This window comes from Bordetella genomosp. 1, from assembly GCF_002261335.1.
Lineage (GTDB): Bacteria > Pseudomonadota > Gammaproteobacteria > Burkholderiales > Burkholderiaceae_B > Bordetella.
Genome location: NZ_NEVL01000002.1, coordinates 164,119 through 388,209, shown reverse-complemented (window position 1 = coordinate 388,209; position 224,091 = coordinate 164,119). Strand labels below are relative to the sequence as shown.

Sequence of the window (224,091 nt, the reverse complement as noted above, 5' to 3'; positions counted from 1 at the left end):
GTGGTCAACGGCGGTGAAACCAACTACGTGTCGGCCACGCTGGCGATCTACCTCGACGTCTACAACGTGTTCTCGAACCTGCTGATGCTGCTCGGCATCTTCGGCGGCAATCGCGAATAAAGCGCAGACAGGACAGCTGCACTGTCCTGCGCCTTACCCCCACCCGCATGCCCTGACGGCTGCGGGTTTTTTTTCGCCCCGCCGTTCAGGCGCGCGGCCGCGCCCAGGGCAGCGGCACGCCCTCGCCGCGGTCCTCCAGCGTCACGCGCTGCCCGGTGGCCACCGCCTCGCCCTCGAGCCGCGCCACCAGCGCCACGCCGGGGTCCGTCGTCACGGTCAGGATGACGCTGCCGTCGCGCTGGCGGGCCTGGGAAAGCACCGTGCCGCCGGCCACCGTCACCGCCTCGGCCCGCTCGCCGCCGCAGGACGGGCACCAGAGGCGCGCCGGAAACACGGCATGGCCGCAGTCCATGCAGCGCCGCACCGTCATCGGTTTCGCCTGCGTCATGCGCCCTCCTCGCGTTGCAGCACGGCCGCGTTGGCGCACATGCCGTGGCGGTACTGCACCATGCCGTAGCCGGTGCACACGGCCAGGCGCGCGTTCTCGCGCTGGCGCTCGCCGGCGCGGCCCAGCAGCTGGCGGCACACCTCGACCAGCCCGTGCATGCCGCCTGCCGTGCCCGCCTGGCCCGCCGACAACTGGCCGCCGGCCGTGTTGACCGGCAGCGCGCCGCTGGCGATGCGGGCGTGCACGAAGCGCGCCAGGTCGCCATCGGCCACGAAACCGAGATCGGCCAGCTGCGCCAGCGCGATCGCCGGATAGTCGTCGTAGACGCTCACGAGGTCCATGTCCTGCGGCCCGCAGCCGGCGTCGCGCCACAGCGCGGGCGCGCACGCGTGCAGACCGGTACGCAGGCCATCGCCTTCCTGCTGGTCGCCGTTGTAGTCGGCCACGCCGGCGCGCAGCACCACGTGCCTGCCGCGCGGCGCGCGGGTCAGCACCAGCGCCGCCGCGCCGCTCACGACCGGCACGCAGTCCAGCCGCGACAAGGGGCCGGCCACCATCGGCGCGGCCAGATAGGCCTCGAGCGTGAGGGGCTCGCGGAACGCGGCGGCAGCGTACCCGGATGCGTGCGCACGCTGCGCCACGCACAGCGCGCCGTAGTCGGCGCGCGTCAGCCCGTGCGCGTCCATCTGGCGCTGGGTCAACATGGCAAAGAGCGGATTGGGACCGACGCAGCCCAGCGGGCTCAGGTAATCGCGCGCCGTGCCGTTGTAGTCGCGCACCAGGGCCGTGAAGTCGGCGCCGGCGAAATGGTCCGCGGCCACCAGCACGAGGGTGTCGGCCTGCCCCGCCTCGAGCGCAAGCCAGGCCTGGCGCAGCAGGTTGATGGCGCTGGCGCCGCCCAGCTCGTCCTGCAGGCACCAGCGCAGCCCCAGGCCGAGCTTCCAGGCCATGTCGATCGCGCGGTCGGGACGCAGCGTGAACGAGGCCAGCCCGAAGCCATCGACCTGGTCGGGCCGCAGGCCGGCATCGGCCAGGGCCGCGCGCACGGCCTGCGCGACCAGCCCGGCGGTGCTGCAATCGGCCGGCGGATGCCGCATCAAGGCGGTCTCCGCCACGCCCACGATGCCGGCCGCCATCACGGGCGCGCCGCGTCGCCGGTATCGCGCGGCGGCTCGCGCGTGAGCAGCAGGGTCACCACCGTGACCGCCGCCATGCCCACCAGGAACCACGCCACCGGCGTGGCCGATTCGTAATGGCGCAGCAGCGCCATGGCGATCAGCGGCGACAGGCCGCCGGCGAAGACCGAGGCCAGCTCGTGGCCGAGCGCCAGGCCGGTGTAGCGCACCTCGGCCGGGAACAGCTCGGCGAAGTAGGCCGGCTGCGTGCCGATCATGGCGGCATGGCAGATCGTGTTGCCCAGGAAGAACGCGAGGAAGATCCACACGGTCTGCTGGGTCTGCACCAGCCAGAAGAACGGGAAGGCGACGAGCATCAGCCCGCCCGCGCCGATCATGTAGACCGTGCGCCGCCCGATGCGATCGGAAAGATGGCCGAACCAGACCAGCGTGCCCAGTTCGATGAACATCGAGAACAGCACGCCGCCCAGCATCACGTCGTTGGAGATGCCGAGGAATTTGCCGTAGGCCAGCGCGAACGCGAGGAACACGTAGGAGCCGCCATTCTCGGCGACGCGCAGGCCCATCGCGGTGAAGACCTGGCGCGGGTAGCGGCGGAACACCTCGAGCGCCGGCATGCGCGTGTCGCTCTTCTTGCGGGCGCGCACGAACTCCTCGCTTTCGGGAATGCGCGTGCGGATGTAGAGACCCACGCCGAAGATGATCACGCTCAGCAGGAATGGCAGGCGCCAGCCCCAGCTCAGGAAGTCTTCGCGCGGCAACTGCTGCGCCAGCATGAACACGCCCGACGAGAGCACGAAGCCGCCGGCCACGCCGAGCTGGCTCCAGGCCGAGAAGAAGCCGCGGCGACGGCCGTCGACCGCCTCGCTGATGAGCAGCACGCCGCCGCCCCATTCCCCGCCGGCCGCCGCGCCCTGCAACAGGCGCAGCAGCACCATCGCCACCGGCGCCCAGACACCGATCTGCTCATAGGTGGGCAGCAGCCCGATCATGAAGGTCGCCACGCCCATCAGGCCCAGCGTCCATTCGAGCGCGAGCTTGCGGCCGTAGCGGTCGCCGATGTGGCCGAAGATCACGCCGCCCAGCGGCCGGGCGAAGAAGCCCACCGCAAAACCGGCGAACGCGCCCATGGTGCCGAGCAGGGGATCGGTGCCTTTGGGAAAGAACAGATCGCCGAACACCAGCGCGGCCGCCGTGCCGTAGATGAAAAAGTCGTACCACTCCATCGCGTTGCCGGCGATCGAGGCCACTACGACCCGTCTCGTGCGCTGGCGCTGCGCGTCCTCTTCCTCGGCGGGAAGCGCCTCGGTCTGGCTCATCGTCATGGTTGCTGCCCCTTGTCGTGTTGGTTATTCGTGTACAGCGTGGGGGGTGGTCGCGTCGGTGGATCGCGCCCGGAAATCGTCTAGCGCGCCACCCGGTAGCCCGCGGCCTCGCGGTCCCAGGTGTCGGGGGTGATGCCTTCGTCGCGCAGCTGGAACTTGCGGATCTTGCCGTTCTCGGTGCGCGGCAGGTCGTCCATCTGCCGCAGGTAGCGCGGCACCGAGAAATACGGCATGCGCGGCTGGCAGAAGTCGAGCAGCTCGGCGGCGTCCACCCGCATGCCCGGCTTGCAGCACAGCGCGGCCATCACCTCGTCTTCCGCCAGCTCCGAGCGCACGGCATAGACCGCCGCGCTCGCGACGGCGGGATGGGCCAGCAGCACCTGCTCGACCTCGTACGAGGAAATGTTTTCGCCACGGCGCCGGATGGCGTCCTTGAGGCGGTCGAGAAAGCGGAAGTAGCCCTGCCCGTCGCGCACCACCCGGTCCCCGGTGTGGAACCAGAGGTTGCGCCAGGCCTGCACGGTCTGCGCGTCCATCGCGAAATAGCCGGTGGCAATCGCATGCGGCACGCGCGGGCGCAGCAGCAGCTCGCCGGGCTCGCCATCCGGCACGGGCTGGTCGTCGGCATCGGCGACGCAGGCCTCGAACTCCGGCGCGACGCGCCCCATGAGCCCCGCGCGCTGTTCGGCCAGCGTGCCGCCGATCGCGAAGTTGGTTTCGGTGGAGCCGTAGCCTTCCAGCAGCGCGATGCCGGTGCGCGCGGCGAATTGCGCGTGAAAGCGTTCCGGCACGCCGGGCGCCAGCGCGATGCGGCAGGCATGCGTGCGCTCGGCCGCGTCGGGCTCGCACGACAACAGCATGGGCACCATCGCGCCCAGCAGATAGGTGACGGTGGCGCGCGTCTGCGCCAGGCGCGCGAAGTAGCGGCTCACGGAGAAGCGCGCGTCGCAGGTGATGGTGGCACCGGTCAGCAGCGCCTGGAAACAGGCGTTGAGCGCGTTGGTGTGGAACAGCGGCAGCGTGGTGTAGAGCCGGTCGTCGGCGCCGATGCCGAGGTTGCGCGCCGTGAGCCTGCCCCACCAGTAGAACTGCGCGTGCGGACAGCACACGCCCTTGGACATGCCGGAGGTGCCGGAGGTGTAGAGGATGGCGAGCGTGTCGCCCGGCCCGACGGCCTCGGCGCCCTGCCGCAGGGCCTCGGCCTGCGCGCCATCCGGCTGCGGCAGCGCGGGGATCGTCGCGCAGTCGAACGGCAGCGCGGGCGGCACGAGCGGCGCGTCGAGCAGCCAGACCTGGCGCAGCGCGAGCCGTGCGGGGTCCAGGCCGGCCAGCGCCGCACAGGCGCCCTCGTCGGCCACCATCAGCGCACAGCCGCTGTTGGCCAGCACATGCTCGAGCTGCAGGCCGCGCGAGGCCGTGTTGATCGGCACGACCACCGCGCCGAGCCAGGCGCAGCCCAGCACCATCGACACGAACTCGATGCGGTTGCCGGCCATCACGGCCACGCGGTCGCCGCGGCCGATGCCCTGCGCCGCCAGCAGGGCCGCCCAGCGCGCGGCCTGGGCGGGCGCATCGCCGAAGCGGAGCGTGCCGCCGGGCGCCACGATCCACTCGCGCGCGGGCCACCGTCCGGCCTGTTGCAGCAACAACGAAGGCAGCGTCAGACTTTGCGTCGCCATGATTCCCCTTGTTCGCGTCACCGGGTCATATGCCCCGTGCTCTGTGCGAAATCAGTCTAGGAATCAACTATTTATATGTCAAATTTATAGGTATTATTTTTCTTATAAATGCGGCTGATATGAGAGGCAGGGATGGGCTTCGATTTGAATCTGATGCGGGTTTTCCTGAGCGTGATGGAAGAGCGCAGCGTGACGCGTGCCGCGAAGCGGCTGCACCTCACGCAGCCCGCCGTGAGCTACGCCCTCACCCGCCTGCGCGAGCAGTTCAACGATCCGCTGTTCCTGCGCACGCCCGCCGGCATGCAGCCCACGCCCGTGGCCCACGCCCTGGCCGAGCCCATCGAGCGCGGCATGAGCCAGTTCGCCGAGGCGCTCAACCTGCGCCAGGCCTTCGATCCCGCGCGCAGCCAGCGCCGCTTCCGCCTGTCGATGTCCGACATCGGCGAAATGGTGTTCCTGCCGGCGGTGATGGAGCAGGTGCACGCACGCGCGCCGCGGCTGCGCGTCGAGGTGCAGGAGGTTCCCATGGAGCAGTTGCCCGACGCGCTCAAGTCGGGCGAGGTCGATCTGGCCATCGGCAATCTGGCGGGCCTGGGCCGCACCACGCAACACGCCGAGCTGTTTGCCGAGCGCTACGTCTGCATGGGCCGGCGCGGCCATCCGGTGCTGTCGCAAGGCCTGACCCGGGCGCAGTTCCGCCGCCTCGACCACATCATGGTGGCCTCGCGCGCCAGTGCCCACCGCCTGCTCGAAGACGTGCTGGGCGAGGCCGGCCTGCACCGCCAGCCCTACCTCACGCTGCCGCACTTTTCGGCGGCGGCCGAGATCGTGCGGCGCACCGACCTGACGGTGACGCTGCCGTTTCGGGCGGCGCAGTGGTTCAACGCGGCCCAGGGATTCGAGGTGCGGCCGCTGCCCTTCGCGCTGCCGCCGCTGACGGTCACGGTGCACTGGCACCCGCGCTTCGAGCGCGATCCGGGCACGGCCTGGCTGCGCGGGCTCATCATCGACGTGCTGGCCGACGGGCCGGCGCGCGCGCCGTCGGGCGCCTCCCGCGAGCCATGAAAAAAGCCGGGCATGCGGCCCGGCCTGCTGCACTGCGCGCTCAGACGCGCTGCAGCTCCATCAGCACGCGCCGCGTCGACAGGGGTCGGCCGGCCAGGTTGGCGTCGAGCCGTTCGCGCAGCTCGCGCCGCAGCCGCGGCTCGAGTTGCGCGTCGTTGAAGTCGGGCTCGCCTTCGTCCACGCCATAGCCGATCTCGCGCAGCAGGATCCATTCGAAGCGGCGCAGCGCGCCGGCCGCGCGGCTGCCCTGCGCGAGATGGGTCAGCGCGGTTTCGTAGGCATCGAACAGAATGGGATGGGCATCCTCGCGCGGCAGCAGGCGCAGCAGGAGCTCGTTCATGTACCAGGCCGACATCAGCGCCGATCCGCCCAGCGGGTGGATGCCGTCGACCTCGGCCTTGGTGAGCGTCTTGACCTCGTTGGCGCCCGACCAGGACAGCAGCAGCGGCTGGAAGGCGCTCAGGACCGGGCGCAGCACCGAGTACGGCCGCTTGGCGCCCTTGGCGACCATGGCGACGCAGCCATGATCGCGCGAGAAGGTCTGGACGATGAGCGAGGTTTCGCGCCACGCGGTGGCGTGGAGCATGTAGGCACGGCAATCATGGACGCGATGCGCCCGTTTACTCATAGCCCAGGTCGCGCAGGGCGCTTTCGCGGTCGGACCAGCCCTTGCGCACCTTGATGTAGACCTCGAGGTGCACCGGCTTGTCGAGCAGCTTGGCGATGTCCTGGCGTGCCTCGGTGGCGATGCGCTTCATGTGCTGGCCGCCGGCGCCCAGCAGGATGGGCTTGTGGCTGTCGCGCTCGACCACCACGCAGGCCGCGATCCGCGCGCCGGCGTCGTTTTCTTCCCATTGCTCGATCACGACGGTACAGCCGTAGGGCAGCTCGTCGCCGACCAGGCGGAAGATCTTCTCGCGCACCAGCTCGGCGGCGATGAAGCGCATCGGGCGGTCGGTGAGCGTGTCTTCCTCGAACATGAACTCGCCTTCGGGCAGGCGCGTGGCGATCTCGTCGAGCAGCTGGTCGAGCTGCTGGTTTTTGGTGGCGCTCACCGGCACGACCGCGCCGTAGGGATGCAGCGCCATCAGCTTGGCCACGAATGGGAACAGCTCGTCGCGGCTCTTGAGCGCGTCGATCTTGCTGATGGCGAGGATGGTGCGCTCGGGCTTGGGCAGCAGCGGCAGCAGCTTGGCGTCGCCGTCGGTCCATTTGCCGGCCTCGACCACGTGCACCACCACGTCGACGTCGTTGAGCGCCTGCGTGACCACGCGGTTCATCATGCGGTTCATCGCGCCGCCATGGCGCGTCTGGAAACCGGGCGTATCGACGAACACGAACTGCTCGTGCTCGCGCGTGTAGACGCCATGGATGCGGTGGCGCGTGGTCTGGGCCTTGCGCGAGACGATCGAGATCTTCGATCCGATCAGGGCATTGGTGAGGGTGGACTTGCCGACGTTGGGACGACCCACGATGGCGACAAAGCCGGTACGGGAAACAGGGGTGTTCATTTAACCTCTTGGGCCACTGCCACGGGCAGCGACAGTTGCGCGGTCTTGCGCGCGCGACCGGATTTCTTGGCGGCTTTGGCGGGCGGGCTGACGGCCTGGGCCGCCTCCAGCGCCAGCTTGGCGGCCGATTGTTCGGCGGCACGCCGGCTTGCGCCGGCCGCCACCACTTTGATGTCGAAGCCGGCGACGGCGCACTCGACCTCGAACTGCTGGCTGTGGGCCGCGCCATGCGTGGCGACCACGGTATAGACCGGCAACGCCATCTTGCGGCCCTGCAGGAACTCCTGCAGCAGGGTCTTGGCATCCTTGCCCAGCGTCTGCAGATCGACGCTGGCCAGGACCGGCTCGTACTGGCGCTCGATGACCTTGCGCGCGGCCTCGAAGCCGGCGTCGAGGAACACGCCCCCGAACAGGGCCTCGACCGTGTCGGCGAGAATCGACGGCCGGCGGAAACCGCCGCTCTTCAATTCGCCCTCGCCCAGCCGCAGGAACTGCGACAGGTCGAGGCGCTGCGCGATGTCGGCCAGCGAGGCCTGCTTGACCAGGTTGGCCCGCACGCGCGAGAGATCGCCCTCGTCGAGCTTGGGATAGCGCTGATAGAGCATGGCCGCGACGACGAAGTTCAGCACCGAGTCGCCGAGAAACTCCAGCCGCTCGTTATGGCGCGCACCGTGGCTACGGTGCGTGAGCGCCTGTTCGAGCAGGGCCTGGTCGGTGAAGCGGTGACCGAGGCGGGTTTCCAGCGTGGCTAAAGACATGATCTATCAGTGGAAGCGGCCGATACGGCTGAGATCGCCAAAGTTCATCCAGACAAAGAAAGCCTTGCCTACGATATTACCGTCGGGAACGAATCCCCAGTAGCGGCTATCGGCACTGTTGTCGCGGTTGTCGCCCATGGCGAAATAATTGCCGGGCGGTACCTTGCAGCGTACTCCATTGCGCAGATACTGGCATTGGTCGGCGCTGGGGAACTTCCAGATCGGGCCAAAATCCTGCGAACGCTGCTCATCCAGCAGGATACGGTGCTCAACGTCGCCCAACTTCTCTTTGTATTGGGCGATGTACGAGACCCGGTCGGGCTCGAAATAGTCGCCGTCGCGGGTATGCGTCACCAATTGACCGTTCACGTACAGCTTTTTGTCGAGGTAGGCGATCTCGTCGCCCGGCAGGCCCACGATGCGCTTGATGTAGTCGACGTCGGGATCGACCGGATAGCGGAACACGACCACGTCGCCGCGCTGCGGCTGGCCGGTCTCGATGACCTTGCGATCGATCACCGGCAGGCGGATGCCATAGCTGAACTTGTTCACGAGAATGAGATCGCCCGATTGCAGCGTGGGCAGCATCGAGCCCGACGGAATGCGGAACGGCTCGACCACGAACGAACGCAGCACGAAGACGAACAGGATCACGGGAAAGAAGCTGACCGCGTACTCGACCCACCACGGCGAACGCATCGCCGTGTCGACCGCCTCGCGGCGCTGACGCTCGGCTTCCTGGGGATCCTCGATGCGCGCCGCCGCGACCTGGGCCGCGGCCTGCTGCGCACGCTGCTGACGCGCACGGCGCAGCACCAGCAGGTCGAGCGCCCAGATGATGCCGGTCACCACCAGCAGCACGAAAAGAATCAGTGCAAAGTTCCAGCTCATTGTTTGCCGCCTGTTGGGGGGTTACTTGTCTTCGACCTGCAGAATGGCCAGGAACGCTTCCTGAGGGATCTCGACGCTGCCGACCTGCTTCATGCGCTTCTTGCCCGCCTTCTGCTTTTCGAGCAGCTTCTTCTTGCGGGAGATGTCGCCGCCATAGCACTTGGCCAGCACGTTCTTGCGCAGCGCCTTGACGTTTTCGCGCGCAATCACCTCGGCGCCGATGGCGGCCTGGATCGCCACGTCGTACATCTGGCGCGGGATCAGCTCGCGCATGCGCGAGACCACGTCGCGCGCACGGTAGCGCGCGTTGGAGCGGTGCACGATCATGGCGAGCGCGTCGACGCGGTCGCTGTTGATCAGCAGGTCCACCTTGACCACGTCGGCCGAGCGGTACTCGAGGAACTCGTAGTCCATCGAGGCATAGCCGCGCGAGACCGACTTCAGGCGGTCGAAGAAATCGAGCACGATCTCGGCCAGCGGGATCTCGTAGGTGAGATGGACCTGGCGGCCGTGGTAGGTCATGTTCATCTGGATGCCGCGCTTGTTGTTGCACAGCGTCATCACCGGGCCCACGTATTCCTGGGGCATGAACAGCGTGACCGTCACGATGGGCTCGCGGATGTCGGCGATCTTGCCGATCTCGGGCATGCGCGACGGGCTTTCGATCGTGACGACCGTGCCGTCGCGCTGTTCGACCTCGTACACCACCGACGGCGCGGTGGTGATGATGTCCATGTCGAACTCGCGCTCCAGCCGCTCCTGCACGATCTCCATGTGGAGCAGGCCGAGGAAGCCGCAGCGAAAGCCGAAGCCCAGCGCCTGCGAGACTTCGGGCTCGAACATCAGCGCGGCGTCGTTGAGCTTGAGCTTTTCGAGCGAGTCGCGCAGCTGGTCGTATTCGGAGCTCTCGACCGGATAGAGGCCGGCGAACACCTGCGGCTTCACTTCCTTGAAGCCGGGCAGCGGCGCGGTGGCCGGCTTGCCCGCGAGCGTGATGGTGTCGCCCACCTTGGCCGTGGCGAGCTCCTTGATGCCGGCGATGATGAAGCCCACTTCGCCGGCCGAAAGCTGTTGGCGCGGCTGCGACTTGGGCGTGAACACGCCGATCTGTTCGCACAGATGCGTGGCGTTGGACGCCATCAGCAGGATCTTGTCCTTGGGGCGCAGCGTGCCGTTGACGATGCGCACCAGCATCACGACGCCGACGTAGTTGTCGAACCACGAGTCGATGATGAGCGCCTGCAGCGGCTCGGCGGGGTCGCCCTTGGGCGCCGGCACGCGGGCCACGATGGTCTCGAGGATTTCGTCGATGCCCATGCCGGTCTTGGCGCTGGCCAGCACGGCGGCGCTCGCGTCGATGCCAATCACGTCTTCGACTTCCTGGCGCGCGCCTTCGGGATCGGCCTGCGGCAGGTCCATCTTGTTGAGCACCGGCACCACCTCGACGCCGAGCTCGATGGCGGTGTAGCAGTTGGCCACGGTCTGGGCCTCGACGCCTTGCGAGGCGTCCACCACCAGCAGCGCGCCCTCGCAGGCCGACAGCGAGCGGCTCACTTCATACGAGAAGTCGACGTGGCCCGGGGTGTCGATGAGGTTGAGGTTGTAGACCTTGCCGTCCTGGGCCTTGTATTCCAGCGCCGCGGTCTGGGCCTTGATGGTGATGCCGCGCTCGCGCTCGATATCCATCGAGTCCAGCACCTGGGCCGACATTTCGCGATCCGCCAACCCGCCGCAGCGCTGGATCAGGCGATCGGCCAGGGTCGACTTGCCATGATCGATGTGGGCAATGATGGAGAAGTTGCGGATATGCTGCATAGAAGAGTTATATAGGGACAGAGCAAACCGGGAAAATCCGATGTCGACCGGCCAGAATCATGCCGGACGCGCCAAACGGGGCAGACCCCTGGTGGGTGCCGGCTTCGCAACCGGATCGCAGGCCGGCGATTGCGCCGGCATGCTTCCCGCCAGCGCGTGCGCGGCTCGCCGAGCGAGGCCTGATGCGGACGTGCTGCGCGCCAGCGCCTGCCCTTGCGGGGCGGCCAGCCAGCGGGCGTGGGACCAGGGGGACCAAAAACGAGGGGGCGCCCAGCGCCCCCTCAGTTCGTGGCAACCAGCCATTTTAGCCGGTCTTGAGGCTTATTTGGACGGCTGGACCGCCACCCACTGCGCCTGGTCGCCGCGACGCACCAGCAGACCCACCACCTTGCCCTTGTCGAGCTTGGCCACGACCTTGTCGAACTGCTCGGCATTGAGCACGTCGGCGTCGTTGACCGCCAGGATGATGTCGCCTTCCTGGACGCCTGCCGAGGCCGCCGCGCCCTCGACCAGCTTGACCTGCACACCGCCCTTGAGCTTGAGCTTCTTGAGCTGGTCGGCGGGCAGGTTGGCCACCGCGAGGCCGAGGTGGTTGGCGACCTTGGGCTTGGCTTCGCGCTCGCTGTCGTCGGCCTTGGCCGTGACGTCGCTCTTGAGCTCGGCCACCGTGACGCTCAGCGTGACGTTGCGGCCCTTGCGCCACACGTCGACCTTGCCATCGCTGCCCGGCTTGGTTTCGCCGACGATGCGCGGCAGATCCGACCAGCGCTTGATGGTCTCGCCGTTGAACTTCAGGATCACGTCGCCTGCCTGGATGCCGGCCTTGTCGGCGGGGCCATCGGGCTCGACGCTGCCGACCATCGCCCCTTCGGCGCGCGGCAGGCCGATGGCGGCGGCCACGTCCTTGTCGACTTCGGAGATCTGCACGCCGATGCGGCCGCGGGTCACCTTGCCGGTGGCGCGCAGTTGCTCGACCACGCGCATCGCCTCGTCGATCGGGATCGCCAGCGAGATGCCCATGAAGCCGCCGCTGCGCGAGATGATCTGCGAGTTGATGCCGACCACTTCGCCCTGCATGTTGAGCAGCGGACCGCCCGAGTTGCCGGGATTCACGGCCACGTCGGTCTGGATGAACGGCAGGTATTCGCCGGTGTCGCGGCCGATGGCGCTGACGATGCCCGAGGTCACGGTCGAATCGAGACCGAACGGCGAGCCGATGGCCAGCACCCATTGGCCCTTCTTGAGCTTCTTGGTGTCGCCCACGGGCAGCGGGGTCATGTCCTTGGCGTCGATCTTGATCAGCGCGACGTCGGTGCGCTCATCCGAGCCGATCACCTTGGCCTTGAACTCGCGGCCGTCGGTCAGCGTGACGTAGATGTCGGTGGCATCGCTGATGACGTGGTTGTTGGTGAGGATGTAGCCGTCTTCGGAGACGAAGAAGCCGGAGCCCACGCCGCGCGGCACGGTGCGCTCTTCGGGCTGCGGCTGCTGCGGCTTCTGGCGGCGCTGGCCGGGGTTCGGGCCCGGGGGCTGGAACTCGGGGCCGAAGAACCAGCGGAACAGCTCATAGGGATCCTGGCCGCCGCCGGGGCCCGCGCCACCGCGCACCGGCACGGTGGCCGTGGTGCGGATGTTGACGACGGCCGGCTCGGCCTTCTCGACGATCGTGGTGAAGTCGGGCAGCACCCCGCCCGCGACGGGCGTCTGGGCATGCACCAGTTGAGGCTGGCCGGTGGCCAGCACGGTCCCGACCATCAAGGCCAGGAAAAAGCGCCGGAAAAAAGCGTTCGACACTGAAGATGAATTCATTACTTGAGCTCCGTAAAGACCCCAACACCTTTTGCAGGCTTGTTCTTATTTGGCGGCTGAAGTGGGCACGAACTCGGTTCCTTGCGCGAGCTGCTCGAGCGTGGAAACCGGTACCTCACCCAACGCCGTCAACCAGAAATCTGCAATCCGCGTTCCGTAGATATTGATGGCACCGCGCTGGATCAACCCAGCGGGGGGATGCTGGTGGCGCTCCGGATCGTAAGGCTCGATGAACACGGAGATTGCCGCCAAACCATCGGACAGGACCACCTGGCTAACGGTTCCCTTGCCGATGTGACGCGCCACCTGCATCACGGCGCGAAAGCCCTCGGGCGCGGGGATGCGCCAGCCCTGCTCGGCCAGGTCGACCGGCTTCATGGCCATCTCGACGACCTTCCAGTCGCGCGTGTTCCAGCGCGAGGCCAGCTGCGCGGGATCGACGTCGCTGCCCAGCCGGACCGACGAGAACGACACCTGCTCGATCACGCCGCGACCCGGGTCGAAGGTCTGCGCCTTCAGCAGGAGATTGGTCTTGACGTCGGCACAGAGCTTGTAGCCGTAGCGCAGGCCGTCGCGGGGCTCGATCGTGATGAGCCGGCACTCGCGGTCGGCCACGCGATGCAGCTTTTCCTCGGCGCGGATGGCGTAGTGCTTGGTGAGGTCGGCGGGATCGCCGAGCAGCAGGCCCGGAAAGCGGTCGCCGCGGCGGCGCTCGAGCAGCACGGTCTTGTGCTCGGGCACGAGGCACTGCACGTCGTCGTTGTGGCGCAGGTATTCGCGCGGCTGGCCATCGAGGATCTCGAGGCGCTCGCGCTCGCCGGTGCCGTCGACCACGTGCACCAGCCGCGACGACTGGATCACCTCGCCCTGCTGGTACATGAAGACGCCCGCATAATCCTGCTTGCGGGCGGCCTGCTGGATGTCGGCAAGCATCTGGACGGCATCGGCGGGCGGCGGCGCGGCCTGGGCCTGCGCGGCGCCGTGCAGCGCCATCAGGGCCATCAGCGCGCAGGCTGCCTGCGCCGCGAAGCGCCGTTGCCGCCGTGCCATGCGCGTGATGGGAGCAACGCGCACGTACTGCAACTGTGTCATCAGCGCGCTCCGGTCTCGAACGAGACCTGGCGTACGGCACTGGGGCCGGCCATCTGGCGATGGGCTTCGAGATAGTCGCGCAGCGGGCCGTCGTCGGCGCCCGGGCCGGCCGCGTCGGCCAGCACCTGGGTGCGGCCACCGGCCGGCACGCCGCCGGTGACGTAGGGCTGCGCCACCCATACCACGGTGGCGACCGCGGCCGCCACGGCCAGGCCGGACAGCCCCATGCGCAGGTGCGAGCGGCGCCGCGGCGCGGCCACGATGGGCAGCTCGGCGTCCAGGGCGCGCGACAGGCGTGCATGGAAATCGGCGCTCGGCGTGATGACCGGGCCAGGGTTGCGCAGCGCGTCACCGATCAGGTGATACGTGCTCCAGGCCTGCCGGGCTTGTGGGCTCGACAGAATTTCAGGGAAATCGTCCGATCCCTCGCCATCCATCCAGGCGGAAACCGATTCCTCCCATGAGGCTTCGGCGATCTCGGACTTGGCTACAGTTTGCATGACTGCCACTCCTTACCAGCGACGCTCGGCATCGGTGTCAAGCAGAGGCCGCAACCGATTGGCGATCGCTTCCCGCGCACGAAAAATGCGGGAACGAACAGTGCCAATCGGACAGTCCATGCTCTGGGCGATGTCTTCGTAACTCATACCTTCGATTTCACGCAGGACGATAGCGGTCCGCAACTCTTCCGGCAATTCGTCGATGGCCGCATTGACGGTCTCGGCGATCTCGCGGCTGGCGTACATCGCTTCCGGCGTGCTTATATCGGTTAGGTTGTCGGTCTCGTTAAAAGTTTCACCGTCTTCCGTTTCAATCGCGTTGGGCGCGCTCGGACGACGGCCCTGGGAAGCCAGCCAATTTCGTGCCGTATTGATAGCAATACGATACAACCACGTATAGAACGCGCTCTCGCCGCGGAATTGCGGCAGTGCACGGTAGGCCTTGATGAAGGCCTCCTGCGCCACGTCCTCGAGTTCGGACGGGTCGCGGATCATCCGCGCCAGCAGGCGCAGGATCTTGCGCTGGTACTTGATGACCAGCAGGTCGAAAGCTTTCTTGTCACCGCGTTGTACGCGCGCGACAAGCTCGGCGTCGACGTCGCGTTCGCTCATGACGCCCCCCTGCGTGACACCGCAATACGGCCGGCCGCCCGCGCGGTGACGCGCAGACGCCGCCATTGCTCGGACGACACGCCCGAGCGCCAGACGGTGCAGGTGATCTTGCTATTTGTAACACAGCCGGCGGTGGCGTCAAGCTCGAGATCGAGCCGCACGTGGCGGGGAGCCAGATGGGCGTGTCGCAGGGCGGCGCGCTGCCAGTGCGCACGGCGGCGCACCTGGCAGCGGTCCGGATCGAGCGCGACGGCCACGGCACGCGCCGCGGCGGGCCGCCGGCGGCACCCGGCCCAGAGGCCGGCCGCCGCCAGCACGGCGCTGCCGAGCAGCACCGGCGCAAGACGCCAGCCCAGGGCCAGCGCCGCGCCGGCACCCGCCATGCCCGCGCCCCACCCGGCCGCCAGGCCGCGCAGGAGGCGGACACCGGCGGGCTGATGCACCGGAACCCGCAATACGGCGAGGGTACGACTGCCGCCGACGCTCAACTCAGATCCGGCGCACAGCCATCGAGCCGTTGGTGCCGCCAAACCCGAACGAGTTGGACAGCGCCACGTCGATCTTCATGTCACGCGCCTGGTTGGCGCAGTAGTCCAGGTCGCACTCGGGATCCTGGTTGAAGATGTTGATCGTGGGCGGCGAGATCTGCTTGTAGACGGCCATCGTCGTGAACACGGCTTCGATGCCACCGGCCGCGCCGAGCAGGTGCCCGGTCATGGACTTGGTGGAATTGACCACCAGCTTCCTGGCGTGATCGCCGAAGGCGAGCTTGAGCGCATCGCTTTCGTTCTTGTCACCCAGGGGCGTGGAGGTGCCGTGCGCGTTGACGTAGTCGACTTCGTCGATGTTGATCGCACCGTTGCGCAGCGCGTTGACGATGCCGCGACGCGGACCGTCCTTGTCGGGCGCGGTGATGTGGTGCGCATCGGAGCTCATGCCGTAGCCCACGAATTCGCCGTAGATGCGCGCGCCGCGCGCCTTGGCGTGTTCGTATTCTTCGAGCACCAGCACGCCGGCGCCTTCGCCCAGCACGAAGCCGTCACGGTCGCGGTCCCAGGGACGCGAGGCGGTGGCGGGATCGTCGTTGCGGGTGGACAGCGCGCGCATGGCGGCAAAGCCGCCGATGCCCAGCATCGACACGGTGGACTCGGCACCGCCGGCGACCATCACGTCGGCATCGCCATACTCGATCAGACGCGCCGCGTCGCCGATGCTGTGCAGGCCCGTGGTGCACGCCGACACGACGGCGTAGCTGGGACCCTTCATGCCAAAGGCGATCGAGAGCTGGCCCGAGATGAGGTTGATCAACGAACCCGGCACGAAGAACGGCGAGATGCGACGCGGGCCCTTGGCCAGCAGGTCGGTTTGCGTTTCTTCGATGCGCGGCAGGCCGCCGATACCCGAACCGATGATGACGCCGATACGCTCGGCGTTTTCTTCGGTCACTTCCAGACCACAGTCGCGCCATGCCTGAATGCCGGCAGCCAGGCCGTAATGGATGAAGGTATCCATCTGGCGGGCTTCCTTGGGCGGCAGGAACTGCGTGATGTCGAAATCCTTCACCTCACCCGCGATGTGCGTGGTCAGGCTGGACGGATCGAAACGGGTGATGCGGCTGATGCCAGAACGTCCGTTGACGATATTGTCCCAAGCGGTGGCTAGGTCATTGCCCACGGGGGACACAATACCCAGGCCGGTGATGACGACTCGTCGCTTCACGGATGACTCCTCAAACAGACAAAATAAAGGCGGTTTTCGGGAGGTACTGCGCGCGGCCCTCGACCGTCGACGCGGCCCCCGGGGCCAGGCCCAGCGGGGAGATGCGTCGCGGCGACCGCACGGCAGCTTCCTGAAACCGCCCAGTTCCCGGCGCCGGCCCGACGAATGCGAGTCGGGTGCGCGCGGGAGAATACAGGCCAGGCTTACTGCTTACCGTGCGAATTGATGTAATCAATCGCTTGTTGCACGGTCGTGATCTTTTCGGCCTCTTCGTCGGGGATCTCGGTCTCGAATTCGTCTTCGAGGGCCATGACCAGCTCGACCATGTCGAGCGAATCGGCACCGAGGTCGTCAAGGAAGGAGGACTCGTTCTTGATCTCGGCTTCGTTCACGCCAAGTTGTTCAGCGACGATCTTCTTGACGCGCTGTTCGATGCTTTCCATGCAGATCTCCAATTGGGAAAAATCCCGCGAATTATAGCCAAGCGCAGAGGAATGCAAACGCCAGGCCGTGACAAAAATAACACCAGCTCGCGAAAGACTGTTTTCAGTCTGGAGGAACGCCGGCCTGGAAAATCCCGGAACTTCGGGCTACGGCTGGCATTCCCTACGCGCGCCTTGCCTTGGACCCCGGTTGCGGCCACGTGGTGCTCGGCACCGGCTCGTGGCCGCGGGGCACCTCGGCGGTGCTGCGATGACACGGATGCACGCCCTGGAGGCGGCGCATCCGTGCCGGAACTCATTGCATGTACATCCCGCCGTTGACGTGGAGGGTGGTACCCGTAATGTAACCCGCCTGCGGACCGGCCAGGAAGGCCACCGCGTTGGCGATATCTGCCGGAGCGCCGAGGCGGCCCAGCGGAATTTGCTGCAGCAACGCGGCGGTCTGGTCTTCGCCCAGCACGCGCGTCATGTCGGTATCGATGAAACCCGGCGCCACGCAGTTGACGGTGATGTTGCGGCTGCCCAGCTCGCGGGCCAGCGCACGCGCCATGCCCGCCACGCCCGCCTTGGCGGCGGCGTAGTTGGCCTGGCCCGGATTGCCGCTCGCACCCACCACCGAGGTCACGTTGATGATGCGGCCCGAACGCGCCTTCATCATGCCGCGCAGCACGGCGCGCGACAGGCGGAAAACGGCACGCAGGTTGGTATCGATCACGGCATCCCAGTCGTCGTCTTTCATGCGCATCGCGAGCGTATCGCGCGTGATGCCGGCATTGTTGACGAGGATGTGGGGGCCGCCGCCTTCTTTTCCAAGGGCGTCGATCAAGGCATCGGTGGCTTCGGCATCGGTCACGTCGAGCACCACGCCGCGGCCGCCCAGGGGGGCCAGCGCTTCGGTGATGGTCTGAGCACCCGCCTCGGAGGTGGCGGTGCCGACGACGATGGCGCCGCGGGCGGCCAGCTCGGCCGCGATCGCCTTGCCTATGCCGCGCGTCGCGCCGGTCACCAGGGCGATCTTGCCCTCGAGTTCGTTCGAGTGTTTTTCCATGTCAGTTTCCATTGACCACGGCGAGCGCGGCTTCCAGGGAGGCGGGATCGGTGATCGCCAGACCGGTGAGTTCGGCGTCGATGCGCTTGGTCAGGCCGGTGAGCACCTTGCCCGGACCGCATTCGATCACATGGGTGATGCCCTGGGCCTTCATGGCCTGGATCGTTTCGACCCAGCGCACAGCATGCCATGCCTGACGCACCAGCGCATCACGGATGGCGTCGGGCGCATCGACCGTGGCGACGTCGACGTTGTTGATCAGCGGCACCTGCGGCGCGCTCACCTCGATGCCGGCCAGCGCGGCGCTCAACACCTCGGCAGCCGGCTTGAGCAGGCTGGAGTGGAACGGCGCGGACACGGGCAGCAGCAGCGCGCGCTTGGCGCCGGCGGCCTTCGCGGCCTCGCAGGCGCGCTCGACGGCGGCCTTGTGGCCGGCGATCACGACCTGGGCGGGCGCGTTGAAGTTGACGGCCTCGACGATCTCGCCCTGGGCGGCCTGGGCGCAGGCGGCACGCACGGTGTCGTCGTCCAGGCCGAGGATGGCGGCCATGGCGCCAGTGCCGACCGGCACGGCGGCCTGCATGGCATCGGCGCGCACGCGCACCAGGCGCACGGCGTCTTCGAGCGCCAGCGCACCAGCTGCGGTGAGCGCGGTGTATTCACCCAGGCTGTGGCCGGCCACGAGGGCCGGCACGGGGCCGCCGGCGGCGCGCCAGGCGGCGTAGCAGGCCATGCCGGCGGTCAGCATGGCGGGCTGGGTGTTGGTGGTGAGGTTCAGCTGGTCGGCCGGACCCTGCTGGATCAGGCCAGCGATGTCCTGGCCCAGGGCGGCGTTGGCGCGCGCCAGCACGTCGGCGACGGCGGCGTTGCCGGCCCACGCGTCGAGCATGCCGACCGACTGGGAACCCTGACCGGGGAAAACGAAGGCGACTTTCATGGATGTCCGTGTATCTGTGTGCGTTTCAATCGGGGCGCCGAGGCGCCCGGTTGCGGCGGACCGCGGTGTGGCGCACCACACCGCCGGCGCAGACGGCCTGACTTACATGCGGGCCAGCACCGAGCCCCACGTGAACCCGCCACCGACGCCCTGCATGAGGACGTGCTGGCCGCGCTTGATGCGGCCGTCGCGGCGGGCGAGATCCAGGGCCAGCGGCACACTGGCGGCCGAGGTGTTGGCGTGCTGGTCGACCGAAATCACGACACGGTCGGTGGGCACGTCCAGCTTCTTGGCCAGGAAATTGAGGATGCGGACGTTGGCCTGGTGCGGCACCAGCCAATCGAGCTCGCCGACCGAGATGCCGGCCTCTTCGCACACGGCGCGGGCCGAGCGGTCGAGCACCGTCACGGCCTGCTTGAACACCGCCTGGCCATCCATGCGCAGGAACGGGTCGCCGGTGACTTCACCGTAGGCCACGTTGCCGGCGGCACACAGGATCTTGGTCTGGCTGCCATCGGCATGCAGGTGCGCGGCGAGAATGCCGGGCTCGTCGGACGCCTTGAGCACCACGGCGCCCGCACCGTCGCCGAACAGCACGCAGGTGCCGCGGTCGTTCCAGTCGAGGATGCGCGAGAACACTTCGGCGCCGATCACGAGCGCATTGCGCGCGCGGCCGGCCCGCACGAAGCTGTCGGCGGTGGTGAGTGCGTAGACGAAGCCGCTGCACACGGCCTGCACGTCGAACGCCGCCCCGCCCTTCGCGCCCAGATTGGCCTGCACGAGGCAGGCGGTGCTGGGGAACACGAAGTCGGGCGTGGAGGTCGCGACGATGATCAGGTCGAGATCGGCCGCCTCGATGCCCGCGTCGGCCAGCGCGCGGCGCGCCGCTTCGGTGGCCAGCTGGCTGGTCGTGACGCCGCGCTCGGCGAGGTGGCGCTGGCGGATGCCGGTGCGCTCGACGATCCACTCGTCGGAGGTGACGATGCCGCGCTCGGCCAGTTCGGCAGCGAGCGCATCGTTGGATACGACACGCTCGGGCAGGAAACCGCCCGAGCCCGCGATCACGGAGTATTTCATGGACTTGTCCATCAGGCATTGCCTCCCGCCGCGTCGCGCAGTTGCACGCGCTCGTTGAGCTGCGCGACGGTCTGCGTCGTGCGCTCGAGCAGCTTGCTTACCACTGCCTCACGCGCGCGTTGCAGCGCGAAACCGTAGGAATAGGCATCGGCCGAACCGTGGCTCTTGATCACCACGCCGCGCAGGCCCAGGAGGGCCGCACCGTTGTAGCGCCGATTGTCGACGCGGCGGCGCAGGCGGTTCAGGACCGGCGTTGCCACGGCGCCGACCAGCAGCGTCACGAAGTTGCGCTTGAATTCTTCGCGGATCACGCTGGAGAGCATCTTGGCCAGGCCTTCGATGGACTTCAGCACCACGTTGCCGACAAAGCCGTCGCAGACGACGACATCGACCGTGCCCTTGAAAATATCGTTGCCTTCCACGTTGCCGTAGAAGTTCAGCGGACTCGCGCGCAACAGCTCGGCCGCTTCCTTGACCACCTCATTGCCCTTGATGACCTCTTCACCGATGTTGAGCAGCCCCACGGTGGGGGTCTCGCGGTGGTCGACGGCCTGGGCCAGCGCAGCGCCCATGATGGCGAACTGCAGAAGGTGCTCGGCGGTACAGTCGACGTTGGCCCCCAGATCGAGCACCGTGGTGGCGCGGCCGGTCTGGTTGGGAATGGACGTGGCGATCGCCGGGCGGTCGATGCCGTCCAGCGTTTTCAGTACGTAGCGCGAAATCGCCATCCAGGCGCCGGTATTGCCGGCGGACACGCAGGCGTCAGCCCGCCCGTCCTTGACGGCTTGAGCCGCCAGGCGCATGGACGAATCTTTCTTGCGACGTAGCGCGACCTCGACGGGGTCGTCCATCGAGACGACCTCGGAGGCCGGAACGATTTCAATCCGGTCGCGCGGCACCGAGCGTTGCTCGGCCAATGCCGCTTCGATGGCATCGGGCAGCCCGACCAACAGCAACCGGGTATCCGGGAACTGCCGGGCGAACTCGATCGCGGCCGGAATCGTAACGGGCAGACCGAAGTCCCCGCCCATGCAGTCTATGGCGATGCGTATCACGGGTGCCAGATCAGCTGTTTGCTGAGACGGTCGACCAGTTTACGAGAGCGGCGGATGACTTATTCGTCAGCCTTGGTCTTCAGGACCTTGCGGCCGCGATAGAAGCCGTTCGGGCTGATGTGGTGACGCAGATGCGATTCGCCCGTGTTGGGTTCGATAGCCGTCGGCGGATTCACCAGAAAATCGTGCGAGCGGTGCATGCCGCGCTTGGACGGGGACTTCTTGTTTTGTTGAACAGCCATGATGACTCCTAGAAACGGGCCGCATTGTACGCCAATGCGGCACGAGTTGATCTCAATTCTTGCGCTTCAGTTGTTCCAGCACCGCAAACGGTGATGGACGCTTGACTTCGAACGAATCCGCATTTTCGTCTTCGTTCGAAACGGCCTGCTGCCCTGGACACTCGTCGTGCCGGGGCACGTACGGAATGCTCAGGATGAGTTCGTCTTCGATCTGGGCCAACAGATCAAAACGATGCGAACCCACCACCTTTTCGGGTAGTCCGGCCGCAGCCTCAATATCTTCGTCCTGGTCGTCGAGGTCGCCGAGGTCGTCTTCAAGATCCTCCTCGGAATCCACCAACTGCAGCACGACGGTGGAATCCACCGGGTACTCGAAGGGCGCATTGCAGCGCTGGCACACCAGAATGGGGGTGGCCCGCACCTGCAGTTGCAACAACGGCTGGCCGCCAATCAAGGCGCCCGAACGGCTGGTTCCCTTGCCCTGCTCACCGTGCACGGCCCACTGGACCATGCCGGCTTCGCCCGTGTTCTGCTCCGGCAGACCGTCGACCAACCGGGTGAGCCTCACGATGGGAATCTCCCCACGCGCGTGCCCGCCATGATTGGCCATGGCGATGGCATCCATGCGGCGCACATCGAAACGGGGATCGTCAGAGGCCGGTTTACCCGTGCCCGCTTGAGCCTTGTTCATATGAGCTTCCTGCAAAAATGCCGCAAAACGTTAGATAATACCGTGACTTACAGCCCACCGTCAAATTTGGCATGCCCGTCTTTCAGCCTGCAACACCCGATTCCGCCCCGACCCATCCCCGTTTGATCCTGGCCTCCAGCTCACGCTATCGGCGCGAGCTGCTGGCGCGCCTGCGCCTGCCTTTCGAGAGCATTTCGCCCGATGTGGACGAAACGCCACAAGCAGACGAACAACCGGCCGCGCTCGCGCTGCGCCTGTCGGAAGCCAAGGCGCTGGCCGTGGCGGGCAAGCATCCGGGAGCACTCGTGATCGGCTCGGACCAGGTGGCCACGGTGGACGGCACCCCGATCGGCAAGCCGGGCGACCATGCCGGGGCGCAGGCCCAGCTGGCGCTGCTGTCGGGGCGCACCGTGGCGTTCCACAGCGCCATGGCCGTGACCGACGGCCAGCGCACCGAACGCATCGACGTGGTCACGCGCTGCCGCTTCCGCCCGCTCACGCCGGCCATGATCGAGGCCTACCTGCGCGCCGAGGAGCCCTACGATACCGCAGGCAGCGCCAAGGCGGAAAGCCTGGGCATCGCGCTGATGGAAAGCATCGAAAGCGACGATCCCACGGCCATCATCGGCCTGCCGCTGATCGCGCTCACGCGCATCCTGGCGGGCTTCGGCCTGGATCCCCTGACCGCGGGGCGCGCATGAGCGGCGCCCTGCACCTGATCCCGGTCGGCCTGGGCGAGGCGCCCGTGTCGCGCTGGCTGCCCGCCGACGTGCGCGCGCTGGCCTCCCGGCTCACGATCTACATCGCCGAAAACGCCAAGACGGCGCGCGCCTTCCTCAAGCTGGTGGGCACCGAACGCCCGCTGCAGGAAATCACCATCCACACCCTGAGCGACAAGGTCGACGCGCGCCAGCTCGAGGCCTGGCTCGAACCGCTGTCGCAGGGCCAGGACATCGGCCTGGTGTCGGAGGCCGGCTGCCCGGCGGTGGCCGACCCCGGCGCGAAGGTGGTCGCCGCCGCACACCGGCTCGGCCTGCCCGTGCGCCCCTGGGTGGGCCCCTCCTCCATTCTGCTGGGCCTGATGGCCAGCGGCCTGGACGGCCAGCGCTTTGCCTTCCACGGCTATGCGCCGGTCGATCCGGGCGAACGCGCCAAGCAGCTGCGTGCCTGGGAGCAGCACTCGGCACGCCACGACCAGACCCAGATGCTGATCGAAACGCCCTACCGCAACGGCGCGATGTTCGCGACGCTGCTGGCCGCGCTGCGGCCCGACACCCGGGTCTGCGTGGCACGCGCGCTCACCACCGACCAGGAATGGGTGATGACGCGCACGGTGGCGCAATGGAAGCAGAGCCCGGCGCCCGAGCTCGACAAGCAGCCCACCCTGTTCCTGTTCCTCGCGGCGCGCGCCAAATGACGATGCCCCTGCTCACCGCCGCGCTGCGCCGCGGCCTGCTGCTGCTGGCCGTGCTGGCGCTGGCCGGCTGCGCGACCCGGGGCCCGGCCGGCGTGAACCTCGACACCTCGATCACGGCCACGGGCCAGAGCACGCGGGTGCGCTACGTGGTGCTGCACTACACCACCACCGACGACCCGCATTCGCTGCGGCTGCTGTCCACCGGCAAGGTGAGCGCGCACTACCTGGTCACCGACGAGCCCTCGGGCCGCGTGTATCGGCTGGTCGATGAAAATCGCGCCGCCTGGCACGCGGGCGCCAGCGCCTGGTATGCGCAGACCTCGCTCAACTTCACGTCCATCGGCATCGAGATCGTGAACACGGGCTTCACCGAGGGCCCCGACGGCAACCGGATCTGGCATCCCTACAGCGCCACGCAGGTGCAGGCGCTCACGGCCCTGCTCAAGGACCTGGTCGCGCGCCACCGCATCGCGCCCGAGAACGTGGTGGGCCACAGCGACATCGCGCCCCAGCGCAAGCTCGATCCGGGCCCGCTGTTTCCATGGCGCGCGCTGGCACAGGCCGGCGTGGGCCGCTGGTTCGACGAAGAGGGTGCGGCGCGCCACCTGGCGCGGCTGCAGGTCGAGGGCACGCCCGACGTGCGCTGGTTCCAGCAGCAGCTCGCGCGGCTGGGCTATGCCTGCCCGCAGCACGGCGAGCTCGACCGCGAAACCCGCAACGTGCTGGCGGCGTTTCAGATGCACTACCGCCCGGCCACGCACGACGGCCAGCCGGACGCGGAGACCGCGGCCATCATGCTGGCCATGCGCTGAGCGGCCGGCGCTTCAGCGCGGCGTGGCGGCCAGGGCCTGCGCCCGGCCACGCCAGCGCGCCCAGACCCGCCAGCCCAGCAGCAGGGCCAGCACGGCGCCATAGATGAGCGGGTCCTGCAGGTCGTTCTTGCCGCTCTTGATCCACCAGTAGTGCAGGATCGCCAGCAGGCCGATCAGGTAGACGGCGCGATGCAGGGTCTGCCAGCGCTTGCCCAGGCGGCGCATGGCCCACTGGGTGGACGTGAGCGCGAGCAGCGTCATCAGCACGAACGCGGCGAACCCCACCAGGATGAAGGGCCGCTGGTAGAGATCCTGCAGCATCGAGGCCGGATCGAGCCCGCGGTCCCACCAGATCCAGGTGGTGAAGTGCAGCGCGCCATAGAAGAACGCAAACAGCCCGCACATGCGGCGCACGCGCACCAGCGCGGGCTGGCCCAGCAGCCGGCGCAGCGGGGTGACCGCCAGGGTCACGAGCAGACAGACCAGGGCCCAGGTGCCCGACGAGCGCGTGAGGAACTCCACCGGATTGGCGGTGAGGCCATCGTTGAACCCGAGCCAGATCCAGCGCAGCAACGGCACCAGCCCCAACAGGAACAGCGCCGGCTTGGCGCGCCCGATCGCGCGCGCCGACCAGGCCGGCGACTTCGGCTTGCCCTGCGACATCAGTAATTGGCCTTCAGGTCCATGCCCTGGTAGAGCGAGGCCACCTGGTCGCCATAGCCGTTGAAGGCCAGCGTCTTGCGCTTGGGCGTGAACAGGCCGTCTTCGCCGATGCGGCGCTCGGTGGCCTGGCTCCAGCGCGGATGCGGCACGTCCGGATTCACGTTGGCATAGAAGCCGTATTCGTTGGCCGCGGCCTTCATCCACGAGCTGGTGGGCTGCTGCTCGACCAGGCGGATCTTGACCAGCGACTTGGCCGACTTGAAGCCGTATTTCCACGGCACCGCCAGGCGCAGGGGCGCGCCGTTCTGGTTGGGCAGCGTCTTGCCGTACAGCCCGAACACCAGCATGGCCAGGGGATGCATGGCCTCGTCGATGCGCAGCGCCTCGACATACGGCCAGTCGAGCACGGCGTAGCGCACGCCCGGCATGTTCTCGCGCTGCACCACGCTGACGAACTCGACGTACTTGGCCTTGCTGGTGGGCTCGACCCGCTTGAGCACCTCGGAGAGCGAATAGCCCACCCACGGGATCACCATGGACCAGCCCTCCACGCAGCGCAGGCGGTAGATGCGGTCTTCCATGGGCGCGAGCTTGAGCAGCTCGTCGATGTCGAAGGTGCGCGGCTTGCCGACCTCGCCCTCCACCGATACGGTCCAGGGCCGGGTCTGCAGGCGGCCGGCATTCTTGGCCGGCTCGCTCTTGTCGACGCCGAACTCGTAGTAGTTGTTGTAGGTCGTGACGTCCTTGAAGGGCGTCTGCTTGTCCATCACCGACAGCGGCGAGGCGCGCCCCGGCAGCGCATCGTCGGCGCGGGCCCAGCCGGGCAGGCTCAGCGCGGCGGCCGCCGCGCCGGTGCGCAGCATCCACTCGCGGCGCGCGCGCCACACGGTTTCCGGGGTGATTTCAGAGGGCAGGACATCGCCAGGCTTGCGTACATACATGCGTTACTCCCGAGAGCGCAGCGCCGCCGGCACCGACCGGACGACGCTTCCATACTGCATAGACGACGCCAGCCGTCAGGTTATTCCGTCTGGCCGAGAGACGGAACCAATCTGACTGAAAAAACGGGGCGGCGTTCCCGGCGCCCGCGGCAACCCGCCAGGCGGGCGCTGCGGCAACCGGGCGGGTGCGGCTCAGGCGGGCGCGCCGACCCGGGGCTTGAGCCAGTCGGTCAGGGCGGGCACGCTGTCGACCACGACCTGGGGCGCGCAGCCTTCGAGGTCGCTGATCGGATGGGCGCCGTACGACACGCCGAGGCCGTGCACACCGGCATTGACCGCCATCTGCAGGTCGTGGGATGTGTCCCCGACCATGATGACGTGCTCGGGCTCGGCCACCAGCTCGCGCATCAGCTGATGCAGCATCTCGGGATGCGGCTTGCTGAAGGTTTCGTCGGCGGTGCGGGTCGCGTCGAACATGTGGCGCAGGCCCGTCGCGGCCAGAACGCGGTCGAGGCCGACCCGGCTCTTGCCGGTGGCCACCGCCAGCCGCACGTTCTGGTTGGCCAGATCGGTGAGCAGCTCGCGCGCGCCCTCGAACAGGCGCAGCTCGGGATCGCGCAGCAGATAGTGGATGCGATAGCGCTCGAGAAAGCGCGGCAGCAGTTGCGGGGTGAGCTCGGGCACGGCGCGGCGCAGCGCGCTCTCGAGCGACAGGCCGATGACCCAGCTCGCCGCGGAGGCGGTGGGCACGGGCAGGTCGAGATCGCGGCAGGCATTCTGAATGGCGGCAACGATGCTGTGGGTCGAATCCATCAGCGTGCCATCCCAATCGAATACCACCAGGGAATAGGCCATGTCAGGCGGTCTCCAGTTGCTTCAACAGCTTTTGACAGGCGGGCGGCAGCGGGGCCTCCAGCCTGAGGGTTTCGCCCGTCAGGGGATGGGCGATCGTGAGTTGGTGCGCATGCAGGAACATGCGATTGAAGCCCATGCGGGCAAAGTGGGCCCGGGTTTCATCCGTCCCGTATTTATCGTCGCCCACGATGGGAAAGCCGCTGCCGGCCAGGTGCACCCGGATCTGGTGGGTGCGGCCGGTGCGCAGCTCGGCGTCGACCAGACTGTACTGGCCGAAACGCTGCTTGAGCGTGACGATGGTGTGGGCGGGCGTGCCCTCGGGGTCGACCCGGACGCGACGCTCGCCGCTCTGGGTGGTCCATTTGGTGAGGGCCAGCTTGATGTGCTGGCGGTCGTTGACCCAGTCGCCCTCCACCAGCGCGTAGTAATGCTTGTTGCCCCGGCCCTCGCGCAGCATGGCGTGCAGCGCCAGCAGGGCGCTGCGCTTCTTGGCCACCATCAGCAGCCCGGAGGTCTCGCGGTCGAGCCGGTGGACCAGCTCGAGGAACTTCGCCTCGGGGCGCGCGGCGCGCAACTGCTCGATCACGCCGAACGACACCCCGCTGCCGCCATGCACCGCCACGCCGGCGGGCTTGTCGATGACGAGCATCGCGTCGTCTTCGAACACGACCGGAAACTCCGAAGCCGGAACGGGCTTGGGCGCGCCCGGATCGGGCAGGCGCAACGGCGGCACCCTGACCACGTCGCCGGACTGGACGCGGTACTCGGCCTTGATGCGTCCCTTGTTGACCCGCACCTCGCCGCCACGAATGGCCTTGTAGATGTGCGTCTTGGGGACACCCTTGCACAGGCGGAGCAGAAAATTGTCGATGCGCTGGCCTGCGTGTTCGGCGTCGACTTCAACCAGGCGCACCTGGGGAACAGCAGGGGAACTTTGTTTGCGCATTGCGGAAAGCGGCATATAATCGGGACAGCCTGAAGGGGCTGAACTGAGGGGGCTGACCTGCGAGAGCTGTACCAGCCGTCTGGCGTTGAGATGCGGATATTGTTCGAAACACGAGCGATCCACGCGTCTCCGTCGGGCGCGTAGGCCATCATTGTACTGCCTGCTCATTCAGCTCCGGGGTCCCTTGGTCGCCGGCTCGACCGAGTCCTGCCGGACGGTGGTGTGGCACGCTTTGCCCGCCTTCCTGGCATGACCGTCGAAAGTCGCAAGCGGCTCTGAAGCAACGCAAGAATCGTCGCAAAATTCATTACGCACCAGGTGCGCGCAGGCCGAATCATCCCGCCGCACCTGACGTTCACAGCAATCTTATTCGTCAACCACATTCAGTGAAGCTGACCCCCCTGCTGAAAGAACCCCGTGCCGTACACCGGCACGACGTGCCCGCCTGACCCGCGGCGGATACGCCTGGGCGCAGCCCAGGTACGGTCCGCATTCTTCTTGCCGCTTCAGTCCGCAGCCCGAGTGACCCGAGGTCACGCGCCGATATCGGCGCGTCATGACAACGGAGAACCTCTCTCATGAAGCGCATGCTGTTTAATGCGACGCACCAGGAAGAACTGCGCGTCGCAATCGTCGATGGGCAAAAGCTCATCGACCTCGACATCGAAACCGCCGGCCGCGAACAGCGCAAAGGCAACATCTACAAAGGCGTCATCACCCGCATCGAGCCCGGTCTCGAGGCCTGCTTCGTCAACTACGGCGAAGACCGCCATGGCTTCCTGCCCTTCAAGGAAGTCGCCCGCACCTACTTCAAGGAAGGCGTGGACGTGCGCACCGCGCGCATCCAGGACGCCCTGCGCGAAGGCCAGGAGCTGATCGTCCAGGTCGAGAAGGAAGAACGTGGCAATAAGGGCGCCGCCCTGACCACCTTCATCTCGCTGGCCGGCCGCTACCTCGTGCTGATGCCCAACAACCCCCGCGGGGGTGGCGTTTCGCGTCGCGTCGAAGGCGAAGACCGCCAGGAACTGCGCGACACGATGGAGCAGCTCGACGTGCCGCAAGGCATGAGCATCATCGCGCGCACGGCCGGCATCGGCCGCAGCGTCGAAGAGCTTCAGTGGGACCTCTCCTACCTGATGCAGCTCTGGACCGCGATCGACGTCGCCGCGCGTGACAACGCCGCGCCGATCCTGATCTACCTCGAGTCCAGCCTGGTCATCCGCGCCATCCGCGACTACTTCTCGCCCGAAATCGGCGAGATCCTGATCGACACCGACGAAATCGCCGACCAGGCCACCGCCTTCATGGCCGTGGTGATGCCGGACAACGTCCAGCGCGTGAAGCGCTACCGCGACGACATCCCGCTGTTCTCGCGCTTCCAGATCGAACACCAGATCGAAACCGCCTACTCGCGCACCGTGCAGCTGCCCTCGGGCGGCGCCGTGGTGATCGACCACACCGAGGCCCTCGTGGCCGTCGACGTGAACTCGGCGCGTTCGACCCGTGGCGCCGACATCGAGGAAACCGCCCTGCGGACCAACCTCGAAGCCGCCGACGAAGTGGCCCGCCAGCTGCGCCTGCGCGACCTGGGCGGCCTGATCGTGATCGACTTCATCGACATGGAGGACAGCAAGAACCAGCGCGCCGTTGAACAGCGCCTGCGTGATGCCCTGCATTTCGACCGCGCCCGCGTCCAGATGGGCAAGATCTCGCGCTTCGGCCTGATGGAACTGTCGCGCCAGCGCCTGCGTCCGGCCCTGAACGAAGGCTCGCACATCACCTGCCCGCGCTGCACCGGCACCGGCGTGATCCGCGACGCCGAGTCCAGCGCCCTGCAGGTCCTGCGCCTGCTGCAGGAAGAAGCCATGAAGGAAAACACCGCGGCGGTCCACGCCCAGGTGCCGGTCGACGTGGCCACCTTCCTGCTGAACGAAAAGCGCGCCGACATCGCCAAGATCGAAGCCCGCCAGAAGGTCAACCTGGTGCTGATCCCCAACAAGCACCTCGAGACCCCGCACCACCACATCGAGCGCCTGCGTCACGACGATCCGCGCCTCGAAGACACCAAGACCAGTTTCGAACTCGCCGAAGCGCCGTCCACCGACCTGACGTGGCAGCCGACCGAAAACGAAGCCAAGTCGCGCCCCGAAGCGCTGGTCAAGGGCATCACCCCGTCGCAACCCGCGCCGGTGTCGACCCCCGCGCCCGCCCCTGCCCCCGCCGCCGCCGCACCGGCCAGCGGCCTGGGCTGGTTCAAGCGCCTGACCAACTGGCTCACGGGCTCGGGCGACACCGCCAAGCCTGCCCCCACCGCTGAAGAGACCGCCCCCAAGCGTGGCGGCGGCAACCGCGGCAAGCGCGCCCACGACGGCCAGGATCGCCGTGGCGAGCGTCATGGCTCCGACCGCAACCGCAACCGCCGTAGCGGTGCCCCCGCCGCTGAAGGCGACGCCGCCGAAGGCAGCGCGCGCCACCAGGTGCGCGGCGGCCGCCGTGGTGAGGAACGCGGCGGCGAGCGCGGCGGCGAGCGCGGTGGCGAACGCGGCGGCGACCGTGCCGAGCGCGGTGACCGTCCCGCCCGTGGCGAACGCCAGGGTGAAGCGCGCGCCGAACGCGACGCACAACAGGCTGCCGGCGTGCAGCAGGCCCGCAACGAGCGCGCCGACCGCCCCGCCCAGCCCGAAGGCACCGGTGAAGACGGCGCCCCCGCCCGCAACGGCCGCAACCGCCGTGGCCGTGGCCGCAACCGCCGCGAGGACGGTACCAGCGACGCGCCGATGAGCGAGCAGGAAAGCATGGTGGCCGCATTGGCCGAGACCGTGGCCCAGGCCCTGCCGGCCGCCGGCGTGCCCGCCGCTGCCGCAGCCGCCCCCACCGCCCCGACCGATGAGACCCAGGCTCCGGCCGAAGGCGTCGAAGCCATCGAGGGCGCCGAAGGCGCGGAAGGCCTGGCCGATCCGGAGCGCAAGCGCCGCCGCCGCCGCAGCCGCCGTGGCCGTCGCAGCCAGGAAGACGGTACCGTGCTGAACGCCGATGGCCAGGCCGATGACGCCGAAGGCACCGAAGGCGCCGACACGGACGCCGATGCCGAGGCCCAGTCCCCGGCACCCGTCGCCGCCGTGGCGCAGCCCGAAGTCAGCGAAACCACCGACGTGATCCCGGCCCCGGCCCATGCCGTGACCCCGGTGTCCGAACCGGTGCGCGAAGAGCCCGCCGTGCAGGCCGAAGCGCCCGCCGCTGCCGCCGCACCCGCGGTCGCTCCGGTGGCTGCCGAGCCGACCCCGGCGCCCGTGGCCGCCCCTGCCGTCGCGCCGGCGGCTCCGGTCGCAGCGCAGGAAGCCGCTGAAGCCGCGCCGGTCTCGACCAGCGCCGCCGAACCGGCCGCTCCCGCGCCCGCCCCGGTGACCCCGGCGGCCGAGCCGGTCCAGGCTGCGCCGGCGCCCGCGCCGGTGGCTCCGGCTCCGGTGGCACCGGCCCCCGTCGCCGAGGCGCCCGTCCAGGCCGCTCCCGCCGCTCCCATCGTGGTGCGTGGCGAGAAGGCACTCGACGCCGTCGTCGACGCCGCCGGCCTGACCTGGGTTCAAACCGATCCCGAGCGCCTGGCGCAGACCCAGCAGCGTATCGCCGCCACCCAGACGCCCGTGCGCCTGGGCCGCGAACGCAAGCCGGTGGCGCAGGTCTCGAACGAACCGCTGGTTCAGGTCGAAACCCACCACTGATGAGGCCGGGCGGGCCGGCATCCGGCCCCGTCCTCCCCGTCATGCAGAACCGCCCTCTTCGGAGGGCGGTTTTGTTTTGGGCGGCGCATGCCCGGTTGCGCGCGTCGCGGCCAATAAAAAACCCGCCTGGGCAGGCGGGTTCGATTCGATCCAGGCCGGCGCGGGGCCGGCTTGCATCAGAACTGATACGTGTAGGTCAGCTGCAGCACGTCCAGGCCCGGATTCGGGCGCTTGATGTTCGCGTTCGAGAAGTGCGAATAGCGCAGGCCGATGCGGTTGTTCTTGGTGGCCAGGAAGCCCAGGCCGATGTGGTCGCCGAACTGGAAGGCGGTGCTGATCTGCTTGTCCGCGAAGCGGGTCGAGCTGAACAGCGTGGCGCCGATACCGGCTTCGATGTAGAAGCGTTCGCCGGTCCACCAGCGGAACATCGGGATGGCACTGGCCTGCCAGACGTGGCCGGGATCGCGCGAACCATTGGCGGTCCAGTAGGAGGCGCTGAATTCGGGCGTCAGGTCGACACGACCCCAGTTGCCACCGAATTCATACGACCAGACCGACGGGGTTTCGTAGTTGATGGACAGGCGCTGGTAGTGCTCGCCGATGCCCAGGTGCAGACCGACACCGCCCTGCGTGCCTTCAGCTTGCGCAACGCCACACGTTGCCAACAGCACGCCGGCCACCGCGGCGAGGATGTTTTTCTTGTATTTGCCTTGCATTGAAAGCTCCAATCCGGTCGGTAAGAAACACTCTCGACATTATCAGAAAAGGGGGGACAAGATGCTGCGTACTGTAGGCGGCACGCAACACACTGCCGACAAAATCGCACCCCCGATCGTGCAATGCCAGCGATTATCCTCAACGATGGAATAATCCCCGCGCCAACGAAAACGGGCCGCTTGCGCGGCCCGTTTTTCGTGACGGCGGAAACGCTCAGGCCACGGCCACCACGTCGGCCGACTGGTTGCCCAGCAGCGCGAGCAGGCGCGCGATTTCTTCGCGCAGCTGACGGCGGTCGACGACCATGTCGATGGCGCCCTTCTGCAGCAGGAACTCCGAACGCTGGAAGCCTTCCGGCAGCTTCTCGCGCACGGTCTGCTCGATCACGCGCGGGCCGGCGAAGCCGATCAGCGCCTTCGGCTCCGCGATCACCACGTCGCCCATGAAGGCGAAGCTGGCCGACACGCCGCCCATCGTCGGGTCGGTCAGGACGCTGATGAACGGCAGGCCTTCGGCGGCCAGGCGCGTCAGCATGGCGTTGGTCTTGGCCATCTGCATCAGCGACAGCAGGCTTTCCTGCATGCGCGCGCCGCCCGAGGCAGCCACGCAGATGAACGGGGTCTTGTTGTCGATCGCGGCCTGCACGCCACGCGCGAAACGCTCGCCCACCACCGAGCCCATGGAGCCGCCCATGAATTCGAATTCGAAGCAGGCAAGCACGGTGGGCACGCCACGGATGGCGCCGCTCACCACTACCAGCGCGTCGGTTTCACCGGTCTGCTTGGTGGCTTCGGCCAGGCGCTCGGGATACTTGCGCGAATCCTTGAACTTGAGCGAGTCGACCGAGCGGGTGTGCTCGCCGATCTCGACCCGGCCTTCGACGTCGAGCAGCGAATCGATGCGCGCGCGCGAGCCGATGCGCATGTGATGGTCGCACTTGGGGCAGACGTGCAGATTGGCGGCGAGGTCTTCGCTGTAGAGCACCGATTCGCACGACGGGCACTTGACCCACAGGCCTTCCGGCACGCGGCGCTGGCCGCTGTCGGCGGTTTTGTTGATGCGAGGCGGCAGGAGTTTTTCGATCCAGCTCATTATGGGTTCCCGTGGGTGGCGCGGCGCGGTCAGGCCGGCGCGTTGATTCGTTTGACTTGATCCAGCGCCTGGCGGATGGTGGCAAGCCATTCGCCGGCCGCCAGCACGGCGGCCTCGGTCTGTTGTGCGGCCGGCGCCTTGGCGACGGCCTGCTCGATGGTTTCGATCAGCTTGCTGCCGATCACGACGGCATCGGCGTGCTCGGCGATGCGGCGGGCGCTCTCGGCATCGCGGATGCCGAAACCCACGCCGACCGGAATGGTCACGTGACGGCGGATGCGCGCCAGGCGCTCTGCCACGTCGTCGGTGTTGAGGCTGCCGGCGCCCGTGACGCCCTTGAGCGACACGTAGTAGACGTAGCCGCGCGCGACGCGCGCCACTTTCTCGATGCGGTCGTCGGTGGAGGTGGGGGCCAGCAGGAAGATCGGCGCGATGCCGGCGCGGTCGAGCAGCGCGGCGAACGCTTCGACCTCTTCCGGCGGGTAATCCACCACCAGCACGCCATCCACGCCGGCGGCGCTGGCGCGCTCGGCGAAGGCCGCCTGGCCCATGGCTTCGATCGGGTTGGCGTACCCCATCAGCACGACCGGCGTGTCGGCGTCGGTGCGGCGGAACTCGGCCACCAGCTCGAGCACGCGAGCCAGGCCCACGCCCTGCGCGATCGCGCGCTCGGCGGCGCGCTGGATCACGGGGCCGTCGGCCATCGGGTCGGAGAACGGCACGCCCAGCTCGATCACGTCGGCGCCGGCACGCACCAGCGCGTGCATCAGCGGGACCGTGGCGACGGGCGCGGGATCGCCGGCGGCGATGTAGGGGATCAGCGCGGCGGCGCGTCCGGCGTCGGAGACGCGGGCGAAGGCCGCGGCAATGCGTTGGTTGGCGCTAGTCATGGACGGAGGTTCACAGCTCGATGCCGGCGCGCTCGGCGACGGTATGCATGTCTTTGTCGCCCCGGCCCGACAGATTGACCAGGATGACCTTGTCGGAAGACAGCGTGGGCGCCATCTTCACGGCCTGTGCGATCGCGTGCGACGACTCCAGCGCGGGCATGATGCCCTCGATGCGGCAGCAGTCGTGGAAGGCGGCCAGCGCCTCGTCGTCGGTGACGCCGACGTACTGCGCCCGGCCACTGTCCTTGAGCCACGCGTGCTCCGGGCCCACGCCCGGGTAGTCGAGGCCGGCGGACACCGAGTGGGTTTCCTGGACCTGGCCGTCGGCGTTCTGCATGACGTAGGTGCGGTTGCCGTGCAGCACGCCCACCTGGCCCGCGGCCAGCGAGGCGGCGTGACGGCCGCTGTCCATGCCTTCGCCGGCGGCTTCGACGCCGATGAGCGTCACGTCGGGATAGGGAATGTAGGGGTGGAAGATGCCCATGGCATTGGAGCCACCGCCCACCGCCGCCACGACGAAGTCGGGCTGGCGGCCGACGGCCTCGGGCATCTGCACGATGCACTCGTTGCCGATCACGGTCTGGAAGTCGCGCACCATGCGTGGATACGGATCCGGGCCGGCGACGGTGCCGATGATGTAGAACGTGTTTTCGATGTTGGTGACCCAGTCGCGCATCGCTTCGTTGAGCGCGTCCTTGAGGGTGCGCGAGCCGGAATCGACCGGCACCACCTTGGCGCCCAGCAGCTTCATGCGATAGACGTTCGAGGCCTGGCGGCGCACGTCTTCGCTGCCCATGTAGACCACGCACTCCATGCCGTAGCGAGCCGCGACGGTGGCGGTGGCCACGCCGTGCTGGCCGGCGCCGGTTTCGGCGATCACGCGCGGCTTGCCCATGCGGCGGGCGAGCAGCGCCTGGCCGATGCAGTTGTTGACCTTGTGCGCGCCGGTGTGATTCAGGTCCTCGCGCTTGAACCAGATCTGCGCGCCGCCCAGGCGCTTGGACCATCGTTCTGCGTAGTACACCGGGCTCGGACGGCCGACGAAGTGCTTGAGTTCGTACTCGAATTCTTCGCGGAAGGCCGCATCCTGGCGGCAGGCATCGTAGGCCGTGCGCAGCTCGTCCAGGGCATGCACCAGCGTTTCCGCCACGAACACGCCGCCGTAGGGACCGAAATGGCCTTTGGGATCTGGAAGGTCGTAAGGTTTCACAAACATCTCGCTGTCGCGACGCGGCGGGAGCCCGCACACATCGTCAAATCGCCCGGTGGAACCGGCCAGCCGGCCACGCGCGCGGGCGCGCATGCCGGCACAGGCTCCTGGACGTCAGCCCGGCATCGGGTTGAATCGACTCCGGACGCGGCCATCCCGGCCCACCACCATCAAGCAATGCTTTCAAACGACATGGGGCGCTTGCACCTCAGGCGCGGCACCCCATGGTTGTCGCCGATCGGGCAGTTGGCCCATCAGCAACCGGTCATTTTACCCGAGGCCGGGCATTCCTGCCCCACCCCGGCCGCCGGCCTCAGAGCGACTGGCCCAGGCGGCGCAGGAAGCGTTCGCAGTCGGCCAGCTGATCCACGGCCACGAATTCGTCCGGCTTGTGCGCCTGCTCGATGTGGCCGGGGCCGCAGACCACGGTCGGGATGCCGATGCCCTGGAACAGGCCGGCCTCGGTGCCGTAGGCCACCTTGCGGGTGACCCGGTCTTCGGTGAGCGCACGCACGAGCTGCGTGATGGCCGCTTCTTCCGACGCGTCCAGGCCGGGCGCCGCGGCGCCGGTCTCGATGTCGATGCGGGCGCCCTCGAACTCGGCCTGCATGCGCGGCAGCAGGGTTTCGTCGACGTAGCGCTGCACGCGCGCCTGGATCTCGTCGGCCGGCATGCCCGGCAGGTTGCGGAATTCGTAGGAGAACTCGCACAGCTCGGGGATGGTGTTGACCGCGATGCCGCCCTTGATCTGGTTGGTCGTCATCGTGGAGAACGGCACGTCGTAGTGCTGGTCGTAGGGGCCCTGCGCCTTGAACGAATCGGCCACGTCGCGGATGTGGCAGATCAGGCGGGCGGCGTATTCGATGGCGTTGCAGCCGCGCGGCGTGAGCGACGAGTGCGCCGCCTTGCCGTGCACGCGGCAACGGAACAGATTGATGCCCTTGTGCGCCACCACCACCTGCATGCCGGTGGGCTCGCCCACCACGCAGCCCTCGGGGCGGATGCCCCGGTCGTGCAGGTCGGCGATCATGTACGGGGCGCCAGCGCAGCCCACCTCTTCGTCGTACGAGAACGCGAGATGGATCGGCTTCTTGCGCGGCATGGCCAGGAAGTCGGGCACCAGCGCGAGCGAGGCGGCGATGAAGCCCTTCATGTCGCACGAACCGCGGCCGTACAGCTTGCCGTCAGCCTCGACGAGCTTGAAGGGGTCGGTGCGCCAATCCTGGCCGTCGACCGGCACCACGTCGGTGTGGCCGGACAGGACGATACCGCCCTGCTCGCCTTCGCTGCCCGGCAGCGTGGCGAACAGATTGGCCTTGTTGCCTTCAGGGTTATGAATCAGCCACGCCTGTACGCCCTGCTTCTGCAGCCAGTCGCGCGCGGTCTCGATCAATGCCAGATTCGAGTTGCGGCTGGTGGTATCGAAGCCGACCAGAGTCTCTAGCCAGGAACGCGTATTCATTTTGTAAAACCCTTGGGGTAAAGGCATAAGTTTAGGTCACAAGAAGGAATTCGTCCCAGCAGCAAACGAAATAAGGCCTAAAATCCCGCCCTTTCGTTACTCAACCCAAAGGGGAAATCCCGTGCAGCACCGCGCCGTACCCACCCGCAACATCGTGGCTGCCGTCATTGGCAACGCGCTGGAATGGTATGACTTTCTCGTCTTCGCGTTCATGACGCCCATCATCGCGAAGCTGTTTTTCCCCGTGGACCCGAACGTCCCGGGCAGCGAACTGAATTCGATCCTGATGACCACCGCCATCTTCGGCGTGGGCTTCTTCATGCGTCCGGTCGGCGGCATCCTGCTCGGCCTGTACGGCGACCGCAAGGGCCGCAAGGCCGCGATGGTGCTGGTCACCTCGCTGATGGCCGTGTCGATCGCGCTCATCACGGTGGCCCCCACGTACCACGCCGCCGGCATTCTCGCCCCCATCTTCATCCTGATCGCTCGCCTGCTGCAGGGTTTCTCGGCCGGCGGCGAGTTCGGCACCTCCACCGCGCTGCTGATCGAGATGGCGCCGAAGGACCGCCGCGGCTTCTACGGCTCGTGGCAGATGGCCGGCCAGATGCTGGCCCTGCTGATCGGCGCGGCCTTCGGCACGCTGATCACCGAAGTCTTCACCACCGCCGAGATCGAAGCCTGGGCCTGGCGCCTGCCGTTCGCCTTCGGCCTGATGATCGTGCCGCTGGCCATCTACATCCGCCGCAACGTCGACGAGACCGATGCCTTCAAGGAAATGAAGCAGGAACAGGCCACCGGCAAGGTCGAGCGCCTGAGCCTGGGCCAGATGATCGCCCAGCACACCCGCGAAACGCTGATCGGCGTGGGCCTGGTCGTGACCGCCACGGTGTCGATCTACATCACCTTCACGTATCTGGTCACCTACTCGACCAAGATCCTGATGCTGCCGATGACGCAGACCTTCATGGTGCAGATGGCGGGCGCGGCGCTGATGGTGCTGCTGACGCCGTTCATGGGCGCCTGGTCGGATCGCATCGGCCGCCGTCCGCTGGTGATCGCGTCGCTGATCGGTTACCTGGTCGTGCTCTACCCGCTGTACTCCTGGCTCACCGCCGCGCCGTCGATCGAGCGCCTGCTCGTGGTGCAGCTGGTGGTGTGCCTGTTCGTGTCGGCCTTCTTCGGCGTGTTCAGCACGGTGATGGCCGAACTGTTCCCGCCGCGCGTGCGTTCGGTCGGCCTGTCGCTGGCCTACAACGTGGCCGTGATGATCTTCGGCGGCTTCGCCCAGTTCATCGTGACCTGGCTCATCAAGGTGACCGAGTCACCCATGGCGCCGGCCTACTACGTGATGTTCGGCGTCGCCCTCGGCCTGATCGCGTCGTTCTTCATCGACGACAAGAAAGCGCACTGAGCACGACCCGCAAGAAGCACAACAGCCATCCCGAGGGATGGCTGTTTTTTTTGCGCGCCCGCCGCGCCAAGGCAACGCGGCGCCCCTGCGCGGCCAGCCACACCAAACAAAGGTGTCAGACTGCAATTTCAAACAAAGGTGTCAGACTGCATTTTTCGACCGGCGCCAAGCGGCAAAAATGCAGTCTGACACCTTTGTTTTGGCGGCGCTCATCACCGCCTGCTGATCGGGGTCGGCTTGCTCGAGGCAGTGGCTAACGCGCCGGTCGCGATGATGTGTTCGGCGGCACTTTCGATGTCGCCACGCAGCGCGCGCTCGGCGCCAGCGGCGTCGCCGTCCCGCAGCGCGGCCACGATGCGCGCATGGTGGTCTGCCGGGACGCCCTTGATCACCCGTGACGACTCGGTGCGCAGATCGTAGTTCAGGATCGGCCCGATGCGCAGCCACAGCGACTCGATCATCTGCAGCAGCATCGGCATGCCGGCCTGGCGGTAGACGGCGAAGTGGAAGTCCTTGTTCGTCTCGATCAGCCGGGAGGGATCGGGCTTTGGCAGCGTGATCTCCTTGGCGAAGCGCTCGTGGCTGCGCACGATCTCCTTCAGCGCTGCTTCGCTGCGGGCCGTCGCGGCACGCGCGGTGGCCAGGCCCTCCAGCTCGGTCCGGATACAGGTGATCTCGCGGAACTGCCCGGCCGACATTATCGGCACGCGCAGCGACCGGTTGCTGGTGACCTCGAGCGCCTGCTCGGCCACCAACCGGTTCACCGCTTCACGCACCGGCATCACGCTGACACCGAGCGCCTCGGCGATGCCGCGCAAGGAGAACTGTTCACCTGGCACGACACGGCCACTCATCAGCAGGTCGCGCAGCTGTCGGTAGACGTCCGCGCTCAAGGTCTGGCGGGTCAACGGCGTGACGAGACCGTCGAGCGTAGGGTTAAGAGGCATCAGCAGACTATGACTATCGGTCGTATGTGTGATCTTAAATCACTTTGACGGCGCTCCGTGCCGGCACTCTGTCGGAATCCGCACTCAGGTTTATACGTATATTTAATCTGTGATCACAGACATATGATGCGCTCACCGAGAGGCGACGCAAGCGCCTTTGCGGCCAAAAACATCAATTACGGAGACCCAGTCCATGCGCCGTCTGACGAAACTGCTCGCACCGGTGGTCGGTGCAACCTTCCTGGTCGCGTTGTCCGCCGCACCCGCCGCGGCCCAGCCGAAAAAGCTCAAGGTCTTCCTGTCGATGAGCTATATCGGCAACGACTGGCAGGCCGAGGCCGCGAACATGGTCAAGGCAATGGCCGCACACAAAAGCATGGCCGACAAGGTCGATCTGCAGGTGCAGGTCTCCGGCCCCAACGCGCAGCGACAGATCCAGCAGATCGACGCCATGGTCCGCCAGGGCGCCCAGGCGATCGTCGTCTATCCGATCTCGCCGACGGCACTGAACGCGGCAGTCAAGAATGCCTGCAGCAAGGGTGTGGTCGTGATCGCTTACGACGGTGAAATCACCGAACCCTGCGCCTACAACGTCACCATCGACCAGGCCGAAGCGGGCCGCGTCACCGCCGAATGGCTGGCCAAGAAGATGGGTGGGAAGGGCAATATCGTGATGATCGGCGGCGTGCCGGGGACGTCGGTGGATACCGCCCGCACCAAGGCTGCCAAGGAGGTATTCGCCCAGCATCCGGGCATCAAGGTCGTCGCCGAAGCCAGCGGCATGTGGAGCCAGGCGGTCGCGCGCACAGAACTGGCCAAAATCCTGGCCACGCGGAACTGGGGCCAGATAGACGGCCTGTGGATGCAGGTCGGCTGCTACACCGCCAACACGATGCAGGTCGAGGCTGGCGCCAAGCCCGAAGACCTCAAGCCCTGCGCCGGCGAAGGCTCCAACGGCGGCCGCGTCCAGATGCTCCCCGCCGGCACCGCGGTCGAGAATGCCAACGGCACCTACACCCCGATGGGCGCGCCGCGCATCTCTTACGCTTCGCCGCCCTACTCCGGTGCCCTGGCGCTGAAACTCGCGGTACAGAAACTCGAAGGCACGACGATCCCGAAGCGGACCACCTTGCCGTTGCCGCTAGTGACCAACAAGACGGTCAAGCTCTGCCAGACCGGCTCCTGGGCCGAGATGAAGGCCGGTTGCAACACCTTCCAGCCGTCGGTCGTCAGCAATCCCGGCTGGTTCGCCTCGATCTTCTCCGCGGACACGCCGGAGGTGGGCCTGAATGCCGCGCTGGTCGGCCAGCCCGAACACTGAGCATGACGACCATGCCCGCAGCGATCGCGGCCGAACGACTCAGCAAGCGCTACGGCGCCACCCTGGCCGTGGACGACGTCAGCTTCCAGATCGCCCGCGGCAGCGCTCATGCGCTGCTGGGCGAAAACGGCGCCGGCAAGTCCACCCTGGTCAAGCTGCTGGCCGGCCAGGTGACGCCGACGAGCGGCACGATCCGACTCGACGGCGAGGTCTGCCGGCTGAACAGCCCCCGCGCCGCGCACCGCCACGGCATCCAGACCGCCTTCCAGGAGATGACCCACGTCCGAAACCTGACGGTGCTGGACAACCTGCTGCTGCCCTACGGCCCGGTCAACGCGCTGGGACTGCTGCGCCGCCGTGCGGCGCGTGACGAAGTTGCGGCGAAGCTGGCCGCGCTGGGCCTGGCCGACGTCCCACTCGACGAGGACATCGCCCGGCTCGACCTGGCCGTGCAGCAGAAGCTGGAAATCGCCCGCGCCGTGATGCGCGAGCCCCGCGTGTTGCTGCTCGACGAATCGACGTCCACGCTCGCCGGCCGCGACGTCGACTGGCTTGGCGACCTGATCGCCGCCGAGCGGGCCCGCGGCACCACGATCATCTTCATCTCGCACCGGCTGCCCGAAGTCCGCGCCTTCTGCGACACCGTCACCGTGCTGCGCAACGGCCAGCACATCACCACGGCACCGACCGCCGCGCTGAGCGATGCCGAGATCATCGGCATGATCGCCGGCCGCGAGCTGAAGCAGGCCTTCCCGGCACGCCCGGCCGCGCCGGAGCTCGGCGCCGAAGTGCTCGGCGCGCGCGCGCTGTGCGCCGGCAAGAAGCTCAAGCGCGCCACGTTCTCGCTGCGGGCGGGCGAGATCCTCGGCGTGGCGGGCCTGCAGGGCATGGGCCAGCTGGACCTGTTCCTGGCCGGTTTCGGCATGGCCGACGTGCACGGCGGCAGCCTGCTCGTCGACGGCGCGCCGATCGTGCTGCGCTCGCCGGTCGATGCAGTGCGCGCCAACATCGGCATCAGCCTGGTGCCGGAGGACCGCAAGACCGAAGGCCTGTTCCTGCAACTGTCGGGCCGCATCAACGCATCGACACCCGTGATTGGCCGTTACACCCGGCGACTCCTGATCGACGAGACGGCCGAGCAGAGGGCGGCCGAGCAAGTGTTCGAGCGGCTGCAGATCCAGCGCCGCGCCATGTGGACACGGGCCGGCGCCTTCTCAGGCGGCAACCAGCAGAAGATCGTCATCGCCAAATGGCTGCTGGCGCAAAGCCGCGTGCTGCTGCTGTACGACCCGACGCGCGGCATCGACGTCGGCACGAAGAGCGAGATCTATCGCCTGATGCGCGACTACGCCAACGCGGGCGGCGCCGTGTTGTTCTATTCGACCGAGATCTCGGAGATCGTCCATCTGGCCGATCGAGCGCTCGTGTTCTACGGCGGCGAAATCGCGGGCGAGCTCCGGGCTGACGAACTCAGCGAGACGGCGATCCTGCACGCCGCGCTGGGCCCGACCGCGGCACTGGCTCCCGCCGCGACGACGAACGAGGCAGCGGCATGAGTCAGAACGTCGGTATCGAATCCGCACAGCCCACACCCGCGGTGCTCGCGCCGCCGCGCGCCGAACACGGTTTCCCCCTGCAGCGCGGGCTCAGCCGCCACCGCGGCCTGCTGATCGCCGTCGTCGTGCTGGCGCTGCTGCTGGCGCTGGTCTCCGGCTTTGGCAGCGCGAGCCTGGGCTACTACGACGTGGCGACGATCACGACCACCGGCAGCACGCTGGCGATCGCTGCGATGGGCCAGACCCTGGTGGTGCTGTCGGGCGGCTTCGACCTGTCGGCCGGCGCCATCGTGTCGCTCGTCAACGTCGTACTCGCCAGCGCATTCCCCGACAGCGCCGGGACCGGCTGGGTGCTGCTCGCCGGCATCGGCGTCGGCGCGTTGGCCGGCGCGTTCAACGGGTTCTTCATTGCCGTGCTGCGCATGCAGCCGATCGTCGTGACGCTGTCCACGATGTTCATCATCCAGGGCATCACGCTGCTGGTGATGGACAAACCCGGCGGTGCCGTGCCGGCCGGCCTTGGCGAACTGCTGCTGGGCGACGCCGTGCCCGACTTGCTGCCCCGGCCCGCCGTGCTGTTGCTGATGCTGTTGTTGGCCTGGAGCTGGCTGAAGAACACCCGGCTCGGTCGCGCCATCTATGCGATCGGCAGCGATGCCGACGCCGCGCGCTCCGCCGGCGTGCCGACACGAACGACCGAATTCCTCGTGTACCTGATCGCCGGCGGCTGCTACGGGCTGGCGGGCGTCTTCATCAGCGCGCAGACCGGCTCGGCCGATCCGCTGATCGGCACGCCGATGTTGCTGCAGATGTTTGCCGCCGTCGTCGTCGGCGGCAGCGTGCTCGGCGGTGGGCGCGGTGGGCTGCTGGGCACGCTGATCGGCGCCTACGTGCTGATGCTGGTGGTCAACCTGCTGCTGACCCTGAACGTCTCGGCCTTCTACTCGACGATCGCCGAGGGTTCCATCCTGCTGGCCGCCGTGCTGGCGGGCGGACTCGGCACCGACGCCCCCCTGCGCCGCAACCTGCGCCAGTTGCGGATCGGTTGGCAGGCGCGTCGGGCCGGCCAGCTCGCCACGCAGCGCTCCGCCACGCCGCGGCCGATCGTTCTGCCGCCGCCCTCTGCGGCGCACCCGAGCCCGAGCGCGGCGAAGCCTGCCCCGTCCTGGTGGCTCCGCCATGCCGAGACCTTGCGCTACTCGCTGCCCGCCTACGCCGGCCTGCTGCTGGTCATCCTCGTCACGCAGTGGCTGCTGGGCCATACGCTGACCAACGGTGGCTACTACAACTCGCTGCTGGTGCTCGCCTCCTTCCTCGCCGTGCTGGCGCTCGGCCAGGGGGCGGTGATCCTGACAGGCGGGCTGGACCTGTCGATTCCGTGGACCATCGGCCTCTGCGGCATCCTGCTCGCCGGCCTCGTCAAGGGCTCGGACGCGGCGCTGCTGTACGCGCTGCCGGCCGCCCTCGGCGCAGGCCTGCTGATCGGCTTCATCAATGGCGCCGGCATCGTGCTGCTGGGCCTCTCGCCGATCGTGATGACGATGGCCGCCAACGCGATCCTTCAGGGTCTGGCGCTGCTCTACTCGAACGGCACGCCCGACGGCTTTGCCTCGCCACTGCTGCGCCAGTTCATGACCGACCAAACCTTCGGTGTCACGCCCGTGGTGCTGTTCGTCGCGCTGTTCGTCGTTATCGGCGTGCTGCTGCTGAACCGCACCGCCTTCGGCCGCGCGATCTACGCCGTCGGCAACGGCGAACGGGTGGCCAAGCTGTCGGGCGTGCGCGTGGGCCGTACGGTGATCGGCGCCTACATGCTGTCGGGCCTGTGCTCGGCGATCGCCGCGGTGCTTCTGACCGGCCTGTCCGGCCAGGCGAGCCTGGGCATGGGCGACGATTACCTGCTGCCGTCGATCGCCGTGGTCGTCGTCGGCGGGACGCTGATCGCGGGCGGCCGCGGTCACTACCTGGGCATGCTCGGCGGCGTGCTCATGCTGACGGCGCTGCAGACCCTGCTGGCCGGCAGTTCGCTGCCCTACGCTGCGCGTTCGATTCTGTTCGGCCTGATCGTGCTGGCCGCCGTCGTCGGGCTGCGCGAACGGCGGCGCTAGCCCCCTCAACATCAAGGAGACCTCCATGCGCATCGAAGTCCTGATCGACGTAAAAACCCAGCTCGGCGAAGGCCCGCTGTGGGACGTGCAAGAGCAACGCCTGTATTGGGTGGATAGTTTCGGAGGCCATGTCTTCCGCTGCACCGCGGACGGCCGAGAAGTGCGCGCCTGGGAGGTGCCGGACAAGATCGGCTCGATGGCGCTGCGCCAGGGGGGCGGTGCGGTGGTTGCGCTTGCAACCGGCTTCCACACCCTCGACTTTGCCACCGGCGAAACAAAATTGATCGCGCATCCTGAGGCCGAGAAGCCGTTGAACCGGCTCAACGACGGCAAGGTGGACCGCCGCGGCCGCTTCTTCTGCGGCAGCATGGACACCCAGGAGGCCGGCCCCAACGGCGCGCTCTACCGGCTCGATCCGGATCTGTCCCTGCACAAGGTGGAAACGGGCCTGATTTGCTCCAACGGCCCGTGCTGGAGCCCGGATGGCCGCCGCTTCTATTTCTCCGATACCTGGTCCAACGAGATCTGGCAATACGACTACGACGAGGCCACCGGCACGATCAGCAATCGTCGCACCTTCACCCGCGAAGGCATCGTGGACGGCGGCGCCACTGACGGCTCCACCGTCGACGCCGAAGGTTGTCTCTGGAATGCGCAGGTCTACGCCGGCCTGCTGTGCCGCTACACGCCGGATGGAAAGCTAGACCGCACAATCGAAATGCCGGTCAAGAAAATCACCAGCGTGATGTTCGGCGGGCCGGAACTGGACATCCTCTACGTCACCTCGATGGCGCGCCGCCCGCTGCCCCGCTTCCCCGGCGACAACCAGCTGCGCGGCAGCCTGTTCGCCATCCATGGCCTGGGCGTGCGCGGCCTGCCCGAACACCGCTTTGGCGGTTGAGCAGGCCTTGAGCAACGCCTCGGCGCGCTCGTTGCTCTCGTCGCTCGGCGCATGAAAACAAAGGTGTCAGACTGCATTTTTCGACCGGCACCAAGCGGCAAAAATGCAGTCTGACACCTTTGTTTTGGGGGGACGGCAGGCGCTCCAGCGCGCATGCAGGGCGGTTTACTTTCTGTTGGCGGACGACACGCCCTGCACCTCGGCGAGCGCGTCGAGGGCCTTGTGCAAGCTTTCGCCGCCGCGCACCTCGACGGTGAACACCATGTGGGCCAGGGACTGGCGGCTCTGGGTGTTCACGCCGATCACGTTCAGGCGCAGGCGCGCGAAGACTTCGGAGAGGTCGCGCAGCAGGCCCGGCCGGTCGTGGGCGCGCACGCTGATGTCGACCGGATAGAACGAGTCCTTGGTCTCGCCCCACGCGACCTCGATCACGCGTTCGGGCTCGCGCTCGGCGAGCGCCTGGAAGCTGTGGCAGTCGGCGCGATGGATCGACACGCCGCGGCCGCGCGTGACGAAGCCGGCGATGGCGTCGGGCGGGGCCGGGCGGCAGCAGCGCGCCAGTTGCGTGAGCAACGATCCCACGCCCACCACCAGCACGCCGCTCTTGCCGGTCTTCTCGGCGCTCTCGTTGCTCGGGGCATGGCGGAACGCGGTGGGCTCCTCGGCGGGGGCCGGCGCCGGCGCCTGGAACACGCTGTCAATCTGCCGCAGGCTGAACTCTTCCTTGGCCGCCGCGACGTACAGGTCGTCGGCACGGGCGAAGCCGAGGTTCTGCGCCAGCTGCTCCAGGTTGACCGCGGTCTTGCCCAGGCGCTGCAGCTCCTTTTCGACCAGCGCCTGGCCCTGCGTGATGCGCTGGGCCAGCTCGATCGCGTTGAACCAGTTGCGCACCTTGGAACGCGCCCGCGGGCTGGCGAGATAGCCCAACTGCGGGTTGAGCCAGTCGCGCGACGGGCCGCCCGACTTGGCCGAGATGATCTCCACCGTCTGGCCGGTGCTGAGGCGCGTGTGCAGCGGCACCATCTGGCCGTCGAGGCGCGCGCCGCGGCAGCGGTGGCCCAGATCCGTGTGCAGGTGATAGGCGAAGTCCACCGGCGTGGAACCGGCCGGCAACTCGATCACGCGCGCCTGCGGCGTCAACACATAGATGCGGTCGTCCTCGGGCGGCGCAGTGGCCGCGGCCGCCGCACTTGCAGCCGCACTGGCCGCCGCACTGGCAGTCGCACCCGCCGGCGCCTCCGCGCCCGACTCCACATCGGTGTTCCAGGCCAGCAGCTGGCGCATCCACGACAGCTGGCGATCGTAGTCGCTCGAGGCCGAGACCTGGCCGCCGCGCGCGCCGGCTTCCTTGTAGCGCCAGTGCGCGGCCATCCCGTATTCGGCGAACTGGTGCATCTCGCGCGTGCGGATCTGCACCTCGAACGGCCGGCCATCGGCGTCGCTCACCACGGTGTGCAGCGAACGGTAGCCGTTGGGCTTGGGGCGGGAAATGTAGTCGTCGAACTCATCCCCCACCGGCGTCCACATCTCGTGGACGATGCCCAGCGCCGTATAACAGTCGCGCACGTCGTCGACGATGACGCGCAGCGCGCGCAGGTCGTACATTTCGCTGAAGTCGAGCCGCTTGACCCGCATCTTGTTCCAGATGCTGTAGATGTGCTTGGGCCGGCCGCTCACCTCGGCCTGGATGCCGGCCGCGTGCAGCGCCTGCTGCATGCGCTCGATGGCCGCGGCGATGAAGGCCTCGCGCTCGACCCGCTTTTCCTCGAGCAGGCGCGCGATCTGCTTGTAGCGACCGGGATCGAGGAAACGGAACGCCAGGTCTTCCATTTCCCATTTGATCTGCCAGATGCCCAGCCGGTTGGCCAGGGGCGTGTAGAGATCGAGGGTTTCGCGCGCGAATTCCGGCGGACAGGGCGTCTTGGATTCGGCGTGCCAGCGCAGGGTCTGCAGCCGCGAGGCCAGCCGCATCAGCACGATGCGCAGGTCGGCGGCCATCGCCAGCAGCATCTTGCGCTGCATTTCCTTCTGCGAGCCCGAGCCGGCGGCGGCGTCGCTCGCCTGCCGCGCCACGATGCCCAGCCGCAGCAACGCGCGCGCGCCCTGCACCAGGCGGGCCATCTCGGCGCCGAAGGTGGTGGCGATGGGATCGTTGCGCAGGGCCTGTGCCGGCGCGTTCAGGTCGGAGGGCAGCACCGCCAGGACGGCCGCGGCCCGCGTGGGCGCGTCGGTCTGCAGCGAGGCCAGGATGCGCGCCGTGCCGGCCGCGTGATTGACCAGCGGCTCGCCGGTGGGCATGGCCTGGCCCTGCAGCTGCGGCCAGGCCCAGGCCACGGCCTGGTCCAGCAGGCCCTTCGCGGCGGCATCGAGCCCGGCGCCGGTCTCCTGGCGCCAGGCCTCGTCGAAAGGCGCGAGCGTAACGGGTTCGAGCGGGGCAGACATGACGGCGGAAACGACGATCGGGACGGAGTTCGATGGAATTCCCAGTACTCTACACTAGCTGACACAGCCCGAGGCGCGGCCCTGCCCGCGCCCGTCCAGAACACAGGATCCCGATGCTGAGATGGTTGGTGGGCCGCGGTGCGGCCGATACGAAAGTCCAGGAGATGCAGGCCCGCATCCCGCCCGAACTGTGGCGCGACGTGATCGCGGGCTACCCCTTCGTCGCGCCCCTGTCGGCCGACGAGCAGCAGGCCCTGCAGCAGCGCGTGGCCTGGATCCTGGCCAGCAAGAACATCAATGGCGCGGCCGGGCTCGAGCCCGATGACGCGATGCGCCTGGCGATCGCGACCCAGGCCGCCCTGCCCATCCTGCACCTTTCCCCCACGCTCTACGAGGGCTGGGACGAGATCATCGTGTATCCCGGCGGTTTTTCCATCCCGCGCCAGACGCAGGATGCCGACGGCGTGGTGCACGAATACATCGAGGACGCGGCCGGCGAGGCCTGGGAAGGTGGCCCGGTGGTGCTGTCCTGGAACGACGTGCGCAACACCGAGGGCGCCTTCAACGTCGTGATCCACGAGTTCGCGCACAAGCTCGACCTGGCTGCCGGCGAAGCCGACGGCATGCCCAGCCTGCACGCCCATCCGGAACTGCGCGCACGCGTGTGGCGCGACGTGCTCGACGACAGCCTGGGCCGGTTCCAGGAGGCGCTCGACGCCATCGAAGCCGACATCCCGCCCGACATGGATCCCGAGAGCGAGGCCGCCGACGCCTGGTACGCCCAGCTGCCGCTCGACCCCTACGCCGCCACCGACGAGGCCGAGTTCTTCGCCGTGAGCTCCGAGCATTTCTTCGTCGATCCCGCGCCCCTGGCCGCCGCCCTGCCCGACTGGTACGAGCTGCTGCGCGCCTATTACCGCCAGGACACCCTGGCGCGGCTGGCATGAAGCACCTGCTCATCGTGTGGCACAGCCGGACCGGCTGCGCGCGCCAGATGAGCGAGGCGCTCGCCGCCGGCGCGCACACGGCCGCCACCGAGCTGGGGCTGCACGCGGCGCTGGCGCTGCGCCACCTGCCGGCCGACCAGGCCGGCGTGGACGATCTGCTGGCGGCCGATGGCTACCTCTTCTGCGCGCCCGAAAACCTGGGTTCGCTCAGCGGTGCGATGAAGGAGTTCTTCGATCGCTGCTATTACGGTGCGCTCGATCGCGTCGCGGGCCGGCCCGTCGGCCTGGCCGTCGCCGCCGGCACCGATGGCGAGGGCGCGCTGCGCCAGATGGCGCGCATCTGCACCGGCTGGCGTCTGGCGCAGACCGGCGCGCCCGTGCTGGTGCGCAACGGCGCCCAGACGCCCGAACAGATCCTCGCCCCCAAGACGCTCGCCGCCGCGGACGCCGCGCGCTGCCACGAGCTGGGCGGCCTGCTGGCCGCCACCCTGCTGCTGGGCGAGGATCCCGCGCTCTGAGCGCCCATGAAAAAGCCGCGGCGCGGGCCGCGGCTTTTTGCTTGCGCACGCAACCGATCAGTTGATGGCGGCGGTCACCACGATCTCGACCTTGAAGTCGGGATTGGCCAGGCGCGCTTCGACCGTGGCGCGGGGAGGCGAATTGCCGGCGGCAACCCACGCGTCCCAGGCCTTGTTCATGCCGTCGAATTCCTTCATGTTGGCCACGTAGATCTGGGCCATCAGGATCTTGGTCTTGTCGGTGCCGGCTTCGGCCAGCAGGCGATCGATGGTGGCCAGGACCTGCGTGGTCTGGCCGGTGATGTCGAGGGTGGCATCGTCGGGCACCTGGCCGGCCAGATAGGCCACGCCGTTGTACACGGCCATGTCGGACAGGCGCTTTTCCACGTTGTAGCGCTTGATACTGCTCATGTGATTCCCCTAATGGAACGGTGGTCGAGACAAAAACGGGTTGCCGCCCGCTCAGGCCGGCGGCAACTGGAATACCTGGCGCAGATAGGCGAGATAGGCCGGATCGTCGCACATGGTCTTTTCGGGCGCGTCGGACACCTTGGCCACCGGCTGGCCGTTGCAGCGGACCATCTTCATGACGATCTGCAGCGGCTCGTGACCGAGGTCATTGGTGAGGTTGGTGCCGATCCCGAACGACACCCGGCAGCGACCCGCGAACTGGCGCGCCAGTTCGATCGCGCGCGGGAACGTCAGCGAGTCGGAGAATACCAGCGTCTTGGTGCGCGGGTCGACGCGGTTCGCGCGGTAGTGCTCGAGCAGCCGCTCGCCCCACTTGAAGGGATCGCCGGAGTCGTGGCGCGCGCCGTCGAAGAGCTTGCAGAAATACATGTCGAAGTCGCGCAGGAACGCATCCATGCCGTAGACGTCGGACAGCGCAATGCCCAGATCGCCGCGATATTCCTTGGCCCACACCTCCAGCGCGAACACCTGCGAATCGCGCAGGCGCGGGCCCAGGGCCTGGCAGGCCTGCAGATACTCGTGGCCCATGGTGCCCAGCGGCAGCACGCCGTGGCGCATCGCGAACAACACGTTGCTGGTGCCGGCGAAATGGGCGCCCATCTCGGCCTTCATGGTGCGCACCACCTCCTCGTGCCAGCGCTTGGAGAAGCGCCGCCGCGTGCCGTACTCGGCCACGCGGAAGTCGGCCAGCTCGGGATCGTCGAGCACCAGGTGCATCTTCTTCTGCAGCCGTTCGCGCCCTTCGGTCCAGTCGGCGTCGGTGTCCTTGCGCGTATTGCGGAAGTACACCTCGTTGACGATGGCCAGCACCGGGATCTCGAACAGGATCGTGTGCAGCCACGGGCCTTGCACGCTGATCGAGATCTCGCCCGGATTGTCGCCCTCGCCGATCGTGATGCAACGCTCGGGCAGGTGGAACAAACCCAGGAAATCGACGAAGTCGCTCTTGATGAAGCGCAGGCTGCGCAGATAATCGAGCTCTTCGTCGGTGAATCGCAGCTGGCACAGCGCGTGCACCTCGGCGCGGATCTCGTCGAGATAGGGCCGCAGGTCGACACCGGCATTGCGGCACTTGTAGCGGTATTCGACCTGGGCAGCAGGAAACTGATGGAGCACGACCTGCATCATGCTGAATTTGTACAGGTCGGTATCGAGCAACGAAGTGATTATCATGATCACGCGATGGTAGTTCGGGCAACCATAACACGGCGCAGGCCCTGCCTGGAGCGCCCGCCATTACCGCAGCCAGGGTTATGTTCGCCCTCCTGCCCCGCATTGGTTAAAATCCGATCCCGAGGACAGAAAAACCAGCTCGCGTCTCAGGTGCTTCGCCGGGTCTCACCCCGGGGCCACTCCCTCAGGTCCAACCCCAGGCGCACCCCCACGGCCAGCGCAACCCGCCGCATCCGGAGTTTCCCAGAATGACCCACGTAGTTACCGAAAACTGTATCAAGTGCAAGTACACCGACTGCGTCGACGTATGTCCGGTGGACTGTTTTCGGGAAGGTCCGAACTTTCTGGTGATCGACCCCGATGAGTGCATCGACTGCGCGGTGTGCATTCCCGAGTGCCCGGCCAACGCGATCTACGCCGAAGAAGACGTGCCTCAGGACCAGATGAAATTCATCGCGCTCAACGCGGAGCTGTCGGGCGAATTCGCCAGCATCAGCCGCGCCAAGAAACCCCTGCCCGACGCCGATCAATGGAACGGCGTGGCCGACAAGCTGCAACACCTGGAACGCTGATCCCTGCACCGGCCGCGCGCGGCCCGGCCGGTGATTGCCCGACGCGTTCCGTGCGAGGCTCCTCGCGTGTTCACAGGCCCTTGCCCATGACCGATACCAAGTACACGCGCCAGACCATCATCGACGTCCGCACCTGGGTGCCGGGCAAGCTGTTTTCGGTGCATGCGACGCGCGATCCGGCCTTCGCCTTCCAGGCCGGCCAGTTTGCCCGCGTGGGCCTGCCGGCTGCCGACACGCCCGATGCCGAGCCCACGATCTGGCGCGCCTATTCGATGGTGTCCGCGCCGCACGAGACCCATCTCGAGTTCTATTCGATCGTCGTGCCCGAGGGCGAATTCAGCCCCCGCATGGCCCAGCTGCGCGCCGGCGATGCGCTCTACATCGAGAAAAATCCCTACGGCTTCCTGACCCTCGAACGCTTCGCGCCGGGCGGCACGCTCTGGCTGCTCGCTTCGGGCACGGGCCTGTCCGCCTACCTGTCGATCCTGCGCGATCCGGCCACCTGGAAGGCCTTCGAGCGCATCGTGCTGATCCACGGCGTGCGCACCGTCGAAGAGCTGGCCTACCGCCAGGAGATCGAAGGCTGGCGCGCCGATCCGGCGTTCGCGCCGTATTTCGAGCAGGATCCGCGCAAGCTGGTCTACCTGCCGATCGCCACGCGCGAAGCCCTGCCCGGCGTGCCGCAGGAGCGCCTGACCACCCTGATCGCCGACGGCCGCCTCGAGGCGCTGGCCGGCGAGACGCTGGACCCGGCGCGCGCGAAGATCATGCTTTGCGGCAATCCGGCCCTGCTGGCCGACGCCCGCAAACTGCTCGCCGAGCGCGGTTTCGCCCCCGGCCGACGCGGCATTCCGGGCAATCTGGCGGTCGAAAACTACTGGTGACAGAGCCGGGCGGACTGACGGGTCGCTTTTACGCAACAAGAAGTGTCCGCTGTCCGGCCCATTCCTCACACTGCCCAGACAATTTCGCTATATCCATCCCACTCAGGGCAATAATAGGCCGACCTGATCTCTGGACTTAGGCACGATGCTGTATCACATGCACGAATTGCAGCGGGCGTTCCTGCGACCCCTGGTCGCTTTCTCCGACGCCGGCTCTCAGCTGTTCTCCAGCCCTTACAGCCCCTGGTCCTATATGCCCATCTCGCGCCAGCTCGCCGCCGGCTACGAGTTGATGCATCGGATCGGCAAGGAATACCAGAAGCCCGCCTGGGGCCTGCCCCACACCGAGATCGACGGCAAGCCCGTGCGGGTCACCGAGGTCGTGGCCGACGACAAGCCGTTCTGTCGGCTGGTGCACTTCCAGCGCGACGAGCGCGCCGTGGCCAAGCGCCGCGACCCGCGCGTGCTGCTGGTGGCGCCGCTGTCGGGCCACCACGCCACGCTGCTGCGCGACACGGTGCGCGCGCTGCTGCCGGCGCACGACGTATACGTGACCGACTGGGTCGATGCGCGCATGGTGCCGCTGTCGGCCGGGCCGTTCCATCTCGACGACTACGTCGCCTACATCCAGGACTTCATCCGCGCGCTCGGCCCCGATCTGCACGTGATCTCGGTCTGCCAGCCGACCGTGCCGGTGCTGGCGGCGATCTCGCTGCTGGCCTCGGCCAACGATCCGGCCCAGCCGCGCAGCATGGTGATGATGGGCGGCCCCATCGATCCGCGCGAATCGCCCACGCAGGTCAATCGCCTCGCCACCACCAAGTCGTACGACTGGTTCGAGAGCCAGCTGATCCATGCCGTGCCGCCCGCCTACCCCGGCGCCGGCCGCAAGGTTTATCCCGGCTTTCTGCAGCATGCGGGCTTCATGGCGATGAACCCCGACCGCCACGTGAAGTCGCACTACGACTTCTACCTGGACCTGCTGCGCGGCGATGACAGCGATGCCGAGATGCACCGCCGCTTCTACGACGAATACAACGCCGTGCTCGACATGCCGGCCGAGTTCTACCTCGACACCATCCGCGTGGTGTTCCAGGAATCGCGGCTGCCCGAAGGCACCTGGCAGATCGACGGCCGGCCGGTGCGGCCCGCGGACATCCGCAAGACCGCCCTGCTCACCGTCGAGGGCGAACTCGACGACATCTCCGGCCAGGGCCAGACGCGCGCCGCCATCAAGCTGTGCGCCGGCATCCCGGCCGCGCGCAAGTCGCACTACACCGCCGTGGGCGCGGGCCACTACGGCATCTTCTCGGGCCGCCGGTGGCGCGAACTGATCTGTCCTAAAATCGCGGCATTCATCCGCGCTTCCTGACCGGCCGGTCCTGCTCCTCCGAACAGCGGGCCTGCGGCCCGCTTTCTTTTTTGTCCGTCGTGAATCATGCCGTCCTGTACCCCGCTCGTTGAACGCATCGATGCCCTGCTGCCGCAGACGCAATGCACCAAATGCGGCTACGACGGCTGTCGTCCCTACGCCGAAGCGCTGGCCGACGGCCAGGCCGAGATCAATCGCTGCCCGCCCGGCGGCCAGGACGGCGTGGCCGCGCTGGCGCAGCTGCTGGCGCGCCCCGAGATCGCGCTCGACACCAGCCGCGGCGAGCCCGGGCCGCTGCTAGTGGCCGTGATCGACGAGGCGCATTGCATCGGCTGTACGCTCTGTATCCGCGCCTGTCCGGTCGACGCCATCCTGGGCGCCAACAAACGCATGCACACCGTGCTGCCGGATCTCTGCACAGGCTGCGACCTGTGCGTGGCGCCCTGTCCGGTGGACTGCATCGAGATGGTGCCGGCCAACCGCGCCTGGACCGCGGCCGATGCCGAACAGGGCCGGCTGCGGCACCAGCGCCGCGCGGCGCGCCAGGCGCGTGCGGCCGCCGACAACGCGCGGCTCATGGCCGAGCCCGAGGCGCCCGCGGTCATCAGCGCGGCGCCCGAGGAAGACGAGGCCGAGAAGAAGCGCGCCGCCATCGCCAGCGCCCTGGCGCGTGCCCGCGCGCGCCGCAACGCCTGAACGCCGCATACCATGAATCCCCAGAAGCGCCGCGAGATCTTTGCCCGCCTGCAGGCGGCCAACCCGCACCCCACCACCGAGCTCGAATACGAGACGCCGTTCCAGCTGCTGATCGCCGTGCTGCTGTCGGCGCAGGCCACCGACAAGTCGGTCAACATCGCCACCCGCAAGTTCTTTCCGCAATACGGCACGCCCGAGAAAATGTTGGCGCTCGGCGTCGATGGGCTGACCGACTACATCAAGACCATCGGGCTGTTTCGTACCAAGGCGAAGAACGCGATCGAGACCTGCAGGCTGCTGATCGAGCGCCATGGTGGCGAGGTGCCGCGCGACCGCGAGTCGCTCGAGGCCCTGCCCGGCGTGGGCCGCAAGACCGCGAACGTGGTGTTGAACACGGCCTTCGGCATGCCCACCATCGCGGTCGACACGCATATCTTCCGCGTGTCCAATCGCACCGGCATCGCGCCCGGCAAGAATGTGCTGGAGGTGGAGCTGAAACTGGAGAAGGTCATTCCGCGTGAATATATGCAGGACGCGCATCACTGGCTGATCCTGCATGGCCGTTATATCTGCGTCGCGCGCAAACCGAAATGCCCGCAGTGCGGCATCTCGGATCTGTGCGATTTCAAACCGAAGACGCCGGCCTGACGGCCCCACTCGAGGGTTTTCGCGCATACGAAAAACCCATTACCGATCCATGAAAACGCCGGCACTCGCCGGCGTTTTCGTTGCAGCGCGGCTGCGGTAATTCAGGCTGATAAACCAAGCGTTTTCCCTGTGTGGCGAAACGAATTGTCGGCTAACCGACAAAGCGCGATGCCGCACTGCAAGACCCTATGAAAAACCCTCATGGAATTTTAGGGGGCAGGTGCGCATACTCGCCGCAACTCTTAGAAAAACTGAACGCGGGTGCAGCGTCATGGACGATACGATCCTGGAGACAAAAGGGTTGACCAAGGAGTTCCGCGGCTTTGTCGCGGTAAACGGGGTCGACCTGCGCGTCAAGCGTGGCAGCATTCATGCATTGATCGGCCCCAACGGCGCCGGCAAGACCACGTGCTTCAACCTGCTGACCAAGTTTCTCGCGCCCACCTCGGGCTCGATCATCTTCAACGGCAAAGACATCACACGCGAGCGCCCTGCGCAGATCGCGCGGCGCGGCATCATCCGTTCGTTCCAGATCTCGGCGGTGTTTCCCCACCTCACCGTGCTCGAAAACGTGCGCATCGGGCTGCAACGCAAGACCGGCGTGTCGTTCCACTTCTGGCGCAGCCAGAAGGGGCTCGAACGGCTCAACGGTCCGGCGCGCGAGCTGCTCGAGCAGGTCGATCTCGGCGGCTTCGCCGACGAGCTCACCGTGAACCTGCCCTACGGCCGCAAGCGCGCGCTCGAGATCGCCACCACGCTCGCGATGGAGCCCGAGCTCATGCTGCTCGACGAGCCCACGCAGGGCATGGGCCACGAAGACGTCGACCGCGTGACGCAGCTCATCAAGCACGTGAGCGTGGGCCGCACCATTCTCATGGTCGAGCACAACATGAACGTCGTGTCCTCGATCGCCGACACCATCACGGTGCTGGCGCGCGGTGCCGTGCTGGCCGAAGGGCCCTACGGCGTGGTGTCGCGTCATCCGGCGGTGATGCAGGCCTACATGGGCACGACCGAAGGCGAACTCCAAGGAGCACATGCATGAGCACCCCCGCGCTTGAAATCTCGGGCCTGCAGGCCTGGTACGGGGAATCGCACATCCTGCATGGCGTCGACATGCAGGTGGCGCAGGGCGAGGTCGTCACGCTGCTCGGCCGCAACGGCGCGGGCCGCACCACCACGCTGCGCGCGATTCTCGGCCTGACCGGCTCGCGCAAGGGCTCGGTGCGCATCCACGGCACCGAGGCGATCGAGCTGCCGACCTTCCGCATCGCGCACCTGGGCGTGGGCTACTGCCCCGAAGAGCGCGGCATCTTCGCCAGCCTGTCGTGCGAAGAAAACCTGCTGCTGCCGCCCCCGGTGGGCGGCGCGCTCGGCGGCGGCATGTCGCTAGCCGAGATCTACGACATGTTCCCCAACCTGCACGAACGCCGCAATTCGCCGGGCACGCGCCTGTCGGGCGGCGAGCAGCAGATGCTGGCGGTGGCGCGCATCCTGCGCACCGGCGCCAACCTGCTGCTGCTCGACGAGATCTCCGAGGGCCTGGCCCCGGTCATCGTGCAGGCGCTGGCGCGCATGATCACGGCGCTCAAGGCGCGCGGCTACACCATCGTGATGGTCGAACAGAATTTCCGCTTCGCCGCGCCGCTCGCCGACCGCTTCTACGTCATGGAGCACGGCCAGATCGTCGAGACCTTCGGCGCGGCCGAGCTCGAGCAGAAACAGGACACGCTCAACGAACTGTTGGGCGTCTAGAAAAAAGCCTGTCATCCGCCGGCACGGCCGGCATTCCACACAGGAAAGAGGAGTCATCCCATGAAGTTGCATCACATCACTGCAGCATTGGCCGTCGCCGGCCTGGGATTCGCCGGGCTACCCGCCCAGGCACAAGGCATTTCGGATGATGTCATCCGGATCGGCTTCATCACCGACATGTCGGGCGTGTACTCCGACATCGACGGCAAGGCCGGCGTGGAATCGATCCGCATGGCCATCGAAGACGCGGGCGGCAACATCAACGGCAAGAAGATCGAGCTGCTGTCGGCCGATCACCAGAACAAGGCCGACGTGGCCTCGGCGCGCGCGCGCGAGTGGTTCGACCAGCAGAAGATCGACGTGCTGATCGGCGGCACCAACTCCGCCACCAGCCTGGCCATGGCCGCCGTCGCCGCCGAGAAGAAAAAGCCCTTCATCGCCATCGGCGCCGGCGCCTCCGACCTGACCAACGCGCAATGTTCGCCCTACACCGTGCACTACGCCTACGACACCGTGGCGCTGGCGCGCGGCACCGGCTCGGCGGTCGTGAAGGACGGCGGCAAGAGCTGGTTCTTCCTGACCGCCGACTACGCGTTCGGCCACGCGCTGGAGCGCGACACGGCCAACGTGGTCAAGAGCTCGGGCGGCGAGGTCAAGGGCCAGGTGCGCGCACCGCTGGGCGCCTCCGACTTCTCGTCGTTCCTGCTGCAGGCGCAGGCCTCCAAGGCCCAGATCCTGGGCCTGGCCAACGCGGGCGGCGACACCATCAACTCGATCAAGGCCGCCAATGAATTCGGCGTGACCAGCTCGATGAAGATGGCCGGCCTGCTGGTCTTCATCAACGACATCCATTCGCTCGGCCTCGAAGCCACCAAGGGCATGTACCTGACCGATGGCTGGTACTGGGATCAATCCGACGCCGCGCGCGCCTGGAGCAAGAAGTTCGAGGCCAAGATCGGCCGCAAGCCCTCCATGCTGCAGGCGGGCGACTACTCCTCCGTCGCGTTCTACCTGAGCGGCGTGAAGGCCACCGGCACCGACGACGGCGATGCCATGATGAAGTGGATGAAGTCGAACAAGATCAACGACTTCTTCGCGCAGGGCGGCTACGTGCGCGAAGACGGCCGCATGATCCACGACATGCACCTGATGCAGGTCAAGACGCCGGCCGAGTCCAAGGCTCCCTGGGACTACTACAAGGTGGTGGCAACGCTTCCGGGCGAAGAGGTCTACACCAAGCTGTCCGAGTCGACCTGCAAGCTGGTCAAGAAGTAATTCCGGCTCGTCCATCGTGGCGCATCCGCATGCGGACGCGCCACTCGCCTCGTCTTTTTCGTACCGCAGGACTTCCTCAAGATGACTGACATCTTCGGCATCCCCATACAGGCACTGCTAGGGCAACTGCTGCTCGGTCTGGTCAACGGTTCGTTCTACGCCATGCTGTCCCTGGGGCTGGCGGTGATTTTCGGCCTGCTCAACGTCATCAACTTCGCCCACGGCGCCCTCTACATGCTGGGCGCCTTCCTGGCCTGGATGGGCCTGAGCTACTTCGGCCTGAACTACTGGGTCATGCTGATACTCGCGCCGCTGCTGGTGGGCCTGTTCGGCATCGTCATCGAACGCCTGCTGCTGCGCCACCTCTACAAGCTCGACCACCTCTACGGCCTGCTGCTGACCTTCGGCCTCACGCTGCTGATGGAAGGCGTGTTCCGCAGCTTCTTCGGCGTGTCGGGCCAGCCCTATCCCACGCCCGACGCGCTGCGCGGCGCCACCAACCTCGGCTTCATGATCCTGCCCAACTATCGCGGCTGGGTGGTGGCGGCGAGCATCGTGGTCTGCCTGGCCACCTGGTACGTGATCGAACGCACGCGCCTGGGCGCCCTGCTGCGCGCCGGCACCGAAAACCCACGCCTGGTCGAGGCCTTCGGCGTGAACGTGCCGCGCATGATCACGCTCACCTACGGCTTCGGCGTGGCACTGGCCGGCTTTGCCGGCGTGCTGGCGGCCCCGGTGCTGCAGATCTCGCCGCTGATGGGCTCGAACCTCATCATCGTGGTGTTCGCCGTGGTGGTGATCGGCGGCATGGGCTCCATAATGGGCGCCATCGTCACAGGGCTGGGCCTGGGCGTGATCGAAGGCCTCACCAAGGTGTTCTGGCCCGAAGCCTCCAACACCGTCGTGTTCATCATCATGGCCATCGTGCTGCTGCTGCGCCCGGCCGGGCTGTTCGGAAAAGAAAAATGAATCGTCAACTGCTGGGCTATGCCGTACTGGCCATCGTTGTCGCCGCTCTGCCCTTTGCCGGCGTCTATCCGATCTTCGCCATGAAGGTGATGTGCTACGCGTTGTTTGCGTGCGCATTCAACCTGCTGCTGGGCTATACCGGCCTGCTGTCGTTCGGCCATGCCGCCTTCCTGGGCAGCGCGGCCTACGCGGCCGGCCAGGCGCTCAAGGTCTGGGGCTGGCCCACCGAGCTGGGCCTGCTGTTCGGGGCGGGCGTGGCGGCGCTGCTGGGACTGGTGATGGGCGCGCTGGCGATCCGGCGCAGCGGCATCTACTTCGCCATGATCACGCTGGCGCTGGCGCAGATGGTGTTCTTCTTCTTCCTGCAGGCCCGCTTCACCGGCGGCGAGGACGGCCTGCAGGGCGTGCCGCGCGGCACGCTGTTCGGCTTCATCGACCTGTCCCGCGACGTCAATCTGTATTACCTCGTGATGGGCGTGTTCGTGATCGGCTTCCTCATCATCTGGCGCGCGGTGCATTCGCCCTTCGGCCAGGTGCTGCAGGCGATCCGCGAGAACGAGCCGCGCGCGGTGTCGCTGGGCTACGACGTCGATCGCTTCAAGCTGCTCGCCTTCGTGCTGTCGGCCGGGATCGCCGGCCTGGCCGGCGCCACCAAGACCCTGGTCTTCGTGTCCGCCACCCTCTCCGACGCGACCTGGCAGATGTCGGGGCTGGTCATCCTCATGACGCTGATCGGCGGCCTGGGCACGCTGACCGGGCCGATCCTGGGCGCGTTCATCGTGGTGCTGCTCGAAAACAAGGTGGGCGACTTCGGCCAGTTCATGGCCAACGCCACCGGCGTCGAATGGTTCCTGCGCCTGGGCGAGTCGGTCACCATCGTGATCGGCCTGATTTTCGTGATCTGCGTGCTGGCCTTCCGCCGCGGCATCGTGGGCGAGATCGGCGCGTTCCTCGAACGGCGGCGGGCGGCGCGCGCCTGACCGGCGCGCCGTTCCACCCACGCGGGGCGGCCTGGCCGCCCCGTTGTCATTGGGGCCTGCGCGCGCCCCCTTACAATGGTGGGAATCCAACCTGGCAGGTGTCCCCCGTGCGCAAAAACCCCCATGCTCCCGCGTTTGCCACTGCTGTTGCTCCCCTGTTCCGCACCCTGGCCCTGACGGCCGTCCTGGCCGCCGGCCTGGCGGCGCCCTCGGCGGCCCGCGCGGCCGACGCCGTCACCTGCGAGGTCGACCGCCCGGTGCGCTTCAGCGGCCTGAACTGGGAATCGAACCTGGTGCTGGCCGGCATCGAGCGCTACGTGCTGGAGCACGGCTACGGCTGCAAGACCACGGTCGAGATCGGCGAGACCCTGCCGATGCTGGCCGCGCTGCAACGCGGCGACGTCGACGTCACGCCCGAGGTGTGGCCCGGACAGATCGAGGGCGCCTGGAAGAAGGCGCTGGCCAGCGGCCGGGTGCTCGGCGTGGGCCACGTCTACGACGCGGGCGAAGGCTGGTACGTGCCGCGCTACACCGTGGAGCGCCATCCCGACATCAAGCAGGCCGCCGACCTGGCGCGCCACAAGGAAACCTTCGCCGACCCCGAGGAGCCGAATCGCGGCCGCATCTACGGCTGTCCGGCCGGCTGGGCCTGCGGCACGCTCAACGACAACCTGCTGCGCGCGCTCAAGCTCGACAAGGACTTCACCATGTTCGCGCCCGGCTCCGGCGCGGCGCAGAAGGCGGCCATCGTGTCGGCCTACAAGCGCAAGCGCGACATCGTGTTCTATTACTGGACGCCGACCTCGCTGGTGGGCGCGCTCGACCTGGTCAAGCTGGAGCTGCCGGCCTTCGACCAACAGGCCTACACTTGCATGACCGACCCGAAATGCGCCGATCCGGTGGCCACCGAGTTCAAGCCCAATCCGGTCGTCACCGGTCTGAACGCCGAGTTCGCCAAGTCGGCGCCGCAGCTCACCGCCTTCTTCACCAAGCTCAGCGTGCCGGACGAGGCCATCGACGCCACGCTGGGCTGGCTCGAGAACGAGGGCAAGGAGCCCGAAGAGGCGGCGCAGTATTTCCTCAAGCAATACGGCAAGGTCTGGCGCGAGTGGGTGCCGGCCGACGTGGCCACCCGGGTGCAGGCCGCGCTCGACAAGAAATGAAAACCGGCGCCGTCTGGCGCCCCTGATCGACACAGAAGAAGCACAAGGAAGCAAGACATGGATGCCCTGTTCTGGCACAACGGCCAGTGGACCACTGAAAACCCCAAGCTGCTCGGCCCGGCCGACCACGCCTTCTGGATGGCGAGCATGGTGTTCGACGGCGCGCGCGCGTTCCGCGGCCTGACGCCCGACCTCGACCTGCATTGCGAACGCGTGGTGCGCTCGGCCGAGAAGATGCTGATGAAGCCCAAGCTCAGCGCCGCCGAGATCCAGACGCTGTGCCTGGAAGCCGTCGCGCGCTTCCCGCACGGCAGCGAGCTCTACATCAAGCCGATGTTCTTCTGCGCCGACGGCTTCCTGCTGCCCGACGCCGACAAGACCCAGTTCGTGCTGCACGTCTTCAAGGTGCCGATGCCGGGCACGCAGGGCTTCTCGGCCTGCTTCTCCAGCTTCGTGCGCTCGTGGCCCAACATGGCGCCGACCGACGCCAAGGCCTCGTGCCTGTATCCGAACGGCCAGCGCGCCATCACCGAGGCGGCCGCCAAGGGCTTCGACAACGCCATCATGTTCGACGGCGCCGGCCACGTGGCGGAATTCGCCTCGAGCAACTTCTGGCTCGCCAAGGACGGCAAGGTCGCCACGCCGGTCGACAACGGCACCTTCCTGAACGGCATCACGCGCAAGCGCGTGCTGGCGCTGCTGCGCGCCGATGGCGTCGAGGTCGAAGAGCGCGCCATCACGCGCGCCGACGTCGAAGCGGCCGACGAAGTCTTCTCCACCGGCAACTACGGCAAGGTGGTGCACGTGAACCGCGTCGAATCGCGCGAGCTGCCGTATGGCCCGTTCGCCCAGCGCGCCCATCGTCTCTACATGGACTACGCCGAAAAGACCGGCCGCCGCTGAGCCGCCGCACGACCCGACCCGCCGCGGGCCACGGATGACCGTCCCGCCCGCGGCCGCAAGCCCCGCAAGCCCCGCAAGCCCTCGCCGATTCCGGCAACTCTCTCCCCTACGCCATGAGCTCCCGCCGTGACTTCCTGCGAGGCGCCGCCCTGACCGGTGGCGCGTTCGCGCTTTTCCCCGCCGTGATCCGCGACGCGCTCGCCATCGCGCCCGACCGCCGCACCGGCACGCTGCGCGACGTCGAGCACATCGTCGTCTTCATGCAGGAAAACCGTTCGTTCGACCATTACTTCGGCGCGCTCGAGGGCGTGCGTGGCTTTGGCGACCGGTTTCCGATCCCGGTGCAGGACCAGGCCGGCCTGACCGGCGCCACCGTGTGGCAGCAGCTCAACGACAGCGATCCGGAGAATCCCCGCATCGTGCCGCCGTTTCCGCTCGACACGCAGGCCATGTTCGAGCTGATGCGCGTGGCCGGCACGCCGCACACCTGGTCCAACGCCCAGGACGCGTGGGACAAGGGGCGGATGAACCGCTGGCCGGTGGCCAAGCGCGAACATTCGATGGCCTACTTCACCGAGCAGGACATCCCGTTCCAGTACGCGCTGGCGCGCGCGTTCACCGTGTGCGACGCCTACCACTGCTCGTTCACCGGCGGCACCAACACCAACCGTCTGTTCGCCTGGACCGGCACCAACGACGGCCTGGGCCACGGCCATGGGCCGGCGCTGGGCAACACCTACAACAAGCTCTCCGGCGGCGACAAGGCCGGCGGCTATTCCTGGACCACCTACCCCGAGCGCCTCTCGGCGGCCGGCATCAGCTGGCGCGTGTACCAGGACATGAAGGACAACTACTCGCTCAATCCGCTGGCGGGCTTCCGCCAGTATCGCGCGGCGCACCGCGGCGAGGCCGGCGCGCGCGCCGAACTGGCGCGCAACGCCCTCACCACCTACAGCCTGGCGCGCCTGCGCGAAGACGTGGAGCAGAACACCCTGCCGCAGGTGTCGTGGATCTGCGCGACCAAGGCCGGCTCGGAGCATCCGAGTCCGTCGAGCCCGGCGCAGGGCGCCGACTACACCGCCCAGGTGCTGGCCGCGCTCACCGCCAATCCGGCGGTCTGGAGCAAGACCGTGCTGCTGCTGATGTTCGACGAGAACGACGGCTTCTTCGACCACATGCCGCCGCCCGCCCCGCCCTCCTACGAGGGCGAGGGCGACTCGGCCGTGCTGGCCGGCGGCTCGACCGCCGACACCACCGGCGAGTATCACCGCATCCTCGGCCACGACGAAAAAGACGACCTGCCGCAATACCTGCAGGGCGCCTATGGGCTGGGCGAGCGCGTGCCGATGTACATCATCTCGCCCTGGACGCGCGGCGGCTGGGTCAACTCGCAGGTGTTCGACCACACCTCGATCCTGCGCTTCATCGAACAGCGCTTCGGCGTGGTCGAGAGCAACATCTCGCCCTGGCGCCGCGCGGTCTGCGGCGACCTCACCTCGGCGTTCGACTTCGCCGCGCCGCCCGAGCCGCGCGTCGACAGCCTGCCCGAGACGGCGGCCGTGGCCGCGCGCGCCGCCGAGCTGCCCGGCACCACGCTGCCGCTGCGGCCGCTGGAGGTGCCGCCCGCGGTGCAGGCCGGCGGCACGCGGCCCTCGCGCGCGCTGCCTTATGTGCTGGACCTGCACGCGCAAGCCGGCAACGGCACGCTGGAGCTGAGCTTCGTGAACCGCGGCACGGCGGGCGCCGTGTTCCATGTGTACGACCGCCTGCATCTGGACCGCGTGCCGCGCCGCTACACTGTGGAGGCGGGCAAGCGCCTGCGCGACCAGTGGCTGCTCGAGGAGAGCGGCGGCGAGTACGACCTGTGGGTCCTGGGGCCGAACGGATTTCACCGGCACCTGCGCGGCCGCGCCGAGGCGGGCATGCCGGAGGTGACGCTGCAATACCTGCCGCAGGCCGGCCGGCTGCGCCTCACGCTGCACAACCCCGGCACCGCGCCGCACCTCTACACCATCAGCGACACGGTGTACGGCCAGGCGCCCGCGCGCGAGGAGCTGCTTGCCGGCCAGAGCCGTTTCGATCTGGAGATCGACATCAGCCGCCAGGGCCATTGGTACGACCTCACGATCGAGGCCACGGGCCTGGACGGCTGGTCGCGCCGCTGCGCCGGCCGCATGGAGACCGGCGCGCCATCCATCTCGGACCCCGCCATGGGCGGACCGGTGCGCCTGCAGCGGGCATGAAAAAGGCGAGGACCGCGGTCCTCGCCTTTTTGCCTGCGCCGGCCGTGGCCGGGCTCAGGCCTCCTGGTGCTTGCCCAGGCCGAGATAGCTTTCGATCACGCGCGGGTTGCCCGCCAGCTCGCGCGCCGGACCGTGCAGGATGATCTCGCCGGTTTCGAGCACATAGCCGTAGTCGGCCACCTGCAGCGCGGCCCGCGCGTTCTGTTCGACCAGCAGGATCGACACGCCGGTCTCGCGCAGGCGCGCGATGATGTGGAAGATCTCGCGCACGATGCGCGGCGCCAGGCCCAGGCTGGGCTCGTCGAGCATGAGCAGCTTGGGCTTGGCCATCAACGCGCGGCCCACGGCCAGCATCTGGCGCTCACCGCCCGACAGCGTGCCGGCCTGCTGGGCGCGGCGCTCGCGCAGGCGCGGAAACAGATCGAACACCTCGTTGAGCGTGTCGCGCCAGCCCGCTTCGCGCGCGCGATAGCGCCGGAAGCCGCCGAGCAGCAGATTGTCTTCGACCGACATGCTGCCGAACAGCTCGCGCCGCTCGGGCACCAGCGACATGCCGGCCGCCACGCGGCGTTCGACCTGCCAGCCGGACACATCCGCGCCGGCGTACTGCACCTGGCCGGCGGCATGGCCGGTGTGCGGCAGCGAACCCATCACGGCGTTCAGCATGGTGGACTTGCCGGCGCCGTTGGCGCCGATCACGGTCACGATCGAGCCGGGCGGCACGGTCAGGGCCGCGCCGGTCAGGGCGCCGACCTTGCCATAGCGCGCGGAGAGGTCGCGCACTTCGAGTACGGGCGACGGGCTCATTGCACACCTCCGACCGCGGCGGGCTTGGCCTGCACGTCATCGGGCAGGTCGTCGTCGATACCGCCGAGATAGGCTTCGAGCACGGCCGGGTTCTGTTGCACCTCGGCCGGCACGCCTTCGGCCAGCTTGGTGCCGAAATCCATCACGACCAGATGATTGGTCAAGCGCATCACAAAATCCATATCGTGTTCCACCAGCAGGATGCTCAACCCTTCGGCACGCAGCTGCTCGAGCACCTGCGCCAGCTCCTGCTTTTCCTTGTAGCGCAGCCCCGCCGCCGGCTCGTCGAGCAGCAGCAGCACCGGATCGCAGGCCAGGGCCCGTGCGATCTCCAGGATGCGCTGCTGGCCCAGGGCCAGGTTGCCGGCCTGCTCGTAGAGGTAGTCGCCCAGACCCACGCGCTGCAGCTGGCGCGCGGCCTCGTGCAGCAGTTGCGCCTCGCGGGCGCGTTCGCTGTGCAGCGCGCCCGACAGCACGCCGACGTCGGAGCGCATGTGGGCGCCCAGCGCGACGTTTTCGAGCACCGACATGGTCGGCAGCAGCTGCACGTGCTGGAAGGTGCGGCCCACGCCGGCCTGCGCGATCTGGCGCGCCGAACGGCCGTCGGTGCGTTCGCCCAGGAATCGCACCTGGCCGCGCGTGGCCGGCAGCACGCCGGAGATCAGGTTGAAGGTGGTGCTCTTGCCGGCGCCGTTGGGACCGATCAGACCCATGATCTCGCCGGCCCGCACCTTGAAGCTGATGTCGTTGACCGCCACCAGCCCGCCGAACTCCTTGCGGATCGCATCGACCTCGAGCACCAGCTCGCCGGCCGCCGGACGCGTGCGCTGCGGCAGCGCGGGCGCCTCGGGTGGTGCCGCCTGGTTGCGGCGCGAACCGCCGGTGCCGGTCAGACGCGCCCACCAGCCCGCCAGGATCGGCCACAGGCCGTTGCTGGCGTATTGCAGCATCAGGATCATCAGCACGCCGAACACCACCAGCTCGACGTTGGTGTTGGTGTCGATGAAGAGCGGCAGCACGTTCTGCAGCTGGTCTTTCAGGCCCAGGATCACGGCCGCGCCGAGCACGGCGCCCCACACGTGGCTGGCGCCGCCGACCACGGCCATGAACAGGTATTCGATGCCGTAGTTCAGGCCGAACGGGCTCGGGCTGACCGCGCGCTGCATGTGGGCATAGAGCCAGCCCGACACGCACGCCAGCAGCGCGGCCCACACGAAGATCACGATCTTGTAGGTGCCGGTGTTCACGCCCATGGACTCGGCCATGCCGGCGCCGCTCTTGAGCGCGCGGATGGCGCGGCCGGGCCGCGAATCCAGCAGGTTGCGCGTGGCCCACAGCCCCAGCAGCACGAATATCCAGATGAGGAAATAGATGTGCCGCCCGCTCGCCAGCGAGATGCCGAACACGCTGAGCGGCTCGATGCCGGCGATGCCGTCATGCTTGCCCAGGAAGTCGAGGTTGCCGAACAGGTAGTAGAGCGACAGGCCCCAGGCGATGGTGCCCAGCGGCAGGTAGTGGCCCGACAGGCGCAGCGTGATCAGCGCCAGCAGGAAGGCCACGCCGGCCGTGAGGACCAGCCCGATCACGAGCGCGAACCACGGCGAGGCGTCGTAGTGCGTGGTGAGCAGCGCGGTGGTGTAGGCGCCCAGGCCGACGAAGGCCGCCTGGCCGAACGAGGTCAGGCCGCCCACGCCCGTGAGCAGCACGAGGCCGAGCGCGACCAGGCTGGCCAGCCCGATGTAGTTGAGCTGGGTGATCCAGAACTCGGGCGTCGCGCCCACCAGGGGCAGCGCCGCGAGCACGACGATGAAGACTGCAAGCAGGATACGGTTCATGTTCATGATGCTTACTCCTCGTCATCCACGTGGCGATGCGAGAAGGAACGCCAGATCAGCACGGGAATGATCAGCGTGAACACGATCACTTCCTTGTAGGCGCTGGCCCAGAACGACGAGAACGCTTCGAGCACGCCGACCAGCAGCGCGCCGGCGGCGGCCACCGGGTAGCTCGCCAGGCCGCCGATGATGGCGCCCACGAACCCCTTCAGGCCGATCAGGAAGCCGGTGTCGTAGTAAACGGTGGTGATGGGGGCGATCAGCATGCCCGACATGGCGCCGATGGCCACGGCCAGCGTGAAGGTCAGGCTGCCCGACATGGTCGTGCTGATGCCCACCAGCCGCGCGCCGCGGCGATTCACGGCGGTGGCGCGCAGCGCCCGGCCATACAGCGTCTTGCCGAAGAACAGCCACAGCGCCACGATCAGCAGCGCGCAGGTCGCCACCACGAACAGGCTCTGGCCCGACCACGTGGCAAAGCCCAGGTCGATCTGGCCGCCCACGAAGGCCGGCGTGCGCCAGCCCTCGGCGCCGAAGAACACCAGCGCCAGGCCCATCAGCGCGAAGTGCACGGCCACCGACACGATCAGCAGCACCAGCACCGTGGCCTCGGCCAGCGGCTGGTAGACGATGCGATAGACCATCGGGCCCATCGGAATGACCAGCAGCAGCGTGAGCATCATGTTGAGCCACAGCGACGTGCCGGCGGCGGCGTACGAGGTGGTGACCCACAACAGCGCGAGCGGCAGCGCCACACAGCTGGCGAGCACCTTGGGCAGGCCGGACCAGACGCCGGTGCGCAAGGCGCGCACCAGCTCGAGCAGCAGCACGACCAGGCCGAGCAGCGGCAGCAGATAGGCCGTGCCCGGCACGCGGCCGTCGACCAGCATGGCCAGCGTGAGCGCGCCGAATGCGACGAATTCGCCCTGTGGAATGAAGATGACGCGCGTGACGGCGAAGACCAGCACCAGTGCCATGCCCAGCAGGGCATAGATGGCGCCGTTCACGATACCGTCTTGCAGCAGTATCAGCGCAATTGTGGAATCCATCGAACAACTACCTTATGGTTCTTGGTGTCCCGACCCCGTCCGGGACACGGCGAATACGACGCACCGGCCGCGAGGCCGGTGCGAGGTGCAGCAGGGAAGCGCGATACTACGCCATCGAGGCGTCGCCACGGCACCGCGCAACCCGGTCAAACCGTGCGATCAGAGGCCGGGCTGGTAGACCCACTTGCCGCCCTCGACCTTGACGATGACGCGCGAGCGCTCGTCGAAGCCGGCGTGGTCGGTCGGGCTCATGTTGAACACGCCCTGCGACACGGCCAGGTCTTTCACGCCTTCGAGCGCGTCACGCATGGCGGCGCGGAATTCCGGCGTGCCGGGCTTGGCGCCCGACTTCAGGGCCTGCGGCAGGGCCGCGACCACCAGTTGGCCGGCATCCCACATGTGGCCGCCGAAGGTGTTGGTCGAGCCGGCGCCATGCGCCTTTTCGTAGGTTTCGACGTAGGCCAGGGCCGACTTCTTCACCGGATTGCTGTCGGGCAGCTGGGCCGCGACCAGCAGCGGGCCGGCCGGCAGCAGCATGCCGTCGCAATCCTTGCCGCAGACGCGCAGCACGTCGTTGTTGGCGGCGCCGTGGGTCTGGTAGATCTGGCCCGGGTAGTTGCGGGCGCGCAGTTCCTTTTGCGGCAGGGCCGAGGGCGTGCCGGCGCCGGCGATCAGGATGGCGTCGGGCTTTGCGCCCACCAGCTTGAGCACCTGGCCGGTGACGCTGGTGTCGGTGCGGCCGTACTTCTCGACCGCGACGACCTTGATGCCGGCCTTCTCGGCAGCCGCCTGCATCACGGCCAGCCAGCCGTCGCCGTAGGCGTCGGCGAAGCCGATGAAGCCGAGGGTCTTGATCTTGGACTTGACCATGGCATCGGCCAGGGCGCCGGCCATCAGGGCGTCGTTCTGCGGGGTCTTGAAGACCCAGCGGCGCTTGTCGTCGACGGGCTCGACGATCTTGGCGCTGGCGGCCACGCTGATCATCGGGACCTTCGCCTCGGCGGCGACGTCGACCATGGCGAGCGAGCCCGGCGTGACCGAGGTGCCGATCAGCACGTCGACCTTGTCGTCGGAGGCCAGCTTGCGCGAGTTCTTCACGGCTTGGGTGGTGTCGGTGGCGTCGTCGAGGACGATCCATTCGATCTTCTGGCCGGCCACTTCACGCGGCAGCAGCGCCACGGTGTTGCGCTCGGGGATGCCGAGCGAGGCGGCCGGGCCGGTCGAGGACACGGTGACGCCGACCTTGACCTGCGCCTGGGCGCCGAACGACAGCCCGAGGGCGAGTGCGGCCGCGACCGCGGACAAGCCGAATTGCTTGCGCATCATTTTTTGTCTCCTGTGTTGGCTCTTGTGGTGCGCCCGGGGCGGGCGCGGAGCCTGTTTAAAGTTATACAGAAAAAAGAATTATAGGATTAAAAGAGTATCAAATTGCGGATTCCCCTCTCACCCGGGATCAACCCTAAGGCCAACACCCACCTGCAAAAGCAAATGCATTCGTTAATGGCGAATTCTTACCGTATCGCAGGGATGCGTCTCTAAGGGGAAACCCCGGCCCGCGGCGCGGGCATCGGCCAGGGCCCGCGGCAAACTCGATTAACATCATCGACTCTCGCACTCCGGCGGGCATTTCGCGGCCGGATCGAACCAAATCGATTGGGGACACTCTAAAAGCCATGGATAAAGTCCGTAAAACCGAAGCCGAATGGAAAGCCCAGCTCACGCCGATGGAATTTGCCGTCGCGCGCGAGAAAGGCACCGAGCGCGCCTTCACCGGCCGCTATTGGGACACCTTTACGCCCGGCATCTACCGCTGCGTGGGCTGTGGCACGCCGTTGTTCGCCTCCGATACCAAGTTCGACGCCGGCTGTGGCTGGCCCAGCTACTTCGAGCCGATCGACCCGGCGCGCGTGCGCGAAGAGACCGACACCACGCACGGCATGGTGCGCACCGAAGTGCTGTGCAATATCTGCGACGCCCACCTGGGCCATGTGTTTCCGGACGGCCCCGAGCCCACCGGCCTGCGCTATTGCATCAACTCGGTGTCGATGAAGTTCGAGCCGCAGGGCGAAGAATGAAGAAGTTTCTGTTCGATCTGTTCCCGCTGCTGCTGTTCTTCGTTGCCTTCAAGTACGCCGACATCTACTTCGCCACCAAGGTCGCCATCGCGGCCTCGGTGCTGCAGATCGCCTGGCTCAAGATCCGCCGCAAGCCCGTCGATGCCATGAACTGGGTCAGCCTGATCGTGATCGTCCTGTTCGGCGGCGCCACGATCTACCTGCACAGCGACACCTTCATCAAGTGGAAGCCGACCGTGCTGTATTGGCTGTTCGGCGGCGCGCTGCTGTTCTCGCGCTACGTGCTCGGCCGCAACCTGATCGAAAAGTTCATGGGCAGCAAGATCACGCTCACCGAGCCCGCGGTCTGGAACAAGCTCAACCTGGCATGGGCCACGTTCTTCGTCGTGGCCGGTGCCCTCAACCTCTACGTGGCATTCTCCGGCGCCTTCACCGAAGACCAGTGGGTCAGCTTCAAGGCCTTCGGCCTGTTGATCATGACCTTCCTGTTCGTGATCGGCCAGTCGTTCTGGCTCGGCAAGTACATCGCCCCCGAAGCCGCCGAAGGCGACAAGCCCGCTTCCACCCATGACTGATTCCCCTGCCCTCGATCCGCTCGATCCGCTCGACCGTCTCGAAATCATCCGGGCCCGGCTGGCGCCGCTCGCGCCGCTGCAGCTGGACATCGAAGACGAGTCGCACCTGCACGCCGGCCACGCCGGTGCGCGGGGCGGCGCGGCGCACTATCGCGTGCTCATCGTCTCCGAGCAATTCGTCGGTCTGCGGCCGGTCGCCCGCCATAGGCTGGTGTATGATCGACTGCAAGATCTCATGCCCTTTCCCATACATGCGCTGGCGCTCGACGCACAGGCACCCTCTTCCAAGTAACTCCCAAAGGAACTTCATGAAACGCATCGTCATGCTGGCAGCGGCCTGCGTCATCGCCGTGCCTGCTTTCGCCCAAAACGTGGCTACTGTCAACGGCAAGGCCATTTCCCAGAAGAACCTCGACGAGTTCGTCAAGCTGCTGGTGAGCCAGGGCGCCACCGACTCGCCGCAGCTGCGCGAGCAGGTCAAGCAGGAGATGATCAACCGCCAGGTGTTCGTCCAGGCCGCCGAGAAGCAGGGCATCGCCAAGCAGGCCGACGTCCAGACCGAAATCGAGCTGGCCCGCCAGGGCATCCTGGTCCGCGCCCTGATGGCCGACTACCTCGCCAAGCACCCGGTCACCGATGCCCAGGTCCAGGGCGAGTACGACAAGGTCAAGAAAGAGCAGTCCGGCAAGATGGAGTACAAGGTCCGCCACATCCTCGTCGAAGACGAGAAGGCCGCCAACGACCTGCTGACCCAGCTCAAGGGCAACAAGGGCAAGTTCGACGAACTGGCCAAGAAAAACTCCAAGGATCCCGGCAGCGCCGAGCGCGGCGGCGATCTGGGCTGGGCCCCGCCCACCAACTACGTGGCCCCGTTCGCCGAGGCCGTGACCAAGCTGAAGAAGGGCGAACTGGCCGACAAGCCGGTCCAGACCCAGTTCGGCTGGCACATCATCCAGGTCGAAGACACCCGTCCGGTGGAATTCCCGCCGATGGACCAGGTCCGTCCGCAGATCGAGGAAATGCTGCGTCAGCAGACGCTGGCCAACTTCCAGAAAGACCTGCGCGAAAAGGCCAAGGTCCAGTAAGGCTGCCGGTCGCGCCCCGGGCGCGCCGCTGCACAGAACGCCCGCGCAAGCGGGCGTTTTCGTTGGTGCCGCCCCTTGGCGCCCGGGCTCGCGGCGCGCGGCGGCCAGTGCGGCGGCTAGTGCGGCGGCCAGCGCACGGACATGAAAAAGCCCGCTGACGCGGGCTTTTTGCACTCGCCGGCGGGCGCGGCGCGCTATGCCATGCCGAGCAGCGCGCGCAGCCCATCCTCGTCGAGGATGGCCACGCCCAGCTCCTGGGCCTTGGTGAGCTTGCTGCCCGCGTCCTCGCCCGACACCAGGTAGGCGGTTTTCTTGGACACCGACCCGCTCACCTTGCCCCCGGCCGCCTGGATGTGGCGCGTGGCTTCCTCGCGGGTCCAGTTGGGCATGGTGCCGGTCAGCACGAAGGTCTTGCCGGCCAGGGTGGTGCCCTGCGGCTCGGCCTCGGCTTCGGGGTGCACGCCCTTCTCGGCCAGCGCGGCGATGATCTCGCGGTTGTGCGGCTCGGCGAAGAAGCGATGGATCGAGCCGGCCACGACCGGGCCCACGTCGGGCGCCGCCAGCAGCGCCTCTTCGTCGGCATCCATGATGCGCTCGATCGTGCCGAAATGGCGGGCGATGTCGCGCGCGGTGGTCTCGCCGACGTGGCGGATGCCGAGCGCGAACAGCAGCCGTCCCAGCGCCGGCTTGCGCGCCTTGTCGATCGCCGCCACCAGGTTCTCGGCCGACTTCTGGCCCATGCGGTCCAGCGTGGCCAGCTTGATGGCGTTCAGGCCATACAGGTCGGCCAGCGACTTGACCCAGCCGTTCTCCACGAGCTGGTCGACGACCTTCTCGCCCAGGCCTTCGATGTCGAGCGCCTTGCGGCCGGCCGCGTGCAGCAGCGTCTGCTTGCGCTGCGCGGCACAGAACAGGCCGCCGGTGCAGCGCGCGATCGCTTCATCCTCGAGCTTCTCGATCGCCGACCCGCACACCGGACAGTGCGTGGGCATGACGAACTCGCGCGCGCCCTCGGGCCGCTTCTCGATGACCGGCCCCACGACCTCGGGGATCACGTCGCCGGCGCGGCGCACGACCACGGTGTCGCCGATGCGCACGTCCTTGCGGCGGATCTCGTCTTCGTTGTGCAGCGTGGCGTTGGTGACGGTCACGCCGCCGACGAATACGGGCTTGAGCCGCGCCACCGGCGTGATGGCGCCGGTGCGGCCCACCTGCACCTCGATGTCGAGCAGTTCGGTGGTGGCTTCTTCGGCCGGGAACTTGTGCGCCACGGCCCACCGCGGCGCGCGCGACACGAAGCCCAGCACCCGTTGCGCGGGCAAGGAATCGACCTTGTAGACCACGCCGTCGATGTCGTAGGGCAACGAGGCGCGCAGCTTGCCCACGCGCTCGTAGAAATTCAGCAGCCCCTGCGCGCCCTCGGCCTGGTGGTTGTAGCGCACGTTGACCGGCAGGCCGAGGCTGGCGAGCCACGCCAGCATCTCGCCGTGCGTGTCGTGCGGCAGCGTCGAGACCTCGCGCGTGCCCGGCGCCGGCTCGTCGAAGCGATCGCCGGTGGCGCGCGCCAGGCCCTGCACCTCGCCCCAGCTGTAGGCGAAGAAGCGCAGCGGACGCTGCGCGGTGATGCGCGGGTCGAGCTGGCGCAGGCTGCCGGCGGCGGCGTTGCGCGGATTGACGAACACCTTCTCGCCGCGCGCGGCCTGCTTGGCGTTGAGCTTCTCGAAATCGGCGCGGTTCATCAGGACCTCGCCGCGCACCTCGAGCACGCGCGGGAAATCGCCGCGCAGCTTGATCGGGATCACCTTGATGGTGCGGATGTTGGCGGTGACGTCCTCGCCGGTCTGGCCGTCGCCACGCGTGGCGGCCTGCACCAGCATGCCGTCTTCGTAGCGCAGGCTGATGGCGAGGCCGTCGAGCTTGAGCTCACAGAAGTAGCGCGGGCTGTCGCTCAGTCCCAGCAGGCCCGCAGCGCGCAGCGTGTCGGCCACGCGCTTGTCGAAATCGTGCACGTCTTCGGCGGCGAAGGCGTTGCCCAGCGACAGCATCGGCACCGCGTGCCGCACGCTGCCGAACTCGGCCTGCGGCGCGGCGCCCACGCGCTGCGTGGGCGACTCCGGCGTGACCAGCTCGGGATGCTCGGCCTCGAGCGCCTGCAGCTCGCGCATCAGCGCGTCGTAGTCGGCGTCGGAGATGCTCGGTTCGTCGTGGACGTAATAGCGGATGTTGTGCTGCTCGATCTCGGCGCGCAGGCGCGCTGCTGACTCGGCCGGCGTGGGCGACGCCTTGCTCATCACGCAAAGACCCGCTTGGAGCGTTCGCTGCCTGCCGGCAGGCCGGCCTCTTCGAGTTGGCCGAACAGCACCTGCAGGCGCTCGTCGATGACCTTGTCGGCGCCGTCGACCAGACCGCGGCCCTGGTCGTCGATCAGCTCGGCGCGCAGCCGGGTGGCGAGGTCACGGCCCACGTCGACCATGCGGCCGAAGGCGCGCGGGTCGGCCGGCGTGCAGGGCACGTCGAGCAACAGGGTGAGGTGGGTGATGCCGCCCATGCCGGCGTCCAGCGGCGCGCCGTCGGTGCGCGAGAGCGTGAAGCGCACGGCGCCGGTGTCGGTCAGCCAGGACATGCCCGTGCCGCCGTTGGCGAAGCCGAGTTCGCGCGCCACGTTCATGACCTCTGCGGCGGGCCGGGCGGTGCCCAGCAGCAGCGTGAGGCCGACCTGGGTGTCGAGCGCCGCGCAGGTGGCGTCCAGGCGCGCGCCCCGCTCAAGCACTTCCTGCTGGTCGGGGCCCTCGATGGTGGCCTCGAAACGCTCGGCCAGGTCTTGCGCACGGGCCCAGGCCTGCGACCATTCGATGGCCGAGAGCGGACCGCTGCGGTTGGCCAGCAGCAAGGCCAGCTGCAGCGAGGCATAGGATTCCTCGCCGTGGAGGCGGGCGCGATGGCGGCCGCGATCGGTGCTGGCGAACACGCGCAGCGGCTTGCGGCCGATCTGGCGCAGCGACTGCATGTAGGGCAGCAGGTCGGCACCGCGCACCGGCTCGGCAAAGTGGATCTCGATCACGACTTCGCTGGCGGGATCCGGCTCTTCGGCATCGTCGCGCTCGGCCGGGTCGGCCACGGGCACGGCGGCGACGGCAACCGGATCTTCGTCGGGGTCGCGCGCACCGATGCCCGGCTCGCGGCGCTGGACCGGGGCCGCGGGCGTGGCGGCGGCGGGCGCGCGCGGCGCGGCCGGCATCTCGCCGGCGCCCAGCAAGGGATCCTGCTCGCTCGAAGGGAAATGCACCTGCATCTTGCGGCGCACGCGGCGGTCTTGCCACCAGTTGAATCCCAGCACCAGCAGGATGAGCAGCACGCCCAGGGCAATCAAGCCGATCTGCAAATCACTCATGTATCAATCCCGCGCCCTGTCGGGCGCCCTACGTTCAGTCGGTTTATGCGGCTTCGGCGGCCATTTGTACGGCCGAGTCGATATCTACGGCAACGATACGCGAAACGCCCTGCTCCTGCATCGTCACGCCCACCAATTGCTTTGCCATTTGCATCGCGATCTTGTTGTGCGAGATGAACAGGAACTGCGTCTGCTCGCTCATGCTGCGCACCAGGTTGGCGTAGCGCTCGGTGTTGGCGTCGTCGAGCGGCGCGTCCACCTCGTCGAGCAGGCAGAACGGCGCCGGGTTGAGCTTGAACAGCGCGAACACCAGCGCGGTGGCGGTGAGGGCCTTCTCGCCCCCGGACAGCAGGTGGATCGTGCTGTTGCGCTTGCCCGGCGGCTGCGCCATCACCTGCACGCCGGCATCGAGGATCTCGTCGCCCGTCATGGTCAGGCGCGCCTCGCCCCCGCCGAACAGGCGCGGGAACAGCTCGCCGAAATGGCCGTTGACGGTGTTGAACGTTTCCTGCAGCAGCTCGCGCGTCTCGCGGTCGATCTTGCGGATCGCGTCTTCGAGCGTCTCGATGGCGGTGAGCAGGTCGGTCTGCTGCGCGTCGAGGAAGGTCTTGCGCTCGCGCGAGGTGCCGAGCTCGTCGAGCGCGGCCAGGTTGACCGAGCCCAGCGCCTCGATCTGGCGCGAGATGCGGCCCACTTCGGACTGCAGCCAGCTGGCGCGGCGCCATTCGTCGGGCATGTTGGCCAGCTCCTGGGCCAGGCCTTCGCGGTCGACTTCGCGCGCGTTGAGTTGTTCGGTGAACTGCTCCTCGGCCAGGCGGGCGGCCTGCTCCTGGAGCTGCAATTCGGTGATGCGGGCGCGCAGCGGCTCGAGCAGGCGCTCCTGTGCCAGGCGGTCTTCGTCGGCGCCGCGCAGCAGCGCCGAGAGGTTGTCGAGCTCCTGGCGCGCACGGGTCAGGGCTTCCTCGCGCTCGGCGCGCGTCTCGAGCGCGTCCTGCAGGCCGGCCTGGGTGGCGGAGGCGTCGAGGTCGACCAGTTCGGTCTCGAGCTGCTGCAGCTCGACCGAGGCGCGCTGGCTCTGGTCGGCGGCGAGCTGGCGGTTGCGTTGCAGGTCGGTGATCCGCACCTGCACGCCGCGCTCGGCGAATTCGGCTTCCTGTGCCGCCCGTTCGAGCTCGCGCAGCCGGGTGCGGGCGGCCTCGGCCTGCGCCGCCAGCCCCTCGCCGTCGATCTCGGCGTCGGAGAACCGGCCCTGGTGTTCGGCCAGCTCGGCGTCGAGCGTCTCGAAGCGGGCCTCGGCATCCTCGCGGGTCGCGCGCAGGTCTTCTTCCTGGACGGCCAGCTCGTCGAGATCCTGGCGCAGCCGTGCCGCGCGTTCGCCCGACTGCTCGGCCTGCTGCTGCAGGCGCGAGTGTTCGAGCTGGATGTCGTGCACGCGGCGCGTGACCTCGGCCACGCGCTGGCGCGCCGGCGAGATGGCCTGGCTCACCTGCTGCCAGGCCGCCTCGGCGCGCGCCACGTTGCCCAGCGCCTGGTCGGCGATGAGCTGCTGCGCCTTGATCTCGCGCTGCAGATTCTCGATCTCCTGCTGGCGCGCCAGCATGCCGGCCTGCTCGGAGTCGGGCGCGTAGAAGCGCACGCTGTGGGCGTCGACCAGATGGCCGGCGCGCACGACGTAGGCCGCGCCTTCCGGCAGCGTGGCCCGGGCGCCGAGCGCCTGGGTCACGTCATTGGCGGTGTAGATGCCGCGCAGCCAGTCGTTGAGCAGCGCGCGCAGGTCGGGATCGGTGATGCGCAGCAGGCTGGCCAGCGGCGTGAGGCCGGCCGGCGCGGCGGGCGCGGGGCCGGCCGCGGGGGTCTGGTAGAAGGCCAGGCGCGCGGGCGGCGCGTCTTCGGCGAAGGCGCGCGCCCAGTCGAGGTTGCGCACCTCGAGGGCCGCCATGCGTTCGCGCAGCGCCGCTTCCAGCGCGGGCTCCCAGCCCGGCTCGATGTGCAGTTTCTGCCAGAGGCGGCCCAGGCCGGCGAGCTCGTGCTTGGCCAGCCAGGGCTCGAGCGCCCCCTGCTTCTGCACGTCTTCCTGGAGCTTGACCAGGGCGGCCATGCGCGCCTCCAGGCGCGCGAGCGCCTGGGCGTCCTGCTGGGCGGCGGCCTGGGCGCGGCTGCGCTCGGCGTCGGCCTCGGGAATGCGGCCCTCGAGCTCGGCGAGCTCGGCCTGCGCCGTCTCGAGCTGCTCCTCGCCGGCGTAGCGGGCGCCGGCCAGCTCTTCGAGCTTTTCGGGGTCGGGCGTGTGGAGTTCGCGCAGATCCTGCTGCAGACGCTCGCGGCGCTGCTCCAGGCTCTGCAACTGGCGATCGGATTCGCGCTGCGTCTGGGCCGCCAGGGCGAGGTTCTGCTCGACCCGGGCCAGCGCGGCGCGCATCTCGTCGCGGCCGGCGGCGGCTTCGCGCACGCGGGCCTCGATGGCGGGCAGGCTGGCCTGCGCCTCCTCGGCCACGGCGCGCGCCTCTTCGGTGCGGGCGGCGCCGGTGGCGAGGTCATCCTCGGCCTGGGCGATCTGTTCGGTGCAGTGTTCCTGCTGCGCGTTCCATTCGGCGATCTGCGCCAGCAGCTGCTCGCGGCGGGCGGTCAGGCGATTGCGCGAATCCACCACGTGGCGGATCTCGGCCTCGAGGCGGCTGACCTGGGCGTTGGCTTCGTAGAGCTGGCCCTGGGCCGCGTGCACGGCGTCGCTGGCGGCGTAGTGGGCCTGGCGGCGCGACTCGAGCTCGGCCTCGCCGGAACGCAGCGCGGCGATGGCGGACTCGAGGTTGTTCTGCGCCTGGGCCATCTCCTGCGTTTTCTTGTCGCGCTCGAGGCGCGCGCCGGTTTCCTTCAGGAACCACAGCGCAAACTGCTTTTTCTCGCCGTCGGCCTGCATCTCGCGATACTGGCGCGCCACCTCGGCCTGCGCCTCCAGCTTTTCGAGCTGGGAATTGAGCTCGCGCAGGATGTCTTCGACGCGGGTGAGGTTTTCGCGCGTGTCGGACAGGCGGTTTTCGGTCTCGCGGCGGCGCTCTTTATAGCGCGACACGCCGGCAGCCTCTTCGAGGAACACCCGCAGCTCTTCGGGGCGCGCCTCGATCAGGCGGTTGATCATGCCCTGGCCGATGATGGCGTAGCCGCGCGCGCCCAAGCCGGTGCCCAGGAAGATGTCGTGGATGTCGCGGCGCCGGACCTGCTGGTTGTTGACGTAGTAGCTGCTGGTGCCGTCGCGGGTGAGCACGCGCCGCACCGCGATCTCGGCGTAGGTGCTCCACTGCCCGGCCGCTCGGCCTTCGCTGTTGTCGAACACCATTTCGACCGAGGCGCGGGCTGCCGGCTTGCGGTTGCCCGAGCCGTTGAAGATCACGTCCTGCATGGACTCGCCGCGCAGCTCCGAGGCCTTGGCCTCGCCCAGCACCCAGCGCACGGCATCGATGATGTTCGATTTGCCGCAGCCGTTGGGCCCCACCACCCCCACCAGCTGGCTGGGAACGGGGATCACGGTGGGATCGACGAAGGACTTGAAGCCGGCGAGTTTTAGCTGGGTAAGGCGCACAGTACGATGACGGACCGGGTAGGTTGAACGAAGGCGTTGAACGGACCTGCCGCGCAAATTGGCAAACCGGCCTCGAAAGGCCGGTCTGATATGGGTCGTATGATACCGCAGGCGGGGATCGGCCGAAGGTGAACAACGGTCAGGGCACAATCGCAGCGCCAGGCGGCGTGGCCGGACGCTATACTCGCTGACAATTTCGCATATCAATACCCAATTCCACACAACGCCGCCAGCGGCACCAGCGGGGACATTCTTGAAACGCGGGTTTTATCTGGTCATGGCCGCCCAGGCCTTCTCATCCATGGCGGACAATGCGTTGTTCATTGCGGCCATCGCATTGATCCTGGAGCTGAGTGGGCCCGACTGGATGGCGCCGCTGATGAAATGGTCGTTCGCGCTGGCGTATGTGGTGCTGGCCGCCTTCGTGGGCGCGTTCGCCGACTCCTACCCCAAGGGCCGGGTGATGTTCGTCACCAACGCGCTCAAGGTGGCCGGCTGTCTGCTGATGTTCTCCTACGCCAACATCGGCGTGCCCCCCGTCTACCAGACCTACCTCGTCTGTGCCGCCTACGCGCTGGTGGGCATCGGCGCGGCCGCCTATTCGCCGGCCAAGTACGGCATCGTGACCGAGATGCTGCCGCCCGACCTGCTGGTCAAGGGCAACAGCTGGATCGAAGGCCTCACCGTGCTGTCCATCATCATCGGCACCGTGCTGGGCGGCGCCCTGATCTCGCCCAAGGTGTCGCAGCTGCTGCTGTCGCACCCGACCATCGGCAGCCTGGTCCACACGCCCGCCGAGGCCGCGATCCTGGTGATCGCCGTGGTCTACCTGCTGGCCGCGCTGTGCAACCTGCTCATCCCCAGCACCCACGTGCGCTACCCGCCGCAGCAGAAAAACCCGATCAAGCTGGTCCGCACCTTCGGCGGCTACGTGCGGGTGCTGTGGCGCGACAAGCTGGGCCAGATCTCGCTGGCGGTCACCACCCTGTTCTGGGGCGCGGGCGCCACGCTGCAGCTCATCGTGATCGAGTGGGGCCGCAGCCACCTGGGCTACCGGCTCGACCAGGCCTCGATCCTGATGGGCGTGGCGGCGGTGGGCACCGTGATCGGCTCGATCCTGGCCGGCCGCATTCCGCTGCGCCGGGCGCTGGTCGTGCTGCCGGTGGGCGCCGCCATGGGCCTGGTGGTGATGCTGATGCCGCTGGTGTACTCGCCCTGGAGCGTCTACCTGCTGCTGTTGCTCACCGGCGGGCTGGCGGGCTTTTTCGTGGTGCCGATGAACGCCCTGCTGCAGCATCGCGGCCACGTGCTGCTGTCGGCCGGCCATTCGATCGCCGTGCAGAACTTCAACGAGCAGCTCAACATCCTGCTGATGGTGGCCATGTACACGCTGATGCTGTGGCTCAACATGCCCATCAACGCCGTGATCGTGGTGTTCGGCCTGCTGGTCACGATCCTGATGCTGGTCTTCATCCGCTGGGCGCGCGTCAACCTGGCGCGCAATCCCGACCTCCAGGACCAGATCGGCCAGGAAGGCCACGGCAAGGCGCTCGACAGCGTCCACCACTGAAAAAAGCCGTTGTGAATCAAGCCACTGGCGACCCCGCGGGGTCGCCAGTCTGCGTTTGGGCGCGGCGCGGCACGCGCGCCGCGCCGCTCAGGGCGCGACCGCGAGCTGCAGGTCCTGCCAGGCGCGCGCCTTCTCGACCGGGCTGCGCAGCAGATAGGCCGGGTGGTAGCTCACCACCATCGGGATCTCGACGCCCTCGTCGGTCTTGAGGCTGTGGACCCGGCCGCGCAGGCTGCCGATCGTGGCGTCGGTGCCCAGCAGGGTCTGGGCGGCGAAGCGGCCCAGCACCAGGATGCGCTCGGGCTTGAGCAGCGCGATCTGGCGCATCAGGTAGGGGCTGCAGGCCGCCACTTCCTCGGGCTTGGGATTGCGGTTGCCGGGCGGCCGGCACTTGATCACGTTGGCGATGAAGACGTCCTGCTCGCGGCTCATCCCGATCGACGCCAGCATCGCGTCCAGCAACTGCCCCGACCGGCCCACGAACGGCAGGCCCTGCCGGTCTTCCTGCTCGCCCGGCGCCTCGCCGACCACCAGCCAGCGGGCCTGGCGGGCGCCGGTGCCGAACACGGCATGCTTGCGCCCCTCGCACAGGCCGCAGGCCGTGCAGGCGGAGACCAGCCCTTCCAGCTCGTCGAGGTCGGCGCGGCCGGCGCGCGCGGCGACTTCGCGCGCGCGCTCGGCCGGCGTGCGTTCTTCCTGGGCCGCCGCCTCTTCGACCTTGACGGGCTTGGGCGGCGGACCGGAACGCACCGGAATCCGGACCCGGTCGGCGGCCGGCGCGGCGCCTGCCGCCGGCGCGGGCGTCGCGGCTGCAGGCGAGGCGACCGGCGCGGCCGGCGTCGGCGCGGCCGGCATCGGCACGGCCGGCGATGGCGCGGCGGCGGGGGCCGTGGCGCGCGCCACGGGTGCCTCGGCCGCGGTCGGCGCGGCCTGCAGCGGCGCCGGGGCGCGCAGCCAGGTCTTTTCGATCCCGATCTCGCGCAGCCACAGCCGCTGCAGCGGATTGACGCGCAGGCCGGCGGCGGCCGGCGCGGCGGATGCCTGCGTCATGCCTTCGTGTCCTTCAGGGGTTTCTGCATCACCCATGCGTCCTCGCGCGTGCCCTTACCGGCAGGATAGTAATCTTTGCGCACGCCGATCCGCACATAGCCATGGTGTTCGTAGAAGGCCACCGCGCCGGGATTCGACGGGCGCACCTCCAGCAGCACGCCCTCCACGCCCGCCGCGCGCGACTGCGCCTCGCACCATTCCATCAGCGCCGTACCCACGCCCTGGCGCTGCAGGTCGCGCTGCACGGCGATCACGAGCAGGTGGGAGACGTCGGGCGCCATCATCAGCAGGCAGAACCCGCACAGCGCATCGCCGCGCCAGGCCACGCAGGAGGCGTAGCCCGAGAGCAAGGCGTCCGAGAAATTGCCGCGGGTCCAGGGAAATGCCTGCACTTGCGCCTCGAGCGCGGCCACCTGGTCGAGGTCGGCCGGGCGCATCGGCGCGAGCCGCAGCGCGGGCGCCTCGGGCACCTGGGCACGGGCGCGCGGGTTGCCGCCCTCGCCCCGCTCACGCTCGGCGGTGGTGAACGCGACCTTGTCGCGCACATAGAGCGGCGCCGCCATCTCGGGCGCCACGCTCATGCCCTGGTCGAGCGCGAGCTCGGCCAGGCGCGCCAGCGCGCGCGCGCTCGGCCGCGCCTCGTCGCTGTGCTGCCAGCCCTCGGGCAAGGGCATCTGCGCCGCATAGACGGTCCAGGCGTCGCCGGCGGCGACCACGCGGGCCCCGGCCGGCAGATGGTGGGCGGCCCAGGCACAGACCTCGCCGGCGGCGATCAGCAGGGGCGCGTGCAGCGTCTCCCAGCCGGCGGCCTCGGACGGGCCCGCCGCCGGCACCTGCGGCGCCGGCAGCCGGCGATAGGCGGCCAGATAGACCTCTTCCATGCGCGCATCCAGCGCCACCAGCACCACCTGCCCCGGCAGCGCATGGGTGGCCTGGGCCACGGCCAGGTGCGACACCACGGGCACCACCGGCAGGTCCAGGCCCATGGCCACGCCCTGCGCCACGCCGCAGGCCACGCGCAGGCCGGTGAAGCCCCCCGGCCCCTGGCCGAAGGCCACCGCGTCGAGGTCGCCCGGCGCCAGACCGGCCGCCTCGAGCAGCTCGTGCGCCATGGGCAGCATGCGTTCGGCATGCTCCTGGGCACCCTCGTGTTCGCGCACGGCAATCGCCGTGCTTCCCGCCCGGCGCGTCAGCAGCGCGACGCCGCAGCGGGAGGAAGATGTTTCAAAGGCCAGCAAGTTGATTTCCATAGTCCTCCATTGTACGGAATCACCCATTCGTCCCTCGTATGTAAGGACGATTTCTACCGGTCAGTGCAATGTGTAATATCTTGTGAACACCCTCTTTCCCCCGGTTCTTGTCACTGTTACATTTCCGGCCATGAATACGCAAAACACCACTCCCACCCGCAAGATCCTGGTCGTAGACGATGATCCGCGCCTGCGCGATCTGCTGCGACGCTACCTGTCGGAACAAGGGTTCAATGTCTTCGTCGCCGAGGATGCCAAGGAAATGGGCAAACTCTGGCAACGCGAGCATTTCGACCTGCTCGTCCTCGACCTGATGCTGCCGGGCGAGGATGGCCTGTCGATCTGCCGTCGCCTGCGCGGCGGCCACGACAACACGCCGATCATCATGCTCACGGCCAAGGCGGAAGAAATCGACCGCATCGTGGGCCTGGAAATGGGCGCCGACGACTACCTGTCCAAACCGTTCAACCCGCGCGAACTGCTGGCCCGCATCAATGCGATCCTGCGCCGCCGCGGCACCGAAGAGCATCCGGGCGCCCCGAGCCAGGAAAACGAGTCCATCGCTTTCGGCCCCTACGTCCTGAACCTCTCGACCCGCACCCTGACCCGCAACGGCGAACAGGTGCCGATCACCACGGGCGAATTCTCGGTGCTGAAGGTATTTGCCCGTCACCCCAAGATTCCGCTCTCGCGCGACAAGCTCATGGAGCTGGCCCGCGGCCGCGAATACGAAGCCTTCGACCGCAGTCTGGACGTGCAGATCTCGCGCCTGCGCAAGCTGATCGAGCCGAACCCGTCGAAGCCCGTCTTCATCCAAACCGTCTGGGGTCTGGGATACGTGTTTGTTCCAGATGGCGGCAGTTGATTATTCGCCCCGACCCGGGCAGGAGCGCAGTCTCGTGCCCCGCTTGCGCAGGATTCTGAGGACCCTGACATCACGGTTGCGCCTGGGCTTGTTCGGGCGCACTTTCCTATTGCTGGCCGCGCTCATGCTGGTCAGCCTGGGAGCGTGGCTGCAGGTGTTCTTCAGCATGGAACTGGGCCCGCGCGCCAATCAGATGGCGCAGCGGGTGATCACGGCCGTCAATATCACCCGCACCGCGCTGGTCTACTCGCAGACCGACGAACGCAGCAAGCTGCTGCTCGACCTGGCCACCAACGAGGGCATCCAGGTCTATCCGCGCGAAGTCACCGATTTCACCGAAGCCCTGCCCAATGACGATTATTGGCAGCGCGTCGCGCAGCACATCCGCACCCGCTTCGGTCCCGAGACCCAGATCGCCTGGGGGGTCAATCAGGTACCCGGTTTCTGGGTCAGTTTCCAGATAGACCAGGATCTCTATTGGCTGGTGTTCGAGCGCGAGCAGATCGGGCTGACGGGCGGCATCGAATGGCTGGGCTGGGGCGCGACCGCGCTGCTGCTCTCGCTGGTGGGCGCGGCGGTCAGCGTGGGCTTCGTCAACCGGCCGCTGTCGCGGCTGGCGCGCGCGGCCCAGGTGCTGTCGCGTGGCGAAACGCCCGCGCCGCTGCCCGAACAGGGCCCGCTCGAGATCCGTGACCTCAACGCCTCGTTCAACCGCATGGCCAAGGATCTGCGCCAGGCGGAGGCCGACCGCGAGCTGATGCTGGCCGGGATCTCGCACGACCTGCGCACGCCGCTGGCCCGCATGCGCCTCGAAATCGAGATGAGCGGAGTGTCCGAGGACGCGCGCCAGGCCATCGACGAAGACCTGGGCCAGATCGATCACAGTATCGGCCAGCTGATGGAATACGCGCGGCCCGCCGGCACCCTGCCCCAGCTCGCCACCGACATCTCCTCGGTGCTGGCCGAGCTCTACGAACGCGAGCGCAGCCACACGGCGACGCTGGGCGGCGAGCTCGAGGCCTCGATCGAGCCGGGCCTGCGCGCCCGCATCACCGCGCTCGATCTCAAGCGCATCGTGAGCAACCTGATCGAGAACGCGCGCCGCTATGGGCGCTCGACCGACGGCCTGGCGCATCTGGTCATGACGGTGCAATCCGAGGGCAATACGCTCGCGATCGAAGTGGCTGACCGCGGCCCGGGCATCGCGCCCGAGGAAGTGGAACGGCTGTTGCAGCCCTTCTCGCGCGGCGAAGCCGCGCGTACCGGCGTCAGTGGCGCCGGCCTGGGCTTGGCGATTGTCGAACGCCTGCTCAAACACGCAGGCGGCTCGCTCAAGATGCTGCCGCGCGCAGGCGGCGGACTGGTGGCTCGGATAGAGTTACCCAAAGCCAAGTTTAGGAATTATCAATTAGACAGTGATAATCAATAGCGTAGAATTAGTGGTTTGGGCGACTAGCCCTCTCCACCAACAACTCACTGGGAGTAACACATGAAAACTGTTGGCGACAAGCTCGAGCCTTTCAAGGTTGCCGGCGTCAAGCCCGGCTTCAACCAGCACGAAGAAAACGGTGTCTCGGCCTTCGAAGACATCACCGAAAGCTCGTTCCCCGGCAAGTGGAAGGTGATCTACTTCTACCCGAAGGACTTCACGTTCGTCTGCCCGACCGAGATCGTCGGCTTCAACAAGCTGGCCAAGGATTTCGAAGACCGCGACGCCGTCCTGCTGGGTGGCTCGAGCGACAACGAATTCGTGAAGCTGGCCTGGCGCCGTGAGCATCCGGACCTCTCCAAGCTGGCTCACTACCAGTTCGGCGACACCACCGGTGCCCTGATCGACCAGCTCGGCGTCCGTGAAAAGGGTGCTGGCGTTGCGCTGCGCGCCACCTTCATCGTCGACCCCGACAACACGATCCAGCACGTTTCGGTGAACAACCTGAACGTCGGCCGTAATCCGGAAGAAGTCCTGCGTCTGCTCGACGGTCTGCAGACCGACGAACTGTGCCCGTGCAACCGTACGGTTGGCGGCGCCACGCTGTAAGTTCCTGGCCCGGCTCGTCCGGGCCTTTCCTGCTCCAGACTATAGGTAAAAACTATGGAATTCCTTTCTACCATCAAGGAACAACTACCGGATTGGGCCAAGGACATCCGCCTGAATCTGGACAGCGTCATCGCGCGCTCGACCCTCTCGCAGGAAGACGCGCTGGGCGCCGCCCTGGCCGCGGCCTACGCCTCGAGCAGCCCGTTCCTGGTCGACGCCTTCAAGGGCGCGCTGTCGGAGGGCGACGCCAACGCCGCGCTGACCGCCGCCGCGCTCATGGGCATGAACAACACCTGGTATCCCTACGTGGAAATGACCGGTGACGCCCAGCTCAAGAGCCTGCCCGCCCAGCTGCGCATGAACGCCTACGCCACCCATGGCGGCGTGGAGAAGAAGCGCTTCGAGCTGTTCGCGCTGGTGGCCTCGATCATCGGCAAGTGCCACTTCTGCGTGCAGTCGCACTACGAGAACCTGAAGAAAGACGGGCTCTCGACCGAGCAGCTGCGCGACGCCGGCCGCATCGCCGCCGTGGTGAACGCCGCCGCGCTGGCGCTCAAGGCGCAAGGCAAGTAAGCCCCCCGCCCTGCCCGCGCGGCAGACGGGATGCAGTGAAAGACACCGGCCCTCGCGCCGGTGTTTTTTCGTGGGCGCGCGGCTAGCCCAGCGCGCACAGCGCCCGGCGCTCCACCTCGGAGACGCGCTCGAGCCGGTAGCCGAAGCCATAGATGGTCTTGAGGCGATAGCCGTGTTCGGGGCGCAGCCGCAGCTTGGCGCGCACGATGCAGACGTGGGTGTCGATCGTGCGGGTGATGAGCGGGGCCGCGTGCTGCCAGACGCTCTGCTGGATCACGAGCCGCGACATCGGCTGGCCCTGATGGCGGAACAGCAGCAGCGCCACGCTGAACTCCTTGGGCGTGAGGTGGATGCGCTCGCGGCTGCGCAGGACTTCGTGCGCATCGAGATCGAACAGGAACTCGCCGTAGGTTTCGCGATGGCCGCCCACCTGCCGCTGCTGCACCCGGCGCAGCAGCGCCCACAGCTTGGCGCGCGCCAGCACCGGCGTGGCGGGCTCCTCGAGATAGTCGTCGGCGCCGGCCTGCAACAGGGCCGCGATGCTGGCCTCGGCGCGCCCGGCCGGCACCAGCGCCAGCACGCCGATGCGGCCCTGGCCCTGCTCGCGGGCCCATGCCAGCGCCTGGGCGGTGAGGCCGGTGGGCTGGGCGCTGTCGATCAGCATCAGCGCCGCGGCGCCGGGCGGGGTGCGCGGATCACCGGGCGCGGCCGGACCGAGCGGATCGGGCGGACCGAGCGGACCGAGCGGGCCGGGCGGATCCAGCGAGTCGGGCTGATCGAGCGGCGCGCAGGGGCCGGCCGGGCCGCCGTGCAGCGGCGCGGGCAGGGCCGAGATCGCGGCGTACGCGCGGCACTGGAATCCGGCCGTGGCGCACCACTGCGCGAGCTGCTGGCGACGCTGGGCGTCGTGCGCCAGGATCAGGAGCCAGGGCGCCGGTGCGGCGGCAGCGACGGCGGCGGGCCGGCGCCCGGACGCCGGCCCGGCGGCCGGATCTGACGGGGAGAGGTGGGCGGAGGCATTGAGGACCATAAGCCGATCCGACGAAAAAAGAACATCTTAGCCAGCGGGTACGGTCCGATTCCGCACAGAAACTCTCGCCTCGCCCACGAAGCAGAACGGCCCCCGCAGGGGCCGTCCGCAATCCGGGCGCGGCGCGCCGCGCTTCAGACCTTTACACCCGTGATGTAGCCCACCGTCGCGCCGTGGCGATCACGGTAGTTGGCGCGCACCAGCGCCTCGGTGGCGGGACGGACCTTGTCGTGCAGCTTGTTCCAGTCGCCGGCGTGCTGGAAGTTGCTGGTGATGTAGGTCCAGCCATTGAGCTCGTCCACCGCCTGCAGGCCGGTCGATTCGGCGGCCACCGGGCAGGACAGCACGCGGGCGAGCTGGCGGGTGTCGACGTTATAGGCCCACAGGAAGTTGTTCACGTGGCCGCCGCTGTCCTCGCCGATGAACAGCGTGCGCAGCTTCTCCGAGAACTTGAGGTTGTCGGGGTTGGAGATGCGCTCGGCGTCGTGCACATTGCCCAGCGCGTCGGGCTGCTTCAGGTCCACGCCCACCAGCGCGGCCGGCGGGGCCATGTCCACCGGCACCCACTCGCTGTCGATGGCGCGGCCTTCGGTGTCCTTCTGGCCGCCGCGCAGGTTCAGCGCGTAGACCGCGCCGGCCTTGGGCCCCTCGACCTTGATGCCGCCCGAGCCGTCCAGCATGGAGGCCTCCACGCGCGACATGGCCGAGTAGGCCACGCGGTCGCGCACGTTCACCGTGGTGCCCTCCATCTTGGTGAAGCCGAGGCTGCCGCCCGCCAGCGCGGCGTAGCGGTGCGTCTCGAGAAAGGCGGCCGCCTGCGCCATGCCGGGCTTGATGCGCACCCAGTTGTGGCGGCCCGCGAACGGGATGCGGGTGTAGCCCGGCACGCCCGGGTCCGTCTCGCTCACGTCCATGATGTCGCTGCCGCGCAGCCGGTCGGCCAGCGCGCGGATCTCGTCGCTGGTGGCGTGGCCCAGGCGCACCCAGTCGAGCGTGGCCGAGCCCGGGCCGGTGCTTGACTGCTGGTGCCAGCGCGCCACGTAGAGCGTGCCGGCCGACAGATCTTCGGCGCGGTCGGCCACGAACAGGAACAGGCCGCCGTTGGTGGCGTCGTCGCCCATCAGCGCGGTGCGGCGGTCGGGCATGACCTGGATCAGCTCGTGCGAGATGCGGCCCAGGCAGTAGTGCTTCTTCACCACGCCCGAGCCGTCGGGCTGCACCACCACTTCGGGCAGATGGCCGTAGTGATAGGGATTGGCGGCGTTCTCGTCGCCATACAGATTGCGGCTGTAGGCCTTGAACTGGGCCAGGTCCTTCGCCTTGGGCGAGATCGCGTCGGGCTCGTACTCCTCGCTGGAGAGGTGGGTGTTCCAGGGCGACAGGCTGGCGCCGCAGGTGATCCACAGGCCGTGCACCGCCGAGGTGTCCACCGGCCGATACTGCACCAGCGCGAGGTGGCCCGTGGCCGGATCCTGGTCGAGCGTCAGCACGGCGATCGGCGACGGCAGCTTGCCGTACATCTCGCCGCCAGCCTGGTCGAAGGTCGTGTATTCGAACTGCACCACGGCGAACACCGTGTTGCCCTTCACGCCCGCCACCTTGGGATCGGGCAGCGTCAGCATCGACATGCCGTCGGGGCAGTCGGAGAAGAACTGACGCGCGCGCCCCGGCACGGAGGTGTCCATGATGGGCTGGTTGCGGATGTCGAGATAGCCGCCGGCCAGCAGCGTGCCGCCACGGCCGTCGGGCACCTCGTCGCCGGTCATGAAGAACGGCTCGTAGGCCAGCGCGACGGTCTCTTCGCGCCCGCCGGGATAGCGCAGCACCATGCGCGAGCCGACGGTCGTGCGCGCCATGGCGGCCGGGTCGGCGAGCGTGGGCGCCGGCATGGCCAGGAACGAAACCTGCGCAGGCTGGCCGCGTTGGCCCTGGGCACAGGCGGCCAGCAGCGCGCTGGCGCCGGCGCCGGTGGCGAGCGGCAGCATGGGCGCGCTGCCGAGGAATTTCAGGACGTCGCGGCGAGAGAGGCGGGAGGATTGCGGCATGACGGTCAGGTTCCGGGCAAGTGTCCAAACAGGGTCGGCCGCGATGCTACCGACGCTTTGTGACACTTACGGGACCGCTGCCGCCGCCGCTTGCTACAAGCCGTTAAACGCGGGCGATCATGGCCACCACGGTGGCCGCGATGCCTTCCTTTCGACCGAGATATCCGAGATGCTCGTTGGTCTTGGCCTTGATGTTGACCGCGGCGGGATCGATGCCGAGATCGGCCGCCACGTTGGCGACCATGGCCGGCGCGTGCGGCCCGATCTTGGGCGCCTGCGCATGCACGGTCGCGTCGACGTTGACCACGGTCCAGCCCGCGGCCGCCACGCGCGCCATCGCCTCGCGCAGCAGCACGCGGCTGTCGGCGCCCTTGAAGGCGGGGTCGGTGTCGGGGAAATGGCGGCCGATGTCGCCCAGCGCCGCCGCGCCCAGCACCGCATCGGTGATGGCGTGCAGCAGCACGTCGGCGTCGGAGTGGCCCTGCAGGCCGTGGGAGTGCGGGATCGTGACGCCGCCAATGATCAGCGGACGCCCTTCGACCAGCGCGTGTACGTCGAAGCCTTGGCCGACGCGGAACGGGAAATTCATAGCCATTTTTCCATCAACTCGAAATCTTCAGGCCAGGTGACCTTGAAATTGCGCGCCGAACCCGGCACGAGCCGCGGCGCCAGGCCGCGCGACTCCAGCGCGCTGGCCTCGTCGGTGACGTTGACGCCGGCGGCGCGGGCGTGGGCCAACGCGGCGCCCAGTATGCCAAGCCGGAACATCTGCGGCGTCTGGGCCAGCCAGAGGCCGTCGCGGTCCTGGGTGCGGGCCACGCGCGCGCCGTCCGCACCGGCCTGCTTGACCGTGTCGGGCACCGGCTGCGCCAGCAGGCCGCCCACCGGGTCGTCCTGGCAGGCCTCGATCAGGCGCGCCAGCGCGGCGGCCGGCAGGCCGGGCCGGGCGGCGTCGTGCACCAGCACCCAGGCCTCGGGCGACACGCCTTCGGCCTGGAGCGCGGCCAGCGCCTGCGCCACGGTGTCGGCGCGGGTGGCGCCGCCGCAGGGCAGCCAGCGGGTGCGCGGCAGGCCCGCCAGGGCCGTCTCGACCCAGCCATCGCCGGGCGAGACCGCCACCAGCACCTCGGCGATGCGGGCATCGGCCAGCAGCGCCCGCACGGCATGGCGCAACATGGGCTCGCCGGCCAGCGGCCGGTACTGTTTGGGGAGGGCGGAAGCGCCCGGGCCGGCCGCCCGGCTGCCCACGCCGGCGGCGGGGACGAGGGCGATCAGCGGGGCGGATTCGCGCGGGATGGACGCAATAGGTTCAGACATGGTCAAGAGATTTTATAATCTTCCCCCTGATGGCTGAATCCTCCTCTTCCACCGGCGCCGCGCCGCACCTCCCGTCCACCGCCGCCACGCTGGCCGCGCTCAAGCCCGGCACGCGCTACGCGCAGCCGCGTCCGCCCGGATCGGGCGACGGCTGGCTGCTGGCCGACCTCGCCCGGGCCGCCCGCCGCCCGCTCGTCGTGTTCACGGCCGAGCCGCTCGAGGCGCAGCGCCTGACCGACGAAATCCCGCAGTTCGCGCCCGACCTGCGCGTGCGCCAGCTGCCCGACTGGGAGACGCTGCCCTACGACGCGTTCTCGCCGCACCAGGACCTGATCTCCGAGCGCCTGCACACCCTGCACGCGCTGATGCTCAAGGAGGTCGACATCCTGACCGTGCCGGTCACGACCGCCCTGTACCGGCTCGCGCCGCCGTCGTTCCTCGCGGCCTACACGTTCTCGTTCAAGCAGCGCGACAAGCTCGACGAGCAGGCGCTGCGCGCCCAGCTCACGCTGGCCAACTACACCCACGTCACCCAGGTGACCGCGCCGGGCGAGTTCTGCCTGCGCGGCGGGCTGATCGACCTGTTCCCGATGGGCTCGGTGGTGCCCTACCGCATCGATCTGTTCGACGACGAGATCGAATCGATCCGTGCCTTCGACGTGGACACGCAGCGCAGCCTCTACCCCGTGGGCGAGGTGCAGCTGCTGCCGGGCCGCGAATTCCCGATGGACGAAAACGCGCGCAACCATTTCCGCGCGCGCTTTCGCGAGGTGTTCGAGGGCGATCCCTCGCGCGCCCTGCCCTACAAGGACATCGGCAGCGGCATCGCCTTCGCCGGCGTCGAATACTACCTGCCGCTGTTCTTCGAGCAGACCGCCACGCTGTTCGATTACCTCGCGACCGACACCATCACGGTGACGCTGGGCGACATCGACGGCGCGGTGCAGCGCTTCGCGCAGGACACCGCCAGCCGCCATGGTTTCCTGAAGAGCGACCGCGAGCGCCCGGTGCTGCCGCCCGAGACGCTGTTCCTCGACGGCGAGGGCCTGCACGCCGGCTTCCGCCAGTTCGCGCGGCTGGCGCTCGGCACCGAGCGCGGCCATCCGGACTTCATCGCCGCGCCGGACGTCGGCGTGTCGCGCCGTGCCGACGACCCGGTGGCCAAGCTGCGCACGCTGCTCGACCGCACCGACGCGCGGGTGGTGCTGTGCGCCGACTCGGCCGGCCGGCGCGAAACGCTGAGCCAGATGCTGGCCGAGCAGCGCATCGCGATCGACCTGCAGGCCGACGACGTGCAGGGCTTTCTGCGCGACCACGGCCACTTCGGCCTGGCGGTGGCGCCGCTGTCGGCGGGCTTCGGCCTGCCGCAGTGCGGCCTGGTGTTCCTCACCGAAAACGATCTCTACCCCGGCAACTCGCCGGCCCGGCGCGGCGGCAAGCGCGCCCAGGAACGCACCAGCAACGTCGAGGCGATGGTGCGCGACCTGGCCGAGCTGCGCGCCGGCGACCCCGTGGTGCACGCGCAGCACGGCATCGGCCGCTATCACGGCCTGGTCAACATGGACATGGGCGAAGGCGAGATGGAGTTTCTCCACCTCGAATACGCCAGCGGCAGCACGCTGTATGTGCCGGTGTCGCAGCTGCACGTGATCGCCCGCTACAGCGGCGCCGATCCGGAGGCCGCGCCGCTGCACAGCCTGGGCTCGGGCCAGTGGGACAAGGCGCGCCGCAAGGCCGCCAAGCAGGTGCGCGACACGGCCGCCGAGCTGCTCGCGCTGTATGCGCAGCGCGCGGCGCGCGAGGGCTTCCAATTCAACCTGCCGCTCAACGACTACGAGGCCTTCGCCGAAGGCTTCGGCTTCGAGGAGACGCCCGACCAGTCGGCCGCGATCCAGGCCGTCATCATGGACATGACCTCGGGCCGGCCGATGGACCGCCTGGTGTGTGGCGACGTGGGCTTCGGCAAGACCGAGGTCGCGCTGCGCGCCGCCTTCCTGGCCGTGGCCAACGGCAAGCAGGTCGCCCTGCTCTGCCCCACCACGCTGCTGGCCGAACAGCACGCGCAGACCTTCTCCGACCGCTTCGCCGACTGGCCGGTGCGCGTCGTCGAGCTGTCGCGCTTTCGCTCCGCCAAGGAAGTGGCGGCCGCGGTCGAGGGCATCAACGACGGCCGCGTCGACATCGTGATCGGCACGCACAAGATCCTGTCCAAGGACGTGCGCTTCAAGCGCCTGGGCCTGGTGATCATCGACGAGGAACACCGCTTCGGCGTGCGCCAGAAGGAGTCGCTCAAGGCGCTGCGCGCCGAGGTCGACGTGCTCACGCTCACCGCCACGCCGATCCCGCGCACGCTGGGCATGTCGCTCGAGGGCATCCGCGACTTCTCCGTGATCGCCACCGCGCCGCAGAAGCGCCTGGCGATCAAGACCTTCGTGCGGCGCGAAGACGGCAGCACGATCCGCGAGGCGCTGCTGCGCGAGCTCAAGCGCGGCGGCCAGGCCTACTTCCTGCACAACGAGGTCGAGACCATCCACAACCGGCGCGCCCGCCTCGAAGAGCTGGTGCCGGAGGCGCGCATCGGCGTGGCCCACGGCCAGATGGCCGAACGCGAGCTCGAGCAGGTGATGAAGGGCTTCTATCAGCAGCGCTACAACGTGCTGTTGTGCACCACCATCATCGAGACCGGCATCGACGTGCCCTCGGCCAACACCATCGTGATCCACCGCGCCGACCGCTTCGGCCTGGCCCAGCTGCACCAGCTGCGCGGCCGCGTCGGCCGCTCGCACCACCAGGCCTATGCCTACCTGCTGACGCCGGGCGAGGACGCGATCACGAGCAACGCCAAGAAGCGGCTGGAGGCGATCCAGGCCATGGAGGAGCTGGGCTCCGGCTTCTACCTGGCCATGCACGATCTCGAGATCCGCGGCACCGGCGAGATCCTGGGCGACTCGCAGTCGGGCAACATCCAGGAAGTGGGCTTCTCGATGTACAACGAGATGCTCAACGAGGCGGTGCGCGCGCTCAAGGCGGGCGAGGAGCCCGACCTCGACGCGCCCTTCAACCTCGCCTGCGAGGTCAACCTGCACGCGCCCGCCCTGCTGCCCTCCGACTACTGCCCCGACGTGCACGGCCGGCTGGCGATCTACAAGCGCCTGGCGCACGCGGCCGACGAAGACGACCTGATCCAGATCCAGGAGGAGCTGATCGACCGCTTCGGCAAGCTGCCCGAGGCGGCCCAGACCCTGCTTACCACCCATCGCCTGCGCCTCGCGGCGCAGCCGCTGGGCATCGTCAAGATCGACGCCAGCGAGGCCCAGGCGCTGCTGCAGTTCGGACCCAAGACCAGCGTCGACCCGCTGCGCATCATCGAGCTGGTGCAGAAGCAGCGCCACATCAAGCTGTCGGGCCAGGACCGCCTGCGTATCGAAATCAAGGCGCCGCAAGTGGCCGCCCGCGCCGACGCGGTCCGCGCCGTGCTGCGCTCGCTCAAGTAACCTTCACACCCATGACCACCCTGAACCTCATCATCCAGTCGCCGGCGCTCGCCGTCGAACACGCCGAACAGCTCGCCGCGCTCGCCAGCGCGCAGGGCATCGCCCGCATCAGCACCACCGCCGCCCGCCTGCTCGACGTGCAGGCCGACGAGGCCACCCGCGCCGAGGTGCGCGCCTGGGCCGAGCGCCATGGCATCGACGCGGCCTTCGTGTCGGCCGGCCTGCGCCTGGCCGACTGCAAGGTGCTGGCGATGGACATGGACTCGACGCTGATCAACATCGAATGCATCGACGAGATCGCGGCGATGGCGGGCCTGGGCGACAAGGTGGCCCAGATCACCGAGGCCGCGATGCGCGGCGAGATCAAGGATTTTTCCGAGAGCCTGCGCCGCCGCGTGGCCCTGCTCAAGGGCGTGCCGGCCAGCACCCTGCAGCGGGTCTACGACGAGAAGCTGCTGCTCAACCCGGGCGCGGAACGCATGCTGAGCTCGGTGCAGGCCGCCGGCATCAAGACCCTGCTGGTGTCGGGCGGCTTCACCTTCTTCACCGAGCGCCTGAAGGCCCGCCTCGGGCTCGACCGGTGCTTTGCCAACACGCTGGACGTGGACGCCGACGGCAAGCTGACCGGCTCGGTGCTGGGCGACATCGTGGACGGCGCCGCCAAGGCGCGGCACCTGCAGGCCTTCGCCCAGGAACACGGCGCGGCCACGGCGCAGATCATCGCGATGGGCGACGGCGCCAACGACCTGCCGATGCTCTCGCACGCCGGCTTCCCGGTGGCCTATCACGCCAAGCCCATCGTGCGCGAGCAGACGCGCTACGCGCTCAACGTCACCGGCCTGGACGGCATCCTGAACTGGTTCGAGGCCTGAGCCAGGCGCCCGGCCCGCGCCCCATGAAAAAAAGCCTCCCGACCGGGAGGCTTTTTTTTTTGCTCGCCTGCGCTCAGGCGCGGGCGGGCTTGCGGAACAGGTAGCGGAACACGAAGCCGGGATAGGCCAGCACCAGGTAGAGCGCCAGCGTGATCGCGTAGAACTCCCAGGTCTGGGCAAACGGGTTGCCCAGCGTGACCTCGAAGGCATAGCCCAGGCCGCCGACGATGCCGTAGTACACCAGCAGCTCGACCAGCCGGAGCCAGAACGGCTTGACCACCTCGACCCCGCCCTGCTTCCAGGGCCAGCACGCGAACAGCCGCTCCGTGAGAAACGGCAGGTTCGCGCTGACCAGGGCCAGCGCGATCAGGAGCCAGACTGCGAGCGTCTGATTCACAGGCCCACCGTGCTCAATTGCCGAACGTGCCCTGGATCGCCTGCATGCACAGGGTCATCAGGCCGCTGGGCAGCAGGCCCAGGATCAGGATCAGCGCGCCGTTGACCGACAGCAGGCCGCGTTGCGCGAAGCCGGCCTGGATCGGGGCGACCTCGCCCACGGGCTCGTCGAAGTACACGACCTTGACCACGCGCAGGTAGTAGAACGCGCCGACCAGCGAGAACAGCACGGCCACCACGGCCAGCGTGACGTGGCCCGACTCGACCACGGCCTGCAGCACGGCCAGCTTGGCGTAGAAGCCCACCAGCGGCGGAATGCCGGCCAGCGAGAACATCAGCAGCAGCACGATGAACGCGTGCCACGGGCTGCGGCGGTTCAGGCCCTTCAGGTCATCGATCTGTTCGCACTCGAAACCCTGGCGCGCCAGCAGCAGGATGACGCCGAAGCTCGCCAGCGTGGTGAGCACGTAGGTGATCATGTAGAACAGCGACGCGCTGTAGGCACCGGCCCAGGCCTGCGGCTTGCCATCGACCACGCCCGACGCCAGGCCCAGCAGCACGAAGCCCATGTGCGAGATGGTCGAGTAGGCCAGCATGCGCTTGAAGTTGGTCTGGACGATGGCGGTCAGGTTGCCGATCGCCAGCGACAGCACGGCCAGGATGATCAGCATCGGCTGCCAGTCGGCGGCCAGGCTGTGCATGCCGTCGACCAGCAGGCGCATGGTCATGGCGAACGCGGCCAGCTTGGGCGCGCCGCCCAGGATCAGCGTGACGGCCGTCGGGGCGCCCTGGTAGACGTCGGGGACCCACATGTGGAACGGCACGGCGCCGAGCTTGAAGGCCAGGCCCGACACCAGGAACACGATGCCGAACACCAGGGCCAGCTGCTGCGCCTTGCCGGCGGCGATCACTTCGGCGATCTGCGCCAGGTCGAGGCTGCCGGTGGCACCGTAGACCATCGACATGCCGTAGAGCAGGAAGCCCGAGGCCAGCGCACCCAGCACGAAGTACTTCATGGCGGATTCGGTGGCGACCGGGTCGTCACGGCGCAGCGCGATCAGGGCGTAGAGCGCGAGCGACATCAGCTCGAGGCCGAGGTAGATCGAGATCAGGTTGCCCGACGAGATCATGACCATCTGGCCCAGCAGGGCGAACAGCGTCAGGACATACAGCTCGCCGCCGCGCAGCATCTCGCGATCCTGCGCATAGACGCGGCCGTAGACCAGGGTCACGGCCACCGCGATGTACGACACGATCTTCAGCAGGTGCGAGAAGGAGTCGGTGACGTACATGCCGTGGAACGTCGTGCCCTGCACGCCGTCGGTCCACTGGATGACCGAGACGACGGTGAGCGCGGCCAGCGACAGCAGCGTCAGTGCAAACGTGGTCTTGCGCTCGGGGTGCGTGCTGAACGCATCCACGAGCAGGACGGACAGCCCCAGGACCAGCAACAGGATCTCCGGTGCGGCCAGAGCGAAATTGAGGTGGGATTGCATCATTGTCTAGTCTTACAGTTTCGAGACGGCAACGTGTTGCAGCAGGGCCTCGACCGACACGTGCATCACGTCAGTAAAGGGCTTGGGATAGATCCCCATGTACAACACGGCGATCGCCATGATGCCGAGAATGAAGAACTCACGGCGGTTGAGGTCGACAAGCTCGCGCACGTGGTCGTTGGTGACGTCACCGAAGACGACACGCTTGACCATCCAGAGCGAGTAGGACGCACCCAGGATCAGGGCGGTGGCAGCCAGCAGGCCCACCCAGAAGTTGTGCTCGACGGCGCCCATGATGACCATGAACTCGCCGACGAAACCGCTGGTGGCCGGCAGGCCGCTGTTGGCCATCGAGAACAGCACGAAGAACGTCGCGAAACGCGGCATGACGTTGACCACGCCACCGTAGTCGGCGATCTGGCGCGAGTGCATGCGGTCGTAGAGCACGCCGATACACAGGAACATCGCGCCCGACACGAAGCCGTGCGACACCATCTGGACGATGGCGCCCTCGACGCCGGCGGCGTTGAAGATGAAGAAGCCGAGGGTCACGAAACCCATGTGGGCGACCGACGAATAGGCCACCAGCTTCTTCATGTCTTCCTGGACGATCGCGACCAGGCCGATGTAGATCACCGCGATCAGCGACAGCGTGATCATCAGGCCCGCCAGCGAATGCGCGGCGTCAGGGGTGATCGGCAGCGAGAAGCGCAGGAAACCGTAGGCGCCCAGCTTCAGCATGATGGCGGCCAGCACCACCGAGCCGCCCGTGGGCGCTTCCACGTGGGCGTCGGGCAGCCAGGTGTGCACCGGCCACATCGGCACCTTCACCGCGAAGGCGGCGAGCAGCGCGAGGAAGATCAGGATCTGCGGCGTGTAGCCCAGCTTGGTCTGGTGCCACGTCAGGATGTCGAACGAACCACCCGAGGCATTCCACAGGTAGATGAACGCGATCAGCGTCAGCAGCGAACCCATCAGGGTGTACAGGAAGAACTTGAAGGCCGCGTACACGCGATTCGGACCGCCCCACACACCCACGATGATGTACATCGGGATCAGGGTCGCTTCGAAGAACACGTAGAACAGCATGCCGTCGAGCGCCACGAACACGCCCACCATCAGACCCGACAGGATCAGGAAGGCGGCCATGTACTGCGACACGCGGCTGGTGATCACCTCCCAGCCCGCCAGCACCACGATGATGGTGATGAACGCGGTCAGCAGCACGAACCACATCGAGATGCCGTCCACGCCGAGGTGGTAGTTGATGTTGAAGGCCGGGATCCAGGACGCCTTTTCGACGAACTGCATGGCGGCCGTGGTCTTGTCGAAGCCGGTGTAGACGGGAATGGTGACCAGGAAGCCCGCGATCGAACCGATCAGGGACAGCCCACGCGTCAGGCCGGGCCGGTCGTCGCGGCCCACCGCCAGCACCAGCAGGCCGAATACGATCGGGACAAAGATCGCAAGCGTGAGCCAGGGGAAAGTGTTGGATGCCATCTCGCTTGCCATCATTGGGGAATCAGCACAAAGAAAGTGACCAGCGCCATGATGCCGATGATCATTGCGAACGCGTAGTGATAGATGTAGCCGGACTGCAGGTGGCGGCTGACCGCTGCCACCCAGCCCACCACGCGGGCGCTGCCGTTGACCAGCAGGCCGTCGATCAGGCGACGGTCGCCGGTCTGCCACAGGCCGCGGCCCAGGCAGCGTGCGCCACGCGAGATGACCTGCTCATTGACCCAGTCGACGAAGTACTTGTTTTCCAGCACTTTGTTGACGCCCGACAGGCTCTTCTGGATCGCGGCCGGCACCTTGGGATTGATCAGGTAGCAGTACCAGGCGATCACGGCGCCGGCGACCACCAGCCAGAACGGCAGGGTCTGGAACGCGTGCAGGCCATAGGCCACCCAGCCGTGCCAGTGCTCGGACAGGTCAGCCATCGCTTCGTGCTTCGGCAGCACGGTGATCACGCCTTCGAAATACTTGCCGAACAGCATCGGATCCACCACCAGCGCGCCGATGATGACCGACGGGATGGCCAGCAGCACCAGCGGCAGCGTGACGACCCAGGGCGACTCGTGCGGCTTGCCGCCGTGGTGGCCGTGGCCGTGGTCGTCGTGACCATGGTCGTCGTGGGCGTGGTGATCGTCATGGCCGTGGCCGTGATCGTGGCCGTGCTCGGGGAAGCGCTCCTTGCCGTGGAAGACCAGGAAGTAGACGCGGAACGAGTACAGCGAGGTCACGAACACGCCGATCAGCACCGCGTAGTACGCGAAGGTCGCGCCCCACACGTTGGCGGCACCGGCGGCCTCGATGATGTTTTCCTTCGAGTAGAAACCCGAGAAGAACGGCGTGCCGACCAGGGCCAGCGTGCCGATCAGGAACGTGATCCAGGTGATGGGCATGTACTTGCGCAGGCCACCCATGTTGCGGATGTCCTGGTCGTGGTGCATGCCGATGATGACCGAGCCCGCACCCAGGAACAGCAGCGCCTTGAAGAACGCGTGCGTCATCAGGTGGAAGATCGCGACCGAGTAGGCCGAGGCGCCCAGCGCGACGGTCATGTAGCCCAGCTGCGACAGCGTCGAGTAGGCGACCACGCGCTTGATGTCGTTCTGGATGATGCCCAGGATCCCCAGGAACAGCGCGCCGATGGCGCCGATCACGATGATGAACGACAGCGCGGTGTCCGACAGCTCGAACAGCGGCGAGAAACGCGCGACCATGAAGATGCCGGCCGTCACCATGGTGGCGGCGTGGATCAGCGCGGAGATCGGGGTCGGGCCTTCCATCGAGTCCGGCAGCCAGGCGTGCAGCGGCACCTGGGCCGACTTGCCCATGGCGCCGATGAACAGGCAGATACACGCGACGGTCAGCAGCATCCAGTCGGAACCCGGCAGCGTCATGGCGGCCAGCTTGTCGGCCTGCGCGAACACCTCACCGTAGTGCATGGTGCCGGCGTAGGCGAACAGCAGGCCGATGCCGAGCACGAAGCCGAAGTCGCCGACGCGGTTGATCAGGAACGCCTTCATGTTGGCGAAGATCGCGGTCGGACGGGTGTACCAGAAGCCGATCAGCAGGTACGACACCAGGCCCACGGCTTCCCAGCCGAAGAACAGCTGGACCATGTTGTTGGACATGACCAGCATCAGCATCGAGAAGGTGAACAGCGAGATGTACGAGAAGAAGCGCTGGTAACCGGGATCGTCGGCCATGTAGCCGATGGTGTAGATGTGCACCATCAGCGAGACCGAGGTCACGACGACCATCATCATGGCCGACAGCGGATCGATCAGGAAGCCGATTTCCAGCTTGGTCTGGCCGATCAGCGTCCAGGTGTAGACGGCGCCGTCGAAGCGCAGGCCGTTGAGCACGTCGCCCAGGACCACGACGGAACCGATCGCCGAGATCAGCACGCCCAGGATGGTGATGCAATGCGCGGCGCGGCGCCCGACCGGACGGCCGAGAAAGCCCGTGCCGAACAGCCCGGCGAGAATCGCGCCCGCCAGCGGCGCCAGCGCGATAAGCAAGTAGAGATTGGGTGAACTAGACATTTTCTTCCAATACCCCGTCAGCCCTTCAGGCGATCGAGATCGTCAACGTTGATCGTGTTCAGGTTGCGGAACAGCAGCACCAGGATCGCGAGGCCGATGGCGGCCTCGGCCGCGGCCACGGTCAGAATGAAGAACACGAACACCTGGCCGGCGGTGTCGCCGAACCAGCTCGAGAACGCCACGAAGTTCATGTTGACGGCCAGGAGCACGAGCTCGATGGACATCAGCAGGATGATCAGGTTGCGGCGGTTGAGGAAAATGCCAAAGATGCCGATGGCGAACAGGATCGCCCCCAGAATCAGGAAATGGGCCAGCGTCAGCGTCATTGTTTTTCTCCTTGGGCGGCGCCTTCGGCAGCGGCCGGCGGCGTGGCCGTACGGCCTTGCGCACGGTCGCTCTGGGCCGTCATCTTGACCATGCGGAAGCGATCCTTGGCGCGCACGCGCACGGCGGCAACCGGGTCGTTGTACTTGACGTCGCGACGGCGGCGCAGGGTCAGCGCGATCGCCGCCACCATGCCGACCAGCAGCAGCGCGGCACCGACTTCGATGCCGAACAGGTACTGCGTGTACATCGCTTCGCCCAGCGCGCGGGCGTTGTTGTAGTCACCCGCCTGGGCGATCTGCGGACCGATGTCGCCCCAGGTCGAAACCAGGACGAACGACATTTCCACGACCATGACCAGACCGATCACCAGGCCGAGCGGCAGGTAGGTCTTGAGGCCACGGCGCATGTGGTCGATGCGGATGTCGAGCATCATCACGACGAACAGGAACAGCACCATCACGGCGCCGACGTACACCAGCACCAGCAGCAGCGCCAGGAACTCGGCGCCCAGCAGCATCCAGATCATGGCCGCGTTCGAGAACGCGAGGATCAGGTGCAGCACGGCGGTCACCGGGCTGCGCGCGGTGATGACGCGGAAGGCGGCCACCACCAGGACGAACGCCAGTATGTAGAACAGGACAGAAGTAAAAGTCATGGATCAGACCCTGGCGATCAACGGTAAGGCGCGTCTTCGGCCCGGCGTTGGGCGATTTCGGCTTCGTAGCGGTCGCCAACGGCGAGCAGCATGTCTTTGGTGAAGTACAGGTCGCCGCGCTTTTCACCGTGGTACTCGTGAATGTGCGTTTCGACGATCGAGTCCACCGGGCAGCTTTCCTCACAGAAACCGCAGAAGATGCACTTGGTCAGGTCGATGTCGTAGCGCGTGGTGCGGCGGGTGCCGTCTTCACGCTGGTCCGATTCGATGGTGATGGCCATCGCCGGGCAGACCGCCTCACAGAGCTTGCAGGCGATGCAGCGCTCTTCCCCATTGGGGTAGCGGCGCAGCGCGTGCAGGCCACGGAAACGGGCCGAGGTCGGCGTCTTTTCCATCGGGTAGCGCAGGGTGACCTTGCGCTTGAAGAAGTACTTGCCCGTCAGGCGCATGCCCTTGAGCAGTTCAGTCAGCATCAAGCTGCTGAAAAAATCTTTGATCGCTTCCATATCCAGCCTCAATCCGGCGGCTTAGCGCCAAATGTTCCAGGGCGTCTGCATCCAGACCGCCACGACGACCAGCCACACGCCGGTCAGCGGGATGAAAATCTTCCAGCCCAAACGCATGATCTGGTCGTAGCGGTAGCGCGGGAACGACGCACGGAACCACACGAACAACGAGACCACGAAGAAGGTCTTGATGCCGAGCCAGATCCAGCCCGGGATCCAGTTCAGCGGCGCGATGTCGATCGGCGACATCCAGCCACCCAGGAACATGATCGATGCCATGCACGACAGCAGGATCATGTTGGCGTATTCGCCCAGGAAGAACAGCGCGAACGCCATGCCCGAGTATTCGACCATGTGGCCGGCCACGATTTCCGATTCGCCTTCCACCACGTCGAACGGGTGGCGGTTGGTTTCGGCAACGGCCGAGATCACGTAGATCACGAACAGCGGCAGCAGCGGCAGCCAGTTCCAGGACATGAACGAAATGCCGCGTTCGGCGAACCAGCCGCGGTTCTGGCCCAGCACGATCTCGCTCATGTTGAGGCTGCCGGAAACCAGCAGCACCGTGACGAGCACGAAGCCGATCGCCAGTTCGTAGGACACCATCTGGGCCGAGGCACGCAGCGCGCCCAGGAACGCGTACTTCGAGTTCGAGGCCCAGCCGGCCACGATCACGCCATACACGCCGATCGAGGTGATCGCCATCACGTAGAGCAGGCCGGCGTTGACGTTGGCCAGGACCACGTCAGGACCGAACGGCACCACCGCCCACGCGGCCAGGGCCGGCATGAGCGTGACCACCGGTGCCACGATGAACAGCACCTTGTTGGCCTCGGACGGCACCACCACTTCTTTGGTGAGCAGCTTGAACACGTCTGCGAACGGCTGCAGCAGGCCCTTGAAACCGACGCGAGTCGGTCCCAGGCGGGCGTGCATGAAGCCGATCATCTTGCGTTCCCACAGCGTGAGATATGCCACGCAGAGGATGATGGGCACTGCGATTACAACGATCTTGATGACGGTCCAGACCACCATCCATGCCGTGGGTCCGAGCAGCGCCGTACCCTGAAGATTGAGCCATTCCATCAGGCACGCTCCACGCTGATTTGACCGAAGGCGCCACCCAGGGCGGCGGTGTCTGCGAACGCAGCGGCGATGCGCACGGCGTTGTCGGCCACGGCGTCGTCCTGCACGGTTTCGAGTTCGACCGCGCCCTGCGCGCTCGCGACCCGCACCCGCACACCGGCGGTCAGGTTCAGCGCTGCCAGCGTGCGGCCGTTCATGCGCGCACGGGGTGCACGCGAGGCGGCCGCAGCCTGCAGCGGTTCGGAACGGCGCGCGATGGCGTCGCTGCGGAAGATCGGCACGTCGGCCACGCGCTCGAGCGCGCCGGCGGGCTTGCCCAGGCCGAGAGCGGCCTTGATCTCATTGGACAGGCGGCCTTCGATGCCACCGGCCAGCGCCGCATCACGCACGGCTTCCGAGGTTTCTTCCTCGAAACCGGCGAGGTGCAGCACGTTGCCCAGCACGCGCAGGACCTTCCAGGCGGGACGGGTCTGGCCGAACGGCGCGACCGTGCCCTTGAAGCTCTGGGCGCGGCCTTCGGCGTTGACGTAGGTGCCCGAGGTTTCGGTGAACGGCGAGACCGGCAGCATCACGTCGGCCCAGTCCTGTGCCGACGAGCGGAACGGGGTGAGCGCGACGGCGAACTGGGCGCCGGACAGCGCGGCCAGGGCCTGCGGGCCGTTGTCGGCGTCGAGCGCCGGTTCGGCGTGCAGCACGATGTAGGCCTTGAGCGGCTCGGCCAGCATCTGGGCGGCGTTCTTGCCGGACTTGCCCGGCACGGCGCCAGCCAGATAGCCACCGACGGTGTTGCCGCCGGCGGTCAGGAAGCCGAACTTGCCACCGGCCAGGCGGGCGATGGCCTGCGCGTTGGCGGCCAGGGTGCTGGCGGCGGGCGACGCCACGGCCAGGTTGCCCAGCAGCACGGCGGTGTTCGAGCCCGAGGCCAGGCTGGCGGCGATGCGCTTGGCATCCTCGCCCGGCGTGACGTTGGCGAACTCGGCCGGCACGGCCTGTTCCTTGGCCTGGGCCAGCGCGACGGCCACTTCGGCCAGGCCGCGGGCCAGCTCGGACGGGCCGAGGGTCAGGCGGCCGGTGACCGGCATCAGCGGATCGTCGGCGGCGCTGTCGACCAGCAGGATCTGCGTGCCGCGCTTGGCGGCCTGGCGCAGACGCTGGGCCATCAGCGGATGGTCCTTGCGCAGGAACGAACCCACGACCAGCACGCGGTCGGCGGTGTCGAGGTCGGCGATGGCCATGCCCAGCCACGGCGCGCCCGACAGGGCGGCGTCGAAACCGGCATCGGTCTGGCGCAGACGGAAGTCGATGTTTTCCGAACCCAGCGCGCGCACCAGGCGGTTGAGCAGCGCGAATTCTTCGGTGGTGGCGTATTCGGAAGCCAGCGCGCCGATCTGGCCGGCGCCGAAGCTTTCACGCACGCGCGACAGACCCTGGGCCACGGCCTGCAGGGCGTCGGCCCACGAGGCTTCCTGCCACTTGCCGTCGGCGCCCTTGATCATCGGCGCGGCCAGGCGGTCTTCGCTGTTGAGGCCTTCGTACGAGAAACGGTCGCGGTCGCTGATCCAGCATTCGTTGACGTCTTCGTTTTCGAACGGCACCACGCGCAGCACGCGGTCGCCCTTGACCTGGACGACCAGGTTGGCGCCCACGCTGTCGTGCGGGCTGACCGAGCGGCGACGCGCCAGTTCCCAGGTACGGGCGCTGTAGCGGAACGGCTTGGAGGTCAGCGCGCCGACCGGACAGATGTCGATCATGTTGCCCGAGAGCTCGGACTCGATCGAGCGGCCCACGAACGAGGTGATCTCGGAATGCTCGCCGCGGCCCAGCATGCCCAGCTCCATGACGCCGGCGATTTCCTGGCCGAAGCGCACGCAGCGGGTGCAGTGGATGCAACGCGACATTTCCTCGGCCGACACCAGCGGGCCGAGATCCTTGTGGAACACCACGCGCTTTTCTTCGGCGTAGCGCGAGGCCGAGCCACCATAGCCCACGGCCAGATCCTGCAGCTGGCACTCACCACCCTGGTCGCAGATCGGGCAATCCAGCGGGTGATTGATCAGCAGGAATTCCATGACCGACTTCTGGGCGGCCTTGGCTTTCTCGGAGCACGTGTGCACGACCATGCCATTGGTGACAGGCGTGGCGCAGGCGGGCAGCGCCTTGGGCGCCTTTTCCACTTCAACCAGGCACATGCGGCAGTTGGCCGCGATGGACAGTTTCTTGTGGTAGCAGAAATGCGGCACATACAGGCCGATCTTTTGGGCCGCATGCATCACCATGCTGCCTTCCGGCACTTCGACCTGATTGCCGTCGACGGTTAGTTCAACCATTGCTGTTCCTGAGACCTACAGATATTGCGGGACCACACAAGACTTATGCTCGATGTGGTGCGCGAATTCGTCGCGAAAATGCTTGATGAAGCTGCGAACGGGCATGGCGGCGGCATCACCGAGGGCGCAGATCGTGCGACCCATGATGTTGCTGGCCACGTTGTCGAGCATGTCCAGATCTTCCGGACGGCCCTGGCCGGTTTCGATGCGATGCACCATGCGGTAGAGCCAGCCGGTGCCTTCACGGCACGGCGTGCACTGGCCGCAGCTCTCTTCGAAGTAGAAGTACGACAGACGCAGCAGCGACTTCACCATGCAACGCGTTTCGTCCATCACGATGACGGCGCCCGAGCCCAGCATCGAGCCGGCCTTGGAGATGGAGTCATAGTCCATCGTGCATTCCATCATGATGTCGGCGGGCAGCACCGGGGCGCTGGAGCCGCCAGGAATCACGGCCTTGAGCTTCTTGCCGCCGCGCATGCCGCCGGCCAGCTCGAGCAAGGTCGAGAACGGGGTGCCGAGCGGGATCTCGTAGTTGCCGGGACGTTCGACGTCGCCGGTGATCGAGAACAGCTTGGTGCCGCCGTTGTTGGGTTTGCCGACTTCGAGGTAGGCCTGGCCGCCGTTGCGGATGATCCAGGGCACCGCCGCGAAGGTCTCGGTGTTGTTGATCGTGGTGGGCTTGCCGTACAGGCCGAAGCTCGCCGGGAACGGCGGCTTGAAGCGCGGCTGGCCCTTCTTGCCTTCGAGCGACTCGAGCAGCGCGGTTTCTTCGCCACAGATGTAGGCGCCGTAGCCGTGGAACGCGTGCAGCTGGAAGTTGTAGTCGGTGCCCAGGATCTTGTCGCCCAGGAAGCCGGCCGCGCGGGCCTCTTCGAGCGCCTCTTCGAAGCGTTCGTACACTTCGAAGATTTCACCGTGGATGTAGTTGTAGCCGACGCTGATCCCCATGGCGTAGGCGGCGATCGCCATGCCTTCGATCACGATGTGGGGATTGAAGCGCAGGATGTCGCGATCCTTGAACGTGCCGGGCTCGCCTTCGTCGGAGTTGCAGACGAGGTACTTCTGGCCCGGGAACGCGCGCGGCATGAAGCTCCACTTCAGGCCGGTCGGGAAGCCCGCGCCGCCACGGCCGCGCAGACCCGATGCCTTCACTTCGGCGATCACGTCCTCGGGCTTCATGCCGGTCGTCAGGATCTTGCGCAGGGCCTCGTAGCCGCCGCGCTTGACGTAGTCGGCCAGGCGCCAGTTGTCGCCGTTGACGTCGGCCATGATCTGCGGCTGGATGTGCCGGCCGTGGAAGACCATCGAGGTCGACAGGTCGTTCGAGGGGTTGGGCTCCAGGCCCTGGGCCAACCGCTTGTACAGTTCCGGCGCGTTCATGCCGAGTCTCCTTGCGCCTTCAGGCCGTCGACCAGCGCGTCGAGCTTCTCTTCGGTCATGCGCACGCACATATGCTTGTTGTTCACGATCACGACCGGCGAATCGCCGCAGGCGCCCATGCACTCGCCCTCGATGAGGGTGAATTTGCCGTCGGCGGTCGTTTCGCGGTAATCGACCCCGAGCTTGCGCTTGAGGTAATCGCCAGCACGTTCGCCATCACGCAAGGCACAGGGCAGATTCGTGCACACTGCGATCTTGTGTTGGCCGACGGGCTTGACGTCGAACATGTTGTAGAACGTGGCGACTTCCTGGACCGCGATGGGCGGGACGCCAATGTACTTGGCCACGTCTTCGAGGATTTCGGCGGGCAACCAGCCCTTCTCTTCTTGCGCGATGGCAAGCGAGGCCATGATCGCCGACTGCCGTTGGTCGGCCGGGAACTTGGCCAGTTCCCGATCGATTTTCTGGTAGGCCTGTGCGGAAAGCAGCATAGTTTGAATCCGGATTTATGCGGGCGCTCTAGACTGAAGGATCAGCGGTCGATTTCGCCGAAAACGATGTCCTGCGTACCGATGATGGTGACGGCGTCGGCAATCATGTGGCCGCGCGACATTTCATCGAGCGATTGCAGGTGGGCAAAACCGGGCGCCCGAATCTTCAGGCGGTAAGGTTTGTTGGCACCGTCCGACACCATGTAGATGCCGAACTCGCCCTTCGGGTGTTCCACCGAGGCATACGACTCGCCCGGGGGAACGTGGAAACCTTCCGTGAAGAGCTTGAAGTGATGGATCAGCTCTTCCATGTTGGTCTTCATGGCGGTGCGCTTGGGCGGGGCCACCTTGTGGTTCTCGACCATCACCGGACCCGGGTTGTTGCGCAGCCATTCCACGCACTGGCGGATGATGCGGTTGCTCTCGCGCAGTTCGTTCACGCGGACCAGGTAGCGGTCGTAGCAGTCGCCGTTCACGCCGACCGGCACGTCGAAGTCGAGCAGGTCATAGACTTCGTAGGGCTGCGTCTTGCGCAGGTCCCAGGCCACGCCCGAGCCACGCAGCATCGGGCCGGTGAAGCCCAGCGCCTTGGCGCGATCGGGATCGACCACGCCGATGCCCACCAGGCGCTGCTTCCAGATGCGGTTGTCGGTGAGCAGCGTTTCGTACTCGTCGACACAGGCCGGGAAGCGGTTGGTGAAGTCTTCGATGAAGTCCAGCATCGAGCCCGAACGCGCGTCGTTCATCACGCGCAGTTCCTTGTCGCCACGATACTTGCTGGAGGTGCCGTACTGCGGCATCGCGTCCGGCAGGTCGCGGTAGACGCCGCCCGGACGGTAGTAGGCCGCGTGCATGCGCGCGCCCGAGACCGCTTCGTAGCAGTCCATCAGGTCTTCGCGCTCGCGGAAGGCATACAGGAACACCGCCATCGCGCCCACGTCGAGGGCGTGCGAGCCGAGCGACATCAGGTGGTTCAGGATGCGGGTGATCTCATCGAACATCACGCGGATGTACTGCGCGCGCAGCGGGGCTTCGATGCCCAGCAGCTTCTCGATGGCCATGCAATAGGCGTGCTCGTTGCACATCATCGACACGTAGTCGAGGCGGTCCATGTAGGGCAGCGCCTGGAGATAGGTCTTGTGCTCGGCCAGCTTTTCGGTGGCACGGTGCAGCAGGCCGATGTGCGGATCGGCGCGCTGGATCACTTCGCCGTCGAGCTCGAGCACCAGGCGCAGCACACCGTGCGCGGCCGGATGCTGGGGGCCGAAGTTGAGCGTGTAGTTCTTGATTTCTGCCATGATTAACGCCCCATGCCGTAGGAGTCTTCACGCACGACGCGCGGCGTGATTTCACGCGGATCGATGGTGACCGGCTGGTAAATGACGCGTTTCTGTTCGGGGTCGTAGCGCATTTCGACCGTGCCCGACAGCGGGAAGTCTTTGCGGAACGGGTGGCCGATGAAACCGTAGTCGGTGAGGATGCGGCGCAGGTCGGGGTGGCCCTCGAACACGATGCCGTACAGGTCGAACGCCTCGCGCTCGTACCAGTTCACGCCGGGCCAGCACTCGAGCAGCGAGGAGATCAGCGGGAACTCGTCGTCGGGCGTGAACGCACGGACGCGCAGGCGCCAGTTGTGTTCGATCGACAGCAGGTGGATCACCACGGCGAAACGGCCGCGTTGCTGCGGACCGGCCACCTTCTCGTCAGCCTGCGCGGCACGCGAGGCGTTGCCCCAGGTGAGGTAGTCCACGCCGCACAGGTCGATACAGCTTTCGAACCGCAGCGTGGGCTCGGTGCGCAGCTTGTTGCACACCGTGAGCCACTGGTCGGCCGCGACTTCGAGCGTGAGTTCGCCGATGTCTTCGGTCAGGGCAATATCCTGGCCGAGGGTGGCCTGCAAATTGTTTTTCAGGGTTTCGAGCCTGGTCATCATCTTGTACGCATAGGTAAACCGGGACACTGCTTCGCCGCGCACGAGCCGCCGTCAGGCGCCCGCGCTGCCTGCAGGCGACTCAGCGCGCAATCGTATTGGTCAGGCGGATCTTGTTCTGCATTTGCAGCAGACCATAGACCAGCGCCTCGGCGGTGGGCGGGCACCCGGGCACATACACGTCGACCGGAACGATACGGTCGCAGCCGCGCACCACCGAATACGAGTAGTGGTAGTAACCGCCGCCATTGGCACAGGAGCCCATGGAGACCACCCAACGCGGCTCCGGCATCTGGTCGTAGACCTTGCGCAGCGCCGGCGCCATCTTGTTGCACAGCGTGCCGGCCACGATCATCAGGTCGGACTGACGCGGGCTGGGGCGGAAGATGATGCCGAATTGGTCGAGGTCGTAGCGGGCCGCGCCCGCATGCATCATCTCGACCGCGCAACAGGCCAGACCAAAGGTCATGGGCCACATCGAACCGGTCTTTGCCCAGTTGATGAACTTGTCGGCGCTGGTGGTGATGAAGCCTTGCTTGAGAATGCCGTCAATAGCCATATTCGTCTCTGCTAGCGTGCCCAGGGGATGCGCGATGCATCACTCCCAGTCGAGCGCGCCCTTTTTCCATTCATAGATGAAGCCGACCGTGAGAACGGCGAGGAAAACCATGACCGTCCAGAAGCCGACGATGCCCACGGTGCCCTGCGCGATGGCCCACGGGAACAAAAAGGCGATTTCCAGATCGAACAGAATGAAGAGGATCGCCACCAGGTAGTAGCGCACGTCGAACTTCATACGTGCATCTTCAAAGGCCTCGAAACCGCACTCGTAGGGCGAAAGCTTTTCGGCGTAGGGACGCCGCGGCCCCAGGAGAGAGCCAGCCGTTAACAGTGCGAAGCCGATACCTGTGGCCACCACGATAAACAGCAGGACGGGAAAATACTGTTGCAGGTTCATTCAGACGTCCGTCAAAAGCACAAACCTTCAGATTGTAGCATTTGCGCGGTGACTCCCGGCTGAACTCAATGCGTTGAATAGAGTATTCCAATCATGAAAAAAGCCACCCTTTCGGGTGGCTTTTTCACGGACAGGGCGAAGGTCTGTCCGTGCGCTTGTGCATCACACAGCGGGGCTTGCGCCCCGCACGTGATTAGAAGCGGTGGCGGATACCGACGCCGACAGCGGTGCTCTTGACGTCGTCCAGGAACGCGTAGTTCTTGGCGTACGAACCGTAGGCGTACAGGTTGGTACGCTTGGACAGGTCGTAGGTGTAGCCGAGGCTGTACACGTTCATGTTCGAATCGCCGCCGGTCAGGACGTCGTTCGACGGGTCAACGCGCTGCCACGAACCGAACAGGCTCGAAGCGCCGCCGATCGGGGCCGACAGACCCACCAGGTAGCTGTTGGCCTTGAAGCCGTCAGCGAAGGCGTTGGTGCCGAAGGCGGCGTCGCCGGTCAGGCCGGTCGGGTTCGAGGTGGTGAACCAGCCGTCGGTGGTGCGGAAGTAGGCGGCCGAGACCTTGACCACTTCGAAGTCGTACGCAGCGCCGATACCGTACGAACGCGGCTTGGCGTCAACGGCGGCTTGCGATTGGTTGTTCGAGGCGTTCAGTTGGTCGTAGGCGATCGCGACATTCAGCGGGCCGTTGACGTAACGAGCACCAGCGGTGATCGCACGAACGTTGTCGGCGGTGGCGAAGCCAACGCGCTGAGCACCGGCGGTGTCGTCAGCCGAGAACGAGTAGCCAGCGCCGAACTGGAAGCCGCTGAACGACGGGGTCTGATACATGACCATGTTGTCGTAGCGGGTGGTGTTGGTCGAGCTCATGCCAACGCCGATGTTGGCTTGGCCGAAGCCGGCGCCGAACGGATCGATCGAGCCGAAGTACTTCGACGCGATGTTGGTTTGACGACCGAAGTCGATTTGACCCCAGGAGTCGCTGGCCAGACCGATCGTGGCTTGACGACCGAACAGGCGGCCGCCTTGAGCCGAGTTACCGTTGCCCGAGTTGAAACCCGATTCCAGTTGGAACACAGCGCGCAGGCCGTCACCCAGATCTTCACGACCACGCAGACCCCAGCGCGAACCGTTTTGCACGCCGTTGATCATGCCGACACGGCTTTCGCTGAAGCCGTCGCCCTTGACCTTGTTGTAGCCGATACCGGTGTCGATGATGCCGTACAGCGTGACCGACGTTTCCGCCTGAGCAACACCGGCGAAACCGGCGAGCAGGGCGGCAGCGAGCAGAGTCTTTTTCATTTAAGAAATCTCCGTTGATTTGAGTGACAAAGAGCAGCAACACAGCAAATTCTGGCCTGCCGCCCCCCTAACTCCGCGAAGGGAAGTTGACGCTATTGCATCAAAAATCCCCAAGACTGGCTATGGTCGGGCTCAGAAAACACGTGCTTTGCGGCCGCATTGTTGGGATCTTGCAACATCCCGTCCCCCATAGTTCCGGCACCCACGGGCTAACCCTAGCCCGTTCTCCCCTGCGGGTTTGGCCGCGCAACGCCCCGGCGCGCGGGATCCGGCGTATGCTGATAACGCTGTTATTTGAAAATACCACCGCTATCTCCTGCCCCGGCACGCCATGACCACCTCTCCCGACAGCGTCTCCCCGCCCGAACCCGCCGCCCGGCGCGCCGACCGGATGAGCGCGGTGCGCCGGCGCATCATCCTGGACGCCGCGGAGCGCGTGTTCGAGCGCGACGGGCTGGAGGCGACCACCATCCGCGCCATCGCCAAGGAGGCGGGCTGCACCACCGGCGCGATCTACCCCTTGTTCGACGGCAAGGAGGCGATCTATGGGGTACTGCTGGAGGAATCGCTCGACCGCCTGCATGCGCATCTGTCGACCGAGCTGCAGAGCGGCAGCGCGGCCCGGGCCGCGCGCCGTGCCGTGCAGGCCTTCTTCAATTTCTACGCCGAGCGTCCCACCGAGTTCTCGCTCGGCCTCTATCTATATCGCGGCCTGGCGCCGCATGGCCTGGGCCGCGACCTGGACGACCGCCTCAATGCCAGGCTGGCCCAGTGCGTGGACCTGATCGGCCAGGCGCTGGCGCGCACCCGCGCCTGGCCGCCCGAGCGCATCGCGCTCGAACAGATGACGGTGTTCACCTACCTGATGGGCCTGTTGCTGCTCTATCACACGCGCCGCCTCAAATCCCTGGACCAGCACGCCGAGACCCTGCTGGATCACTATTGCACCCGCCTGGAGCAAAGCTGACGTGGATCACCCTCTGACGGCATCGCCCGCCGCGCGCATCACGCCGGCGCAGTTCGCGGAATTGTTGCGCGAACAACATCCCTTCTCGCTCGTCCTGGGCATCGAGGTCACGCAGATCGGCCATGGCACGGCGCGCGCCGTGCTGCCGGCGCGCGACACGCACCAGCGGCTCGGCGGCATCGTGGCCGGCCCGATGCTGATGGGCCTGGCCGACCTCGCGCTCTACGCCGCCGTGGTGGGCGCCACCGGCAATGCGCGGGCCGTGACGGCGAGCCTCACCATCAACTTCCTGCGCGGCAGCCCCGCCGGCGCCATCGTGGCGGATGCGCGGCTGCTGAAGGTGGGCCGGCTGAGCGCGGGCGAGGTCGTGCTGCATGCCGAGCACGACGACACGCCGCTTGCGCACGTGGTCAGCACCTGGTCGGTGCCGGCGCCATGAGCGCCGCCGCCCGCCCCCAGCCCGCCTGGCACGGCGTCAGCGTGATCGGCCTCAGCGAGGCGGGTTGCGCGGCGGCGCGCGACGTTGCGGCGAACTGCCCCGAGCTCGCGCTGACGGTCTATGACCCGGACGGGGCGCGCTGCGAGACCTTCCGCGGCCTCGCCACGCTGGCGGCCAATGTGGAAGAGGCCCTGCGCGAGTCGGATGTGATCGTGCTGGCCCTGCCCGACGGGCACGCCGTGGACCGCACCCTGGCGCGCTACAGCGACGGCCAGGTCAACGCCGACGTGGCCGGCAAACTCATCGTCGACCTGTGCGCGCGCGACCCGCGCTGGACGCAGCGCCTGGGCGACGCGGTGCGCAGCGCGGGCGCCGGCTACGCGGACGCGGCCGAGCCGGCGGCGCTGCTCGCGCTCATCGCGCCGCGCGGGCCTTGAGCGCGCCCTCGGTCAGGGCCACGCACAGCGCCAGCCACAAGGCGCTGACCGCGAAGCCCGCGACCACGTCGCTCAGGAAATGCACCTGCAGCAGCACCCGGCTCACGCCGATCGCCGCGATCAATGCCGCGGAAACGGCGACGCAGATCACGCGATGGCGCGGCGCCAGCAGGCGCAGCAGCAGGTAGCAGGAGAAGCCGTAGACCGCCATGGCGGCCGAGGCATGGCCGCTCGGAAAGCTCCAGCCGGTGGCCTCGGTGAAGCCGTGGGTGTGTTCCGGGCGCACCCGCTCGAAGGCGTGCTTGAGCAGCCAGTTGAGCGCCCCGCCCCCGGCGGTGGCGGCCACGCTGCCCGCGGCCAGCACGAACTGGCGCCGCCACAGCAGGCCGAGCAGCAGGCCGATCGCCAGCACCGTGAGCAGGTTGCGGTCGCCGAAGTGGGTGAACCAGGACATCAGCCACAGCAGCGCGGTCGGCATCGCCAGGCTCAGCGCCTGGGCCAGCGCCAGGTCGAAGGCGACCAGCCCGCCCTCCTGCCGCACCGCCAGCGCCAGCCCGAGAAAGATCAGCCCCGACACGCCCGCCATGGCGAGAAACACCCCGGTGCGGCGGCGCCCAGGCGGCAGCCCGATCAGCAATTGCCAGGCGGCCGCCGACGCGAGTCCGGCCAGCGCGGGCACGCCCAGAAGAAACCACCACGGATGGGTCGCGACCCAGACAGCGTATTCATTCATGCAATATCGACCCCGGAAGGGTGTCCCGGGTTCAGTCAGGACGGTGCAAGATCAGAGGATGGGCGGCGGCGCGGGCGAACGCGCCGGTGGCCGCGTCGAAGTCCCAGCGCTCGATGGTGCAGGCATCCGGCTCGTCGGTGCCCACCGCATGCTCGATGATGTTGAGCGAGTTGGGCACGCTGCCGCGGACCCGCCACGAGGTGGCGGTCCCGGCCTGGACCGCCCAGGCGCCGCGGCCCTGCGGCCCCTGGCTGCCGAACAGCGGCACCACGTAGGGCAGGTGGATGTGGCCGCCGAGGATCAGGTCGACGCCCGCGTCGACCCAGGCGGGCACGGCCAGCTCGCGGCCGATCAGCAGGTTGGCGGTGTCGCTCTCCTCGACCGCGCGCACCGGGTGGTGCATCAGCACCACCCGCAGCTGCCCGGGCCGCGCGGCGCGCAGGCGCTGGGCCACGCGCTGGACCTGGGCCGGCGACACTTCGCCGTCCTTGCGCCGGCGCGGCCGCGTGCTGTTCACGCCGATGGCCAGGAGCTGGTCGCCGTCGAACACCGGCTCGAGGGTGGCGCCCAGCGCGCGGCGATAGTTGCCGTAGGGGTTGAGCGCGCGCGCAAAGACGTTGAAGAGCGGAATATCGTGGTTGCCGGGCACGGCCAGCACCGGCCGGCCCAGGCTGCGGATGAAGTCGCGTGCCAGCGCGAACTGGCCACGCCGCGCGCGCTGGGTGATGTCGCCACCGACCAGCACCAGGTCGGGTTGCGCCTGCGCGACCAGCTCGCGCACCGCGTGCAGCACGGGCTCGACGGTGGTGCCGAAATGCGTGTCCGAGAGATGCAGCAGACGCGTCATGCCGGCTCCAGCCGCAGCTCGGGCGGCGGCACCAGCAACGGCAGGCGGTCGGCGGCCACCTCGAACATGAGCGGCGTCTGCATCCAGCTGATCTCGCCGTCCATCGCGACCTTCACGCGGCGCACCCGGCGGCCCAGGCCGATGCCGAGCTTGTCGAAGGCAAAGCTGATGACCTGGTCGGCCTCGCCCAGCCGGCTGAACAGGCCGCTCACGAGCAGGCCGTAGAGCGCCAGGGTGCCGACCGGCCGCACCGTCATGGCCACCAGCTGGCCCTGCTGCGTGGCCTCGGCCTCGGGAATGCCGATGCGCTGCAGCTGCAGCGTGTTGTTGCCGACCACCACCGTGGGCGTGCGCAGTTGCCGCTCGACGCCGTTCTGGGTCAGCGTGATGCGCAGTTGCCGGTGCGGACGGAACAGTGTGACCAGGCCGGACCACAGCGCCACCAGGCGGCTGCGGCCATAGCGCTGCTTGTAGGCCTCGCGGTCTTCGAGCAACTGCGGATACAGGCCCAGGCTCGCATTGACCAGGAACAGCCGGCCATTGAGCATGCCCACCTGGACCGGCTCGATCTGCGCCTGCAGCAGCGCGCGCGTCGAGACCTCGGTGTCCTGCGAGATGCCGTAGGCGCGGCCGAAGAAGTTGAAGGTGCCCTGCGGCAGGATGCCGAACGGCACGCCGGAGCCCAGCACCACGCTGGCCACCGCGTTGAGCGTGCCGTCGCCACCGGCGGCCACCACCACGCCATCCTGCGCGCGGGCGAGCTCGAGCGCCTCGCGCGCGGCGCGCGGCAGGTCGGCGCCGCGTTCGACGGCAATGATCTGGTGGCGCCGCCCTCCCTCGTCGAGGATGCGGGCGATGGTGTCGCGCGTGGTGTGCGCATCCTCGCGGCCGGAGCCGGTGTTGAGGACGATGAAGAAAGGTTCGGTGCCGCTCAGGGAGCGGGCCGGCGCTGAGCCGGTCGGCGGGGCTGAAGTCATGAACCAAAGATAGCCCGGCCCCGACACGGCCGCAACCCGCACGCGCCGGGCGCTACGGAATGCGACAGGCCGCGTTGAAATCCAGGCTCGCGAGCACCTGTTCGCGCATCTTCTGCACCAGGGTGCGGGTGTCGTCGCGCCGATACTGCACGCTGTAGGAAAGCGCGGCGGGTTCGGGATCGCTGGCCAGGATGCGCAGGCTGCCCTGCGCCTGCAGCTGCACGGCCCACTGGCGCGGCAGCACGCCGATGCCGGTGCCTTCGATCAGCATGCCGACGATAGCGCCCCAGTTGTTGCACGACAGCCGCTGCTCGTTCTGCCCCAGGTGATCGAGCCAGGGTTCGAGCACGCGATGCGTGCCCGCGCCCTCGGGCAGCGTGACGAGCGGGCAGCGCTGCAGCAGCTCGGGCGTGAGCGTGGTGGCGGCGCCGACCACGCGCGGCGCGCCGACCCAGACGAAGTGGGCCTGCCCGGCCGGTACCGACACGATGCCGCTGCGCGACGAGCGCCCCGCCACCACGGCGAAGTCGAGCTCGCCGTCGGCCACCCGGCGCTCCAGCACCTGGCCGATGTCCACGTAGGGTTCGAGCGCCAGCGCCGGATGCGCCTGGCGCACGCGGCCGATCAGCCCCGGCAGCCAGGTGAGCGCGCTCAGCTCGCCCACGCCGAAGCGGCAGCGGCCGGCCAGGTCGTGACGCGCATCCATCGTGGTGCGGATGGCGTCGGCCGCGGCGAGCAGGTCGCGCGCCTGCGGCACCAGGCGTTCGCCGGCCGCGGTGAGCACGGCGCGGTGGCCGGTGCGGTCGAACAGCGCATGGCCGAGCGCCTCTTCGAGCTCGACGATGCGCTTGGACAGCGACGATACCGACAGGTGCAGACGATCGGCCGCGACCGCGAAACTCGCGCAGGTGGCGGCCCAGTAGAAGGCTTCGAGCTGTTTGAGCGTCATGGGAGCATTGTATGGGCTGGCCGGCGCGGCGCGCCGGGCTTGCCGGGCCGCAGCGGCGCTCCTAATATCGAAGCTCCTTTCTCACGGCGGCCCCTGGCGGCGCGACGGCAACACGATGGCAGGCAAACGCAGTTACGACGACGGATGCGCCAGCGCGCACGCGCTGGAATTGATCGGCGAACGCTGGGCCCTGCTGATCGTACGCGAGCTGCTGCTCGGGCCCAAGCGTTTCACCGACCTGCGCATTGGCCTGCCCGCCATCAGTCCCAACGTCCTCACCCAGCGCCTCACCGAACTGGAGGCGGGCGCGGTGCTGCGGCGGCGCAAGCTGCCGCCGCCCGCGGGCGCCTGGGTGTACGAGCTCACCGAATGGGGCCAGCAGCTCGAGCCCATCGTGCTCGGCCTGGGTGCCTGGGGCGCACGCTCGCCGCAGTTGCCGCAGGCCCTGCCGCTGAGCGACGACGCGCTGGCGCTGTCGTGGCGCGCCATGGCGGATCCGAATGCGCTGAGCGGTCCGCCGCTGCGGTTGCAGATCGAGATGGCCCAGGGCCGCTATGCGGTGGAGGTGCGCGACGGCCGTTTCGCGATCGCGCGCGGCACGCGCGCCGACGCGCAGGCCACGGTACGCGCCAGCACCGAGGTGCTGGCCGCCCTCACCTACGCCGGCGCCGACCTCGACGCCGTGCTGCGCGCCGGCCAGGCGCAGCTCACGGGCGAGCGCGCCGCGCTGGCGCGCTTCGTCGGGCTGTTCACCCTGCCCGCGCCGGCCCCGGCCGCGCGGCCAGGGCCCTGACGCGCGCCACGCCTCAGGCGTGGCCGCCCAGATAGGCGTTGGCGAGGTCGTCGTTGGCCGCGATCTCGGCCGCCGTGCCCTGCGCGACCACATGGCCGCCCTCGACCACGTAGGCCCGGTCGGCCAGCGCCAGCGCGAGCCCGGCCATCTGGTCCACCAGCAGGATCGTCATGTTCTCGTTGCGCAGCCGGTCGAGCGCGGCGAACAGCTCCGCGATGACCTTGGGCGCCAGGCCCAGCGAGGGCTCGTCGAGCAGCAGCACGCGCGGCCGGCTCATCAGGCCGCGCGCCACGGCCAGCATCTGCTGCTCGCCGCCGGACAGCAGGCCGGCACGCTGGTGCAGCCGCTCGCGCAGGCGCGGGAAGCGCTGCAGCATCTCCTCGACGCGCGCCTCGCGGTCGGTCGGATCCAGGAAGGCGCCGAGGCGGATGTTGTCCAGCACCGACAGCTCCGGGAACACCTGCCGCCCTTCCGGCACCAGCACCAGGCCCAGGCCGACGATATCCTCGGCGGCCCGGCCTTCGAGCTGGTGGCCGTCGATGTGCATGCCGCCCGACTGGCTGCGATGCAGGCCCGCCAGCGTGCGCATCAGGGTCGACTTGCCCGCGCCGTTGGCGCCGAGCAGCGCCACCATCTCGCCGCTGCGCACCTGCAGGCTGATGCCGTGCAGCACCGGCTCGGCGCCGTAGCCAGCCACGAGGTCGGCCACGCCCAGCAGTTCGGGTCCGGCCGCCCGCGGCGGACGCTCGACCGGTGCTTGCGTCTGCAACGATTCGCCCAGGTAGGCCTGCTTCACGGCCGGGTCGTTCTGGACCTCGGCCGGCGTGCCCACCGCCAGGCGGCGACCGGCATCCAGCACCACGAGCTGATTCGAAATCGCCATCACCAGCGCCATGTCGTGCTCGACCAGCGCCACGCCGACGCCGGCCTCTGCGATGCGGCGCAGCAGCGCGGCCAGCGTGTCCTTGTCTTCGCGCGACAGACCGGCCGCGGGCTCGTCGAGCAGCAGCACGTCCGGATCGGTGGCGAGTGCCCGCGCGATCTCGACCAGGCGGCGATCGACGTGCGCCAGGCCGGCGGCGGGCGCGTCGGGCGCGCCGGTGTAGCCGCAGAACGCCAGCAGCGCACGCGCCTGCGCCCGTGCCGGCGCGCCGTGGAAGCGGCTGGCAGAAAACAGCCCGCCGAGCCGACCGCGCGCCATGGCCAGCACCACGTTGTCCTCGACGCTCAAGGTGCCGAACAGCTGCGAGGTCTGGTAAGTGCGGGCGATGCCGGCGCGGGCGATGCGAAAGGCCGGCTGGCCGGCGAGCGCGCGCGCGCCCAGCGTGAAGCCGCCGGCGGACGGCCGGTAGAAGCCGCTCATCATGTTGAGCGCGGTGGTCTTGCCCGCGCCGTTGGGGCCGATCAGGCTGGTGACCGCGCCCTCGGGCACCGTCATCGACAGCTCGCTCACGGCGCGCACGCCGCCGAACGTGATGCCCAGGCCCTGCGCCGACAGCACCTGGCGCGGCCGACGCGGCAGCGCCACCTCGGCCACGGCGGGCTCGGCCGCGGCCGCGCGTGGTGCGACGGCTGGCTTTGCGCCGCGCCACAGCTGGCGCCACAGGCCCACCGCGCCATCGGGTGCGACCCACAGCACGAGCAGCAGCAAGGCGCCGAAGAACAGCAGCCGGTAGGCCTCGAGCGATGCCAGCAGCTCGGGCAGCACGCCCACGATGAGCGCGCCGATGATCGGGCCGGCCACGGTGCCCGCGCCGCCCACGATCACGACCAGCACGAACAGGATCGACTGCATGAAGCTGAAGGTCTCGGCGGTGACGAAGCTCGAGAGCGGCGCGAACAGCCCGCCGGCGAGCCCGGCCGCGGCGGCCGAGATCGTGAACGCGGCCGTCTTGATGACCAGCGGGTTCAGGCCGATCGACTGCGCCGCGGTCTCGCTGTCGTTGACCGCGCGCATCGCGGCGCCCCAGCTGCCGCGTGCCAGCAGCGCGTAGGCCACCAGCACGATCGTGGCGGTGACGATGGCGAGGATGGCCACCGTCTGTTCGGGGCCCCAGCCGGCCCAGAGCTGCGGCGGCAGGATGCCCATGATGCCGCTCTGGCCGCCGGTGAGGTCGCGCATCTCCACCGCCGCGTGCTGCACGATGAAGCTGAACGCGATGGTGATCATCGCCAGGTAGGGCCCCTTCACGCGCAAGGCCGGCAGCGCCAGCAGCGCGCCCATGGCGGCGGCCAGCAGCGTGCCGGCCGCCCAGGCCGGCCAGAAGCCCCAGCCCACCTTGGTGGTGAGGATCGCCACCGTGTAGGCGCCGATGGCGTAGAAGCCCACGTGGCCGAACGAGACCTGGCCGGTCAGGCCGAGCAGCACGTTCAGGCCGATGCCGACGATCGCGATCAGCGCGATGTTGGCGAGCACGAATACGTAGTAGCTATTGAGGGTGAGCGCCAGCACCAGTGCCAGCGACACCAGCGCGGCACCCGCCGCGAATGATTTGGCGTTCATACTTTCTTGACCTCCGCCCGTCCGAACAGGCCATTGGGCCGCGCGGCGAGCACCGCGATGACCAGGGCGAATGTGATGATCTGCGTATAGCCCGAGCCCAGCGTGACGGTGACCAGCGCCTCGGCGATGCCGAAGATCAGGCCGGCCAGCATCACGCCCCACGCGGAGCTGATGCCGCCCAGGATCGCCACCGCGAAGGCCTTCAGGCCGAACAGCGTGCCCATGTCGGCGTTCACGTTGAACAGCGGCGCGATCAGGATGCCGGCCACGCCGGCGAACAGCGTGGACACCGCGAAGGCGGCGGCCACCGCGCGCTTGATCGGAATGCCCATCAGGCGCGCGGCATCGCGGTTCTGCACCACCGCCAGCAGCGCGGTGCCCCAGCGCGTGCGGCGCGCCACCAGATGCAGCACCGCGGCGAGCGCCAGGCCCATGAGCGGAATCAGCAGTTGCAGCGGGTACACGCCCAGGCCCAGGCCGGCGACCTCGATGGGCGCGACCGCCAGCGGCGAGGGCAGGCTGCGCGGCTCCTTGCCGAACGTGTGCATGACCACGTTGTCGAGCACGATGCCGAGCGCCACGGTGGACATCAGCCAGGCGTTCGAGCCGCGTGCGGCGAAAGGCCGCACCGCCACGAACTCGACCACCAGCCCGTACAGCGCGCAGCAGATCAACGCGAGCAGGATCGCCGGCGCCATGCCCCAGCCCAAGGTCTGGGCGAAGGTGAAGCAGAGCACCGCGCCCAGCATCATCGAGCTGCCCTGGGCAAAGTTGACGGTCCCGGAGACCGAATAGGTGATGTGGAAACCCAGGGCCATGAGGCCATACATGCTCCCCAGGCCCAGCCCGCTGATCAGCGCCGCCAGCAACTGCATTGTCTTCTCCGTGAGCCCGCGGGCTTACTGCGCCATCCCGACGGGCAGGATGCGGTTGTCGATGAACTGCGCCCAGACGTAGTCCTTGTCGCTCAGCGCGTCGTGCACGGTCGGCGTGAAGGGCAGCTTGTATTGCTTGATGAGGCCGTCGTAGCTGTCGATCTTGTAGAAGCCCTGGCGGATCGCGTCGCCGTCGGTCGAGCCCGCGCGTTCGATGGCCAGCGCGGTGAGCTGCATGGCGTCATAGGCGTTGGCCACGCCCACGGCCGGCGTGATGTTTTCCGGGCCCTTCACGTCGGGATACTTGGCCTTGAGCGCGGCGATCACCTTCTCGCCCACCGGCGACTGCTTGCCGAAGAAGCTGTAGGTCTGCACGAAGTGGACTTCCTTGGCATTGGGGCCGGCGAGCTCGGTGAAGCGGCCGCCTGCGGGGCCCCAGTGCGACACGACCGGCACCTTCCAGCCCATGCGGTCGAGCGACTTGACCACCTGTGCCGACGGGCCGACGTTGCCGACCATGAACAGCGTGTCGGCACCGGCCGCCTTCAGGCGCGTGAGCTGCGGCACGACGTCGACGTCGTTGCCTTCGAACTTTTCGCTGCCCACCGGCTTGAGGCCCTTGGCGCTGAGCGCGGCCACCAGGCCCTTTTCGTTGGACTCGCCCCACGGGTTGTTGACCATGACGAGGCCGAACTTCGAGGTCTTGAAGTTCTTCTGGGCGTAATCGACCATGCCCACGTCGACGATCTCGTCGACCGCCGAGACGCGGAACACATAGTTGGGATTGGCGCCGTTCTTGGTGATCGGCGTGCCCGCGGCCCAGGGCCCCATGAAGGGCATCTTGGCCTGGTTCACCAGCGGCACGATGGCCATCGACACCGGCGTGTCGAGCCCGCCGAAGATCACGGCGACCTTCTCCTTGTAGATCAACTCGCGCGCGGCCACCACGCCCTTGGCGGGATTGGCCTCGTCGTCGCGGCGCACCAGCTCGAGCTTGCGGCCGCCCAGCAGGCCGCCGCGGGCATTGATCTCGTCGATCGCCACCAGCATGCCGCGCGAAATGGCTTCGCCGGCCAGGGCCGACTGGCCCGACAGCGCGGTGATCAGACCGATCTTGATCGGCTCGGCGGCCAGGGCCTGCGTGCCGAATCCGGCGCTCAACAGGGCGAATGCGGTGCAGACAAAGGTGCGGCGAGAAAGACGAGACATGGAATTCTCCCGAAGGGGTTCGTTGGTGAAGGCGCGTGGGTCGGCCCTGTCCCGCTTCAAGCAAAAGCCATGCCAGTTTTCTTTTTTCGTCGCGAATCCTGGCACAGGGTTTGCTTGTGTACCCAGGTATTTTTGCCGGCAATCCATTGGTATTTATTGCCGACAATCAATCGGTTTATTGGCGGGAAAAACGGTTTGGACGGCGTCTTCGACGCGCCTGCCGCCACCGCCCCGGCCACACCCGACACGCACAAAAACAGTGCACTCATGGGAGCAAACGATGCACACCGCACCAAACTGGACCGCCGCCGACGCCGGCGCCATCGTCGACGCCTACCTCACGACGTTGATGAAGCCGGACCCCGAAGGCGCCCGGCGCTACGTGAGCCCGGCGCTGCGGATCCGCTTCACCGGCGGGCGCGAGATGCGCGACCCGGCCGAATGCACCGCCTTCAATGCCTCGCGCTATGCCTGGGTGAAGAAGCGCTTCGAATCCACGGATGTGGTTGCGGGCGCAACCGCCGAGCTGGCGGTGGTCTACAACCGCGGCACGCTCTACGGCGAATGGCTCGACGGCACGCCGTTCGAAGGCAATCGCTACGTCGACCGCTACGTGCTGCGCGACGGCCTGATCGTGGAGATGGACGTCTGGAACGACAGCGCCGAGTGGCTGCTGGCGCGCGCGGGGCTGGCGCAGAAATGAGCGCGCCCGCCCCCTTCCCGGCCGCGGCCTTCGGCCCGCTGGCCACCCACGGCCGCTTCGACTACTCGCCCATCCACGGCCGCGCCGACTACGACTGGCCGGGCGGCGCGCGGCTGGCGGTCTACCTGGGCTTCAACATCGAACACTTCGCCTACGGCTCGGGCATGGGCGCACGCCTGGGCGCGAGCTTCGGCGAACCCGATGTGCTGAACTATGCCTGGCGCGAATACGGCAACCGCGTGGGCGCATGGCGCTGCCTCGAGCTGTTCGACGCGCTGCGCCTGCCGGCCGGCGTGATCGCGAACACGTCGATCCTGGACCACTGCCCCGAGCTGATCGACGCCTGCCTCGCGCGCGGCGACGAGCTGATCGCGCACGGCCACACCAACGCCGAACACCAGGGCGGCTACGACGAGGCCACCGAACGGGCCCTGCTCGAGCATTGCGCCGAGCGCTTTGCCGCGCGCAGCGGCAGCCGGCCGGCCGGCTGGCTCTCGCCCTGGATCGCCGAGTCGCCCCTGACCTCCGACCTGCTCGCCGAGACCGGCTATCGCTACACGCTCAACTGGTGCCACGACGACCAGCCCGTCGCGCTGCGCACGCGCGCAGCGGCGCCGCTGTGGTCGGTGCCCTATCCGCAGGAGGTCAACGACATTCCGATGATCGTGGCGCGCCAGATGGACGGCAAGGATTTCGCCCAGCTCATCATCGACAACTTCGACGAAATGCTGGAGCAGTCGCAGCGCCAGCCGCTGGTGATGGGCATCGCGCTGCACCCCTATCTCGTCGGCCAGCCCTATCGGCTGCGCCATCTGCGCCGCGCGCTGGCGCACATCGCCGAGCAGCGCGATCGCGGCGCTGTCTGGTTCACCACGCCGGGCGCGATCTGCGCGCACGTCGATACGCTTACCCGCGCCAAGGAGACACTCGCATGACCCATCCCGACACCGGCGCCAGCGCCCTGCCCTTCACCGACACCGTGGGCGCCTGGGTGCCGCATGGCCTGTTCAGCGTGCCGCCCAGCGCGCGCGGTCCGCTCGACGGCCTGACGTTCGCCGCCAAGGATCTGTTCGACGTGGCCGGCCACACCACCGGCGCCGGCAATCCCGGCTGGCTCGCCACCCATGCGCCGGCCACCGCCACCAGCCCCGTGGTGGCGCGCCTGCTCGCGGCCGGCGCGCACCTGCACGGCAAGACCATCACCGACGAGCTGGCCTACAGCATCCAGGGCGAGAACGTGCACTACGGCACGCCGCTCAACAGCCGCGCGCCGGACCGGGTGCCGGGCGGCTCGTCGAGCGGCTCGGCCGCCGCGGTCGCGGCCGGCCTGGTCGACTTCGCGCTGGGCACCGACACCGGCGGCTCGACCCGCGTGCCCGCCAGCTATTGCGGCCTCTGGGGCCTGCGCACCACGCACGGCCTGGTGAGCGCGGAACACCTCGTGCCCCTGTCGCCGCTGTTCGACACGGTGACCTGGCTGGCCGCCGACGCCGACGTGTTCGAGCGCGTCGGGCGCACCCTGCTGCCCGGCCCGGACAGCCGGCCCTGGTCGGCGGCGGTCGTGCTGAGCGACGCCTGCATCCAGGCGGACCCGGTGTTCCAGCCGCTGCTGCGCGCGGTGACGCAGGCGCTCGAGACCGGGCTGGGACTGCCGGTGGGCAACGCGCCCAGCTCCGATACCGACCTGGAGCAGTGGCGCCAGACCTATGTGACCGTGTCCGCCTACGATGCGTGGCAGACCCATCGCGACTGGATCACGCGGGCGCAGCCCGAGTTCGGCGCGGCCGTGGCCGGCCGCTGGAAGATGGCCGCCGCCGTCGCTGCCGACACGGCGGCCGCGGCGAGCGCGGAACAGGCCCGCCTGCGCGCGCAGATCCGCGCGCTGCTGGGCGAGCACACGGTGGCGGTGCTGCCGTCGGCCTCCAGCGTGGCGATCTCGCGCACGGCGGATCCGGTCACGGTCGACCAGATCCGTGCCAACACGTTTCGCATCACGTCGATCGCCGGCCTGGCCGGGCTGCCGCAGGTGAACATTCCGTTCATCGGCGCCGACGGCCTGCCGGCCGGGGTGTCGCTGCTCGGCCCCGCGGGCAGCGACCTGGCGCTGATCCGCCTGGCCGTCGCCGTGGGCCGCCAGCTGGCCGCCGTGGGCACCGAAACGCCTGCCGCAGCCACGGCCGCGATGGCAAAATGAAGTCCGATCCCGGGGCGGGCCCGGCGCCTGCCCCGCTCCCGACGACCGAGTCATGAAGAAAGCAGCCTCCCCTTCCCGCGCCGCCCCCGCGCCGCGCGGCCGCCCCAAGGTACGCCCCGGCGCGCTGGCCCCGGCCGCGTCCGCGGCGCCGGCCGAAGACGCCGAGACCCGCATCTACCAATCGGTGGTGAGCGGCGTGATGAGCCAGCGCCTGCGGCCCGGCACCAAGTTGCCCGAGGCCGCGCTGTGCGAGCTGTTCGGCGTGGGACGCAGCACGGTGCAGAAGGCGCTGCAGCGCCTCGCCCACGACCACGTGGTGGAGCTGCGGCCCAACCGCGGCGCCATGGTGGCGATGCCCACGCGCGAAGAGGTGGGCATGCTGTTCGAGGCGCGCCGCGCGCTCGAGGCGGCGATCCTGCCGCTGGTGGCGCAGACGGCCTCGCGCGCCGACTATGCCTCGCTGCGGCGCCAGCTGCGCGACGAGCACCGCGCCATGCACAGCTATCCGCAGACCGAGTGGGCTCGGCTGGCGAGCTCGTTCCACCTGCGGCTGGGCGAGCTGTCGCACAACCCGATCCTGGCGCGCTACCTGGCCGAAATCATCTCGCGCTGCTCGCTGGTCGTGGCGATCTTCCAGCCGCCCGGCAACGCCACCTGCGAACACGACGAACACGCGCGCGTGGTGGACTTCCTGGAACAGGGCCGCGTGGCCGAGGCGGTGGCCGAGATGGACCTGCACCTGCGCCAGCTCGAATCGCACATCCAGCTGGTCGAGACCCAGCCCGAGCGCAGCCTGGCCGACATGCTCGGCCTGGCCTGATGGCAGGCGGCCGGCATCAGCCGGCCGGCTTGCCGGCGCCGTGCACGCGATCGATGTGGCCCAGGTCGCGGCCCGGATCGAGCCGGTCGCGCACGCGCTGCTTGAGCACCTTCGCCTCCGGGAAACCGCCGTCCTGCGTGCGGTCCCAGATCACCTCGCCGTCGAAGGTGATGACGAACACGCCGCCCGTGCCCGGCAGCAGCGCCACCTCGCCGAGATCCGTGCCGAAGGTGGAGAGCAGCTCCTGCGCCATCCAGCCGGCGCGCAGCAGCCACTGGCATTGCGTGCAGTAGTTGATCGTGATGCGGGGAGCGGTGGCGGTCATGGCGGAGTCCGGTGCGGCAAACGATGCGACAAGCGTAGCGTACGGCGCGTTGCCGCGCAGCCAAAGAAAAGACCTGGCCGCGGCCAGGTCTTTCGGCAATCCAGGAAACCCGGAATCAGGCGCCCAGGTAGGCTTCGAGCACGCGTGGATGGCCCAGCAGCTCGCGGCCGGTGCCCGACAGCGCCATGGCGCCATTCTCGAGCACATAGCCGCGCTGCGCGATGCGCAGCGCCTGCCGCACGTTCTGCTCGACCAGCAGCAGCGTGAGGCCGTCGGCGTTGACCGCGCGCAGCGAACGGAAGATCTCCTGCACCACGATCGGCGCCAGCCCCATGGAGGGCTCGTCCAGCAGCAGCAGGCGCGGCTTGGCCATCAGCGCGCGGCCGATCGCCAGCATCTGCTGTTCGCCCCCCGACAGATTGCCGGCCATGCCGTCGATCCGCTCCTTGAGACGCGGAAACAGGTGGAACACGTATTCCAGGTCGCTGGCGGCGTCCTTGAGACCGCGGCGATAGGCGCCGAGCTCGAGGTTTTCGCGCACCGACATGGTGGTGAGGATGGCGCGGCCTTCCGGCACCTGCACGATGCCGCGCGCCACGATCTGGTGCGGCGCCATGCGGGTGATGTCTTCGCCTTCGAAGCGCACGGTGCCGCGCGCCTTGGGCAACAGCCCCGAGAGCGCCAGCAGCGAGGTCGACTTGCCGGCGCCGTTGGCCCCGACCAGCGCGGTGACCTGCCCGGCTTCGAGCGCGAAATCGATGCCGCGCACGGCCTCGATGTGGCCGTAGTTGATTTCCAGCCCGGTGACTTCAAGCATGCTCATCGCTGCTCCTCCGCATGCAGGGGCTCGTCTTCTTCCTCGCGGCCCAGATAGGCTTCGATCACCTGCTCGTTGTTGCGGATCTCGTCGGGTCCGCCGCAGGCGATGATCTTGCCGAAGTTCAGCACGGCGATGCGTTCGCACAGCCCCATCACGAAGCGCATGTCGTGCTCGATCATGAGGATGGTGTAGCCGCGGTCGCGGATCGCCAGGATCTCGCGCATCAGCTCGGCGCGTTCGCCCGTGTTCATGCCGGCCACCGGCTCGTCGAGCAGCAGCAGGCGGGGTTCGGTGGCCAGCGCACGCGCCAGCTCGAGCCGGCGCTGCTCGCCGTAGGAGAGGTTGTCGGCCAGGTCGTCGGCCTTGTGGTCGAGCTTCATCCACGACAGCAGCTCGCGGGCGCGCTCGCGCGCGTGCGCCTCGTGGCGGCGGTAGTTGGGCAGGCCGGCGAGCAGGCTGGCGAAGCCGTAATCCATGTGGCGATAGGCGCCCACCACGACGTTCTCGAGCAGCGTCATCTCCTTGAAGAGACGGATGTTCTGGAACGTGCGGGCGATGCCCAGCCGCGTGATCTGGTAGGGCTTCTTGCGCAGCAGGTCCTGGCCTTCATAGCGGATGCTGCCGCTGGACGGATCGAGCAGGCCGGTGATCAGGTTGAACACCGTGGTCTTGCCCGCGCCGTTCGGGCCGATGAGGCCGAAGATCGCGCCCTGCGGCACGCTCAGGTTGACGTCGTGCAGCACATGCAGGCCGCCGAAACTCTTGGAGACGGAGGTGAGCTCAAGCATGCTTGCCTCCCTTGAACCAACGCTTGAAGCGCGCGGGATCCCAGATACCTTGCGGCAGGAACAACACGATAAGCACCAGAATGAGGCCGTTGACCACGAGACGGAAGTCGGAGAAACCGCGCAGCATCTCGGGCAAGAGCGTGATGATGAAGCTGCCCACCAGCGGACCGATCAGGCTGCCGATCCCGCCCAGGATGGTCATGGTCAGGATCTCGACGCCACGGTCGAAGCCGTATTCGTTGGGGCCGATGAAGAAGGTCAGGTGGGCGTTGAGCGCGCCTGCCAGGCCGGCGATCGCCGCGCCGGCCACGAAGGCCAGCATCTTGCTCGAGCGCACGTTGATGCCCATCAGGCCGGCCGCGGTCTCGTCGCCGCGGATCGCGTCGAACGCGCGGCCCACCTTCGAGGCCCGCACGCGCCACAGCACGAACACCACGATCACCACCGACAGGGCGACGTGCCACCATTGCGTGAGCTGCGGGATGCCGTTCAGGCCGAGCGCGCCGCCCGTGACCGATTCGGTGTTGAGGATGGTGACGCGCACGACCTCGCCGAAACCGAGCGTGGCCATCGCCAGATAGACCCCCGACAGCCGCAGCGTGGGCAGCCCGATCAGCAGCGCGACCACGGCCGGCGCGGCCATGCCGCCCAGCAGCGCCACCGAGAACGGCGCGTCGTAGTTCATGGTGAGCAGCGCGGCGGCGTAGGCGCCGATGCCCATGAACGCGGCGTTGGCCATGGCCAGCATGCCGCAGGCGAGCGTCAGCCAGATCGACAGCGCCAGGAGTGCGTTGGTGCCCAGCGTGAGCACCAGGTTGCCATAAATGGCCCAGAAATTTTCGAATCCGCTCATGCTCAGGCCTTCCGTTGCACCACTTTGCCGAACAGACCTTGCGGGCGCACCAGCAGAATCAGGAACAGCAGACCGAACGCGACGGCATCGCGCATGGTCGAACCGATGTAGGCCACCGACAGCACCTCGGCAAAGCCCAGGAACAGGCCGCCCAGCATCGCGCCGCGGATGTCGCCCATGCCGCCCAGGATGATCACGGCGATGCCCTTGTGCAGCATCGGCTGGCCCATGAGCGGGAACAGCGCGTTCGAATACAGGCCGATCAGCACGCCGGCCACGCCGCCCAGCGCCGCGGCCGCGAAGGAGGTCGTGAGGAACAGGCGCTCGACGTTGATGCCCAGCAGCCAGGCCGCCTTGGGCGACTCGGCGATGGCGCGCAGCGCGCGGCCGAACTGGGTGCGGTGCATCACCACCAGCAGCACGGTCATGAGCGCGAACGACAGGAAGATGATGCCCAGCTCGATCACGGTCACGTGCAGGCCGGCGATCTCCAGCACGTCTTCGGGCACCGTGCCGTGCGGGAAGCGCAGGTTGGCGGCGCCGAACACGCCCTGGGCGGCGTTGTTGAGCGCGATGCCCACGCCGATCGTGGCGATCATCGGAATCAGGTGGGGCGCGTTGCGCTTGCGCAGCGGCTTGAGCACCAGCACGTCGATGATGGCACCCACCGCACCGGCCACCAGGAAGGCGGCGATCAGCGCGGCCCACAGCGGCAGCGCGAGGTACTGGATGACGACCAGGGCGGCATAGGCGCCGACCATGAACACGGCGCCGTGCGCGAGGTTGATCACGCCGAGCACGCCGAACACCAGCGTGAAGCCCAGCGCAAACAGCGCGTAGACGCAGCCCAATGACAGGGCGTTGACGAATTGTTGTTCCAACATGGAGTTGTCCGGTTCAGAAATACCTTGAGGGCGACGCCGGCGCCGCCCTCAAGACAGCCGGTCGATGCGCCCGCGAGACGCACTACCGGCCGGAATGAGCTTTCGCTCGATGGCTGATCGAGCCGCTTACTTCTCGATCACGTACTTGCCGTCCTTGGTGACGCTGACGATCGGGGCCTGCTGGGCATCGTAGCCAGCGGGCTTGCCGGCGCGGTCCTTGGCCTGGCGGAACTCGAAGGCGCCGGTGGCACCGGTCCACTTCACGTCGGGAAGCGCATCGCGCAGGGCGGTGCGGTCCTTGGGCAGGTCGCCCGAGAGCTTCACCTTCTTCAGGCCCTGGGTCACGATGTAGAGGGCATCGTACGACTGGGCGGCGAACTGATCGGGCGCGGCGCCGAACTTGGCCTTGTACGCGGCGATGAACTTGGTGTTCTCGGGCGTCTGGTTCTCGATCGACCACGGGCTGCCGATCCACAGATTGTTCGACGCGCCGCCGGGGGCCAGGTCGAAGATCTTGACCGAGTTCATGCCGTTGCCGCCGATCACCGGCACGTTCAGGCCGAGCTGGCGGGCCTGCACCATGATGGGCGCACCTTCGGCCAGCAGGGCCGACAGCACGATGGCGTCGGGGTTGGTGCCCTTGATCTTGGTGAGCTGGGCCTTGAAGTCCACGTCGCCCTTGGCGAAGGTTTCGGTGGTGGTCACCGGCACCTTCTGGTCTTCGAGCGCCTTCTTGAAGTTGTCGTAGCCGCTCTTGGTGAAGACGTCGTCGTTGCCGTACAGCACCGCGACGTTCTTCATGCCGGTCTTCTTGCGCACGGTTTCGATCGTGGCGGGCAGCACGTCGGCTTCGGTGACCGAGTTGCGGAACACGTAGTTGCCGATGGAGGTGATGCCGTCGGCGGTGTTCGAGGTGCCGAAGGCCACGGTCTTGGCGGCCTGCGCGATCGGGTCGGCGGCCTGGGCCGAGTTCGACAGGGTCGGGCCGAACACCATCAGCACCTTGTCCTGGAAGATCAGTTTCTTGAAGACGTTGATGGCTTCTTCTTTCTTGCCCTGCTCGTCTTCGATCACCAGCGCGATCTTGTCGCCGTTCACGCCACCGGCGGCGTTGATCTCCTCGGCAGCCAGCTGGAAGCCGTTGCGGATCGATGCGCCGTACTGGGCGGCACCACCGGACAGCGCCTCGGCCACGCCCAGCTTGATGTCGGCGGCCTGCGCGGCGGCGACGGCGCCGAAAGTGGTGATCACGGCCAAGGCCAATTTATTGATGCGTTGCATGTCACTACCCCTAAATCCGTTTGTCTCGATGTGATTGTGTGCCGGCAGGCTCCACGGCGCTTTGCGCGCGCGCCGTTACAGATGGGCACAAGCCTTGGCGAGCGCTGATAATACACCTTCAAAGCGCATGCAGCGGCGGCATAAAGCGCAATAAATGCGGTTTTCCAACACGTTTCACGCAATCCCTTTGCACGGCCGCCGGCAAGTCCGGAAAAGCCCGCATCCCGCGGCGTGCCGGCCGCCGGGTCGGCGTCGTGCCGGCCAGCGTCGGGGCGCTTCGCTTTCTTGCAACATCCGGCGCCGCCACCCCGCCGACGCGGCCCCATTTAGGCCGCAAAGCGGTACGCTTGTCGGAACACGCGGCGAAGCTGCCCCCGCCGCCCACCGAGAAGGCATTGCTTCGCCCTATGGATGACGCGCCTGCCCACACCATGAGACGCCGACCGACATTGCGCCGGGCCTTGTTGACGCTGGTGCTCGTCTGTACGGTGCCGGCCGCGCTGGTCGCCGCCGGCGCGGTGTACGAAGACTATCTGCTGCGCAAGGAGCGCGTGTTCGAGTCCGCCGTGACCACGGCGCGCAATCTCGTCTCCGAGGTGGAACGCGAACTGCATGGCATCGAAGCCGGCCTGCGCGTGCTGGCCACGGCCGACGACCTGGCGCACGGCGACATGCCCTCGTTCCACCGCCGCGCCGAGGACGCGCTGCGCCTGCAGAACGTCGACAGCTACATCCTCATCGATCCGGACGGCATGCAGGTGATCAACACCAACCGCCCGTTCGGCGCGACCCCGGTGCGCAGCGCCATCCCCCGCGACACCCAGCAGTTGGCCATCCAGCAGCGCCGCACCGCGATATCGGGCCTGTTCCACACCGCGATCGGCAACGAGCTGACGCTGGCGGTCAGCGTGCCGGTCGAGATCGGCGGCAGCGTGCCCTACACGCTGAACGCCGGCATCCGGCCGCAGCGCATCAGCGAGATCCTGCAGCGCCACCAGCTCGACGTGGGCTGGGTGGCGGCGGCGCTGGACGCCAACGCGGTGATCGTGGGCCGCAGCCGCGACGAGAACCGCTACGTGGGCCAGTCGGCGGTGGGCAGCCTGGCCGAGGCGGTGCGCACGCGCGGCGAGGGCACGCTGCTGAGCGAAACCAAGGAAGGCATCCCGGTGCTCACGGCGTTCAGCCACAGCGCCGACTCGCACTGGGCCGTGGCGGTGGGCGCGCCGATCGCGACCCTGTCGGCCGAGTTGCGCCGCTCGATGCTGATCGTGATCGCGGCGGGCGCCGCCATCATCCTGGGCGGCCTGCTGCTGGCCTATTGGCTGGCCCGCACCATCGAACGCTCGGTCACCGCGCTCATCGCCCCGGCCGTCGCGCTGGGCTCGGGCGGCGAGATCGAGGTGCCGCGCACGCGCTTTCGCGAAACCGTCGCGCTGGGCGACGCGCTCACCCATGCCTCGCACATGCTGATCAAGACGCAGGAGCTGGCCTATCACGACCCGCTCACCTCGCTGTCGAACCGGCTGCTGTTTCGCGAGCTGGCCCTGCACGCGCTGGCCGCGGCCGAACGCAACACGCGCCCGGTGGCGCTGCTCGCGCTCGACCTCGATCACTTCAAGCACGTGAACGACACCAATGGCCACGGGCTGGGCGACCTCGTGCTGCGGATCGCCTCCGACCGGATGCGCGCCACGCTGCGCAGCGCCGACATCGTGGCACGCTTCGGCGGCGACGAGTTCGTGATCCTGCTCGAGGACACCAGCAGCGAACAGGCCATGCGCGTGGCCGAGGACCTGATCCGGGTGCTGTCGGCGCCCTACCCCGCCGTGCTCAGCCCGGTCGGTGCGTCGGTCGGCATCGCCATGTACCCGCGCGACGCGCTCGACCTGGACACGCTGCTCGAACTGGCCGACGCCGCGCTCTATGCCGCCAAGGCGGCGGGCCGCGGCCGCGCGCAGCACGCGCCCCCCGCACCCGCCGGCGCGCGCGGCCGCGAGCCGCACTGAAGCCACGGCCCAGGGAACGTTGCGGCCACAACGGTTACTCACCGGCATTGCGCCGCGCGCGAGCGCGGCCCACCCGCCGAGGAAATCCCATGAGCCCGACCGTCAACTTCAACGGCGTGACCCTGAACGCGTCGCGCCTGGACACCATCGCCAACGCCGCCACGCTCGACCAGGCACAGCGCATGGGCGTGTTCGACAGCATCAAGGACCTGTTTCGCGGCGGGGTCAAGAAAGAGGCGATCAAGCAGGCGTTCGAGGCGCTGCACCCGCCCGCCCGCGACGACTACGCCACGCCGGCCGCGCACGAAAACCTGCTGCTGCACTACGGCGTGCTGCAGCAGGCGCTGCGCCCCGAACACGCCGGCGCCTGCCAGCTGCAGGTGGCGGCCGATCCCGCCACCCAGACCTGGTCGTACCGGATCGAGGTCGACGGCCAGCCGCTCGCCAGCGCGCACGACCTGCCCGTCGGCGACGGCTATACGCTGGCCGCATTCCAGGATCATGCGCTGCTGACCGGGCTGGCGCAGCACCTGCACCAGCAACTGGGCGCGGACGTGGCGCCCATGACCACGCTGCTTGCCGAGCAGTTCCGGGAGAGCAATCTGCTGCATGCGCAGGCCGGCAGCCTGAACGACCCGGGCGTGATGCTGGAGAAGTTCGGCGCCGTCATGCAGCAGCTCGGCGCGCTGCCGGGCGGCGCGCTGGTGATCCCGGGCGTCACGGTGGACGACGGCCTGGACCGCGCCACGCTGTCGGTGAGCGGCTTCACGCTGGCCACCGTCGAAATCACGGGCAAGGACGTGTTGGCCGACGTGCTCGGCGCGCTGGCGAACAGCGGCGTCTGCACCGCCAACCAGATGCTGGCCTCGCGCGACGTGGCGCAGGCCGCGCGTGGCGCGCTGCAGGACATGGTCGACGATCCGCACGAGCGCCAGGCGCTGGAAGCCCGGATCGACGACCCCGCGTTCTCGCGCGCCAATTTCCTGCGGGTGGAGGACCATGCCAGCGATGCCGCCCGCTTCAACGCCGTGTTCCGCGATCCGGCGGGCGGCCCCGACGTCACGCTGACGCTGTCGAACCGCGCGGCGACCAACATGGACCTGCGCGGCGAGCGGCTGCAGCACAAGCTCGCCGACGCGCACTACGACAACCTGGCCGCGCTGATCGCGAGCGACTTCGGCGGGCAGGACGACACCCAGCTGGTCTATCCCATGACGGCCATACGCAACGACCTCGAGCCCTTGCTCGACCGCATCGCGCAGGGCGCCGCCGATCACCTGCCCGCACAGGGCCGCCCCGCCGACGAGACCGCGCAGGTCTACGTGCAGGCGCTCAAGCGCGACCACCTGGCCCCGCTGGGCGTGGGCCAGACCACGGTCGGCGCGTTGTGGGGCTGGCAGGCCAGCACGCCCGCCGTGCCGCCGACGTCCGACGCATTGCCGCAGGACTCGAGCCCGAGCCTGGCGCAGTTCCTCGACAATCGCGCCTGACGCGTGAATGGTTGCGCCCGCAACCAAGACCCGCACCCAAGAGTTCGGGCGCAATACAAGGCCTTTTCACTCGTTTACGTTAAGTCATTTTCGCTTACACTGCGTCGGGCGTGGCGCTGGCCGGAAGGGGCGCCACACCCCGAGTCCAGATTCTCTACAGGAATGAAAAATGAGTGAATGGCACTACGAGAGAAACGGCCAGCGCATCAGTGGCGTTTCGGAAACCGAGCTGCGCGATCTGATGAACCAGAATGTCGTGACCGGCCAGACCCTGGTCTGGCGCCCCGGATTCACCGACTGGCTGCGCGTGCAGGAGACCGAGCTCGCGCCGCACCTCGGTGCGGTGCAGACGCCTCCGCCCCTGCCCGCCGCCCGCATCGGCAGCGGCTGGGTCTGGACGCTGGCCCTTGCGCCGGTACTCGGCCTGATGCTGGAAGGCATTGTTTCCGGCATCTACTCGCACAGCGAATACGAGCTCACGCTCGTGCTGCTGTCGCGCAAGTTCTGGTACGCCACCGTCATCCTGAACATCCTGCTCGGAATCATGGATGAGCGCAGCCTCAAGCGCGCCGGCGTCGATACCAAGGCATTCGGCAAGATGGTCTTCCTGGTGCCGGTCTATCTCTGGATGCGCGCCAAGCACCTGAGCCAGAGCCCGTCGTACTTCTGGGTCTGGATCGTGCTGTTCTTCCTCACGGCCTTCGCCTGATTGCATGCGTTTCCGACGTCGGCCCCGCCGGCGTCGGACGACAAAAAACCCGCACTCTCACGAGATGCGGGTTTTCTGTTTTTGCAGGCACAACCTGCAAGGAATTCTTTGGTGCCGACGGCGAGACTCGAACTCGCACAGCTTTCGCCACTACCCCCTCAAGATAGCGTGTCTACCAATTTCACCACGTCGGCATTCACCAGGTTTTCCCAGTGCGGCGGAAGGTTTCCCTGTCTGCTGCTGGCGGCGCCTGTTTCGCACTGCCCTGGAAAGTCGAGCATTCTAGCACTATTTTTTGAAAGCGCAAACTGATCGGGGAAATCTCGTCTGCGTTTCAAGCCGGACGCCCATCGCAAGAACGGGCGTCCGGTGAAAACGACTTACTGCGCGGGCTTGGGCGCTTCGGCCGGCGCCGGGGTCGGGGCGGCGGGCACGCCGGCGGCGGGGGCCGGGGCCTGCTGCGCCGGGGCCTGCGGCACCGAGGCGTCGGGCTGGGCCGGCGCGCTGGGCACGCTGTTGGGAGCCGGGGTGCCCGGCACGCTGGTGGCGGCGCCCGGGGCCTGCGGGATCGAGCGGTCCTGGTATTGCTGCATCACGCCGCTGTCCACGCCGGTGGCGCCGGTGCGGCTGTGCGTGACGTAGGCCAGGCCGGCGGTCGTGACGAAGAAGACCACGGCGGCCCACTTGGTGGTGCGCGACAGGAAGTTGGCGGCGCCGGAGGCACCGAACAGGCTGCCGGCCGAACCGCTGCCGAAGGACGAGCCCATATCGGCGCCCTTGCCTTGCTGCAGCAGCACCAGCACGATGATCGCCAGCGCGGAAATGACCTGCACGATCATCAGGATGGGAAGAACATTCAACATTACAGACTCCGAACGGAAACTTAGTTTGCGGCGATGCGCAGGAATTCTTCAGCCACCAGCGAGGCGCCGCCCACGAGGGCGCCATCGATGTCGGCCATGGCAAACAGGGTGGCGGCGTTGGCGGCCTTGACGCTGCCGCCGTACAGCACCTGGACCTGCGGGGCGCCGAGCGTGGTGAGCGCGGCGCGGATCGCGGCGTGCACTTCCTGCGCCTGCTCGGGCGTGGCGGTGCGGCCGGTGCCGATGGCCCACACGGGCTCGTAGGCCAGCACCATGCCGGCCACGGCCTCGCGGCCCAGCGCCAGCACGGGTGCGAGCTGGCGTTCGATCACGGCCAGCGTCTGGCCGCTTTCGCGTTGTTCGAGGGATTCGCCCACGCAGACCACGGGCACCAGGCCCTGCTCGAGCGCGGCGCGGGCCTTGTCGGCCACCAGCTGGTCCGACTCGCCATGCAGCGTGCGGCGCTCGGAATGGCCGGCCAGCGCCCAGCGGCAGCCGAATTCTTTCAGCATGCCGGCGGAGACTTCACCGGTGAAGGCGCCCTTGGCCTGCGCGCTGACGTCCTGCGCGCCCCAGGTGATGGCGCTGCCCGCCAGGGCCTGCGCGGCCTGGGCGAGATACGGGAAAGGCACGCACACGCCGATCTGGCAGTGGCTGGCGGCGTCGGCCGCGCGCAGCGCATCGAGCAGCGCGGCGTTTTCGGCCAGGCTGCCGTGCATTTTCCAATTGCCCAGCACGAGGCGGGCGCGATTCGCAGTTTGGGTCATGCGCAATAGTGGGCGATAAAGGGTGAGCGTAAGCCCGGCGCGGCCCGATCGCGCCAGACCCCGGGCGCCGTGGACGGCGCATCCTGGGGGCCTGGGGGACATCAGGGCCGGACAGGGGACGACTGGCCCAGGGAGCCCCCGAGCCAAACCCATGATTGTACCCTGTCAGCGCGAAATGCGCCGAGGGATGCGATCACACCGTCAGGATGATTTTCCCGACTTGTTCCCCTGCCTCCATCATGGCATGGCCCGCGGCGGCCTGGTCGAGCGGCAGCGTGGCATGGATGATGGGCTTGATCTTGCCCGCTTCCAGCAGCGGCCAGACGCGCTCGCGCAGCTTGCGCGCGATCTCGCCCTTGAACGCGACCGGACGCGGACGCAGCGTCGAGCCGGTGACGGTGAGGCGGCGGCGCATCACTTCATTGCAGTCGATGGTGGCCTTGGCGCCGCCCAGCAACGCGATGATCACGATGCGGCCGTCGTCGGCGAGCGCCTTCAGGTCGCGATTGATGTAGTCGCCCGCCACCATGTCGAGGATGACGTCCACGCCCCGGCCTTCGGTGAGACGCTTGATCTCTTCGACGTAATCCTGGGTCTTGTAGTTGATGCCGATGGCGCCGAGCTTCTCGACGGCGGCCACGCGGTCGTCGCTGCCGACCGTGGCGTAGACCGTGTGGCCCAGCGCGCGGGCGATCTGGATCGCCGTGGTGCCGATGCCGCTCGCGCCACCGTGCACCAGCAGCGCCTCGCCCGAGCTCAGCGCGCCGCGGTCGAACACATTGCTCCAGACGGTGAAGTAGGTCTCGGGCAGGCCGGCCGCCTCGATCTCGGTGAGGCCCTTCGGAATGGGCAGGCACTGCAGCGCGGGCGCCACACAGTACTCGGCATAGCCGCCGCCCGCGACCAGCGCGCAGACCTTGTCGCCGATGGCGAAGCCGCCGGCGGCCGCGTCGCCGCCCACGATCTCGCCGACCACTTCCAGGCCCGGCAGATCCGAGGCCCCGGGAGGCGGCGCGTAGTTGCCCTTGCGCTGGAACACGTCGGGACGGTTGATGCCCGCCGCGCTGACCTTGATGAGCACTTCGCCGGCCGCCGGTTCGGGCATCGGCCGGTCGCAGGCCACGAGCACGTCCGGTGCGCCGGGCTGGGTGATTTCAACTGCTCTCATGAAACGCCTCCGTCCTGAATCTGGCAAATAGATTATTATGCTGCCCTTTACGGGAATTCATGCGTTTGCCGGTTCCGGCAGCAGGGTTACCCGGACGCGGCGCCAGCCGTGTCTCGCGGAAGCGTGGCCGAGTGGTTGAAGGCACCGGTCTTGAAAACCGGCAAGGGCTTATACCCTTCGTGGGTTCGAATCCCACCGCTTCCGCCAATGCACCCATGGCGAAATTGGTAGACGCAAGGGACTTAAAATCCCTCGCCGCAAGGCGTCCCGGTTCGAGCCCGGGTGGGTGCACCACCCGGAAATCAACGGGATATCCGACTCCGATCGCGCGCCGCCGCGCTAGCGTCGCGCCGCATTCCGCGACATCCTCCGCATCCACCGCGCCGCCACTGGCCCCTCGCACCTTGAACCCGACCCCGCCCTCCCCCGCCCCCTGGATCGTCCTGGACGCCTGCGTGTTGATGTCGGGCATCGTGCGCCGCCTGGTGCTGCGCCTGGCCGAGGCCGGCGTGTTCGCGCCGGTCTGGACCGAGCGCATCGGCGAGGAATGGCGCCGCAACGCCGCGCGCCTGTGGTCGATCCCGCCCGAGGTGATGGCCGAACAGTGGGATGAGATGAACGCGCGCTTTCCGGGCGCGCTCGAGGTCGACGTGGGCGTGTACGAGGCCGGCCTGCGCTACAGCGACCCGAAGGACTTCCACGTGATCGCCGCCGGCCTGGCCCGGCGCGCGCGCTGCGGCGCGCAGCTGCCGCCCACGGTGCAGGTGATGACCTGGAACCTGAAGGACTTCAATCGCTCGGAGCTGCGCCGCCAGGGCCTGGACGTGTTCAATCCGGACCACCTGATCGCGCGCTGGTTCGAGGCGCAGCCCGAGGCGCTGCTGGCCGCGCTGGCCGGCGTGCAGCCCGACTGGCTGGCACTGGGACGCGAGCCCGAGACGCTGTCGGCGCTGCTGCAACGCGAACGGCTGTACCGGGTGCGCCGCCTCGCCGAGCGCCACGGCGCGGCCACCTGAGCCACGCGCCGCAAGCGCACGCGGCTGGCGCACGCCGCTAGCGCACGCCGCTGACCACACGCCGCCAGCGCACGCCGCTGGCCCACGCCTTTGGCGCTCAGCGCGCGCCGCCCGCAACCCCGCCGGCCGCCGCGCGCGCCCGCCACCTCAATGATCGTGATTGCTGGCCGCGAAGCCGGCGCGGTTGAGCACGTCGATCACTTCCTCGATGTGCTCGGGGCCGCGCGTCTGCAGCACGAAATCGACTTCGACGTTGCGCACCGGCAGCGTGGTGAAGGCGCGCTGGTGATGCACCTCGGTGATGTTGGCGTGCGCGTCGGCGATCAGCTTGGTGGCGTGCGCGAGCGCGCCCGGCAGATCGCGCAGGTCGACGCGGATGCGCGCCAGGCGGCCGGCGCGCACCATGCCGCGCTCGATGAGCTCGCCCAGCATGAGCGGATCGATGTTGCCGCCGGTGAGCACCAGGCCCACCCGCTTGCCGGCGAAGCGCGAGGCGCCGCGCTGCTGCTCCAGCAGCAAGGCCGCCAGGCCGGCCGCGCCGGCGCCTTCCACGACCGTCTTTTCGATCTCGAGCAGCACCACGATGGCGTGCTCGATGTCGGCCTCGCTCACCAGCTCGATGCGGTCGACCAGCCGGCGGCAGATTTCCTGGGTCAGGGTGCCGGGCGACTTCACCGCGATGCCCTCGGCGATCGTGTAGTGGCCCGAGGCGAGCTCCTGGCCGCTCACCGCCGCGTACATCGACGGGAAGCGCTCGGTCTGCACGCCGATCACCTCGATCCCCGGCTTGAGCGCCTTGACCGCGGTGGCGATGCCGGAGATCAGGCCGCCGCCGCCGATGGCGATCACCACGGCGTCGAGGTCGGGCTGGTCTTCGAGCATTTCCAGGCCGATGGTGCCCTGCCCCGCGATCACGGCTTCGTCGTCGTAGGGGTGGATCATGATGAGGCCGCGCTCGCGCGCCAGCACCTCGCCGTGCGCCTTGGCGTCGTCGAAGGTGTCGCCCGCCAGCACCACCTCGACGCCGAAACGGCGCGTGTTGGCCACCTTGACCGTGGGCGTGAAGCGCGGCATCACGATCACGGCCGGGATGCCCATGCGCTGCGCGTGATAGGCCACGCCCTGCGCGTGGTTGCCGGCCGACACCGCGATCACGCCCTTGGCCCGCTCTTCGGGCGTGAGCGTGAGCATGCGGTTGAGCGCGCCGCGCTCCTTGAACGAGGCCGTGAACTGCAGGTTCTCGAACTTGAGCCAGATCTGCGCGCCGAGGATGTCGGAGAGCGTGCGGGAAAAGGTAAAGGGCGTCTTTTGCACCTGCCCGCGCAGATGGTCGCGGGCGGTCTGGATGGCGGCGAGGTCGATCACGATGGATTCCGGGTCTGGGCCCTGGTCACACTAAAACGGCGCTAGCGGACAGGCAGGAAATTGAAGAAAAGCAGGCCCTGCGCATAGTTGATGCCGATGCGGCGCGAATTCTCGCCCAGCAGGTTGGCGATCAGGTCCAGCCGGCCGATGATAGCGCCGAACTCCCGTTCGAAACTGAGATTGGTGGCGGTGGCGGACATTTCATTGGCCAGCAGCAGCGGCTCGCCCTGGGCGTTGCGGCGCGACGCCAGCAGCCAGGCCGCCGCCTCGACGTTGCGCGCGGCATTGTAGAGCCGCTGGCCGTCCAGCACGTCGGACACGTAGATGCGGGTCTTGTCGTTGTGGGCCGCGATCATGGTATCGGCCAGGCCGTAGATGAAGGCCGCGACGCGGTCGCCGCCATAATTCGGATCGAGCGCCACGGCCAGCACCTGGATGTCGCGCAGCCCCGAGAGGCCCTGCGGCGGCGTGCGGGCCTCGATCAGGCGCTTGACCCGCGCCACTGCGTCTTCCTGGCTGCTGACGCCGGTCTTGCGCCACTCGCGCGGGTTGCGGCGGTAGAGCTTGTCGAGCAGCGTGTAGAGGCTGTTGAGGTTGTCGCGGATCTCGATCGTGACGGTGCGATTGAAATCGGTCTGGGCCAGCTGGTCGGCCGACATGGCCTCGCCCTTGGGGCCCGGCGCCCGCGCCGACGAGGGCGTGGCGGCCGGCGCGATGCACCCGGCCAGCCAGACTGCGGCCACACATGCCGCCCACGCGGCGCGCGCCCTGCCCATCATGCGATATCCATCCCCTGTGACGTGCGGTTCCGGACACCGGGGCATCCGGGACGTCGCGCTGCCCGGTCCGCCCGGCCGGACGGATTTGATTTGGCACGAATTTACCCTACTTGCGTGAGCTCGTGGCCCATTGCGGCGCCGGCGACCGCCCGAAAAGCAAAACGCCGCGGCACGGGGCCGCGGCGTTTCGGGTACTGCCAGCAAGCGGCGCTCGCGCGCCGCTCGTGCCTTATTCAGCCTGGGGCTGTTCGGCAGCGGGCGCCTCGGCGCCAGCCTGTTGCTGCTCGATGCCGCCGATCGCCTTGATCGACAGGCGCAGACGGCCCTTGTCGTCGGCTTCGATGACCTTCACGCGAACCTGCTGGCCCACCTTCAGGACGTCGTTGATGTTGGCGATGCGGTAGTTGGCGATCTCGGAGATGTGCAGCAGGCCGTCACGGCCCGGCAGCACTTGCACGATGGCGCCGAAATCCAGCAGACGCAGCACGGAGCCGTCATAGACCTGGCCCACTTCGACGTCGGCGGTCAGCTCGACGATGCGACGCTGGGCTTCCTTGGCCTGCGACTCGTCGACGCTGGCGATCACGATCGTGCCGTCGTCGGAGATGTCGATCTGGGTGCCGGTTTCTTCGGTGAGGGCGCGGATGGTGGCGCCGCCCTTGCCGATCACGTCACGGATCTTCTCGGGGTTGATCTTGATGGTCAGCATGCGCGGGGCGAAGGCCGACAGTTCGGTGCGCGAACCGTCGAGCGCATCACGCATCTTGCCGAGGATGTGCAGGCGGCCTTCGCGGGCCTGGGCCAGCGCGACCTGCATGATTTCCTTGGTGATGCCCTGGATCTTGATGTCCATCTGCAGCGCGGTGATGCCGTTGTCGGTACCCGCAACCTTGAAGTCCATGTCGCCCAGGTGATCTTCGTCGCCCAGGATGTCGGTCAGGACGGCGAACTTGCCGCCGTCCAGGATCAGGCCCATGGCCACGCCGGCCACGTGTTCCTTGATCGGCACACCGGCGTCCATCATGGCGAGCGAGCCGCCGCAGACCGAAGCCATCGACGACGAACCGTTGGATTCGGTGATTTCCGAAACCAGGCGGATCGTGTACTGGAAGTCTTCGGGCGCGGGCAGCTGCGAGATCAGCGAGCGCTTGGCCAGGCGGCCGTGGCCGATTTCGCGGCGCTTCGGCACACCGATGCGGCCCGTTTCGCCGGTGGCGAACGGAGGCATGTTGTAGTGCAGCATGAAGCGGTCACGGTACTCGCCCATCAGGGCGTCGATGATCTGCTCGTCCTGCTTGGTGCCGAGCGTGGCAACCACCAGGGCCTGCGTCTCACCGCGGGTGAACAGGGCGCTGCCGTGGGCGCGCGGCAGCACGCCCAGGCGCACGCTGATCGGGCGCACGGTGCGGGTGTCGCGGCCGTCGATACGGGGCTCGCCGCTCAGGATCTGGCCGCGCACGATGCGGGCTTCCAGATCGAAGAGGATGTTTTCGACGGTGACGTTGTCGGGCGTGTCGGTGCCGGCGGCGGCGGCTTGCTCGGCAAGCTTGGCCTTCACGTCGGAATAGACTTCACGCAGCTTGGTGGTGCGCGATTGCTTTTCGCGGATCTGGTAGGCGGCTTGCAGGCCGTCTTGCGCAGCGGCGGTGACCGCGGCGATCAGCGATTCGTTCTTCGGGGCGGGCGCCCAGTCCCAGTCGGGCTTGCCGGCATCGCGCACCAGTTCGTGGATGGCGTTGATCGCGGCTTGCATCTGCTCGTGGCCGAACACCACGCCGCCCAGCATCACTTCTTCCGACAGCTGCTTGGCTTCGGATTCGACCATCAGCACGGCGTTTTCGGTGCCGGCGACGACCAGGTCCATTTCCGAACCCTTCAGGTCGGAGGCGACCGGGTTCAGGACGTATTGGCCGTTGATGTAGCCCACGCGCGCGGCGCCGATCGGGCCGTTGAACGGGATGCCCGAGATGGCCAGCGCGGCCGAGGCGCCGATCATGGCGGGGATGTCGGGATCGATTTCGGGGTTCACCGACAGCGTGTGGATGACCACTTGCACGTCGTTGTAGAAACCTTCCGGGAACAGCGGACGCAGCGGACGGTCGATCAGGCGCGACGTCAGCGTTTCCTTCTCGGAGGGCTTGCCTTCGCGCTTGAAGAAGCCACCCGGGATGCGGCCGGCGGCGTACGTCTTTTCGATGTAGTCGACGGTCAGGGGGAAGAAGTCCTGGCCAGCCTTGGGCTTCTTGGCAGCCACGACCGTGGCCAGCACGACGGTGTCCTCAACGGACACGACAACCGCACCTGAAGCCTGGCGAGCGATCTCGCCGGTTTCCAGCACGACCGTGTGTTGGCCGTATTGGAAAGTCTTGGTCACTTTATTGAACATGACGATTGTTCCTTACAAATGAAAAAACCGTGGCCGTCGCGACGAAGTCGCAGCGGCCACGGTTGCGTCATGGGGAGCCAGCCCCGTCGATCACTTGCGCAGACCGAGTTTTTCGATCAGAGCGCGGTACGAATCGGGATTGCGGCCCTTGAGGTAGTCGAGCAGTTTGCGACGACGGCTGACCATGCGCAGCAGACCGCGGCGCGAGTGGTGGTCCTTCATGTGGGCCTTGAAGTGACCGGTCAGTTCGTTGATGCGGGCGGTGAGCAGAGCCACCTGAACTTCGGGGGAGCCGGTATCGCCTTGAGCGCGTTGGAATTGCGCGACGATTTCGGATTTCTTGATGTCAGCTACAGACATTTGATGACCTCTACGGACATGCGTCAGGGCCGAGGCGCCCGGACGTGGGTTTGAAAAATGGTGTTCTTGGCTTGCCTGCCGGGATGCTCTCCGGCCCGTGCCGGGCATTACGACAACCCGGCTGGCGGCATGCACGACTGCCCGTAACCCCTTGATATTGCTGGCAGCTCCAGGCTGCGCGGGGGTTTCGGTACAACCGTCTCCACACAAATAAAGCCGGGCACTCACCCGGCTCTTCATGCAAAGCGTCAGCAATTATAGCCGATTCGGTAAACTGGCCGGGCGTCTTCTGTCGGACCGACTCCGTGCGCTGCCCCGCCCTGCCGGCGGCCGGCCCCGGCTCTTCCGGCCCCCAATGCCATCCGCTACACCCGTCGTAAGGAGATCGTCGTGTCCCCAATTTCACGCATTCTGATGCGCACCGCCGCCGCCCTGAGCGTGGCCGGCGCGCTCGCGGCCTGCGCCAACCTGAGCCAGACCGCCCCCGGCACCCCGCTGGCCGACGTCGAGGCCAAGTGGGGCCGCCCGAATTTCTTCTGTGACCGCCCCGACGGCGGCCGCCGCGTGATCTGGACGCAGCAGCCGATGGGCCAGTACGCCTGGGGCACCAACGTCACGCCCGACGGCCGCGTCGGCCCGGTGGTGTCGATCCTGCGCGACGAACACTTCCGCCTGCTCGCCGAGGGCACGTGGAGCGCCGAGCAGGTGCGCTGCGAGTTCGGCCCGCCCGCCGAGATTTCCGAAGCCGGCTGGGGCAGCGCGCGCCAGGTGGTGTGGGCCTACCGCTACCGCGAGGCCGACGCCTGGAATTCGGTGATGTATGTGTACCTGGGCGCCGACGGCCGCCAGGTCACGCGCTTTCACCCGGGCCCCGACCCGATGTACGACGAAGACTTCCGCTTCAATCGCTGAGCACGGCAAAAGAAACGGGCCGCGCGAGCGGCCCGTTCTGCGTTCAGGAGCGTGGCGCCATCACTCGTGATGGCCACCGGCGCGGCGCTGCAGGAAGCGGCGCGCGCGGTTCCAGCGCCAGGCCCACACGAACCAGCCCGACAGGCCGTACAGCACGAACAGGCCGAACAGCACCACCGGGGGATCGCTGGAGACGAAGACGAACACCGCGACCACGACCAGGATGCCCCAGAACGGCACGCTGCGGCCCAGCGCAAAGCTCTTGCCGCTGAAGAACGGCGCGTTGCTCACCATCGAGATGCCGGCGTACATCGTGAGCACGAACGCCACCCACGCCATCACGCTGTCGTGGATCGGCAGTTTGTTGTCGATCGCGAGCCAGACGAAGCCCGCCACCAGCGCGGCCGCGGCCGGACTGGGCAGCCCCTGGAAGAAGCGCTTGTCGACCACGCCGATGTTGGTGTTGAACCGCGCCAGGCGCAGGGCCGCGCCGGCCACGTAGACGAAGGCCGCCAGCCAGCCCCAGCGCCCCAGGTCCTGCAGGATCCATTCATAGGCAACCAGCGCCGGCGCCACGCCGAACGAGGTCATGTCGGACAGCGAATCGTATTGCTCGCCGAAGGCCGACTGGGTGTTGGTGAGGCGCGCGACGCGGCCATCCATGCCATCGAGCACCATGGCCACGAAGATGGCGATGGCGGCCGTCTCGAAACGGTCGTTCATCGCCTGCACCACGGAGTAGAAGCCCGCGAACAGCGCGGCGGTGGTGAAGGCATTGGGCAGCAGGTAGATGCTGCGATGGCGATTCTCGGAATCGCGCATGGAGAAATTCGGCATAGGTATAGGTATGTCCCGCGAGCGGCGTATGTCGAAAGGTTAACTCATATGGCCCCGCTTGCGTTGGCAGCAAGCGCCATTCCTGGGCACACAAGCAAAAACGGCATCTCCGCACACGCGGAGATGCCGTGATCCGGGCCTGCGCCCGTGAGGCGGGCGCGCCGGGCGGACCCGGCGCGGCCACGCATCAGTTCTTCGACTTGTCGACCAGCTTGTTGGCGGCGATCCAGGGCATCATGGCGCGCAGCTTCGAGCCCACGACTTCGATCTGCGATTCCGCGTTGATGCGGCGACGCGAGGTCAGCGTCGGAGCGCCGGCGGCGTTTTCCAGGATGAACTTCTTGGCGTATTCGCCGGTCTGGATGTCGAGCAGCGCCTGGCGCATGGCCTTGCGGGTCTCGTCGGTCACGATCTTGGGGCCGGTCTCGTACTCGCCGAATTCGGCGTTGTTCGAGATCGAGTAGTTCATGTTGGCGATACCGCCTTCATAGATCAGGTCGACGATCAGCTTGAGCTCGTGCAGGCACTCGAAGTAGGCCATTTCGGGCGCGTAGCCGGCTTCCACCAGCGTGTCGAAACCGGCCTTGATCAGCTCGACGGCACCGCCGCACAGCACGGCCTGTTCGCCGAACAGGTCGGTTTCGGTTTCTTCGCGGAAGTTGGTTTCGATGATGCCGGCACGGCCGCCGCCGTTGGCGCTGGCGTACGACAGGGCGATGTCACGGGCCGAACCCGACTTGTCCTGGTAGACGGCGACCAGGTGGGGCACGCCGCCGCCTTGCGAGTAGGTCGAGCGCACCGTGTGACCGGGGGCCTTCGGGGCGATCATGATGACGTCGATGTCTTCGCGCGGCACGACCTGGCCGTAGTGCACGTTGAAACCGTGGGCGAAGGCCAGCGCGGCGCCGGCCTTGATGTTGGCGTGGACTTCCTTGTTGTAGACCGACGCGATGGTTTCGTCGGGCAGCAGCATCATGACCACGTCGGCCGACTTCACGGCTTCGGCCACTTCGGCCACCTTCAGGCCGGCATTGGCGGCCTTGTTCCACGACGCGCCATCCTTGCGCAGGCCGACCACGACCTTCACGCCCGATTCATGCAGGTTCAGCGCGTGGGCGTGACCTTGCGAGCCGTAGCCGATGATGGCAACGGTTTTGCCCTTGACGAGGGAGAGATCGCAGTCTTTGTCGTAGAAAACTTTCATGGTGTGCTCCAAATCTTGGAATTTCTAGATACGTTGAATTCAAACAAATTGGGTGATGCTACGGCGGGTCGCGCCGTTCAGAGCTTCAGGATCCGTTCGCCGCGGCCGATGCCGGAAACCCCGGTACGGACGGTTTCGAGGATGGCGCTGCGGTCCAGGGCGTCGATGAATGCCTGGACTTTATCCTGGTCGCCGGTCAGTTCGATCGTATACGACTTGTCCGTCACGTCGATGATGCGGCCGCGGAAGATATCCGCCATCCGCTTCATTTCTTCGCGTTCCTTGCCGACCGCGCGCACCTTGATGAGCATCAGCTCGCGCTCGATGTGCGCGCCTTCGGTGAGGTCCACCACCTTGACCACGTCGACCAGGCGGTTCAGGTGCTTGGTGATCTGCTCGATCACCTCGTCCGACCCCACGGTGACGACCGTCAGGCGCGACAGGGTCGCGTCTTCGGTGGGCGCCACGGTCAGCGTCTCGATGTTGTAGCCGCGGGCGGAGAACAGGCCGACCACGCGCGACAGCGCGCCGGGTTCGTTCTCCATGAGAACCGAAATCACATGCTTCATGGTGGCCTCCTTACAGATCCTCGGAACCGAGCAGCATCTCGGTCAGGCCGCGGCCGGCCTTGACCATCGGCCACACGTTTTCGGTGCGGTCGGTGATGAAGTCCAGGAAGACCAGACGATCCTTGTGCTTCTTGAATGCTTCGCGCAGCGCCGGCTCGACGTCGGCCGGGCGCTCGATGCGCAGGCCCACGTGGCCATAGGCCTCGGCCACCTTGACGAAGTCGGGCAGCGAATCCATGTACGACTCGGAATAGCGCGAGCCGTAGTCGATCTGCTGCCATTGCCGCACCATGCCCAGGAACCGGTTGTTCAGGCACACGATCTTCGGCGTCAGGTGGTATTGCTGGCAGGTCGACAGCTCCTGGATGTTCATCTGGATCGACGCTTCGCCGGTGATCACGGCGATGTCGGTGCCCGGATTGGCCATCTGCACGCCCATGGCGTAGGGCAGGCCCACCCCCATGGTGCCCAGGCCGCCGGAGTTGATCCAGCGACGCGGCTTGTCGAAGCGGTAGTACTGCGCGGCCCACATCTGGTGCTGGCCCACGTCGGAGGTGACGAAGGCGTCGCCGCCCGTCACTTCCCAGAGCTTCTCGACCACGAACTGCGGCTTGATGACCTCGTCGGAGCCCGTGTATTTCAGGCACTCGCGGCCACGCCAGGTCTCGACCTGCTGCCACCACTTCTCGATCGAAGCGGGCTTGGTCTCGGCGCGCGCGGCCTTGTATTGCGCGGTGAGGTCGGCGAGCACGTCTTTCACGTTGCCCACGATCGGCACGTCCACGCGCACCCGCTTCGAGATCGACGAGGGGTCGATGTCGATGTGGATGATCTTGCGCGCGTTCTGCGCGAAGTGCTTGGGATTGCCGATCACGCGGTCGTCGAAACGCGCGCCGATGGCCAGCAGCACGTCGCAGTGCTGCATCGCCATGTTGGCTTCGTAGGTGCCGTGCATGCCGGGCATGCCGACGAACTGCCGGTCGCTGGCGGGCATGGCGCCCAGGCCCATCAGCGTGTTCGTGACGGGCGCGCCCAGCACGTCGGCAAAGGCGCGCAGCTCGTCCGAGGCGTCGGAGAGGATCACGCCGCCGCCCGAGTAGATCATCGGGCGTTCGGCGGCCAGCAGCATCTGCACGGCCTTCTTGATCTGGCCTTGATGCCCCTTCACCACCGGCGCATACGAGCGCAGCGAGATCTCACCCTTGGGCGGGGTGTACTTGCATTGCGCGACCGTGATGTCCTTGGGGATGTCGACCAGCACCGGGCCCGGACGGCCCGTGCGCGCGATGTAGAACGCGCGGCGCATGGTCTCGGCCAGGTCCTTCACGTCGCGCACGAGGAAGTTGTGCTTGACGCAGGGACGCGTGATGCCGACGGTGTCGCACTCCTGGAAGGCGTCTTCGCCGATCGCTGCCGTGGGCACCTGACCGCTGATGATCACCATCGGAATGGAGTCCATGTAGGCGGTGGCGATGCCGGTGACGGCATTGGTCACGCCCGGGCCGCTGGTGACGATGCAGACGCCGACCTTCTGCGACGCGCGCGAGTAGGCATCGGCGGCGTGCACGGCAGCTTGCTCGTGACGAACCAGGATGTGCTGGAATTTGTCTTGCTTGAAGATTGCGTCGTAGATGTAGAGCACCGCGCCGCCAGGATAGCCAAAGACGTGTTCCACGCCCTCATCGGCCAGGCAGCGCACGACGATATCGGCGCCATTCATTTCCATGTTGTCATTCCTTTCAGTACCGGCCCTGCCTCACTGATTACCGCTTGCCCGGATACGGCAGCGATCAGAACCCGAACCGGTTACGACAACACATCCGGCGCTTAGCGGCTCACGGAGCCACGCCACCCGGACACCTTGCCGACCCGGCACACGCTCGTCAGAGACGCAGTGCAAACGCCCAAGGGGACGCTGGAGGTCGAAATGGAAGCCTTGGCAACTCACGCTTGTGGCGCGGCCAACAGCAGGTGTTACTGGCGCAGCAGACCGCGGAAGGTGGCCCGGATCTTGCTCGCCCGCGCGCCGGTATCGGATAGGCAGACCGGCGCAAGAGGAGCGAATTTACCGCGTTGCGGCAAAGCGAGCAAATCGAACCTGTCGGTATGGCGCCACAATCCGACACACACGATCTGGCCCCCTAAGCGCCTCAGCCTCTCTATACTGCCGGTATTACCAGCCTTTCTCGCGTTTCCCCCATGGACCTGCGCATTGCCAGCATCCGCCGCTTTCTCTATAGCCACTACTTTTTCGGCGGTGTGCGGCAAGGCGTCGGCATGCTCCTGCCGGTGCTCATCCTGGGCGGCATCTTCGGCCAGTTCAACCTCGGCCTGGTCGCCACCTTCGGTGCCCAGTGCCTGGCCATCATCGACCAGCCCGGCGGGCCGCAACGCCACCGCACCAACGAAATGCTGGGCGGCGCCCTGTTGGGCACGGCCACCGTCACCCTCACCGGCCTGGCCTCGACCTACCCGCTGATCCTGTGGCTGGTGGTGATCGCCCAATGCTTCCTGTTTTCGATGTTTTCGGTGTTCGGCAAGCGCGGCGGCCTGATCGGCTTCGCCGGCCTGCTGCTGATGACGCTGACCATGCATTCGCCGCTGCCGCCCGACCAGGTGCTGTACCACTCGCTGGCCACGGCCGGCGGCGCGCTGTTCTACCTGCTGTTCTCGCTCACGTTCCGCCGGGTGTTCTGGCTGCGCGAGGAGCGCCAGGCGATGTCGGTCGCGCTGTTTTCCACCGCCGACTACATGGCCGCGCGCGCCGCATTCTATGACGAGACCGCCGACCTCGACGACGCGTACCGCACGCTGATCCAGCGCCAGTCGCTCATGACCGAAAACCACCAGGCCGCGCGCGACCTGGTGCTGCGCGCCCTGCCCCGCGGCCAGGGCTTTCGCGACGACGAGCGGGTGATGCTGTGGAACATGTTCGTCGACATGCTGCAGATGCTCGACACGCTGGTCGCCACCCATACCGACTACGCGGCGCTGCGCCGCGCGCTGGCCGGCAGCGATGCGCTGATCTTCATGCGCGACGCGCTGGTGAAGATGTCGCTCGAGCTCAACCGCATCGCGCTCGACGTGTCGCGCGGCCGCCAGACCCAGTATCGCAGCAGCGCCAAGGCCGAGCTGCGCGCCATCGAATACGAGATCGAGCAGCTCAAGCAGCAGGGGCTGGGCGAGCGCGAGCCCGAGACGCTGGCGCTGATCGTGCAGGTGCTGCGCCGGCTGCGCAACGCCGCGCGCATCGTCGACAAGCTCGCCGGCCACACCGCGCAGGAGCCCAACGCGGTGCCCACCAGCGAGCTGCGCATCAACAAGTCGCTCACGCGCTTCATGTCGCGCCAGGAGGTCCGGCTGGGCATGATCACCAGCAACCTGCGCTTCGATTCGCCGCACTTCCGCTACGCGCTGCGCGTCACGCTGGCGGCCGCCGCGGCCATGGGCCTGATCGGCACCTGGCTGTCGCACAACCTGGCGGCGCACAGCTACTGGGTGCTGCTCACCATCGTCATCATCATGAAGCCCGGCTTCGCGCTCACCCGGCAGCGCAACGGCTGGCGCCTGACCGGCACGCTGATCGGCTGTGCGCTGGCGCTCGGCCTGTTTGCGCTCACCGACCGCCCGGAGATCCTGTTCGCGGTGCTGATCGGCGCCTGCATCATGGGCAACAGCCTGGTGCAGCTCAACTACATGGGCAGCGCGATCTTCAACACGCTGTTCGTGGTGCTGGTGTTCCACTTCGTCGCGCCCGGCACGGTGTCGCTCGAAGTGATCGGCGAACGCGCGCTCGACACGCTGCTGGGCTGCGTGCTGGCGCTGGTGTGCAGCTACATCCTGCCGTGGTGGGAGGCGCGCTACATGAAGCCGCTGGCCCAGGCGGCCTCGCGTGCCAATCGCGAATACCTGCGCGCCGGCCTGGCCTACGTGGCCGAGATGCAGGCGCACCAGGGCGCGGCCGAGGAGTCGCAGGCCGTGGTCGACGCCGACCTGCACTGGCGACTCGCGCGCAAGAACGTGCACATCGCGTTCAGCAACTTCGCCGAGGCCTTCTATCGCATGATGAGCGAGCCGCGCTCGCACCAGGTGAACGTGCCCGAGTTCAACAATCTGCTGATCCAGAATCACATCCTGGCCTCGCAGATCACCGCCGCCATGCCCATCCTCGCCACCCTGCCGCAGACGCCCGCCCCGATGGCCGAGGCGCTGGCCGGCATGGTGCAGCAGCTCGATCCCGAGGCGGCCGACCCGGCCAGCCTGCCGAGCCAGTTCGACACCACCGGCGAACTCGCCACGCTGGCCTATCCGCTCAAGCAGATGCTGCGCGCCAGCGCGCTGATCCGGCAGGAGCTGCTGGCCGTGGCCGACCCCGGCGAGCACCGGCCCCGCGCGGTCGCGGCCTGAGGCCGCCGTGCGCCGGGCCAGAAACGACAACGCAGCTGATGCCAGCGGCGTTGTTTCGTCGGCCGGGCGGCGCCGCCCCGCTCAGGCCGGGGCGACCCGCCTGCGCGGCCAGAAATACCAGACCGCCGCCCCCGCCTGCGCCGCCAGCAGCAGCACCCAGGCGGCGATGTGGGCGTCCGCGCGGAACCCGCCCATGATGCCGGGCCAGAGGTCCACGACCCAGCCCACGCCGATCTGGCACAGGAAGATCATCAGGAACATCAGCAGGTTGGTGGTGGACGCCACCCGCCCGAGCAGCTCGCGCGGAAACTCCCCGGCCAACAGCGCGTAGACCAGGATGTTGGCCGAGCCGAAGATGCCGTAGCCGGCCCACAGCGCGGCCAGCGGCAGCGGCACGCGCAGGATGATGAGCAGCTGGAACACCAGGAACAGCACCATGCACAGCCCGCCGAAGCCGTAGAGGCCCAGCCCCATGCGCTCGACCCGCCGGGCCGCCAGGCCCAGGCCGATGTTGCCCGCCATCATCGCCAGGCCGAGCAGCGACACCAGCCACGCGGCCGGCACGGCGTCCAGGCCGTTCACCTCGATCAGGTAGGGCCGCACCCACAGCGATTGCACGCCATAGAACACGCCGCCCGTCATCACGGGCAAGGAGGCGAGGCGCCAGTAATGGGCCGAGGTCAGCAGCGTCCAGGTGCCGCGCCACTGGCTCGCGAGCGTGACCGGCGCGCGCGCCGGCCCGGTCTCGCGCGGCGAGCCGAACCAGATCAACGTGGCCACGACGAGGGTGGCGCCCGCCATGCCGATGCTGACCATGCGCCAGGTGGTGTGCTCGAGCAGCGCCGACAGCGGCGTGCCCACCAGCACCCCGCCCAGGCCGCCCACCGCCATCACGAGGCCGTTGATGCCGGGCAGGCGCGCCAGCGCAAAGGTGTGGGCGAGCGCCTGGAAGGTGGCGCCCAGACAGACGCACACGCCGGCGCCGATCAGCAGGCGGCCCACCATCAGGCCGGTGAGCGAGGTCGACATGCCATAGACCAGCGTGCCCACCGCGGCCACCACCAGCATGGTGGCGTTGACGCGTCGCGGCCCCCAGGTGTCGAGCATCAGCCCGGCCGGGATCTGCATCAGCGCGAAGCCCAGGAAATACAGGCTCGTCAGCGTGCCCAGGTCGGCCGCCGACAGGCTCAGCTCACTGGTCAGGTAGGGTCCGAAGCCGATGTTCAGGCCACGGAACACATACGAGATCAGGTAGCCGAGCGAGAAGAACAGAAAGACGCGCAACCCGGCCGGCATGACCGGCTCAGGCCTGCTTGCGGCGGAACACGAGCTTGTCGGCCGACGAGGCGCTGGCGTCGTAGGCGTAGCCCTCGCTGTCGAAGGCCTGCAGGCCTTCGGGCTTGGCGATCTTGTGGGTGATGGCGTAGCGCGCCATCAGGCCACGCGCGCGCTTGGCATGGAAGCTGATGACCTTCCAGGCATCGTTTTTCCAGTCCTGGAACACGCACTGCACCACGCGGGCGTTGAGCGTCTTCTGGTCGACCACCTTGAAGTATTCCTCGGAGGCGAGGTTGATGATGACCGGCGACTTCTGGCCTTCCTGGCGTTGGTTCAGATAGGCGGCGATGCCCGAACCCCAGTATTCGTAGAGGTTCTTGCCCTTCGGGTTTTCGAGGCGGGTGCCCATTTCGAGGCGGTACGGCTGCATCAGGTCGAGCGGGCGCAGCGCGCCGTAGAGGCCCGACAGGATCACGACGTGATCCTGCGCCCACTCGAGCTGGCGTTCCGACAGGCTGCCGGCTTCCAGGCCTTCGTACACGTCGCCGTTGAAGGCCAGCACGGCCTGGCGCGCGTTGTCGAGCGTGAAGGTTTTCTTCCAGCCCGCGTAACGCGCGACGTTGAGCTCGGACAGCGCCGGCGACAGACTCATCAGCGCGCCGATGTCGTCGGCCGATTTGGTCTTGAGCACCTTGATCAGCGCCGCCGCCTGGTCGACGAACAGCGGCTGGGTGTGGGTCTCGGTCTTGAGCGGCGTGTCGTAGTCGAGCTTCTTGGCCGGGGAAAGCAGAAACAGCATGGGGATGACGTCCTTGAAAGGTTCAGCGCGCGGTCCAGCCGCCGTCGACGGAGATCGAGGTGCCGGTGATCTGCGCGGCGGCGTCCGAGGCCAGGAAGACCGCGGTGCCGCCCAGTTGTTCGGGGGTGACGAATTGCAGCGAGGGCTGCTTCTCGCTCAGCAGGTCGCGCGCGGCGGCTTCCTGGTCGACCTGGTCGCGCTGCGCCAGCGCGGTGATCTGCTTCTCGACCAGCGGCGTGCGCACCCAGCCCGGGCAGATCGCGTTGGCGGTGATGCCCTGCCCCGCGGTCTCGAGCGCCGTGACCTTGGTGAAGCCGACCACGCCGTGCTTGGCGGCGACGTAGGCGGACTTCTGCGGCGAGCCCACCAGGCCGTGCGCCGAGGCGATGTTGATGAGGCGGCCCCAGCCCTGCTTCTTCATGTGGGGCAGCGCGGCCGCCGTGCCGTGGAACACGGCGGAGAGGTTGAGCGCGATGATGGCGTCCCACTTCTCGATCGGGAATTCCTCGATCAGCGCGGTGTGCTGGATGCCGGCGTTGTTGACCAGGATGTCGATGCGACCGAAGGTCTGCACCGTGTTGGCGACCATCTGCCGCACGGCCTCGCCCTTGGACAGGTCGGCCCCGTCGTAGAGCACCTTGACGCCGTGTTCCTCGGCCAGCCGGGCGCGCAGCGCCTCGATCTCGCCCGCGTCGCCGAATCCGTTGAGCACGACGTCGGCGCCCTGCTGCGCGAACGCGGTGGCGATACCCAGGCCGATTCCGCTGGTGGAACCGGTGACGACTGCGACTTTACCTTTGAGCATGAGGTTCTCCTGAAGGTGGGACACGCGACGGCCATGAGTGTAGCCGCGCTGGCACCGGTCTATCATGGCACAGGCCACGCCAGGCGCGCCAATCCACACATTCATGCGATGGTCAGGCGGCCGCCGCGCCGCGAATCCCGCGCCGGCGGGTCGGGCTTTCATGGCCGCGCCACGGCTTTGTGGCAGCATTGCGCCCCGCGCCCGCGCCCCCCTGCCCGGACCGCCCCTGCGTTCACCCCCCGGACCCCATGATCGAAACCCGACTGTTGCAGCAGTTTGTCGCGGTTGCCGAAGAGCTGCATTTCCATCGCGCCGCCCAGCGCCTGCACATGGCGCAGCCGCCGCTGAGCCAGGCCATCCGCCGCCTCGAACAGGAGGTCGGCCACGCGCTGTTCACGCGCACCAACCGCAGCGTCGCGCTCACGCCGGCCGGCGCCGCGTTCCTGGACACCGCGCGCGGGCTGCTGCACGGGCTCGATGACGGCCTGGCGCGCACGCGCCGCGTGGCCGAGGGCCTCGAAGGCCATCTGCGCCTGACCTTCATCAACATCGCCACCTACGCGCCCCTGCTGCGCGCCCTGCGCAGCTTCCGCGAAGCCGCACCCGCGCTCGCCTTCAGCCTGAACGAGGCCAGCACCAGCGAGCAGGTGACCGCGCTCGAACGGGGCGACGCCGACATCGGCTTCATGCGCCTGCCCGGCACCTCGAGCCCCTCGCTGCGCTTCGAGCCGATCCTGCGCGAGACCATCTGCGTGGCGCTGCCGGCCGGCCATGCGCTCGATGGCGCGGGGCCGCTGGCCCTGTCGGCGCTGGCGGGCGAGACCTTCGTCGCGTCGCCGCGCGGGCTGGGCCAGGGCTATTACGACCAGCTCGTGGCGCTGTGCCAGAGCGCGGGCTTCACGCCCTCGATACGCCAGCACGCGCGCCGGCTGCAGACCGTGGTGGCGCTGGTGGCGAGCGGCTTCGGCGTGGCGCTGGTGCCGGCCAGCATGGCGCAGGCCGGCCAGGACGCGGTGGTGTTCCGGCCCGTGGTGTGCGACGCGCCGCCCTCCTTGCAGCAGCTCGAGCTGCTGATGGCGTGGGATCCACGGCGCCAGGCGCCGATCCGCGACCGCTTCATCGCGGCGATCCGCGAGCGCATGCGGCCCGCCGCGGGCGGCGATATCTGCCAAGTCTCATTCGCGCCCGCATAAGATATTTTACGAAGCCGGCGCGGGCTTCCATGATGCGGGGCTCATCGACTCACCTGCCCCGCCCCCCCATGGAATATCGTCGTCTCGGCCACGCCGGCCTCAAGCTCTCCGCCCTGTCGTTCGGCAGCTGGATCACCTTCGGCACCTCGCTGCGCGATCGCGGCGCGCGCGACCTGCTGGCGCAGGCCTATGACCACGGCATCAACTTCTTCGACAGCGCCGAGGTCTATCTCGGCGGCGAGGCCGAGCGCATGCTGGGGCGCGCCATCAAGACGCTGGGCTGGCCGCGCGATGCCTACTGCATCTCGAGCAAGGTGCTGTTCGGCACCGGCGACAAACACGATCCCGCCCGCGCCTCGCGCCCCACACAACAAGGCCTGAGCCGCAAGCACATCGTGGAAGCCTGCGACCAGGCGCTGGCGCGCTTCGGCGTCGACTATCTCGACATCTATCTGTGCCATCGCCCGGACCCGGACATGAGCATCGCCGAGATCGCGTGGACCATGCACACGCTGGTGCAGCAGGGCAAGATTCTCTATTGGGGCACCTCGGAATGGCCGGCCGTCGACGTGGAGGCGCTGATCCGCTTCGCCGACCGGCACCATCTGGTGCCGCCGCAGCTCGAGCAGCCGCAATACAACCTGTACCACCGCGAGCGCGTCGAACAGGAGTACCGCGCGCTGACCGAGCAGCATGGCCTGGGCCTCACGACCTGGTCGCCCCTGGCCTCGGGCGTGCTGGCCGGCCGCCACGACGACGGCGTCGCGGCCGGCTCGCGCATGAACACCGAGGGCTTCGGCTGGCTGCGCGACTTCGTGTTCGAAGGCAGCGAGGCCGACATGATCGCCGCCTCGCGCCGCCTGCAGCCCATCGCCGACGAGCTGGGTGCGTCACGCGCGCAGCTGGCGATCGCGTGGGCGCTGCGCAATCCCCAGGTCACGAGCGTGATCCTCGGCGCCTCGAGCAGCGCGCAACTCGCCGACAACCTCGGCGCGCTGGACGTGCTGGGCAAACTGGACGAGGAACAGGTACAGCGCATCGAGCGCGCATTCGGCGCCAGCGCGGCGCCGCGCTGAGCCGGGCCGCGCCCGGCGGCTCAGCCGTCGCGCCGGGCCTGCGCCTGCGCCGCGGCCGGCAGCGCGGCGGCGGCAGGATCGGCGGCATTGCGGGCGTCGGCGGGGCCGGCCGCCGCGGCATCGGCTGCCGCAGCATCGGCCGCCGTGCCGGGCGCCTCGTCGAAGCCCACCGGCCGCACCTCCATGCCGGCGATGCCGCCGAAGCGCGGCGGCAGGTGTTCGAGCAGGCGCATCAGGCACGGCACCAGCCCCATCGAAATCGCCACCACCACCGCCAGCAGGTCGCGCTGCGCCAGCGTCATGAGGTGATTGTCCCAGGCCTCATTGAAGATCACGAAGCTGAACTCGCCGCCCTGCGCCAGCACCAGCGCATAGAGCAGCCGGTGGTAGTGCGGCAGGCCCACGATGCGGGCCAGCACGTAGATCAACGTGATCTTGATCAGCAGAAGCGCCAGCACGCCGGCCAGCACGTAGTGCCAGTACTCCCAGGCCTCGCGCACGTTCACCGACATGCCCACCGCCACGAAGAACAGGCCCAGCAGCAGCCCCTTGAACGGCTCGATGGTGCGCTCGAGTTCCTCGCGATAGCGCGATTCGGCCAGCAGCACGCCGACCAGGAAACCGCCCAGGCCGGCCGACAGCCCGGCATAGTCGAACAGCCGCGCGGACCCCAGCACGATCAGCAGGGTGGCGGCGGTGAAGAGCTCGCGGATCTGCGTGCGCACCACCACGCCCAGCAGGCGCATGCGCCGCATCACCAGCACCACCACCACGCCGGCCAGCGCGATGCCGAACGACGGCGCGCTGGCCCCGTCGGAACCCAGCAGCCCGGCCGCCACCAGCATCGGGATGGCCGCCATGTCCTGGAACAGCAGCACGCCGAGCGCCGAGTATCCGACCGGCGTCTTGAGCAGCCCGCGCTCCTCCAGCAGCCGCAACGCCACCGCGGTGGACGACAGCGAGAGCGACAGCCCGCACAGCACCGCGCCCACCCACGACATGCCGGCCAGGTGGCGCAGGCCGGCGCCGAACACCAGTCCGAGCACCAGCCCGCAGGCCAGCACCTGCAAGGATCCCGCGCCGAACACCTCGCGCCGCATGCCCCACAGCCGGCGCGGCGCGAGCTCGAGCCCGATCACGAACAGCATCATGACCACGCCCCACTCCGACACCGCGAGAATCGCCGGCACGTCCGTGACCATGCGCAGCCCCGACGGCCCGATCGCCATCCCCGCGATCAGATAGCCCGGGATCGCGCCCAGTCCGAACCGGTGCGCCAGCGGCACGCAGATGACGGCGGACAACAAGAGCAGCGTGATGAGATCCATGGTCGGCGCGCCTTCGGGCACGGCCCTGCGTGAGAACGGGCGCCCGGGGCCAGGCACCCTTTCGCGAATTCTGGCAAAATTCGGCCCGCCCGGGGCTGCACCGACAGGCCCGAATGAGCGAAAAGCAAAATTTTTCGATCACCGCTCACACAAACGGATTTTTTTGTGTAGAATGGCGGGCTTCGCTGCTCAAGAACAGAAATGCTCCTGACGCCGCAAAAACAGAAGTAAATACAGCAGGGCCGTTGTGGATGCATCGTTATCCACCGGGTTGCGAGTTCAAGACCACGAACCGCCTCCTCGAGTTGCCTTGCAGCAGTACCCGTCACGGAGAGGTGGCAGAGTGGTCGAATGCGCCGGACTCGAAATCCGGTATACGTTTAGGCGTATCGTGGGTTCGAATCCCACCCTCTCCGCCAGGATTCAAAGCACTCAGTGCTGCGCTACAGGCCCCGATCTTTCGGGGCCTTTTTGTTTTGGCGCGCGGCCGCGTCCGGCGCCCGACGTCCGGCCCTGCGGACAGCGCCGGCACCGTTGCTGCGCCTCCCCTCTCACCCCTCCACCCGATTTCGCCCCAGCCGCTTGGCGTCGTACAGCCGTTCGTCGGCGCGCTTGAGCACCGCGGGGGACCGGGGAGTCTCGGCGCTGCGCCAGGCCACGCCGATCGAGATGGTGACGTGGCCGATGCCCTCGATGGGAGTGTCGGCGATGCGGGCGCGGATGCGTTCCGCGACGCGGCGCGCCGCATCGGCCGCCGTGCCGGGCAGGAGCAGGCAGAATTCCTCGCCGCCGGCGCGGCACGGGATGTCGTGGTTGCGCGCGCAATCGGCGATCAGGGTCGCGACGTGCTGCAGCGCCACGTCGCCGGCATCGTGGCCGTAGGTGTCGTTGACGCGCTTGAAGTGGTCGATGTCGAGCGCGAGCACCGCATACGACTGGTCGGCCTCATCCCATTGCGCCAGGGCCGCGCCCATGGCACGCCGGTTGGCCAGGCCGGTCAGCGGGTCGGTGTCCGCGGCACGGCTCAGGCGGGTGATCTTCTTCTGCAACAGCTGCACGCCGGCGATCATCGCCTGCCGGATCGCGGCCGCCTCCGTGTACCAGGCGCGGACGGCCTGGATGCGCCCCGCCGCCTCCGGCTCGGCCAGGTGCGTGGCCTCGGCCGAGAGCTGGCGCAGCGGCCGGGAAATCAGCGTCGCCCCCAGCAGAATCAGGACCAGGCCCACCAGGCCCGCCGGCACGATCCCGACCAGCATGTCGTGCATCAGCGCATTCAACGGGGCGAGCGCTTCGTCGCGCGGCTGCTGCGTCACGACCGCCCACTGCGCACCCGGAACCGGGGCGTAACCGGCCAGCATCGGGATGCCGAGGTAGTTGTTGGCCTCCATCACCCCCGCCTCGCCGCGCAGGGCCGCGTCCACGGTCGGGCTCGACCTCACGACCTCGCCGATGCGCGCATGGTCCGGGTGATAGAGCAGGCGGTAGTTCTCGTCGGCAACGAAGGCGAAGGTGCCGTCGAGCTGGTGTTCGCCGATGAGCGCGTGCATCACGCCGGGCTGTTCGAGGTAGACCGAACCGCCCACGATGCCCAGGAACTCACCCGCCGGGCTGAAGATCGGCCGCGACACGAAGGTGAGCAGGTTGCCCGTTTCGCCGCGGTAGGCGTGGCTGACCAGAGGGCGGCGCTCGCGCAGCGCCTGCGTCAGTTCCTCGGAGTGGAGCGCCTTGCCCTGGATCTCGGGCATGACGGGATGGGTCTGCAGCACCCGTCCGCTCGCGTCGGTGATCAACACCACATTCAATTCGGAGTCCTGCGCCTGCAGCCTCAGGGCTTCTTCTTCCCGCAACGCCGGGTTGGCGAAGTCGGCGCCGAGCAGCGCGCTGCTGAACGCGAGGCGCTCCTGCACCGAGTTCACGAACTCGTTGATGCTGGACGCCGTCTTGAACGCGTAGGCCCGATTGGCCTCCAGCGACGACCGGATCAGCGCATCGCGCTGCACGTTGTACGCCACGACCAGGCAGTTGACGAGCGTGGCCAGCACGGCGGCCAGCACGAGCCCCAGCATCAGCCCGCGTAGGCCCACCGATTTGATACCGAATCTGCGCATGAACCTGCCGCCCCCTTTGTTCTTGGAATGCGTCCTGGAATCTCTCCGTGGCTGGGAGCGTAGCGCAGATTCGTGTCGGCTCGACCGCGAGATTACCCCGGGACGGCTGCGGCGATATCCCTATCCCGCGCACGGGTTTTGCGCACGATGCACCGGCCTTGACGCCGGTCAACAAACCTTCAACGGCCCGCAGGAGCGCCCCGGTTAAAAGATATATTCGGCGTAAATCTTTCGAGGCTTTCCATGGCTGATCTCCTCCGCATCGAAGAACCCGGCGCCGCAGGCCGCGCGCGGCCCCAGTGGGCGGCGTTCCTGGAGCTCGGCTTCCGGCCGCTCTACCTGCTCGGGTGTCTCTGGGCCGCCGTCTCGATCGGGCTGTGGGTGTTCGCGCCGCAACTGTTGCGCGGGCAACTGGTGAGCGTGTTCTGGCATGCGCACGAGATGCTGTGGGGCTTCGTGGCGACGATCGCGGCAGGGTTCCTGCTGACCGCGGTGAGCAACTGGACCGGCATCAATCCCTTGAAGGGCCGCGCGCTGGGCGCGGCATGCGTGCTGTGGCTGGTGGCGCGGGTAGGCTTCCTGGTGCCGGGCGCGGCGGCGTTCGCAGTGGCGGCGGTGGCGGAGGTGCTGTTCTTCGGCTGGACCGCGCTCGCGATCGGCCGGGCGATCTACGCCAGGCGCAGCCGGCGCAATTACGGCGTGCCGCTGCTGATGCTGGGCCTGGGCCTGGCGGACGCGCTGTATCTGCTGGCCGCGTGGCGGGGCGACTACGTTGCGCTGCTGGCGCGGTTGCAGACCGGGCTGCTGCTGATGGCGCTCATCGCGCTGCTGATCGCGCGGCGGGTGATTCCGTTTTTTGCGACGCGGGCGGTGCAGGGGCTGGTCCTGCCCATGCACACGCGCAGCGGCCACGTACAGCTCGCGGCCGGCACGCTGGCGATCGCGGCGCAGCTGGCCGGCTGGCCGCAGCTCGCCGCCGCACTGCTCGCGCTCGCCGGCGTGCTGGCGCTGGTGCACGTGCTGGCCTGGCGGCCGCTGGCGGTGCGGCGCGTGCCGCTGCTGTGGATTCTGTACGCCGGCTATGCGGCGATGGGCGCGGGCATCCTGGTCTGGGCGGTGCAGGTGGGCGGCTGGCTGGCCGAACCGATGCGGGCCGCCTGGCCGGTGCACGTCGTGGGCGTGGCGGGCTTCTCGGTGCTCATCATCGGCATGGTCACGCGCACCGCCCTGGGCCACCTCGGCCGGCCCCTGCGCACGGATCGCCTCATGGTGTGGTGCTACGTGCTGGTGCTCGCGGCCGCCGCGTTGCGGCTGCTGGCGCTGGCCCCCGGCCCGTGGGCACCCGGCGCGCTGCACGGCTCGGCCGGCGCCTGGGTGCTCGCGTTCGCGCTCTATCTGTGGCGCTTCGCGCCGCTGCTGATCCGGCCGCGCGCCGATGCCGCGCCCAAGGCGGCCATGCCGGCCATGACCACGATCGCGGTGGCGCGCCGCCGCGCCGAATGAAGCCCTGATCTCACGCGGCTACGGAGCGCCCATGCCCTACGGTCTTCTGCTCGCCCTGCACCTGCTGGCCGCGATCGCGTTCGCCGGCACCGTGTTCTTCGAGGTCGTCATGCTGGCGGGCGTGCGCAGGCACCTGCCGGCCGACACCCTGCGCGCGGTCGAGCGCGCCATCGGCAACCGCGCCACCGCCATCATGCCGTGGGTGCTGCTCACGCTCTACACCGCAGGCATCGGGCTGGCCTGGCAGCACCGCGCCGTCCTGGCGCATCCGTTCGCGAGTTCGTTCGGGCTGCTGCTGTCGCTCAAGATCCTGCTCGCGCTCAGCGTGTTCGGCCATTTCGTGTCGGCCATGGTCTGGCGCCGGCGCGGCACGCTGCGCGGCCGGCGCTCGCGCCGCCTGCACCGGAGCGTGTTCGCGCACGTGCTGCTGATCGTGCTGCTGGCCAAGGCGATGTTCTATCTGCAGGTCTGAACCCGCCACGCGGCCGCCGCAGCGGCTAGCGCGCCAGCAGCTGCGGCACCGACGCCGCCAGCAGGGCCACGCCGGAGGCGGTCAGCAGGCCCAGCACGATCTGGCGAAAGCGCGCCTCGCTGATGCCGATGTAGAGCTTCGCGCCGAGGAACGTTGGCACCAGCATGGCCGGCGCCACGATGGCGAAGTACGGCAGCATGTCGCGCGTGACGATGCCGGTCAGCAGATAGGTGCCGAACGTGACGGCCAGCATCGAGAGGTTGAAGTTCTGGATCACGGTGCGCTGCATGTCCTTCGGATAGCCGCGCAGCGTGCACCATAGCGTGGGAAGGGTGCCCGTGAAGCCGCCGATGCCGCCCAGCACCCCGCCGGCCAGCCCCACCGCGCCGTCGGCCAGGCGGCCGCCCGCCGTGATGCGCGGCAGGTGGCGCGCGAACAGCATGACCGGGCACCAGATCACCAGGAACCCGCCCAGCACGGCCTTGAACCAGTGCATGTCGAGATACGGCAGCAGTTTCACGCCCAGCGGAATGCCGAGCAGGCCGCCCGCCACGAAGGGCAGCAGCAAGGCCCAGCTGAAGCCGCGCCGCACCGACAGCGCCGCCACGATCTGGCCGGTCAGCGCGCCGAACACGGCCAGGGCCGCCGCCAGCCGCGGGTCGAGCGCCCAGGCCCAGAACGACATGGCGACCATGCCGAAGGCAAAGCCCGACAGGCCCTGCACGAAACCCGCCACCACCGCGCCCACGGCCACGATGAGATATACCGTCTCCACTGCTGCTCCCGATCTTCTCGTTAGGGTTGCCTGGATTATCGGCGGCGACGATGAGGCCAGGATCAGGTTTTTTTATCGGGCCATACCGATAGCCTTATGCATGGCGCGCGCTCGCCTGGTCCGATAGCGCGGCGTCGCGACGCCCCCGCACCCCGCGCGCGCCCGCCGCGCGTGGGTATCATCTGCACTGATTCACATCGAAGGTGCTCCATGACCCACGCCGCCCTCCTGCCCGATCACGATCCCTACGCGCCCGTCACGTGGCCGCTCGCCCATGGCCGCCAGCTCGAGCTCGGGCCGCGCGGCATCATCATGGCCGTGATCAATGTCACGCCGGATTCGTTCTCCGATGGCGGACGCCTGGCGAGCGTGGCCGCGGCCGAGCACTACGCCCTCGCCTGCCTGGCCGAAGGCGCACACATCCTCGACGTGGGCGGCGAATCCACCAAGCCCGACGCGGCCGAGGTCAGCGCCGCCGAGGAGCAGGATCGCGTGCTGCCGGTGATCGAGGCGCTGGCCCGCATCACCGACGCGCTGATCTCGGTGGACACCTATCGCGCCGAGACCGCGCGGCTGGCGCTTGCCGCGGGCGCGCACATCGTGAACGACGTGCATGGCCTGCAGCGCGAACCCGCCATCGCCGAGGTCGCCGCGCAGGCCCGCGCCGGCGTGGTCATCATGCACACCGGCCGCCAGCGCGAGGTGCTGGCCGATCCGCTGGCCGACCAGTTCGCCTTTTTCGATGCCTCGCTGCGCATCGCCGATGCGGCCGGACTGTCGCGCGCGCAACTGGTGCTCGACCCGGGGTTCGGCTTCGCCAAGGATCCGGACTGCAACCTCGCGTTGATGGCACGGCTGCCGCAACTGCAGCGCTACCGCCTGCCGATCCTGGTGGGCACCTCGCGCAAGCGCTTTCTCGGCGCGCTCACCGGCCGCGAACTCGGCGAGCGCGACGTGGCGACCGCCATCTCGACCTCGCTGCTGCGCGACCGGGGCGCGGCCATCGCGCGCGTGCACGACGTGGGCAAGAGCCGCGACGCGCTGGCGCTCACCGACGCTCTGCTGCGCAGCGAGCGCGGCTGATCCGGGGCGCAACGCGCCGGGCCCGCCGGCGCGCATGACACGGCCGTCTCAATCCCCCCCAGTGTTGTGGGCTCGCCGCACCCCGGGGCGGCGCGGATTGCCAACGCGCCGCCGCGAAGGCAATAATCCAGTAGCGATAAACATTCGCATTTGCATTGAGGCCGCCACGCGCGGCCCCCGGACCCCGCATGCGGCGGGCCGCTCCGGCACCCTGGCCTGCCCCTTCATGAGCGTCACGGAAACCCCGTCCCATCGCATTGCCCATCTCTACGGCGACCATCATGGCTGGCTGCAAAGCTGGTTTCATCGCCGCCTGGGCAACGCCGCCGACGCGGCCGACCTGGCGCACGACGTGTTCGTGCGGCTGTTGACCGCGCCGCGCCAGTTCGAGAACGCGCCGCAGGCGCGGGGCTACCTGCGCACCGTGGCCAACGGCGTGTGCGTGGACTTCTGGCGTCGCCGCAGCCTTGAGCAGGCCTGGCTGGAGGCGCTCGCGCAGCAGCCCGAGCCCACCGCGCCGTCGGCCGAACAGCACGCCGCGGCGCTCGAGGCGCTGCACGAGATCGACGCGATGCTGCGCAGCCTGCCGCCCAAGGCCGCCAGCGCCTTCGTGATGGCGGTGGCCTGCGACATGACCGACCAGGAAGTGGCCGACGCGCTCGGCGTGTCGTCACGCATGGTGCGCAAGTACGTGGCGCAGGCCATGCTTTGCTGCATGCGGCTCGAGGCGCGCCACGCCGGGGCCGCGCCGTGATGCCCGCGTCGCCCCCCTCGCCGGGCGCCCTGCCCGATGCCACCGCGCCGTCGCACGCCGCCATGGAAGCCGCGGCCGAGTGGTTCGCGCTGCTGCGCTCGGGCGAGGCCACGGCGCGCGAGCGCGCCGCCTGGCAGACCTGGCTCGACGCCCAGGCCGAGCATCGGCATGCCTGGCGTTACGTCGAACGCATCGGCCAGCGCTTCGCCCCGATCCAGGCCAGCGGCGAAGGCCACGCCGCCGTGGCCGCGCTGCGCCAGGTCAACGAACATGCGCCGCGGCGCCGCCGCCAGGTGCTGCTGGGGCTGGGCATCGCGCTGGCGGGCGGCTGGCTCGGCTGGCGCCACACCGCGCTGCCCGAGCTCACGGCCGCCTGGACCGCAGACCACCGTGCCGGCACCGGCCCCGCGCGCCGCGTGGTGCTGGCCGATGGCACGCAGGTCTGGCTCAACGCGCAGAGCGCGTTCAATGTGGACTACACCGTCCAGGCCCGCACGCTGACGCTGCTGCGCGGCGAGATCCTGATCCAGACCGCGGCCGACGCGGCGCGGCCGTTCCGCGTCGATACCGCGCAGGGCCGGCTGCGCGCGCTGGGCACGCGCTTCACGGTCCGGCTCGACGACGTGGACACGCTGCTCGCGGTGTATGAGGGCGCGGTCGAGGTCAGCGCCGCCGGCCACGACGTCCTGGGCGTGGTGGGCGCCGGCCAGCAGGCGCGGCTGGGCCGGGCGGGCCTGGGCCGCCAGGCGCCGGCCGACCCGGCGCGCGCCGCCTGGGCCCAGGGCGTGCTGATCGCCGACGGCATCACGCTGGCCGGGGTGGTCGAAGAACTGGGCAAGCGCCACAGCGGCCACATCAGCCTCGCCCCCGAGCTGGCACGGCTGCCGGTGTTCGGCAGCTACCCGCTCGACGATGCGCCGCGCGCGCTCGACATGCTGGCCTCGGTCATGCCCATCACGGTGCGCCAGACGCTGCCGTGGTGGACCAGCGTGACGCCGCGCCGCTGACCCGCCCGCGGGGCTTGGCATCGGTCGCGGCCGCGGAGTATCGTGCGAGCCGGATCCCTTTCCCCGGTTGCCCCATGGCGAGCGCCGCCTCCATCAAGACCTACGGCATGGCCGAACGCGCGGCGTATTTCGATTTCGACATACGCCGCCAGCTCGTGCGCGACCCGCTCGCGCAGCCGCACCGCCACGACTACTTCCAGATCCAGGTGAGCCTGGCGGGCGAGGCGCAGCAAAGCATCGGCGGCACCGTGCGGCCCTTCGGGCCGGGCACCCTGAGCTTCGTGCTGCCCTATCGCGTGCACCTGGTGCGCCATCCGCCCGGCTCGCGCTACGTGATCGTGAATTTCGCGCAGGATTTTCTCTGGCCCGAGCTCAAGGTGGATCCGCTCGACCTGGAAGACGTGCCGGTGAGCCAGGCGCCCGCGCTCGCGCCCTTCCTGTTCCAGGAGTATCTCGACTTCACGCTGGCGCCCGCCGACTTCGCGCAGGCGCAGGCGCTGCTGGCCGACATGGAAGCCGCCAACCCGGACCGCGGCTTCGGCGCCGCCTCGCAGCTGCGCGGGCTGCTGCTGCAGCTGATCGCGCTGGTGTGCCGACGCCATGGCGGCGCGCTGCAGGACCTGGCCGCGCGCCATGCCAAGAGCAGCCGGCGCCAGAGCCTGCGGCGCGTGATCCGCCACCTCCAGGATCACCTGGCCGAAGACCTCTCGCTGCCGCAGGCCGCGGCGGCGGCGCATCTTTCGCCCAACTACCTGGCGCACCTGCTGAAGAAGGAGACCGGCAAGACCTTCGTCGAGCTGCTCACCGAACGCCGCATGGCGCGGGCCCAGCGCCTGTTGGGGCAGAGCGGCATGCAGGTCGCCCAGATCGCGCACGCCTGCGGCTTTGCCGACGAGGCCTACTTCGCGCGGCGCTTCCGCCAGCACACCGGCATGAGCCCGACCGCCTGGCGCGCCCGCGCGCTGGCCGGCGCCGGCTGGCACAAAGATCGTCCAGGGATTGCGTAAGTCTCTCCAGGTGGCGCGTGCCGGGCGCGCCTAATCTGTCGTCACAACGAGATGACCTTGTGAACCGACGAGGAGACAGAGATGACCGACATGAAAAAACGCGAAACCCTGACTGCCGGCGCGCTGATGGCCGCCGGCGCCACCCTGCTGCCGGGCGCCGGCGTGGCCGCGAGCGCGCCGCGCACGCCCTTCACCGTGGCCGCCACGACCATTCCGGTGGCGGGCAGCGACGAGGTGTTCCCGGTGCGCCGCATCTACTGCATCGGCCGCAACTACGCGGCGCACGCGATCGAGATGGGCTCGGATCCCAGCCGCGAGCCGCCCTTCTTCTTCCAGAAGCCGACCGATGCGATCCAGTACGTGGCGCCGGGTCAGGTGAGCGATCACCCCTATCCCAGCCTGACCAAGAACTACCACTACGAAGTGGAACTGGTGGCCGCGCTGTCCAAGGGCGGCCGCGACATCCCGGTCGAGCGGGCGCTGGACTGCGTCTATGGCTATGCGCTGGGCCTGGACATGACGCGGCGCGACCTGCAGCGCGGCATGGGCGACCAGAAGAAGCCGTGGGAGATCGGCAAGTCGTTCGACCATGCCGCGCCGATCGGGCCGATCCACCGCGTGGCCCAGACCGGCCACTACAAGCACGGCGACATCTGGCTCAAGGTGAACGGCGACACCAAGCAGCAGGCCACCCTCGACCACATGATCTGGTCGGTGGCCGAACAGATCGCGCGGCTGTCGCAGGCCTTCGAGCTGTTTCCCGGCGACATCATCTATTCCGGCACGCCGGAAAACGTTGGCCCGGTCGTGCGCGGCGACGTGATCCTGGCCCACGTCGATGGCCTGCCCGAGCTCAGCATCAAGATCGTCTGAAGCGCGTATCCCTACACTTGCCGCAGTATCACGCCGGCGCGGGAGGCTCCTGCCGCGCCGGGGTATTGCGTTTGGCCATCGGGCGCTCCGATGGCCTTTTTTTCATGCGCCGGCGCGCCGCTCAGCGCGTGCCGTCCAGGCGATACACCAGCGTGTCCAGGCGTTCGAGCCCGCGCTGCTTGAACTTGGGCTCCTTCTCGATGATGTCGCGGCGGTCGATCAGCGTGGCGCGCGAGTGGCCGCGATAGAGCGACTGCACTTCGCCGTCGCCCACCGAGAACGGCGGGCCGTCCATGCGGCGCTGGTCATACTCGAGCGTGATGAGCACGCCGCGGTAATCGGGCGCGAGCTGGCCGTAGACATGCTTCACGTAGCGCGCCCGCATCTCGATCGGCAGCGCGACCAGCGCGGCGCGATCGTAGACCGCCGCGCAGCTGCCCAACAGCGCGGCGTCCATGCCGAAGATGTCGCCGCACAGCAGCTCGATGCTGCCGGCCGCGTACACGGTGCCCGCCGGCGTCTCGCGGCGCGTGGGCGTGAGCGCGTTTTCGTCGAAGAACTGCTCCACCGCCTGGCGCGCGAGCTCCACGCCCAGCACCTGCAGGCCCTGGCTCGCGAGCCAGACCATGTCGAGCGACTTGCCCGCCAGCGGCACCAGCACGCGGCTGCCCGGCGTCACCTCGAGCGTGGGCCAGTACTTCTGCAACAGCGGGGTCACCCGGTTCTGATGGAAATGCGTTTGGCCATCACGCCAGCGTTCGAGCCAGAATTCGGCGTCCATCCTGCGTCGCTCCTCAAATGAAAAATGGCGGCTCACTCGCCGCCACGGGGGTCCGGGATCGCACACGGGTCGGCGGCCAGGATGCGCTTGGGCTTCCAGGTGCGGCAGGCGTGCTCCAGCATTTTGCCCTGCTCCAGGAAGCGGGCGAAACCGATGGCCTGCTCGGCCGTCAGGAACTCATAGCGCTTGCCATCGAACCTCACCGCCCGTCCTTCCCGAATCGCTGCCAAGACACCGCTCCCATGGGAAAACAACCTGCAAGATATAGCACAGGTTGCATCCCGTGCCCGGTAACGCGCCACGCGCCGGCCCGTGGCCGCGCGCGTCCGCCTGATGGCCGACCGGCACGCCCTCCGCAACCCGCGTGCCCCGCGGCGGTCTGAACTGCTTTGCAATTGTTGACGATGCCATGCGCCAGCTACAACTGGAAACGCTTTAGTCTTGCACCTGCCGCGATGCGACTCGCACGTGGCGCACGCACAGAAGAGAAAAGCCGTTGCAGACGACGCCCCGCTCGCCAGATCGCCATCCCTAGCGAGCCCAAGACCAAGACATGGACGAGACCAGGATGAGCCGCAATGCACGCGCCATGCCGATGCACGCCATGGCCTCGCGCGGCGCGGCCCGATGCATCATGACCGACGCACGAAAACGCTACCGCCCCCCTTCCGGCACGCCGCCGGGCAGCGACCGCCGCCGCATCGGCCCGCGCACGCTTTCGCTCGGCGCCCGGCCGCTGGGCCTCACGCCGGCGCTGGCCGCCCGCTTCCAGGCCCTGCACGAAGAGAACGCGCGCCTGCGCGCGCTTGCCCTCACCGACGACCTGACCGGCGCCTACAACCGGCGCTACTTCGCCTCGCGGCTGCGCCGCGCGCTGCAGGCCGGCACGCGCGCCGAAGGCGTGGCGCTCTGTCTGTTCGATCTGGATGATTTCAAGCGCATCAATGACCAGCATGGCCATCACGCCGGCGACCGCCTGCTGCGCCTGGTGGCACGCTCGGTGCAGCGCCGCCTGCGCCGCGCCGAAGACAGCCTGTGCCGCCTCGGCGGCGACGAATTCGCGGCGATCTGTTCGGCCGCGTCGCCCAACGACGCCATGGAGCAGGCGCGCCAGATGATGCAGGCCGTGCGCGCGCTCGGCCAGATCGGCGCGGCGCATGGCCTGCCGGCCGTGACGGCCGCGTTCGGGGTGATCTGGCTGGCGCCCGACGTCACGCCGGGCTGGCGCGAGGCCTACGCCGCGGCCGACCGCGCGCTCTATCGCGCCAAGCTGGCGGGCAAGAACGACGTCGTGCTGGCGGACTGGCGCGAGCATTGATGCCGCGCGCGCCAGGCGCGCACGGCTTGCGGAAAGTGGAGATGTGGCGGGCGCGAGCGCGCCCCGCGCGTGGCCGAATCAGACCGCGGGCGGCTCGATCCAGAAGAAGCGTTCGCCCTGGCGGACCATGCTGGCGACCCCTTCGGGCTCCATGCGGAAGTCGGTGCCCATGAGCGTGGCGCCGCCATCGTCATGGATGTGGATGATGGCCAGCGGGTCTTTCTCCATGGTGTACCAGTAGTACCCGGGCTTGAGATCGTGAGGCAGTGGCGTAGTCATGGTTCGAGTATACCGACATGCCGCCGCGGCCGGGCTTGCGCACGCACAAATCCTTGGGGCACGCCCCAGCCTGACAAAGCGGGCACGATTCGTGCATACTCCAGCGCGAGACCCAGGAGCCCGAATGAAAGCGCAAGCGCTACCGTTCGCCCAGACTTCGGTGCCCGCCATCCTGGCCGGCACCCGGCGTCAGACGCGCCGCATCCTCAAGCCCCAACCGCCTCCCAACACCCGCCGCTGGTACTGCGATCCGCGCAGTCCCGAACGCTGGCTCGCGCTCGCCCAGGACGCCGCCGTCGGCGCCCTGCCAGACCAGCCCGGCTGGATCGTCTGTCCGTTCGGCCGCCCCGGCGGCCTGGTGCCGCTCACGCTGCTCGACGGCACGCCGTTCGCCCACGCCTTCCTGCTGGGCATCCGGGTCCAGCGCCTGCAATCGATCAGCACGGCCGACGCGCTCGCCGAGTCCTGCACCTCGGTGCAGGACTTCGCCCAGGCGTGGTCGGAACGCTACGGCCAGGCCGCCTGGGGCGCCAATCCCTGGGTCTGGGCGCTCGATTTCCGGCTGGCACGCCAGGATGGTGGTGAGGGAATGTAATTCCCGCCCCCGATTCCAGCGGCTTGCAGTCGATTTCAGTCGGTTTCAGCGCCGCCGCGGTCCCTCTGGCGCCCACCTGCTGCGGCGCGACAAAACCCCGCATCCCGGGCCCGCCGTCGTTGCGGATTGTCGCGATTGCCCCAGGGTTTCGTACAAATGCCTGCCCCGAAAGCGCGAAAATAGCCTCAACGCATCTCGCACTCGGCTGCTCCGGCAGCAAGGTAGACAAATATGAAGAAGACGCTCATTGCCGGTTTCGGCGCCGCCGCACTGCTCATCTCGGGCGCGGCCATGGCTCGGGTCGACGTGGGGATTTCGATCGGCCTGCCGGGCGTGGTCTATCCCGCGCCCGTCTACGTCGCACCACAGCCGGTGTACGTGGCCCCGCCGCCGCCCCCGCCGGTCTATTACCACCCGCCCGTCTACGTGGCGCCGCCCGTGGTCTATCCGGCGCCCGTCTATTACGGCGGCCCGCGCGGCCACTGGCGCGGCGGCCCGCCCCCGGGACACTACCGCGGCCACGGCCATGGTCACGGCGGCCCGGGCTGGCGCCGCTGAGGTTCACACAGGCATGAAAAAAGCCGCTCTATCGAGCGGCTTTTTCATTGGAAGGCCCCAGGTTCAGGCGTTGGCCTGAGCCGGCTGCGGCTTGATGGCCGGCACGGGGACCTGCGTCACGGCCTCATCGGCCTGGCGCGGGTCTTGTGCGCGGACTGCATCGAGCCAGCGGCGCGGCGTGCTGGAGGTCTTCCACCAGCCATTATGCGGTCGCATGTGCAAACTCCGGTTCACCATTGAAACGTACACCATTGATTTTCTTGAAAATCTGCTGGCTTCCCTGCTCGGCTTCGCCCTCGCTGGCATACGCTGCCAGACCCGGGATCTCCCAGGCTTTCTCGGGTGCGGTACCACCGACACGTCGCGTCCACACGCGAACGCTAAAACCCCGGTCCTCGTGCGAAACGACACTGCAACGGACGCGAAAATCGCCAATCATTCGTGAAGTCATGGTTAGCTTCCTCTATTGAAATGAAGGTGACGTACCTGCCTAGCAATAGCTATTGTGCCGTAAGATGCGGCCCTTTTTATTGCTTGTACATATTTGTCACATCAATAGCAGCAGTACGAGGAGTCTAGCAATGCCATAAGACAGAATTATGGCGATCTCCGGGCTCCGTACTGCCACCGACAAAGACGAAGCTCTTAGAGCAAGCAGCGTGCCCAAGCCCGGCGAGCGGGCAAAAAAAAGCCCGGATTTCGCATCCGGGCTCTCTTTTTGGCGGGTGCCGCTCAGGGCTTGAGCAGCGCCAGGCCACCCATATAGGGCCGCAGGACCTCGGGCACCACCACGCTGCCATCGGCCTGCTGGTAGTTTTCGAGCACGGCGACCAGCGCGCGGCCCACCGCGAGGCCGGAGCCGTTGAGCGTGTGCACGAACTCGGGCTTGCCCTGGGCGGCGGCGCGGAAACGCGCCTGCATGCGCCGCGCCTGGAAACTTTCGCAGTTCGAGACGGAAGAAATTTCACGCCAGGTGTTCTGCGCCGGCAGCCACACTTCGAGGTCGTAGGTCTTGGCCGCGCCGAAACCCATGTCGCCCGTGCACAGCAGCATCACGCGATACGGCAGGCCGAGACGCTTGAGCACCTCTTCCGCATGGCCGCACATCTGCTCGAGCGTGTCGTACGACTGATCGGGCGCGACCACCTGCACCATCTCGACCTTGTCGAACTGATGCTGGCGGATCATGCCGCGCGTGTCGCGGCCGCCGCTGCCGGCCTCGGAACGGAAGCACGGCGTGTGCGCGGTCATCTTGAGCGGCAGGTCGGCGCCGGCCACGATGCTGTCGCGCACGACGCTGGTGAGCGTGATTTCGGAGGTCGAGATCAGGTATTGATCTTCGCGCACGAAGGGATTGCCATGCTCGTCGACCTTGGGATCGTCGTCGCCGCCGCCCTTGGACACGGCGAACATGTCGTCCTTGAACTTGGGCAACTGGCCCGTGCCGTAGAGCGTGGAGCTGTTGACGATGTAGGGCGTGTAGCACTCGGTGTAGCCGTGCTCGCCGGTCTGCAGGTCGAGCATGAACTGCGCCAGCGCGCGGTGCAGGCGCGCGATCTGCCCGCGCATGAACGAGAAGCGCGCGCCCGAGAGCTTGGCCGCGGTGTCGAAATCCAGGCCCAGCGGCTCGCCCACGGCAACGTGGTCTTTCGGCTCGAAGCCCAGCGGCGCCGGATTGCCGTCGGCGCCGGCCGCGGCGGGCAGCCAGCGGCGCACTTCGACGTTGTCGTCGCTCGAGCCGCCCACCGGCACGCTGGCGTGCGGCAGGTTGGGCACGGCCATCAGCAGCTCGTTGAGCTGTTGCTGCAGCAGCGCCAGCTCTTCTTCGAGCTGCTTGAGGCGGGCCGGCACGGCCTGCGATTCGGCCATCACGGCCGAGGCGTCTTCACCCTTGGCCTTGAGCTGGCCGATCTGCTTGGCCAATGCGTTGCGCCGGGCCTGCAGGGACTCGGTCTCGGTCTGGACGGCCTTGCGGCGGGACTCCAGGTCGTTGAACCGTTCCGTGTCGAAGGAGACGCCCCGGCTTTGGAGACGGTCCACGACGGTTTGCAGGTCTTTGCGCAGCAGTATCGGATCTAGCATGGTGTTGGATCTAGGGTTGAAAGGGCGCGAAGGCGGTTGCCTTCAGCGCTTTTTGTCGCGCGCTTGCGCGTCGAGCTCGCGCAGGAAGGCGAGCTTTTGCTGGATTTTAGCCTCCAGCCCGCGATCGGTCGGCCGATAGAAGCGCGGGTTGAGGCCATCCGGGAAATAATTCTCGCCCGCGGCGTAGCCGTGCGGCTCGTCGTGGGCGTAGCGATAGGCGTGGCCGTGGCCCAGCTGCTTCATCAGCTTGGTGGGCGCGTTGCGCAGATGCATGGGCACCGGCGCGCTGCCGTGTTCGGTGGCGAACTTGCGTGCGGTGTTGTAGGCGTCGTAGACGGCGTTGGACTTGGCCGCGCAGGCCATGTAGACCACCGCCTGCGCCAGCGCGAGCTCGCCCTCGGGCGAGCCGAGCCGTTCGTAGATGTCGGCGCCGCTCACGGCCAGCTCGGTGGCGCGCGGGTCGGCCAGGCCGATGTCCTCGATGGCCATGCGCACGATGCGCCGGCCCAGGTACTTGGGATCGGCGCCGCCGTCGAGCATGCGCGCCAGCCAGTAGAGCGCGGCGTCGGGCGCCGAGCCGCGCACCGACTTGTGCAGCGCGCTGATCTGGTCGTAGAAGGCGTCGCCGCCCTTGTCGAAGCGCCGCAGGTTCTGCGACAGCGCGGTTTCGAGCCAGGCCGGGTCGACCTTGCGGTGGCCGGCCGACTCGGCCGATTCGGCCACCACCTCGACCGCGCTGATCACGCGGCGCGCGTCGCCATCGGCCCAGGCGGCAAGCTGCTGCACGGCCTCGGCATCGAAGCTCACGGCCTCGTCGCGGCCCTGGTTGAAGGCGGCCACCGCACGCTCGACCAGCAGCGTGAGCTCCTCGGGCGAGAGCGATTGCAGCACGTACACGCGGGCCCGCGAGAGCAAGGCCGAGTTCACCTCGAACGAGGGATTCTCGGTGGTCGCGCCGATGAAGGTGAACAGGCCGCTCTCGACGTAGGGCAGGAAGGCATCCTGCTGCGCCTTGTTGAAGCGGTGCACCTCGTCGACGAACAGAATGGTGCGCCGGCCCTGCCCCTGCGCGACCTGCGCCGTGACCACCGCCTCGCGGATGTCCTTCACGCCGCCGAGCACGGCCGAGATCGCGATGAACTGCGCGTCGAAGCCGTCGGCCATCAGGCGCGCCAGCGTGGTCTTGCCCACGCCGGGCGGCCCCCAGAAGATCATCGAGTGCGGCCGCCCCGAGTCGAAGGCGACCCGCAGCGGCTTGCCGGGGCCCAGCAGATGCGATTGCCCGACGACGTCGGCCAGCGTGCGCGGCCGCAGGCGTTCGGCCAGCGGCACGTAGGGCCGGTGGGTGGGATCGGCATCGAAAAGATCGTTGCTCATGGGCGACAGCAGAAAAATCCAGGAATCGGCACGGGGCTTTGGACCCTCAATTACACCATGAGCACGCGGGTCGGCCGGGCGCCCCCGCAGTGCGGGGCGTCGGGGCCCCTGACGCGGGCCGGATACGGGAAACTCCCAACTCCCGCCTGTAAATTATTTTCAGGATAATTTCGCCATCGTCGATTGATGGTAAAAATTTTCAAGGACGCGCCATGGTGACCCCGCTGCCCGGCCCCCTCCCGCTCGACCCCGATGGCAAAGGCCTGGGCCTGTTCGAGCCCGGCTGTACCACCGCCCAGGTTGCCGGCCTGGGCTGGAATCTGCTGGCCGAAGACGTGAGCCTGCCGGCCGCCGTGCTGTCCGAGCGGCGCGTCGCGCACAACCTGCGGTGGATGCAGCAATTCATGGAGGCATACCGGGTCAAGCTCGCGCCGCACGGCAAGACCACCATGAGCCCCTCGCTGTTCCGCCGCCAGATCGACGCCGGCGCCTGGGGCATCACGCTGGCCACCGCCCCGCAGACGCAGGCGGCCTATCACCACGGCGTGCGCCGCGTGCTGCTGGCCAACCAGCTGGTGGGCCGCGCCAACATGGCCATCATCGCGCGCCTGCTGCGCGATTCCGATTTCTCGTTCTATTGCCTGGTCGACTCGCCGCGCAATGTCGCGCAGCTCGGCGCCTTCTTCCAAAGCGCCGGGCAGACGCTGCCGGTGCTGATCGAGCTCGGCGTGGCCGGCGGCCGCAACGGCGTGCGCGACGAGGCGCAACTGCAGGCCGTGCTCGACGAGCTGGCGCGCTGGCCCGGCGCCCTCGCGCTGGCCGGCATCGAAGTCTATGAAGGCGTGCTGCAGAACGAGGCCGACATCCGCGCCTTCCTGCAACGCGCCACCGCCACGTTGCGCACGCTGGCCGCCGACGGCCGTCTGCGCCAGGACGGCCCCGCGCTGATCTCCGGCGCGGGCTCGGCCTGGTTCGACGTGGTGGCCGACGAATTCGCCGGCCTGGAGATCGGCCAGCCGCTCGAGATCGTGCTGCGTCCCGGCTGCTACCTGAGCCACGACGTGGGCATCTACCGCAGCGCCGCCGAGCGCATCGCCGCGCACAACCCGGTCGCGCAGCGCCTCGCCCCCGGCCTGCTGCCCGCCCTGCAGGTGTGGGCCTATGTGCAGTCCGTGCCCGAGCCCGGCCGCGCCATCGTGGCGCTGGGCAAGCGCGACGCGGCGTTCGACGCCGGCCTGCCGGTGCCCGCCACCGTGTATCGCCCGGGCGGCGAGGCCCCGGCGCCGCAGGCCGCCCCGGCCCACTGGAAACTCACCGCCATAATGGATCAGCACGCCTTCATGGAAATCGCCCCCGGCGACGACATCGCGGTGGGCGACATGATCGCCTTCGACATTTCGCATCCCTGCCTGACCTTCGACAAGTGGCGCCAGATCCTGCTGATCGACGACAGCCACACCGTCACCGGCATCGCCGAAACCTATTTCTGACCCCTGGCAGTTTGTTGTAGTCCCTCACCGGAGACCAACCATGCATCTGCGCAACACCCGCCCCGCGGGCGGTTTCGGCCGCCTGTTGCTGGCCACCCTGCTCGGCCTGTCGCTGCACGCCGCGCCCGCCCTCGCCGCCGATCCCGTCAAGGGCGGCACCATCTCGGTCGCCACCATCGGCGAGCCGCCCACGCTCGATCCGATGAGCAGCACCGCCGACCTGGTCGGCATCGTCACGCAGCACATCTTCGAGACGCTCTACACCTTCGATGCGAAGTGGAACCTCACGCCGCTGCTGGCCGACAAGATGCCCGAGGTGAGCGCCGACGGCCTGACCTACACCATCGCGCTGCGCCAGGGCATCACCTTCCATGACGGCTCGAAGATGGATTCGGCCGACGTGCTGGCCTCGCTCAAGCGCTGGACCGAGACCGCGTCGCGCGGCAAGTCCGCCGCCAAGCTGATCGGTGCGATCGACGCGCCCGACGCCAACACGATCAAGATCACGCTCAAGCAGCCTTATGCGCCGCTCACCGCGCTGCTGGCCATGAACAACAGCGCCGCGGTGATCCTGCCCAAGGGCAAGATCGCGCCGCAGCTCACCGAATTCGTCGGCACCGGCCCCTATCAGCTCAAGGCGCGCCTGCCCGACCAATACATCCAGCTCACGCGCTTCGACGGCTACAAATCGCGCGACGGCGAGCCGGACGGCTACGGCGGCGCCCGCAAGCAATACCTCGACGAGATCCGCTTCGTGCCGGTCAGCAACGCCAACACCCGCGTCGAAGCGGCGGTGGCCGGGCAGTTCGATTACGTCGATTCGCTGCCGGTGGAGTCGCTCGACAAGCTCAAGAGCGGCCGCTCGGATCCGGTGATGCTGCGTCCGTTCGGCTGGCCGCGCCTGGTGCTCAACACCAAGCAGGGCATCATGTCCAACCTGGCCGTGCGCCAGGCCGTGCAGCTCGCGCTCAACGAAGAAGACATGCTGTACGCCGCGTTCGGCAACAAAGACTTCTATCGCCTGAACGGCGACCTCTATCCCGAGGGCTACCCCTGGGCGACCAGGCAGGGCGAGAAGTTCTACAACAAGGGCGATGCCGCCGGCGCCAAGAAGCTGGCCGACGGCGCCAACGTGCAGGACCGCACCATCCGCATCCTGACCAGCCAGCAGTACGAGTTCCACTACAAGATGGCGCTGGTGGCGGCCGAGTACCTCAAGGCCGCCGGCTTCAAGGTCGACATGCAGGTGGTGGACTGGGCCACGCTCACGCAACGCCGCCAGGATCCGGCGCTCTGGGACATCTTCATCACCCACAGCCCGTTCCTGCCCGAGCCGGCCCTGATCGACTTCCCCTCCAAGGACGCGCCGGGCTGGTGGGACACGCCGCGCCGCAACCAGGTGCTGGGTGCCTTCAACCAGGCCCGCACCCAGGAAGAACGCGTCAAGCGCTGGGCCGACGTGCAGCAGGCCGTGTACGAGGAAGTGCCCTTCATCAAGGTCGGCGACTTCAACGCCCAGTCGGCCCGCTCGCCCGCGCTGCAGGGCACCCGCCCCGCGCCGTGGCCCTACTTCTGGAACGCCTGGAAGGCGGCCGCCAAGAAGTAAGTCCGGCCATCGTCATGCACGGCCGGCGCGTGGCGGCACTCCCGCCGCCGCGCGCCCCGGCGCCGTCCGAATGAGGAAGTCCCCGTGTTGCGTTATCTCTTGAACCGGTTGCTCGGCATGGTGGCGGTGATGTTCCTGGTCGCCACCATCGTCTTCGTGATCCTGCGCCTGATCTCGGGCGACCCGGCCTCGGTCATGCTGGGCCCGGAAGCGAGCCAGGCCGACGTGGCCGCGCTGCGCGCCCACCTCGGGCTCGACCGCCCGTTGCCCGTGCAATACGGGACCTGGCTGCTGCAGCTCGCCCAGGGCGACCTCGGGCAATCGATCTTCCTGAACAAGCCGGTGCTGGCGGCGCTCGCCGACCGCGCCGAGCCCACGTTCTGGCTCACGCTGATGTCGCTCATCATCGCCAGCGCGATCGCGCTGCCGGTGGGCATCCTGTCCGCGGTCAAGCGCGGCACCGCGCTCGACCAGTCCGTGCTGACCTTCTCGATGTTCACCTCCAGCGTGCCGAGCTTCTGGCTGGGCCTGATCCTGATGCAGATCTTCTCGGTCAAGCTGGGCTGGCTGCCGGTGGCGGGCTATGGCGGCCCCGACGCATCGCTCGCCACGCGGCTCTCGCACCTGATCCTGCCAGCCGTGGTGCTGGGGCTGGTGAACTCGGCGCTCATCACGCGCTTCATCCGCGCCAGCATGCTCGACGTGCTGCGCGACGACTACGTGCGCACCGCGCGCGCCAAGGGCCTGCCCGAGCGCCGCGTGGTGATGAAGCACGCCGTGCGCAACGCGCTGATCCCGATCCTGACTGTGCTCGGCCTGACCACCGCGCTGCTCATCAGCGGCGCCGTCGTCACCGAAACCGTGTTCGGCCTGCCCGGCGTGGGCAGCCTCGTGGTCTCGGCCGTGAAGCGACGCGACTATCCGGTGATCCAGGGCGCGCTGCTCGTGATCGCCGCGATCTATGTCCTGATCAATCTAGTCATCGACCTGCTCTACCTGGTGGTCGACCCACGGGTGCGCTACTGATATGGCCATCGCAACGCAAACCATGGACGCCGGCCACGACCGCTGGCAGATCCTCAAACTGCTGGTCGCGCGCAAGACCGTGCTGATCAGCCTCATCGTGCTGATCCTGCTGGTGGGCGCGGCGCTGCTCGCGCCCTGGCTGAGCCCGCACGATCCGCTCAAGCTCTCGATCATGAACCGCCTGAAGCCGCCGAGCGCCACCTACTGGTTCGGCACCGACGACTTCGGCCGCGACGTGTTCAGCCGCGTGATCCACGGCGGCCGGCTCTCGCTGATGGTGGGCTTCTCGGTGGTGGTGCTCGCCAGCGTGCTCGGCATCGCGCTGGGCCTGATCGCAGGCTTCTTCCGCGGCGCCGACAAGTTCGTCTCGCGCCTGATCGACGCGATGATGTCGTTCCCCGACATCCTGCTGGCGATCTCGCTGGTGGCCGCGCTCGGCCCGTCGCTGCTCAACGTGGTGATCGCGCTGGGCATCGTCTACACGCCGCGCCTGGCGCGCATCGTGCGGGCCTCCACGCTGGTGATCCGCGAACTGCCTTTCGTGGAGGCGGCGCGCGCGCTCGGCGTGCCGACCTGGCGCATCGTCAGCGTGCACGTGCTGCGCAACCTGATCTCGCCCATCCTGGTGCAGGGCACCTTCATCTTCGCCTACGCGATCCTGGCCGAAGCCGGCCTGTCGTTCCTGGGCGTGGGCGTCTCGCCCGACATCCCCACCTGGGGCACCATGATCAACGCCGGCCAGCAATACATGGGCCAGGCCGACTGGATCATGGTCTTTCCCGGCCTGGCCATCGTGTTGTCCGTGCTCTCGCTGCAGTTGGTCGGCGACGGCCTGCGCGACGTGCTGGACCCACGCCTGCGCAAGGAGCTGTAAGCATGAGCGCCAGCCAACGAGACATCGTGCTGTCCGTCCAAGGATTGCAGACCTGGTTCCACAGCCGCGACGGCGTGGCCAAGTCGGTCGACGGCGTGACCTTCGACCTCGCCCGCGGCGAGACCCTCGCCATCGTGGGCGAGTCGGGCTCGGGCAAGTCGGTCACCAGCCTGTCCCTCATGGGGCTCCTGCCCAAGCCCGCCGGCCGCATCGAGGGCGGCTCGATCCGCTTCCGCGACCGCAGGGGCGAGGAGCACGACCTGGCCCGCGCCAGCACCAAGACCCTGCAGCGCATCCGGGGCGCCGAGATCGCGATGATCTTCCAGGAGCCCATGACCAGCCTCAATCCGCTCTATACGGTGGGCGACCAGATCGCCGAGGCCGTGATGCTGCACGAGGGCCTGAGCCGCTCGGCCGCGTTCGCGCGTGCCCAGGAAATGCTGGAACGCGTCGAGATCCCGGCCGCGGCGCGCCGTGTCCACGAGTATCCGCACCAGATGTCGGGCGGCATGCGCCAGCGCGTGATGATCGCGCTCGCGCTGGCTTGCAACCCGTCGGTGCTGATCGCCGACGAGCCCACCACCGCGCTCGACGTGACCGTGCAGGCGCAGATCCTCGACCTGCTGCGCCGGCTGCAGGCCGAGACCGGCATGAGCATCCTGTTCGTCACGCACAACCTGGGCGTGGTGGCCGAGATCGCGCATCGCGTCGCCGTGATGTATGCCGGCCGCGTGGTCGAAGACGCCGAAGTGCATGCGCTGTTCGACCGGCCCAGCCATCCCTACACCCGCGGCCTGCTGTCGTGCATCCCGACCGCGGCGCTGCTGGCCGCGCGCCAGCGCCTCACGCCCATCCCGGGCAACGTGCCCAGCGTGCTCGCGCTGCCGGCCGGCTGTACGTTCGCGCCGCGCTGCCCCATCGCGTCGGCGGAATGCACGCAGGCGGTGCCCGAGCTGACGGCCGTGCAGGCCGGCCACCTGGCCCGTTGTTTCAAGGTGACTCCCGCATGAATCACACTGCCGTACCCAAGGCGCAGGAACCCCTGCTGCGCGTCGAAGGACTGAAGGTCCACTTCCCCACGGGCGCCGGCCGCAACGCGCCGGTGGTGCGCGCGGTCGACGACGTGAGTTTCAGCGTGCCGCGCAACAGCATCGTGGGCCTGGTGGGCGAGTCGGGCTCGGGCAAGACCACCACCGGCCGCGCGCTGCTGCGCCTGTTCGCGCCCACGGCCGGCCGCATCGTGTTCGACGGCCACGACATCACCGCGCTGTCCGAGAAGGAAATGCTGCCCTGGCGCAAGCGCATGCAGATCGTGTTCCAGGATCCGTACGCGAGCCTGAACCCGCGCATGAGCGTGGCCGAGATCCTGGGCGAGGCGCTCGACACGCACGGGCTCGCGCGCGAGCGGCGCGGCGAACGCATCCGCGAACTGCTCGAACGCGTCGGCCTGAACGGCGATCACCAGCGCCGCTATCCGCATGAGTTCTCGGGCGGCCAGCGCCAGCGCATCGGCATCGCCCGCGCGCTGGCGGTGCAACCGGACTTCATCGTGGCCGACGAGCCGGTGTCGGCGCTCGACGTGTCGGTGCAGGCGCAGGTGCTGAACCTGCTGCAGGACCTGCAGCGCGACCTGGGCCTGACCATGCTGTTCGTGGCGCACGACCTGGCCGTGGTGGATTATCTGTGCGACGAGGTGGTCGTGATGTACCTCGGCCACGTGATGGAGCGCGGCCCGACCCGCGAGGTCTATGCGCGCCCGCGCCATCCCTACACGCAGGCGCTGCTGTCGGCCGCGCCGGTGCCCGATCCCCGCGCGCCGCGTTCGCGTATCCTCCTGAAGGGCGAAATTCCCAGCCCGGTCAGCCCGCCGTCGGGGTGCGTGTTCCGCACGCGCTGCCCGCACGCGGCCGAGATCTGCGCCACCGCGCTGCCGCCCGACCAGGACCTCGGCGCGGGCCACTACGCGGCCTGTGTGCGGCTCGATCAGATCGGCTGACCCGGGCCCAGCTTACGGAACACCACGCATGAACTCCCACCGCGACATCGTCTACCAAATCCGCAGCTGCCGCGATGGCCTGAGCGCGACCGAACGCAAGGTGGCCGACGCCATCCTCGAAGACATCGCCTGGGCGGCCGGCGCCACGGTGGACCAGCTCGCGCAGAAGGCCGGGGTCAGCATCGCCACCATCTCGCGCTTCGCCCGCTCGTCGGGCTGCGACGACACGCGCGACCTGAAGCTGCGGCTGGCCCAGGCCAGCGCCATCGGCGAACGCTTTCTCGACCGCGCCGCGCCCGAGGAAGAGAGCACCTTCTACGCGCGCCTGTGCGCCGACATCGAGACCACGCTGCGCGCGCACCTGTCGCTGTTCAGCGAGGCGATCTTCGAGCGCGCCGCCGGCCACATCGCCGCGGCCCGCATGAACTACGTGTTCGGCATGGGCGGCGCCTCGGCGGTGCTGGCGCAGGAGATGCAGTCGCGCCTGGTGCGGCTGGGCTACCCCATCGCCGCCTACAACGACGCGGTGCTGATGCGCATGGTGGCTTCCACCCTCGACCAGCGCGACACCGTCGTCATGCTGTCGATCACCGGCGTCACGCCGGAGATGCTGTCGGCCGCGCGCATCGTGCAGCAGTACCAGGCCCGCATCGTGGCGCTCACCGATCCCGACTCGCCGCTGGCCGCCATGGCCGACGTGGTGCTGCCGGTGCGCGCCGACGAAACCGACTTCATCTACAAGCCCTCCGCCTCGCGCTACGCGATGCTGCTGGCCATCGATCTGCTCGCCACCGAGCTCGCGCTCGCGCGCCAGGACGAAACCCAGGAACGACTGCGCCGCATCAAGCTGACGCTCGACGAATACCGCGGCGGCCCGAACCGCCTGCCGCTGGGAGACTGACATGTACGACACTCTGATCCGCGGCGCGCGGGTGCTGGACGGCACCGGCGCCCCCGCCGTGCGCGCCGACGTGGCGCTGGCGCGCGGACGCATCGCCGCGATCGGTGGCCTCGACGGGGCCCGTGCGGCCGACGAAATCGACGCCACCGGCCTGGTGCTGGCGCCCGGCTTCATCGACGTGCACACCCACGACGACACCAACGTGATCCGCACGCCCGAGATGCTGCCCAAGCTGACCCAGGGCGTCACGACGGTGGTGGTGGGCAACTGCGGCATCAGCGCCGCCCCCGTCAGCCTGCAGGGCGAGCCGCCCGATCCCATGAACCTGCTGGGCGACGCCAGCCACTTCCGCTATCCCACCTTCAAGGCCTATACCGAGGCGGTCGACGCCGCGCGGCCGGCGGTGAACGTGGCCGCGCTGGTCGGCCACACCGCGCTGCGCAGCAACCACATGGACCGGCTCGACCGCAGCGCCAGCGCCGCCGAGATCGACGCCATGCGGGCGCAGCTGCGCGAGGCGCTGGCGCACGGCGCCATCGGGCTGTCGACCGGCCTGGCCTACGCCTCCGCGTTCGACGCCAGCACCGACGAAGTGAAGGCGCTCGCCGCCGAGCTCGACGCCCACGGCGCGCTCTACACCACCCACCTGCGCTCGGAATTCGCCGAGATCCTGGAGGCCATGCAGGAGGCATTCGACATCGCCGTGCACGCGCGCGTGCCGGTGATCGTGTCGCATCTCAAGTGCGCCGGCGCGGGCAACTGGGGCCGCAGCCAGGAGGTGCTGTCGCTGCTCGACACCGCCGGCAGGATGCAGCCGGTGGGCTGCGACTGCTATCCCTACTCGGCCAGCTCGTCCACGCTCGACCTGAAGCAGGTCACCGCCGATTTCGAGATCGACATCACCTGGTCCACGCCGCACCCCGAGATGGCCGGCCGCACGCTGGCCGAGATCGCGGCCGCGTGGCAGACCAGCCTTTTGGACGCTGCGCGCCGCCTGCAACCGGCCGGCGCCGTGTATCACGGCATGGACGAAGGCGACGTGCGGCGCATCCTGTCGCACCGCCTCACCATGATCGGCTCGGACGGCCTGCCCAACGATCCGCTGCCGCATCCGCGGCTGTGGGGCGCGTTCCCGCGCGTGCTCGGCCACTACAGCCGCGACCTCGGCCTGTTCCCGCTGGAGCAGGCGGTGCACAAGATGACCGGCCTGTCGGCGCGCCGCTTCGGCCTGGCCGAGCGCGGCGAGATCCACGCCGGCTGGCACGCCGACCTGGTGCTGTTCGACCCCGCCACCGTGCGCGACGTGGCGACCTTCCGCGCGCCGGTCCAGCCCGCCGCCGGCATCGCCGCCGTCTGGGTCAATGGCACGCTGTCGTATCGTGACGGCGTGGCCGCCGCGACGCGGGCCGGCCGCTGGCTGCCGCGCGCGGGCGACCTGCGCGGCAGCTTCGCCGCATCGTCCAACCCCTGAAGGAGATCCTGATGAGCAACACCCCTCCCAAGCCCGACGCCAACGGCATCATCCGCTACGGCGTGTCCGGCGGCACCGGCCAGGGCGGCCAGAACATGCCGTTCGCGCGCGCCGTGCAGGCCGACGGCTGGCTCTACGTGTCGGGCCAGGTGCCCATGGAAAACGGCGAAGTGGTCGAGGGCGGCGTGGTGACGCAGTCGCACGTGGCGATCCGCAACCTGCTGGCCATTCTCCAGGAAGCCGGCTACGGCCCGGAAAACGTGATCCGCTGCGGCGTCTGGCTCGACGACCCGCGCGACTTCGCCGCTTTCAACAAGGTGTTCCGCGAATACTTCGGCGATCATCCCCCGGCGCGCGCCTGCGTCGAGTCGCGCCTGGTGATCGACGCGAAGGTCGAGGTGGAATGCGTGGCGTATAAAAAACCGGGCGCGTGATCGACACGGCGCCCGGTCAAGGCGGGGGCCGGCGGCCCCCCGCGCACGCCCCGTGCGTGCGCGTGATCGGCGGCGCGCGCCAGCCTGGCGCGCGCGGCACTACATCTTCACCACATCCACGCCCTTGGGCGCGCTGAACTGGAAGGTCTCGGCGCCGATCGCGGCGTTGGCCGCGATGCCCGAGAGCTCGACCCGGGTGGTCTGGCCGAAGGAATCGAGCAGCTCCACGCGCGCCGGCAGATTGTCTTTCAGGCCGATATCCACCTGCGAAAACCCGGCGTCGGCATTGCGCGGCTTGGCGCGCAGCCATTGCATGCCGTCGCGGTCGGGCAGCGGCGCCACATTGAACGCCTGCTCCAGGTTGCCCGAGCCGAACAGGATGGCGGCCGGCGAGGTGCCGATGGCCTGGTCGACCTTGCGCTCGGTGACCTGCGCCAGGTCCGGGTCGTATTGGTAGACCTGCTTGCCATCCGACACGATAAGTTGCTCGTAGGGACGCTGCACGCCCCAGCGGAACTTGCCCGGGCGCTGGAAGGCGAAGGTGCCGCTCTGCGCGGGCTGGGTGCGCCCCTGCGCGCCCACGGTGGACTGGGTGAAGTTGCCGGTGGCCGACTTCACGGTGTCGACGAAGGCGCGCAGCTGCGCCTGGGCGTCGGCGGCCAGGCTCAGGCCCGGCAACAGGGCGGCGCTGGCGAGCAGCGCGGCCAGACCGAGCCGGGTGCCGCGCAGCGCGGCGGAAAGACGATTGCGCATCAAGCTTCCTCACGAGCCGGCACCAGGATCTCCCGGTTGCCGTTGGACTGCATTGGAGACACCATACCCGCCTGCTCCATTTGTTCGAGTAACCGTGCGGCACGGTTGTAACCAATCCGCAGGTGGCGCTGCACCAGCGAGATCGAGGCGCGGCGATGCTTGAGCACCACTTCGCAGGCCTGGTCGTACATGGGATCGGATTCCGAATCGCCCATGCCGGTGACCGAGCTCATGCCCTCGCCGGTCTCGCCTTCGCCGCCTTCGAGCAGGCCGTCGATGTAGTTGGGCTCGCCCTGCGCCTTCAGGTATTCCACCACGCGGTGCACTTCGTCGTCGTGCACGAAGGCGCCGTGCACGCGCACCGGCAGGCCGGTGCCCGGCGGCATGTAGAGCATGTCGCCCTGGCCCAGCAGCGTTTCGGCGCCCATCTGGTCGAGGATGGTGCGCGAGTCGATCTTCGACGACACCTGGAACGCGATCCGGGTCGGGATGTTGGCCTTGATGAGGCCGGTGATCACGTCCACGCTGGGACGCTGGGTGGCGAGCACCAGGTGGATGCCGGCCGCCCGCGCCTTCTGCGCCAGGCGCGCGATCAGCTCTTCGATCTTCTTGCCCACCACCATCATCAGGTCGGCCAGCTCGTCGATCACCACCACGATGTGCGGCAGCGTGGTGAGCGGCTCGGGCGCGTCGGGCGTGAGCGAGAAGGGATTCGGGATCGGCTCCTCGCGCTTGATCGCGTCGCGGATCTTGGTGTTGTAGCCGGCCAGGTTGCGCACCCCCATCTTGCTCATCAGGCGGTAGCGCTTTTCCATTTCGCCCACGCACCAGTTCAGCGCGTTGGCGGCGTGGCGCATGTCGGTCACGACCGGCGCGAGCAGGTGCGGGATGCCTTCGTAGACGCTCATTTCGAGCATCTTCGGATCGATCAGGATGACCCGGGTCTGGGTGGCGTCGGCCTTGTAGAGCAGCGACAGGATCATGGCGTTGATCCCCACCGACTTGCCCGAGCCGGTGGTACCGGCCACCAGCACGTGCGGCATCTTGGCCAGGTCGGCCACCACCGGATTGCCGGCGATGTCCTTGCCCAGCGCCATCGTGAGCGCGGAGTGGCTGGCGTGGTAGGTCTGGGAGCCCAGGATCTCGGAGAGCCGCACCATCTGGCGCCGCGGGTTCGGCAGCTCCAGGCCCATGAGGTTCTTGCCGGGGATGGTCTCGACCACCCGGATGCTGACCAGGCTGAGCGCGCGCGCCAGGTCCTTGGCCAGGTTCACGATCTGGCTGCCCTTCACGCCGGTGGCGGGCTCGATCTCGTAGCGCGTGATGACCGGGCCGGCCTGGGCCGCCACGACGGTGACGGACACGCCGAAGTCGGCCAGCTTCTTCTCGATCAGGCGCGAGGTGAATTCGATGGTCTCGGCGGAGACGGTTTCCTGCTGGTCGGGCGGGGGGTCGAGCAGGCTGATGGTGGGCAGGTCGCCCTCGCCGGCCGGCGGCGCGAACAGGCTCTGCTGTTTCTCCTTCTCCACCCGGTCGGATTTGGGCACCACCGTGATGGCCGGCTCGATCCGCACCGGCTGTTCGTGCACCATTTTTTCCTGCTTGGCCACGACCTGCTCGGTGCGCACCGCCTGGGCGACCTCGCCGACCTTGCGGTCCTGGCGCGCCGAGATCGAGTCGCGCACCTGGCGCACCATGCCCTCGATCCAGCTGCCCACCCGCTCGGCCACCTGCAGCCAGGAGAACGAGAAGAACAGGCTCAGGCCCACGGCCACCATGACCAGCAATACCAGCGTGCCGCCGGTGAAGCCCACGCCGCGCGCCAGGGCGCCGGCCAGCATCTGGCCGATCACGCCGCCGGCGCCGCTCTCGCCGTCGGTGCCGCCGGGCAGGTGCATGCCCCAGCTGTAGAGCCGCAGCGCCTCGATCCCCAGCGAACCGACCAGCAACAGCACGAAACCGATGCCTTCTTCCCAGTGCACGCGCGGCAGCACCTCGGGCTGGCGCGCGCTGCCGGTGGCCGGCACGCGCAGCTGCGAGGCCAGGCGGCGGTAGCCCGCGCGCACCCGGTGCAGCAGCAGGACGACCCACCACCAGGCGGAAAATCCGAACAGATACAAGAGGATGTCGGCAAGATAGGCGCCGAGCGTGCCGCCCTTGTTGTGGATGGTGCCGGTCGAGACCGAGTGCGACCAGCCGGGGTCGGCGGCGTTCCAGGTGGCCAGCACCAGGGCCAGCCAGGCGGCCAGCGCGGCGAACAGGATCCACCGGGCCTCTCTGAGCAACGCCGAAATACGCGTCTGCAGCGGAGATGGCCCGTTACGGGTGTTGCGCGAGGCGCGTGGGGAAGCATTGGAAATACGAGGCATGCGCCTCATTATAATGAGGCATCAACCTAAAGATACCAGTGTCATGTCCACGCCCAAACACGCCAAAGTTCTGATCCTCGGCTCCGGCCCCGCCGGCTACACCGCCGCCGTCTACGCCGCCCGCGCCAACCTGAATCCGGTGCTGGTCACCGGCCTCGCCCAGGGCGGCCAGCTCATGACCACCACCGAGGTCGACAACTGGCCGGCCGACGTCGCCGGCGTCCAGGGCCCCGAACTGATGCAGCGCTTCCAGCAGCACGCCGAGCGCTTCAACACCGAAATCATCTTCGACCACATCGCCAAGGTCGATTTCTCCAAGCGCCCGTTCACCCTCACCGGCGACACGGGCAACGTCTACACCTGCGACTCGCTCATCATCTCGACCGGCGCCTCGGCCAAGTATCTCGGCCTGCCCTCCGAAGAGCGCTTCATGGGCCGCGGCGTGTCGGGCTGCGCCACCTGCGACGGCTTCTTCTACCGCAACCAGGACGTGGTGGTGGTCGGCGGCGGCAACACCGCCGTCGAGGAAGCGCTGTATCTGTCCAACATCTGCCGCAAGGTCACGGTGATCCATCGCCGCGACAAGTTCCGCGCCGAGCCCATCCTGGTCGACAAGATGATGGACAAGGTCGCCAACGGCAACATGGAGCTCAAGCTCTTCAACACGCTCGAAGAAGTGCTGGGCGACGACTCCGGCGTGACCGGCGTGCGCATCCGCAGCACCGAAACCGGCGAGACCGAAGACCTGGCCGTCACCGGCGCCTTCATCGCCATCGGCCACCAGCCCAACACCGGCATCTTCGAAGGCCAGCTCGAGATGAAGGACGGCTACATCGTCACCAAGAGCGGCCTGCAGGGCATGGCCACCATGACCTCCGTGCCGGGCGTGTTCGCCGCCGGCGACGTGCAGGATCACGTCTACCGCCAGGCCATCACCAGCGCCGGCACCGGCTGCATGGCCGCCCTCGACGCCCAGCGGTGGCTGGAGAATGCGGGGGAATAAGGCTGGGCTGGCCGACCTGAAGCGGCTCCAGACCCAGCTCAACGACGAACGCCAGCGCAAGGAGGCGGCCGAGAAAGTGGCCGCCGTCGAGCGCGCGCGGCTGTCCACCCCCGACGACGTGGCCGCGTTCAAGCGCGCCATGCAGACGGTCGCCCCCATCAAGCAGACCCCCCGTCGCGCCGCGCCGGTCCAGCGGCCGGCCACGGCCGCCGGGGTCAGCGAAGCCATCGCCTCGCGCCGGGCCCACGCCCAGGGCGAAACGCCGCGCCGCGCCGACCAGGGCGTGTCCGACGGCGGCGACGTGGCCCACCTGCTGAGCGAAAACGGCACCGCGTTCGTGCGCCACGACGCCGCGCCCGACACCGCCCGCAATCTCAAGCGCGGCCAGTGGCGCGTGGGCGCCGAGCTCGACCTGCACGGCCTGCGCGTCGAGCAGGCGCGCCATGCGGTGATTTCGTTTCTCGACGAATGCCTCGAACACGGCATTCGTTGCGTGCGCATCGTTCACGGCAAGGGCTACAACTCCGGCCTGGAGCCGGTGCTGAAAGACAAGGCGCGGACCTGGCTGGTGCAGAAGAAGGAAGTCATGGCGTTTTCGGAAGCCATGGAGCGCGAAGGCGGTGCGGGCGCCCTGCTGGTGCTGATGCGCCTGCCGGGCGAGGCCGTGCCGGCCGCCCGATGAGCCTGATACCGTTGAAGTGGGTCTATCTCGGCGTGGCCATCATCGCCGAGATCGTCGCGACCAGCGCGCTCAAGTCGTCGGAAGGCTTCTCGCGCCTGCTGCCCTCCGTCATCACGGTGCTGGGCTATGGCGTGGCCTTCTACTTCCTCTCGCTCACCCTGCGCGAGATCCCGGTCGGCGTGGCCTACGCCATCTGGTCGGGCGTGGGCATCGTGCTGATCTCGCTGGTCGGCGTCGTGCTGTTCCGCCAGACACTGGATCTCGCCGCCATCCTCGGCATGACGCTGATCGTGGCCGGCGTGGTCATGATCAACCTGTTCTCCAAGACCGCCGGGCACTGAGCCCGGCAGCGCCCCACCCGGCTCCCGCCGACGCGTTCAGCGCGGCGGCGGTCGGGCGTTGCCCGGCGCGCGCAGATAGTCCACCAGCGCGAGCGTGGCCGGATCCGGGCGCGGCGTGAGCAGGGACACCACGACGATCGTGAGAAACGCCACCGGCGCGCCGAACACGCCGGCCGCGATCGGCTGGATGCCCCACCACAGCTCCACCGGCTGCGCCCGCGACACGCCGAACACCCATTCGCGCAGCCACGGCTGCGTGTGCGCCATGTAGGCAAAGGTGGTGAGCAGGCCGGCCGCCATGCCCAGCGTGGCGCCCCACTTGTTGGCGCGGCGCCAGAAAATCCCCATCACCAGCACCGGGAAGAACGACGAGGCGGCGAACGAAAACGCCGCCGACACCATGAACAGGATGTCGGCCGGCTTGCGCGCGGCCACCCAGGCCGCGCCGAACGCCACCAGCAGCAGCAGGATCTTCGAGACCATCACCCGGCGCGCGGCCGACATGCGCGGCGACACCACGCGATACCACATGTCGTGCGACAGCGAATTCGACAGCGTGAGCAGCAGCCCGTCCGCCGTCGACAGCGCGGCGGCCAGCCCGCCCGCGGCCACCAGCCCCGAGATCACGTAGGGCAGCCCGCCGATCTCGGGCATCGCCAGCACCACCACGTCGGCGCCCATGTTGATCTCGCCCAGCTGCACGATGCCGTCGCGATTGACGTCCAGCACCTCCAGCAGATTGGTATCGACCGCGCTCCACGCATGCACCCAGTTGGGCAGGCTCAGGAAACTGGTGCCCACCACCTGGGTATAGACCTCGTACTTGACCAGCACCGCGAGCGCGGGCGCCATGAAGTACAGCAGCAGGATGAACAGCAGCGACCAGCACACCGAGCGGCGCGCGTCGCCCACCGACGGCGTGGTGTAGGAGCGCATCAGGATGTGCGGCATGCCCGCCGTGCCCAGCATCAGGCACAGCACCAGCGCCAGGAAGTTGGTGCGCATGGCCTCGCGCTCGCGCGGATCGGCCGAGGGGTACGGCTCGGCGTGCGGCACCGGCGGCGAGCCGCGCGCCTCGTAGGCGCTGCGCGCCTGCGACCACAGGATGCGCGCCTCCTCCACCGTGGCCGGATAGCCGGCCAGCTCGCGCTCTAGCGAACGGATCTCCACCATCGGCGCGTCGCTCGCGGTCAGCTCCGACAGCCGCTTGCGCAGGCGGTCGCGCTCGGCATCGAGGGAGGCCGGCAGCGCGTCCAGGCGTTGCGTCATCTCGGCGGCCCGCTCGCGCCACAGCCGCCGCACCTCGAGCTCGGAGAGGTCGTTGCGCAGATAGACCTCTTTCTCGGTGATCTCCTGCAGCAGCACGCCCGCCGACACCTGCGGCACCGGCGAGTCGGTGTGTTTGACCGAAAGCCAGATCACCGGCACCAGGTAGGCGATCACCAGGATGATGTATTGCCCCACCTGGGTCCAGGTCACGGCGCGCATGCCGCCCAGGAACGAGCAGACCAGCATCCCGCCCAGCGCCACGAAGATGCCGAGCTCGAACGAGATGCCGGTGAGCCGCGTGGTGATGATGCCCACGCCGTAGATCTGGGCCACCAGGTAGGTGAACGAGCACAGGATGGCGCAGGCCACGCCGGCCAGCCGCGGCAGGTTGCCGCCGTAGCGCACGCCCATGAAGTCCGGGATGGTGTACTGGCCGAACTTGCGCAGGTACGGCGCCAGCAGCAGCGCCACCAGCACGTAGCCGCCGGTCCAGCCCATGATGTAGGCCAGCCCGCCGTAGCCCGAGAGATAGAGGGTGCCGGCCACGCCGATGAACGAGGCCACCGACATCCAGTCGGCGGCCGTGGCCATGCCGTTGTAGAACGCCGGCACGCGCCGCCCCGCCACGTAGTACTCCACCTGATCGGAGGTGCGGCACACGATGCCGATGCCGGCATAGAGGCTCACGGTCACCAGCAGGAAGACGTAGCCGATCCAGTTGCGCGCCATGCCCATCACCTCGAACAGCGCGAGCAGCAGGATCAGCAGGCAGAAGCCCGCCGTGTAGACCACATAGATGCTGTGGAGCCGGCGTTCGAACTGCTTGGGCGAATCGGCGCTGAACGGCATCAGTGCACTCCGTCGCCACGGCGCGCGGCGCCGTCATCCGCCCGCGCCGGGGGCTCGGCCTCGGCCTGCGCGCGGTCGTCGGCCCGCTGCATCAGCCACGCATACAGCACGACCAGCAGCAGGTAGGCCAGCGGCGCGCCGTAGGCCGCCATCCAGAAGCCGAAGGGCCAGCCGAACAGGGAGAACGTGAGGGCGCGCGCGAAGATGGCGGGCACGAAGGTGAGCAGCGCCCACACGGCCAGCAGCAGTGCGATCAGCCGCACATTGCGGCGCCAGTAGGGAGTGGCTTCGGTCGATACGCGAAATTCGGGCATGGCTGACCTGAATGGCGCGAAACGCGGCTTGCCATCCGGCCGCCGCCGCAGCGGGTGCGGCGTGTTTTCCGGACCTGGAAGCGACAACGGCTGGCACTAAGTGCCAGCCGTTGTGCGTTTTGCTTTTTATTTTTGGGTACTGCTCATTTTTATATACCGGTGCCGCCGGTCTTGCCCTGCAGGGCGTTGTCTCCTCACCTGCATGGGAAGAGATTCTGCACCAACTACGGGCCTGTCACACTAGGGGAATGCCCTAATTCGGCGCATTTATTTGCATATGACACGCACCACTATGGTGCATTTCACGCCGATTACACGGGATTTCACCGCTTTCCCGCCCTATCGCCTGCCTCGGACCCCACTTTCGGGATGAAAGGGGCCGACTTGGCGCACGCGCAATGTCTCGTCGCGCCCCGCTCCGCGCGCCCCAGATTGGTGCATGGCGCGCGCGAATCCCCCGCGGCCCGCGCGTTTTTATACGGCGTTTACACGCGCCAGCTCAAGCTTTATCCCGTTTTTATGCCCCGTTTTCTAACCTGCGCAGCGTCTGCCGCGCCTGGGCGCGCGGCCGTGCATCGGAGGCCCCGGCCTCCAGGAGAAAACGTATGGACCTCATCTATCTGGCCGCGCTCGCCCTGTGCGCCGGCCTCACCTGGGCGCTGATCCGCTTCTGCGCCGCGCTGCAACCGGGAGATCGCCCATGAATCTGCTCTATGCCTTGAGCGGCGTCGTCGCGGCCCTGCTCTTTGCCTATCTGCTGGTCGCCCTCTTCAAACCGGAGAAGTTCTGATGGATACCGGATTCCTGGGACTGCTGGGGCTCTACCTCGCCGTCCTGCTCTGTCTGGCGCCGCTGCTCGGGCGCTACATCCGCCGCGCCCTCGAAGACGGCGCCTGGCGCGGCACCGCCTGGGGCCGCCCGCTCGAGCGCCTGCTGTACCGGGCCGCGGGCGTGGACCCGCAGGCCGAGATGGGCTGGCAGCGCTACGCGGTCGCGGTGCTGGTCTTCAACGTGCTGGGGTTGCTGGCCGTCTACGGACTGCAGCGCGCCCAGGGGCTGCTGGGCTTGAACCCGGCGGGCATGGGCGCGGTGGCGCCCGACTCGGCGTTCAACACCGCCATCAGCTTCGTGGCCAACACCAATTGGCAGGGCTACGCCGGCGAGGCCACGATGAGCTACCTGACCCAGATGCTGGCGCTGACCGTGCAGAACTTCCTGTCGGCCGCCACCGGCATCGCCGTGCTGTTCGCGCTGATCCGCGGCCTGGCGCGGCACAACGCCCGCACGCTGGGCAACTTCTGGACCGACGTGGTGCGCAGCACGCTGTATGTGCTGCTGCCCCTGTCGCTCGTGCTCGCGCTGGCCCTGGTGAGCCAGGGCGTGATCCAGAACTTCTCGCCGTATGCCGAGGTGCAGACCCTGCAGGTGCAGCAGTACGACGCGCCGCGCCTGGACGCGCAGGGCCAGCCCGTGCTCGACGCCGCCGGCACGCCGCTCACCGACGCGACGCGCACGCGCGAGCAACGGATCGCGATGGGCCCGGTGGCCTCGCAGGAGGCGATCAAGCTGCTCGGCACCAACGGCGGCGGCTTCTTCAATGCCAATTCGGCCCACCCCTTCGAGAACCCCACCGCGCTCAGCAACTTCCTGCAGATGCTGGCGATCTTCCTGATCCCCGCGGCGCTGTGCTTCAGCTTCGGCGACATGGTGGGCAACCGCAGGCAGGGCGTCGCCGTGCTGGCCGCGATGACGCTGCTGTTCGTGGCCTTCGCGCTGCTCACGCAATATGCCGAGCAGCAGGATACGCAGGCGCTCGCCGCGAGCGCGCAGCACGCGCCGCTGGCGCTGGCCGGCAACCTCGAAGGCAAGGAGGCGCGCTTCGGCATCGCCGCGACGTCGCTGTTCGCCACCATCACCACGGCCGCCTCCTGCGGCGCGGTCAACGGCATGCACGACTCGTTCACCGCGCTGGGCGGCCTGCCGCCGATGCTGCTGATGCAGCTCGGCGAGGTGGTGTTCGGCGGCGTCGGCTCGGGCCTGTACGGCATGCTCGCCTTCGCGGTGCTGGCGGTGTTCCTGGCCGGCCTGATGATCGGCCGCACGCCCGAATACCTGGGCAAGAAGATCGAGGCCTACGACATGAAGATGGTGGCCATCGTGATCCTGGCCACGCCGCTGCTGGTGCTGGTCGGCACCGCGCTGGCCGTGAGCCTGGGCGCGGGGCAGGCCGGCGTGCTGAACCCGGGCGCGCACGGCTTCTCCGAGATCCTCTACGCCTTTTCCTCGGCCGCCAACAACAACGGCAGCGCGTTCGCCGGGCTGTCGGCCAACACGCCGTTCTACAACACGGCGCTCGGCCTCGCGATGTGGTTCGGCCGGTTCGCCGTGATCGTGGCGATCCTCGGCCTGGCCGGCTCGCTCGGCGCCAAGGCGCGCCTGCCCGAGGGGCCCGGCACCATGCCGACCGCCGGACCGCTGTTCGTCGTGCTGCTGATCGGCGCCGTGCTGCTGGTCGGCGCCCTGACCTATGTGCCCGCACTGGCGCTCGGCCCCGTGGCCGAACACCTGCAACCGCGCCTATGAACGCTGGATCGATGTCATGAACAAAATCTCTCTTCCCCTCGACGCCTCCGCGGCCCGCGGCCACACGGGCGCCGGCATGTGGTCGGCGCGGCTGGTGCGCGCCGCCCTGATGGACTGCCTGCGCAAGCTCGCGCCGCGGGCACAGCTGCGCAACCCCGTGATGTTCGTCGTCTACGCCGGCAGCATCCTCACTACCGTCCTCTGGCTGCTGGCGCTGGCCGGCCAGGCCGACGCGCCCGCCGGCTTCGTGCTGGCGGTGTCGGCCTGGCTCTGGTTCACCGTGCTGTTCGCCAACTTCGCCGAGGCCATCGCCGAAGGCCGCGGCAAGCAGCAGGCGGCCACCCTGCGCGGCCTGCGCACCACCATCACGGCGCGCGTGCTCGAGCGCTGGCGCGACGCCGACAGCGCCACGCTCACGCCGCAGGCGGCGCGCGAGCTGGCCGTGGAGCAGCCCTCGGGCACGCTGCGCAAGGGCGACGTCGTGCTGGTGTTGCCGGGCGACACCGTGCCCGGCGACGGCCAGGTCATCGCCGGCATCGCCTCGGTCGACGAGAGCGCCATCACCGGCGAATCGGCGCCGGTGATCCGCGAATCGGGCGGCGACTTCTCGTCGGTCACCGGCGGCACCCGTGTGCTGTCGGATTGGATCGTGGTGCGCATCGCCACCAACCCGGGCGAGAGCTTTCTCGACCGCATGATCGCCATGGTCGAGGGCGCCAAGCGGCAGAAGACGCCCAACGAACTCGCACTCACGATCCTGCTGGTCGGTCTCACCGTCGTGTTCCTGCTCGTCACGGTCACCCTGCTGCCCTTCTCGCTCTACGCGGTGGCGCAGGGCAGCGGCCAGGTCGTCGCGGTGACCGTGCTGGTGGCCTTGCTGGTGTGCCTGATCCCCACCACCATCGGCGGACTGCTGTCGGCCATCGGCGTCGCGGGCATGAGCCGCATGATGCAGGCCAACGTGCTCGCGACCTCCGGCCGCGCGGTGGAGGCGGCCGGCGACGTGGACGTGCTGCTGCTCGACAAGACCGGCACTATCACCTTCGGCAACCGCCAGGCGGCCGCCTTCCTGCCCGCGGCGGGCGTGAGCGAACGCGAGCTGGCGCAGGCGGCGCGCCTCGCCTCGCTGGCCGACGAGACGCCCGAGGGCCGCAGCATCGTGGCGCTCGCCGATCGCCTGCTCGGCGACCGCGCCGCGCTCGACGCCGGCAGCGAGAGCATCGGCTTCACCGCGCAGACGCGCATGAGCGGCGTGGACCTGAGCGACGGGCGGCGCCTGCGCAAGGGCGCGCTCGACGCGGTCGCGGCCTGGGTCGGCGAACTGCCCGCCGCGCTCACGCGTGCCGGCGAAGACGTGGCGCGCCGCGGCAGCACGCCGCTGGCGGTGAGCGACGGCGCGCGCGCGCTCGGCGTGGTCGAGCTCAAGGACATCGTCAAACCCGAGATCCAGCCGCGCTTCGCCGAGCTGCGCCGCATGGGCATCAAGACCGTGATGATCACCGGCGACAACGCGCTGACGGCCGCGTCGATCGCGGCCGAGGCCGGCGTCGACGACTATCTGGCGCAGGCGACGCCGGAGGCCAAGCTCAAGCTGATCCGCGCCTACCAGGCCGAGGGCCGGCTGGTGGCCATGACGGGCGACGGCACCAACGACGCGCCGGCGCTTGCGCAGGCCGACGTGGCCGTGGCGATGAACTCGGGCACCCAGGCCGCCAAGGAAGCCGGCAACATGGTCGACCTGGATTCCAATCCGACCAAGCTGATCGAGATCGTGGAGATCGGCAAGCAGATGCTGATGACGCGCGGCGCGCTGACCACGTTCAGCGTGGCCAACGACGTGGCCAAGTACTTCGCCATCATTCCGGCCGCCTTCGCCACCGTCTATCCGCAACTCGGCGTGCTCAACGTGATGGGCCTCACCACGCCGGCCTCGGCCATCATGTCGGCCGTGATCTTCAACGCGCTCATCATCGTGGCGCTGATCCCCCTGGCCCTGCGCGGCGTGCGCTACCGGCCGCTCGGCGCCGCCGCGCTGCTGCGCCGCAATCTCTTCATCTACGGCCTGGGCGGCCTGCTCGTGCCCTTCGTCGGCATCAAGCTGATCGACATGGTGCTGGCCGCGCTGGGCTGGGTCTGAACCTCATGGAGACCAACATGACCGCATCTTCTACGGCAACCTCCCCGCGCGCCGCCGTGCTGCGCCCCGCGCTCACGCTGTTCGTGGCCCTGTCGCTCGTCACCGGGCTGGCCTACCCGCTGGCCAGTACCGGCCTGGCCGGCCTGCTGTTTCCGCAGCAGGCGGCGGGCTCGCTGATCGAGCGCGACGGCACCCTGGTGGGCTCGCGCCTGATCGGACAGGCCTTCTCCGAACCGAAGTACTTCTGGGGCCGCCCGTCGGCCACGGCGCCCATGGCCTACAACGCCGCGGCGTCCGGCGGCGCCAACCTCGGCCCCACCAACCCCGCGCTGGCCAGCGCGATCGCCGCGCGCGCCCAGGCGCTGCGCGACGCCGATCCCGGCAACGAGGCGCCGGTGCCGGTGGACCTGGTCACGGCCTCGGGCAGCGGGCTGGACCCGCACATCAGCCCGGCCGCGGCCGAGTATCAGGTGGCGCGCGTGGCGCGCGCCCGCGGGCTGGCCACGGAGCCGGTGCGCGCGCTGGTCGCCGCGCACACGCTCGCGCCCGCGCTCGGCCTGCTGGGCGAGCCGGTGGTCAACGTGCTCGAGCTGAATCTGGCGCTCGACGCGCTGCACTGAGCGGCATCGGCCGTCGTATAGTATCTGCCCATGGCGGGTGCGCGAACGCGTGCCCGCCTGCCGGCTTCCACGGACGCAAGCGCGTCCGTCAATGCCTTTTGCGTGCCCCATGGCCGACACCGACGCCCCGCGCCCCGATCCCGATCGATTGCTGCAACGCCTGCACCAGGCCGATGAACAGGCCCGCCTGGGCCGCCTGCGCATCTATTTCGGCGCCTCCGCGGGCGTGGGCAAGACCTACGCCATGCTCGAAGCCGCGCGCGCGACGCGCGCGCAAGGCGTCGACGTGCTCGCGGGCCTGGTCGAAACGCACGGCCGCAAGGAAACCGCCGCGCTGCTCGACGGACTCGACGTGCTGCCGCGCGTCGCGCTGGACTACCGCGGCCACGCCCTGCCCGAGTTCGATCTCGACGGCGCGCTCGCGCGCCGCCCCGCCCTGCTGCTGCTCGACGAGCTGGCGCATTCGAACGCGCCGGGCGCGCGCCACGCCAAGCGCTGGCAGGACGTGCAGGAGCTGCTGCGTGCCGGCATCGACGTGTGGACCACGCTCAACGTGCAGCATCTCGACAGCCTCAACGAAGCGGTCGGCAGCATCACCGGCGTGCGGGTCTGGGAGACCGTGCCCGACGCCGTGTTCGACGAGGCCGACGAGATCATCCTGGTCGACCTCTCGGCCGACGAACTGCTGCGCCGCCTGAAGGACGGCAAGGTCTATGTGCCCGACCAGGCGCGCCATGCGACGCGCCACTTCTTCCGCAAGGGCAACCTGATCGCGCTGCGCGAGCTCGCGTTGCGCCGCACCGCCGAGCACGTCGACGACGATGTGCAGGCGTACCGCCGCGAGGCCGCGATCGAGCCGGTGTGGCGCACGCGCGAAGCCGTGGCGGCCTGCATCAGCGACGACGCCGAGGCCGAACACGTGCTGCGTGCGGCGGCCCGGCTGGCGCAGCAGCTCGACTGCGACCTGCATGCCATCCACGTGGAGCCGCTGCGCATGAGCGCCCCCTCGCCGGCGGCGCGCGAACGGCTGGCACGCGCGATGGCGCTGGCCGACACGCTGGCCGTGCGCGTCGAAGTGCTGCGCGGCGCGGATGCCGTCGACGCCGCCACGCGCTATCTGCGCCGCCACAACATCACCAAGGCCGTGCTGGGCCGCGGCCATGGCCGTCGCCTGGCGCGCCTGGGCGGTTCGGCCGCGGCCTGGCTCGGCCGACTGCTTGCGCCGGGCTGGCTGTGGCATCGCCACAGCTTCGCCGACCGGCTCGCCGCCGCCTGCCCCGAGGTCGACGTGCTGCGCGTGGGCGCGCCGCCCACGCCCGCCGCGCCGCCGCCCGGCCGCGACCCGCTGGCGCTCGGCCGCCCGCGCGCGGCCGACGACACGCCGGGCGCACGCGCCGTGGCGCCCTACCTGTGGGCCTGCCTCTATTGCGGCGTGGCGACCGCGATCTCGAACCTGGCCTACCCGGCGCTGCACCAGACCAACATCGTGATGTTCTTCCTGCTCGCGGTGGTGGGCGTCGCGCTGCGCCACGGCCGCGGGCCGGCCGCGCTGGCCTCGGTCGTGAGCGTGGGCCTGTTCGACTTCTTCTTCGTCCAGCCCTACAGCTCGTTCGCGGTGTCGGACGTGCAATACCTGCTGACCTTCGTCGTGCTGCTGGGCGTGGGCCTCCTGATCGGCCAGCTCACCGCCGGCCTGCGCGCACAGGCCGAGACCTCGACGCGGCGCGAGGCCGATGCGCGCGGCCTCTACGAATTCGCGCGCGAGCTGTCCTCGGCCCTGTTGCTCGACCAGATCATGCAGGCCGCCGCGCCCTTCCTGCATGCGGCGTTCGGCGCGCGCAGCGCGCTGTACGTGCTGCGGCTCGATGACCGGCTGCACCTGGCCGCGCCCATCGATCCCGCCATGAACGCACCGGAGTCCGCGGTCGCGCAGTGGGTCTTCGACCACGGCAGGCCGGCCGGCGCCGGCACCGCCACGCTGTCCAACAGCCCCCTGCTCTACCTGCCGCTGAAGGGCCCGATGCGCGTGCGCGGCGTGCTGGTGCTGCAAGCCCCCGACGGCCCGGCGCTGTATGCGCGGCACGAGGCGCGCCGGCAGGCCGAAGCCTATGCCACGCTCATCGCCATCGCGCTCGAGCGCCAGCACTACGTGGAGGTGGCGCAGCAGGCGCTGGTGAACGTCGAGTCGGAGAAGCTGCGCGGCTCGCTGCTGGCGGCGGTGTCCCACGATCTGCGCACGCCGCTCACCGGCCTGATGGGCATGGCCGAGGCGCTGTCGCGCGGCACCGGCGATGCGCGCGGCCAGGCGCTGGCGATCCGCGACCAGGCCCGCCGCATGCACGCGATGGTGGTGAACCTGCTCGACATGGCACGGCTGCAGAACCACGCGCCGATCAAGCCGGAGTGGCAGTCCATCGAAGAGCTCGCCGGCGCCGCGCTGGCCGCCTCGCGCGAAGCCCTGGCCGCGCATCGCATCGTGGTGCAGCCGCTCTCGAGCCTGCCGCTGGTCGAGTGCGACGCGCTGCTGATCGAGCGCGTGCTGTGCAACCTGCTCGAGAACGCCGCGAAATACACGCCCGCGGCCGGCACGATCACGCTGTCGGCGCAGGCCCGGGAGGGCGAGATGCAGGTGAGCGTCAGCGACGATGGCCCCGGCGTGCCGCCGGGCAGCGAACGCCGCATCTTCCAGAAATTCTCGCGCGGCGAACGCGAGTCGGCCACGCCCGGCGTGGGCCTGGGCCTGGCCGTCTGCCAGGCCATCGTCGAGGCGCATCGCGGCCGCATCTGGGTCGAGCCCGTGGCGCCGCACGGCGCGCGCTTCACCTTCACCCTGCCGCTGGGCGCCGCGCCCGCCCTCCCGCCCGAACCGCCGCCCGCAGACGGATACGACCATGTTTGAGTACCACCCTTCGATCCTGCTCGTCGAAGACGATCCCCACATCCGCCGCTTCGTGCGCGAGGCGCTCGAGGCCGAAGGCTGCGTGGTGCACGAGAGCGACACCGTGCGGCGCGGCCTGATCGAGGCGGGCACGCGCCAGCCCGACGCGCTGGTGCTGGACCTGGGCCTGCCCGACGCCGACGGCATGACCCTGATCCGCGAGCTGCGCGGCTGGACCGAGGTGCCGGTGCTGGTGCTGTCGGCCCGCACCGGCGAGGCCGACAAGATCGCCGCGCTCGATGCCGGCGCCGACGACTACCTGACCAAGCCGTTCGGCGTGGGCGAACTGCTGGCGCGGCTGCGCGTGCTGCTGCGCAGACACGCCCGCGGCGGCGCGGGCAGCGCGGCCGAGGTCAGCTTCGGCGACGTGGCCGTGGACATGGCGCGGCGCGTGGTCACGCGCGCGGGCGTCCACGTGCATCTCACCCCGATGGAGTATCGGCTGTTGACCGCGCTGCTGGCGCGGCGCGGCAAGGTGATGACGCATCGCGAGCTGCTGCGAGAGGTCTGGGGCCCCTCCCACGTGGAGAGCAATCACTACCTGCGCATCTACATGGGCCACCTGCGCCAGAAGCTCGAGGCCGATCCCGCGCAGCCGGTGTTCCTGCTCACCGAGGTCGGCGTGGGCTATCGCTTCGCCGGCTGAACCCGCTTTTTTTGCGCGGGCTTTACGTGCGCGGTCCGAGTATTTATGCGGCGCTTATGCCGCAACCCCTATCTTGGCGCTCCCGGTACACACCCCTATGGAGCACCATGAAACCCACGCGCAACACCCCCCGCCTTCTGTCGGCCGCCGCCCTTTCCGCCACGCTCGCGGCCTTCACCGCGCCTGCCGTCCACGCCGCAGCCGACGCCGACGGCAGCCTCACGGCCAATCTGTCGGTGGCGAGCCAATACCGCTATCGCGGCCTGATGCAGACCAACAACAAGCCCGCGCTGCAAGGCGGCTTCGACTACAGCCATCCCAGCGGCTTCTATGCCGGCAACTGGAACTCGACCATCAGCTGGCTGGGAGACGGCAACGACGCGGTCTCGGCGCCGCTCGAAATGGACTTCTACGGCGGCTACAAGGGCAAGCTCGGCGAGACGCTCGATCTCGACGTGGGCGTGCTGCAGTACTACTACCCGGGCGACTATCCCTCGGGCTACACCCGCCCCTACACCACCGAACTCTACGCCGGCCTGGGCGCCGGCCCCGTGACGTTCAAGGTGTCGCACAGCCTCACCAATCTGTTCGGCTTCGCCCGCAGCCGCAACAGCCAGTACTACGACCTGAGCGGCAACTTCGACACCGGCGTCTGGGGCCTCACGCTGAACCTGCACGCGGGCTACCAGTACGTGCGCAACGTCGATCATGCCTCCTACTGGGACTGGAAGGCCGGGCTCACCAAGGACTTCGGCGCCGGCTGGAGCGCCTCGCTGGCCTACATCGACACCAACGCCGACCGCCGCGCCTACACCAATGCCGACGGCCGCGACATGGGCCGCGGCACCGCGCTGGCCAGCCTCACGCGCACGATCTGAGCGCCCGCCGTTGACGCGATTTTTATGCGGGGCGGCGGTTTATCTGCGCGGCATTTACGGCCGCGTTCCTATAGTGAAGGCGTCATTCACCACCGCCGTCCGGCACCGACACCATGAATCCTCGCCCCGCTTCTGCGCAACGCCACCGCCCCGCTCCCGACAGCCTGTTCGTGCGCATCGACACCGCCCAGCTGGCCCCGATGCGCGCCGCCCTGCGCCGGGCCATCCCGGCCGTGCGCCTGGCCATCGCCTGCCGCACCCGCGCCGGCCGCGAATGCGGCGTGACGCTGCACGGCGCCAGCACCGAGCTGGCCCGCGCCATGGACCTGTTGATGAGCACCCTGCCGCGCGCCGAGTTCGGCCCGGCCCATGGCGCGCGCAGCGTGCTGATTTCCTGAGCCGCGGAGATTCCTCATGCCTCTTTCCCTGCCCGACCGTCCCCGCCCCCACGCCGCCGGCGCCCTGTTCGAAGGCATCTGGCTGCCGCTGGTCACGCCGATGCGGCAAGGCCGCGTCGACCTGCTCGCCGCGCAGTCGCTGGCGCGCTACTACCGCGATGCCGGCATCCGCGGACTGGTGCTGTTCGGCTCCACCGGCGAAGGCAATCTGCTGAGCGTGAGCGAGAAGACCGAGATGGTCGACGCCATCCGCGCCGATCCGCATGCCCTGCCGCTGGTGTTCGGCGTGGGCGGCGTGGACACGCGCGGCGTGATCGCGACGATGCGCCGGCTCGACCGGCTCGCGCCGGTCGCCTGGCTGGCACCGCCGCCGTACTACCTGTGCCCGAGCCAGGCCGGCATGCTCTGGCACTATCGCCAGCTGAGCTGGGCCACCCGCACGCCGATCGTGCTCTACAACGTGCCCCGGCGCACCGGCTGCGCGCTGACGGTCGAGTCGGTGGAGGCGCTGGCGCAGCTCGCCAACGTGGTCGCCATCAAGGAATGCGATCCCGTCGCGCTGTCGGTGCTGCAGGCGCGCGGCACGCTGCCGGCGTTGTGCGGCGAGGACGGTGCCCTGCTCGATCACCTGCTGGCGGGCGGCCGTGGCGCGATTCCGGCCTGCGCCCACGTGCTGCCCGAGCGCTACGTGGACCTGTTCGAGTGCGTGCGCACCGGCCGCCACGACGAGGCGCGTGCGCGCTTCGACGCGCTGCGCCCGCTCATCCGGCTGCTCTACAGCGAACCCAATCCGGCCGGCATCAAGAAGGCGCTCGCGCTGCAGGGGCTGCTGTGCGACGAGCTGCGGGCGCCGATGATGGCGGGCGCCGCCGAGCTCGCCGAGCGGCTGCGCCGCGCACTGCAGGCGCTGCAACCGCACCCTAGATTGCGCCCCGCAGCCTGAAGGCCGACACCAGCCGGGCCAGCGTCTCGGCCTGCTGCTGCAGCATGCCGGCGCTGGCGGCGAACTCCTCGACCAGCGCGGCGTTCTGCTGCGTGACGCCGTCGAGGTGCGTGACCGCCCGGTTGATCTGCTCGATGCCCTGGCTCTGTTCGGCCGAGGCGGTGGCGATCTCGCCCATCAGCGGCGCGCTGGTGCCGGCCGATTCGGAGACCTGCGCCATCGTGCCGCTGGCCTGCTCGACCCGCGAACGGCCGGTGTCGATCGAGGTCGTGGTGACCTCGATGAGCTGCGTGATCTCGCGTGCCGCGTGCGCGGAACGCTGCGCCAGGGCCCGCACCTCGCCGGCCACCACCGCGAAGCCGCGGCCCTGTTCGCCGGCGCGGGCCGCCTCCACGGCGGCGTTGAGCGCCAGGATGTTGGTCTGGAACGCGATCGCGTCGATCAACGTGGTGATCTCGGTGATGCGGCGCGAGCCGGCCGCGATGTCGCGCATGGCGTCCATGGCCTGCCCGGCCTGCGCGCCGCCGGCCGACGCCAGTTGCGCCGCGTCGCTCGCCAGCCGGCTGACCTCGGCCACCGACTCGGCGCTTTCCTTCACCGTGGCGGCGATCTGTTCGACGCTGGCGGCGGTCTGCTCCAGCGCCGCGGCCTGCTTCTCGGTGCGATCCGACAGGTCGATGCTGCCGGCCGCGATCTGGCGCGCGGCCGCGGCGATGGCGCCGGTGGCCGCCACGATGCCGCCCACGGCCTGCTCCAGGCGCTGGCGCATGCGCTCCATCGCCTCGAACAGATGCCCGACCTCGCCCCCCTGGCCGGGCGGAATCACCACGCTCAGGTCGCCCTCGGCCACGCGTTCGCAGACCCCGATCACCTCGTCGATGGGCTTGAGGATGCGGCGATGGAAAAAGGTCAGCGCGCCGACGGCCAGCACCAGCAGCAGCCCGCCCGCCACCAGCGCCTGGCGCAGCAGCGTGGCGAAGAACGCCTGGTTCACGTCGTCCATGTAGAGGCCGGTGTAGAGCAGCCAGTTCCATTGCGGGTCGTAGACCGCGTAGCTGAGCTTGGCCAGCGCCTCGTCGCTGCCCGGGCGCGGAAACCGGTACTCGACCGCACCGCCGCCCGCCTTGCCCGCGCGCAGCAGCACCTCGAAGATCTTCACGCCATCGGCATCGGTCACGTCGCCGACGCGCCGCCCCACCAGCTTGGGATCGGGATGGGCCTGGACCACGTAGCGGTCATCCATCACGCCGATGTAGCCATCTTCGCCATAGCGCAGGGCCGACAGGCGGGTCGCCGCATCCTGGCGCGCCTTGTCCACCGGCCTGCCCGCCGCCACGTCGGCCCGGGCGCGCGCCACGATGCCCTCGGCCAGCTGCAACGCGTGCTGCAACGCCGCCTTGCGCTCCTCCACCAGGTCGGCGCGGCGCATCGCCGCGTCCCATCCTCCCAACGCCAGCAACACCACGCCCGTTGCCACCACGAACAACCACAGCTGCGTACGCAGACTCGACAGATTCACAAGCACCTCTTTCGCAGGAACCGGAAGGCACGGCCACGCCGCACGCTTCCAACAATGACTCGATGTTTCTTTTTGTATGGGTAGCGTATCGGGTCGCGGTGAGCCGCACACAGATGCGCGAGCGCGGCGCTTGATCGAGATCAAGCATTCGTCTGACGAAAAAAAACCGGCCCAGCGGGCCGGTTGGTCGGGGCGTCGCCGCCTGCCTACATGTTGTCGATCATGACCTGGCCAAAGCCCGAGCACGACACCTGCTCCGCGCCGGGCAGCATGCGGGCGAAATCGTAGGTGACCTTCTTGGACTGGATCGACTTCTCCATGCTGGCCACGATCAGGTCGGCCGCCTCGAGCCAGCCCATGTGACGCAGCATCATTTCGGCCGACAGGATCTCGGAGCCCGGGTTGACGTAGTCCTTGCCCGCGTACTTGGGCGCCGAACCGTGCGTGGCCTCGAACATCGCGACCGAATCGGAGATGTTGCCGCCCGGCGCGATGCCGATGCCGCCGACCTGCGCCGACACGGCGTCGGAGATGTAGTCGCCGTTGAGGTTGAGCGTGGCGATCACGTCGTATTCGGCCGGACGCAGCAGCACCTGCTGCAGGAACGCATCGGCGATGGAATCCTTGATGACGATGTCACGGCCGGTGCGCGGGTTCTTGATCTTGCACCACGGGCCGCCGTCGATCTGGGTCGCGCCGAATTCGTTGCGCGCCAGGGCATAGCCCCAGTCGCGGAAACCGCCTTCGGTGAACTTCATGATGTTGCCCTTGTGCACCAGCGTGACCGAGGAACGGTCGTTGTCGATGGCGTATTGCAGGGCCTTGCGCACCAGGCGCTCGGTGCCCTCGCGCGACACCGGCTTGATGCCGATCGCGGTGGTGTTGGGGAAGCGGATCTTGTTGACGCCGAGCTTCTGCTGCAGGAACTCGATCAGCTCGCGCGCCTCGGGCGACTCGGCCGGGTACTCGATGCCGGCGTAGATGTCTTCGGAGTTTTCGCGGAAGATCACCATGTCGGTCTTTTCGGGCTCGCGCACCGGCGAGGGCACGCCCTTGAAGTAGCGCACCGGGCGCAGACAGACATACAGGTCGAGCTTCTGGCGCAGCGCCACGTTGAGCGAGCGCATGCCGCCGCCCACCGGGGTGGTCATGGGGCCCTTGATCGACACCACGTAGTCTTTCACCACCTCGAGCGTTTCGTCGGGCAGCCACACGTCGGGGCCATAGACCCGGGTGGCCTTCTCGCCGCCATACACCTCCATCCAGTGGATCTTGCGCTGGCCGCCGTAGGCCTTGGCCACCGCCGCGTCCACGACCTTGATCATCACCGGGGTGATATCGGCGCCGGTGCCGTCACCCTCGATATAGGGAATCACCACCTGATCGGGCACGTTCAGGGTGTTATCGGCGTTGACCGTGATCTTTTCGCCCGCGGCGGGCACCTTGATGTGTTGGTAGGACATGACTGCTCCGGGAGGCTCCGAGGGATTCGTGGCGCGTGGCCTTTTTCCTGTGTCGCACCGGGAAAGACACCGCTGTGGCGCGGCCCGTTTCCGGCGGCGGCCCTTTGGGGGCCGGATACAACCCATTCTATCCCGCCCCCAGGGTCATCCGGCGGAAGTCCCTGCACACAGCGGTAAAATATGCCTTTGAGCTGCTTTCTGGCACACCCGCATGTTCAACCCCTCACGCGACCAAGTCCGCGAATTCTTCATCGCCGCCTGGCGCAAACACCGCGCCAATGAGGTGATGACCCCGCTCGAGCTGATGGCCCTCGACTGGATGCTGGAGCATCCCGAGTACCACGAAGACCTCGAAAGCCCCGACGCCATGACGGCCGAGTACCCGGTCGAGAAAGGCCGCACCAACCCGTTCCTGCACCTGTCGATGCACCTGGCGATCGCCGAGCAGCTCTCGATCGACCACCCGCGCGGCATCCGGGATGCCTATCAGCGCCTGGTGGGCCGCGGCGATGCGCACCAGGCCGCGCACGAGATCATGGAATGCCTGGGCCAGGTGGTCTGGGAGGCCCAGCGCCTGGGTACCCCGCTCGACAGCGACGTCTATATCGACCTGATCCGTCAGCGCGCCTCGCGCTGACATCGCTGTCGCTGTCATACTGGGGCGGGCTGCGGCACGCTTTTTGCGCACGGCATCCCAATCCAGAACATCAAAACAAGACCACTCGGGAGGCGAAGATGACTGAAGGCAGTCTGCGCGGACGCCGCATACTGATCGTCGAAGATGAGTACATGATCGCCGAGTTTCTGCAATATGAGCTCGAAGACGCCGGCGCCACGGTGGCCGGCATGGTGGGCAATGTCGACGAAGCCCTGAAATTCGTGCAGGACGCCGAGGTGCTCGACGCCGCCATCCTCGACGTGAACCTCGGCGGCCAGCCGGTGTTCCCGCTGGCCGACCGGCTGATGGAGCGGGGCGTGCCGTTCGTGTTCACGACCGGCTACGACGCCACGTCGATCCCGCCCCGGTTCGGCCAGGTGGCCCGGTTCGTCAAGCCCTACAACACCGCCGTCATGCTGGGCGGCATCTGCCAGGTCATCGACCAGCACCCCTGACGCCGTCAGCGCTCAGGGCGCCTCGGCGCCGTCGGGCAGCGTTTCCGACACCGGCAGCGAGATGCGGCAATGCAGGCCGTCCTCGCCCAGAACGAAGCTGGTGCGCGCGTTGAGTTGATACGGCAGCGCGCGCTCGACCAGTTCGCGACCCTGGCCGGTTCCGCGCGGCGCCTCGCCCGGCGCGGGCATCACCACCCGGCTCTCGCGCCAATCGATGTGCAGCCAGGGCTTGCCCTGCTCGCCCTCTGCCTCGAAGGTCCAGCGAATCACGAGCCGCGCCGCCGGCTGCCCGAGCGCGCCGTACTTCACCGCGTTGGTGGCCAGCTCGTGCAGGCCCATGGCCAGCATCTGCACCGTGGATGAACGCAGCCGCACGCCCGCGGGCCCTTCCAGCACCACGCGCGACGTGAGCCCGGCCATGGCCGACAGCTCGGTGCGGATCAATTCGTCGAAGGCCACGCGGTCGTGCTCGTTCAGGCGCGACAGCAGCCCTTGCACCCGGCCCAGCGCATCGAGCCGGTCGCTGAAGCGGTGGCGGAAATCCTTCAGGCTCACGCTGGAACGCACGGTCTTGTCGGCCATCGCGCGCACCACGCCCAGCAGGTTGCGCGTGCGGTGCTGCAACTCCGCCACCAGCACGCGCTGGCGGTCCTCGAACTCGCGCCGCTCGGTCACGTCGAGGTGCGCGCCGACCAGCCGCACCGCGCGCCCCTGCGCATCGCGCTCGACGTCGGCACGCGCATGGATCCAGCGCACCTTGCCGTCGGAGGGGCGCACGATGCGATATTCGCTGTCATAGCTGTTGCCCGGGCCGGCCAGCGCCTGCATCAGGATGCGCTGTGCACGGTCGCGGTCGTCGGGATGCAGGCGCGCCACCCACTGGTCGTGGGTCTCTTCGCGGTTTTTCTCCGTCAGGCCGTGCAGGCGCAGGTATTCCGGCGAACGGCTGCTGCGCATGCCGCCCGCCACGTCGATGTCCACGCCGCCCACCTCGCCGATGCGTTGCACCCGCGCCAGGTCGGCCTCGCGTTCGCGCAGCCGGGTCTCGGCCTCGCGGCGCTCGTGGATGTCCAGGTTCATGCCCAGCCATTTGGTGATCTGGCCGTCTTCGAGCCGCACCGGCGCGGCGCGCACGTTGGTCCAGCGGTAGCTGCGGCTGGCGGCGTGCCAGAGCCTGAACTCGGCATTCATGCCGCTGCCCCGCGCCACCGCCTCGCGCCAGGCCTGGTCGGCCTGTTCGCGATCGTCCGGATGGATGGCGCCCAGCCCGCCGCTGGCGAGCCATTCTTCGCGCGACTGCCCGGTGTAGGCGCGCCAGCTCGGGCTATCGGACACGGGCCGGCCGGCGCTGTTGGCCTCCCAGGTCGCCTGCGCGATGCCGGCCACCAGGCCCACGGCCGCCTCGGTCTCCTGGACCGCGCCGCCCGCGCGCTCGAGCTCGTGCAGGGCCTGGCGCAGCTGCATGTTTTCCGCGGCGTCGATGGCGCCGCGCGAGTCGCGCAGCAGCGCCTCCAGCTCGGGATGGGCGCTCATCCGCGCCAGCATGTCGGGCTCGATGTCGATGCCGGCGTGCAGCTCGGTCCAGTGATGCGCCGCGCGCACGAAGGCCATCAGTTGGGTGAGCTGGTCGAAGCGCTGCGCGCCGTACGCCTGCCGGACGGCGGCGCCGAGCCGCGCCGAACGCGAAGGCGCGAGAAACATCGCGGCCAGCACGTCGAGCAGCTCGGCCTCGGCCTCGCTGCCGGAGGGCGGCAGCGCCCGGGCCTCGGGCTCCTGGGCCAGCCGTGCCACGATCTCATCGAGCGTGTCGGCGTCGGGCGCGGGCCGGCGCAGCAGCCGCAACACCTCGGGAAGGTCGAGCGCGGTGGCCGTGGCGTCGCCCGCCAGCAGGCCCTCGCCCAGCAGAAAACCGACGTGCCGCACGAGACAGTAGCGGGCCGGGCAACTGCGCGACAGGTGAACGATCAGCCGTTCCTTGAGCAGCGCCGGCAGCGGGTTGTCGAGCCAGGCGGCCTGCGCGTAGGCCCACAGCCCCGACGCCTCGCTCGCATACAGATTGGAAGGCGCGCCGAGCCGGCGCGCGACCTCATCACGCAACGGTGCCTCCTGCGACGGCGTAGCGCTTGCGACCATCCGGGTCCATCTCCAGCGAAAAGCACGACGGCCCATGCGGGCCGGGAAACCTCATTCACTGAATTCTAGAGGGAAGTGCGCGCAGGCGGGCGAAAGAAACCGCCTGCGGCGCGCGCGCGCGTGCAACCGCCCGTGACCTGGCACGGGCCATGCTTTGCGGGGTCGGGGCGCGGACCGCGCGGCGGGCTGCGCCCGCCGCCGCCCAGGCGCTACTTGCGCGTGCCCAGGCTGCTCGGCTGTGCCGCCAGCCAGGCCGCGACGTTGGCGATGTCCTGGTCGGACAGCTGTGCGGCGAAGGCACCCATGATGGGGTTCTTGCGCACATTGGCCGTGGCCGGGCTGCCAGTGGCGCCGCGCTTGTAGGCCCGCAGCGCGTGGGCCAGGTAATCCGCGTGCTGGCCGGCCAGCACCGGATACTCGGGCTGCACCGAGGTCTTGGCGTCGGCGCCATGGCACGACGCGCAGTTGAGTTTGTCGAACACGGCCTTGCCGGCCGCTATGTCCTGGGCCTGGGCGGTGGCGCCCAGCATCAGGGTGAGGCCCGCGAGGGCCAGCATCGAACGCTTCATGGTGTGCCCCCGGCTCATTTGAGATTGCTGTAGTACGCGGCCAGGTCGGCGATATCCTGGTCGGAGAGGCTGCCGGCGATGGCGTCCATCGTGGGATGGCTGCGGCTGCCTTTCTTGTACTCGGTGAGCGCGGCTTCGATGTATTTCGCGTTCTGGCCCGCGATCATGGGCACGTGGTAGAGCTCGGGGAACGAGGCCTTGTAGCCCGGGATGCCGTGGCACCCGATGCACATGGAGACCTTGTCTCTGGCGTTTTCGGCGCTGCCGGCAGTCGCGGCGGCATCGGCGGCCAGTGCCTGGCCGCTGATCGAACAGGAGGCCAGAAGGGACAACAGCACATACAGCTTGCACTTCATCGAGTTATTAAACTTCATTGGAGTGACTCTTGTTGGCTGAAACGACGCTGTGGATGGCATCGGGCCAGGCCCGGCCGCAAAACCAATCGATTGTACGATAATTGCTCAGGAAGCAAGCCCGCCGTTATGCTGCACTGCGGACGCAATGACCCCGAGAATCGCGCCCCGCCGCGGGCGCACGCCACAGGTTGCTTATGTCTCTTTCCACGCAAGCCGAACGCCAGCCCGCCCGTTTCGAAGGCACCGATCGCTACGTCGCGACCGACGATCTCAAGCTCGCGGTGAACGCCGCCCTCACGCTGCAGCGGCCGCTGCTCATCAAGGGCGAGCCCGGCACCGGCAAGACCATGCTCGCCGAAGAAGTGGCGCGCGCGCTCGGCCGCCCGCTGCTGCAATGGCACATCAAGTCCACCACCAAGGCCCACCAGGGCCTGTATGAATACGATGCCGTGTCGCGCCTGCGCGACTCGCAGCTCGGCGACGAAAAAGTACGCGACATCCGCAACTACATCGTCCAGGGCACGCTCTGGCAGGCCTTCGACAGCGACGAGCCGGTGGTGCTGCTGATCGACGAGATCGACAAGGCCGACATCGAATTCCCCAACGACCTGCTGCGCGAGCTCGACCGCATGGAGTTCCATGTGTACGAGACCCGCGAGACCATCACCGCGCGCCATCGCCCGCTGGTCATCATCACCTCCAACAACGAAAAAGACCTGCCCGACGCCTTCCTGCGCCGCTGCTTCTTCCACTACATCCGCTTTCCCGAGCGCGAGACGATGCGCGACATCGTCGGCGTGCACTTCCCCGAGCTGCGCGCCGACGTGCTGCGCGCCGCGCTCGACACGTTCTTCGCGCTGCGCGAGGCGCCCGGCCTGAAGAAGAAGCCCTCCACCTCCGAGCTGCTCGACTGGCTGCGCCTGCTGCTGGCCGAAGACATCTCCGCCGCGCAGATCGAGGCGCATGCCGCCACCGCCGTGCCCATCCTCGCCGGCGCCCTGCTGAAAAACGAGCAGGACGTGCACCTGCTCGAACGCCTGGCCTCCATGACGCGCACCAAGCGCTGAGGCGGCGCCATGCTCACGGGCTTCTTCTACCATCTGCGGGCGCACCGGCTGCCGGTCTCGGTCAACGAATACCTGACCCTGCTGCAGGCGCTGCGCGCGCAGATCATGCCGCCCACGCTCGACGACTTCTACTTCCTCGCGCGCGCCACGCTGGTCAAGGACGAAAGCCTCTACGACCGCTACGACCAGGCCTTCGGGGCCTACTACAAGCAGTTGCAGGTGCAACTACCCGAGGGCAAGGAGCTGCCGCTCGACTGGCTCATCAAGGAGTTCGAGAAGACCCTGAGCGAGGAGGAGAAGGCCGCGATCCAGGCGCACGGGTGGGACAAGCTGATGGAGCTCTTCAAGCAGCGCCTCGAAGAGCAGAAAGACCGCCACGCCGGCGGCAACAAATGGATCGGCACCGGCGGCACCTCGGCCTTCGGCAACGGCGGCTATCACCCCGAAGGCATCCGGGTGGGCGGCGAATCGGCCGGCCACCGCACCGGCGTGAAGGTCTGGGACATGCGGCAGTTCCGCGACTACGACGACCAGGTCGAGCTCGGCACGCGCAACTTCAAGGTGGCGTTGCGGCGGCTGCGGCGCTTCGCGCGCCAGGGCGCCGACATGGAACTCGATCTCGACGACACCATCACCAGCACCGCGCGCAACGCCGGCCACCTCGACCTGCGCATGGTGCCGGAACGCCGCAACACGGTGAAGGTGCTCATGCTGCTCGACGTGGGCGGCAGCATGGACGACCACATCGCGCGCGTCGAAGAGCTGTTTTCGGCGGCGCGCAGCGAGTTCCGCCACCTCGAGGTGTTCTACTTCCACAACTGCCCCTACGAGAGCCTGTGGCAGAACAACCGGCGCCGCCGCGAGGAGCGTTTCGACACCTGGGACGTGCTGCGCCGCTTCAATCCCGACTGGCGCCTCATCATCGTCGGCGACGCCACGATGAGCCCGTACGAGATCCTGCACCCGGGCGGCTCGGTCGAACACTACAACAAGGAAACCGGCGCGGTGTGGATGCGGCGCCTGCTCGACGCCTGGCCCAAGGCGGTCTGGCTCAACCCCGAGCCCTCGGCCTACTGGCAGTACCGCCAGTCGATCGCGCTGATGCGCGACATCATGCAGGACCGCATGTTCCCCGTCACGGTGGCGGGGCTCGAGCAGGCGATGCGCCTGCTCGCGAAATGAGGCGCGTGCCGGCCGCTCAGCCGTCGACCGGCTCGGCCGGCGTCTCCAGCGTGAGCTGGTAGAAGGCCAGGTCGAGCCAGCGGCCGAACTTGAAGCCGGCCTGCGTGATGAGGCCGCTCTGCACGAATCCGAGCTTGCGATGCAGCGCGATGCTGGCCGCATTGGTTGCGTCGATCGCGCCGATCACCAGATGCACCTGGTTGGCGCGCGCCTGCTCGATCAACAGGCGCAGCAGCACCTCGCCCAGGCCGCGGCCGCGAAAGTCCGGCGCCACGTAGATCGAGTGCTCCACCGAATACTTGAAGGCGGGAAAGTTGCGGAAGGTGCCGTAGCTGGCAAACCCCATCAGCCGTCCTGCCTCGTCTTCGAGCCCGGCCACCGGAAAGCCGTGCTGCTCCTTCAGCGCGAACCAGGGCGCCATCGCCGCCAGCGGACGCGGCTGGTAGTCGTAGAGCGCGGTGGTGTTGAGGATCGCGTCGTTGAGGATGTCGAGAATGGCCTGCGCATGGCGCGCATGGGTGCACGCCACCAGGCGGGCGCCCGGTGGCAATGCGAAGGTCGGGGAGGCGGAGTGCGGGGCGGCTGGCGTCATGCGGCGCATTGTAGCGAGCGCCCCGGTGCGTTGTCGCGCCTCAGGCGGCGCGTTGCTGGTCCAGCAGATGACCCGGGCCGGGGCAGCCGCGCCAATGGATCTCGCCGGCGTCCAGATCCAGGTCGAATTGATTGTGTGCGCTCGCAACCGGGTGGCGGCGCGGATCCTCGACCTCGAGCACGTGGCCGGCAAAGCCGCAGGGTTGCACGCCGCGCTCGGCGCAGTAGCGGCCATCCTGCACGTCCACCACATAGGTCGTGGTGTCGTGGCCGTAGATGGCCACATAGCGTCCATCGTCACTGGCGTAGGCGTAGCGGAAATGGCCCTTGATGCGGTTCTCGGGCAGCGGGCGGCCCAACAGGTGAGACAGGGCGCGGGAGACGGTATCAGTCAGCATGGGGAACGTTCCTCCGGTTAGGTACGCCGGCAGGAGGCCGGCGTCGAAGGCGGGCGAACAGGCGTCAGGGCGGCGATCCGGGCGGATCGGGGCAGGCATGACGCAGGACGGGACAACTCTCGGACGGGGCCGGAGCGCTCGCGCATCCCGTGGCGGAGGCCCGCCGTGGGCGGGCTTCCGGGTGGCGCGCAGCCACGAAACCATGGTACTCCCGACCCTCGGACGGATTCAAATCGCGCTGATTGATCGTTGCTCCCAGTGCAACAGTGATCCATTCTGATACGGTCTGTTGAACAGTCGTGTGGGCGGAACCTATGGCAACGGATACACTCCAAAACGTTTCGCTATCACGGGAATTCCTCACCATGCGTCTTTCGCTCATCAGGTGGTCGGGCCGACTCGGCACCCTAGTGGTCACGTCCTTCATGGCCTTCCAGGCCGGGGCGGCCCTCCCGGCAGGTGTCTCCGAGGTCGCCTCGGTCGAAGGCATTACCGAATACCGCCTGGCCAACGGCCTGCGCGTGCTGCTGGTGCCCGACGCGTCCAAGCCCACCACCACGGTCAACATGACCTACCTCGTGGGCTCGCGCAACGAAAACTACGGCCAGACCGGCATGGCCCACCTGCTCGAACACATGCTGTTCAAGGGCACGCCGACCACCCGCAATGCATTGGGCGAATTCTCGCGCCGCGGCCTGCAGGCCAACGGCTCCACCTCCGCCGACCGCACCAATTATTTCGCCAGCTTCGCAGCCAACCCCGACACCCTGCGCTGGTATCTCGGCTGGCAGGCCGACGCAATGGTGAACTCCACGATCGCCAAGGCCGACCTCGATTCCGAAATGACGGTCGTGCGCAACGAAATGGAAAGCGGCGAAAACAGCCCGTTCCGCGTGCTCATGCAGAAGATGCTGGCCGCGGCCTTCCAGTGGCACAACTACGGCAAGAGCACCATCGGCGCGCGTTCCGACGTGGAAAACGTCGACGTGGGCCAGCTGCGCGCCTTCTATCACGAGTACTACCAGCCCGATAACGCGGTGCTGATCGTGGCCGGCAAGTTCGACCCGAAGGTCGCGCTGGCCGACATCAAGTCCACGCTCGGCAAGCTGCCCAAGCCCAAGCGCACGCTGCGCCGCGAATACACCGTCGAGCCCACGCAGGACGGCGAACGCGCGGTCACGCTGCGCCGCGCCGGCGGCACGCCGATGGTCGCCGCGATGTACCACGTGCCGCCCGCCGGCAGCACCGACTTCATCCCGATGGACCTGGCCGCCACCATCCTGGCCGACACGCCCTCGGGCCGGCTGTATCACGCCCTGGTGCCCACCAAGCTGGCCGCCGGCGTGTTCGGCTTCACGATGGACCAGCTCGATCCGGGCATCGCGATGTTCGGCGCGCAGTTGCAGCCCGGCATGGATCCCGACGATGCGCTCGAGGCGCTCACCGACACGCTGCAGTCCCTAGAGAAAAAGCCCTTCACCGCCGAAGAGCTCGATCGCGCGCGCAACAAATGGCTGACCGGCTGGCAACAGACCTACAGCGATCCCGAGAAGGTCGGCGTGGCGCTGTCCGAAGCCATCGCCTCGGGCGACTGGCGCCTGTTCTTCCTGCAGCGCGACCGCGTGCGCGAGGCCAAGCTGGCCGACGTGCAGCGCGTGGCCCAGGCCTATCTGGTGCAGAGCAATGCCGTCGAAGGCCGCTACCTGCCCACCGAGAAGCCGGTGCGCGCGCCGCAGCAGGAGCGCGTCGACCTCACCACGGTGTTCAAGGACTACAAGGGCGATCCCGACTTCAAGGCGGTCGAGGCCTTCGACCCCACCCCGGCCAACATCGACAAGCTGACGCAGCGCAAGGTCCTCGACCTGCCCAACGGCAAGGTCGAACTGGCGCTGCTGCCCAAGGCCACGCGCGGCGACCGCGTGCAGGCCGACCTGCTGCTGCAGTTCGGCGATGCGCAATCGCTCAAGGGCCAGCGCACCGCCATCGGCGCCGTGGCAGACCTGCTCACGCGCGGCACCGACAAGCTCACGCGCCAGCAGATCCAGGATCGCATCGACCAGCTCCAGGCCGACGTCTCGTTCAACGGCAGCGGCACCGACCTGAGCGTGTCCATGTCGACCACCGGCCAGAACCTCCCGGCCTTGATCGAGCTCGTGTTCGACGTGCTGCGCAACGCCAATTTCCCGCAGGAACAGATCGACGAGTACAAGCGCCAGGCCACCACGTCGATCCAGAGCGCCATGACCGAGCCCACCGCGCTGGCCTCGCGCGCCCTGGCCCGCAACGACAACCCCTGGCCCGCCGACGACCTGCGCTACGTGCCGACCTTCGACGAGGCGCTGGCCAACGTGCAGGCCATCGACCGCGACACGCTGGTCAAGACCCACCAGAAGTTCTACGGCGCCGGCGCCGTGAAGCTGGCGGCCGTGGGCGACTTCGACGCGGCCAAGGTCGAGGCCTCGCTCAAGAGCGGCCTGCAAGGCTGGCAGCGCGCGCCCGCCTACACCCGCGTGCCCGATCCGTTCCGCAAGGTCCCGGCCAAGCAGTTCGACATCGCCACGCCCGACAAGGCCAATGCGTTCTTCATCTCGCGCATGCCGATCGAGCTGCGCGACACCGATCCGGACTACGCCGCGCTGTACCTCGCCAACTTCCTGCTCGGCACCTCGGAAACCTCGCGCCTGTGGCACCGCGTGCGCGAAACCGACGGCCTGTCGTACAACGTGCGCAGCACGCTGTCGGTCTCGTCGTTCGAGCCGAGCGCCAGCTGGACCATCTACGCGATCTACGCGCCGCAGAACCGCGCCCGCCTCGAAACGGCGGTCAAGGAAGAGCTGGCGCGCGTGCTGAAAGATGGCTTCACCCAGGCCGAGGTGGCCGACGGCGTGAAGGCGCTGCTCAACTACCGCAACCTGGCGCGTGCGCAGGACGACGTGGTGGCCAATACCTGGCTCAACTACTTGCGCACGCAACGTACCTTCGCCTGGTCGGCCGAGATGGACAAGAAGATCGCCGGGCTCACGCCGGCTGCGGTCAACGCGGCACTGCGCAAGTATCTCAAGCCCGAGGCCTTCAGCACCGCCGTGGCGGGCGACTTCAAGAAGGATGCGTCGGACGCGCCCAAGACGCCGGCCGCCGCACCCGCCGTGAAAGACACGCCCAAGACGGCACCCGCCCCCGCTCCGGCGCCCGCGCCGGCGGATGCGGCCAAGTCCAAGACCGCGCCCTGAGCCTGCCGCACCGGCGCTGGCGCCACGCCCGCCTTCGACCCGAGGGCGGGCTTTTTTTCGCGCGTGGATTTCACGTCGCGAAAAATCCGGCGCGACCTCTGTCGGATCCCTTTGCATGCCCGTGAGAAAACGCTACACGGCGCAAGCCTTGGAAAACCGCGGCCCCAGGGCGTGCGGCAAAGCGGAAAGATCGACTCACATTCGCGGCTTGCCCGCCGCAATCCGGATGGCCACACTGGAATCGTGCAAGGTTCATCTTGCCCGACTGACTCAACCCAGGAGGACATCATCATGAAGCTCAAGAACAAGACGCTGGCCGCAACGCTCATCGCCACGTTCGCTTTCGCCGGTACCGCCGCTGCGGAATCCGCGATGACCTCGCAAGGAGAGCCGACCCGCGCCGAAGTGCGCGCGGAGCTGGATCAGGCGCGCGACCAGGGCCGCGTGACCTACGGCAACCTCGATTACCCGCCCCCCATGGTGCAGACCGAAGCGCCGCTGACGCGCGCCGAAGTGCGTGAGGAGCTGGACGCCGCGCGCACCGCCGGCATGCTGCCCGAGAGCCAGCTCGACTACCCGGTGCAGGCGTCGCTCGACAGCAAGGTCGGCAGCGAATCGCGCCAGCAGGTCCAGGCCGAACTGCAACAGGCGCGTGAACAGGGCCTGGTGTCGCGCGGCAATCTGGACTACCCGCCCGAACGCACGCCGATGTAAGCCCCCCGATCCAGGCGGGGCGCGGCGCAAGCGAGCAACGCCGCCCCGCCCTGGCCCAGCGCCCGTCGTCCCACTCCGTGGCGGCGGGCGTTTTTCATGCGCGGCACAAAGAAAAACCCGGATGGCGCGCCATCCGGGTTTTGTCATGCATGCCGCGCCAGGAGCGCGGCGCCAGCGCCGATCAGCTGAAGAATTCCTTCACGCGATCCGTCCAGGACTTGCTCTGCGGCGAGTGGCGGTCGCCCCCGTCGTTGAGCGAGGCCTCGAACTGGCGCAGGATGCTCTTCTGCTCGTCGCTCAGGCGCACCGGCGTCTCGACCACGACGTGGCAATAGAGGTCGCCGGGATAGCTCGCGCGCACGCCGCGGATGCCCTTGCCGCGCAGGCGGAAGGTCTTGCCCGACTGCGTGCCCTCGGGAATCGCGATCTCCGCCTTGCCGCCCAGCGTGGGCACCTGCAGGTCGCCCCCGAGCGCAGCGGTGGTGAACGGAATCGTGAGTTCGCAGTGCAGGTCGTCGCCGTCGCGCTGGAAGATCCGGTGCTGCTTGATGTGGATTTCCACATACAGATCGCCCGGAGGACCGCCGTTGACGCCCGGCTCGCCGTTGCCGCTGGAGCGGATGCGCATGCCGTCGTCGATACCGGCCGGAATCTTGACCTGGAGGGTCTTGTTGCGGCGGGTGCGGCCCACGCCGTCGCACGACGGGCAGGGATCGGTGATTTCCTTGCCGTTGCCGTGGCAGGTCGGGCAGGTCTGCTGCACGCTGAAAAAGCCCTGCTGCATGCGCACGGCGCCCGAGCCGCCGCAGGTGCGGCAGGTCTTGGGCGTGGTGCCGGGCTTGGCGCCCGAGCCGTGGCAGGTGTCGCAGTTTTCCCAGCTCGGCACGCGGATCTCGGTGTCGAAGCCGGCCGCGGCCTGCTCCAGCGTGATCTCGAGCGCGTACTTCAGGTCGGCGCCGCGATAGACCTGGGGTCCGCCGCCGCCACCCCGGCGACCCGCGCCGAAGATCTCGCCGAAGATGTCGCCGAACGCATCCGCAAAGCCGCCGCCCATGCCCGCGCCGCCCATGCCGGCGGCATTGGGGTCGACGCCGGCGTGACCGTAGCGGTCGTAGGCGCCGCGCTTCTGTTCATCGCCCAGGACCTCGTAGGCCTCCTTGGCTTCCTTGAACTTTTCTTCGGCTTCCTTGTTGTCCGGATTGCGGTCCGGATGGTACTTCATGGCCAGCTTCCGGTAGGCCTTCTTGAGCTCGTCGTCCGAGGCGTTTTTCGCCACGCCGAGGACTTCGTAGTAATCGCGTTTTGCCATGGTGGTTACGGGGCTCCGGAAAGAGCCGAAATTCGTGGAACTTTCAACGACTCCGCCCGGGAGCCGGAAAAACCGGCCACCGGGCGGGAATCGAACATCATAGACCGGACATTACTGGTCGCGCTTGACTTCCTTGAAGTCGGCGTCGACCACATTGTCGTCGACCGGCTTCGCGTTGTCGGCGGCCTGCTGGTGCTGGGCCTGCTGCGAGGCCTGCTGCGCCTGCATGTCGGCGTACATCTTCTCGCCCAGCTTCTGCGAGGCCGTGGTCAGCGCTTCGACCTTGGCATCGATCTCGGCCTTGTCGGTGGACTTGAGGCTTTCCTCGACGTCCTTGATCGCGGCTTCGATCGCTTCCTTCTCGCTGGCTTCCAGCTTGTCGCCGTATTCGGTCAGCGACTTGCGGGTGGCGTGCACCAGGGCATCGGCCTGGTTGCGCGTCTGGGCCAGCTCGGCCACGCGGTGATCTTCCTCGGCGTTGGCCTCGGCGTCCTTCACCATGCGTTCGATCTCGTCTTCCGACAGGCCCGAGTTCGCCTTGATGGTGATCTTGTTTTCCTTGCCCGTGCCCTTGTCCTTCGCGGACACGTGCAGGATGCCGTTGGCGTCGATGTCGAACGTGACTTCGATCTGCGGCAGGCCACGCGGCGCCGGCGGGATGCCTTCGAGGTTGAACTCGCCCAGGCCCTTGTTGCCGGCGGCGATTTCGCGCTCACCCTGGAACACCTTGATGGTCACGGCGGGCTGGTTGTCGTCAGCCGTCGAGAACGTCTGCGAGAAGCGCGTCGGGATCGTGGTGTTCTTCTGGATCATCTTGGTCATCACGCCGCCCAGGGTTTCGATACCCAGCGACAGCGGCGTCACGTCCAGCAGCAGCACGTCCTTGCGGTCGCCCGACAGCACGGAGCCCTGGATGGCGGCGCCAGCGGCGACGGCCTCGTCGGGGTTCACGTCCTTGCGCGGATCGCGGCCGAAGAATTCCTTGACCTTGTCCTGCACCTTGGGCATGCGGGTCATGCCGCCGACCAGGATCACGTCATCGATGTCGGAAACCTTGACGCCGGCATCCTTGATCGCGACGCGGCAGGGCTCGATGGTGCGCTCGATCAGCTCTTCGACCAGCGCTTCCAGCTTGGCGCGCGTGACCTTCAGGTTCAAGTGCTTCGGGCCCGAGGCATCGGCCGTGATGTACGGCAGGTTGATCTCGGTCTGCTGGCTCGACGACAGCTCGATCTTGGCCTTTTCGGCGGCTTCCTTCAGGCGCTGCAGGGCCAGCACGTCTTTCGAGAGATCGACGCCCTGCTCTTTCTTGAACTCACCGATGATGTAGTCGATGATGCGCTGGTCGAAGTCTTCGCCGCCCAGGAACGTATCGCCGTTGGTCGACAGCACTTCGAACTGCTTTTCGCCATCGACGTCGGCGATTTCGATGATCGAGACGTCGAACGTGCCGCCGCCCAGGTCATAGACGGCGATCTTGCGGTCGCCCTTTTCGTTCTTGTCGAGGCCGAAGGCCAGCGCGGCCGCGGTCGGCTCGTTGATGATGCGCTTGACTTCCAGACCGGCGATGCGGCCGGCGTCCTTGGTGGCCTGGCGCTGGCTGTCGTTGAAGTAGGCCGGCACCGTGATCACGGCTTCGGTGACTTCCTCGCCGAGGTAGTCTTCGGCGGTCTTCTTCATCTTGCGCAGCACTTCGGCCGACACCTGCGGCGGCGCGAGCTTCTGGCCACGCACTTCCACCCACGCGTCGCCGTTGTCGGCCTTCACGATGCCGTAGGGCATCAGGTGGATGTCTTTCTGGACAGCCTTTTCGTCGAACTTGCGGCCGATGAGGCGCTTGACGGCGTAGAGGGTGTTCTTGGGGTTGGTGACCGCCTGGCGCTTGGCCGGCGCGCCGACCAGCGTCTCGCCATCGTCCATGTAGGCGACGATCGAGGGGGTGGTACGGGCGCCTTCGGCGTTTTCGATGATCTTGATCTGGCCGCCATCCATGACTGCCACGCAGCTATTGGTCGTGCCCAGGTCGATGCCGATGATTTTGCTCATGGTATGAATACCTAGTGAAAACAGTGATTTAGATAAGAAAAACTCAGTCCCAGCCTAACTGGGGTCGGGCTCGGGGTTTTTCAAGAGCCCGACTGCAATCGCTGGATCGCGGCCGAAAACTGCGGCAACCCGGGCCATCCGGTGATGCGGCCCAGGCGCTTGCCGGCCCGGTACAACACGAATGTCGGGACGCCATGCAGCGAAAACCGGCGGCCCAGCGCCTCGTCGGCGTACACATCGGCCTGGAACCACGACAGCCCCAGGCCCAGCAGGGCGTCGCGATGCAACAGCGCCGTCTGCTTGAAGATATTGCAGTTGTAGCAGTCCTGGCCCCAGAGGAAGACGCAGCGCAGGTCGTCGCCCGGCGCCTGGACGACCGCGGCATCGAAGCCGGCGTTGTCGACCGGGCGCATCGAGAACGTCTCGAAGACCTGGCTGGGATCAAAATCGGGGCCAGAAGACATCGTTCAGCCTTCGCCAGCGGACACGATCACCAGGGCCGGACGCAGCGTGCGGTCGGCGATCACATAGCCCTTCTGCAGCACCTGCACCACCGTGTTGGCGGGTTGCGGCGCCGGCACCGACGAGATCGCCTGGTGCTGATGCGGGTCGAACTTGTCGCCCTGCGCGGGGTTGATGTCCTTGAGCTGGTTGCGCTCGAACGCGGCGCTCAGCTGCTTGAGGGTCATTTCGACGCCTTCGCGCAGGGTCTCGACCGTCTGTTCGGGCTGGGCCAGCGCGGCCTCCAGGCTGTCCTTCACGGGCACGAGGCTTTCGGCAAACGATTCGATGCCGAACTTGCGGGCCTTGGACACGTCTTCCTGGGCGCGACGGCGCACATTCTCGCCTTCAGCCACGGCGCGCAGAACCTGGTCCTGCTGGGCCTGGATGGTGGCCTGGGCGGCTTCGAGCTCCGCGCGCAGCGCAGCCACTTCGTCTTGCTGGCTGATGGCGTCGCCCGTCTCGGGCGTGGGCACGGAATCGAGCGGCTCGTGGGGTGCCGACATGGGGGTCCTCCGGAAAGTGATTCGACTCAAGCCCTCTCTATGGGGGCCAATACCCACGTTTCAAGACGGGTCATGCGAAATATTTGCGCGCCCAAAAAGAAGACCCGCCTGAGGGCGGGTCGGGGACAGCGGGTCAGCGCTTGCCGGGCTGCGTCGGCGCCGGCGGATCGCTGGCCGGAAAGCTGTCGTCCAGGGCCTGGTCGACCGCTTCGTCGCGCTTTTCGTCGCGATCGTCGTCTTCGGAGCGGATCGCGATGGGGTCGCTCGCCGGGAAGGTTTCGAGCAGGGCCTCGTCGAGATCGCGCTCGACCGCGTCTTCCTTGAGGTTGTCGTGACCGGGTTCGCCGGACGTGCCGACGCGCGGGCGGGTAGGTGCATTCATATCGCGGTCTCCTTCAAAATCAAAGACTTGCAGAGGGGTCAGGATATACAGCAAGTACCTTGCCCGCGCCGGGGCGCGGCCTCAGGCTCGCCGCACGGGCCATCCCTGCAATTGATTTTCCACGAGGCCGGTCAATCCCGCCACCCACCGCGCGTCGTCGTTGAGCGCCGGGATGTAACGAAACTGCTTGCCGCCGGAGGCCAGGAAAGCGTCGCGGCACTCCTCGCTGATTTCCTCGAGGGTCTCCAGGCAGTCGGCCACGAAGCCTGGGCAGACCACGTCCACCTCCGTCACCCCCGCCTCGGCCAGGGCCTTGAGCGTGGGCTCGGTGTAGGGCTCGAGCCAGCGCGCCGAACCGAACCGGCTCTGGAACGTGACCTCGATATGCTCGGCCGGGAAATCGAGCCGCTCGCGCAGCAGGCGCGCCGACTCGAGGCAATCGCGGTAGTAGGGGTCGCCCAGTTCGATCGAATAGCGCGGCAGGCCATGAAAGCTCATGACCAGCTTCTGCGGCCGGCCGCGGGTCTCCCAGAAGTCGCGGATGCGGGCGGCCTGGGCATCGAGCCAGCCCGGGTCGGTGTGGAAACGCTTCACGAAACGCAGCGCGGGCTGGTCGCGCAGGCGCCCCACGTAACGCGTGACCGCGTCCGTCACGGTGGCCGAGGTAGACGCCGCATACTGCGGATAGAGCGGCACGGTCAGGATGTGATCGCAGCCACGCGCCCGCAGCCGCGCGATGGCATCGGGAATCGAGGGGTTGCCGTAGCGCATGGCCAGCTCCACCTCGACGTCGTAGCCGCGCTCGGCCAGCGTGCGCGCCACGCCCTCGGCCTGTCGCTGACTGTAGACCAGCAGCGGCGAACCGCCCTCGAGCCAGATGCCGCGATAGCGCGGCTCGAGCTTCTTGGGGCGCGCGCGCAGCACGATGCCGTGCAGGATGGGCTTCCAGAGGTAGCGCGGGATCTCGATCACGCGCGGATCCGACAGGAACTCGGCCAGGTATTTGCGGATGTCGCGCGGCGCGGGCGTATCGGGCGTGCCGAGGTTCACCAGCAGCACGCCGACGCGGCCCGGCCCGCTGGGCGCGGGATCTTCGTTGAAAGGATCGTCTTGCGGCGGCTCGGGCAGGTAGCGCTCGGGCCAGAGATACTTGAACGTGCGCAGAAACACGAAACACCTCTCGGCGGGCCGTGCATCCTCCCCGCGAGAGGCGGACGACAGGCCCCGGTTATGGTTATTGATTGTGGCTCAAGGCATTGGAGAGCAGACGCGCGGTGATGTCCACGATCGGGATCACGCGCTCGTATGCCATCCGGGTCGGGCCGATCACGCCCAGCGTGCCCACCACCTTGCCATCGACGCCGTAGGGCGCGGTGATGACGGACACCTCTTCCATCGGCACCAGCTGCGAATCGCCGCCGATGTAGATCTGCACGCCCTGCGCCCGGCTCGACACGTCGAGCAGCTGCAGCAGGTCGGTCTTCTTCTCGAACAGCGAGAACATCTTGCGCAGCCGGTCCATGTCGGAGGCGATGTCGGACACGTCGAGCAGCTTGCGCTCGCCCGAGATCACCACCGCATCGCCATCTTCGGCGGCCTCGGCCGAGGCCTCGACCGCGGCCTGCATCAGCCGGGAGATGTCTTCGCGCAACTGCGCCAGCTCGGTGGCCAGCGTGCGCCGCACCGCGTCGAACGACTTGCCCGAGAAATGCACATTGAAGAAATTGCCGGCCTCGATCAGCTCGGTGTCGGCGTAGTCGCGCTGCACCGACATGATGCGGTTCTGCACGTCGCCGTCGGGCGTGACGATGATGAGCAGCACGCGCTTGTCGGAGAGCCGGATGAATTCGATCTGGCGGAACACCTGGGCCCGCTTGGGCGTGAGCACCACCCCCGCGAACTGGGTGAGGTTCGACAGCAGGGCCGCGGCCGCGTTGACCGCCCGGCTCGGCTCGGCCACCGGCAGCATCTCGCTGATGTTGGCGGGCTCGAACTGGTAGGGCCGCACCGCCAGCAGCGAATCGACGAACATGCGGTAGCCGCGCGGCGTGGGGATGCGGCCGGCCGAGGTGTGCGGACTGTGGATCAGCCCGAGCTCCTCGAGGTCGGCCATCACGTTGCGGATCGTGGCCGGGGAGAGATCGAACACCCTGGAAAGCGTACGCGAGCCTACGGGTTGCCCGTCGGCGATGTAGCGTTCGATCAACGCTTTGAGCAATGCACGTGCGCGGTCATCCATGAGCGTATTTTAGGGAAAAGTTGTGCGCTAGGCGATTTTTGTCCGCCATCACAATATGCGGCCCCATATAATGCCCTGATAAGCTACACCAGATTCCCCTTCCCTACGGCGCCACTATGCACTTCCCCACCGTCGCCCTGATCGGCCGCTACCAGGACACCGGC

The 224,091-nt window shown here is 68.1% G+C and carries 210 protein-coding genes, 4 tRNA genes and 1 pseudogene (2 of these 215 cut by a window edge); 94 read left to right on the top strand and 121 right to left on the bottom strand.

Going from position 1 to position 224,091, the window contains the following annotated elements:
• Positions 1–120, top strand: the final stretch of a protein-coding gene (locus CEG14_RS06995) for a Bax inhibitor-1/YccA family protein (protein WP_094825634.1). 588 nt of this gene lie to the left of the window's left edge; the window shows 120 of its 708 coding nt (coding positions 589–708); its start codon lies beyond the left edge, outside the window; the stop codon is at positions 118–120.
• 85 nt (positions 121–205) lie between these two features.
• Here the strand turns inward: CEG14_RS06995 and CEG14_RS06990 are convergent, their stop codons facing one another.
• From CEG14_RS06990 to CEG14_RS06975, 4 genes are all read right to left on the bottom strand, one after another.
• Positions 206–508, bottom strand: a complete 303-nt coding sequence (locus tag CEG14_RS06990; RefSeq protein WP_143277180.1) for a Zn-ribbon domain-containing OB-fold protein — start codon at positions 506–508, stop codon at positions 206–208.
• Positions 505–1,644 carry a thiolase family protein gene (locus CEG14_RS06985; protein ID WP_094825632.1) on the bottom strand — a complete coding sequence of 380 codons (1,140 nt, stop codon included), beginning with the start codon at positions 1,642–1,644 and terminating at the stop codon, positions 505–507. Before CEG14_RS06985 ends, CEG14_RS06990 begins: the two co-directional genes overlap by 4 nt.
• Positions 1,644–2,963: an MFS transporter gene (locus CEG14_RS06980; RefSeq protein WP_255032177.1), complete on the bottom strand. Its 1,320-nt coding sequence runs from the start codon at positions 2,961–2,963 to the stop codon at positions 1,644–1,646. Before CEG14_RS06980 ends, CEG14_RS06985 begins: the two co-directional genes overlap by 1 nt.
• 86 nt (positions 2,964–3,049) lie before the next feature.
• Complete coding sequence (locus CEG14_RS06975; RefSeq protein ID WP_094825630.1) at positions 3,050–4,648, bottom strand: ATP-dependent acyl-CoA ligase; 1,599 nt, start codon at positions 4,646–4,648, stop codon at positions 3,050–3,052.
• Between the two features lie 132 nt (positions 4,649–4,780).
• On the opposite strand from CEG14_RS06975, the gene CEG14_RS06970 reads away from it, so the two are divergent.
• Positions 4,781–5,713, top strand: coding sequence for a LysR family transcriptional regulator (locus CEG14_RS06970; protein WP_094825629.1), 933 nt, complete (start codon positions 4,781–4,783; stop codon positions 5,711–5,713).
• Between the two features lie 40 nt (positions 5,714–5,753).
• On the opposite strand, the gene recO is transcribed toward CEG14_RS06970, so the two are convergent.
• The 18 genes from recO to CEG14_RS06880 all read right to left on the bottom strand — a co-directional run bounded on the left by recO (position 5,754) and on the right by CEG14_RS06880 (position 21,847).
• Positions 5,754–6,341: a DNA repair protein RecO gene (gene recO / locus CEG14_RS06965; RefSeq protein ID WP_094825628.1), complete on the bottom strand. Its 588-nt coding sequence runs from the start codon at positions 6,339–6,341 to the stop codon at positions 5,754–5,756.
• On the bottom strand, positions 6,334–7,224 hold the full coding sequence (era, locus tag CEG14_RS06960; protein ID WP_094825627.1) for a GTPase Era: 891 nt from the start codon (positions 7,222–7,224) through the stop codon (positions 6,334–6,336). Before era ends, recO begins: the two co-directional genes overlap by 8 nt.
• Positions 7,221–7,982 (bottom strand): ribonuclease III, encoded by a 762-nt coding sequence (rnc, locus tag CEG14_RS06955; protein ID WP_094825626.1) that lies wholly within the window; start codon positions 7,980–7,982, stop codon positions 7,221–7,223. Before rnc ends, era begins: the two co-directional genes overlap by 4 nt.
• Positions 7,983–7,988: 6 nt before the next feature.
• A complete protein-coding gene (gene lepB, locus CEG14_RS06950; protein WP_094825625.1) occupies positions 7,989–8,873 on the bottom strand; it encodes a signal peptidase I in 885 nt (294 codons plus the stop codon).
• A 21-nt stretch (positions 8,874–8,894) separates the two neighbouring features.
• Positions 8,895–10,688 (bottom strand): translation elongation factor 4, encoded by a 1,794-nt coding sequence (gene lepA / locus CEG14_RS06945; protein WP_094825624.1) that lies wholly within the window; start codon positions 10,686–10,688, stop codon positions 8,895–8,897.
• A 321-nt stretch (positions 10,689–11,009) separates the two neighbouring features.
• On the bottom strand, positions 11,010–12,497 hold the full coding sequence (locus CEG14_RS06940) for a DegQ family serine endoprotease (protein ID WP_094825623.1): 1,488 nt from the start codon (positions 12,495–12,497) through the stop codon (positions 11,010–11,012).
• A gap of 45 nt (positions 12,498–12,542) precedes the next feature.
• On the bottom strand, positions 12,543–13,589 hold the full coding sequence (locus CEG14_RS06935; RefSeq protein WP_176461402.1) for a MucB/RseB C-terminal domain-containing protein: 1,047 nt from the start codon (positions 13,587–13,589) through the stop codon (positions 12,543–12,545).
• Positions 13,589–14,089, bottom strand: a complete 501-nt coding sequence (locus CEG14_RS06930; RefSeq protein WP_094825622.1) for a sigma-E factor negative regulatory protein — start codon at positions 14,087–14,089, stop codon at positions 13,589–13,591. Before CEG14_RS06930 ends, CEG14_RS06935 begins: the two co-directional genes overlap by 1 nt.
• A 12-nt stretch (positions 14,090–14,101) precedes the next feature.
• Positions 14,102–14,701: an RNA polymerase sigma factor RpoE gene (rpoE, locus tag CEG14_RS06925; protein WP_094825621.1), complete on the bottom strand. Its 600-nt coding sequence runs from the start codon at positions 14,699–14,701 to the stop codon at positions 14,102–14,104.
• Positions 14,698–15,189: a hypothetical protein gene (locus CEG14_RS06920; protein ID WP_094825620.1), complete on the bottom strand. Its 492-nt coding sequence runs from the start codon at positions 15,187–15,189 to the stop codon at positions 14,698–14,700. Before CEG14_RS06920 ends, rpoE begins: the two co-directional genes overlap by 4 nt.
• A gap of 1 nt (position 15,190) precedes the next feature.
• A complete protein-coding gene (gene fabF / locus CEG14_RS06915; RefSeq protein ID WP_094825619.1) occupies positions 15,191–16,420 on the bottom strand; it encodes a beta-ketoacyl-ACP synthase II in 1,230 nt (409 codons plus the stop codon).
• A gap of 203 nt (positions 16,421–16,623) precedes the next feature.
• Positions 16,624–16,863: an acyl carrier protein gene (acpP, locus tag CEG14_RS06910; protein ID WP_003813816.1), complete on the bottom strand. Its 240-nt coding sequence runs from the start codon at positions 16,861–16,863 to the stop codon at positions 16,624–16,626.
• A gap of 295 nt (positions 16,864–17,158) precedes the next feature.
• Positions 17,159–17,911, bottom strand: a complete 753-nt coding sequence (gene fabG / locus CEG14_RS06905) for a 3-oxoacyl-ACP reductase FabG (RefSeq protein ID WP_094825618.1) — start codon at positions 17,909–17,911, stop codon at positions 17,159–17,161.
• 1 nt (position 17,912) lies between these two features.
• On the bottom strand, positions 17,913–18,848 hold the full coding sequence (gene fabD, locus CEG14_RS06900; protein ID WP_094825617.1) for an ACP S-malonyltransferase: 936 nt from the start codon (positions 18,846–18,848) through the stop codon (positions 17,913–17,915).
• Between the two features lie 102 nt (positions 18,849–18,950).
• A complete protein-coding gene (locus CEG14_RS06895) occupies positions 18,951–19,937 on the bottom strand; it encodes a beta-ketoacyl-ACP synthase III (protein WP_094825616.1) in 987 nt (328 codons plus the stop codon).
• Positions 19,937–20,980, bottom strand: coding sequence for a phosphate acyltransferase PlsX (gene plsX, locus CEG14_RS06890; RefSeq protein ID WP_094825615.1), 1,044 nt, complete (start codon positions 20,978–20,980; stop codon positions 19,937–19,939). Before plsX ends, CEG14_RS06895 begins: the two co-directional genes overlap by 1 nt.
• Positions 20,981–21,039: 59 nt before the next feature.
• Complete coding sequence (gene rpmF / locus CEG14_RS06885; protein WP_005012179.1) at positions 21,040–21,222, bottom strand: 50S ribosomal protein L32; 183 nt, start codon at positions 21,220–21,222, stop codon at positions 21,040–21,042.
• Positions 21,223–21,274: 52 nt separating this feature from the next.
• On the bottom strand, positions 21,275–21,847 hold the full coding sequence (locus tag CEG14_RS06880) for a YceD family protein (protein ID WP_094825918.1): 573 nt from the start codon (positions 21,845–21,847) through the stop codon (positions 21,275–21,277).
• 137 nt (positions 21,848–21,984) lie between these two features.
• Between CEG14_RS06880 and CEG14_RS06875 the strand changes: the two genes are divergently transcribed.
• The 3 genes from CEG14_RS06875 to CEG14_RS06865 are packed head-to-tail and all read left to right on the top strand — an operon-like array spanning position 21,985 to position 24,142.
• Positions 21,985–22,614 carry a Maf family nucleotide pyrophosphatase gene (locus CEG14_RS06875; RefSeq protein ID WP_094825614.1) on the top strand — a complete coding sequence of 210 codons (630 nt, stop codon included), beginning with the start codon at positions 21,985–21,987 and terminating at the stop codon, positions 22,612–22,614.
• Positions 22,611–23,330 (top strand): SAM-dependent methyltransferase, encoded by a 720-nt coding sequence (locus CEG14_RS06870; protein ID WP_094825613.1) that lies wholly within the window; start codon positions 22,611–22,613, stop codon positions 23,328–23,330. Before CEG14_RS06875 ends, CEG14_RS06870 begins: the two co-directional genes overlap by 4 nt.
• Before the next feature lie 2 nt (positions 23,331–23,332).
• Positions 23,333–24,142: an N-acetylmuramoyl-L-alanine amidase gene (locus CEG14_RS06865; RefSeq protein WP_094825917.1), complete on the top strand. Its 810-nt coding sequence runs from the start codon at positions 23,333–23,335 to the stop codon at positions 24,140–24,142.
• Between the two features lie 12 nt (positions 24,143–24,154).
• Here CEG14_RS06865 and msrQ read toward each other — a convergent pair whose 3' ends face one another.
• From msrQ to CEG14_RS06845, 4 genes are all read right to left on the bottom strand, one after another.
• Positions 24,155–24,805 carry a protein-methionine-sulfoxide reductase heme-binding subunit MsrQ gene (gene msrQ, locus CEG14_RS06860; protein WP_094825612.1) on the bottom strand — a complete coding sequence of 217 codons (651 nt, stop codon included), beginning with the start codon at positions 24,803–24,805 and terminating at the stop codon, positions 24,155–24,157.
• Positions 24,805–25,746, bottom strand: coding sequence for a protein-methionine-sulfoxide reductase catalytic subunit MsrP (msrP, locus tag CEG14_RS06855; RefSeq protein ID WP_094825611.1), 942 nt, complete (start codon positions 25,744–25,746; stop codon positions 24,805–24,807). Before msrP ends, msrQ begins: the two co-directional genes overlap by 1 nt.
• 192 nt (positions 25,747–25,938) lie before the next feature.
• Positions 25,939–26,601, bottom strand: coding sequence for an HAD family hydrolase (locus CEG14_RS06850; protein ID WP_094825610.1), 663 nt, complete (start codon positions 26,599–26,601; stop codon positions 25,939–25,941).
• Position 26,602: 1 nt separating this feature from the next.
• A complete protein-coding gene (locus tag CEG14_RS06845) occupies positions 26,603–27,562 on the bottom strand; it encodes an RluA family pseudouridine synthase (RefSeq protein WP_094825609.1) in 960 nt (319 codons plus the stop codon).
• Positions 27,563–28,125: 563 nt separating this feature from the next.
• Between CEG14_RS06845 and CEG14_RS06840 the strand changes: the two genes are divergently transcribed.
• Positions 28,126–31,266 (top strand): Rne/Rng family ribonuclease, encoded by a 3,141-nt coding sequence (locus CEG14_RS06840; RefSeq protein ID WP_094825608.1) that lies wholly within the window; start codon positions 28,126–28,128, stop codon positions 31,264–31,266.
• A gap of 176 nt (positions 31,267–31,442) precedes the next feature.
• On the opposite strand, the gene CEG14_RS06835 is transcribed toward CEG14_RS06840, so the two are convergent.
• The 5 genes from CEG14_RS06835 to argE form a co-directional block, all read right to left on the bottom strand.
• A complete protein-coding gene (locus CEG14_RS06835) occupies positions 31,443–31,982 on the bottom strand; it encodes an acyloxyacyl hydrolase (RefSeq protein WP_094825607.1) in 540 nt (179 codons plus the stop codon).
• Positions 31,983–32,196: 214 nt separating this feature from the next.
• Positions 32,197–33,075, bottom strand: a complete 879-nt coding sequence (gene accD / locus CEG14_RS06830) for an acetyl-CoA carboxylase, carboxyltransferase subunit beta (RefSeq protein ID WP_094825606.1) — start codon at positions 33,073–33,075, stop codon at positions 32,197–32,199.
• 29 nt (positions 33,076–33,104) lie between these two features.
• A complete protein-coding gene (gene trpA / locus CEG14_RS06825; protein ID WP_094825605.1) occupies positions 33,105–33,965 on the bottom strand; it encodes a tryptophan synthase subunit alpha in 861 nt (286 codons plus the stop codon).
• A 10-nt stretch (positions 33,966–33,975) separates the two neighbouring features.
• Positions 33,976–35,181: a tryptophan synthase subunit beta gene (gene trpB / locus CEG14_RS06820; protein ID WP_217904381.1), complete on the bottom strand. Its 1,206-nt coding sequence runs from the start codon at positions 35,179–35,181 to the stop codon at positions 33,976–33,978.
• Positions 35,182–35,488: 307 nt separating this feature from the next.
• Positions 35,489–36,637, bottom strand: a complete 1,149-nt coding sequence (argE, locus tag CEG14_RS06815) for an acetylornithine deacetylase (RefSeq protein WP_094825604.1) — start codon at positions 36,635–36,637, stop codon at positions 35,489–35,491.
• Between the two features lie 121 nt (positions 36,638–36,758).
• Between argE and CEG14_RS06810 the strand changes: the two genes are divergently transcribed.
• Positions 36,759–38,048: an MFS transporter gene (locus CEG14_RS06810; RefSeq protein ID WP_094825603.1), complete on the top strand. Its 1,290-nt coding sequence runs from the start codon at positions 36,759–36,761 to the stop codon at positions 38,046–38,048.
• A gap of 212 nt (positions 38,049–38,260) precedes the next feature.
• On the opposite strand, the gene CEG14_RS06805 is transcribed toward CEG14_RS06810, so the two are convergent.
• Positions 38,261–38,995: a GntR family transcriptional regulator gene (locus CEG14_RS06805; protein ID WP_094825602.1), complete on the bottom strand. Its 735-nt coding sequence runs from the start codon at positions 38,993–38,995 to the stop codon at positions 38,261–38,263.
• Between the two features lie 193 nt (positions 38,996–39,188).
• On the opposite strand from CEG14_RS06805, the gene CEG14_RS06800 reads away from it, so the two are divergent.
• From CEG14_RS06800 to CEG14_RS06785, 4 genes are read left to right on the top strand one after another with little or no spacing between them, the layout of a single operon-like run.
• Positions 39,189–40,316: a sugar ABC transporter substrate-binding protein gene (locus tag CEG14_RS06800; protein WP_094825601.1), complete on the top strand. Its 1,128-nt coding sequence runs from the start codon at positions 39,189–39,191 to the stop codon at positions 40,314–40,316.
• A gap of 2 nt (positions 40,317–40,318) precedes the next feature.
• A complete protein-coding gene (locus tag CEG14_RS06795) occupies positions 40,319–41,872 on the top strand; it encodes a sugar ABC transporter ATP-binding protein (RefSeq protein WP_094825600.1) in 1,554 nt (517 codons plus the stop codon).
• Positions 41,869–43,980, top strand: a complete 2,112-nt coding sequence (locus tag CEG14_RS06790) for an ABC transporter permease subunit (protein ID WP_094825599.1) — start codon at positions 41,869–41,871, stop codon at positions 43,978–43,980. The genes CEG14_RS06795 and CEG14_RS06790 overlap by 4 nt, the downstream gene beginning before the upstream one ends.
• Before the next feature lie 25 nt (positions 43,981–44,005).
• Positions 44,006–44,881, top strand: a complete 876-nt coding sequence (locus CEG14_RS06785; protein WP_094825598.1) for an SMP-30/gluconolactonase/LRE family protein — start codon at positions 44,006–44,008, stop codon at positions 44,879–44,881.
• Between the two features lie 165 nt (positions 44,882–45,046).
• Here CEG14_RS06785 and CEG14_RS06780 read toward each other — a convergent pair whose 3' ends face one another.
• A complete protein-coding gene (locus tag CEG14_RS06780; protein WP_094825597.1) occupies positions 45,047–47,323 on the bottom strand; it encodes a RelA/SpoT family protein in 2,277 nt (758 codons plus the stop codon).
• 113 nt (positions 47,324–47,436) lie between these two features.
• Between CEG14_RS06780 and CEG14_RS06775 the strand changes: the two genes are divergently transcribed.
• Positions 47,437–48,270 (top strand): zinc-dependent peptidase, encoded by an 834-nt coding sequence (locus CEG14_RS06775; protein WP_094825596.1) that lies wholly within the window; start codon positions 47,437–47,439, stop codon positions 48,268–48,270.
• Positions 48,267–48,788 (top strand): flavodoxin family protein, encoded by a 522-nt coding sequence (locus CEG14_RS06770; protein WP_094825595.1) that lies wholly within the window; start codon positions 48,267–48,269, stop codon positions 48,786–48,788. Before CEG14_RS06775 ends, CEG14_RS06770 begins: the two co-directional genes overlap by 4 nt.
• A 57-nt stretch (positions 48,789–48,845) precedes the next feature.
• Here CEG14_RS06770 and CEG14_RS06765 read toward each other — a convergent pair whose 3' ends face one another.
• Both CEG14_RS06765 and pncB read right to left on the bottom strand, forming a co-directional pair.
• A complete protein-coding gene (locus tag CEG14_RS06765; RefSeq protein WP_094825594.1) occupies positions 48,846–49,199 on the bottom strand; it encodes a RidA family protein in 354 nt (117 codons plus the stop codon).
• Positions 49,200–49,250: 51 nt separating this feature from the next.
• Positions 49,251–50,432 (bottom strand): nicotinate phosphoribosyltransferase, encoded by a 1,182-nt coding sequence (gene pncB, locus CEG14_RS06760; protein WP_094825915.1) that lies wholly within the window; start codon positions 50,430–50,432, stop codon positions 49,251–49,253.
• A gap of 248 nt (positions 50,433–50,680) precedes the next feature.
• Between pncB and fdxA the strand changes: the two genes are divergently transcribed.
• From fdxA to CEG14_RS06695, 13 genes are all read left to right on the top strand, one after another.
• Positions 50,681–51,004, top strand: coding sequence for a ferredoxin FdxA (gene fdxA / locus CEG14_RS06755; RefSeq protein ID WP_094825593.1), 324 nt, complete (start codon positions 50,681–50,683; stop codon positions 51,002–51,004).
• An 86-nt stretch (positions 51,005–51,090) separates the two neighbouring features.
• Entirely contained in the window at positions 51,091–51,888 is a 798-nt protein-coding gene (locus CEG14_RS06750) for a ferredoxin--NADP reductase (RefSeq protein ID WP_094825592.1), read from the top strand.
• Between the two features lie 145 nt (positions 51,889–52,033).
• A complete protein-coding gene (locus tag CEG14_RS06745; protein ID WP_094825591.1) occupies positions 52,034–53,260 on the top strand; it encodes a polyhydroxyalkanoate depolymerase in 1,227 nt (408 codons plus the stop codon).
• 66 nt (positions 53,261–53,326) lie between these two features.
• Positions 53,327–53,956, top strand: coding sequence for an electron transport complex subunit RsxB (gene rsxB, locus CEG14_RS06740; RefSeq protein WP_094825590.1), 630 nt, complete (start codon positions 53,327–53,329; stop codon positions 53,954–53,956).
• Positions 53,957–53,968: 12 nt separating this feature from the next.
• Positions 53,969–54,604, top strand: a complete 636-nt coding sequence (gene nth / locus CEG14_RS06735) for an endonuclease III (RefSeq protein WP_094825589.1) — start codon at positions 53,969–53,971, stop codon at positions 54,602–54,604.
• 271 nt (positions 54,605–54,875) lie between these two features.
• On the top strand, positions 54,876–55,649 hold the full coding sequence (locus CEG14_RS06730) for an ABC transporter ATP-binding protein (protein WP_094825588.1): 774 nt from the start codon (positions 54,876–54,878) through the stop codon (positions 55,647–55,649).
• A complete protein-coding gene (locus tag CEG14_RS06725) occupies positions 55,646–56,359 on the top strand; it encodes an ABC transporter ATP-binding protein (protein ID WP_094825587.1) in 714 nt (237 codons plus the stop codon). The genes CEG14_RS06730 and CEG14_RS06725 overlap by 4 nt, the downstream gene beginning before the upstream one ends.
• Before the next feature lie 60 nt (positions 56,360–56,419).
• Positions 56,420–57,634, top strand: coding sequence for an ABC transporter substrate-binding protein (locus tag CEG14_RS06720; RefSeq protein ID WP_094825586.1), 1,215 nt, complete (start codon positions 56,420–56,422; stop codon positions 57,632–57,634).
• 81 nt (positions 57,635–57,715) lie between these two features.
• Positions 57,716–58,603: a branched-chain amino acid ABC transporter permease gene (locus tag CEG14_RS06715; RefSeq protein ID WP_094825585.1), complete on the top strand. Its 888-nt coding sequence runs from the start codon at positions 57,716–57,718 to the stop codon at positions 58,601–58,603.
• Complete coding sequence (locus CEG14_RS06710) at positions 58,600–59,583, top strand: branched-chain amino acid ABC transporter permease (RefSeq protein WP_094825584.1); 984 nt, start codon at positions 58,600–58,602, stop codon at positions 59,581–59,583. Before CEG14_RS06715 ends, CEG14_RS06710 begins: the two co-directional genes overlap by 4 nt.
• 155 nt (positions 59,584–59,738) lie before the next feature.
• Positions 59,739–60,746 (top strand): ABC transporter substrate-binding protein, encoded by a 1,008-nt coding sequence (locus CEG14_RS06705; protein ID WP_094825914.1) that lies wholly within the window; start codon positions 59,739–59,741, stop codon positions 60,744–60,746.
• A gap of 57 nt (positions 60,747–60,803) precedes the next feature.
• Complete coding sequence (locus CEG14_RS06700) at positions 60,804–61,649, top strand: branched-chain amino acid aminotransferase (protein ID WP_094825583.1); 846 nt, start codon at positions 60,804–60,806, stop codon at positions 61,647–61,649.
• Positions 61,650–61,762: 113 nt separating this feature from the next.
• Positions 61,763–63,892 (top strand): phosphocholine-specific phospholipase C, encoded by a 2,130-nt coding sequence (locus tag CEG14_RS06695; protein ID WP_094825582.1) that lies wholly within the window; start codon positions 61,763–61,765, stop codon positions 63,890–63,892.
• A gap of 54 nt (positions 63,893–63,946) precedes the next feature.
• Here the strand turns inward: CEG14_RS06695 and CEG14_RS06690 are convergent, their stop codons facing one another.
• The 4 genes from CEG14_RS06690 to CEG14_RS06675 form a co-directional block, all read right to left on the bottom strand.
• Positions 63,947–64,699 (bottom strand): ABC transporter ATP-binding protein, encoded by a 753-nt coding sequence (locus tag CEG14_RS06690; RefSeq protein ID WP_094825581.1) that lies wholly within the window; start codon positions 64,697–64,699, stop codon positions 63,947–63,949.
• Entirely contained in the window at positions 64,696–66,534 is a 1,839-nt protein-coding gene (locus CEG14_RS06685) for a branched-chain amino acid ABC transporter ATP-binding protein/permease (protein WP_094825913.1), read from the bottom strand. Before CEG14_RS06685 ends, CEG14_RS06690 begins: the two co-directional genes overlap by 4 nt.
• 11 nt (positions 66,535–66,545) lie before the next feature.
• On the bottom strand, positions 66,546–67,583 hold the full coding sequence (locus tag CEG14_RS06680) for a branched-chain amino acid ABC transporter permease (protein WP_094825580.1): 1,038 nt from the start codon (positions 67,581–67,583) through the stop codon (positions 66,546–66,548).
• 159 nt (positions 67,584–67,742) lie between these two features.
• Positions 67,743–68,906, bottom strand: a complete 1,164-nt coding sequence (locus tag CEG14_RS06675; protein WP_094825912.1) for an ABC transporter substrate-binding protein — start codon at positions 68,904–68,906, stop codon at positions 67,743–67,745.
• 350 nt (positions 68,907–69,256) lie between these two features.
• On the opposite strand from CEG14_RS06675, the gene msrB reads away from it, so the two are divergent.
• Genes msrB through CEG14_RS06655 form a run of 4 tightly spaced genes read left to right on the top strand, consistent with a single transcriptional unit; the run spans position 69,257 to position 71,318 of the window.
• On the top strand, positions 69,257–69,658 hold the full coding sequence (gene msrB / locus CEG14_RS06670) for a peptide-methionine (R)-S-oxide reductase MsrB (RefSeq protein WP_094825579.1): 402 nt from the start codon (positions 69,257–69,259) through the stop codon (positions 69,656–69,658).
• Positions 69,655–70,233 carry a septation protein A gene (locus CEG14_RS06665; RefSeq protein WP_094825578.1) on the top strand — a complete coding sequence of 193 codons (579 nt, stop codon included), beginning with the start codon at positions 69,655–69,657 and terminating at the stop codon, positions 70,231–70,233. Before msrB ends, CEG14_RS06665 begins: the two co-directional genes overlap by 4 nt.
• Entirely contained in the window at positions 70,226–70,525 is a 300-nt protein-coding gene (locus CEG14_RS06660) for a BolA family protein (protein ID WP_094825577.1), read from the top strand. The genes CEG14_RS06665 and CEG14_RS06660 overlap by 8 nt, the downstream gene beginning before the upstream one ends.
• Before the next feature lie 16 nt (positions 70,526–70,541).
• On the top strand, positions 70,542–71,318 hold the full coding sequence (locus CEG14_RS06655; RefSeq protein WP_094825576.1) for a peptidylprolyl isomerase: 777 nt from the start codon (positions 70,542–70,544) through the stop codon (positions 71,316–71,318).
• Between the two features lie 194 nt (positions 71,319–71,512).
• On the opposite strand, the gene ligA is transcribed toward CEG14_RS06655, so the two are convergent.
• The 3 genes from ligA to smc are packed head-to-tail and all read right to left on the bottom strand — an operon-like array spanning position 71,513 to position 78,283.
• Positions 71,513–73,609 (bottom strand): NAD-dependent DNA ligase LigA, encoded by a 2,097-nt coding sequence (ligA, locus tag CEG14_RS06650; protein WP_094825575.1) that lies wholly within the window; start codon positions 73,607–73,609, stop codon positions 71,513–71,515.
• Positions 73,609–74,709, bottom strand: a complete 1,101-nt coding sequence (locus tag CEG14_RS06645; RefSeq protein ID WP_094825574.1) for a cell division protein ZipA C-terminal FtsZ-binding domain-containing protein — start codon at positions 74,707–74,709, stop codon at positions 73,609–73,611. The genes ligA and CEG14_RS06645 overlap by 1 nt, the downstream gene beginning before the upstream one ends.
• A gap of 43 nt (positions 74,710–74,752) precedes the next feature.
• Positions 74,753–78,283 (bottom strand): chromosome segregation protein SMC, encoded by a 3,531-nt coding sequence (gene smc / locus CEG14_RS06640; RefSeq protein WP_094825573.1) that lies wholly within the window; start codon positions 78,281–78,283, stop codon positions 74,753–74,755.
• 253 nt (positions 78,284–78,536) lie between these two features.
• Between smc and lplT the strand changes: the two genes are divergently transcribed.
• A complete protein-coding gene (gene lplT, locus CEG14_RS06635; RefSeq protein WP_094825572.1) occupies positions 78,537–79,853 on the top strand; it encodes a lysophospholipid transporter LplT in 1,317 nt (438 codons plus the stop codon).
• An 87-nt stretch (positions 79,854–79,940) separates the two neighbouring features.
• Here the strand turns inward: lplT and CEG14_RS06630 are convergent, their stop codons facing one another.
• Both CEG14_RS06630 and tsaB read right to left on the bottom strand, forming a co-directional pair.
• Positions 79,941–80,903, bottom strand: a complete 963-nt coding sequence (locus CEG14_RS06630) for a uracil-DNA glycosylase (RefSeq protein WP_094825571.1) — start codon at positions 80,901–80,903, stop codon at positions 79,941–79,943.
• Positions 80,900–82,153, bottom strand: a complete 1,254-nt coding sequence (tsaB, locus tag CEG14_RS06625; protein WP_094825570.1) for a tRNA (adenosine(37)-N6)-threonylcarbamoyltransferase complex dimerization subunit type 1 TsaB — start codon at positions 82,151–82,153, stop codon at positions 80,900–80,902. Before tsaB ends, CEG14_RS06630 begins: the two co-directional genes overlap by 4 nt.
• A 130-nt stretch (positions 82,154–82,283) precedes the next feature.
• Between tsaB and risA the strand changes: the two genes are divergently transcribed.
• Genes risA through CEG14_RS06605 form a run of 4 tightly spaced genes read left to right on the top strand, consistent with a single transcriptional unit; the run spans position 82,284 to position 85,629 of the window.
• A complete protein-coding gene (gene risA, locus CEG14_RS06620; protein ID WP_003813882.1) occupies positions 82,284–83,018 on the top strand; it encodes a response regulator transcription factor RisA in 735 nt (244 codons plus the stop codon).
• Between the two features lie 34 nt (positions 83,019–83,052).
• Entirely contained in the window at positions 83,053–84,447 is a 1,395-nt protein-coding gene (gene risS, locus CEG14_RS06615) for a sensor histidine kinase RisS (RefSeq protein ID WP_441299862.1), read from the top strand.
• A 60-nt stretch (positions 84,448–84,507) separates the two neighbouring features.
• A complete protein-coding gene (locus tag CEG14_RS06610; protein ID WP_094825569.1) occupies positions 84,508–85,056 on the top strand; it encodes a peroxiredoxin in 549 nt (182 codons plus the stop codon).
• A 54-nt stretch (positions 85,057–85,110) separates the two neighbouring features.
• Positions 85,111–85,629, top strand: coding sequence for a carboxymuconolactone decarboxylase family protein (locus CEG14_RS06605; protein ID WP_094825568.1), 519 nt, complete (start codon positions 85,111–85,113; stop codon positions 85,627–85,629).
• An 82-nt stretch (positions 85,630–85,711) separates the two neighbouring features.
• Here CEG14_RS06605 and CEG14_RS26280 read toward each other — a convergent pair whose 3' ends face one another.
• From CEG14_RS26280 to ispD, 4 genes are all read right to left on the bottom strand, one after another.
• Positions 85,712–86,659, bottom strand: a complete 948-nt coding sequence (locus CEG14_RS26280; RefSeq protein ID WP_179280549.1) for a winged helix-turn-helix transcriptional regulator — start codon at positions 86,657–86,659, stop codon at positions 85,712–85,714.
• A 134-nt stretch (positions 86,660–86,793) separates the two neighbouring features.
• The gene (locus CEG14_RS06595) at positions 86,794–88,704 is read right to left on the bottom strand and encodes a PhoX family protein (protein ID WP_094825566.1); all 1,911 of its coding nucleotides are present in this window, start codon (positions 88,702–88,704) and stop codon (positions 86,794–86,796) included.
• 103 nt (positions 88,705–88,807) lie between these two features.
• Positions 88,808–89,293, bottom strand: coding sequence for a 2-C-methyl-D-erythritol 2,4-cyclodiphosphate synthase (ispF, locus tag CEG14_RS06590; RefSeq protein ID WP_094825565.1), 486 nt, complete (start codon positions 89,291–89,293; stop codon positions 88,808–88,810).
• Positions 89,290–90,021 carry a 2-C-methyl-D-erythritol 4-phosphate cytidylyltransferase gene (gene ispD, locus CEG14_RS06585; protein ID WP_094825910.1) on the bottom strand — a complete coding sequence of 244 codons (732 nt, stop codon included), beginning with the start codon at positions 90,019–90,021 and terminating at the stop codon, positions 89,290–89,292. Before ispD ends, ispF begins: the two co-directional genes overlap by 4 nt.
• A 29-nt stretch (positions 90,022–90,050) precedes the next feature.
• Between ispD and mfd the strand changes: the two genes are divergently transcribed.
• Positions 90,051–93,515 carry a transcription-repair coupling factor gene (mfd, locus tag CEG14_RS06580; protein WP_094825564.1) on the top strand — a complete coding sequence of 1,155 codons (3,465 nt, stop codon included), beginning with the start codon at positions 90,051–90,053 and terminating at the stop codon, positions 93,513–93,515.
• A gap of 11 nt (positions 93,516–93,526) precedes the next feature.
• Positions 93,527–94,387, top strand: a complete 861-nt coding sequence (gene serB, locus CEG14_RS06575; protein ID WP_094825563.1) for a phosphoserine phosphatase SerB — start codon at positions 93,527–93,529, stop codon at positions 94,385–94,387.
• A gap of 73 nt (positions 94,388–94,460) precedes the next feature.
• Here serB and CEG14_RS06570 read toward each other — a convergent pair whose 3' ends face one another.
• The 16 genes from CEG14_RS06570 to CEG14_RS06495 all read right to left on the bottom strand — a co-directional run bounded on the left by CEG14_RS06570 (position 94,461) and on the right by CEG14_RS06495 (position 110,802).
• On the bottom strand, positions 94,461–94,784 hold the full coding sequence (locus CEG14_RS06570) for a DUF2818 family protein (RefSeq protein WP_094825562.1): 324 nt from the start codon (positions 94,782–94,784) through the stop codon (positions 94,461–94,463).
• A 13-nt stretch (positions 94,785–94,797) separates the two neighbouring features.
• Positions 94,798–96,282 (bottom strand): NADH-quinone oxidoreductase subunit NuoN, encoded by a 1,485-nt coding sequence (nuoN, locus tag CEG14_RS06565; RefSeq protein ID WP_094825561.1) that lies wholly within the window; start codon positions 96,280–96,282, stop codon positions 94,798–94,800.
• 9 nt (positions 96,283–96,291) lie between these two features.
• Positions 96,292–97,794, bottom strand: coding sequence for an NADH-quinone oxidoreductase subunit M (locus CEG14_RS06560; RefSeq protein WP_094825560.1), 1,503 nt, complete (start codon positions 97,792–97,794; stop codon positions 96,292–96,294).
• The gene (nuoL, locus tag CEG14_RS06555) at positions 97,791–99,836 is read right to left on the bottom strand and encodes an NADH-quinone oxidoreductase subunit L (RefSeq protein WP_094825559.1); all 2,046 of its coding nucleotides are present in this window, start codon (positions 99,834–99,836) and stop codon (positions 97,791–97,793) included. The genes CEG14_RS06560 and nuoL overlap by 4 nt, the downstream gene beginning before the upstream one ends.
• Before the next feature lie 17 nt (positions 99,837–99,853).
• Positions 99,854–100,162 carry an NADH-quinone oxidoreductase subunit NuoK gene (gene nuoK / locus CEG14_RS06550; protein ID WP_094825558.1) on the bottom strand — a complete coding sequence of 103 codons (309 nt, stop codon included), beginning with the start codon at positions 100,160–100,162 and terminating at the stop codon, positions 99,854–99,856.
• Entirely contained in the window at positions 100,159–100,818 is a 660-nt protein-coding gene (locus CEG14_RS06545) for an NADH-quinone oxidoreductase subunit J (protein ID WP_094825557.1), read from the bottom strand. Before CEG14_RS06545 ends, nuoK begins: the two co-directional genes overlap by 4 nt.
• Before the next feature lie 17 nt (positions 100,819–100,835).
• Positions 100,836–101,324 (bottom strand): NADH-quinone oxidoreductase subunit NuoI, encoded by a 489-nt coding sequence (nuoI, locus tag CEG14_RS06540; RefSeq protein WP_094825556.1) that lies wholly within the window; start codon positions 101,322–101,324, stop codon positions 100,836–100,838.
• A gap of 21 nt (positions 101,325–101,345) precedes the next feature.
• The gene (gene nuoH, locus CEG14_RS06535; RefSeq protein ID WP_094825555.1) at positions 101,346–102,410 is read right to left on the bottom strand and encodes an NADH-quinone oxidoreductase subunit NuoH; all 1,065 of its coding nucleotides are present in this window, start codon (positions 102,408–102,410) and stop codon (positions 101,346–101,348) included.
• Positions 102,410–104,737, bottom strand: a complete 2,328-nt coding sequence (gene nuoG / locus CEG14_RS06530) for an NADH-quinone oxidoreductase subunit NuoG (protein WP_094825554.1) — start codon at positions 104,735–104,737, stop codon at positions 102,410–102,412. Before nuoG ends, nuoH begins: the two co-directional genes overlap by 1 nt.
• Before the next feature lie 15 nt (positions 104,738–104,752).
• Positions 104,753–106,120: an NADH-quinone oxidoreductase subunit NuoF gene (gene nuoF / locus CEG14_RS06525; protein ID WP_094825553.1), complete on the bottom strand. Its 1,368-nt coding sequence runs from the start codon at positions 106,118–106,120 to the stop codon at positions 104,753–104,755.
• Positions 106,117–106,611, bottom strand: coding sequence for an NADH-quinone oxidoreductase subunit NuoE (gene nuoE / locus CEG14_RS06520; protein ID WP_094825552.1), 495 nt, complete (start codon positions 106,609–106,611; stop codon positions 106,117–106,119). Before nuoE ends, nuoF begins: the two co-directional genes overlap by 4 nt.
• Positions 106,612–106,652: 41 nt before the next feature.
• The gene (locus CEG14_RS06515; protein ID WP_094825551.1) at positions 106,653–107,909 is read right to left on the bottom strand and encodes an NADH-quinone oxidoreductase subunit D; all 1,257 of its coding nucleotides are present in this window, start codon (positions 107,907–107,909) and stop codon (positions 106,653–106,655) included.
• A 2-nt stretch (positions 107,910–107,911) separates the two neighbouring features.
• Positions 107,912–108,544: an NADH-quinone oxidoreductase subunit C gene (locus CEG14_RS06510; protein WP_176461401.1), complete on the bottom strand. Its 633-nt coding sequence runs from the start codon at positions 108,542–108,544 to the stop codon at positions 107,912–107,914.
• A 79-nt stretch (positions 108,545–108,623) separates the two neighbouring features.
• Entirely contained in the window at positions 108,624–109,100 is a 477-nt protein-coding gene (locus CEG14_RS06505; RefSeq protein ID WP_066132774.1) for a NuoB/complex I 20 kDa subunit family protein, read from the bottom strand.
• Between the two features lie 39 nt (positions 109,101–109,139).
• Positions 109,140–109,499: an NADH-quinone oxidoreductase subunit A gene (locus tag CEG14_RS06500; RefSeq protein ID WP_094825549.1), complete on the bottom strand. Its 360-nt coding sequence runs from the start codon at positions 109,497–109,499 to the stop codon at positions 109,140–109,142.
• A 193-nt stretch (positions 109,500–109,692) separates the two neighbouring features.
• Entirely contained in the window at positions 109,693–110,802 is a 1,110-nt protein-coding gene (locus tag CEG14_RS06495) for a porin (protein ID WP_094825548.1), read from the bottom strand.
• A gap of 331 nt (positions 110,803–111,133) precedes the next feature.
• On the opposite strand from CEG14_RS06495, the gene CEG14_RS06490 reads away from it, so the two are divergent.
• The 3 genes from CEG14_RS06490 to CEG14_RS06480 are packed head-to-tail and all read left to right on the top strand — an operon-like array spanning position 111,134 to position 112,645.
• Positions 111,134–111,769 (top strand): TetR/AcrR family transcriptional regulator, encoded by a 636-nt coding sequence (locus tag CEG14_RS06490; protein ID WP_094825547.1) that lies wholly within the window; start codon positions 111,134–111,136, stop codon positions 111,767–111,769.
• Position 111,770: 1 nt separating this feature from the next.
• Positions 111,771–112,208, top strand: coding sequence for a PaaI family thioesterase (locus tag CEG14_RS06485; protein WP_094825546.1), 438 nt, complete (start codon positions 111,771–111,773; stop codon positions 112,206–112,208).
• On the top strand, positions 112,205–112,645 hold the full coding sequence (locus CEG14_RS06480) for an NAD(P)-binding domain-containing protein (protein ID WP_094825545.1): 441 nt from the start codon (positions 112,205–112,207) through the stop codon (positions 112,643–112,645). Before CEG14_RS06485 ends, CEG14_RS06480 begins: the two co-directional genes overlap by 4 nt.
• On the opposite strand, the gene CEG14_RS06475 is transcribed toward CEG14_RS06480, so the two are convergent.
• Genes CEG14_RS06475 through CEG14_RS06460 form a run of 4 tightly spaced genes read right to left on the bottom strand, consistent with a single transcriptional unit; the run spans position 112,623 to position 116,151 of the window.
• A complete protein-coding gene (locus CEG14_RS06475) occupies positions 112,623–113,378 on the bottom strand; it encodes a phosphatase PAP2 family protein (protein ID WP_094825544.1) in 756 nt (251 codons plus the stop codon). The genes CEG14_RS06480 and CEG14_RS06475 overlap by 23 nt on opposite strands.
• Positions 113,379–113,409: 31 nt before the next feature.
• Complete coding sequence (locus CEG14_RS06470) at positions 113,410–114,225, bottom strand: metallophosphoesterase family protein (RefSeq protein WP_094825543.1); 816 nt, start codon at positions 114,223–114,225, stop codon at positions 113,410–113,412.
• Positions 114,222–115,202 carry a diacylglycerol/lipid kinase family protein gene (locus CEG14_RS06465; protein WP_094825542.1) on the bottom strand — a complete coding sequence of 327 codons (981 nt, stop codon included), beginning with the start codon at positions 115,200–115,202 and terminating at the stop codon, positions 114,222–114,224. Before CEG14_RS06465 ends, CEG14_RS06470 begins: the two co-directional genes overlap by 4 nt.
• Positions 115,203–115,254: 52 nt before the next feature.
• Positions 115,255–116,151 (bottom strand): LysR family transcriptional regulator, encoded by an 897-nt coding sequence (locus CEG14_RS06460; protein WP_094825541.1) that lies wholly within the window; start codon positions 116,149–116,151, stop codon positions 115,255–115,257.
• A 115-nt stretch (positions 116,152–116,266) separates the two neighbouring features.
• On the opposite strand from CEG14_RS06460, the gene CEG14_RS06455 reads away from it, so the two are divergent.
• The gene (locus CEG14_RS06455; protein WP_094825540.1) at positions 116,267–116,944 is read left to right on the top strand and encodes a winged helix-turn-helix transcriptional regulator; all 678 of its coding nucleotides are present in this window, start codon (positions 116,267–116,269) and stop codon (positions 116,942–116,944) included.
• A gap of 13 nt (positions 116,945–116,957) precedes the next feature.
• Here the strand turns inward: CEG14_RS06455 and CEG14_RS06450 are convergent, their stop codons facing one another.
• The 4 genes from CEG14_RS06450 to CEG14_RS25670 are packed head-to-tail and all read right to left on the bottom strand — an operon-like array spanning position 116,958 to position 121,800.
• A complete protein-coding gene (locus tag CEG14_RS06450) occupies positions 116,958–119,447 on the bottom strand; it encodes a branched-chain amino acid ABC transporter ATP-binding protein/permease (RefSeq protein ID WP_094825539.1) in 2,490 nt (829 codons plus the stop codon).
• Complete coding sequence (locus tag CEG14_RS06445) at positions 119,444–120,322, bottom strand: branched-chain amino acid ABC transporter permease (RefSeq protein ID WP_094825538.1); 879 nt, start codon at positions 120,320–120,322, stop codon at positions 119,444–119,446. The genes CEG14_RS06450 and CEG14_RS06445 overlap by 4 nt, the downstream gene beginning before the upstream one ends.
• A gap of 24 nt (positions 120,323–120,346) precedes the next feature.
• Positions 120,347–121,531, bottom strand: coding sequence for an ABC transporter substrate-binding protein (locus CEG14_RS06440; RefSeq protein WP_094825537.1), 1,185 nt, complete (start codon positions 121,529–121,531; stop codon positions 120,347–120,349).
• A 56-nt stretch (positions 121,532–121,587) separates the two neighbouring features.
• Entirely contained in the window at positions 121,588–121,800 is a 213-nt protein-coding gene (locus tag CEG14_RS25670; protein WP_141243292.1) for a hypothetical protein, read from the bottom strand.
• Between the two features lie 11 nt (positions 121,801–121,811).
• Between CEG14_RS25670 and CEG14_RS06435 the strand changes: the two genes are divergently transcribed.
• Genes CEG14_RS06435 through CEG14_RS06420 form a run of 4 tightly spaced genes read left to right on the top strand, consistent with a single transcriptional unit; the run spans position 121,812 to position 125,248 of the window.
• Positions 121,812–122,234 (top strand): nuclear transport factor 2 family protein, encoded by a 423-nt coding sequence (locus CEG14_RS06435; protein WP_094825536.1) that lies wholly within the window; start codon positions 121,812–121,814, stop codon positions 122,232–122,234.
• On the top strand, positions 122,231–123,169 hold the full coding sequence (locus tag CEG14_RS06430; protein ID WP_094825535.1) for a polysaccharide deacetylase family protein: 939 nt from the start codon (positions 122,231–122,233) through the stop codon (positions 123,167–123,169). Before CEG14_RS06435 ends, CEG14_RS06430 begins: the two co-directional genes overlap by 4 nt.
• Positions 123,166–124,428, top strand: coding sequence for an amidase (locus tag CEG14_RS06425; protein WP_094825534.1), 1,263 nt, complete (start codon positions 123,166–123,168; stop codon positions 124,426–124,428). The genes CEG14_RS06430 and CEG14_RS06425 overlap by 4 nt, the downstream gene beginning before the upstream one ends.
• A gap of 52 nt (positions 124,429–124,480) precedes the next feature.
• The gene (locus tag CEG14_RS06420; RefSeq protein WP_094825533.1) at positions 124,481–125,248 is read left to right on the top strand and encodes a GntR family transcriptional regulator; all 768 of its coding nucleotides are present in this window, start codon (positions 124,481–124,483) and stop codon (positions 125,246–125,248) included.
• Positions 125,249–125,264: 16 nt separating this feature from the next.
• Here the strand turns inward: CEG14_RS06420 and CEG14_RS06415 are convergent, their stop codons facing one another.
• The 6 genes from CEG14_RS06415 to CEG14_RS06390 all read right to left on the bottom strand — a co-directional run bounded on the left by CEG14_RS06415 (position 125,265) and on the right by CEG14_RS06390 (position 130,199).
• A complete protein-coding gene (locus CEG14_RS06415; protein WP_094825532.1) occupies positions 125,265–125,573 on the bottom strand; it encodes a SelT/SelW/SelH family protein in 309 nt (102 codons plus the stop codon).
• Positions 125,574–125,688: 115 nt separating this feature from the next.
• A complete protein-coding gene (locus CEG14_RS06410) occupies positions 125,689–126,396 on the bottom strand; it encodes an ABC transporter ATP-binding protein (protein WP_094825531.1) in 708 nt (235 codons plus the stop codon).
• A complete protein-coding gene (locus tag CEG14_RS06405; protein ID WP_094825530.1) occupies positions 126,393–127,181 on the bottom strand; it encodes an ABC transporter ATP-binding protein in 789 nt (262 codons plus the stop codon). Before CEG14_RS06405 ends, CEG14_RS06410 begins: the two co-directional genes overlap by 4 nt.
• On the bottom strand, positions 127,174–128,034 hold the full coding sequence (locus tag CEG14_RS06400; RefSeq protein ID WP_094825529.1) for a branched-chain amino acid ABC transporter permease: 861 nt from the start codon (positions 128,032–128,034) through the stop codon (positions 127,174–127,176). Before CEG14_RS06400 ends, CEG14_RS06405 begins: the two co-directional genes overlap by 8 nt.
• Positions 128,035–128,036: 2 nt before the next feature.
• A complete protein-coding gene (locus tag CEG14_RS06395) occupies positions 128,037–128,918 on the bottom strand; it encodes a branched-chain amino acid ABC transporter permease (protein WP_094825528.1) in 882 nt (293 codons plus the stop codon).
• Between the two features lie 126 nt (positions 128,919–129,044).
• Complete coding sequence (locus CEG14_RS06390) at positions 129,045–130,199, bottom strand: ABC transporter substrate-binding protein (protein WP_094825527.1); 1,155 nt, start codon at positions 130,197–130,199, stop codon at positions 129,045–129,047.
• A 461-nt stretch (positions 130,200–130,660) separates the two neighbouring features.
• Here CEG14_RS06390 and CEG14_RS06385 point away from each other — a divergent pair, with 461 nt between their 5' ends.
• From CEG14_RS06385 to CEG14_RS06375, 3 genes are all read left to right on the top strand, one after another.
• Positions 130,661–132,205 carry a bifunctional diguanylate cyclase/phosphodiesterase gene (locus tag CEG14_RS06385; RefSeq protein ID WP_143277179.1) on the top strand — a complete coding sequence of 515 codons (1,545 nt, stop codon included), beginning with the start codon at positions 130,661–130,663 and terminating at the stop codon, positions 132,203–132,205.
• An 89-nt stretch (positions 132,206–132,294) separates the two neighbouring features.
• Positions 132,295–133,695 carry a hypothetical protein gene (locus CEG14_RS06380; protein ID WP_094825525.1) on the top strand — a complete coding sequence of 467 codons (1,401 nt, stop codon included), beginning with the start codon at positions 132,295–132,297 and terminating at the stop codon, positions 133,693–133,695.
• 169 nt (positions 133,696–133,864) lie between these two features.
• A complete protein-coding gene (locus CEG14_RS06375) occupies positions 133,865–134,404 on the top strand; it encodes a DUF4339 domain-containing protein (protein WP_094825524.1) in 540 nt (179 codons plus the stop codon).
• Positions 134,405–134,513: 109 nt separating this feature from the next.
• On the opposite strand, the gene CEG14_RS06370 is transcribed toward CEG14_RS06375, so the two are convergent.
• The 4 genes from CEG14_RS06370 to CEG14_RS06355 form a co-directional block, all read right to left on the bottom strand.
• A tRNA-Leu gene (locus CEG14_RS06370) sits at positions 134,514–134,598 on the bottom strand.
• 186 nt (positions 134,599–134,784) lie between these two features.
• Positions 134,785–135,267, bottom strand: a complete 483-nt coding sequence (secG, locus tag CEG14_RS06365) for a preprotein translocase subunit SecG (RefSeq protein WP_094825523.1) — start codon at positions 135,265–135,267, stop codon at positions 134,785–134,787.
• Positions 135,268–135,287: 20 nt separating this feature from the next.
• Positions 135,288–136,034: a triose-phosphate isomerase gene (gene tpiA, locus CEG14_RS06360; protein ID WP_094825522.1), complete on the bottom strand. Its 747-nt coding sequence runs from the start codon at positions 136,032–136,034 to the stop codon at positions 135,288–135,290.
• Between the two features lie 193 nt (positions 136,035–136,227).
• Positions 136,228–137,202: an NAD(P)H-quinone oxidoreductase gene (locus CEG14_RS06355; protein WP_094825521.1), complete on the bottom strand. Its 975-nt coding sequence runs from the start codon at positions 137,200–137,202 to the stop codon at positions 136,228–136,230.
• Between the two features lie 117 nt (positions 137,203–137,319).
• Here CEG14_RS06355 and CEG14_RS06350 point away from each other — a divergent pair.
• The 3 genes from CEG14_RS06350 (at position 137,320) to CEG14_RS06340 (ending at position 138,218) form a co-directional block, all read left to right on the top strand.
• Positions 137,320–137,409, top strand: a tRNA-Ser gene (locus CEG14_RS06350).
• A 2-nt stretch (positions 137,410–137,411) separates the two neighbouring features.
• Positions 137,412–137,496: transfer RNA gene (locus tag CEG14_RS06345), tRNA-Leu, on the top strand.
• A gap of 167 nt (positions 137,497–137,663) precedes the next feature.
• Positions 137,664–138,218: a PIN domain-containing protein gene (locus CEG14_RS06340; RefSeq protein WP_373454182.1), complete on the top strand. Its 555-nt coding sequence runs from the start codon at positions 137,664–137,666 to the stop codon at positions 138,216–138,218.
• 147 nt (positions 138,219–138,365) lie between these two features.
• On the opposite strand, the gene CEG14_RS06335 is transcribed toward CEG14_RS06340, so the two are convergent.
• The 4 genes from CEG14_RS06335 to rpsO form a co-directional block, all read right to left on the bottom strand.
• On the bottom strand, positions 138,366–139,583 hold the full coding sequence (locus CEG14_RS06335) for a threonine ammonia-lyase (protein WP_094825519.1): 1,218 nt from the start codon (positions 139,581–139,583) through the stop codon (positions 138,366–138,368).
• Between the two features lie 41 nt (positions 139,584–139,624).
• Positions 139,625–140,362 (bottom strand): hypothetical protein, encoded by a 738-nt coding sequence (locus tag CEG14_RS06330; protein ID WP_094825518.1) that lies wholly within the window; start codon positions 140,360–140,362, stop codon positions 139,625–139,627.
• 229 nt (positions 140,363–140,591) lie between these two features.
• Positions 140,592–142,748, bottom strand: coding sequence for a polyribonucleotide nucleotidyltransferase (gene pnp / locus CEG14_RS06325; protein WP_094825517.1), 2,157 nt, complete (start codon positions 142,746–142,748; stop codon positions 140,592–140,594).
• 90 nt (positions 142,749–142,838) lie between these two features.
• Positions 142,839–143,108 (bottom strand): 30S ribosomal protein S15, encoded by a 270-nt coding sequence (rpsO, locus tag CEG14_RS06320; RefSeq protein WP_094825516.1) that lies wholly within the window; start codon positions 143,106–143,108, stop codon positions 142,839–142,841.
• A 414-nt stretch (positions 143,109–143,522) separates the two neighbouring features.
• Between rpsO and CEG14_RS06315 the strand changes: the two genes are divergently transcribed.
• The gene (locus CEG14_RS06315; RefSeq protein WP_094825515.1) at positions 143,523–144,020 is read left to right on the top strand and encodes a hypothetical protein; all 498 of its coding nucleotides are present in this window, start codon (positions 143,523–143,525) and stop codon (positions 144,018–144,020) included.
• 60 nt (positions 144,021–144,080) lie between these two features.
• On the opposite strand, the gene pssA is transcribed toward CEG14_RS06315, so the two are convergent.
• The 4 genes and pseudogenes from pssA to CEG14_RS06295 form a co-directional block, all read right to left on the bottom strand.
• Positions 144,081–144,857: a CDP-diacylglycerol--serine O-phosphatidyltransferase gene (gene pssA, locus CEG14_RS06310; protein WP_094825514.1), complete on the bottom strand. Its 777-nt coding sequence runs from the start codon at positions 144,855–144,857 to the stop codon at positions 144,081–144,083.
• Between the two features lie 187 nt (positions 144,858–145,044).
• A complete protein-coding gene (gene ilvC / locus CEG14_RS06305; protein ID WP_094825513.1) occupies positions 145,045–146,061 on the bottom strand; it encodes a ketol-acid reductoisomerase in 1,017 nt (338 codons plus the stop codon).
• A 77-nt stretch (positions 146,062–146,138) separates the two neighbouring features.
• Positions 146,139–146,630, bottom strand: a complete 492-nt coding sequence (gene ilvN / locus CEG14_RS06300; protein ID WP_094825512.1) for an acetolactate synthase small subunit — start codon at positions 146,628–146,630, stop codon at positions 146,139–146,141.
• 10 nt (positions 146,631–146,640) lie between these two features.
• A pseudogene (locus CEG14_RS06295) lies at positions 146,641–148,362 on the bottom strand (acetolactate synthase 3 catalytic subunit); the annotation flags it as partial.
• A gap of 467 nt (positions 148,363–148,829) precedes the next feature.
• On the opposite strand from CEG14_RS06295, the gene CEG14_RS06290 reads away from it, so the two are divergent.
• Complete coding sequence (locus CEG14_RS06290; RefSeq protein WP_094825510.1) at positions 148,830–151,037, top strand: FUSC family protein; 2,208 nt, start codon at positions 148,830–148,832, stop codon at positions 151,035–151,037.
• A gap of 81 nt (positions 151,038–151,118) precedes the next feature.
• On the opposite strand, the gene CEG14_RS06285 is transcribed toward CEG14_RS06290, so the two are convergent.
• The 3 genes from CEG14_RS06285 to CEG14_RS06275 are packed head-to-tail and all read right to left on the bottom strand — an operon-like array spanning position 151,119 to position 153,919.
• A complete protein-coding gene (locus CEG14_RS06285) occupies positions 151,119–152,333 on the bottom strand; it encodes an MFS transporter (protein WP_094825509.1) in 1,215 nt (404 codons plus the stop codon).
• Positions 152,334–152,340: 7 nt separating this feature from the next.
• On the bottom strand, positions 152,341–153,114 hold the full coding sequence (yaaA, locus tag CEG14_RS06280) for a peroxide stress protein YaaA (RefSeq protein ID WP_094825508.1): 774 nt from the start codon (positions 153,112–153,114) through the stop codon (positions 152,341–152,343).
• Between the two features lie 22 nt (positions 153,115–153,136).
• The gene (locus CEG14_RS06275; protein ID WP_094825507.1) at positions 153,137–153,919 is read right to left on the bottom strand and encodes a 3-hydroxybutyrate dehydrogenase; all 783 of its coding nucleotides are present in this window, start codon (positions 153,917–153,919) and stop codon (positions 153,137–153,139) included.
• Between the two features lie 248 nt (positions 153,920–154,167).
• Between CEG14_RS06275 and CEG14_RS06270 the strand changes: the two genes are divergently transcribed.
• Entirely contained in the window at positions 154,168–155,112 is a 945-nt protein-coding gene (locus CEG14_RS06270) for a LysR substrate-binding domain-containing protein (RefSeq protein WP_094825506.1), read from the top strand.
• A 68-nt stretch (positions 155,113–155,180) separates the two neighbouring features.
• Positions 155,181–156,188: an aldo/keto reductase gene (locus CEG14_RS06265; RefSeq protein ID WP_094825505.1), complete on the top strand. Its 1,008-nt coding sequence runs from the start codon at positions 155,181–155,183 to the stop codon at positions 156,186–156,188.
• Between the two features lie 20 nt (positions 156,189–156,208).
• On the opposite strand, the gene CEG14_RS06260 is transcribed toward CEG14_RS06265, so the two are convergent.
• The gene (locus CEG14_RS06260; RefSeq protein WP_094825504.1) at positions 156,209–157,516 is read right to left on the bottom strand and encodes a cation:proton antiporter domain-containing protein; all 1,308 of its coding nucleotides are present in this window, start codon (positions 157,514–157,516) and stop codon (positions 156,209–156,211) included.
• Between the two features lie 329 nt (positions 157,517–157,845).
• On the opposite strand from CEG14_RS06260, the gene CEG14_RS06255 reads away from it, so the two are divergent.
• Positions 157,846–157,935: transfer RNA gene (locus tag CEG14_RS06255), tRNA-Ser, on the top strand.
• Between the two features lie 132 nt (positions 157,936–158,067).
• Here the strand turns inward: CEG14_RS06255 and CEG14_RS06250 are convergent.
• Positions 158,068–159,624, bottom strand: a complete 1,557-nt coding sequence (locus tag CEG14_RS06250) for a sensor domain-containing diguanylate cyclase (protein ID WP_094825503.1) — start codon at positions 159,622–159,624, stop codon at positions 158,068–158,070.
• Positions 159,625–159,867: 243 nt separating this feature from the next.
• On the opposite strand from CEG14_RS06250, the gene CEG14_RS06245 reads away from it, so the two are divergent.
• Both CEG14_RS06245 and CEG14_RS06240 read left to right on the top strand, forming a co-directional pair.
• Positions 159,868–161,127, top strand: a complete 1,260-nt coding sequence (locus tag CEG14_RS06245; RefSeq protein WP_094825502.1) for an NnrS family protein — start codon at positions 159,868–159,870, stop codon at positions 161,125–161,127.
• Positions 161,128–161,158: 31 nt separating this feature from the next.
• The gene (locus tag CEG14_RS06240; protein WP_094825501.1) at positions 161,159–161,599 is read left to right on the top strand and encodes a hypothetical protein; all 441 of its coding nucleotides are present in this window, start codon (positions 161,159–161,161) and stop codon (positions 161,597–161,599) included.
• A gap of 25 nt (positions 161,600–161,624) precedes the next feature.
• Here CEG14_RS06240 and CEG14_RS06235 read toward each other — a convergent pair whose 3' ends face one another.
• Complete coding sequence (locus CEG14_RS06235; RefSeq protein ID WP_094825500.1) at positions 161,625–162,374, bottom strand: sulfite exporter TauE/SafE family protein; 750 nt, start codon at positions 162,372–162,374, stop codon at positions 161,625–161,627.
• A gap of 210 nt (positions 162,375–162,584) precedes the next feature.
• Between CEG14_RS06235 and folP the strand changes: the two genes are divergently transcribed.
• From folP to CEG14_RS06210, 5 genes are all read left to right on the top strand, one after another.
• A complete protein-coding gene (gene folP, locus CEG14_RS06230) occupies positions 162,585–163,457 on the top strand; it encodes a dihydropteroate synthase (RefSeq protein WP_094825499.1) in 873 nt (290 codons plus the stop codon).
• Positions 163,458–163,683: 226 nt separating this feature from the next.
• Entirely contained in the window at positions 163,684–164,211 is a 528-nt protein-coding gene (locus CEG14_RS06225; protein WP_094825498.1) for a sigma-70 family RNA polymerase sigma factor, read from the top strand.
• A complete protein-coding gene (locus CEG14_RS06220; RefSeq protein WP_256985594.1) occupies positions 164,211–165,218 on the top strand; it encodes a FecR domain-containing protein in 1,008 nt (335 codons plus the stop codon). The genes CEG14_RS06225 and CEG14_RS06220 overlap by 1 nt, the downstream gene beginning before the upstream one ends.
• Positions 165,219–165,292: 74 nt before the next feature.
• Positions 165,293–166,225, top strand: a complete 933-nt coding sequence (locus CEG14_RS06215; RefSeq protein WP_094825497.1) for a helix-turn-helix domain-containing protein — start codon at positions 165,293–165,295, stop codon at positions 166,223–166,225.
• 81 nt (positions 166,226–166,306) lie between these two features.
• Positions 166,307–167,098 (top strand): fumarylacetoacetate hydrolase family protein, encoded by a 792-nt coding sequence (locus tag CEG14_RS06210; protein ID WP_094825496.1) that lies wholly within the window; start codon positions 166,307–166,309, stop codon positions 167,096–167,098.
• 121 nt (positions 167,099–167,219) lie between these two features.
• Here the strand turns inward: CEG14_RS06210 and CEG14_RS06205 are convergent, their stop codons facing one another.
• Both CEG14_RS06205 and CEG14_RS06200 read right to left on the bottom strand, forming a co-directional pair.
• Entirely contained in the window at positions 167,220–167,879 is a 660-nt protein-coding gene (locus CEG14_RS06205; RefSeq protein WP_094825495.1) for a thiopurine S-methyltransferase, read from the bottom strand.
• 32 nt (positions 167,880–167,911) lie between these two features.
• A complete protein-coding gene (locus CEG14_RS06200) occupies positions 167,912–168,109 on the bottom strand; it encodes a hypothetical protein (protein ID WP_094825908.1) in 198 nt (65 codons plus the stop codon).
• Between the two features lie 338 nt (positions 168,110–168,447).
• Between CEG14_RS06200 and CEG14_RS06195 the strand changes: the two genes are divergently transcribed.
• A complete protein-coding gene (locus tag CEG14_RS06195) occupies positions 168,448–169,197 on the top strand; it encodes a GGDEF domain-containing protein (RefSeq protein WP_255032144.1) in 750 nt (249 codons plus the stop codon).
• Between the two features lie 78 nt (positions 169,198–169,275).
• Here the strand turns inward: CEG14_RS06195 and CEG14_RS06190 are convergent, their stop codons facing one another.
• A complete protein-coding gene (locus tag CEG14_RS06190; RefSeq protein ID WP_176461385.1) occupies positions 169,276–169,476 on the bottom strand; it encodes a hypothetical protein in 201 nt (66 codons plus the stop codon).
• A 124-nt stretch (positions 169,477–169,600) separates the two neighbouring features.
• Between CEG14_RS06190 and CEG14_RS06185 the strand changes: the two genes are divergently transcribed.
• On the top strand, positions 169,601–170,071 hold the full coding sequence (locus tag CEG14_RS06185) for a hypothetical protein (RefSeq protein WP_094825493.1): 471 nt from the start codon (positions 169,601–169,603) through the stop codon (positions 170,069–170,071).
• A 231-nt stretch (positions 170,072–170,302) separates the two neighbouring features.
• The gene (locus tag CEG14_RS06180) at positions 170,303–170,629 is read left to right on the top strand and encodes a virulence factor (protein WP_094825492.1); all 327 of its coding nucleotides are present in this window, start codon (positions 170,303–170,305) and stop codon (positions 170,627–170,629) included.
• Between the two features lie 63 nt (positions 170,630–170,692).
• Here the strand turns inward: CEG14_RS06180 and CEG14_RS26275 are convergent, their stop codons facing one another.
• From CEG14_RS26275 to CEG14_RS06165, 4 genes are all read right to left on the bottom strand, one after another.
• A complete protein-coding gene (locus tag CEG14_RS26275) occupies positions 170,693–170,845 on the bottom strand; it encodes a hypothetical protein (RefSeq protein ID WP_176461399.1) in 153 nt (50 codons plus the stop codon).
• A complete protein-coding gene (locus tag CEG14_RS06175; RefSeq protein WP_094825491.1) occupies positions 170,832–171,080 on the bottom strand; it encodes a hypothetical protein in 249 nt (82 codons plus the stop codon). The genes CEG14_RS26275 and CEG14_RS06175 overlap by 14 nt, the downstream gene beginning before the upstream one ends.
• 281 nt (positions 171,081–171,361) lie before the next feature.
• Complete coding sequence (gene serS / locus CEG14_RS06170) at positions 171,362–172,711, bottom strand: serine--tRNA ligase (protein WP_094825490.1); 1,350 nt, start codon at positions 172,709–172,711, stop codon at positions 171,362–171,364.
• Between the two features lie 42 nt (positions 172,712–172,753).
• Positions 172,754–174,088 carry a replication-associated recombination protein A gene (locus tag CEG14_RS06165; RefSeq protein WP_094825489.1) on the bottom strand — a complete coding sequence of 445 codons (1,335 nt, stop codon included), beginning with the start codon at positions 174,086–174,088 and terminating at the stop codon, positions 172,754–172,756.
• Positions 174,089–174,300: 212 nt separating this feature from the next.
• On the opposite strand from CEG14_RS06165, the gene CEG14_RS06160 reads away from it, so the two are divergent.
• From CEG14_RS06160 to CEG14_RS06120, 9 genes are all read left to right on the top strand, one after another.
• The gene (locus CEG14_RS06160) at positions 174,301–175,578 is read left to right on the top strand and encodes an amino acid deaminase (RefSeq protein ID WP_094825488.1); all 1,278 of its coding nucleotides are present in this window, start codon (positions 174,301–174,303) and stop codon (positions 175,576–175,578) included.
• A 40-nt stretch (positions 175,579–175,618) separates the two neighbouring features.
• A complete protein-coding gene (locus tag CEG14_RS06155) occupies positions 175,619–177,184 on the top strand; it encodes an ABC transporter substrate-binding protein (protein WP_094825487.1) in 1,566 nt (521 codons plus the stop codon).
• Positions 177,185–177,268: 84 nt separating this feature from the next.
• The gene (locus CEG14_RS06150; protein WP_094825486.1) at positions 177,269–178,210 is read left to right on the top strand and encodes an ABC transporter permease; all 942 of its coding nucleotides are present in this window, start codon (positions 177,269–177,271) and stop codon (positions 178,208–178,210) included.
• Position 178,211: 1 nt separating this feature from the next.
• Complete coding sequence (locus tag CEG14_RS06145) at positions 178,212–179,084, top strand: ABC transporter permease (RefSeq protein WP_094825485.1); 873 nt, start codon at positions 178,212–178,214, stop codon at positions 179,082–179,084.
• Between the two features lie 2 nt (positions 179,085–179,086).
• Positions 179,087–180,094, top strand: coding sequence for an ABC transporter ATP-binding protein (locus CEG14_RS06140; protein ID WP_094825484.1), 1,008 nt, complete (start codon positions 179,087–179,089; stop codon positions 180,092–180,094).
• Positions 180,091–181,080, top strand: a complete 990-nt coding sequence (locus CEG14_RS06135) for an ABC transporter ATP-binding protein (RefSeq protein ID WP_094825483.1) — start codon at positions 180,091–180,093, stop codon at positions 181,078–181,080. The genes CEG14_RS06140 and CEG14_RS06135 overlap by 4 nt, the downstream gene beginning before the upstream one ends.
• A gap of 28 nt (positions 181,081–181,108) precedes the next feature.
• Positions 181,109–181,981: a MurR/RpiR family transcriptional regulator gene (locus CEG14_RS06130; protein ID WP_094825482.1), complete on the top strand. Its 873-nt coding sequence runs from the start codon at positions 181,109–181,111 to the stop codon at positions 181,979–181,981.
• 1 nt (position 181,982) lies between these two features.
• Entirely contained in the window at positions 181,983–183,452 is a 1,470-nt protein-coding gene (locus CEG14_RS06125) for an N-acyl-D-amino-acid deacylase family protein (RefSeq protein ID WP_094825481.1), read from the top strand.
• A gap of 11 nt (positions 183,453–183,463) precedes the next feature.
• Positions 183,464–183,886, top strand: coding sequence for a RidA family protein (locus CEG14_RS06120; RefSeq protein WP_094825480.1), 423 nt, complete (start codon positions 183,464–183,466; stop codon positions 183,884–183,886).
• Positions 183,887–183,985: 99 nt separating this feature from the next.
• Here CEG14_RS06120 and lolA read toward each other — a convergent pair whose 3' ends face one another.
• Positions 183,986–184,639: an outer membrane lipoprotein chaperone LolA gene (gene lolA / locus CEG14_RS06115; protein WP_094825479.1), complete on the bottom strand. Its 654-nt coding sequence runs from the start codon at positions 184,637–184,639 to the stop codon at positions 183,986–183,988.
• Positions 184,639–187,008 carry a DNA translocase FtsK gene (locus tag CEG14_RS06110; protein WP_094825478.1) on the bottom strand — a complete coding sequence of 790 codons (2,370 nt, stop codon included), beginning with the start codon at positions 187,006–187,008 and terminating at the stop codon, positions 184,639–184,641. The genes lolA and CEG14_RS06110 overlap by 1 nt, the downstream gene beginning before the upstream one ends.
• 43 nt (positions 187,009–187,051) lie before the next feature.
• On the opposite strand from CEG14_RS06110, the gene trxB reads away from it, so the two are divergent.
• Genes trxB through CEG14_RS06095 form a run of 3 tightly spaced genes read left to right on the top strand, consistent with a single transcriptional unit; the run spans position 187,052 to position 189,034 of the window.
• Complete coding sequence (gene trxB / locus CEG14_RS06105) at positions 187,052–188,011, top strand: thioredoxin-disulfide reductase (protein WP_094825477.1); 960 nt, start codon at positions 187,052–187,054, stop codon at positions 188,009–188,011.
• On the top strand, positions 187,998–188,693 hold the full coding sequence (locus CEG14_RS06100) for a Smr/MutS family protein (protein WP_094825476.1): 696 nt from the start codon (positions 187,998–188,000) through the stop codon (positions 188,691–188,693). Before trxB ends, CEG14_RS06100 begins: the two co-directional genes overlap by 14 nt.
• The gene (locus CEG14_RS06095) at positions 188,690–189,034 is read left to right on the top strand and encodes a DMT family transporter (protein WP_094825475.1); all 345 of its coding nucleotides are present in this window, start codon (positions 188,690–188,692) and stop codon (positions 189,032–189,034) included. The genes CEG14_RS06100 and CEG14_RS06095 overlap by 4 nt, the downstream gene beginning before the upstream one ends.
• A 36-nt stretch (positions 189,035–189,070) precedes the next feature.
• On the opposite strand, the gene CEG14_RS06090 is transcribed toward CEG14_RS06095, so the two are convergent.
• A complete protein-coding gene (locus tag CEG14_RS06090; protein WP_094825474.1) occupies positions 189,071–191,152 on the bottom strand; it encodes a sodium:solute symporter family protein in 2,082 nt (693 codons plus the stop codon).
• The gene (locus CEG14_RS06085) at positions 191,152–191,466 is read right to left on the bottom strand and encodes a DUF4212 domain-containing protein (RefSeq protein ID WP_094825473.1); all 315 of its coding nucleotides are present in this window, start codon (positions 191,464–191,466) and stop codon (positions 191,152–191,154) included. The genes CEG14_RS06090 and CEG14_RS06085 overlap by 1 nt, the downstream gene beginning before the upstream one ends.
• Positions 191,467–192,166: 700 nt before the next feature.
• Between CEG14_RS06085 and kdpF the strand changes: the two genes are divergently transcribed.
• The 9 genes from kdpF (at position 192,167) to CEG14_RS06040 (ending at position 202,609) form a co-directional block, all read left to right on the top strand.
• Positions 192,167–192,256 carry a K(+)-transporting ATPase subunit F gene (gene kdpF / locus CEG14_RS06080; protein WP_094825472.1) on the top strand — a complete coding sequence of 30 codons (90 nt, stop codon included), beginning with the start codon at positions 192,167–192,169 and terminating at the stop codon, positions 192,254–192,256.
• Positions 192,256–194,049: a potassium-transporting ATPase subunit KdpA gene (kdpA, locus tag CEG14_RS06075; RefSeq protein WP_094825471.1), complete on the top strand. Its 1,794-nt coding sequence runs from the start codon at positions 192,256–192,258 to the stop codon at positions 194,047–194,049. The genes kdpF and kdpA overlap by 1 nt, the downstream gene beginning before the upstream one ends.
• A 16-nt stretch (positions 194,050–194,065) precedes the next feature.
• A complete protein-coding gene (gene kdpB / locus CEG14_RS06070) occupies positions 194,066–196,186 on the top strand; it encodes a potassium-transporting ATPase subunit KdpB (RefSeq protein ID WP_094825906.1) in 2,121 nt (706 codons plus the stop codon).
• A 17-nt stretch (positions 196,187–196,203) separates the two neighbouring features.
• The gene (kdpC, locus tag CEG14_RS06065) at positions 196,204–196,806 is read left to right on the top strand and encodes a potassium-transporting ATPase subunit KdpC (protein ID WP_256985593.1); all 603 of its coding nucleotides are present in this window, start codon (positions 196,204–196,206) and stop codon (positions 196,804–196,806) included.
• Between the two features lie 109 nt (positions 196,807–196,915).
• Positions 196,916–199,705, top strand: a complete 2,790-nt coding sequence (locus CEG14_RS06060; RefSeq protein WP_094825469.1) for a sensor histidine kinase — start codon at positions 196,916–196,918, stop codon at positions 199,703–199,705.
• Positions 199,698–200,390 carry a two-component system response regulator KdpE gene (gene kdpE, locus CEG14_RS06055; RefSeq protein ID WP_094825468.1) on the top strand — a complete coding sequence of 231 codons (693 nt, stop codon included), beginning with the start codon at positions 199,698–199,700 and terminating at the stop codon, positions 200,388–200,390. The genes CEG14_RS06060 and kdpE overlap by 8 nt, the downstream gene beginning before the upstream one ends.
• A 107-nt stretch (positions 200,391–200,497) precedes the next feature.
• Positions 200,498–201,268, top strand: coding sequence for a TorF family putative porin (locus CEG14_RS06050; RefSeq protein WP_094825467.1), 771 nt, complete (start codon positions 200,498–200,500; stop codon positions 201,266–201,268).
• Between the two features lie 113 nt (positions 201,269–201,381).
• The gene (locus CEG14_RS06045) at positions 201,382–201,666 is read left to right on the top strand and encodes a hypothetical protein (protein WP_094825466.1); all 285 of its coding nucleotides are present in this window, start codon (positions 201,382–201,384) and stop codon (positions 201,664–201,666) included.
• A gap of 16 nt (positions 201,667–201,682) precedes the next feature.
• Positions 201,683–202,609 carry a dihydrodipicolinate synthase family protein gene (locus CEG14_RS06040; RefSeq protein ID WP_094825465.1) on the top strand — a complete coding sequence of 309 codons (927 nt, stop codon included), beginning with the start codon at positions 201,683–201,685 and terminating at the stop codon, positions 202,607–202,609.
• On the opposite strand, the gene CEG14_RS06035 is transcribed toward CEG14_RS06040, so the two are convergent.
• Together CEG14_RS06035 and icd are read right to left on the bottom strand one after the other, a co-directional pair.
• Complete coding sequence (locus CEG14_RS06035) at positions 202,587–204,128, bottom strand: methyl-accepting chemotaxis protein (RefSeq protein ID WP_094825464.1); 1,542 nt, start codon at positions 204,126–204,128, stop codon at positions 202,587–202,589. The genes CEG14_RS06040 and CEG14_RS06035 overlap by 23 nt on opposite strands.
• Positions 204,129–204,334: 206 nt before the next feature.
• Positions 204,335–205,591 carry an NADP-dependent isocitrate dehydrogenase gene (gene icd / locus CEG14_RS06030; RefSeq protein WP_094825463.1) on the bottom strand — a complete coding sequence of 419 codons (1,257 nt, stop codon included), beginning with the start codon at positions 205,589–205,591 and terminating at the stop codon, positions 204,335–204,337.
• 211 nt (positions 205,592–205,802) lie between these two features.
• Between icd and CEG14_RS06025 the strand changes: the two genes are divergently transcribed.
• Complete coding sequence (locus CEG14_RS06025; RefSeq protein WP_094825462.1) at positions 205,803–206,228, top strand: DUF1841 family protein; 426 nt, start codon at positions 205,803–205,805, stop codon at positions 206,226–206,228.
• 98 nt (positions 206,229–206,326) lie between these two features.
• Positions 206,327–206,704 carry a response regulator gene (locus tag CEG14_RS06020; protein ID WP_094825461.1) on the top strand — a complete coding sequence of 126 codons (378 nt, stop codon included), beginning with the start codon at positions 206,327–206,329 and terminating at the stop codon, positions 206,702–206,704.
• A 12-nt stretch (positions 206,705–206,716) separates the two neighbouring features.
• Here the strand turns inward: CEG14_RS06020 and CEG14_RS06015 are convergent, their stop codons facing one another.
• The 3 genes from CEG14_RS06015 to CEG14_RS06005 form a co-directional block, all read right to left on the bottom strand.
• Positions 206,717–208,801 (bottom strand): sensor histidine kinase, encoded by a 2,085-nt coding sequence (locus CEG14_RS06015; RefSeq protein WP_094825460.1) that lies wholly within the window; start codon positions 208,799–208,801, stop codon positions 206,717–206,719.
• Between the two features lie 245 nt (positions 208,802–209,046).
• Positions 209,047–209,406, bottom strand: coding sequence for a c-type cytochrome (locus tag CEG14_RS06010; protein WP_094825459.1), 360 nt, complete (start codon positions 209,404–209,406; stop codon positions 209,047–209,049).
• A 14-nt stretch (positions 209,407–209,420) separates the two neighbouring features.
• Positions 209,421–209,780, bottom strand: a complete 360-nt coding sequence (locus CEG14_RS06005) for a c-type cytochrome (RefSeq protein ID WP_176461398.1) — start codon at positions 209,778–209,780, stop codon at positions 209,421–209,423.
• Positions 209,781–209,956: 176 nt separating this feature from the next.
• Between CEG14_RS06005 and CEG14_RS06000 the strand changes: the two genes are divergently transcribed.
• Together CEG14_RS06000 and CEG14_RS05995 are read left to right on the top strand one after the other, a co-directional pair.
• Entirely contained in the window at positions 209,957–210,829 is an 873-nt protein-coding gene (locus CEG14_RS06000) for an AAA family ATPase (protein WP_094825457.1), read from the top strand.
• Positions 210,830–210,838: 9 nt separating this feature from the next.
• Entirely contained in the window at positions 210,839–212,011 is a 1,173-nt protein-coding gene (locus CEG14_RS05995) for a vWA domain-containing protein (protein WP_094825456.1), read from the top strand.
• A gap of 16 nt (positions 212,012–212,027) precedes the next feature.
• On the opposite strand, the gene CEG14_RS05990 is transcribed toward CEG14_RS05995, so the two are convergent.
• Positions 212,028–212,603, bottom strand: a complete 576-nt coding sequence (locus tag CEG14_RS05990) for a GNAT family N-acetyltransferase (protein ID WP_094825905.1) — start codon at positions 212,601–212,603, stop codon at positions 212,028–212,030.
• 40 nt (positions 212,604–212,643) lie between these two features.
• Positions 212,644–213,000 (bottom strand): hypothetical protein, encoded by a 357-nt coding sequence (locus CEG14_RS05985; RefSeq protein WP_094825455.1) that lies wholly within the window; start codon positions 212,998–213,000, stop codon positions 212,644–212,646.
• Positions 213,001–213,365: 365 nt separating this feature from the next.
• Here CEG14_RS05985 and CEG14_RS05980 point away from each other — a divergent pair, with 365 nt between their 5' ends.
• On the top strand, positions 213,366–216,230 hold the full coding sequence (locus CEG14_RS05980) for a M16 family metallopeptidase (protein WP_094825454.1): 2,865 nt from the start codon (positions 213,366–213,368) through the stop codon (positions 216,228–216,230).
• A gap of 291 nt (positions 216,231–216,521) precedes the next feature.
• Positions 216,522–216,944 carry a DUF4148 domain-containing protein gene (locus tag CEG14_RS05975; RefSeq protein ID WP_094825453.1) on the top strand — a complete coding sequence of 141 codons (423 nt, stop codon included), beginning with the start codon at positions 216,522–216,524 and terminating at the stop codon, positions 216,942–216,944.
• A gap of 181 nt (positions 216,945–217,125) precedes the next feature.
• Here the strand turns inward: CEG14_RS05975 and dnaJ are convergent, their stop codons facing one another.
• The 7 genes from dnaJ to hrcA all read right to left on the bottom strand — a co-directional run bounded on the left by dnaJ (position 217,126) and on the right by hrcA (position 223,927).
• On the bottom strand, positions 217,126–218,253 hold the full coding sequence (dnaJ, locus tag CEG14_RS05970) for a molecular chaperone DnaJ (protein WP_094825452.1): 1,128 nt from the start codon (positions 218,251–218,253) through the stop codon (positions 217,126–217,128).
• Positions 218,254–218,364: 111 nt separating this feature from the next.
• On the bottom strand, positions 218,365–220,299 hold the full coding sequence (gene dnaK, locus CEG14_RS05965; protein ID WP_094825451.1) for a molecular chaperone DnaK: 1,935 nt from the start codon (positions 220,297–220,299) through the stop codon (positions 218,365–218,367).
• Between the two features lie 80 nt (positions 220,300–220,379).
• The gene (locus CEG14_RS05960) at positions 220,380–220,763 is read right to left on the bottom strand and encodes a thioredoxin family protein (protein WP_094825450.1); all 384 of its coding nucleotides are present in this window, start codon (positions 220,761–220,763) and stop codon (positions 220,380–220,382) included.
• Positions 220,764–220,766: 3 nt separating this feature from the next.
• Positions 220,767–221,306, bottom strand: a complete 540-nt coding sequence (grpE, locus tag CEG14_RS05955) for a nucleotide exchange factor GrpE (protein WP_094825449.1) — start codon at positions 221,304–221,306, stop codon at positions 220,767–220,769.
• Between the two features lie 133 nt (positions 221,307–221,439).
• Entirely contained in the window at positions 221,440–221,688 is a 249-nt protein-coding gene (locus CEG14_RS05950) for a hypothetical protein (RefSeq protein ID WP_094825448.1), read from the bottom strand.
• Positions 221,689–221,769: 81 nt separating this feature from the next.
• Complete coding sequence (gene hemH / locus CEG14_RS05945) at positions 221,770–222,858, bottom strand: ferrochelatase (RefSeq protein WP_094825447.1); 1,089 nt, start codon at positions 222,856–222,858, stop codon at positions 221,770–221,772.
• Between the two features lie 64 nt (positions 222,859–222,922).
• Positions 222,923–223,927: a heat-inducible transcriptional repressor HrcA gene (gene hrcA, locus CEG14_RS05940; RefSeq protein WP_094825446.1), complete on the bottom strand. Its 1,005-nt coding sequence runs from the start codon at positions 223,925–223,927 to the stop codon at positions 222,923–222,925.
• A 116-nt stretch (positions 223,928–224,043) separates the two neighbouring features.
• Here hrcA and CEG14_RS05935 point away from each other — a divergent pair, with 116 nt between their 5' ends.
• A protein-coding gene (locus tag CEG14_RS05935; RefSeq protein WP_094825445.1) for an NAD kinase crosses the window boundary here: on the top strand, positions 224,044–224,091 show its beginning. Its footprint extends 849 nt past the window's final position; 48 of the gene's 897 nt are visible here — the first part of the coding sequence; its start codon is at positions 224,044–224,046; the stop codon falls past the right edge of the window.

Coding starts and splice junctions, on each gene's coding strand:
- msrQ (WP_094825612.1), bottom strand. CDS start 24,805: ATGTCGCAGGGCAAGCCGAAGTCGCCGGCCTGGTCGGCGCGCGCGATC.
- CEG14_RS06940 (WP_094825623.1), bottom strand. CDS start 12,497: ATGAATTCATCTTCAGTGTCGAACGCTTTTTTCCGGCGCTTTTTCCTG.
- CEG14_RS06220 (WP_256985594.1), top strand. CDS start 164,211: ATGCCCGCGTCGCCCCCCTCGCCGGGCGCCCTGCCCGATGCCACCGCG.
- CEG14_RS06865 (WP_094825917.1), top strand. CDS start 23,333: ATGCCCCTGCTCACCGCCGCGCTGCGCCGCGGCCTGCTGCTGCTGGCC.
- kdpF (WP_094825472.1), top strand. CDS start 192,167: ATGAATCTGCTCTATGCCTTGAGCGGCGTCGTCGCGGCCCTGCTCTTT.
- CEG14_RS06210 (WP_094825496.1), top strand. CDS start 166,307: ATGACCGACATGAAAAAACGCGAAACCCTGACTGCCGGCGCGCTGATG.
- CEG14_RS06725 (WP_094825587.1), top strand. CDS start 55,646: ATGAGCACCCCCGCGCTTGAAATCTCGGGCCTGCAGGCCTGGTACGGG.
- rpsO (WP_094825516.1), bottom strand. CDS start 143,108: ATGTCTGTAGCTGACATCAAGAAATCCGAAATCGTCGCGCAATTCCAA.
- CEG14_RS06110 (WP_094825478.1), bottom strand. CDS start 187,008: ATGCCTCGTATTTCCAATGCTTCCCCACGCGCCTCGCGCAACACCCGT.
- ispD (WP_094825910.1), bottom strand. CDS start 90,021: ATGTCTGAACCTATTGCGTCCATCCCGCGCGAATCCGCCCCGCTGATC.
- CEG14_RS06870 (WP_094825613.1), top strand. CDS start 22,611: ATGAGCGGCGCCCTGCACCTGATCCCGGTCGGCCTGGGCGAGGCGCCC.
- serS (WP_094825490.1), bottom strand. CDS start 172,711: ATGCTAGATCCGATACTGCTGCGCAAAGACCTGCAAACCGTCGTGGAC.
- grpE (WP_094825449.1), bottom strand. CDS start 221,306: ATGTCGGCACCCCACGAGCCGCTCGATTCCGTGCCCACGCCCGAGACG.
- kdpB (WP_094825906.1), top strand. CDS start 194,066: ATGAACAAAATCTCTCTTCCCCTCGACGCCTCCGCGGCCCGCGGCCAC.
- mfd (WP_094825564.1), top strand. CDS start 90,051: ATGGCTGAATCCTCCTCTTCCACCGGCGCCGCGCCGCACCTCCCGTCC.
- nuoN (WP_094825561.1), bottom strand. CDS start 96,282: ATGATGCAATCCCACCTCAATTTCGCTCTGGCCGCACCGGAGATCCTG.
- CEG14_RS06140 (WP_094825484.1), top strand. CDS start 179,087: ATGAGCGCCAGCCAACGAGACATCGTGCTGTCCGTCCAAGGATTGCAG.
- pnp (WP_094825517.1), bottom strand. CDS start 142,748: ATGTTCAATAAAGTGACCAAGACTTTCCAATACGGCCAACACACGGTC.
- CEG14_RS06190 (WP_176461385.1), bottom strand. CDS start 169,476: ATGACTACGCCACTGCCTCACGATCTCAAGCCCGGGTACTACTGGTAC.
- CEG14_RS06285 (WP_094825509.1), bottom strand. CDS start 152,333: ATGCCGGCCGGGTTGCGCGTCTTTCTGTTCTTCTCGCTCGGCTACCTG.
- CEG14_RS06850 (WP_094825610.1), bottom strand. CDS start 26,601: ATGGCCTATTCCCTGGTGGTATTCGATTGGGATGGCACGCTGATGGAT.
- CEG14_RS06160 (WP_094825488.1), top strand. CDS start 174,301: ATGGTGACCCCGCTGCCCGGCCCCCTCCCGCTCGACCCCGATGGCAAA.
- CEG14_RS06145 (WP_094825485.1), top strand. CDS start 178,212: ATGGCCATCGCAACGCAAACCATGGACGCCGGCCACGACCGCTGGCAG.
- CEG14_RS06315 (WP_094825515.1), top strand. CDS start 143,523: ATGCGCACCGCCGCCGCCCTGAGCGTGGCCGGCGCGCTCGCGGCCTGC.
- nuoG (WP_094825554.1), bottom strand. CDS start 104,737: ATGGTTGAACTAACCGTCGACGGCAATCAGGTCGAAGTGCCGGAAGGC.
- CEG14_RS06475 (WP_094825544.1), bottom strand. CDS start 113,378: ATGAATGAATACGCTGTCTGGGTCGCGACCCATCCGTGGTGGTTTCTT.
- CEG14_RS06215 (WP_094825497.1), top strand. CDS start 165,293: ATGGCGAGCGCCGCCTCCATCAAGACCTACGGCATGGCCGAACGCGCG.
- CEG14_RS06990 (WP_143277180.1), bottom strand. CDS start 508: ATGACGCAGGCGAAACCGATGACGGTGCGGCGCTGCATGGACTGCGGC.
- nuoF (WP_094825553.1), bottom strand. CDS start 106,120: ATGAACGCGCCGGAACTGTACAAGCGGTTGGCCCAGGGCCTGGAGCCC.
- lepB (WP_094825625.1), bottom strand. CDS start 8,873: ATGAGCTGGAACTTTGCACTGATTCTTTTCGTGCTGCTGGTGGTGACC.
- lepA (WP_094825624.1), bottom strand. CDS start 10,688: ATGCAGCATATCCGCAACTTCTCCATCATTGCCCACATCGATCATGGC.
- CEG14_RS06330 (WP_094825518.1), bottom strand. CDS start 140,362: ATGATGGGCAGGGCGCGCGCCGCGTGGGCGGCATGTGTGGCCGCAGTC.
- trpA (WP_094825605.1), bottom strand. CDS start 33,965: ATGACTAGCGCCAACCAACGCATTGCCGCGGCCTTCGCCCGCGTCTCC.
- CEG14_RS06135 (WP_094825483.1), top strand. CDS start 180,091: ATGAATCACACTGCCGTACCCAAGGCGCAGGAACCCCTGCTGCGCGTC.
- CEG14_RS06495 (WP_094825548.1), bottom strand. CDS start 110,802: ATGAAAAAGACTCTGCTCGCTGCCGCCCTGCTCGCCGGTTTCGCCGGT.
- recO (WP_094825628.1), bottom strand. CDS start 6,341: ATGAGTAAACGGGCGCATCGCGTCCATGATTGCCGTGCCTACATGCTC.
- kdpC (WP_256985593.1), top strand. CDS start 196,204: ATGACCGCATCTTCTACGGCAACCTCCCCGCGCGCCGCCGTGCTGCGC.
- CEG14_RS06355 (WP_094825521.1), bottom strand. CDS start 137,202: ATGAGAGCAGTTGAAATCACCCAGCCCGGCGCACCGGACGTGCTCGTG.
- CEG14_RS06745 (WP_094825591.1), top strand. CDS start 52,034: ATGCTGTATCACATGCACGAATTGCAGCGGGCGTTCCTGCGACCCCTG.
- CEG14_RS06655 (WP_094825576.1), top strand. CDS start 70,542: ATGAAACGCATCGTCATGCTGGCAGCGGCCTGCGTCATCGCCGTGCCT.
- CEG14_RS06180 (WP_094825492.1), top strand. CDS start 170,303: ATGAAGAAGACGCTCATTGCCGGTTTCGGCGCCGCCGCACTGCTCATC.
- CEG14_RS06205 (WP_094825495.1), bottom strand. CDS start 167,879: ATGGACGCCGAATTCTGGCTCGAACGCTGGCGTGATGGCCAAACGCAT.
- CEG14_RS06840 (WP_094825608.1), top strand. CDS start 28,126: ATGAAGCGCATGCTGTTTAATGCGACGCACCAGGAAGAACTGCGCGTC.
- CEG14_RS06395 (WP_094825528.1), bottom strand. CDS start 128,918: ATGTTGGAACAACAATTCGTCAACGCCCTGTCATTGGGCTGCGTCTAC.
- msrP (WP_094825611.1), bottom strand. CDS start 25,746: ATGTATGTACGCAAGCCTGGCGATGTCCTGCCCTCTGAAATCACCCCG.
- CEG14_RS06435 (WP_094825536.1), top strand. CDS start 121,812: ATGCACACCGCACCAAACTGGACCGCCGCCGACGCCGGCGCCATCGTC.
- CEG14_RS06120 (WP_094825480.1), top strand. CDS start 183,464: ATGAGCAACACCCCTCCCAAGCCCGACGCCAACGGCATCATCCGCTAC.
- ispF (WP_094825565.1), bottom strand. CDS start 89,293: ATGAATTTCCCGTTCCGCGTCGGCCAAGGCTTCGACGTACACGCGCTG.
- CEG14_RS05950 (WP_094825448.1), bottom strand. CDS start 221,688: ATGAATGCACCTACCCGCCCGCGCGTCGGCACGTCCGGCGAACCCGGT.
- CEG14_RS06405 (WP_094825530.1), bottom strand. CDS start 127,181: ATGCTTGAGCTCACCTCCGTCTCCAAGAGTTTCGGCGGCCTGCATGTG.
- CEG14_RS06155 (WP_094825487.1), top strand. CDS start 175,619: ATGCATCTGCGCAACACCCGCCCCGCGGGCGGTTTCGGCCGCCTGTTG.
- folP (WP_094825499.1), top strand. CDS start 162,585: ATGACCCACGCCGCCCTCCTGCCCGATCACGATCCCTACGCGCCCGTC.
- CEG14_RS06480 (WP_094825545.1), top strand. CDS start 112,205: ATGAGCGCCGCCGCCCGCCCCCAGCCCGCCTGGCACGGCGTCAGCGTG.
- CEG14_RS06605 (WP_094825568.1), top strand. CDS start 85,111: ATGGAATTCCTTTCTACCATCAAGGAACAACTACCGGATTGGGCCAAG.
- CEG14_RS06680 (WP_094825580.1), bottom strand. CDS start 67,583: ATGGATTCCACAATTGCGCTGATACTGCTGCAAGACGGTATCGTGAAC.
- CEG14_RS06450 (WP_094825539.1), bottom strand. CDS start 119,447: ATGAACGCCAAATCATTCGCGGCGGGTGCCGCGCTGGTGTCGCTGGCA.
- CEG14_RS06490 (WP_094825547.1), top strand. CDS start 111,134: ATGACCACCTCTCCCGACAGCGTCTCCCCGCCCGAACCCGCCGCCCGG.
- CEG14_RS06800 (WP_094825601.1), top strand. CDS start 39,189: ATGCGCCGTCTGACGAAACTGCTCGCACCGGTGGTCGGTGCAACCTTC.
- CEG14_RS06005 (WP_176461398.1), bottom strand. CDS start 209,780: ATGAAGTTTAATAACTCGATGAAGTGCAAGCTGTATGTGCTGTTGTCC.
- CEG14_RS06880 (WP_094825918.1), bottom strand. CDS start 21,847: ATGGATGCCATCGCCATGGCCAATCATGGCGGGCACGCGCGTGGGGAG.
- CEG14_RS06380 (WP_094825525.1), top strand. CDS start 132,295: ATGAGCCCGACCGTCAACTTCAACGGCGTGACCCTGAACGCGTCGCGC.
- CEG14_RS06765 (WP_094825594.1), bottom strand. CDS start 49,199: ATGAGCAGTATCAAGCGCTACAACGTGGAAAAGCGCCTGTCCGACATG.
- CEG14_RS06795 (WP_094825600.1), top strand. CDS start 40,319: ATGACGACCATGCCCGCAGCGATCGCGGCCGAACGACTCAGCAAGCGC.
- CEG14_RS06660 (WP_094825577.1), top strand. CDS start 70,226: ATGACTGATTCCCCTGCCCTCGATCCGCTCGATCCGCTCGACCGTCTC.
- ilvN (WP_094825512.1), bottom strand. CDS start 146,630: ATGAAGCATGTGATTTCGGTTCTCATGGAGAACGAACCCGGCGCGCTG.
- fdxA (WP_094825593.1), top strand. CDS start 50,681: ATGACCCACGTAGTTACCGAAAACTGTATCAAGTGCAAGTACACCGAC.
- CEG14_RS06415 (WP_094825532.1), bottom strand. CDS start 125,573: ATGACCGCCACCGCTCCCCGCATCACGATCAACTACTGCACGCAATGC.
- CEG14_RS06715 (WP_094825585.1), top strand. CDS start 57,716: ATGACTGACATCTTCGGCATCCCCATACAGGCACTGCTAGGGCAACTG.
- CEG14_RS05975 (WP_094825453.1), top strand. CDS start 216,522: ATGAAGCTCAAGAACAAGACGCTGGCCGCAACGCTCATCGCCACGTTC.
- CEG14_RS06710 (WP_094825584.1), top strand. CDS start 58,600: ATGAATCGTCAACTGCTGGGCTATGCCGTACTGGCCATCGTTGTCGCC.
- CEG14_RS06930 (WP_094825622.1), bottom strand. CDS start 14,089: ATGCAAACTGTAGCCAAGTCCGAGATCGCCGAAGCCTCATGGGAGGAA.
- CEG14_RS06720 (WP_094825586.1), top strand. CDS start 56,420: ATGAAGTTGCATCACATCACTGCAGCATTGGCCGTCGCCGGCCTGGGA.
- CEG14_RS06845 (WP_094825609.1), bottom strand. CDS start 27,562: ATGCCGCTTTCCGCAATGCGCAAACAAAGTTCCCCTGCTGTTCCCCAG.
- CEG14_RS26280 (WP_179280549.1), bottom strand. CDS start 86,659: ATGGTCCTCAATGCCTCCGCCCACCTCTCCCCGTCAGATCCGGCCGCC.
- CEG14_RS06645 (WP_094825574.1), bottom strand. CDS start 74,709: ATGAGTGATTTGCAGATCGGCTTGATTGCCCTGGGCGTGCTGCTCATC.
- hrcA (WP_094825446.1), bottom strand. CDS start 223,927: ATGGATGACCGCGCACGTGCATTGCTCAAAGCGTTGATCGAACGCTAC.
- CEG14_RS05990 (WP_094825905.1), bottom strand. CDS start 212,603: ATGACGCCAGCCGCCCCGCACTCCGCCTCCCCGACCTTCGCATTGCCA.
- CEG14_RS06125 (WP_094825481.1), top strand. CDS start 181,983: ATGTACGACACTCTGATCCGCGGCGCGCGGGTGCTGGACGGCACCGGC.
- rpoE (WP_094825621.1), bottom strand. CDS start 14,701: ATGAGCGAACGCGACGTCGACGCCGAGCTTGTCGCGCGCGTACAACGC.
- CEG14_RS06290 (WP_094825510.1), top strand. CDS start 148,830: ATGGACCTGCGCATTGCCAGCATCCGCCGCTTTCTCTATAGCCACTAC.
- CEG14_RS06240 (WP_094825501.1), top strand. CDS start 161,159: ATGCCCTACGGTCTTCTGCTCGCCCTGCACCTGCTGGCCGCGATCGCG.
- pssA (WP_094825514.1), bottom strand. CDS start 144,857: ATGCCGAATTTCTCCATGCGCGATTCCGAGAATCGCCATCGCAGCATC.
- CEG14_RS06935 (WP_176461402.1), bottom strand. CDS start 13,589: ATGACACAGTTGCAGTACGTGCGCGTTGCTCCCATCACGCGCATGGCA.
- CEG14_RS06835 (WP_094825607.1), bottom strand. CDS start 31,982: ATGCAAGGCAAATACAAGAAAAACATCCTCGCCGCGGTGGCCGGCGTG.
- dnaK (WP_094825451.1), bottom strand. CDS start 220,299: ATGAGCAAAATCATCGGCATCGACCTGGGCACGACCAATAGCTGCGTG.
- nuoI (WP_094825556.1), bottom strand. CDS start 101,324: ATGGAAGCGATCAAAGATTTTTTCAGCAGCTTGATGCTGACTGAACTG.
- acpP (WP_003813816.1), bottom strand. CDS start 16,863: ATGGAAAGCATCGAACAGCGCGTCAAGAAGATCGTCGCTGAACAACTT.
- CEG14_RS05960 (WP_094825450.1), bottom strand. CDS start 220,763: ATGTCTTCTGGCCCCGATTTTGATCCCAGCCAGGTCTTCGAGACGTTC.
- CEG14_RS26275 (WP_176461399.1), bottom strand. CDS start 170,845: ATGCGACCGCATAATGGCTGGTGGAAGACCTCCAGCACGCCGCGCCGC.
- CEG14_RS06050 (WP_094825467.1), top strand. CDS start 200,498: ATGAAACCCACGCGCAACACCCCCCGCCTTCTGTCGGCCGCCGCCCTT.
- era (WP_094825627.1), bottom strand. CDS start 7,224: ATGAACACCCCTGTTTCCCGTACCGGCTTTGTCGCCATCGTGGGTCGT.
- CEG14_RS06985 (WP_094825632.1), bottom strand. CDS start 1,644: ATGGCGGCCGGCATCGTGGGCGTGGCGGAGACCGCCTTGATGCGGCAT.
- CEG14_RS06595 (WP_094825566.1), bottom strand. CDS start 88,704: ATGCCGCAATCCTCCCGCCTCTCTCGCCGCGACGTCCTGAAATTCCTC.
- CEG14_RS06045 (WP_094825466.1), top strand. CDS start 201,382: ATGAATCCTCGCCCCGCTTCTGCGCAACGCCACCGCCCCGCTCCCGAC.
- CEG14_RS06460 (WP_094825541.1), bottom strand. CDS start 116,151: ATGACGCTCAAACAGCTCGAAGCCTTCTACTGGGCCGCCACCTGCGCG.
- CEG14_RS06040 (WP_094825465.1), top strand. CDS start 201,683: ATGCCTCTTTCCCTGCCCGACCGTCCCCGCCCCCACGCCGCCGGCGCC.
- CEG14_RS06100 (WP_094825476.1), top strand. CDS start 187,998: ATGCGGGGGAATAAGGCTGGGCTGGCCGACCTGAAGCGGCTCCAGACC.
- CEG14_RS06695 (WP_094825582.1), top strand. CDS start 61,763: ATGAGCTCCCGCCGTGACTTCCTGCGAGGCGCCGCCCTGACCGGTGGC.
- CEG14_RS06685 (WP_094825913.1), bottom strand. CDS start 66,534: ATGAACCGTATCCTGCTTGCAGTCTTCATCGTCGTGCTCGCGGCGCTG.
- fabG (WP_094825618.1), bottom strand. CDS start 17,911: ATGGAAAAACACTCGAACGAACTCGAGGGCAAGATCGCCCTGGTGACC.
- CEG14_RS06165 (WP_094825489.1), bottom strand. CDS start 174,088: ATGAGCAACGATCTTTTCGATGCCGATCCCACCCACCGGCCCTACGTG.
- risA (WP_003813882.1), top strand. CDS start 82,284: ATGAATACGCAAAACACCACTCCCACCCGCAAGATCCTGGTCGTAGAC.
- CEG14_RS06175 (WP_094825491.1), bottom strand. CDS start 171,080: ATGACTTCACGAATGATTGGCGATTTTCGCGTCCGTTGCAGTGTCGTT.
- CEG14_RS06470 (WP_094825543.1), bottom strand. CDS start 114,225: ATGACGCGTCTGCTGCATCTCTCGGACACGCATTTCGGCACCACCGTC.
- CEG14_RS06195 (WP_255032144.1), top strand. CDS start 168,448: ATGAGCCGCAATGCACGCGCCATGCCGATGCACGCCATGGCCTCGCGC.
- CEG14_RS06430 (WP_094825535.1), top strand. CDS start 122,231: ATGAGCGCGCCCGCCCCCTTCCCGGCCGCGGCCTTCGGCCCGCTGGCC.
- CEG14_RS06610 (WP_094825569.1), top strand. CDS start 84,508: ATGAAAACTGTTGGCGACAAGCTCGAGCCTTTCAAGGTTGCCGGCGTC.
- CEG14_RS05985 (WP_094825455.1), bottom strand. CDS start 213,000: ATGCTGACTGATACCGTCTCCCGCGCCCTGTCTCACCTGTTGGGCCGC.
- CEG14_RS06500 (WP_094825549.1), bottom strand. CDS start 109,499: ATGAACCTGCAACAGTATTTTCCCGTCCTGCTGTTTATCGTGGTGGCC.
- CEG14_RS06875 (WP_094825614.1), top strand. CDS start 21,985: ATGCCCGTCTTTCAGCCTGCAACACCCGATTCCGCCCCGACCCATCCC.
- CEG14_RS06260 (WP_094825504.1), bottom strand. CDS start 157,516: ATGGATCTCATCACGCTGCTCTTGTTGTCCGCCGTCATCTGCGTGCCG.
- CEG14_RS06375 (WP_094825524.1), top strand. CDS start 133,865: ATGAGTGAATGGCACTACGAGAGAAACGGCCAGCGCATCAGTGGCGTT.
- rsxB (WP_094825590.1), top strand. CDS start 53,327: ATGCCGTCCTGTACCCCGCTCGTTGAACGCATCGATGCCCTGCTGCCG.
- tpiA (WP_094825522.1), bottom strand. CDS start 136,034: ATGACCCAAACTGCGAATCGCGCCCGCCTCGTGCTGGGCAATTGGAAA.
- kdpE (WP_094825468.1), top strand. CDS start 199,698: ATGTTTGAGTACCACCCTTCGATCCTGCTCGTCGAAGACGATCCCCAC.
- CEG14_RS06095 (WP_094825475.1), top strand. CDS start 188,690: ATGAGCCTGATACCGTTGAAGTGGGTCTATCTCGGCGTGGCCATCATC.
- argE (WP_094825604.1), bottom strand. CDS start 36,637: ATGAATACGCGTTCCTGGCTAGAGACTCTGGTCGGCTTCGATACCACC.
- CEG14_RS06085 (WP_094825473.1), bottom strand. CDS start 191,466: ATGCCCGAATTTCGCGTATCGACCGAAGCCACTCCCTACTGGCGCCGC.
- CEG14_RS06790 (WP_094825599.1), top strand. CDS start 41,869: ATGAGTCAGAACGTCGGTATCGAATCCGCACAGCCCACACCCGCGGTG.
- accD (WP_094825606.1), bottom strand. CDS start 33,075: ATGAGCTGGATCGAAAAACTCCTGCCGCCTCGCATCAACAAAACCGCC.
- CEG14_RS06545 (WP_094825557.1), bottom strand. CDS start 100,818: ATGACTTTTACTTCTGTCCTGTTCTACATACTGGCGTTCGTCCTGGTG.
- tsaB (WP_094825570.1), bottom strand. CDS start 82,153: ATGGAAATCAACTTGCTGGCCTTTGAAACATCTTCCTCCCGCTGCGGC.
- nuoE (WP_094825552.1), bottom strand. CDS start 106,611: ATGCTGCTTTCCGCACAGGCCTACCAGAAAATCGATCGGGAACTGGCC.
- CEG14_RS05995 (WP_094825456.1), top strand. CDS start 210,839: ATGCTCACGGGCTTCTTCTACCATCTGCGGGCGCACCGGCTGCCGGTC.
- CEG14_RS06515 (WP_094825551.1), bottom strand. CDS start 107,909: ATGGCAGAAATCAAGAACTACACGCTCAACTTCGGCCCCCAGCATCCG.
- CEG14_RS06750 (WP_094825592.1), top strand. CDS start 51,091: ATGACCGATACCAAGTACACGCGCCAGACCATCATCGACGTCCGCACC.
- CEG14_RS06410 (WP_094825531.1), bottom strand. CDS start 126,396: ATGAGCATGCTTGAAGTCACCGGGCTGGAAATCAACTACGGCCACATC.
- CEG14_RS06775 (WP_094825596.1), top strand. CDS start 47,437: ATGCTGAGATGGTTGGTGGGCCGCGGTGCGGCCGATACGAAAGTCCAG.
- CEG14_RS06785 (WP_094825598.1), top strand. CDS start 44,006: ATGCGCATCGAAGTCCTGATCGACGTAAAAACCCAGCTCGGCGAAGGC.
- serB (WP_094825563.1), top strand. CDS start 93,527: ATGACCACCCTGAACCTCATCATCCAGTCGCCGGCGCTCGCCGTCGAA.
- CEG14_RS06665 (WP_094825578.1), top strand. CDS start 69,655: ATGAAGAAGTTTCTGTTCGATCTGTTCCCGCTGCTGCTGTTCTTCGTT.
- CEG14_RS06400 (WP_094825529.1), bottom strand. CDS start 128,034: ATGAGCGGATTCGAAAATTTCTGGGCCATTTATGGCAACCTGGTGCTC.
- CEG14_RS06250 (WP_094825503.1), bottom strand. CDS start 159,624: ATGCGCAGATTCGGTATCAAATCGGTGGGCCTACGCGGGCTGATGCTG.
- CEG14_RS06420 (WP_094825533.1), top strand. CDS start 124,481: ATGAAGAAAGCAGCCTCCCCTTCCCGCGCCGCCCCCGCGCCGCGCGGC.
- CEG14_RS06090 (WP_094825474.1), bottom strand. CDS start 191,152: ATGCCGTTCAGCGCCGATTCGCCCAAGCAGTTCGAACGCCGGCTCCAC.
- CEG14_RS06975 (WP_094825630.1), bottom strand. CDS start 4,648: ATGGCGACGCAAAGTCTGACGCTGCCTTCGTTGTTGCTGCAACAGGCC.
- CEG14_RS06730 (WP_094825588.1), top strand. CDS start 54,876: ATGGACGATACGATCCTGGAGACAAAAGGGTTGACCAAGGAGTTCCGC.
- trxB (WP_094825477.1), top strand. CDS start 187,052: ATGTCCACGCCCAAACACGCCAAAGTTCTGATCCTCGGCTCCGGCCCC.
- nth (WP_094825589.1), top strand. CDS start 53,969: ATGAATCCCCAGAAGCGCCGCGAGATCTTTGCCCGCCTGCAGGCGGCC.
- CEG14_RS06225 (WP_094825498.1), top strand. CDS start 163,684: ATGAGCGTCACGGAAACCCCGTCCCATCGCATTGCCCATCTCTACGGC.
- CEG14_RS06390 (WP_094825527.1), bottom strand. CDS start 130,199: ATGCAACGCATCAATAAATTGGCCTTGGCCGTGATCACCACTTTCGGC.
- ilvC (WP_094825513.1), bottom strand. CDS start 146,061: ATGAAAGTTTTCTACGACAAAGACTGCGATCTCTCCCTCGTCAAGGGC.
- icd (WP_094825463.1), bottom strand. CDS start 205,591: ATGTCCTACCAACACATCAAGGTGCCCGCCGCGGGCGAAAAGATCACG.
- CEG14_RS25670 (WP_141243292.1), bottom strand. CDS start 121,800: ATGAGTGCACTGTTTTTGTGCGTGTCGGGTGTGGCCGGGGCGGTGGCG.
- CEG14_RS06445 (WP_094825538.1), bottom strand. CDS start 120,322: ATGCAGTTGCTGGCGGCGCTGATCAGCGGGCTGGGCCTGGGGAGCATG.
- CEG14_RS06020 (WP_094825461.1), top strand. CDS start 206,327: ATGACTGAAGGCAGTCTGCGCGGACGCCGCATACTGATCGTCGAAGAT.
- CEG14_RS06440 (WP_094825537.1), bottom strand. CDS start 121,531: ATGTCTCGTCTTTCTCGCCGCACCTTTGTCTGCACCGCATTCGCCCTG.
- yaaA (WP_094825508.1), bottom strand. CDS start 153,114: ATGCTGTTTCTGCTTTCCCCGGCCAAGAAGCTCGACTACGACACGCCG.
- nuoK (WP_094825558.1), bottom strand. CDS start 100,162: ATGACGCTGACGCTGGCCCATTTCCTGATTCTGGGGGCGATCCTGTTC.
- CEG14_RS05980 (WP_094825454.1), top strand. CDS start 213,366: ATGCGTCTTTCGCTCATCAGGTGGTCGGGCCGACTCGGCACCCTAGTG.
- kdpA (WP_094825471.1), top strand. CDS start 192,256: ATGGATACCGGATTCCTGGGACTGCTGGGGCTCTACCTCGCCGTCCTG.
- CEG14_RS06010 (WP_094825459.1), bottom strand. CDS start 209,406: ATGAAGCGTTCGATGCTGGCCCTCGCGGGCCTCACCCTGATGCTGGGC.
- CEG14_RS06970 (WP_094825629.1), top strand. CDS start 4,781: ATGGGCTTCGATTTGAATCTGATGCGGGTTTTCCTGAGCGTGATGGAA.
- CEG14_RS06980 (WP_255032177.1), bottom strand. CDS start 2,963: ATGAGCCAGACCGAGGCGCTTCCCGCCGAGGAAGAGGACGCGCAGCGC.
- CEG14_RS06000 (WP_094825457.1), top strand. CDS start 209,957: ATGTCTCTTTCCACGCAAGCCGAACGCCAGCCCGCCCGTTTCGAAGGC.
- pncB (WP_094825915.1), bottom strand. CDS start 50,432: ATGATAATCACTTCGTTGCTCGATACCGACCTGTACAAATTCAGCATG.
- rnc (WP_094825626.1), bottom strand. CDS start 7,982: ATGTCTTTAGCCACGCTGGAAACCCGCCTCGGTCACCGCTTCACCGAC.
- CEG14_RS06895 (WP_094825616.1), bottom strand. CDS start 19,937: ATGGACAAGTCCATGAAATACTCCGTGATCGCGGGCTCGGGCGGTTTC.
- msrB (WP_094825579.1), top strand. CDS start 69,257: ATGGATAAAGTCCGTAAAACCGAAGCCGAATGGAAAGCCCAGCTCACG.
- CEG14_RS06340 (WP_373454182.1), top strand. CDS start 137,664: ATGTCGGGCATCGTGCGCCGCCTGGTGCTGCGCCTGGCCGAGGCCGGC.
- CEG14_RS06675 (WP_094825912.1), bottom strand. CDS start 68,906: ATGCGCAAGCAATTCGGCTTGTCCGCGGTCGCGGCCGCACTCGCCCTC.
- rpmF (WP_005012179.1), bottom strand. CDS start 21,222: ATGGCTGTTCAACAAAACAAGAAGTCCCCGTCCAAGCGCGGCATGCAC.
- lolA (WP_094825479.1), bottom strand. CDS start 184,639: ATGCGCAATCGTCTTTCCGCCGCGCTGCGCGGCACCCGGCTCGGTCTG.
- CEG14_RS06425 (WP_094825534.1), top strand. CDS start 123,166: ATGACCCATCCCGACACCGGCGCCAGCGCCCTGCCCTTCACCGACACC.
- CEG14_RS06700 (WP_094825583.1), top strand. CDS start 60,804: ATGGATGCCCTGTTCTGGCACAACGGCCAGTGGACCACTGAAAACCCC.
- CEG14_RS06560 (WP_094825560.1), bottom strand. CDS start 97,794: ATGATGGCAAGCGAGATGGCATCCAACACTTTCCCCTGGCTCACGCTT.
- trpB (WP_217904381.1), bottom strand. CDS start 35,181: ATGTTTGTGAAACCTTACGACCTTCCAGATCCCAAAGGCCATTTCGGT.
- CEG14_RS06505 (WP_066132774.1), bottom strand. CDS start 109,100: ATGGCTATTGACGGCATTCTCAAGCAAGGCTTCATCACCACCAGCGCC.
- CEG14_RS06060 (WP_094825469.1), top strand. CDS start 196,916: ATGGCCGACACCGACGCCCCGCGCCCCGATCCCGATCGATTGCTGCAA.
- CEG14_RS06130 (WP_094825482.1), top strand. CDS start 181,109: ATGAACTCCCACCGCGACATCGTCTACCAAATCCGCAGCTGCCGCGAT.
- CEG14_RS06275 (WP_094825507.1), bottom strand. CDS start 153,919: ATGCTCAAAGGTAAAGTCGCAGTCGTCACCGGTTCCACCAGCGGAATC.
- CEG14_RS06630 (WP_094825571.1), bottom strand. CDS start 80,903: ATGACGCAGGCATCCGCCGCGCCGGCCGCCGCCGGCCTGCGCGTCAAT.
- CEG14_RS06465 (WP_094825542.1), bottom strand. CDS start 115,202: ATGACTTCAGCCCCGCCGACCGGCTCAGCGCCGGCCCGCTCCCTGAGC.
- CEG14_RS06780 (WP_094825597.1), bottom strand. CDS start 47,323: ATGTCTGCCCCGCTCGAACCCGTTACGCTCGCGCCTTTCGACGAGGCC.
- CEG14_RS06770 (WP_094825595.1), top strand. CDS start 48,267: ATGAAGCACCTGCTCATCGTGTGGCACAGCCGGACCGGCTGCGCGCGC.
- CEG14_RS06690 (WP_094825581.1), bottom strand. CDS start 64,699: ATGAGCCCGTCGCCCGTACTCGAAGTGCGCGACCTCTCCGCGCGCTAT.
- CEG14_RS06510 (WP_176461401.1), bottom strand. CDS start 108,544: ATGATGACCAGGCTCGAAACCCTGAAAAACAATTTGCAGGCCACCCTC.
- CEG14_RS06270 (WP_094825506.1), top strand. CDS start 154,168: ATGATCGAAACCCGACTGTTGCAGCAGTTTGTCGCGGTTGCCGAAGAG.
- fabD (WP_094825617.1), bottom strand. CDS start 18,848: ATGAAAGTCGCCTTCGTTTTCCCCGGTCAGGGTTCCCAGTCGGTCGGC.
- dnaJ (WP_094825452.1), bottom strand. CDS start 218,253: ATGGCAAAACGCGATTACTACGAAGTCCTCGGCGTGGCGAAAAACGCC.
- ligA (WP_094825575.1), bottom strand. CDS start 73,609: ATGAGCAAGGCGTCGCCCACGCCGGCCGAGTCAGCAGCGCGCCTGCGC.
- secG (WP_094825523.1), bottom strand. CDS start 135,267: ATGTTGAATGTTCTTCCCATCCTGATGATCGTGCAGGTCATTTCCGCG.
- nuoL (WP_094825559.1), bottom strand. CDS start 99,836: ATGTCTAGTTCACCCAATCTCTACTTGCTTATCGCGCTGGCGCCGCTG.
- CEG14_RS06185 (WP_094825493.1), top strand. CDS start 169,601: ATGAAAGCGCAAGCGCTACCGTTCGCCCAGACTTCGGTGCCCGCCATC.
- CEG14_RS06025 (WP_094825462.1), top strand. CDS start 205,803: ATGTTCAACCCCTCACGCGACCAAGTCCGCGAATTCTTCATCGCCGCC.
- CEG14_RS06245 (WP_094825502.1), top strand. CDS start 159,868: ATGGCTGATCTCCTCCGCATCGAAGAACCCGGCGCCGCAGGCCGCGCG.
- CEG14_RS06805 (WP_094825602.1), bottom strand. CDS start 38,995: ATGCCTCTTAACCCTACGCTCGACGGTCTCGTCACGCCGTTGACCCGC.
- CEG14_RS06455 (WP_094825540.1), top strand. CDS start 116,267: ATGGCAGGCAAACGCAGTTACGACGACGGATGCGCCAGCGCGCACGCG.
- nuoH (WP_094825555.1), bottom strand. CDS start 102,410: ATGGAATGGCTCAATCTTCAGGGTACGGCGCTGCTCGGACCCACGGCA.
- CEG14_RS06265 (WP_094825505.1), top strand. CDS start 155,181: ATGGAATATCGTCGTCTCGGCCACGCCGGCCTCAAGCTCTCCGCCCTG.